Annotated in this window: 211 protein-coding genes, 1 tRNA gene, 6 pseudogenes and 3 riboswitches (2 of these 221 only partly in view); of the genes and pseudogenes, 92 read left to right on the forward strand and 126 right to left on the reverse strand. The window is 45.7% G+C overall.

Features of this window, described 5'->3' with window-relative positions; translation table 11 throughout:
* The 5 genes from T3H97_RS24745 to kduI form a co-directional block, all read right to left on the reverse strand.
* Nucleotides 1-135: the 5' end (the start) of a winged helix-turn-helix domain-containing protein gene (locus T3H97_RS24745; protein WP_328801171.1), read on the reverse strand. It extends 1017 nt beyond the left edge of the window; only the first 135 of its 1152 coding nucleotides appear in the window; it begins with the start codon at nucleotides 133-135; its stop codon lies off the left edge, out of view.
* Complete coding sequence (locus T3H97_RS24750) at nucleotides 116-1354, reverse strand: CynX/NimT family MFS transporter (protein WP_250240744.1); 1239 nt, start codon at nucleotides 1352-1354, stop codon at nucleotides 116-118. Before T3H97_RS24750 ends, T3H97_RS24745 begins: the two co-directional genes overlap by 20 nt.
* A 247-nt stretch (nucleotides 1355-1601) precedes the next feature.
* Entirely contained in the window at nucleotides 1602-2378 is a 777-nt protein-coding gene (gene kduD / locus T3H97_RS24755) for a 2-dehydro-3-deoxy-D-gluconate 5-dehydrogenase KduD (RefSeq protein ID WP_250240745.1), read from the reverse strand.
* A gap of 49 nt (nucleotides 2379-2427) precedes the next feature.
* Nucleotides 2428-3072: a bifunctional 2-keto-4-hydroxyglutarate aldolase/2-keto-3-deoxy-6-phosphogluconate aldolase gene (locus T3H97_RS24760; RefSeq protein ID WP_328801172.1), complete on the reverse strand. Its 645-nt coding sequence runs from the start codon at nucleotides 3070-3072 to the stop codon at nucleotides 2428-2430.
* 79 nt (nucleotides 3073-3151) lie between these two features.
* Complete coding sequence (kduI, locus tag T3H97_RS24765) at nucleotides 3152-3982, reverse strand: 5-dehydro-4-deoxy-D-glucuronate isomerase (RefSeq protein ID WP_328801173.1); 831 nt, start codon at nucleotides 3980-3982, stop codon at nucleotides 3152-3154.
* 340 nt (nucleotides 3983-4322) lie between these two features.
* Here kduI and T3H97_RS24770 point away from each other — a divergent pair, with 340 nt between their 5' ends.
* Nucleotides 4323-5279: a sugar kinase gene (locus tag T3H97_RS24770; RefSeq protein ID WP_134904688.1), complete on the forward strand. Its 957-nt coding sequence runs from the start codon at nucleotides 4323-4325 to the stop codon at nucleotides 5277-5279.
* A gap of 179 nt (nucleotides 5280-5458) precedes the next feature.
* On the opposite strand, the gene T3H97_RS24775 is transcribed toward T3H97_RS24770, so the two are convergent.
* Both T3H97_RS24775 and T3H97_RS24780 read right to left on the reverse strand, forming a co-directional pair.
* Nucleotides 5459-6472: a LacI family DNA-binding transcriptional regulator gene (locus T3H97_RS24775; RefSeq protein ID WP_328801174.1), complete on the reverse strand. Its 1014-nt coding sequence runs from the start codon at nucleotides 6470-6472 to the stop codon at nucleotides 5459-5461.
* 224 nt (nucleotides 6473-6696) lie between these two features.
* Nucleotides 6697-8106, reverse strand: coding sequence for an MATE family efflux transporter (locus T3H97_RS24780; RefSeq protein ID WP_328801175.1), 1410 nt, complete (start codon nucleotides 8104-8106; stop codon nucleotides 6697-6699).
* A 356-nt stretch (nucleotides 8107-8462) separates the two neighbouring features.
* Here T3H97_RS24780 and T3H97_RS24785 point away from each other — a divergent pair, with 356 nt between their 5' ends.
* The 3 genes from T3H97_RS24785 (at nucleotide 8463) to T3H97_RS24795 (ending at nucleotide 11911) form a co-directional block, all read left to right on the forward strand.
* Nucleotides 8463-9470, forward strand: coding sequence for an acrylyl-CoA reductase family protein (locus tag T3H97_RS24785; RefSeq protein WP_328801176.1), 1008 nt, complete (start codon nucleotides 8463-8465; stop codon nucleotides 9468-9470).
* A gap of 235 nt (nucleotides 9471-9705) precedes the next feature.
* Nucleotides 9706-10266, forward strand: coding sequence for an RNA polymerase sigma factor (locus T3H97_RS24790; protein ID WP_328801177.1), 561 nt, complete (start codon nucleotides 9706-9708; stop codon nucleotides 10264-10266).
* Entirely contained in the window at nucleotides 10226-11911 is a 1686-nt protein-coding gene (locus tag T3H97_RS24795; protein WP_328801178.1) for a DUF4179 domain-containing protein, read from the forward strand. The genes T3H97_RS24790 and T3H97_RS24795 overlap by 41 nt, the downstream gene beginning before the upstream one ends.
* A gap of 106 nt (nucleotides 11912-12017) precedes the next feature.
* On the opposite strand, the gene T3H97_RS24800 is transcribed toward T3H97_RS24795, so the two are convergent.
* From T3H97_RS24800 to T3H97_RS24860, 13 genes are all read right to left on the reverse strand, one after another.
* Nucleotides 12018-12842 (reverse strand): carbohydrate ABC transporter permease, encoded by an 825-nt coding sequence (locus T3H97_RS24800; protein WP_023990874.1) that lies wholly within the window; start codon nucleotides 12840-12842, stop codon nucleotides 12018-12020.
* Entirely contained in the window at nucleotides 12842-13708 is an 867-nt protein-coding gene (locus tag T3H97_RS24805; protein ID WP_053326352.1) for a carbohydrate ABC transporter permease, read from the reverse strand. Before T3H97_RS24805 ends, T3H97_RS24800 begins: the two co-directional genes overlap by 1 nt.
* A gap of 16 nt (nucleotides 13709-13724) precedes the next feature.
* Nucleotides 13725-14957, reverse strand: a complete 1233-nt coding sequence (locus tag T3H97_RS24810; protein ID WP_328801179.1) for an ABC transporter substrate-binding protein — start codon at nucleotides 14955-14957, stop codon at nucleotides 13725-13727.
* Nucleotides 14958-15217: 260 nt separating this feature from the next.
* Complete coding sequence (locus T3H97_RS24815) at nucleotides 15218-16018, reverse strand: ABC transporter permease (RefSeq protein ID WP_328801180.1); 801 nt, start codon at nucleotides 16016-16018, stop codon at nucleotides 15218-15220.
* Nucleotides 16015-16743, reverse strand: a complete 729-nt coding sequence (locus T3H97_RS24820; RefSeq protein WP_254328145.1) for an ABC transporter ATP-binding protein — start codon at nucleotides 16741-16743, stop codon at nucleotides 16015-16017. Before T3H97_RS24820 ends, T3H97_RS24815 begins: the two co-directional genes overlap by 4 nt.
* A gap of 343 nt (nucleotides 16744-17086) precedes the next feature.
* Nucleotides 17087-19111 (reverse strand): ribosomal protection-like ABC-F family protein, encoded by a 2025-nt coding sequence (gene abc-f / locus T3H97_RS24825; RefSeq protein WP_328801181.1) that lies wholly within the window; start codon nucleotides 19109-19111, stop codon nucleotides 17087-17089.
* A gap of 103 nt (nucleotides 19112-19214) precedes the next feature.
* On the reverse strand, nucleotides 19215-19358 hold the full coding sequence (locus T3H97_RS24830) for an RAxF-45 family protein (protein WP_016822706.1): 144 nt from the start codon (nucleotides 19356-19358) through the stop codon (nucleotides 19215-19217).
* Nucleotides 19359-19438: 80 nt separating this feature from the next.
* Nucleotides 19439-20617 (reverse strand): MFS transporter, encoded by a 1179-nt coding sequence (locus tag T3H97_RS24835; RefSeq protein ID WP_328801182.1) that lies wholly within the window; start codon nucleotides 20615-20617, stop codon nucleotides 19439-19441.
* 68 nt (nucleotides 20618-20685) lie between these two features.
* Nucleotides 20686-20785: riboswitch (purine riboswitch) on the reverse strand.
* 57 nt (nucleotides 20786-20842) lie between these two features.
* The gene (locus tag T3H97_RS24840) at nucleotides 20843-21802 is read right to left on the reverse strand and encodes an acetylxylan esterase (RefSeq protein WP_328801183.1); all 960 of its coding nucleotides are present in this window, start codon (nucleotides 21800-21802) and stop codon (nucleotides 20843-20845) included.
* A gap of 12 nt (nucleotides 21803-21814) precedes the next feature.
* Entirely contained in the window at nucleotides 21815-22864 is a 1050-nt protein-coding gene (locus tag T3H97_RS24845; RefSeq protein ID WP_328801184.1) for a glycoside hydrolase family 130 protein, read from the reverse strand.
* Between the two features lie 62 nt (nucleotides 22865-22926).
* Nucleotides 22927-23760: a carbohydrate ABC transporter permease gene (locus tag T3H97_RS24850; protein WP_025721962.1), complete on the reverse strand. Its 834-nt coding sequence runs from the start codon at nucleotides 23758-23760 to the stop codon at nucleotides 22927-22929.
* Nucleotides 23761-23762: 2 nt separating this feature from the next.
* Nucleotides 23763-24647: a carbohydrate ABC transporter permease gene (locus tag T3H97_RS24855; RefSeq protein ID WP_103047257.1), complete on the reverse strand. Its 885-nt coding sequence runs from the start codon at nucleotides 24645-24647 to the stop codon at nucleotides 23763-23765.
* 67 nt (nucleotides 24648-24714) lie between these two features.
* The gene (locus tag T3H97_RS24860; RefSeq protein ID WP_328801185.1) at nucleotides 24715-26037 is read right to left on the reverse strand and encodes an ABC transporter substrate-binding protein; all 1323 of its coding nucleotides are present in this window, start codon (nucleotides 26035-26037) and stop codon (nucleotides 24715-24717) included.
* Nucleotides 26038-26271: 234 nt separating this feature from the next.
* Between T3H97_RS24860 and T3H97_RS24865 the strand changes: the two genes are divergently transcribed.
* From T3H97_RS24865 to T3H97_RS24875, 3 genes are all read left to right on the forward strand, one after another.
* Nucleotides 26272-27447, forward strand: a complete 1176-nt coding sequence (locus T3H97_RS24865) for an AGE family epimerase/isomerase (protein ID WP_328801186.1) — start codon at nucleotides 26272-26274, stop codon at nucleotides 27445-27447.
* Nucleotides 27444-28643 (forward strand): glycoside hydrolase family 130 protein, encoded by a 1200-nt coding sequence (locus T3H97_RS24870; protein WP_134903305.1) that lies wholly within the window; start codon nucleotides 27444-27446, stop codon nucleotides 28641-28643. Before T3H97_RS24865 ends, T3H97_RS24870 begins: the two co-directional genes overlap by 4 nt.
* A 248-nt stretch (nucleotides 28644-28891) precedes the next feature.
* Complete coding sequence (locus T3H97_RS24875) at nucleotides 28892-29905, forward strand: substrate-binding domain-containing protein (RefSeq protein ID WP_167686432.1); 1014 nt, start codon at nucleotides 28892-28894, stop codon at nucleotides 29903-29905.
* A gap of 158 nt (nucleotides 29906-30063) precedes the next feature.
* Here T3H97_RS24875 and T3H97_RS24880 read toward each other — a convergent pair whose 3' ends face one another.
* Together T3H97_RS24880 and T3H97_RS24885 are read right to left on the reverse strand one after the other, a co-directional pair.
* Nucleotides 30064-30276: a cold-shock protein gene (locus T3H97_RS24880; RefSeq protein ID WP_025721956.1), complete on the reverse strand. Its 213-nt coding sequence runs from the start codon at nucleotides 30274-30276 to the stop codon at nucleotides 30064-30066.
* 119 nt (nucleotides 30277-30395) lie between these two features.
* Nucleotides 30396-30911, reverse strand: a complete 516-nt coding sequence (locus tag T3H97_RS24885; protein WP_023990890.1) for a DUF2179 domain-containing protein — start codon at nucleotides 30909-30911, stop codon at nucleotides 30396-30398.
* A gap of 156 nt (nucleotides 30912-31067) precedes the next feature.
* On the opposite strand from T3H97_RS24885, the gene T3H97_RS24890 reads away from it, so the two are divergent.
* Together T3H97_RS24890 and T3H97_RS24895 are read left to right on the forward strand one after the other, a co-directional pair.
* Nucleotides 31068-31244: a CsbD family protein gene (locus tag T3H97_RS24890; protein ID WP_013312524.1), complete on the forward strand. Its 177-nt coding sequence runs from the start codon at nucleotides 31068-31070 to the stop codon at nucleotides 31242-31244.
* A 256-nt stretch (nucleotides 31245-31500) separates the two neighbouring features.
* On the forward strand, nucleotides 31501-32544 hold the full coding sequence (locus T3H97_RS24895) for a stalk domain-containing protein (protein ID WP_328801187.1): 1044 nt from the start codon (nucleotides 31501-31503) through the stop codon (nucleotides 32542-32544).
* Nucleotides 32545-32618: 74 nt separating this feature from the next.
* On the opposite strand, the gene T3H97_RS24900 is transcribed toward T3H97_RS24895, so the two are convergent.
* Nucleotides 32619-33416 (reverse strand): copper amine oxidase N-terminal domain-containing protein, encoded by a 798-nt coding sequence (locus tag T3H97_RS24900; protein ID WP_328801188.1) that lies wholly within the window; start codon nucleotides 33414-33416, stop codon nucleotides 32619-32621.
* Between the two features lie 330 nt (nucleotides 33417-33746).
* Between T3H97_RS24900 and T3H97_RS24905 the strand changes: the two genes are divergently transcribed.
* Nucleotides 33747-36296: a LamG-like jellyroll fold domain-containing protein gene (locus T3H97_RS24905; protein ID WP_328801189.1), complete on the forward strand. Its 2550-nt coding sequence runs from the start codon at nucleotides 33747-33749 to the stop codon at nucleotides 36294-36296.
* 110 nt (nucleotides 36297-36406) lie between these two features.
* On the opposite strand, the gene T3H97_RS24910 is transcribed toward T3H97_RS24905, so the two are convergent.
* Together T3H97_RS24910 and T3H97_RS24915 are read right to left on the reverse strand one after the other, a co-directional pair.
* A complete protein-coding gene (locus tag T3H97_RS24910; protein ID WP_328801190.1) occupies nucleotides 36407-37588 on the reverse strand; it encodes an NAD(P)/FAD-dependent oxidoreductase in 1182 nt (393 codons plus the stop codon).
* Between the two features lie 27 nt (nucleotides 37589-37615).
* The gene (locus T3H97_RS24915) at nucleotides 37616-38047 is read right to left on the reverse strand and encodes a DUF1641 domain-containing protein (RefSeq protein ID WP_250240769.1); all 432 of its coding nucleotides are present in this window, start codon (nucleotides 38045-38047) and stop codon (nucleotides 37616-37618) included.
* Nucleotides 38048-38540: 493 nt separating this feature from the next.
* Here T3H97_RS24915 and T3H97_RS24920 point away from each other — a divergent pair.
* Nucleotides 38541-38651: pseudogene (locus T3H97_RS24920) on the forward strand (rhodanese-like domain-containing protein); the annotation flags it as partial.
* Nucleotides 38652-38707: 56 nt separating this feature from the next.
* Here T3H97_RS24920 and T3H97_RS24925 read toward each other — a convergent pair.
* Complete coding sequence (locus T3H97_RS24925; RefSeq protein ID WP_328801192.1) at nucleotides 38708-39535, reverse strand: HNH endonuclease; 828 nt, start codon at nucleotides 39533-39535, stop codon at nucleotides 38708-38710.
* A gap of 262 nt (nucleotides 39536-39797) precedes the next feature.
* Here T3H97_RS24925 and T3H97_RS24930 point away from each other — a divergent pair, with 262 nt between their 5' ends.
* Entirely contained in the window at nucleotides 39798-41291 is a 1494-nt protein-coding gene (locus tag T3H97_RS24930) for an alpha-amylase (RefSeq protein WP_328801193.1), read from the forward strand.
* Between the two features lie 63 nt (nucleotides 41292-41354).
* Here T3H97_RS24930 and gpmA read toward each other — a convergent pair whose 3' ends face one another.
* The 5 genes from gpmA to T3H97_RS24955 all read right to left on the reverse strand — a co-directional run bounded on the left by gpmA (nucleotide 41355) and on the right by T3H97_RS24955 (nucleotide 47230).
* A complete protein-coding gene (gpmA, locus tag T3H97_RS24935) occupies nucleotides 41355-42104 on the reverse strand; it encodes a 2,3-diphosphoglycerate-dependent phosphoglycerate mutase (protein ID WP_328801194.1) in 750 nt (249 codons plus the stop codon).
* Between the two features lie 134 nt (nucleotides 42105-42238).
* Nucleotides 42239-42979, reverse strand: coding sequence for a Bax inhibitor-1/YccA family protein (locus T3H97_RS24940; RefSeq protein WP_272639434.1), 741 nt, complete (start codon nucleotides 42977-42979; stop codon nucleotides 42239-42241).
* 148 nt (nucleotides 42980-43127) lie between these two features.
* Nucleotides 43128-43415, reverse strand: a complete 288-nt coding sequence (locus T3H97_RS24945) for a hypothetical protein (protein ID WP_013312533.1) — start codon at nucleotides 43413-43415, stop codon at nucleotides 43128-43130.
* Nucleotides 43416-43657: 242 nt separating this feature from the next.
* Nucleotides 43658-45952: a glycoside hydrolase family 2 protein gene (locus T3H97_RS24950; RefSeq protein ID WP_328801195.1), complete on the reverse strand. Its 2295-nt coding sequence runs from the start codon at nucleotides 45950-45952 to the stop codon at nucleotides 43658-43660.
* A gap of 213 nt (nucleotides 45953-46165) precedes the next feature.
* Complete coding sequence (locus tag T3H97_RS24955) at nucleotides 46166-47230, reverse strand: LacI family DNA-binding transcriptional regulator (RefSeq protein WP_328801196.1); 1065 nt, start codon at nucleotides 47228-47230, stop codon at nucleotides 46166-46168.
* Nucleotides 47231-47374: 144 nt separating this feature from the next.
* On the opposite strand from T3H97_RS24955, the gene pepT reads away from it, so the two are divergent.
* Nucleotides 47375-48610, forward strand: a complete 1236-nt coding sequence (gene pepT, locus T3H97_RS24960; RefSeq protein WP_328801197.1) for a peptidase T — start codon at nucleotides 47375-47377, stop codon at nucleotides 48608-48610.
* A 251-nt stretch (nucleotides 48611-48861) separates the two neighbouring features.
* Nucleotides 48862-49647, forward strand: a complete 786-nt coding sequence (locus T3H97_RS24965; protein WP_328801198.1) for a methyl-accepting chemotaxis protein — start codon at nucleotides 48862-48864, stop codon at nucleotides 49645-49647.
* 187 nt (nucleotides 49648-49834) lie between these two features.
* Here T3H97_RS24965 and T3H97_RS24970 read toward each other — a convergent pair whose 3' ends face one another.
* The gene (locus T3H97_RS24970) at nucleotides 49835-50710 is read right to left on the reverse strand and encodes a DNA-binding protein (RefSeq protein WP_328801199.1); all 876 of its coding nucleotides are present in this window, start codon (nucleotides 50708-50710) and stop codon (nucleotides 49835-49837) included.
* Nucleotides 50711-51270: 560 nt separating this feature from the next.
* Between T3H97_RS24970 and hxlA the strand changes: the two genes are divergently transcribed.
* Complete coding sequence (gene hxlA / locus T3H97_RS24975) at nucleotides 51271-51906, forward strand: 3-hexulose-6-phosphate synthase (protein ID WP_013312540.1); 636 nt, start codon at nucleotides 51271-51273, stop codon at nucleotides 51904-51906.
* 5 nt (nucleotides 51907-51911) lie between these two features.
* Nucleotides 51912-52469 carry a 6-phospho-3-hexuloisomerase gene (gene hxlB, locus T3H97_RS24980; RefSeq protein ID WP_328801200.1) on the forward strand — a complete coding sequence of 186 codons (558 nt, stop codon included), beginning with the start codon at nucleotides 51912-51914 and terminating at the stop codon, nucleotides 52467-52469.
* Nucleotides 52470-52611: 142 nt separating this feature from the next.
* On the opposite strand, the gene T3H97_RS24985 is transcribed toward hxlB, so the two are convergent.
* The 8 genes from T3H97_RS24985 to T3H97_RS25020 all read right to left on the reverse strand — a co-directional run bounded on the left by T3H97_RS24985 (nucleotide 52612) and on the right by T3H97_RS25020 (nucleotide 63955).
* Nucleotides 52612-54744 carry an endo-1,4-beta-xylanase gene (locus T3H97_RS24985; RefSeq protein ID WP_328801201.1) on the reverse strand — a complete coding sequence of 711 codons (2133 nt, stop codon included), beginning with the start codon at nucleotides 54742-54744 and terminating at the stop codon, nucleotides 52612-52614.
* Nucleotides 54745-54805: 61 nt separating this feature from the next.
* Nucleotides 54806-55729, reverse strand: a complete 924-nt coding sequence (locus T3H97_RS24990; RefSeq protein ID WP_328801202.1) for a carbohydrate ABC transporter permease — start codon at nucleotides 55727-55729, stop codon at nucleotides 54806-54808.
* A 387-nt stretch (nucleotides 55730-56116) separates the two neighbouring features.
* Nucleotides 56117-57097 carry an ABC transporter permease gene (locus T3H97_RS24995; RefSeq protein WP_103047236.1) on the reverse strand — a complete coding sequence of 327 codons (981 nt, stop codon included), beginning with the start codon at nucleotides 57095-57097 and terminating at the stop codon, nucleotides 56117-56119.
* Nucleotides 57098-57111: 14 nt separating this feature from the next.
* Complete coding sequence (locus T3H97_RS25000) at nucleotides 57112-58779, reverse strand: ABC transporter substrate-binding protein (protein ID WP_190298230.1); 1668 nt, start codon at nucleotides 58777-58779, stop codon at nucleotides 57112-57114.
* A 209-nt stretch (nucleotides 58780-58988) separates the two neighbouring features.
* Entirely contained in the window at nucleotides 58989-60752 is a 1764-nt protein-coding gene (locus T3H97_RS25005; RefSeq protein ID WP_328801203.1) for a cache domain-containing sensor histidine kinase, read from the reverse strand.
* Nucleotides 60749-62380, reverse strand: a complete 1632-nt coding sequence (locus T3H97_RS25010; protein WP_190298232.1) for a response regulator — start codon at nucleotides 62378-62380, stop codon at nucleotides 60749-60751. Before T3H97_RS25010 ends, T3H97_RS25005 begins: the two co-directional genes overlap by 4 nt.
* A 268-nt stretch (nucleotides 62381-62648) precedes the next feature.
* Nucleotides 62649-63422, reverse strand: a complete 774-nt coding sequence (locus T3H97_RS25015) for a class I SAM-dependent methyltransferase (RefSeq protein ID WP_272639440.1) — start codon at nucleotides 63420-63422, stop codon at nucleotides 62649-62651.
* A 191-nt stretch (nucleotides 63423-63613) separates the two neighbouring features.
* A complete protein-coding gene (locus tag T3H97_RS25020) occupies nucleotides 63614-63955 on the reverse strand; it encodes a cupin domain-containing protein (protein WP_272639441.1) in 342 nt (113 codons plus the stop codon).
* Nucleotides 63956-64183: 228 nt separating this feature from the next.
* Between T3H97_RS25020 and T3H97_RS25025 the strand changes: the two genes are divergently transcribed.
* The 4 genes from T3H97_RS25025 (at nucleotide 64184) to T3H97_RS25040 (ending at nucleotide 67588) form a co-directional block, all read left to right on the forward strand.
* On the forward strand, nucleotides 64184-65419 hold the full coding sequence (locus T3H97_RS25025) for an FprA family A-type flavoprotein (protein ID WP_328801204.1): 1236 nt from the start codon (nucleotides 64184-64186) through the stop codon (nucleotides 65417-65419).
* Between the two features lie 36 nt (nucleotides 65420-65455).
* Nucleotides 65456-66649 (forward strand): NAD(P)/FAD-dependent oxidoreductase, encoded by a 1194-nt coding sequence (locus T3H97_RS25030; protein WP_328801205.1) that lies wholly within the window; start codon nucleotides 65456-65458, stop codon nucleotides 66647-66649.
* A 2-nt stretch (nucleotides 66650-66651) separates the two neighbouring features.
* Nucleotides 66652-66822 (forward strand): rubredoxin, encoded by a 171-nt coding sequence (gene rd, locus T3H97_RS25035; protein ID WP_007432984.1) that lies wholly within the window; start codon nucleotides 66652-66654, stop codon nucleotides 66820-66822.
* 61 nt (nucleotides 66823-66883) lie between these two features.
* Nucleotides 66884-67588: a Crp/Fnr family transcriptional regulator gene (locus T3H97_RS25040; RefSeq protein ID WP_069292037.1), complete on the forward strand. Its 705-nt coding sequence runs from the start codon at nucleotides 66884-66886 to the stop codon at nucleotides 67586-67588.
* 131 nt (nucleotides 67589-67719) lie between these two features.
* Here T3H97_RS25040 and T3H97_RS25045 read toward each other — a convergent pair whose 3' ends face one another.
* The 4 genes from T3H97_RS25045 to T3H97_RS25060 form a co-directional block, all read right to left on the reverse strand.
* A complete protein-coding gene (locus T3H97_RS25045; protein ID WP_328801206.1) occupies nucleotides 67720-69480 on the reverse strand; it encodes a glycosyltransferase 87 family protein in 1761 nt (586 codons plus the stop codon).
* Between the two features lie 99 nt (nucleotides 69481-69579).
* Nucleotides 69580-70290, reverse strand: coding sequence for an MBL fold metallo-hydrolase (locus tag T3H97_RS25050; RefSeq protein WP_328801207.1), 711 nt, complete (start codon nucleotides 70288-70290; stop codon nucleotides 69580-69582).
* 400 nt (nucleotides 70291-70690) lie between these two features.
* On the reverse strand, nucleotides 70691-71332 hold the full coding sequence (locus T3H97_RS25055) for an SDR family oxidoreductase (protein ID WP_328801208.1): 642 nt from the start codon (nucleotides 71330-71332) through the stop codon (nucleotides 70691-70693).
* A gap of 100 nt (nucleotides 71333-71432) precedes the next feature.
* Nucleotides 71433-72032, reverse strand: a complete 600-nt coding sequence (locus tag T3H97_RS25060; RefSeq protein ID WP_328802875.1) for a TetR/AcrR family transcriptional regulator — start codon at nucleotides 72030-72032, stop codon at nucleotides 71433-71435.
* A gap of 244 nt (nucleotides 72033-72276) precedes the next feature.
* Between T3H97_RS25060 and T3H97_RS25065 the strand changes: the two genes are divergently transcribed.
* The 5 genes from T3H97_RS25065 (at nucleotide 72277) to T3H97_RS25085 (ending at nucleotide 75780) form a co-directional block, all read left to right on the forward strand.
* Nucleotides 72277-73017 (forward strand): ABC transporter ATP-binding protein, encoded by a 741-nt coding sequence (locus tag T3H97_RS25065; protein WP_328801209.1) that lies wholly within the window; start codon nucleotides 72277-72279, stop codon nucleotides 73015-73017.
* Nucleotides 73014-73775: an ABC transporter permease gene (locus tag T3H97_RS25070; protein ID WP_190298239.1), complete on the forward strand. Its 762-nt coding sequence runs from the start codon at nucleotides 73014-73016 to the stop codon at nucleotides 73773-73775. Before T3H97_RS25065 ends, T3H97_RS25070 begins: the two co-directional genes overlap by 4 nt.
* Nucleotides 73776-73897: 122 nt before the next feature.
* A complete protein-coding gene (locus tag T3H97_RS25075) occupies nucleotides 73898-74245 on the forward strand; it encodes a general stress protein (RefSeq protein ID WP_328801210.1) in 348 nt (115 codons plus the stop codon).
* 246 nt (nucleotides 74246-74491) lie between these two features.
* A complete protein-coding gene (locus T3H97_RS25080) occupies nucleotides 74492-74788 on the forward strand; it encodes a hypothetical protein (protein ID WP_250240794.1) in 297 nt (98 codons plus the stop codon).
* 89 nt (nucleotides 74789-74877) lie between these two features.
* Nucleotides 74878-75780, forward strand: a complete 903-nt coding sequence (locus T3H97_RS25085; RefSeq protein WP_328801211.1) for an AraC family transcriptional regulator — start codon at nucleotides 74878-74880, stop codon at nucleotides 75778-75780.
* 189 nt (nucleotides 75781-75969) lie between these two features.
* Here the strand turns inward: T3H97_RS25085 and T3H97_RS25090 are convergent, their stop codons facing one another.
* The 3 genes from T3H97_RS25090 to T3H97_RS25100 all read right to left on the reverse strand — a co-directional run bounded on the left by T3H97_RS25090 (nucleotide 75970) and on the right by T3H97_RS25100 (nucleotide 77734).
* Nucleotides 75970-76575 (reverse strand): ATPase, encoded by a 606-nt coding sequence (locus T3H97_RS25090; protein WP_328801212.1) that lies wholly within the window; start codon nucleotides 76573-76575, stop codon nucleotides 75970-75972.
* The gene (locus tag T3H97_RS25095; RefSeq protein ID WP_023990932.1) at nucleotides 76572-76745 is read right to left on the reverse strand and encodes a hypothetical protein; all 174 of its coding nucleotides are present in this window, start codon (nucleotides 76743-76745) and stop codon (nucleotides 76572-76574) included. The genes T3H97_RS25090 and T3H97_RS25095 overlap by 4 nt, the downstream gene beginning before the upstream one ends.
* Before the next feature lie 485 nt (nucleotides 76746-77230).
* Nucleotides 77231-77734 (reverse strand): hypothetical protein, encoded by a 504-nt coding sequence (locus tag T3H97_RS25100; RefSeq protein WP_328801213.1) that lies wholly within the window; start codon nucleotides 77732-77734, stop codon nucleotides 77231-77233.
* A 253-nt stretch (nucleotides 77735-77987) separates the two neighbouring features.
* Between T3H97_RS25100 and T3H97_RS25105 the strand changes: the two genes are divergently transcribed.
* Nucleotides 77988-79169, forward strand: a complete 1182-nt coding sequence (locus tag T3H97_RS25105) for a serine hydrolase domain-containing protein (RefSeq protein ID WP_328801214.1) — start codon at nucleotides 77988-77990, stop codon at nucleotides 79167-79169.
* Here the strand turns inward: T3H97_RS25105 and T3H97_RS25110 are convergent.
* A complete protein-coding gene (locus tag T3H97_RS25110; protein ID WP_328801215.1) occupies nucleotides 79155-79598 on the reverse strand; it encodes an Lrp/AsnC family transcriptional regulator in 444 nt (147 codons plus the stop codon). The genes T3H97_RS25105 and T3H97_RS25110 overlap by 15 nt on opposite strands.
* A gap of 156 nt (nucleotides 79599-79754) precedes the next feature.
* Between T3H97_RS25110 and T3H97_RS25115 the strand changes: the two genes are divergently transcribed.
* Nucleotides 79755-80933: an MFS transporter gene (locus T3H97_RS25115; protein ID WP_442955654.1), complete on the forward strand. Its 1179-nt coding sequence runs from the start codon at nucleotides 79755-79757 to the stop codon at nucleotides 80931-80933.
* 141 nt (nucleotides 80934-81074) lie between these two features.
* On the opposite strand, the pseudogene T3H97_RS26500 reads toward T3H97_RS25115, so the two are convergent.
* The 3 genes and pseudogenes from T3H97_RS26500 to T3H97_RS25125 form a co-directional block, all read right to left on the reverse strand.
* Nucleotides 81075-81222: pseudogene (locus T3H97_RS26500) on the reverse strand (SDR family oxidoreductase); the annotation flags it as partial.
* Nucleotides 81206-81340, reverse strand: coding sequence for an SDR family NAD(P)-dependent oxidoreductase (locus T3H97_RS26505; protein ID WP_442955626.1), 135 nt, complete (start codon nucleotides 81338-81340; stop codon nucleotides 81206-81208). The pseudogene T3H97_RS26500 and the gene T3H97_RS26505, both read right to left, overlap by 17 nt.
* A 24-nt stretch (nucleotides 81341-81364) precedes the next feature.
* Nucleotides 81365-82309 (reverse strand): helix-turn-helix domain-containing protein, encoded by a 945-nt coding sequence (locus T3H97_RS25125; RefSeq protein ID WP_103047216.1) that lies wholly within the window; start codon nucleotides 82307-82309, stop codon nucleotides 81365-81367.
* 166 nt (nucleotides 82310-82475) lie between these two features.
* On the opposite strand from T3H97_RS25125, the gene T3H97_RS25130 reads away from it, so the two are divergent.
* From T3H97_RS25130 to T3H97_RS25140, 3 genes are all read left to right on the forward strand, one after another.
* Nucleotides 82476-84674 carry a glycoside hydrolase family 52 protein gene (locus tag T3H97_RS25130; protein ID WP_328801217.1) on the forward strand — a complete coding sequence of 733 codons (2199 nt, stop codon included), beginning with the start codon at nucleotides 82476-82478 and terminating at the stop codon, nucleotides 84672-84674.
* 35 nt (nucleotides 84675-84709) lie between these two features.
* A complete protein-coding gene (locus T3H97_RS25135) occupies nucleotides 84710-86881 on the forward strand; it encodes an alpha-glucuronidase family glycosyl hydrolase (protein ID WP_328801218.1) in 2172 nt (723 codons plus the stop codon).
* A gap of 487 nt (nucleotides 86882-87368) precedes the next feature.
* Nucleotides 87369-88292, forward strand: coding sequence for a S8 family peptidase (locus T3H97_RS25140; protein ID WP_328801219.1), 924 nt, complete (start codon nucleotides 87369-87371; stop codon nucleotides 88290-88292).
* Nucleotides 88293-88601: 309 nt separating this feature from the next.
* Here the strand turns inward: T3H97_RS25140 and T3H97_RS25145 are convergent, their stop codons facing one another.
* On the reverse strand, nucleotides 88602-89153 hold the full coding sequence (locus T3H97_RS25145; protein WP_328801220.1) for an IS3 family transposase: 552 nt from the start codon (nucleotides 89151-89153) through the stop codon (nucleotides 88602-88604).
* A 504-nt stretch (nucleotides 89154-89657) separates the two neighbouring features.
* On the opposite strand from T3H97_RS25145, the gene T3H97_RS25150 reads away from it, so the two are divergent.
* From T3H97_RS25150 to T3H97_RS25170, 5 genes are all read left to right on the forward strand, one after another.
* Nucleotides 89658-89828 (forward strand): hypothetical protein, encoded by a 171-nt coding sequence (locus T3H97_RS25150; protein WP_155252347.1) that lies wholly within the window; start codon nucleotides 89658-89660, stop codon nucleotides 89826-89828.
* A gap of 70 nt (nucleotides 89829-89898) precedes the next feature.
* On the forward strand, nucleotides 89899-90621 hold the full coding sequence (locus tag T3H97_RS25155) for a phospholipase A2 family protein (RefSeq protein WP_328801221.1): 723 nt from the start codon (nucleotides 89899-89901) through the stop codon (nucleotides 90619-90621).
* 1616 nt (nucleotides 90622-92237) lie between these two features.
* Complete coding sequence (locus T3H97_RS25160) at nucleotides 92238-92744, forward strand: sigma-70 family RNA polymerase sigma factor (protein WP_328801222.1); 507 nt, start codon at nucleotides 92238-92240, stop codon at nucleotides 92742-92744.
* Nucleotides 92731-93807, forward strand: coding sequence for an anti-sigma factor (locus tag T3H97_RS25165; protein ID WP_328801223.1), 1077 nt, complete (start codon nucleotides 92731-92733; stop codon nucleotides 93805-93807). Before T3H97_RS25160 ends, T3H97_RS25165 begins: the two co-directional genes overlap by 14 nt.
* On the forward strand, nucleotides 93789-94094 hold the full coding sequence (locus T3H97_RS25170; protein ID WP_025719399.1) for a hypothetical protein: 306 nt from the start codon (nucleotides 93789-93791) through the stop codon (nucleotides 94092-94094). The genes T3H97_RS25165 and T3H97_RS25170 overlap by 19 nt, the downstream gene beginning before the upstream one ends.
* Nucleotides 94095-94405: 311 nt before the next feature.
* Here T3H97_RS25170 and T3H97_RS25175 read toward each other — a convergent pair whose 3' ends face one another.
* The 3 genes from T3H97_RS25175 to T3H97_RS25185 form a co-directional block, all read right to left on the reverse strand.
* Complete coding sequence (locus T3H97_RS25175; RefSeq protein ID WP_328801224.1) at nucleotides 94406-94651, reverse strand: helix-turn-helix domain-containing protein; 246 nt, start codon at nucleotides 94649-94651, stop codon at nucleotides 94406-94408.
* 196 nt (nucleotides 94652-94847) lie between these two features.
* The gene (locus tag T3H97_RS25180) at nucleotides 94848-95396 is read right to left on the reverse strand and encodes a sigma-70 family RNA polymerase sigma factor (protein WP_328801225.1); all 549 of its coding nucleotides are present in this window, start codon (nucleotides 95394-95396) and stop codon (nucleotides 94848-94850) included.
* A 668-nt stretch (nucleotides 95397-96064) separates the two neighbouring features.
* Entirely contained in the window at nucleotides 96065-96292 is a 228-nt protein-coding gene (locus T3H97_RS25185; RefSeq protein WP_025683859.1) for a hypothetical protein, read from the reverse strand.
* A 137-nt stretch (nucleotides 96293-96429) separates the two neighbouring features.
* On the opposite strand from T3H97_RS25185, the gene T3H97_RS25190 reads away from it, so the two are divergent.
* The 5 genes and pseudogenes from T3H97_RS25190 (at nucleotide 96430) to T3H97_RS25205 (ending at nucleotide 101261) form a co-directional block, all read left to right on the forward strand.
* Nucleotides 96430-96501: transfer RNA gene (locus T3H97_RS25190), tRNA-Cys, on the forward strand.
* Nucleotides 96502-96533: 32 nt separating this feature from the next.
* Entirely contained in the window at nucleotides 96534-96767 is a 234-nt protein-coding gene (locus T3H97_RS26510; protein WP_442955627.1) for a glutaredoxin family protein, read from the forward strand.
* A 31-nt stretch (nucleotides 96768-96798) separates the two neighbouring features.
* Nucleotides 96799-97011 carry a hypothetical protein gene (locus T3H97_RS25195; protein ID WP_328801226.1) on the forward strand — a complete coding sequence of 71 codons (213 nt, stop codon included), beginning with the start codon at nucleotides 96799-96801 and terminating at the stop codon, nucleotides 97009-97011.
* A gap of 172 nt (nucleotides 97012-97183) precedes the next feature.
* Nucleotides 97184-97347 (forward strand): annotated as a pseudogene (locus tag T3H97_RS26515) (hypothetical protein); the annotation flags it as partial.
* 320 nt (nucleotides 97348-97667) lie between these two features.
* Complete coding sequence (locus T3H97_RS25205; protein WP_328801228.1) at nucleotides 97668-101261, forward strand: family 14 glycosylhydrolase; 3594 nt, start codon at nucleotides 97668-97670, stop codon at nucleotides 101259-101261.
* 214 nt (nucleotides 101262-101475) lie between these two features.
* On the opposite strand, the gene T3H97_RS25210 is transcribed toward T3H97_RS25205, so the two are convergent.
* The 7 genes from T3H97_RS25210 to T3H97_RS25240 all read right to left on the reverse strand — a co-directional run bounded on the left by T3H97_RS25210 (nucleotide 101476) and on the right by T3H97_RS25240 (nucleotide 110299).
* Nucleotides 101476-102210, reverse strand: coding sequence for an ABC transporter permease (locus T3H97_RS25210; RefSeq protein ID WP_328801229.1), 735 nt, complete (start codon nucleotides 102208-102210; stop codon nucleotides 101476-101478).
* Between the two features lie 28 nt (nucleotides 102211-102238).
* Nucleotides 102239-102949, reverse strand: coding sequence for an ABC transporter permease (locus T3H97_RS25215; protein WP_328801230.1), 711 nt, complete (start codon nucleotides 102947-102949; stop codon nucleotides 102239-102241).
* Nucleotides 102942-103868 (reverse strand): ABC transporter ATP-binding protein, encoded by a 927-nt coding sequence (locus T3H97_RS25220; protein ID WP_328801231.1) that lies wholly within the window; start codon nucleotides 103866-103868, stop codon nucleotides 102942-102944. The genes T3H97_RS25215 and T3H97_RS25220 overlap by 8 nt, the downstream gene beginning before the upstream one ends.
* Before the next feature lie 173 nt (nucleotides 103869-104041).
* Nucleotides 104042-105070, reverse strand: a complete 1029-nt coding sequence (locus T3H97_RS25225; RefSeq protein WP_328801232.1) for an NADH:flavin oxidoreductase/NADH oxidase — start codon at nucleotides 105068-105070, stop codon at nucleotides 104042-104044.
* A 319-nt stretch (nucleotides 105071-105389) separates the two neighbouring features.
* On the reverse strand, nucleotides 105390-106694 hold the full coding sequence (locus T3H97_RS25230) for an ABC transporter substrate-binding protein (protein ID WP_328801233.1): 1305 nt from the start codon (nucleotides 106692-106694) through the stop codon (nucleotides 105390-105392).
* Nucleotides 106695-106800: 106 nt separating this feature from the next.
* Nucleotides 106801-108447: a response regulator transcription factor gene (locus T3H97_RS25235; protein WP_328801234.1), complete on the reverse strand. Its 1647-nt coding sequence runs from the start codon at nucleotides 108445-108447 to the stop codon at nucleotides 106801-106803.
* Nucleotides 108440-110299 (reverse strand): cache domain-containing sensor histidine kinase, encoded by a 1860-nt coding sequence (locus tag T3H97_RS25240; protein WP_328802876.1) that lies wholly within the window; start codon nucleotides 110297-110299, stop codon nucleotides 108440-108442. Before T3H97_RS25240 ends, T3H97_RS25235 begins: the two co-directional genes overlap by 8 nt.
* 122 nt (nucleotides 110300-110421) lie before the next feature.
* On the opposite strand from T3H97_RS25240, the gene T3H97_RS25245 reads away from it, so the two are divergent.
* Nucleotides 110422-111318: a carbohydrate ABC transporter permease gene (locus tag T3H97_RS25245; protein ID WP_103047205.1), complete on the forward strand. Its 897-nt coding sequence runs from the start codon at nucleotides 110422-110424 to the stop codon at nucleotides 111316-111318.
* Entirely contained in the window at nucleotides 111318-112148 is an 831-nt protein-coding gene (locus tag T3H97_RS25250) for a carbohydrate ABC transporter permease (RefSeq protein ID WP_013312583.1), read from the forward strand. The genes T3H97_RS25245 and T3H97_RS25250 overlap by 1 nt, the downstream gene beginning before the upstream one ends.
* 73 nt (nucleotides 112149-112221) lie before the next feature.
* Here T3H97_RS25250 and lepB read toward each other — a convergent pair whose 3' ends face one another.
* A complete protein-coding gene (gene lepB / locus T3H97_RS25255; RefSeq protein ID WP_250240810.1) occupies nucleotides 112222-112842 on the reverse strand; it encodes a signal peptidase I in 621 nt (206 codons plus the stop codon).
* A gap of 331 nt (nucleotides 112843-113173) precedes the next feature.
* Here lepB and T3H97_RS25260 point away from each other — a divergent pair, with 331 nt between their 5' ends.
* From T3H97_RS25260 to T3H97_RS25270, 3 genes are all read left to right on the forward strand, one after another.
* Entirely contained in the window at nucleotides 113174-114526 is a 1353-nt protein-coding gene (locus T3H97_RS25260) for a right-handed parallel beta-helix repeat-containing protein (RefSeq protein WP_103047203.1), read from the forward strand.
* A gap of 112 nt (nucleotides 114527-114638) precedes the next feature.
* Nucleotides 114639-116171 carry an MFS transporter gene (locus T3H97_RS25265; RefSeq protein ID WP_328801235.1) on the forward strand — a complete coding sequence of 511 codons (1533 nt, stop codon included), beginning with the start codon at nucleotides 114639-114641 and terminating at the stop codon, nucleotides 116169-116171.
* Nucleotides 116172-116219: 48 nt separating this feature from the next.
* Complete coding sequence (locus T3H97_RS25270; protein WP_250240813.1) at nucleotides 116220-117347, forward strand: glycoside hydrolase family 88/105 protein; 1128 nt, start codon at nucleotides 116220-116222, stop codon at nucleotides 117345-117347.
* A gap of 78 nt (nucleotides 117348-117425) precedes the next feature.
* Here T3H97_RS25270 and T3H97_RS25275 read toward each other — a convergent pair whose 3' ends face one another.
* The 4 genes from T3H97_RS25275 to T3H97_RS25290 form a co-directional block, all read right to left on the reverse strand.
* On the reverse strand, nucleotides 117426-118358 hold the full coding sequence (locus T3H97_RS25275; protein ID WP_328801236.1) for a polysaccharide deacetylase family protein: 933 nt from the start codon (nucleotides 118356-118358) through the stop codon (nucleotides 117426-117428).
* A gap of 195 nt (nucleotides 118359-118553) precedes the next feature.
* The gene (locus T3H97_RS25280) at nucleotides 118554-120512 is read right to left on the reverse strand and encodes an acyltransferase family protein (protein ID WP_328801237.1); all 1959 of its coding nucleotides are present in this window, start codon (nucleotides 120510-120512) and stop codon (nucleotides 118554-118556) included.
* 274 nt (nucleotides 120513-120786) lie between these two features.
* Nucleotides 120787-122136 (reverse strand): sodium-dependent transporter, encoded by a 1350-nt coding sequence (locus T3H97_RS25285; RefSeq protein WP_013312591.1) that lies wholly within the window; start codon nucleotides 122134-122136, stop codon nucleotides 120787-120789.
* A 162-nt stretch (nucleotides 122137-122298) separates the two neighbouring features.
* Nucleotides 122299-124851 (reverse strand): DUF2339 domain-containing protein, encoded by a 2553-nt coding sequence (locus T3H97_RS25290; protein WP_328801238.1) that lies wholly within the window; start codon nucleotides 124849-124851, stop codon nucleotides 122299-122301.
* Nucleotides 124852-125374: 523 nt separating this feature from the next.
* On the opposite strand from T3H97_RS25290, the gene serS reads away from it, so the two are divergent.
* Nucleotides 125375-126664: a serine--tRNA ligase gene (gene serS, locus T3H97_RS25295; RefSeq protein WP_328801239.1), complete on the forward strand. Its 1290-nt coding sequence runs from the start codon at nucleotides 125375-125377 to the stop codon at nucleotides 126662-126664.
* A 112-nt stretch (nucleotides 126665-126776) separates the two neighbouring features.
* Here the strand turns inward: serS and hmpA are convergent, their stop codons facing one another.
* Nucleotides 126777-128006: an NO-inducible flavohemoprotein gene (hmpA, locus tag T3H97_RS25300; protein WP_328801240.1), complete on the reverse strand. Its 1230-nt coding sequence runs from the start codon at nucleotides 128004-128006 to the stop codon at nucleotides 126777-126779.
* Nucleotides 128007-128409: 403 nt separating this feature from the next.
* On the opposite strand from hmpA, the gene T3H97_RS25305 reads away from it, so the two are divergent.
* Nucleotides 128410-129951, forward strand: coding sequence for a family 43 glycosylhydrolase (locus T3H97_RS25305; RefSeq protein ID WP_328801241.1), 1542 nt, complete (start codon nucleotides 128410-128412; stop codon nucleotides 129949-129951).
* Nucleotides 129952-130123: 172 nt separating this feature from the next.
* On the opposite strand, the gene T3H97_RS25310 is transcribed toward T3H97_RS25305, so the two are convergent.
* A complete protein-coding gene (locus T3H97_RS25310; protein ID WP_328801242.1) occupies nucleotides 130124-132073 on the reverse strand; it encodes an oxidoreductase in 1950 nt (649 codons plus the stop codon).
* 36 nt (nucleotides 132074-132109) lie between these two features.
* On the reverse strand, nucleotides 132110-133381 hold the full coding sequence (locus tag T3H97_RS25315; RefSeq protein ID WP_328801243.1) for an L-lactate MFS transporter: 1272 nt from the start codon (nucleotides 133379-133381) through the stop codon (nucleotides 132110-132112).
* A 212-nt stretch (nucleotides 133382-133593) separates the two neighbouring features.
* Between T3H97_RS25315 and T3H97_RS25320 the strand changes: the two genes are divergently transcribed.
* Nucleotides 133594-134130, forward strand: coding sequence for a PadR family transcriptional regulator (locus T3H97_RS25320; RefSeq protein ID WP_328801244.1), 537 nt, complete (start codon nucleotides 133594-133596; stop codon nucleotides 134128-134130).
* Between the two features lie 98 nt (nucleotides 134131-134228).
* Here the strand turns inward: T3H97_RS25320 and T3H97_RS25325 are convergent, their stop codons facing one another.
* The 5 genes from T3H97_RS25325 to T3H97_RS25345 all read right to left on the reverse strand — a co-directional run bounded on the left by T3H97_RS25325 (nucleotide 134229) and on the right by T3H97_RS25345 (nucleotide 138680).
* A complete protein-coding gene (locus tag T3H97_RS25325; RefSeq protein WP_023990962.1) occupies nucleotides 134229-134939 on the reverse strand; it encodes a GntR family transcriptional regulator in 711 nt (236 codons plus the stop codon).
* A 202-nt stretch (nucleotides 134940-135141) separates the two neighbouring features.
* On the reverse strand, nucleotides 135142-136551 hold the full coding sequence (locus T3H97_RS25330; protein ID WP_328802878.1) for a glycoside hydrolase family 1 protein: 1410 nt from the start codon (nucleotides 136549-136551) through the stop codon (nucleotides 135142-135144).
* A 73-nt stretch (nucleotides 136552-136624) separates the two neighbouring features.
* A complete protein-coding gene (gene celB, locus T3H97_RS25335) occupies nucleotides 136625-137953 on the reverse strand; it encodes a PTS cellobiose transporter subunit IIC (RefSeq protein ID WP_328801245.1) in 1329 nt (442 codons plus the stop codon).
* 84 nt (nucleotides 137954-138037) lie between these two features.
* Nucleotides 138038-138370 carry a PTS sugar transporter subunit IIA gene (locus tag T3H97_RS25340; protein ID WP_013312602.1) on the reverse strand — a complete coding sequence of 111 codons (333 nt, stop codon included), beginning with the start codon at nucleotides 138368-138370 and terminating at the stop codon, nucleotides 138038-138040.
* A complete protein-coding gene (locus T3H97_RS25345; RefSeq protein ID WP_013312603.1) occupies nucleotides 138363-138680 on the reverse strand; it encodes a PTS sugar transporter subunit IIB in 318 nt (105 codons plus the stop codon). Before T3H97_RS25345 ends, T3H97_RS25340 begins: the two co-directional genes overlap by 8 nt.
* A gap of 330 nt (nucleotides 138681-139010) precedes the next feature.
* Between T3H97_RS25345 and T3H97_RS25350 the strand changes: the two genes are divergently transcribed.
* The gene (locus T3H97_RS25350; protein WP_328801246.1) at nucleotides 139011-140126 is read left to right on the forward strand and encodes a WG repeat-containing protein; all 1116 of its coding nucleotides are present in this window, start codon (nucleotides 139011-139013) and stop codon (nucleotides 140124-140126) included.
* A 73-nt stretch (nucleotides 140127-140199) separates the two neighbouring features.
* On the opposite strand, the gene T3H97_RS25355 is transcribed toward T3H97_RS25350, so the two are convergent.
* The 4 genes from T3H97_RS25355 to T3H97_RS25370 all read right to left on the reverse strand — a co-directional run bounded on the left by T3H97_RS25355 (nucleotide 140200) and on the right by T3H97_RS25370 (nucleotide 143125).
* A complete protein-coding gene (locus T3H97_RS25355; protein ID WP_328801247.1) occupies nucleotides 140200-140637 on the reverse strand; it encodes a hypothetical protein in 438 nt (145 codons plus the stop codon).
* 162 nt (nucleotides 140638-140799) lie between these two features.
* On the reverse strand, nucleotides 140800-140949 hold the full coding sequence (locus tag T3H97_RS25360; protein WP_180984554.1) for a hypothetical protein: 150 nt from the start codon (nucleotides 140947-140949) through the stop codon (nucleotides 140800-140802).
* A gap of 9 nt (nucleotides 140950-140958) precedes the next feature.
* Nucleotides 140959-141525, reverse strand: coding sequence for a hypothetical protein (locus T3H97_RS25365; protein ID WP_061829536.1), 567 nt, complete (start codon nucleotides 141523-141525; stop codon nucleotides 140959-140961).
* Between the two features lie 13 nt (nucleotides 141526-141538).
* A complete protein-coding gene (locus T3H97_RS25370; RefSeq protein WP_328801248.1) occupies nucleotides 141539-143125 on the reverse strand; it encodes a DUF4153 domain-containing protein in 1587 nt (528 codons plus the stop codon).
* 147 nt (nucleotides 143126-143272) lie between these two features.
* On the opposite strand from T3H97_RS25370, the gene T3H97_RS25375 reads away from it, so the two are divergent.
* Nucleotides 143273-145009: an ABC transporter substrate-binding protein gene (locus T3H97_RS25375; protein WP_328801249.1), complete on the forward strand. Its 1737-nt coding sequence runs from the start codon at nucleotides 143273-143275 to the stop codon at nucleotides 145007-145009.
* Nucleotides 145010-145218: 209 nt separating this feature from the next.
* Here T3H97_RS25375 and T3H97_RS25380 read toward each other — a convergent pair whose 3' ends face one another.
* On the reverse strand, nucleotides 145219-146619 hold the full coding sequence (locus tag T3H97_RS25380; RefSeq protein ID WP_328801250.1) for a transcriptional regulator: 1401 nt from the start codon (nucleotides 146617-146619) through the stop codon (nucleotides 145219-145221).
* A 213-nt stretch (nucleotides 146620-146832) separates the two neighbouring features.
* Here T3H97_RS25380 and T3H97_RS25385 point away from each other — a divergent pair, with 213 nt between their 5' ends.
* Nucleotides 146833-147078 (forward strand): DUF6953 family protein, encoded by a 246-nt coding sequence (locus tag T3H97_RS25385; RefSeq protein WP_013312611.1) that lies wholly within the window; start codon nucleotides 146833-146835, stop codon nucleotides 147076-147078.
* Nucleotides 147079-147119: 41 nt separating this feature from the next.
* Here the strand turns inward: T3H97_RS25385 and T3H97_RS25390 are convergent.
* Nucleotides 147120-147940: pseudogene (locus T3H97_RS25390) on the reverse strand (helix-turn-helix transcriptional regulator).
* A gap of 162 nt (nucleotides 147941-148102) precedes the next feature.
* Here T3H97_RS25390 and T3H97_RS25395 point away from each other — a divergent pair.
* Nucleotides 148103-149053, forward strand: a complete 951-nt coding sequence (locus T3H97_RS25395; protein ID WP_328802879.1) for a Gfo/Idh/MocA family protein — start codon at nucleotides 148103-148105, stop codon at nucleotides 149051-149053.
* Nucleotides 149054-149100: 47 nt separating this feature from the next.
* Here the strand turns inward: T3H97_RS25395 and T3H97_RS25400 are convergent, their stop codons facing one another.
* The 14 genes from T3H97_RS25400 to T3H97_RS25465 form a co-directional block, all read right to left on the reverse strand.
* Complete coding sequence (locus T3H97_RS25400) at nucleotides 149101-150117, reverse strand: asparaginase (protein ID WP_328801251.1); 1017 nt, start codon at nucleotides 150115-150117, stop codon at nucleotides 149101-149103.
* A 232-nt stretch (nucleotides 150118-150349) separates the two neighbouring features.
* Entirely contained in the window at nucleotides 150350-151117 is a 768-nt protein-coding gene (locus T3H97_RS25405; RefSeq protein WP_328801252.1) for an amino acid ABC transporter ATP-binding protein, read from the reverse strand.
* Nucleotides 151118-151121: 4 nt separating this feature from the next.
* Complete coding sequence (locus T3H97_RS25410; protein ID WP_023990975.1) at nucleotides 151122-151838, reverse strand: amino acid ABC transporter permease; 717 nt, start codon at nucleotides 151836-151838, stop codon at nucleotides 151122-151124.
* Between the two features lie 30 nt (nucleotides 151839-151868).
* Nucleotides 151869-152678: a transporter substrate-binding domain-containing protein gene (locus T3H97_RS25415; protein WP_023990976.1), complete on the reverse strand. Its 810-nt coding sequence runs from the start codon at nucleotides 152676-152678 to the stop codon at nucleotides 151869-151871.
* Between the two features lie 142 nt (nucleotides 152679-152820).
* Entirely contained in the window at nucleotides 152821-153630 is an 810-nt protein-coding gene (gene nikE / locus T3H97_RS25420) for a nickel import ATP-binding protein NikE (RefSeq protein WP_328801253.1), read from the reverse strand.
* A gap of 38 nt (nucleotides 153631-153668) precedes the next feature.
* Entirely contained in the window at nucleotides 153669-154493 is an 825-nt protein-coding gene (locus tag T3H97_RS25425; RefSeq protein ID WP_328801254.1) for an ABC transporter ATP-binding protein, read from the reverse strand.
* Between the two features lie 20 nt (nucleotides 154494-154513).
* On the reverse strand, nucleotides 154514-155344 hold the full coding sequence (nikC, locus tag T3H97_RS25430) for a nickel ABC transporter permease subunit NikC (RefSeq protein WP_328802880.1): 831 nt from the start codon (nucleotides 155342-155344) through the stop codon (nucleotides 154514-154516).
* Entirely contained in the window at nucleotides 155344-156288 is a 945-nt protein-coding gene (nikB, locus tag T3H97_RS25435; protein ID WP_328801255.1) for a nickel ABC transporter permease subunit NikB, read from the reverse strand. Before nikB (T3H97_RS25435) ends, nikC begins: the two co-directional genes overlap by 1 nt.
* Before the next feature lie 46 nt (nucleotides 156289-156334).
* A complete protein-coding gene (gene nikA, locus T3H97_RS25440; RefSeq protein WP_328801256.1) occupies nucleotides 156335-157960 on the reverse strand; it encodes a nickel ABC transporter substrate-binding protein in 1626 nt (541 codons plus the stop codon).
* Between the two features lie 143 nt (nucleotides 157961-158103).
* The gene (locus T3H97_RS25445; RefSeq protein WP_328801257.1) at nucleotides 158104-158880 is read right to left on the reverse strand and encodes an ABC transporter ATP-binding protein; all 777 of its coding nucleotides are present in this window, start codon (nucleotides 158878-158880) and stop codon (nucleotides 158104-158106) included.
* Nucleotides 158877-159794, reverse strand: coding sequence for an ABC transporter ATP-binding protein (locus T3H97_RS25450; RefSeq protein ID WP_328801258.1), 918 nt, complete (start codon nucleotides 159792-159794; stop codon nucleotides 158877-158879). The genes T3H97_RS25445 and T3H97_RS25450 overlap by 4 nt, the downstream gene beginning before the upstream one ends.
* Nucleotides 159794-160609 (reverse strand): ABC transporter permease, encoded by an 816-nt coding sequence (locus T3H97_RS25455; RefSeq protein ID WP_328801259.1) that lies wholly within the window; start codon nucleotides 160607-160609, stop codon nucleotides 159794-159796. Before T3H97_RS25455 ends, T3H97_RS25450 begins: the two co-directional genes overlap by 1 nt.
* Before the next feature lie 14 nt (nucleotides 160610-160623).
* The gene (nikB, locus tag T3H97_RS25460; protein ID WP_328801260.1) at nucleotides 160624-161553 is read right to left on the reverse strand and encodes a nickel ABC transporter permease; all 930 of its coding nucleotides are present in this window, start codon (nucleotides 161551-161553) and stop codon (nucleotides 160624-160626) included.
* A 15-nt stretch (nucleotides 161554-161568) separates the two neighbouring features.
* Nucleotides 161569-163149: an ABC transporter substrate-binding protein gene (locus T3H97_RS25465; protein WP_328801261.1), complete on the reverse strand. Its 1581-nt coding sequence runs from the start codon at nucleotides 163147-163149 to the stop codon at nucleotides 161569-161571.
* A 217-nt stretch (nucleotides 163150-163366) separates the two neighbouring features.
* A riboswitch (cobalamin riboswitch) is annotated at nucleotides 163367-163570 on the reverse strand.
* Between the two features lie 363 nt (nucleotides 163571-163933).
* On the opposite strand from T3H97_RS25465, the gene T3H97_RS25470 reads away from it, so the two are divergent.
* Nucleotides 163934-164248, forward strand: a complete 315-nt coding sequence (locus tag T3H97_RS25470) for a hypothetical protein (RefSeq protein ID WP_328801262.1) — start codon at nucleotides 163934-163936, stop codon at nucleotides 164246-164248.
* Between the two features lie 545 nt (nucleotides 164249-164793).
* Nucleotides 164794-165477, forward strand: coding sequence for a hypothetical protein (locus tag T3H97_RS25475; RefSeq protein WP_328801263.1), 684 nt, complete (start codon nucleotides 164794-164796; stop codon nucleotides 165475-165477).
* A gap of 509 nt (nucleotides 165478-165986) precedes the next feature.
* On the opposite strand, the gene T3H97_RS25480 is transcribed toward T3H97_RS25475, so the two are convergent.
* The 3 genes from T3H97_RS25480 to T3H97_RS25490 all read right to left on the reverse strand — a co-directional run bounded on the left by T3H97_RS25480 (nucleotide 165987) and on the right by T3H97_RS25490 (nucleotide 168257).
* The gene (locus T3H97_RS25480; protein WP_328801264.1) at nucleotides 165987-166157 is read right to left on the reverse strand and encodes a hypothetical protein; all 171 of its coding nucleotides are present in this window, start codon (nucleotides 166155-166157) and stop codon (nucleotides 165987-165989) included.
* Nucleotides 166158-166338: 181 nt separating this feature from the next.
* Nucleotides 166339-167646, reverse strand: a complete 1308-nt coding sequence (locus T3H97_RS25485; RefSeq protein ID WP_328801265.1) for a nucleobase:cation symporter-2 family protein — start codon at nucleotides 167644-167646, stop codon at nucleotides 166339-166341.
* On the reverse strand, nucleotides 167640-168257 hold the full coding sequence (locus tag T3H97_RS25490) for a xanthine phosphoribosyltransferase (RefSeq protein ID WP_254326285.1): 618 nt from the start codon (nucleotides 168255-168257) through the stop codon (nucleotides 167640-167642). The genes T3H97_RS25485 and T3H97_RS25490 overlap by 7 nt, the downstream gene beginning before the upstream one ends.
* A 181-nt stretch (nucleotides 168258-168438) precedes the next feature.
* Nucleotides 168439-168542, reverse strand: a riboswitch (purine riboswitch).
* A gap of 330 nt (nucleotides 168543-168872) precedes the next feature.
* Here T3H97_RS25490 and rhaB point away from each other — a divergent pair.
* From rhaB to T3H97_RS25515, 5 genes are all read left to right on the forward strand, one after another.
* Complete coding sequence (gene rhaB / locus T3H97_RS25495) at nucleotides 168873-170354, forward strand: rhamnulokinase (RefSeq protein WP_328801266.1); 1482 nt, start codon at nucleotides 168873-168875, stop codon at nucleotides 170352-170354.
* 12 nt (nucleotides 170355-170366) lie between these two features.
* Nucleotides 170367-171623, forward strand: a complete 1257-nt coding sequence (rhaA, locus tag T3H97_RS25500; RefSeq protein WP_134903619.1) for an L-rhamnose isomerase — start codon at nucleotides 170367-170369, stop codon at nucleotides 171621-171623.
* A gap of 52 nt (nucleotides 171624-171675) precedes the next feature.
* Nucleotides 171676-172521 (forward strand): rhamnulose-1-phosphate aldolase, encoded by an 846-nt coding sequence (gene rhaD, locus T3H97_RS25505; RefSeq protein ID WP_328801267.1) that lies wholly within the window; start codon nucleotides 171676-171678, stop codon nucleotides 172519-172521.
* Nucleotides 172522-172717: 196 nt separating this feature from the next.
* Nucleotides 172718-173608: an AraC family transcriptional regulator gene (locus T3H97_RS25510; RefSeq protein ID WP_272639487.1), complete on the forward strand. Its 891-nt coding sequence runs from the start codon at nucleotides 172718-172720 to the stop codon at nucleotides 173606-173608.
* A 138-nt stretch (nucleotides 173609-173746) separates the two neighbouring features.
* Nucleotides 173747-176065 (forward strand): GDYXXLXY domain-containing protein, encoded by a 2319-nt coding sequence (locus T3H97_RS25515; protein ID WP_328802881.1) that lies wholly within the window; start codon nucleotides 173747-173749, stop codon nucleotides 176063-176065.
* A 147-nt stretch (nucleotides 176066-176212) separates the two neighbouring features.
* Here the strand turns inward: T3H97_RS25515 and mmuM are convergent, their stop codons facing one another.
* The gene (gene mmuM, locus T3H97_RS25520; RefSeq protein ID WP_328801268.1) at nucleotides 176213-177160 is read right to left on the reverse strand and encodes a homocysteine S-methyltransferase; all 948 of its coding nucleotides are present in this window, start codon (nucleotides 177158-177160) and stop codon (nucleotides 176213-176215) included.
* 337 nt (nucleotides 177161-177497) lie between these two features.
* On the opposite strand from mmuM, the gene T3H97_RS25525 reads away from it, so the two are divergent.
* Both T3H97_RS25525 and T3H97_RS25530 read left to right on the forward strand, forming a co-directional pair.
* On the forward strand, nucleotides 177498-178553 hold the full coding sequence (locus tag T3H97_RS25525) for an AEC family transporter (RefSeq protein WP_328801269.1): 1056 nt from the start codon (nucleotides 177498-177500) through the stop codon (nucleotides 178551-178553).
* Nucleotides 178554-178570: 17 nt separating this feature from the next.
* A complete protein-coding gene (locus T3H97_RS25530; RefSeq protein ID WP_328801270.1) occupies nucleotides 178571-179590 on the forward strand; it encodes a 2-hydroxyacid dehydrogenase in 1020 nt (339 codons plus the stop codon).
* 55 nt (nucleotides 179591-179645) lie between these two features.
* Here T3H97_RS25530 and T3H97_RS25535 read toward each other — a convergent pair whose 3' ends face one another.
* Both T3H97_RS25535 and T3H97_RS25540 read right to left on the reverse strand, forming a co-directional pair.
* On the reverse strand, nucleotides 179646-180383 hold the full coding sequence (locus T3H97_RS25535; RefSeq protein ID WP_328801271.1) for a response regulator: 738 nt from the start codon (nucleotides 180381-180383) through the stop codon (nucleotides 179646-179648).
* Nucleotides 180380-182029: an ATP-binding protein gene (locus T3H97_RS25540; protein WP_328801272.1), complete on the reverse strand. Its 1650-nt coding sequence runs from the start codon at nucleotides 182027-182029 to the stop codon at nucleotides 180380-180382. The genes T3H97_RS25535 and T3H97_RS25540 overlap by 4 nt, the downstream gene beginning before the upstream one ends.
* Before the next feature lie 229 nt (nucleotides 182030-182258).
* Here T3H97_RS25540 and T3H97_RS25545 point away from each other — a divergent pair, with 229 nt between their 5' ends.
* Complete coding sequence (locus tag T3H97_RS25545) at nucleotides 182259-182441, forward strand: hypothetical protein (protein WP_013312637.1); 183 nt, start codon at nucleotides 182259-182261, stop codon at nucleotides 182439-182441.
* Nucleotides 182442-182539: 98 nt separating this feature from the next.
* On the opposite strand, the gene T3H97_RS25550 is transcribed toward T3H97_RS25545, so the two are convergent.
* The 3 genes from T3H97_RS25550 to rlmN all read right to left on the reverse strand — a co-directional run bounded on the left by T3H97_RS25550 (nucleotide 182540) and on the right by rlmN (nucleotide 185391).
* Nucleotides 182540-183472, reverse strand: coding sequence for a dihydroorotate dehydrogenase (locus T3H97_RS25550; RefSeq protein ID WP_328801273.1), 933 nt, complete (start codon nucleotides 183470-183472; stop codon nucleotides 182540-182542).
* Nucleotides 183453-184154 carry a dihydroorotate dehydrogenase electron transfer subunit gene (locus tag T3H97_RS25555; RefSeq protein ID WP_328801275.1) on the reverse strand — a complete coding sequence of 234 codons (702 nt, stop codon included), beginning with the start codon at nucleotides 184152-184154 and terminating at the stop codon, nucleotides 183453-183455. Before T3H97_RS25555 ends, T3H97_RS25550 begins: the two co-directional genes overlap by 20 nt.
* A 139-nt stretch (nucleotides 184155-184293) precedes the next feature.
* Nucleotides 184294-185391, reverse strand: coding sequence for a dual-specificity RNA methyltransferase RlmN (gene rlmN, locus T3H97_RS25560; protein WP_328801276.1), 1098 nt, complete (start codon nucleotides 185389-185391; stop codon nucleotides 184294-184296).
* 250 nt (nucleotides 185392-185641) lie between these two features.
* Here rlmN and T3H97_RS25565 point away from each other — a divergent pair, with 250 nt between their 5' ends.
* Nucleotides 185642-186511, forward strand: a complete 870-nt coding sequence (locus tag T3H97_RS25565) for an AraC family transcriptional regulator (RefSeq protein ID WP_328801277.1) — start codon at nucleotides 185642-185644, stop codon at nucleotides 186509-186511.
* 90 nt (nucleotides 186512-186601) lie between these two features.
* On the opposite strand, the gene T3H97_RS25570 is transcribed toward T3H97_RS25565, so the two are convergent.
* Nucleotides 186602-187507 (reverse strand): LysR family transcriptional regulator, encoded by a 906-nt coding sequence (locus T3H97_RS25570; protein WP_328801278.1) that lies wholly within the window; start codon nucleotides 187505-187507, stop codon nucleotides 186602-186604.
* A 157-nt stretch (nucleotides 187508-187664) separates the two neighbouring features.
* On the opposite strand from T3H97_RS25570, the gene T3H97_RS25575 reads away from it, so the two are divergent.
* Nucleotides 187665-188405: an SDR family NAD(P)-dependent oxidoreductase gene (locus T3H97_RS25575; protein ID WP_328801279.1), complete on the forward strand. Its 741-nt coding sequence runs from the start codon at nucleotides 187665-187667 to the stop codon at nucleotides 188403-188405.
* Between the two features lie 554 nt (nucleotides 188406-188959).
* On the opposite strand, the gene T3H97_RS25585 is transcribed toward T3H97_RS25575, so the two are convergent.
* A complete protein-coding gene (locus T3H97_RS25585) occupies nucleotides 188960-189310 on the reverse strand; it encodes a winged helix-turn-helix transcriptional regulator (protein ID WP_250240928.1) in 351 nt (116 codons plus the stop codon).
* 162 nt (nucleotides 189311-189472) lie between these two features.
* On the opposite strand from T3H97_RS25585, the gene T3H97_RS25590 reads away from it, so the two are divergent.
* Nucleotides 189473-190183, forward strand: coding sequence for an SDR family oxidoreductase (locus tag T3H97_RS25590; protein ID WP_328801280.1), 711 nt, complete (start codon nucleotides 189473-189475; stop codon nucleotides 190181-190183).
* 115 nt (nucleotides 190184-190298) lie between these two features.
* Here the strand turns inward: T3H97_RS25590 and T3H97_RS25595 are convergent, their stop codons facing one another.
* On the reverse strand, nucleotides 190299-191027 hold the full coding sequence (locus tag T3H97_RS25595) for a YheC/YheD family protein (RefSeq protein WP_328801281.1): 729 nt from the start codon (nucleotides 191025-191027) through the stop codon (nucleotides 190299-190301).
* Nucleotides 191028-191304: 277 nt separating this feature from the next.
* On the opposite strand from T3H97_RS25595, the gene T3H97_RS25600 reads away from it, so the two are divergent.
* From T3H97_RS25600 to T3H97_RS25615, 4 genes are all read left to right on the forward strand, one after another.
* Nucleotides 191305-191850: a glutathione peroxidase gene (locus T3H97_RS25600; protein WP_328801282.1), complete on the forward strand. Its 546-nt coding sequence runs from the start codon at nucleotides 191305-191307 to the stop codon at nucleotides 191848-191850.
* Nucleotides 191851-191981: 131 nt separating this feature from the next.
* Nucleotides 191982-192560, forward strand: coding sequence for a TetR/AcrR family transcriptional regulator (locus T3H97_RS25605; protein ID WP_328801283.1), 579 nt, complete (start codon nucleotides 191982-191984; stop codon nucleotides 192558-192560).
* Nucleotides 192561-192590: 30 nt separating this feature from the next.
* Nucleotides 192591-193331, forward strand: coding sequence for an SDR family oxidoreductase (locus tag T3H97_RS25610; protein WP_328801284.1), 741 nt, complete (start codon nucleotides 192591-192593; stop codon nucleotides 193329-193331).
* Between the two features lie 36 nt (nucleotides 193332-193367).
* On the forward strand, nucleotides 193368-193904 hold the full coding sequence (locus tag T3H97_RS25615; RefSeq protein ID WP_103047147.1) for a Crp/Fnr family transcriptional regulator: 537 nt from the start codon (nucleotides 193368-193370) through the stop codon (nucleotides 193902-193904).
* On the opposite strand, the gene T3H97_RS25620 is transcribed toward T3H97_RS25615, so the two are convergent.
* From T3H97_RS25620 to T3H97_RS25660, 9 genes are all read right to left on the reverse strand, one after another.
* Nucleotides 193837-194358, reverse strand: coding sequence for a DinB family protein (locus tag T3H97_RS25620; RefSeq protein ID WP_081330704.1), 522 nt, complete (start codon nucleotides 194356-194358; stop codon nucleotides 193837-193839). The two genes, T3H97_RS25615 and T3H97_RS25620, sit on opposite strands and share 68 nt — an antisense overlap.
* A gap of 67 nt (nucleotides 194359-194425) precedes the next feature.
* A complete protein-coding gene (locus T3H97_RS25625) occupies nucleotides 194426-195370 on the reverse strand; it encodes a helix-turn-helix transcriptional regulator (protein ID WP_328801285.1) in 945 nt (314 codons plus the stop codon).
* Between the two features lie 109 nt (nucleotides 195371-195479).
* Nucleotides 195480-195836: a nucleotide excision repair endonuclease gene (locus tag T3H97_RS25630; protein ID WP_328801286.1), complete on the reverse strand. Its 357-nt coding sequence runs from the start codon at nucleotides 195834-195836 to the stop codon at nucleotides 195480-195482.
* A gap of 220 nt (nucleotides 195837-196056) precedes the next feature.
* On the reverse strand, nucleotides 196057-196797 hold the full coding sequence (locus T3H97_RS25635; RefSeq protein ID WP_328801287.1) for a YheC/YheD family protein: 741 nt from the start codon (nucleotides 196795-196797) through the stop codon (nucleotides 196057-196059).
* Between the two features lie 15 nt (nucleotides 196798-196812).
* The gene (locus T3H97_RS25640; RefSeq protein WP_328801288.1) at nucleotides 196813-197925 is read right to left on the reverse strand and encodes a 2-aminoethylphosphonate aminotransferase; all 1113 of its coding nucleotides are present in this window, start codon (nucleotides 197923-197925) and stop codon (nucleotides 196813-196815) included.
* Complete coding sequence (gene aepY / locus T3H97_RS25645) at nucleotides 197922-199082, reverse strand: phosphonopyruvate decarboxylase (protein ID WP_328801289.1); 1161 nt, start codon at nucleotides 199080-199082, stop codon at nucleotides 197922-197924. The genes T3H97_RS25640 and aepY overlap by 4 nt, the downstream gene beginning before the upstream one ends.
* A complete protein-coding gene (aepX, locus tag T3H97_RS25650; RefSeq protein WP_328801290.1) occupies nucleotides 199082-199981 on the reverse strand; it encodes a phosphoenolpyruvate mutase in 900 nt (299 codons plus the stop codon). The genes aepY and aepX overlap by 1 nt, the downstream gene beginning before the upstream one ends.
* Nucleotides 199982-200023: 42 nt before the next feature.
* Nucleotides 200024-200752, reverse strand: a complete 729-nt coding sequence (locus T3H97_RS25655; RefSeq protein WP_328801291.1) for a YheC/YheD family protein — start codon at nucleotides 200750-200752, stop codon at nucleotides 200024-200026.
* A 316-nt stretch (nucleotides 200753-201068) separates the two neighbouring features.
* A complete protein-coding gene (locus T3H97_RS25660; protein WP_328801292.1) occupies nucleotides 201069-201737 on the reverse strand; it encodes a hypothetical protein in 669 nt (222 codons plus the stop codon).
* Nucleotides 201738-202003: 266 nt separating this feature from the next.
* Between T3H97_RS25660 and T3H97_RS25665 the strand changes: the two genes are divergently transcribed.
* The 6 genes and pseudogenes from T3H97_RS25665 (at nucleotide 202004) to T3H97_RS25690 (ending at nucleotide 205291) form a co-directional block, all read left to right on the forward strand.
* Nucleotides 202004-202627 (forward strand): acetate uptake transporter, encoded by a 624-nt coding sequence (locus T3H97_RS25665; RefSeq protein ID WP_069290703.1) that lies wholly within the window; start codon nucleotides 202004-202006, stop codon nucleotides 202625-202627.
* Between the two features lie 178 nt (nucleotides 202628-202805).
* Nucleotides 202806-204356: an FAD-dependent oxidoreductase gene (locus tag T3H97_RS25670; RefSeq protein ID WP_328801293.1), complete on the forward strand. Its 1551-nt coding sequence runs from the start codon at nucleotides 202806-202808 to the stop codon at nucleotides 204354-204356.
* A gap of 98 nt (nucleotides 204357-204454) precedes the next feature.
* Nucleotides 204455-204613 (forward strand): annotated as a pseudogene (locus T3H97_RS25675) (spore gernimation protein GerQ); the annotation flags it as partial.
* A 1-nt stretch (nucleotide 204614) separates the two neighbouring features.
* Nucleotides 204615-204755 (forward strand): annotated as a pseudogene (locus tag T3H97_RS25680) (glutathione-dependent formaldehyde dehydrogenase); the annotation flags it as partial.
* A 30-nt stretch (nucleotides 204756-204785) separates the two neighbouring features.
* The gene (locus T3H97_RS25685; protein ID WP_061829795.1) at nucleotides 204786-204995 is read left to right on the forward strand and encodes a hypothetical protein; all 210 of its coding nucleotides are present in this window, start codon (nucleotides 204786-204788) and stop codon (nucleotides 204993-204995) included.
* A complete protein-coding gene (locus T3H97_RS25690; RefSeq protein ID WP_025719163.1) occupies nucleotides 204992-205291 on the forward strand; it encodes a spore coat protein in 300 nt (99 codons plus the stop codon). Before T3H97_RS25685 ends, T3H97_RS25690 begins: the two co-directional genes overlap by 4 nt.
* A gap of 140 nt (nucleotides 205292-205431) precedes the next feature.
* Here the strand turns inward: T3H97_RS25690 and T3H97_RS25695 are convergent, their stop codons facing one another.
* Nucleotides 205432-206418 carry an aldo/keto reductase gene (locus T3H97_RS25695; protein ID WP_328801294.1) on the reverse strand — a complete coding sequence of 329 codons (987 nt, stop codon included), beginning with the start codon at nucleotides 206416-206418 and terminating at the stop codon, nucleotides 205432-205434.
* A 240-nt stretch (nucleotides 206419-206658) separates the two neighbouring features.
* Between T3H97_RS25695 and T3H97_RS25700 the strand changes: the two genes are divergently transcribed.
* Nucleotides 206659-207366, forward strand: coding sequence for a phosphodiester glycosidase family protein (locus T3H97_RS25700; protein WP_328801295.1), 708 nt, complete (start codon nucleotides 206659-206661; stop codon nucleotides 207364-207366).
* A gap of 53 nt (nucleotides 207367-207419) precedes the next feature.
* Here T3H97_RS25700 and T3H97_RS25705 read toward each other — a convergent pair whose 3' ends face one another.
* Nucleotides 207420-207911, reverse strand: coding sequence for a hypothetical protein (locus tag T3H97_RS25705; RefSeq protein ID WP_328801296.1), 492 nt, complete (start codon nucleotides 207909-207911; stop codon nucleotides 207420-207422).
* A 115-nt stretch (nucleotides 207912-208026) separates the two neighbouring features.
* Between T3H97_RS25705 and T3H97_RS25710 the strand changes: the two genes are divergently transcribed.
* A complete protein-coding gene (locus T3H97_RS25710; protein ID WP_328801297.1) occupies nucleotides 208027-209211 on the forward strand; it encodes an RCC1 domain-containing protein in 1185 nt (394 codons plus the stop codon).
* A gap of 159 nt (nucleotides 209212-209370) precedes the next feature.
* Here the strand turns inward: T3H97_RS25710 and T3H97_RS25715 are convergent, their stop codons facing one another.
* Entirely contained in the window at nucleotides 209371-210000 is a 630-nt protein-coding gene (locus T3H97_RS25715; RefSeq protein ID WP_025719170.1) for a YfbR-like 5'-deoxynucleotidase, read from the reverse strand.
* Nucleotides 210001-210220: 220 nt separating this feature from the next.
* On the opposite strand from T3H97_RS25715, the gene T3H97_RS25720 reads away from it, so the two are divergent.
* From T3H97_RS25720 to T3H97_RS25740, 5 genes are all read left to right on the forward strand, one after another.
* A complete protein-coding gene (locus T3H97_RS25720; protein ID WP_250245323.1) occupies nucleotides 210221-210916 on the forward strand; it encodes a response regulator transcription factor in 696 nt (231 codons plus the stop codon).
* Nucleotides 210909-211913, forward strand: a complete 1005-nt coding sequence (locus T3H97_RS25725; RefSeq protein ID WP_328801298.1) for a sensor histidine kinase — start codon at nucleotides 210909-210911, stop codon at nucleotides 211911-211913. The genes T3H97_RS25720 and T3H97_RS25725 overlap by 8 nt, the downstream gene beginning before the upstream one ends.
* 102 nt (nucleotides 211914-212015) lie before the next feature.
* The gene (locus T3H97_RS25730; RefSeq protein ID WP_328801299.1) at nucleotides 212016-212777 is read left to right on the forward strand and encodes an ABC transporter ATP-binding protein; all 762 of its coding nucleotides are present in this window, start codon (nucleotides 212016-212018) and stop codon (nucleotides 212775-212777) included.
* Nucleotides 212767-214707 (forward strand): ABC transporter permease, encoded by a 1941-nt coding sequence (locus T3H97_RS25735; protein ID WP_328801300.1) that lies wholly within the window; start codon nucleotides 212767-212769, stop codon nucleotides 214705-214707. The genes T3H97_RS25730 and T3H97_RS25735 overlap by 11 nt, the downstream gene beginning before the upstream one ends.
* Nucleotides 214708-214906: 199 nt before the next feature.
* Entirely contained in the window at nucleotides 214907-215290 is a 384-nt protein-coding gene (locus T3H97_RS25740) for a hypothetical protein (RefSeq protein WP_328801301.1), read from the forward strand.
* Between the two features lie 6 nt (nucleotides 215291-215296).
* Here T3H97_RS25740 and T3H97_RS25745 read toward each other — a convergent pair whose 3' ends face one another.
* Nucleotides 215297-216271 carry an aldo/keto reductase family protein gene (locus T3H97_RS25745; protein WP_328801302.1) on the reverse strand — a complete coding sequence of 325 codons (975 nt, stop codon included), beginning with the start codon at nucleotides 216269-216271 and terminating at the stop codon, nucleotides 215297-215299.
* A 186-nt stretch (nucleotides 216272-216457) separates the two neighbouring features.
* Entirely contained in the window at nucleotides 216458-217420 is a 963-nt protein-coding gene (locus T3H97_RS25750) for a radical SAM protein (protein ID WP_328801303.1), read from the reverse strand.
* A 169-nt stretch (nucleotides 217421-217589) separates the two neighbouring features.
* Between T3H97_RS25750 and T3H97_RS25755 the strand changes: the two genes are divergently transcribed.
* The 5 genes from T3H97_RS25755 (at nucleotide 217590) to T3H97_RS25775 (ending at nucleotide 221757) form a co-directional block, all read left to right on the forward strand.
* Complete coding sequence (locus T3H97_RS25755) at nucleotides 217590-218036, forward strand: MarR family winged helix-turn-helix transcriptional regulator (RefSeq protein ID WP_328801304.1); 447 nt, start codon at nucleotides 217590-217592, stop codon at nucleotides 218034-218036.
* Between the two features lie 70 nt (nucleotides 218037-218106).
* Entirely contained in the window at nucleotides 218107-218922 is an 816-nt protein-coding gene (locus tag T3H97_RS25760; protein WP_328801306.1) for an NAD(P)H-binding protein, read from the forward strand.
* A 125-nt stretch (nucleotides 218923-219047) separates the two neighbouring features.
* Nucleotides 219048-219524 (forward strand): DsrE/DsrF/DrsH-like family protein, encoded by a 477-nt coding sequence (locus tag T3H97_RS25765; RefSeq protein WP_103047132.1) that lies wholly within the window; start codon nucleotides 219048-219050, stop codon nucleotides 219522-219524.
* A gap of 134 nt (nucleotides 219525-219658) precedes the next feature.
* A complete protein-coding gene (locus T3H97_RS25770; protein ID WP_328801307.1) occupies nucleotides 219659-221167 on the forward strand; it encodes an aminotransferase class V-fold PLP-dependent enzyme in 1509 nt (502 codons plus the stop codon).
* An 80-nt stretch (nucleotides 221168-221247) separates the two neighbouring features.
* Nucleotides 221248-221757 carry a DUF1036 domain-containing protein gene (locus T3H97_RS25775; RefSeq protein ID WP_025719194.1) on the forward strand — a complete coding sequence of 170 codons (510 nt, stop codon included), beginning with the start codon at nucleotides 221248-221250 and terminating at the stop codon, nucleotides 221755-221757.
* 103 nt (nucleotides 221758-221860) lie between these two features.
* Here T3H97_RS25775 and T3H97_RS25780 read toward each other — a convergent pair whose 3' ends face one another.
* Nucleotides 221861-222913, reverse strand: coding sequence for an LLM class flavin-dependent oxidoreductase (locus T3H97_RS25780; RefSeq protein WP_328801308.1), 1053 nt, complete (start codon nucleotides 222911-222913; stop codon nucleotides 221861-221863).
* Between the two features lie 250 nt (nucleotides 222914-223163).
* On the opposite strand from T3H97_RS25780, the gene T3H97_RS25785 reads away from it, so the two are divergent.
* Complete coding sequence (locus tag T3H97_RS25785; protein WP_029518860.1) at nucleotides 223164-223919, forward strand: AIM24 family protein; 756 nt, start codon at nucleotides 223164-223166, stop codon at nucleotides 223917-223919.
* Between the two features lie 41 nt (nucleotides 223920-223960).
* Here the strand turns inward: T3H97_RS25785 and T3H97_RS25790 are convergent, their stop codons facing one another.
* Complete coding sequence (locus T3H97_RS25790; RefSeq protein WP_328801309.1) at nucleotides 223961-224302, reverse strand: zinc ribbon domain-containing protein YjdM; 342 nt, start codon at nucleotides 224300-224302, stop codon at nucleotides 223961-223963.
* A gap of 292 nt (nucleotides 224303-224594) precedes the next feature.
* The gene (locus T3H97_RS25795) at nucleotides 224595-225461 is read right to left on the reverse strand and encodes an SDR family oxidoreductase (RefSeq protein WP_328801310.1); all 867 of its coding nucleotides are present in this window, start codon (nucleotides 225459-225461) and stop codon (nucleotides 224595-224597) included.
* Between the two features lie 138 nt (nucleotides 225462-225599).
* On the opposite strand from T3H97_RS25795, the gene T3H97_RS25800 reads away from it, so the two are divergent.
* The gene (locus tag T3H97_RS25800) at nucleotides 225600-226490 is read left to right on the forward strand and encodes a diacylglycerol/lipid kinase family protein (protein ID WP_328801311.1); all 891 of its coding nucleotides are present in this window, start codon (nucleotides 225600-225602) and stop codon (nucleotides 226488-226490) included.
* Between the two features lie 18 nt (nucleotides 226491-226508).
* On the opposite strand, the gene T3H97_RS25805 is transcribed toward T3H97_RS25800, so the two are convergent.
* The gene (locus T3H97_RS25805) at nucleotides 226509-227051 is read right to left on the reverse strand and encodes a hypothetical protein (RefSeq protein ID WP_023991046.1); all 543 of its coding nucleotides are present in this window, start codon (nucleotides 227049-227051) and stop codon (nucleotides 226509-226511) included.
* Nucleotides 227052-227146: 95 nt separating this feature from the next.
* On the opposite strand from T3H97_RS25805, the gene T3H97_RS25810 reads away from it, so the two are divergent.
* Both T3H97_RS25810 and T3H97_RS25815 read left to right on the forward strand, forming a co-directional pair.
* Nucleotides 227147-228061 carry a phosphatidate cytidylyltransferase gene (locus tag T3H97_RS25810; RefSeq protein WP_029518863.1) on the forward strand — a complete coding sequence of 305 codons (915 nt, stop codon included), beginning with the start codon at nucleotides 227147-227149 and terminating at the stop codon, nucleotides 228059-228061.
* Between the two features lie 116 nt (nucleotides 228062-228177).
* Complete coding sequence (locus T3H97_RS25815; protein WP_250241021.1) at nucleotides 228178-228525, forward strand: DUF3243 domain-containing protein; 348 nt, start codon at nucleotides 228178-228180, stop codon at nucleotides 228523-228525.
* A 75-nt stretch (nucleotides 228526-228600) separates the two neighbouring features.
* Here the strand turns inward: T3H97_RS25815 and pdxR are convergent, their stop codons facing one another.
* Entirely contained in the window at nucleotides 228601-229974 is a 1374-nt protein-coding gene (pdxR, locus tag T3H97_RS25820; protein ID WP_328801312.1) for a MocR-like pyridoxine biosynthesis transcription factor PdxR, read from the reverse strand.
* A 107-nt stretch (nucleotides 229975-230081) separates the two neighbouring features.
* Here pdxR and T3H97_RS25825 point away from each other — a divergent pair, with 107 nt between their 5' ends.
* On the forward strand, nucleotides 230082-230686 hold the 5' portion of the coding sequence (locus tag T3H97_RS25825; RefSeq protein ID WP_328801313.1) for a DMT family transporter. Its footprint extends 295 nt past the window's final position; 605 of the gene's 900 nt are visible here — the first part of the coding sequence; its start codon is at nucleotides 230082-230084; the stop codon falls past the right edge of the window.

Consider the following 230686-nt stretch of genomic DNA (forward strand, 5'->3'; position numbering starts at 1 on the left):
TTGTTCCCGGGTGAACACCTGATTCCGGTTATCGTATAGAAAACGCAACAGCGCAAACTCTTTAGCCAACAACATAACACGATCTGCATTACAGACCACACTGTAGCCATCTGCATCAAATTGCAGCCTGATCATCCACCTCGCCTCCGACATATCGTTTCTTGGCTGCACCCAGTCCTATAAACATAAGCAACACACTCAGACACAAGAGCAGCAGCAGCGGGATTGTCCAGCCTTGCGTCGCATCATGCAAATAACCGAACAGCGTCGGTCCTGTCGCTGCCAACAAATACCCAAAGGATTGCGCCATACCCGACAGCTCTGCTGCCTGCTGCGGTGTCCGCGTCCGCAAATTAAAGAACATCATCACTAGCGGGAAAGCAAAACCACCCGCTATACCGATACAAATGACCCAAATCACACTCCACTGTGTAGCCCCAATCAGAAATCCACCCAAACCGATGAAATACAGCACAGCCATAATCAGAACCAATATCCGCTGATCCTTCACCCGCGCCGCCCAAATAGGCACAATAAAAGTAAATGGCATTTGCGAAAACTGCAGCACGGACAGCATCCAGCCCGCAGTTTCTGAATCCATTCCCTGCCCTCTCATCATTTCAGGAAACCAGGCGGCAGGAACATAGAACAAAGCAGATTGCAGCCCCATAAACAGCGTCACCTTCCAAGCCAAAGACGATTTATACACATTCACGGTTTGGGCAGATACTGCTGCTTTATTGGCTGTTTTGCGAGCCTTAAGAAGTTGGGGCACCCAGAGTAAAATACCTATGACACCCACAATCCCCCATATTCCCAAAGCACCACGCCAACCCATACCTCCGTTCAAAGCCAGCGGTATACTCAGACCAGATGCTGTTGCAGCGACTACATTCATGGATACGGAATATACGCCGGTCATCAGCCCGCTGTTACGGGGAAACTCCTCTTTGATCAGACTGGGCAGCAACACATTACACACGGCAATAGCCAGTCCCAGCATGGCGGTCCCGACAAATAATGCAGTCACCCCCAGCGTTGAGCGCACCACAATACCTGCGGTCAACAGCAGCAAGGCCGCAAAAATAATAAGAGATGACCCGAAGCGGCGCGACAGTTTGGCTACAAAAGGCGACAACAGGGCAAAAGCCAGCAGCGGCAATGTCGTTAATAGGCCACTCAGTGTATTCGAAATATGCAAAGAATCCTTAATCAAACCGATAAGAGGTCCTACCGAGGTAATCGAGGCGCGCAGATTGGCACCTACCAAAATGATCCCTATGGCAAGTACCCAAGGACCGGCATGCCACAAAGATTTGTATACCAAAGCTCGTTGGTGTTGCTGTGAACTCATCTCTCCATTCTCCAATCCATCTGTGTTATGCTCAAAGGCTCCAACCAAGTGTACGGCTGGAGCCTAGCAATTTTTATCTCATTAAATTATAAAGGCATTCGTGCCATATGCATAGGACGGATCGATACAGCGCTCCAAGTCTTCAAGTTCAGCATATAGCCTCATTGAAAAAATAAAAGCTGCCTGAAAGGATAGTTTCCTTTTGAGGCAGCTTTCAGTTCATAAACTTCGATGCGACCAGCGCTGCTTAACGTACCAGCCAGCCGCCGTCCACCGCCAAGATATGACCGTTCATGTAGTCGGAACCCTGACTGGCGAGGAAAACCACAACTCCCATCAAATCAGACGGATCGCCCCAACGACCCGCAGGAATACGCGACAGGATTTCTTGATTGCGACTTTCATCCGCACGGATTGGAGCCGTGTTTGCCGTAGCAATATAACCCGGCGCAATCGCATTAATCTGAACGTTATGAACTGCCAGCTCGTTCGCAAATGCCTTGGTCAAACCAGCTACCGCATGCTTGCTCGCTGTATACGGCGGAACGAATTTCCCACCCTGAAAAGCAAGCATAGAAGCGACATTGATAATCTTCCCGCTTTTTTGCTCTACCATCACCTTTGCCACTTCCTGGCTCAGATGATATACGGCATTCAGGTTAATCTCCATGACAGCGTCCCAATCCTCATCTTTGTACTCCAGCAGGGGGGCGCGACGAATCGTACCCGCATTGTTTACAAGGATATCAATATTACCGAATTCATTGACGCATTCTTCCACAATTTTTTTAATGGATTCTTTCTCTGTCAGATCAGCCTGATAAAAGGCAACCTTCACACCCGTTGGCTCCAGCAAACGTCTTGTTTCTTCATATTCATCATTGTTAGCTACAATAAACAGGTTTGCACCTGCTTTGGCCAAAGCTACGGAATATCCTTGACCCAAACCAGTGTTGCCTCCTGTTACAATCGCCGTTTTACCTTTTAGACTGAAAAAATCCAATGAAAAATTGTCCAGACCCATGCCTACGCCTCCATCACAAATTAGTATAAAAACCTATATTTCCTGAAGCCTACAGCGCTGCGCGTACTTCCTTATATTTAGCTACATAACGTGCTGCATTTTCTGTGATCAAGTCGTAGCGGCCTTCCTTGGCTGGAGCCGTCAAATTGCCCCCAATTCCCACGGCCACACATCCGTTACGCAGCCAAGTTTCCATGTTGTCCAGATCAACGCCACCAGTTGGCATAATCTGTACATGAGGCATTGGACCTCTGACGGCCTTAACAAAGTCTGCCCCCATCGCACTTCCTGGGAACAACTTCACGACATCACTACCCAATTTCATGGCTTCTTTGATCTCATTCAGCGTCATACAGCCGGGCATATAAGGGATGGCGTACAAATTACATAGCTTCGCTGTTTCTTCTTCAAAAGAAGGACTCACGACAAACTCTGCTCCGGCCAGAATGGCAATTCTTGCCGTCAGTGACTCTAGTACCGTTCCTGCACCAATCACTGCCCGATCCTTAAATTCGTCTCTCAATCTTCGAATGACCTGATCCGCATCCGGCGTCGTAAATGTAAGCTCAATATTATCCAAGCCGCCTTCAATACAGGCTTTGGACATTTGATATGCTTCCTCCGCCGTGTTTCCTCGAATGACTGCGACGACACCTACTGAAGTGATATGTTCCAAAACTTTCTTTTTCGTCATGTTCCTGATCCTTTCCACGAATGGGATGACCATGTACCCTCAGCCGCTTGCAGGTATACGCTCCAACACACTGATCGGATTAACGCAACTCGCTCATGGCAACCTGATCCATGTCTTTGTATGTTTTATTTTCACCGGCCATGCCCCAAATGAAGGTATAGCTGCCCGTAGCCGCACCGCAGTGGATAGACCAAGGTGGAGAAATAACGGCTTCATCATTCTTCATCACCAGATGGCGCGTTTCGTTCGGTTCACCCATCAGGTGGAACATTCTCGCATTCTCATCCAGTTCAAAGTAGAAATACACTTCCATACGACGGTCATGAACATGTGTCGGCATGGAGTTCCACACACTGCCGTTCTCCAACGTCGTCATCCCCATAACCAATTGGCAACTTTGAATGCCTTCATCATGGATAAAGCGACGCAACGTACGGTTGTTGGCTGTTTCCTGCGAACCCAGACTTTCAGACGGTACATCGGCAAAAGACTGCTTCGTCGTCGGATACGTGGTATGAGCCAAAGCTGAAACGATATAAAATTTCGCAGGCTTTTCACTGGAATCGCTTTCAAAGATCAGCTCCTTGCCCCCTCTGCCTACATAGAGACAGTCTTTTGTGGCCAGCTCGTAAGTATCACCGTCCACCTTGACCGTACCGCTGCCGCCGACATTAAAAATGCCCAGTTCGCGGCGCTCCAGGAAAGTTTCCGCTTTGATTTGATCGTTACCTTCCAGTGCAACAGATTTATTCACGGGATAAATGCCCCCGATAATGACACGATCTTCATGCGTATAGATCAGCTTTACCTCCTCAGGTACAAACAGTTCCTGGATCAAATAGTGCTGACGCAACTCTTCAGTCGTAAAATGCTTGGCATGTTCGGGATGAGTTGAATAACGCATTTCCATAAAAACATTCCTCCTGTTTAGATAAACTTTTTTATCAACGGAATTGTTATAAAAGCGGTTTCTAACTCTACTTCTTAGCTAGAATTGTAATAATTATCTAAGAGGGTGTCAACCCAAAACTTCACTATTCCTAGAAAAACCCTTAATACGTACGAAGTTTTACACGCTTTTTACCTTTTGATAAACAAAATCACATTTTTTTATCTGTATTACCCAAAAAGTTTTTAGCCAATATATCAACTTCATCATTGTGAAAAACCGATTTATGTGATAATTTCAATTTATTCAGTTGGTGCATACGCTTACAGATTAAGTTTACTAAACATAAGGAGGAATACAAATGACCGCAACATTGGATGCTGTTACCTTCGGAGAACCGATGGCCATGTTTTATGCCAATGAAGCAGGCTCTCTGGATGAGGTGCGTTCATTCACCAAAGCGTTAGCCGGGGCGGAGACGAATGTTTCAGCTGGTTTGGCGCGTTTGGGGCTACGGGCGGGACTCGTGACCAAACTCGGCGAGGATACGTTCGGCAAGTTCATTGCCAGTGCGCTACGTGAGGAAGGGATCGACACACAGAACGTCATGTTTACCAAAGACCACTCTACCGGAATGCTGATTAAATCCAAAGTTACAAGTGGGGACCCCGAGGTGGAATATTTCCGCAAACATTCCGCCGCTTCTACATTAAGCATCGCTGATTTTAACGAGGCTTACTTTTCCGGAGCTCGCCATCTGCATTTTACAGGTATTTCTGTCGCCCTCTCCCCTGAGTGCCGTGATTTTGCACGTCATGCGCGGCAATTTATGAAAAAGGCTGGCAAAACCGTATCCTTTGATCCGAACCTCAGACCGAAATTATGGCCTGACACGCAAACGATGGTGGAGGCGATTAACGAGGCATCTGAGGGGTGCGACTGGCTTCTACCGGGCATTCATGAAGGTAAAATATTGACAGGCTACACCTCACCAGAGGATATCGCTTCCTTCTATCTTGACCGAGGTACCTCGCTGGTCATCATCAAGCTGGGAACCGAAGGCGCATATTACAAATCCGCAGATGCTGAGGGATACGTCAAACGCTTCCGCGTAGAGCATGTCGTTGATACCGTCGGCGCGGGTGACGGATTTGCCGCAGGCGTTATCAGCGCGCTACTGGAGGGCTTGCCCCTGGCAGAAGCAGTCAAACGCGGTAATGCCCTCGGCGCACTGGCTGTCATGTCAGCTGGAGATATGGACGGCTATCCGACACGAGCCGAGCTGGAATCCTTTTTGCTTAGTGCTAGCACGAATTAATCCGGTTCCATTCCCCGCATAGCCTTCATCGCTTATTAGCGCAAGCTCAACAAGGCCGAAAGAAGTCGGCCTTAACTTTCAATAGCCCGTATTCGCATTTGTGTGACCTGAGTAGCATACTCAAGCTCAGGTCGTACAAAGGAATACGGGCTATTTAAAATATATGACATGATGCTCGTCTACAACGTTTTAACTGATTCTCCCCGATTGATATCCGGCAAAAATCGGTAAATAATCGGAACCGATTCGCCGCCTTCCTCAATGCTGGACAGCAGTGTTTTTGCCGCCTGCTTCCCCATATCCGCAATCGGTTGTGTAATGGTCGTAATCGGCGGATTGTAAATATGGGCAAACTCCGCATCGTCAATCCCGATAATAGACAATTCCACCGGAATGCGTATACGGCGGGCATTCACATATTTCAGCGCCTCTGCTAGCACAATATCATTCCCGGCCAACAGCGCAGTCGGCGGCTTTGGCATTTGGAACAATTCCTTCAGCGTCTGCTGGATTTCTTCTCTCGGCACACTGCGCATATACTCTTCTCGAAATGGCAAGCCATGCTCCTCCAGCGCCTTCTTGTATCCGCTGAGCCGCTCCACTCGTGGAGTAATCCGATTCAAGCCAAGGGGCAAAGTAATCAGCGCAATTCGTTCATGTTTGTGAGCCACAAGTTCCTGAATCGCCAGCTTAATCGCCATTTCGTTATCCAGTAGCAGGCTGCGCGTATTCACCCCGTCTACCAAACGGTCCAAAAACACTAACGGATACTTTTCACGAATGAGCTGGTTGTAAATATCTGCATGCTTGCCTGTCGGGAAGATGATCAGGCCGTCCACCTGCCGAGCCTTGAGCATCTCAATATACTGGCCCTCCTTGTCCGGGTTTTCATCGGCGTTGCAAATGATCACCTGAATGCCAAAACGCTGCAATTCCTCCTCAATCGCACGGATAGACTGGATCGAAAGGGTATAGTCAATGTTGGCTACAATGACCCCCACCATAAACGTCCGGTTTTGCTTCAAGCTGCGGGCCAGCCCGTTAGGCTGATAGTTCAGCTCTTGAATAACCTCGGCAATCCGGTCTCTGGTCTGGTCGCTCATATATTTATATCGTTTGTTCAGAAATTGCGAGACAGTGCTTTTAGACACTCCTGCCTTCTGGGCAACATCTTCGATCGTCGGCTTCTTCATCGGTACACTCCTTGTCTTTCATGTACTGCGTTAGTGCAACAAAAGTATATCTTTTTTTTAGTAAATTTACCATACTTCTATTTATGAATGCCATTATGATATAAGTCGAACTTCAAAGTTGCCTATCGTGCCACCGTGTAGAAGTATGGTTCTCCAGCAGCAAAAAGAGGCAGCTCAAGATGTTCTCTTGAACTGCCTCCACGTAACCATAAATACTACTCGGATCAGTGTGCCAGAACGGGCGTTGCAGACTGATCTGGTGTATCGTGCTCGACCAGCGCATGCTTTTCCCATAACCGGCTTTTCCAGCGGGCATACATGATGACAGCACGAGTCCATTCATCAGCAGCAATCGCCAGCCACACGCCGGCGAGCCCCATGTCCAGCTTGAACACAAGCAGATAACCAAGCGGCAAGCTCATGCAAACCATGGAGATCAGACCCATAAAGACCGGGAACTTGGCATCTCCAGCAGCACGCAACGAGTTAATAATGACGATATTCGTGGTCCGACCAGTTTCTAGCAGAATGCTAAGTAAAATGACCTGTGCTCCCAAACGAATAATTTCAGGGTTTTCCGTGAACAAACCAAGCAAGGGAACACGGAAAAAGATGACCACCGCATCAATAATCACGGTCACGAGTAGCGCCCATTTCACACTGGTCAGTACACGTTTATAGGCAGTATCCTTCTGTCTGGCTCCCACGAGCCTTCCTACCACAATAGCCGTACCCATACCGACTGCCATACTGAACAAGTAAATATAGCTCGAAATATTATTTGCATATTGACGTGTCGCCATTGCTTCTGCGCCCAGATAAGTCACGTACAGTGTGAAGATGAGCTGACACGACTGATACATAATGGACTCCAGCGCGGATGGTACACCAATGCGCAATATTTTAGAGATGAACTTTTTGGACAATTGGACGTAATATTTCCACTCGACACGAACCTCAGTGACCCGGTACATCAGCCAGAAGAAGATCAAGAGACAAATAAAGCGGCTACCTACTGTAGAAATAGCAGCACCCTCTACTCCAAGTGCAGGCATTCCCCAATGCCCAAAAATCAAAACATAGTTGCCGACCACGTGGATCACGTTCATAAAAACCGATACATACATCGTTTCTTTGGTAAAACCATGTGTACGAATGGTCGCCGCCAGCGCATTAATCAATGCCTGAAGAAAAATGGCACCCCCGACGATACTCATATAGGATTCCGCGTACGTCAGAATATCTCCCTGGACATTCAGCCATTGCAACATATGAGTACCAAACACAAGAAAAATTACGCTAAGCAAAAGACCTACCATCAAATTCAACGTAATGGCCGTACCTGTAACCTGGGCCGCTTCGACTAGTTTCTTAGAACCGATATATTGAGCTACGACGATAGCAGCGCCGTTGCCGATAACCTCCAGTACAAGGATAGCAATTGAAATAATTTGATTGGACGCGCCCACACCCGACACCGCATTATCAGATACAGAACTGATCATGAACGTGTCGACGCTCCCCATTAGCATAAACAGAAACAATTCAAGGAAAATAGGCCATGTTAAACGGAACAAATTCAATTCCTTAGCTTCGGACAATACCGAACCTTTTTTTAGTGCTCTGGTTGTCATTCATTCACCTTTCTTCATAGATTTATTTAACGATCAAAAGGTATGTTAGCACAGTAATTCTGAAAATACATCCCGTTTACGTAAAATGATTTGCAAAATACGTAAGAATTCATTTATCACTCTCTTTATAATTGATTATCGAACTTTATTGAAACAGGATATTGCAAGAATATACCAGTAGTCTGGTCTTTTCGACGCAATTATGAGCTAAAGAGTATAATAGAATACGAGCCTGTGAGCATTGCCGCTGACAGGTTGTGCAGATTGTTGTATGCTTCTAAGCATAATTTGTGAATTAAAGATGGAATATATAGGACATTCACAGGGTTAAAAGGTAATAAAGGAGGCTTTTACAGATGACTCAATCATTTCAGGCTCTTGTCGTCGATCAGACGCAGGACGGTGAAGTTCAAGCAGAGGTACGTTCTCTGGAAGCTAGCAGTTTACCTGCTGGAGAAGTATTGATTCGTGTCGCTTATTCCAGTATCAATTATAAAGATGGGCTTGCTGCCCGCAAGGATGGCAATATTGTCAAATCCTATCCGTTCATACCAGGCATAGATTGCTCGGGAACCGTCGTCTCTTCGGAGGATAGCCGCTTTAGCGAAGGGCAAGCGGTGCTCGTTACCGGATACGGGCTGGGTGTGTCTCAATTCGGGGGATTCAGCCAATATGCACGTGTGCCTGCGGACTGGGTGGTTCCACTTCCAGACGGACTCACGCCGAGAGAGTCGATGATTTTCGGAACAGCCGGATTCACCGCAGCCCTGTCGTTATATCGGCTGGAACAAAACGGCGTTACTCCGAAGCAGGGCAAGGTACTCGTCACCGGAGCGACGGGCGGCGTAGGCGGGGCAGCTATTGCCCTGTTGAACAAGAGAGGCTACCATGTCGTAGCCAGCAGTGGCAAGGCTGATGCTCACGATTACCTCAAGGCGCTCGGAGCAGCCGAGGTCATCTCCCGCGAGGAGGTCTACGACGGTGCGGAGAGCATCCGCCCGCTGGGCAAGCAGCTTTGGCAAGCGGCTGTTGATCCTGTAGGCGGAAAGCCGCTCGCTTCGCTGCTCAGCCAGATCGCCTACAACGGCTCCGTGGCAGTGAGCGGCCTGACGGCAGGGACCAAGCTGCCTACGACGGTGCTGCCGTTTATTTTGCGCGGTGTAAGTCTGCTGGGCATTGACTCTGTCTTCTGCCCATACGACACCCGCGTAGCAATCTGGGAGCGGCTCGGCAATGAATGGAAGCCGGAACAGCTGGAGCAGCTTGTTGAGCGCGAAGTCGGATTGGCTGACCTGCCAAGCGCGCTCGAAGACATCCTTGCAGCCCGCTCGCAAGGAAGAACGCTAGTACAGCTGGTTGACTAAGCGGAGTAGGTCGCAAGCTATCCATTGACGTATTTTCACGTGAAGAAGTGTCATCCTATAGGGTCTAGCTTAGGAACATGTAAGAAGCCTGTAAATCTGCAGTTTTGAGATTTACAGGCTTCTTTTTTTCGTGTGGTACATTTGAAGCAGACGGTTTACTTTTCGCAACCAAATGAACCTTTTGAGGAACTCAGTTGTTATATAGATAAACTGCACGAGAAAGGAGAGCACATCATTGGAGAGCAATCGAGAGTTGTTTGATTTGTATCAACGAGATGTATACCGAACCTGCTACTACATGGTACATAATGCATCGGATGCAGAGGATTTAACGCAGGAAGTGTTTATCATCCTGTTTCGCAGCAATCGTGAACAAATCGAACAACTAAAAGCCTGGATTATGAAAATTACGGTCAATCATTGTCTGAATTACCTTAAACGCCAGAAAAGCCTGCATTTGAAGGTATCGGCTAATCCCTATCTATTTAGCGGGGCGGAAGGTAAGCCTGTAGACAGGCTGGTGGAAGAACGCGAATCGGCAGAGGAATGGGCCGTTTATATGAATCGCCTTCCAGCCAAAATCCGCGCTGTACTGGCACTCCGCTATATGCATGATTTCACGCTGGCGGAAATATCAAAACTGCTGGAAATTCCGCTGGGAACCGTCAAATCGAGGACTCACAAAGGACTAAAGTTATTGGAGCAAATACTGCGGGATGCAGGGGTACAAATTCCCGAGATGGAAGGAGAGAACTATGAACAACGTAGAAAAGGCATTGAAGCGCAAGTTAAATGATGATTCGGAAATGGCCTATCCTGACTTCGATGAGATGTGGAACCGAATGGAACAGACAGGGCATACTGCCCCTACGCTAACCGACACTTTCGATTCATTCACTCCGCACCGACATAGAAATTGGCGCAAAATAGCTATCGCCGCCTCTCTGAGTGCACTTCTCGTTGCCGTTCCCGTCTATGCCGCCATCCATTATAATTGGGACAATCTGCTGCACGGAAGAAGCGGCATTCAGACGGCACTAAATCAAGACCTTGGACAGCCCTTGGAGCAATCCGTAACCAGAGACGGAGTGAAGCTGACGCTGCATACCGCTATTGTCGATGAGAACCGGACCGTGATTCTGTACAGCTTGGAGGTCGGAAAACGAGCAGAGAACGAGTTTTGGAATGTCAAAGGCGTATCGCTAAAAAGTGCTGCGGGGGAAAGCAGTGCAGGGGAATATAACTTCCAGCAATGGGACCCGACAAATCAGCGGTACAACGGGTACTTTGAAAGTGATTGGACACCGCAGCAAGAAACAGAGAACGTGCAGCTGACCATAGACCATATAGAGCTCACCAGCGTTCAGGAACTGGATTTGCCGCTCGATATTCGGTCGCCTCAAATACAGACGTTCAAGCTGGATCGTAGCGGCTTACAAGATATGAAGGTACAGGTATTCGAACAAGGTAAGGACAAACTGATGCTGTCCTCAGCGATTACCTTCGATTCGTCGATACCAAAGAGATGGGACAATCCACAAATTATTGCCTACAAAGGCGACGAGCCTGTGATGTCGCAGCCTGGAGGGGCTTTTGGCAAGCCCGGTGATAACGGGGAGTATACAGCACAGCAATATTTTTCCAAAGTGGATATGCCGGAAGGACAGACTACCTTCAAACTTCAATATGCGCAAACCGAGAAAAGTATAAATGAACCTATAAAATTTGACCTGCAGCTAAGCAAGAAGAAGATGGAAAGCGGGACGATTAAAAGTGTGCTGAATATCCCACTGGAAAAAGGCAATCGGAATGTTTTGCTAGAACAAATGATTGTCACACCTACACAAATCCGCGTCACGCTCAGAAGCAAGGAGAAATTCGCCATGATCCCTTATCAAAAGTACTTTCTTTCTGTGAACAGCACAACGTTAGAGGGTAACCGTTGGTCTTCACCTAATCAGGAACGCGATCTGTACACAATCCGTTTTGAAAGGCCGTCCAATCTTGTGATTACCAAGGACACTCCCATTACTTTTACAGGCAAATACAAGGTTACGACCCATTCGGACGACAAAACGCCACAGCGTTTAACTGATATTTCTGAGCAAAAGCAGACGCTAACGACGCAAATCGGTGGCTATCCTGTGAAGTGGACCTACTACAAACAGGGATCAGACTTATTCGTAGAAACCGAAAGCGAGGACGCTCACTTTGGAGGGATTAACCAGACGCATATTGGCCTGGGTAAAGAACGGATTATTGGCAAGCCGATCACAGCCAATTTCACCGGAGATGGCAATAACAAGGCAGTGGATGTCTATAAGAACTTCAAAGGGAAGGGAGCTTCCATTTATATGTTCTACTATACAACGGACGACCCGGAAGCAGAGACAACCGTACCCTTACAGCCTATGACAAGCAACAGCGAAGCATCCAAATAGCAATGCTATAAAAAGAGGGTCCTCTATACCTGTGAACCGTGGTATAGGGAACCCCTTTTTATTTTCCTAGGAAGGCACAGTCTGCCTGAAACGATTGACTCTCTCCCTATTTCACAGAACCTTGCGTAACGCCATTGATAATCCATTTTTGTGCAATCAAATAGACAATAATCATCGGCAGCAAGGCCATTAGATACGAGGCAAAGGCCAAATTAAAGTCGGTATTGAACTGCCCCTGGAACACATACTGAACGAGCGGCAGTGTATACTGCTCCGCATCGCTAATAATAATGAGCGGCAGCAGGAAATCGTTATATGTGGACAGACAAGTGAGAATTCCCACCGTAGCACTAATCGGCGCCATCAGCGGGAATATAATGCGCCAAAAAGTCCCCCATGTCGTCGCACCATCTACCGTGGCTGCCTCTTCCAATGCCACCGGAATGGAGCGAATATAACCGACATACACGAAGACATTAAACGCCAAACCATACACCGTATGCAGCATAATGAGACCCAACAGATTAGTCATATGAAGGCCCGAGGCCAGTTTTACAATCGGCAGCATGATGATCGGGAACGGTATAAACATGGCGCTCACAAAATAAAAATATAATCCCTTAAAAAATCGTCGCTGCATATTACGGGCAATCGCATAAGCGACCATCGAATTGGTTAGCAAAGTCAGTATGACCGTCGATGTCGTGACCATCACACTGTTCTGAAAAGCGCTGAAGAAGTTGGTCATTTCTACTGCACGACTAAAATTCTCCCAATGCAGCTCGGTCGGAAAGGCAAAGGCGGAATGCGCCATCTGCTCGGGATTTTTAAGTGCGATCGTCACCGTCATATAGAGGGGAAACAGGATAAATATTGTCCCCAACGCTACCAGAAGCAGCACAGGCCAGTTGGTACGTCTGCTTGTTTTCATCAGTTATCCATCTCCCTTCTCTGGAGGAATCGCAGCTGTAAGATGGAAATGATCGCGATCACAATAAAGTAAATAACAGAGTTAGCCGACTGATAAGCAAATTCTCCGCCTCTAAATCCCCCGGTGTATATCAGGTGGGAAATCGACTGGGTGGCTCGTCCCGGCCCGCCATTCGTCAAAGCCACGATCTGATCGAACACCATCAGGGAATTTTTCATCGCCAATACCATATTGATCGTAAAAAACGGTGCAATTAATGGAAAGGTAATGCTCCAGAATTCGCGCCATTTACCCGCACCGTCCAGGTTGGACGCCTCATACAGACTTGTCGGAATGGTTTGCAGCCCGGCCAGATAGAGAATCGTATTAAAGGCAATCCCCTGCCATACAGCTACGATGACAACTCCTACCCAAGCCAGTTGTTCACTGCCCAAAATGTTCGTCGACAATGAGGTAATACCTAAATTTTGCCCCCAAATCGTAAACACGTTCGAGAACAAGTAATTGAATATGTAACCCACGATCAACACGCTCAAAATATTAGGCAGAAAATAAATACCCCGGAAAAAGTTACGAAACCGTATTTTAGCATTCAGCCCTAGCGCAATCAGCAAACTAAGGATATTAGTCGCAATGGTAACCACAATCGCAAATTTGAAAGTAAACCAGTATGCGTTCCCCACATTATCGTCCTGAAACAAATTAATATAGTTCTTAAACCCGACAAAGTGATACTGATGACCAAAGCCGTTCCAGTTCGTAAGCGAATAATAAAAGCCCTGCAAGGCAGGCAAGGTCAAAAATACAAAAAACAATAGCACCGCCGGCACCGTCATCCAGTAAAAAGTCGTTAGTCGCTTATTCATGTCTCCTCCTCCTCTCCTATCGGCGGTTAGCTACCTTATCCCATTCACGGTCCAGCTTGGCCAGATAAGCGTCGATGTCTCTGTTTTGCAGGAAGGCCTGCACAATAGAATTCAATTGGACCGCTTTGGGAATATAGTGATCGGCAAAATCAATGACTCGGCCCGATTTAAAATACGGCAACAGCTCCGCCACACTCGGATCATCCTGCGTAACTCCCTTCACCGCCGAAAACAGCGTTTGCTCTGTAATGTATTGCTTGCTGTTCTCCGGCTTCAACAAGAAGGAAATGAACTCCTCGGCTTCCTTTTTATGCGGAGTGCTCTCCGATACGGCTAATAGCGTATCTATACCGGACACCAGTTTGACCGCCTTTTCGTCATTCCCTGTCGGTAATGGAAAAAACCCAAGCTCCACTTTCGGGTTGGCTTTGCGAATTTCAGATATGGCCCACGAGCCCTGAATGTACATCAATCCCTGCCCGTTAGCGAAGGCACGATTACCGTCAGCATAGTTTTTGCCAAAATTATCACCATGTCCGTATTTCAGTAGCTCCAGCTGCTTTTCCGCAACCTCGCGGTACTTATCCTGAAAGGTGACCTGATTTTCACGCCGTTGCAGGAAAAAATCAATGCCCACCAGATTCGGGCCCAGCGCATTAAAGGGGAGGTTCGTTTGCCAATCATCTTTATATGTAAAATAGAACGGGATTTTTCCAGCAGCCTTGATCTTTTGCGCCGTTGCAATCAGCTCATCCCACGTTTTGGGCACCTGTAATCCCATTTCCTTAAAAAGCGTTTTGTTATACATCACACCATTCGCATTCGCAGCATAAGGAATTCCATACACGGGATCGACCCCGGTTACATCCTTAAGCATTTTAAGGTAAATCGGGTCAATCGTACGTGGCAATTCTGTATTCGTCAGGTCCGTAAAAATACCGCTTTGTGCCAAAATGGAGTAGGTATCGGTGGCCCCAAGTCCTACAATGTCAGGTACATCGTTTTTGACAACCCGGGTCAATAACACGGTCTCTGCCTCTGGCGGGTTGACCTGTGTCACTTCAATACCGGGATGTTCTTGATTGAATTGAGAGATTAGCTTATCGAATGAACCCTTGGCCTCCGGCTTGTTTTGAAAAAATTCAATTTTTACCTTACCCGAAGCATCGCCCTTGTTGCATGCGCTTACAAAAATAGCCAATAAAAGGATCGCCGCCAGTGTAGACAGCTTTTTGACCCAACACCACATGCTCATACCTCCTTTTCCCCTATGTCAATCTATGCGGGACTAGACAATTAATACCCGTCCCTTATGGAAAAGAAACGATACTGCTACAGCATGAACCATAATCTTTTATTTTCCGTCCATATGTACGTCAACTTACAACTATAACAATGGCTACAACAATCTGATATCAGGAGGAACCCATGCTAAAAAAGATCCAACTGACCCTCAAACGGTCGGTTGGATCTTTCTTTTACTTTTATGATGTTCAGGTTACGGATGCCCTAATACAGATAATCATCAGTCACAAAACGGCGGTATGCGCCCCAAGTAAACAAGATAAGATATAGACTAACAACGGTGATAATCGCCCCATTCACAGACGAATTCCCCATTAAGGACCTATCTAATCCTGTATGCTGCATATATGGAATAATCATAAATGCAATCACATTGTATAGGTATGGGATATGAGAAACAAAAGAAGCCACTTTTAAATACAATGAATCAAACAACAGAGAGCCCAGATTGTATACTATACAAACACCGATGGCATACGTTACACTTTTGCTGTACATCGCGATAAAACAATAGAAGGAGCTTATTGCTAATAATGAGCCAAGCGCCCAACCATAGTATTTAAGCATCTGCAGTCCTTGAGATCCGGACAACCCCACATCACTTACACCATATGAAAGAGTCCATACTTCAACGATCACCTGCGATGATACTGCAAATACAATGAGAAGAAACAATATAGTAGCATTTAAAACCAGCAGCTTACTCCAGAAAATCTCCCCGCGGGTAAATCGGCGCGTAAATAACAACCGCAGTTGCCCGCTTCGAAATTCCTCCGTGTATACAGCAGCAGCTAAAGCAGCTACAGCTATGTTGCATACTAAAAACAAATTCTCACGCAGGCCAGTAACGACAAAGTTTAAAGATAATACCTCAACAGGAACTTTCATCGTGCGCAAAAAATATACTCCTGTCGAACAAGCGAGCAGCGGCGTACATAACACCATGAGCCAGAACCACTTTCGTCTCCATAATCGCTCGAACTCACTGTATATTAATGACTTCATAGTCCCATCAATCCCATAAAAGCATCCTCTAGCCGTTGACCGTCCTCTACTAGTTGATCAGCAGGTCCCTGCCAAACTAGCCTGCCCTCTTTGATAACAATGAGTTCGTCACACATCTGTTGCAGTTCATCCAACAGATGACTGGAGATAAAAAAGGCATAATTCGCTGAATCACGTAGCTGAAGCACAATATCTCTCAACTCCCGCATTCCCATAGGATCAAGCCCATTGGACGGTTCATCCAGCAATAAAAGCTCAGGAGCACCCAGCATGGACTGCGCAATACCTAGCCTTTGCTTCATTCCCAGCGAATAGGTTTTCACCTTGTCATCTCCCCGCGTTTCCAGCCTCACCTTTGTAAGCAACTCTTCAATATGCATCTCCCGATCTGAGGGCACAATCTCAGAGTGTAACCGTGATAAATTGCGCAAAACCTGTCTGCCTGTCATATAATCAAAAAAGACCGGAGATTCAATAATAGCCCCCACCTTGGAAAGCGCCTTTTCCCGATCCGTCTGTACATCATATGAAGCTATCTTTACAGAGCCGCTGGTTGGCTGCATTAATCCGGTCATGATTCGCATCATTGTAGTTTTACCAGCTCCATTAGGTCCGATGAATCCATATATTTTCCCTTTCTGAAGCTTAAAGGAAACACGGTCTAACAAATGCCTTTTCCCCATTCTTTTCGTTACCTGACTGACCTCCAGTAAGGAGTCCGACATACGATTCCCTCCATCCATAACAAATCACAACATAGTTCCAACGCGTGCATTTGATATGTAAGATCTTGATGGACAACATAAACTTCATTTAACAGTGAATGATATTATCTACTCCATTTAAAAAATATCACATGTTGCGAAATGCAAACAACTTTCTTTATATGTAAAATATAATAATAATGATACATCAATACCATTTATCTTAATTAATGGTCATTAATTTTCGTGATGATATCTTTGTCTTTACACTGCAAAAAAGGTAGCCCTTCAGTAAACGTTCTACCTCAGGGCTACCCTCTATATAGAATAAGCTGTTTTCTATCCAGTAACTACTAGCCTGTACCTACTCCAGCTCAACCCACTCGCCGAGCAACGTGTCCAGCTCGGCTTGCAGCCGCTCACGCGCATCCCACAGCTCCGCCATGTGGATCGTGTCGCTGCTTGTGCCGAGCAGCTCCAGCTCGGCATCCGCCGCCGCCAATTCTGCTTCTTTGGCGGCGATGGCCCGCTCCAACCGCTCGCTGGATGCAACGGGCGCCCCCAAGCGACCTGCCGACTCGGTGCGAGCACGACCCTTATCGGCTCCCGAGGTCGCTCCCGTACGCGCAGCCGTCTCTGGGCCCCTGCTCGCTGCACTGGAATGCGCAGCCGTGCCCGAGCCGCCACCAGATGCGGCTCTGCTTGCAGATGCCAAGCGTACCCCGGCATCCTCCTCACTTAGCAAGCGGGCGTTTTCCAGCTCCCGCTTCTTCGCTCGGTACTCATCAAAGCTACCCAGATAAAAGGTCAGCTTTCCAGCCTCCAGCTCCCACACGCGCCCTGCCAGCTTGTTCACAAAGTAGCGGTCATGTGAAATCGCCAGCACCGTTCCCGTGTAGGTGTCCAGCGCTTCCTCCAGCGCCTCGCGTGAGTCAATGTCCAGGTGGTTCGTCGGCTCATCCAGCACCAACAAATTTGGCTTTTTTATGACCAGCAACGCCAGCCGCAAGCGGGACCATTCGCCACCGGACAGCATGCTCACGGGTTTAAACACATCGGCACCGTAAAATAAATACTTCGCTAGCAATCCGCGTGCCTCGCCTTCTTCCACCCCTGCTTCTTCCTTGAAGTAAGCAAGCACAGTCGCCCGGCTATTCCGTTCTCTCTCTTGCTGCGCCAAATATCCGTACTCTACGCGCGTGCCCCACTGGACCGTGCCTGCATCTACGCTTTCCTGACCAAGCAACAGCTTGAGCAGCGTCGTTTTACCCGCGCCGTTATCGCCCAACAAGGCTACCTTTTCACCGAATTCCAGGCTGCCCGTTGCCCCGCTTAATATCTGACGCTCTCCATAAGCTTTAACAATATCTTCAAACTGTAGCACTCGGCGGCCGGAACGATCCTCCAGCTTTAAGTGAAATTCTGCCCCCTGCGGGTCCAGTACAGGCCGCTTCACCAACTCCATACGCTCCAGTGCTTTACGAATGGATGCTGCTTTTTTGAAAAACTTTTCGTTATCGCCGTTGCGACCCCACTCTTCAAAACGCCGAATGGCCTCTTTCATCTTTTTGATTCGCTTTTGCTGTTCCTTATAATCTTCGAATTGCAGTAGCAATCGTTCTTCCTTTTCCTTAACGTAGCCGCTGTAGTTCGTATAATACGTAAACGCCTCGCCATCCTCAAGCTCAATCATTTTAACGGCGACCCGATCCAGAAAATAACGATCATGGGACACAACCACACACGCGCCTGTGTAGCCCTGCAAAAAATGCTCCAGCCATTCCAGCCCTTTCAAATCCAGATGGTTGGTCGGCTCATCCAGCAGCAGCAAATCCGGTCGTCCGATGAGCTGTGATGCCAGCGCGATTTTTGTTTTCTCTCCACCAGACAGCGAGCCGAAGCTGCGCGTATACATTCCTTTGGGAATACGCAGACCATCCGCTACCTGATCAATATTTGCATCCATTTCATAGCCGCCGTTGCGCTCAAACCGTTCCTGTAGGGAAGCATACGATTGCAGCAGCTTCTCCAGAAGACCCGTATCCGCTACCACAATCGGATCTGACATTTCCCGTTCCAGTGTGTTCATCTGATTGCGGCAATCCTTCAGCTCACGATAGGCGTAAGCCAGCGTTTCGTACACGGTGAAGCTCTCAAACTCCGCCGGAATTTGCGGTAAATAGCCGATCTTCGTATCCTTGGCGATGACGAGCTGCCCTTCATCCGGGCGGGACAAGCGTGCGATTAGGCGTAATAGGGTGGTTTTACCGCTTCCGTTGCGGCCAATAAGTCCCACCTTTTCTCCCGTATGGATATCAAACGATGCACCATCCAAAATTAGATTGGCAGCGTGGTATTTTTTCAATTGTTGACCGTTAACTATATACATGTTCAGGCTCTCCTTTTTTTAGGAAGACCCTTACCCGGGTAACACAAAAAGAGCCGCAGGAGCAACCCCGCGACTCTTCGGAAGATACAGCAATCCGTTCGAGTTAAGGTAGGCGTCTTCTCGCGATGTTTACAACCGTATGATTAAAATTGGACAGACTTCTCCCGTTGTATGGAAAAGCATGAACAATGCCAGCCATAGCAATCGGCAGCTGGCTAATACGGTTGTTCAGCATCTCGTGATTCACCTACCTCACCTCCTTCTTCATAATTGTGTGTAGTATAACATGTTTGCTCGTATTATAAAAGAGGGTGATGGTCCAGCAAACTATGAAACAGAATGGTGCCCTCCGACAGCCTGGGATGTCCCGGCTCTGGTAATCGAAAATACGCCGCAGACAAAAGCAACAATCACAAATGCGCCACCCACCCAAGCGTTCGTTGCAACAGATTCACTATTCTCAATCACTACCCCTCCCAAGGCAGAACCCAGAGCGATTCCGACCTGGAGTGCGGAGAAATTAAAGCTTTGCTGAATACTACCCGATTCGGGTGCATTTTCAATAAGATAACTTTGCATCGGGGGCGACAAGGCCCAACTCAGTATGCCCCAGATGATCAGCAGTGGCGCAAATACATAAAGCGAGTGAATTGAGAATGGCAGCAAGAACATCACGGCGATAAACACGCCTACGACGACTAGAATACTTTTCGCTGTGCCGAACCGATCTGCCAAAGAGCCGCCAATAAATCCGCCGCTCACTGCCGCCAGCCCAAAGACAAAATAGGCCACACTAATCCACGAAGCGTTTAAGCCCATCATATTTTCTAAAAATGGAGTGAAATACGCATATAACGTGTAATGGCCCGCCAGTGTCAGCGTGGTCACCAGATGAGCACTGATGACTTTAACATTTTTTAAGGATTTCAACTGATCGCGCATAGGCACAACATGTTCGGTCGGAATCCGCTCCATAAACAAGTTGATAACGATCATAGCAACGACCGTTAACAAGGCAATGATCAGGAAAAGCACCCGCCAGCCAAACGCATTTCCAATCAGCACCCCGGCTGGAATACCTAGGACGATGGAGGAGCTAACCCCCATGGAGATGACACCAAGGACACGGGCCTGATAAGCCTTGGACACCACTTTGACTGCAATGGTCAGTGACAATGTCACGATCAGCGACCCGCTTGCAGCGGTAATGATACGGGATACAAACAAGACAGCATAATTCGGACTCCAGAAGGCCAGCAGACTTCCCAGAATAAAGATAAACATCGACCACAGGTACAGTCGTTTTCGTTCAATTTTGGCTGTCAACGCCAACAAAGTTGGCCCAGCAATAGCATACACGAGCGCATAGATCATGATAAGCTGTCCTGCCGTGCTTACGGAGACATTCAAATCCTGTGCAATTTGGGGTAGCACGCCACCGATAATCAGTTCCACCAGCCCCACCGTAAAGGTCGCAATCGTTAAAATAACTACTTTGAAGTTCATTACATTAGCTCCTTTGCTGTCATGTAAATCCCTCGTATTACGCAAAAAAATCCTGACCACAAGAAATGTACAAGACGTACACTTTTTGTAATCAGGATTTATCGGTTCCTGGTAGAGACCCTCAAACCATATTATTGAGGTTATACAAATGGGGCATTCATTTATTACGCATTCACGAAGGTTATAGCTATTACTATAAAGGAGCCTGTGGCTAAGTTCAACCCCCTAAAGCCGCAAAAATTCGCTCATAGCACGATCCGACAGATAGGGTAGATACTCATGGCCGTATTCGTGATACAGGAGTATTTCCTTGTCTGATACAATTTTATTGTACACCGCAAACTGCGTGGAGGGTGGACAGATGATGTCCGACAGCCCTGTCACAAACAACACACGACCACGAATACGATCTGCCAAATGTTGAATATCGATGTAGCCTAGTCGGTGAAAGAGCTCCTCCTCGCGCAGATGGTTCGGATCAAACCAACGAAAATAATAAACCAGTTCTTCATATGCAGATGTAGTGGCATCCAGCATCCAGGCTCTTTTATAGTCCGACAGAAACGGATATACCGGAACTGCCATACGGACACGCGGCTCCAATGCAGCGCAGGCAACCGTCAAGGCCCCTCCCTGGGAGCAGCCAAATGCGCCGATCCGTTCAGGATCGACCTGCTCCATAGACATCAAAATGCGCACCGTCTGCACGGTATCCAAAAATACATTGCGGTAATACAACCGATCCGGGTCCGGGTCGTCAATCCCCCGGATGATATGGCCGCGAACCGTCGTTCCTTGAACCTGCAAATTGTCCTCGGACAGGCCTCCTTGCCCCCGGCAATCCATGGCCAGCACGGTGAATCCGTGTGCCGCATAGCTTACCTTGTCGAACCAGTCGCCACTGTCGCAGGAATATCCATGAAACATGGCCAAAGCTGGCCCTTGTTCCGTAAGGTGCTTGGGACGAGCCAGCTTCCCATGAACCTTTGCTCCGCCCACTCCAGTAAAATATAGATGGTAACACTCCACCAGCGGAGAGACAAAATCAGCAGGCTCCAGTGTATAATCAAGCGGCTGTTGCTCCAGCTCCTGTAATGCCCGTTCCCAGTATACGTCAAAATCCGGCGGCTTCGGGTTACTCCCCATATACGACTGCAATTGCTGTAAAGTCACATCCTCAGGCATTCAAGTTCCCTCCTACATCCGACCCGACTCACGGTCGTCTGCGACCACTTCATCCGTTGCGATGACATACTTCATAATGTCGGACACTGTCGTGTAGGCAATACCTACATACGTATCAGCGGCTCCATAATAAATCGCAATCCGGCCCGTGTCCGCATCATGCAGCGTAGCACACGGGAACACCACATTTGGCACAAAGCCCCGTTCTTCGTACCATTCCTCCGGGGTCAGCACGAAATTAGAGGAACGATATTTAACTTTAGACGGATCATCCAGGTCAAGAACGGCTACGCCCATACTGTATACCAGCCCATTGCACGTACCTGTCACCCCGTGGTAGAACATCAGCCAGCCCTCTGTCGTCTCAATCGGAGCCGGTCCGCCGCCAATCTTTACCGATTGCCACCAGCCCTGTCCGCCCTTGCTCATCACATGACGATGCTTGCCCCAATACACCAGATCCGGGCTCTCACTCAGAAAAATATCTCCAAACGGCGTATGGCCACTGTCGCTCGGACGGGATAGCAACATAAAGTTTCCGTTCAGCTTGCGGGGTAACAGCACTCCGTTGCGATTAAACGGCAGGAACGGATTTTCCAATCGTACAAAGCTTTTAAAATCCTTCGTTTGTGCTATCCCCAATGCTGCACCGTAAAAATCTGTACACCAGATGATATAATACGTGTCCTCCACGCGAACCAGACGCGGATCGTAAGCATAATTTGGCTGATAATCTTTCCCTTCCTCATCAACCAAATGCAAACGTTCTGTCTCAATGTCCCAAGCCAACCCGTCGTCACTCCAGCCTAGATGCAAATGCGGACGTCCATTAATCGTTTCAGCCCGGAATATCCCTACAAACCGTCCCTCATACGGAGCTACTGCACTATTGAAAATACGGGCAATGCCCGGCACCGGATTCCGCCCAATGACCGGATTCTCACTATGTCTCCATACCGGAGCCTCACTGCCTTCAGGCTTATCCTGCCACGGCATTTCCGGCAGACTTTCTCCCACAATTCGTACGCTGTTTACTCCCAAATCCACATTCAATTTATTCATACGTATATTCCCCTCTCACCGAGATACTTGATTTCATCGTTTTTTTTGATTTCGCCATTGTTCTATTTCACTGAGCCCTGCGCGAATCCGTTATAGATATATTTTTGTAATGATAAAAACGCAATCAGCGTCGGAATAATGGCAATGATAATGCCCGCGCTAATGACTTCCCATTGTGATCCATATGGTCCTTTAAACTTGAACAGCGCCGTCGATATGACCTGAAGGCTTGTTTTGGGCATATACAGGAACGGGGTGTAAAAGTCGTTGTAAATATTAACGCCCTTGATAATGATCACCGTCACAATGGCAGGCTTCAGCAGGGGCAAGATAATGCGCCAGTAGATCGTCAGATAGGAGGCCCCATCCAGCATGGCCGATTCATCCAGCGCCACCGCGATGGAATCCAGAAATTGCAGAAAAATATACACCGCAATAATATCTGTTCCCAAATACAGCAAGATCGCCGCCCAAGGCGTGTTAAACAGCTCCAGCTTATTGATTATTTGGAATGTCGACACCTGTGTCGTCACCCCCGGAATGAGCGTGGCGAGCAAGAACGCACCCAGCATGAGACTTTTGCCCTTAAATTTAAAACGGTTCAAAATATACGCGATCATGGAACCGGTCAACGTAGCTCCGATGATCGAAATCAACAGGATAAAAGCTGTGTTCACAAATCCGGTCAGCATATTTCCGTTGATAAAGGCTTTGGTATAGTTAGCCCAATTCAGCCAGTTTACGGGGGGAGTCAGAGGACTGGTTGCCGCATATTCAGCCTTCGTCTTCAAAGATGCAAACAAAATGACGACAATCGGCAGCAGTGCAATGAACGCACCTAGTAGTAGCGCGGCATACTTGATGCTGCTACCCAGTATTCTTTTCAGCTTATACATGATTAGTCCTCCTCTCCCCGAATTAGCAACCGTTGAAGCAGCGTAACAGCAATCACGATCAGCAGCAGAACAACCGCCATCGCTGAGGCCAAACCGACCTTGCTGTATTTGAATGCCACATCAAGCGTCTGAATGACGAATGTTTCACTGCCGTTGGAGCCACCGGTCATAATATACGGGATGTCGAACGCACTGATCGCCCCACTAATCGCCAAGATGAGATTCAACTGCAAAATCCGCTTGATACTCGGCAAAATAATAGAGCGGAACTGATGCCAGCGGTTAGCCCCGTCCATATCAGACGCTTCATACAGATCACTGGATATGGAGGAAATCGCACCGAGAAACACGATAAAGTTAAAGCCCATATATCTCCAGATCGACGTGCCAGCCAGCGAAATATTGATAATCTCCGGGTTACCCAGCCACAGCTTGATATACGAACCCAAACCCACTGCCTGAAGCAGTGTATCAAGGGTACCGTCTGGCTTAAAAAAGAATAGAAAAATAAAACCAATAGCTACACCGTTCATCAGGGAAGGAAAAAACAAAACGCCTTTAAAGAAATTTTTAAACCAGGTTTGAAAGCTGAGAATGGTTGCAAAATAAAGGGCCAGCCCCATCTGTACAAACGTGGCGACAAAGTAATACAGACTGACCTTAAACACCGAGAAATACTCGGGGTCGGTAAAGATTTTGATATAGTTTTCAAAGCCCACATATTCCAGACGCTTACTATAGCCGTTCCAGTCCGAAAAGCTGTACTTAAACATATTGATCACAGGCAAGTACGCAAAAGTGATCAGCAGCGCTAGCGGAATAATAGAAAAGGCTACAATAATCGCCAATCTTTGTTTGGAGTAGCTGAGATTCGAAAATTTTAACATGCTGCACCTCCTGGCTATCCGTCCATCGACTGCTACGTCGATCCTCTCTTTTCGTCAGTTCAGATGGCTATTTTGCTTCCTTTGCAGCCACTTCAGCACGCGCCTTCACCCATGCGTCGTTCAGATCCTTCATAATGGTGTCATACGATTCCGGGCGGTTACCGACCGCTGCCTCAATAATGCGTTTTTTGAAGTCAGGCTGCCACAAGCCGATTTCTCCCTTTTTGTCGATTTTATCGACAATCCCTTCCTGTCCTTTTGGAGATGGAGTAAGCGTTTCAAAAACGACTCCCTGATCTTCGTATTGCTTCAAAATGCTAGGCATTGGGGCACCCTTCAGCGGACTAATACTACCTGCCTGCTCTACGGCATAGTTGGACTTTTCGGTAAACCAATCCACCCAGGCCCGGGCCGCCGGTTTATTTTCACTGTTTACATTAATACCGAGGTTAAAATCACCTGCCAGCGGCACAAGTACCTTGGAGGCATTCGTCGGGAAAGGCATAAAACCGATATCATCCTTGTTAGGAGCTGTGCTTTTGATCTGGTCAATTGCCCAAGAACCAAGCACCATCGTACCGATTTTGCCTTGAGCGAGATCCGCCTTGGAGGTCTCCCAATCCGTAGTCGTTGGATCTTTTTCAATCAGGCCTTTTTTAGCCGCATCGTACAGGACCTTATACAGTTCATAGTGGGGCTGTCCCTTCGTGAAATTGTCATCTGTATTCGGTTGTGTGACATTCACATATTCCTTCGTACCCGCCAATGTTGCCAGACTAGACTCCCACTGGGTCAGTGCCCAACCAGAGGCATAATTCGTAAACAGCGGCACTGCCTTGGTTTTGTCCTTAATGTGCTGTAACGCTGTCAGGAATTGGTCCGGTGTTTTGGGAAGCTGCGTGATTCCTGCGTCCTTGAACACCTTTTTGTTATAAATCACACCAGAGTAAACCATCGCAATCGGAATACCGTAGCTGTTATGATCCACCGTACGCTCTTCAAGGCCGGTATACTTGTTTTTCATCTCCTCATAAGTACCCAGCGGCTCGAAAAAATTGGGCAGCTCTTCAACTGGAATACTGCCAGGAATCAGCAAAACATCTCCGTAATCCCTGGTCCCCATCCGGATTTTAATTTGGCCCTCATAATCGGCCAATGCCTGAAAATTGACCTTCACGTTCGGATAAAGCTTGTTAAATTCCTTGGCGTAGTCCTGAAACACCGTATCCACAATATCTGTCCGCTGTGTGATAACCGTAATTTCACCTTCCACATCCTTTGGATCAGAGCTGGCTGCTGGTGTATCCGATGCTTTTGGAGCACAGCCTGCAAACAAATCCGCTACTAGTAGCACAGACAACAATGGCATCAAAACTTTAGACAACTTCATGAAACGACCCCTCCCATTTTTTAAATAAGGTTATCGTTAAGCTAACAAAAGTTATTTTATTATGATAACGCTTACTATGTCAATTACATTATTTTTTTGTACAGTACACTAGGTTATTATCTTGTAAATAAACACAAGACGAGAATAGTTGACAGTTTACAAACACCTAGATATGATACTTCTGTAAAGTTAACGATAACCTAATAACTTATTTTCCGAAGGAGGCTTTGTCTCTTGGAAACACTACTGGACGAAATTAGACAGGAATGGAAGGAACACATACTCCCGTTCTGGCTTGGACTGAAGGATGAGACACACGGTGGGTTTTACGGCGAGGTGGATGTGGATCTGCACACTCATAACCAAGCCGACAAAGGCGGGATTGCCACTGCACGGCTACTCTGGTCATTCTCGGCGGCTACCCGTGTAACAGGGGAAGATACCTATGCAGAAGCCGCACGACATGCATTCACATTCCTGCGAGATCACCTGCTTGATCCATTACATGGAGGAATGTACTGGATGGTGGACTACACCGGGCAACCCGTGGACACGTGCAAGCATGTATACGCGCAGGCATTCGCGATTTATGCGCTGGCAGAGTATGCACGAGCCACGGACGACCCGAATGCATTACCACTAGCTATGGAGCTGTTCCACCTGCTGGAGCAAAAAGGATACGATCCCGCCCGGCAGGCATACGGCGAACAATATGACCGCTTGTGGAACACGCAGCCTAATGAGCTGCTCAGCGAAAATGGAGTTACCGCGCATATCACCATGAATACGCATATTCATGTTTTGGAAGCGTATACCCAATTGCTGCGCGTCTGGCCAAATGAAGAGGTTCGAGATGCACTGACGAACGTACTGGATATTTTATATCGTCGTGTTTACGATGCTTCTGCCCGACGATTGGGGGTATTCTTCGATCGTGAATGGCGCTCTCTGCTTGATCTGACCTCATACGGTCACGACATCGAAGCCAGCTGGTTGATTGAGGACGCTATGAATGTACTGGGTTATTACCCGTCAGAATACGTGGATATGGTGATGGATATTGCCAATGCGGTAGCAGAGCGCGCTGTTCAGCCAGACGGATCGCTCATCAACGAGCGGGAAGGAGAGCGGGTAGACACCTCACGTATTTGGTGGGTGCAGGCCGAGGGGATGGTTGGTTTTTACAATGCGTTTCAAGGTACAAATGACGAACGATTTTTGCAAATTGTGCGTAATCTGTGGGCCTATACTCGGCAATATATCATAGATCCGCGCCCCGGAGGCGAATGGTTCTGGTCAGTTCAAGCGGATGGTAAGCCTGATGCGAGAGAGATTGCAGGACCCTGGAAGTGCCCTTATCACAACAGCCGATTTTGCATAGAAATGCTAGAAAGGATGGAAGACCAATGATCCATAGCAAATACAATGAGCTGCGGTTGCAGCAAGAGGAACTGATTACACGCCCCAATGGGGTTAAAACTACCTTTTATAATGGTATCTACGAACGCTACATCTACCCAGTGCTCACACGCCATCATGTTCCACTTCACTGGCGGTTTGATCTGGATGCGCAAACCAACCCCTTTTTCATGGAGCGGCTGGGTGTAAATGCGGCATTGAATCCAGGGGCTATCTATCATGATGGAAAATACATTCTTGTTTCGCGCACCGAGGGACTGGATCGAAAGTCATTTTTTGCTTTGGCAGAGAGCGATAACGGCATTGATCAATTTCGATTCATTGACGCTCCCCTAGTATGGGAGGATATCGACCCGGAAGAAACAAATATGTACGATATGCGGCTGGTGAAGCATGAGGACGGCTGGATTTACGGTATTTATTGCTCAGAGAAAAAAGACCCTGACGCGCCACCTCACGATACCTCCAGTGCTGTCGCTCAGGCTGGACTGGTCCGCACTCGTGATCTTCGTACATGGACCCGGCTTCCCAACATCACTACCCAGTCCCCACAGCAGCGCAACGTTGTTCTGCACCCTGAATTTGTGGACGGTCAATACGCCTTCTATACTCGTCCTCAGGACGGGTTTATTTCCACCGGCTCGGGCGGTGGCATCGCCTTCGGCCTGTGCAAAGATATTACACAGCCCGTAATTGAACACGAAACCGTCATTGATGAGCGCTGCTATCATACGGTGTACGAAGCCAAGAACGGGCAGGGTCCCGCCCCGATTAAGACGAAGCTCGGCTGGATTCATATCGCTCACGGGGTACGCAATACAGCCGCCGGGCTGCGGTATGTGCTGTATACCTTTGCCACCAGTCTGGAAGACCCTACGCGCGTCATTGCCAAGCCTGGCGGGCACTTCCTGGCTCCTTATGATGAGGAACGCGTGGGCGACGTTTCGAATGTTATTTTTTGCAACGGGGCTGTTGTTAACGAGCAAGATGAAGTCTTTATCTACTACGCATCTAGTGATACCCGTATCCACGTGGCGACGACCACCATCGCTCGACTGGAGGACTACACCTTCAATACACCATCCGACCCGCTGCGCTCTCTCAGCAGCGCCGCTGTTCGCCGTGATCTGATTCATCACAATGAAGCGCTATTGCAAGCACACTCCCGTCCTTCCCAGCGGACATAAGCCGCAGGCTTTATCCGGCTTGCGGAACCATGTATACTATCCATAGAACAACTGTTACCCGCAGGCTAACAGTTGTTCTATGGGCAGCCATGCTGCCAGTCTTTGTATCTTTACAGGACCGCTTTGCTGCTATGTCTTTGTATCTTTACAGGCAGCTAAGCTACTAGTATATTCCCCCAGCATTTTGCATCCATTATTTGGATTTAGGCAAGATGCTTATCTTTTTAAAATTGGAAGGCGGAACAGGAATGAAGAGCAACGTAACGATGCGGGATATTGCAGATAAGCTGGGAGTAAGCAGCGTGACCGTGTCGAAGGCGCTCAATGACAAGGATGGGGTTAGCGAGGAGCTAAAAGAGCGTATTAAGACGCTCGCGGGCGAAATGGGTTATCGTTTCAATACCGTTGCCAAGTCCATGAAGGAGGGCCTCACCTATAACATTGGTGTTGTCATTCCCGAACGTTTTACCGGCCCTGGCCAATCGTTTTATCTGCACATCTACCAGCAAATTTCACGGGCACTGGAGCCATACGGCTACTACGGCATCCTTCACATCCTCCATCGCGAAGACGAAGAACAGCTTAATCTGCCACGTATCTATTACGACCGTAAGGTGGACGGCTTCATTCTCCTGGGCCAAGTGAGCAAGCCATATATTGAGCTTGTACAAACCATGGAACTGCCCAAAATGTTTCTCGATTTTTATGATGAGCATGCCGATATCGACTCCGTGGTGACGGATAATTTTTACGGAGCCTACGAGCTGACCAACTATTTGATCGCCCAGGGACATCGGGATATTGCATATGTGGGTAATATCTATTCCACCAGTAGTATTCAGGATCGTTTCCTCGGCTACTATAAATCCTTGCTGGAGCACAGGTTGCCTCTCCGTAACGAGTGGGTGCTCAGTGACCGGGACGATGAAGGTACTTATGTTGAAATGGAGCTTCCTCAGCCGCTACCAACTGCCTTTGTATGTAACTGCGATCAGGTCGCTCACAATCTGGTGCATAAGCTCATTGGCCTGGGATACCGCGTACCTGAAGACTGCTCTGTCGTCGGCTTTGACAACGATGTATACGCCACTCTTATTGTTCCGCAACTGACCACGGTCGGAGTAGACATCGAGCAGATGGCACGTACCGCGATTGATTCGATGATGAAAAAAATAAGCCATCCCGGCAGCCGCTTTGGTCGAGTCCTGGTGCAGGGACATATTGTATATCGTGATTCCGTGCAGCCCATCCAGAGACCATGATCAATGCATATCTTACTTTGGGGAGAGGCCATCGCTATTCTCAATTTTCCACAACCAAAAGCCGCTCAGCATGTCGCTGGAGCGGCTTTTGACGTTCATAAATTCTGCAGTGTGATCATCGTACTCACATTCAATTGTAGATTTTGCAAAATCCTGGATTAGGAGCGCTGGGCGACAAAGGAATTGCCCGCCCGATTGAGAATCGGCAGCATCCGCATTTCTTGCCCCATCGAGGCTTGGCAAAATGGACAAGCTGGCTCGTTCAAAAAGGTGAAATCCGTTCGCATCCAACCGTTGCAACCCTCGTTTGTACACGACCAAATAGCCGTATTTTCCTCTGGAATGATTTCCGGGGCCTGGCGTCTGTACATCTATATCCCCCCTCGGTTTTTATAGGGTAATATCCCCTGTCGGCTTACTGTTAATTCCCACCTGTCCGGGTATTAATATGCTCCAACCTCCAAAAAATATGCGCAATTTACCAAAATGTTTATTTACGGATAGCCTTGGTCCAGAAGCCGCCATGAAACTGCTTCGGCTCTACCGTAATGACAAAAGCCTTAGGATCCAGCTCCAGAATGGACTGATACAGCTTATTCTGGTTTTTCCGTTTAGCCAAAATTTCCATCACCAGGCGCTCTCCATCACGCCCACTGCCCAGCCAGGCTGTAACACCGTATCCTTTGTCCCGCAGCGCATTGGCAATTCCTCCATTGATCTCATTACTGATCACCTTAACGGTGACATAACCAAGCGCTATTTTTTCCTCAATCCATGCTCCAATAAGAATGCCCAATGCATAGCCAATGGCGTATACTGCAAGACTTGCCACTTGATCCAGGTACTTAAGCACAACATTCAAGCCCAACACATAGACCGTAACTTCCACGGTGCTAATGAGCGCAGCAATGTACTTCTGTCCTTTCAACGTCAGAATCATGCGTAGTGTATACGCCGATACGTAAATAATTTGAATAACAAGAATAAACAATAAAATTTTGAGCATGCGCTCACTCCCCACTTCACGTTCTGATTTAACCCGTATCCCACATTATACCCCCGTCTGTGATATACAGCCTCTGGTTTCGTATTACCCTCACTCGGGTAATGACTAACTACAGCATGCTGAATGAAAGTTCGATCACATAAGGAGGGCTACAACATGAAGGATAACGGAACTAGCGATAAAATTAAAGGTAATGTGAACAAAGCCAAAGGTGAAATCAAGGACCAAATCGGGAACGCTACCGATAATAAGTCCCTTCAAGCCGAAGGTAAACTGGATAAGGCCAAAGGCCATCTTCAGGAAACAGCAGGCAAACTGAAGGACGGCAAATAATCCTGAATGGATAACCTCGACGCACTGTTTCACCAACAAGTCTCGCTGTCTTGTGCAGCGGGCTTGTTTTGTGTTGTTCGGATACTTTTGGAAAAACTTTTGCGCAAATAGGGCAACTTTTACGGTTGCTGTTGCGTCTAACCAATATAAGCACAACCCATAATGACTCTTCCAACCTGTTGGATTTTGTAGGCATTAATGTTACTCTAGTCTATGAACCAGGCTATAATTCTTAAATAAAGGGGTAGACCAACGAATGAAATCACTGAAATCTATCAAAAAACCTGTCATCATCACTGCCGTATCCGCCTTGGCCATATCCGGGGCTCTTTTCAGCCAATCCACATATGCCGCACAAGTGACTAAGCCGATCCAAGCAGTATATAACAATATTAAAATTATCTACAACGGAACCGAGGTTCCTGCTGATGCCAAAACAGAACCGTTCCTGCTGGATGGCGTAACGTATATCCCACTGAAGCTGGCAGGTACAGCTTTGGATAAAAAGGTAACATGGGATGGTACAAACAAACGCGTAGTCATTGCCGACAACGGCGTTCCGATTGATCAGTCTACAGTTACGGCGTTGAACAACCAGATTACGACGCTGACTCAAGAGCTCAACACAGCGAAAGCAGCGAACACGACGAAGGACGCTACCATTGCTCAATTGCAAAAAGACAATCAGACGCTAAAAGATGAAGCGAGCAAAAATAGTTCTAGCACCTTGAAGGATCTTCAAAAGGAGCTGAACGATGATCACAGCGATGACTACGATACTAATTCGGATATTGAGCTCAGTGGCAACAAAAACGATATTACAGTGACCATCGAAATGACGAAATCCAGATGGGAAGGTTTATCCAGCAGCAAACAAAGAACCTATCTGGAAGATATCGTTGAAGATATTTTGAAAGAGTACAAAGATGCCGAGGTAGAGGGTACGGTTAAGAACTCTAGTAATAGAGATAAATTAGCAACCTTTACAACCAATAGCAGAGGCGATGTTACGATTAAAAAAGTAGGTACATCTTTCGACGCAAGCAGTATCCAACGTGATTTATTCAACAGATACAGCAGCTACGCCGGATACGGCTTTGATTTCAGCGTAAGAGGCGACAGCAGTAAAGCTGACGTGGATGTGTATGTAAATCTAGATGATTGGAACAAAATGTCAAGTTTACAAAGAAGCAACCTGACAGATGGCATTATTGATTTTCTTAAAGACGAAGAGTCCATTGATAGAGTCAATGGAACTATACGCAACAAGGACAACCGCAACCTAATTACTAACTTCTAAATATAAATAAAAAAGCGACAAAGGCCATGAAGCCTTTGTCGCTTTTTTATGATGTACAATCAATATGCATTCCACTACTTAATCAATCTACCTACGGAAGTAATATATTTTATATAGTCTTTATCCGCATCGATTGTATCAATATTTCTCGTATAAACCAGATTACCGGGACTGGTTATTTTAACTTTGTAAAACATACTGGGTTTAGAATATGGATTTACACTATAGGTTCCTTTGCTATAAATAATCAGAGGATTAAAGTCGATTTGCCTGGAAGCAGGTGATAAGCTACTCTCGTACATAGCATAAATATTTAATAACTCTTCTTTTTGATCCCAGTCAAAGGAAATAAGATCAAACGCATTCGCGTCAATGACTTGGGCCAAGTCTTGTCCCTTAAATTTCATAAGAACTGGACTTTCCGTAAAGCTATCATGTCTTAGTTTCAATAAGCCACGTTTGGGATCCCATTCCATCTTCGCATCTGTATCCTTCAACAAAATGGATACCGGCAAAAACATCGCGTTGCTTTTCATGATGGGGACGGTGTCCATGGTCATTGGCTCACCGTTAACTGATATTTCGGGTGATCCAATCGTTGCCGTTACATTACGGTCCAACAGATCAACAGAAGCGGTTTTGTTCGCTGCATTATAAGTTACTTTACCGCCCAGCATATCCTCAGCCACTTGGAGCGGTATAAGCAGTCTTCCCTTCTTATCCACAAAGGGGGATGCAGGGTAGGTGTATAAAACGTAATGATCATTGACCTTCAGGTGTATGGGGGTATGATCTTGAGCCGATGCCAAATTCGAGTTTGTAGTAGCAAAACTTAGTACAATCATAAGGCAGACCAACAGTCTGATTTTCATAATGCTCTCCTTTGTTAGCGTTTAGGTTAAAACAACAATTTGTTCAAGTAACAGTTCTTACGACTTATTTTTCATAACTAGCTTATCCTCACAAAAACATAACGTCAACCATAATTTATAATTTTTACCTAAATAAAGATCATCTCCCGAAAGACTCAATCTAAAATAATGGGGATTCATCTTACAGGTATACCTCTGTGTTAGATGCTAAAACCTTCCTTATAGCCATATAATTCATAAATACATTAATAATATTTATAAATAGAAAGGTATTTAGCAATGAAAGCAGAATATATCTCTGTATTCCAATTTAGAAAGGGACAAATGTGTATGATGAGAAGTTTTGTTAAGCGTAAGGTCAGGAAAAGTATTGCAATAACACTAACATTATTATTAGCAATCGCAAGCGCACCATTAGGTGCAATAGACGCGGCGGCAACGGTGCCAGACCAGAACAATAAGCAGGATGCGCCAACCTTCTCTAATGTATCGGTTCATGACCCTTCCATTGTCAAAGATGGTGACACTTATTATGTATTTGGATCACATATCTCTGCGGCGAAGTCAAAAGATCTTACAAACTGGACTTCTTTTGCAAACGGTTACACTACGCCTGGGAACACACTTTACGGGGATTTATCGAAGAATCTGGCCGGATCTTTCGCTTGGGCGGGTGAGAATGATGCGGACAGTAAGGGAGGATTCTCGGTATGGGCGCCCGATGTATTTTGGAATGAGCATTATGTCAATGAGGATGGGACAAAAGGGGCATATATGATTTATTATAGTGCATCTTCCACCTACATTCGTTCCGCGATCGGCATTGCAGTTGCACCCAAAATCGAGGGTCCATATCAATATGTGGATACCATTATCCACACTGGTTTTACGAAGGAGACTGCATTCGATAAAGATAGCAAAGTGGATAAAAAGTGGACAAATACGCCGATTCAACAACTCATTAAGGAAGGCAAGCTTAAGGGTCCCAGACCGGGATGGTTTAATACCGATGGTTCTTATGCGAATCGGATGTTCCCAAATGCAATCGATGCAAGCGTTTTTTACGATGCAAACGGGCGCTTGTGGATGACGTATGGTTCATGGTCCGGGGGAATATTTTTACTCGAGCTAGATAAGGCAACTGGCAAACCCATGTACCCAGGTCAAGATGGAACTACGGAGGACGGCCGTCTGATTGATCGTTATTTTGGCACCAAGATCGCAGGTGGATACGGTGAGTCAGGGGAAGGTCCATATATTGAATACAACCAGGAGACGGGGTACTACTATTTGTATGTAACCTACGGCGGTCTTGCAGCGGACGGAGGGTATAACATGAGGTTATTCCGTTCCAAGAGTCCGACAGGACCTTATAAGGATGCCAAAGGGCAAAATGCTGTTCTGCCAGCAAACACCAAAAATACAACTTATGGCAACAAGTTGATAGGTAATTTCTTGTTCGATAGTAAAATAGGAGACCCCGGTACAGGCACTGGCTACGGCTATGTTTCCCCTGGACACAATTCTGTATACACCGATCCTGCTACTGGACAAATGTTTGTCGTCTTTCATACCCGATTCCCTCAGCAGGGGGAGACACATGAGCTGCGTGTACACCAAATGTTCATGAATCAGGAGGACTGGCCTGTCGTAGCTCCTTACCGTTACGGTGGCGAGACGCTTACAAAGCTGGATGAGAAACAATTCATTGGCGATTATCAATATATTAATCATGGCAGTGATTCTTCGGCCACGATCAAGAATACACAATTTATTCAGCTTAGAGCAGATCATACCATCGAAGGCGATGTGCAAGGAACATGGCGCAATTCAGGGGATGCGAATATCCAATTAACACTGGATGGTGCTGTATTTGATGGGGTGTTCTTAAGACAATGGGATCAGGTTTCGAATCAATACATCCTGGCGTTTACAGTTTTATCAAATAAAGGTGATATGGCTTGGGGCAGTAAGCTCCCTGATATGACCGATACGACAGTAGTGGACAGTGTGTATCGTGAATTAGATCTTGGCGATACAAGTCGGGTGACGACTAGCCTGAATCTTCCGAAGGAAGGCAGTCGGCAATCCCGGATTACCTGGAAACCTTCAGACCAAAGCGTCATTACGGATACAGGTGAAATCAAACGTCCAGGAATCGGAGAAAAGGCTGCATCTGCCACTTTAACAGCTACCATTACCAAAGGAGAACGTAGTCGGGACAAAGTTTTTAACATCACGGTATCCCCTTATGAGAAGGCAACATTGACTGCGTCATACACATTTGAAAATAATCTGGAGGATCAGCAAGATGCTTTTGCTAATGGCGAAGTTATCGGTGACCAAATCGATCGCCAGGGAGGAAGTGTATCCTACGCTGAAGGCGTAAAGGGCCAAGCTATAGTCCTTGATGGAAAATCAGGCATTGCTCTGCCCGAAGGACTCATATCCAGCTCAGCATATTCCGTGTCACTGTGGGTAAAACCAAGCGAATTGACTGTTCATACACCAACTTTCTTTGGAGCTATGGATAGTAATCACTGGATTAGCCTTTTGCCCAGAGGACCTGAGAAGGATAACACAATGGTCTGGTCCGGCAGCTCATCTTGGTATACCGGCAGTACTGGCCTAAAGATCAAAACAAATGAATGGACCCATCTCGCCTTCACTGTAGATCGTGGGGTGTTAGCTGTGTATGTGAATGGCAAGCTTCAATTTACCGGCTCAGGATTCCCAGATGTCTTTACCTCCAAATCTGGAACATTCAGCTTAGGTGTCAACTGGTGGGACCCTGCGTTCAAAGGATCTATTGATGAGCTGAGTATATTTGAAGGTGCGCTCCCCCCTGTACAGGTGGCAGAGTTAGCAAAGATGAAGTGAATTAAGACTAATGAATCGTAAGCAACTCTAGTGTCGAAAAGAAAAGCTACAAAAAAAGAGAGCGCTGAATAGCGCTCTCTTCCAATGAAACGTATAAAATATAAGGAATATTAATAGGCCAATGCAAAAAGTCCTTTGATATGGGACAAGTAACGGATGTTACTGCCTTCTTTCATCAAAGTAGCTACAGCGCCTTTCAGTTGGGTGCCATTCGCGCCTACAGTACCGATCGCGTCTGTTCTGCCCAAGCTGCCCAGTGTACCGGAGAATACTGGTGTAAAGCTTTCCATTTTCGCTCCGTTGAAATAAGCGAAGATGTTGTAACCAACTAATTCGCCCATTTGCCAAGCCAACTGTGCAGTTGGAGGGTATGGACGCTCGCCTTCAGCCGGGAACACCACTGCGCTGTCGCCAGCGAGGAAGATGTCTTCGTGAGAAGTCGATTGCAGTGCACTATTCACAGTTGCGCGACCACGGTTTACTTCGATACCAGATGCGCCAACCAGTGCATTACCTTGTACGCCGCCTGTCCAGATCAGTGTGTTCGTTTTAATCGAACGTCCGTCTTTCAAGAGAACTTCGTCAGCTTTCATTTCTGTAATCGGAACACCCGCTACGATTTGAACGCCACGTTTTTCAAGGCTTGTTACTGCACGATCAACCAGTGGTTGAGGGAAGCCTGCCAAAATAGATGGTCCAGCTTCTACGCAATACAAGTTGATATCTTCGTAGTTAATACCTTTTTCGCGACAAATTACAGGCAATTTGTCAGCATATTCGCCCACCAGCTCAACACCTGTCAGACCGCCACCACCGATAACGATTGTAGCGTCTGCTTGGTTACCGGATTGCTTGTAAGCATCCAGACGAGCTTCCACATGTGCACGAATACGATTGGCTTCTGCCACTGATTTCAGCGTGAAGCTATGCTCTTGCAGTCCTGGAATACCGAAGTAAGCCGTTTCGCTGCCCAGGGAAATAACGAGAGCGTCATAGCTCAACGTAGCGCCACTGGCCAAGGTTACTTTTTTATCGTCAGGCTTGATTTCGGAAACAGTATCCACTTTCAGGATAATTTCTTTGTTACGCAGCAGTTTTTCCAAAGGAAGCGCAACAGCTTTTTCGGCAATTGTACCTGCCGCCAAACGGTGCAGTTCCGTAATAATTTGGTGCGACGCAAAGCGGTTAACCACTGTAATGGTTGCTTGGCTAGCGTCCATATGCTGGCGTGCTGTAAGAGCGGCCAGCAATCCGCCGTATCCGCCGCCCAAGATCAAAATTTGCTTCGACATGTCCATCCTCCGTTCTTGATCAGGTAATTATTTGCTTTCGCGTTGGCGCTCATTCAGAATATCCAGGAAAGCCTGGCTGAAACGCAGCGTTTTTTGTACATTCGGATCTTTAAGCATTTTGAGCAGGCCAAACAGACCTACACTGCCGTCCGTAGTTTGTACGCGGTCATTTGCTTCAATCGCAGCAGATGCCAATCCTTTAGCCGATTCTGTTACAGGCTTCACAAACTCTCCCATGGAGCTTTTCATATCTCCGATAAAGACAGGGTCAGTTGCCAGACTGCGAGCTACATCATAAGCATCGGTCATCAAAGTAACCATCTCAGTCAACTTTGGCAGATTCTCTACCAGTACGGTCAGCGATTGCTGAACCTCCGGTTTCATCAATTGGTCCAGTACATCCCGAGACTCTTTGGTAGCTTCTTGTGTTACTGCCACCTCTTGTTGGTTTTCAGACATGCGTGAACGTCCTCCTTTACTGTGAAAATAGAAGTCCATTCCTTTCTCGTAACCTGTATCCATAAACTCTAGCAATAAAACGTTCATCGAATTCACGCCCTTAAACATGCAAGAAGCACAGCTAAAACCGGCCTATACCCTAAAGGGCAAGACTGATTTATCGCAGATGCCAATTGTATATTGCTCAGACGGTATTCTGTTGTTACTGCTGCGGAATATTCCACGAAGCGCTCCTTCGTGACTACAACAGGCCGAAACGGAACCCTATACCTCTATATTACACCTTTCACGACACAATCGTCGAAGAAATTTTAAATTTGCACAAATTTCCGCAAAATTTTTATTGTTATTTTAGATAAAAATTAGAATAAGCTCGATTTTTGTCCAAGTTTCCCTTAAAAGAAGGGTCATTTTATGCTAGAGGAGGGTAATAGAGAGCGTGCGTTTCAGTTCGATAATATGAAAATAACACAAAATATATTCATACGGAGGCCCAATTATCACCACTTGTGGGGCAGGCGGACAAGCTGCATTAGCAGCTTATACACTCCAGCAGATGGGCTTTACCAATGTAGCTTTTATCGAAGGTGGAACAACAGCCTAGAAAGAATCCGGCTTTGAAGTAGAACGGTACTAGGGACCTAAGCTCCAAGGATCGCTCTATGTTCGTAGGTTGTCTTCAGAAGCATCAGGATTATCAGGTGCCTTGAAATCATCAGGAGACGGCTGCGGCACACCAGACTCAATGAACTCATCTACATCGCGGGCAGCCTTAACTTGATTGCATTCATTGCAAGCACATACACAATTGACAGGCGTCGTGTGACCCCCTTTTGCTCGAGGCAGTAAATGATCAATCGTGTCACCGTAGCCTCCGCAAAAGAAACAAGTATAGCGGTCACGCTTAAGCACATATTGGCGAAATTCCTTGTTGCTATACAGTCTGCGCACGGTGTATGGATTAACAATCACCGCCATACGCTCTCTGACCAGGGTCATGGCCAGATCAAGCTCAATCTCTTGATGCCAGCGTCTCCCCTGGTCGGTTTTGCCTCTTAGCCGAATCATGCCATTGCGATTGAGCCGCAACGCCCGGGTATCCGCAGGCTTCAGCCTGCTAAGCAGATGCCGAACCCGTTGCCGGTGGCGCTCACGCGCTTTATCCGTGACCGGCTTCCTGCGGGGGCGTTGTGCCTCCATAGGTAGCGACGCCTGCAGGCTGTGCGCAGCCGTATTTGCTTCAAGGCTATGCTGCGTCACGGGAGCAGCCGAGGGATTTGTTTCCTCGCCGGAGGGAGCGGACGTAGCCGCACGTTCTTGCGGAGCCAACCCCCGGCAGGAACGGCAAGGACCACGCCGGGAATAAGGACCAGCCCGGCGACCCGTTCTGCGCTGAAAGTCCGTTAAAGGTTTCATCTCCTGACAATACGTACATTTTTTAATCAGCGGTTTGCTCGCTTCATCCTTGTTCTGCTGCGGTTCTGTCACGTCCACCCCTCCTTTCCTCTGTTGCTCGTGCTTCACGGTTTGCCCAAAACCCGAACTATTGTTAAGTTAGATTCATTTTACCGTTTTCACGTTCCCTTTTCTAGCTATGGAGTCGTTATGAACACTCAGGTATAACAAATTTTAATGATTTAGCATACGTTATACAGCGATCCTTGTTCTTCATTCAGCATCATATTGACCGTCTGACGTTTAGCCCCCCTCACTTGGTGGGTAACTTGTTATATATGAAGGAGGGACGCACATGAAAAGGAACCATACGATGATGCAATTTTTCGAGTGGAATGTCGAAGCTGACGGTTCTCACTGGAAAAAGCTTGCCCGCCTGGCACCGGAACTGAAGGCCAAAGGAATTGACGCGATATGGATTCCACCTGTCACCAAAGGCCAATCGCCCGAGGATACGGGATACGGCGTCTATGACCTTTACGATCTGGGCGAATTTGACCAAAAAGGTGCGGTGCGCACCAAATACGGAACCAGGGAAGACTTACTGGAGGCTGTTGCCGCCTGTGTTCGCCACGGCGTGGCCGTCTATGTCGATCTGGTCATGAACCATAAGGCTGGCGCCGATGAAACCGAAGTATTCAAGGTCGTCGAGGTCAACCCGGATAACCGCAATGAGGTCATTTCCGAGCCCTTTGATATCGAAGGTTGGACTAAATTTACGTTCCCCGGCCGTCAAGGTCAGTATTCCACATTTCAATGGAACTTCGAACATTTTAACGGGACCGATTATGATGCAAGCCAGGACCGGACAGGAATCTACCGTATTTTAGGTAAAAATAAAAGCTGGAGCGAAAATGTAGATGATGAATTCGGCAATTATGATTATTTAATGTTCGCCAATATTGACTATAATCATCAGGATGTGCGCAAGGAAATGATTCGCTGGGGCAAATGGCTGGTGGATACTCTGCAATGCAACGGATTTCGACTGGATGCGATCAAGCATATTAATCATGAATTTGTACGTGAGTTCGCGACAGAAATGATCAAAAAGCGTGGGCAGGATTTTTATATGGTAGGCGAGTTTTGGAAACCGGATCTGGAATCGTGTCAAAAGTTCCTGGATACCATTGATTATAAAATCGACCTGTTTGACGTATCCCTCCACTACAAACTACATAGCGCTTCCTTGGGTGGCAAGGATTTCGATTTAAGCACCATTTTCGAGGATACGCTTGTTCAAACCCATCCCCTGAACTCGGTTACTTTTGTCGATAATCATGATTCCCAACCACATGAAGCGCTCGAATCCTGGGTGGAGGACTGGTTTAAGCCCAGCGCCTATGCACTCATCTTGCTGCGCAAAGACGGTTATCCCTGCGTATTCTATGGCGATTACTACGGTATCCAGGGACAAACGCCCGTCAAAGGCAAGCAGGCTGAGCTAGACCCGCTTCTTTATGCCCGGTACCATAAAGCTTATGGTGAGCAAAAAGATTATTTCGATGATCCCCATACGATTGGATGGGTTCGTCAAGGCGTGCCTGAGCTGGAAGGCTCCGGATGTGCTGTGGTGATCACCAACGCAAATGACGGAGAAAAGCGCATGTTCGTAGGCAAACAACGTGTAGGGGAAGAATGGATGGATTTGACCGGACATCACGATCATACCGTAAAGATTGAGCAGGATGGCTACGGCATATTTCCCGTTCGTGCCGGCAGTGTATCGGTGTGGGCACTTCCCGCAGAGGAAGACAGCCAGGAAACAGAAGAAGAAGCGAACGCTTAATCTATACCAACACAAAGAGGACAGGATGCGAGGAAGCGCCCTGTCCTCTTTGTGTATGAAAAGTCACTCCGTTACCTTGCTTTGATTGGCCACAGCCTGTTTCTTTGCCTCTACATGACTCGGATCACCGAGATAAAAGCGCCGGATGGGATCTATATGCTCATCCAGCTCGTACACCAGTGGAATGCCTGTCGGAATATTCAAATCCAGTAATGCGGTTTCGTCCAGATTCTCCATGTACTTGATTAAGGCCCGTAAAGTATTACCATGTGCAGAAATAATAACTCGATCCTTTTTAAGAATCAAAGGCACAATCCGCTGCTTCCAAAACTCGCCGACCCGATGCACTGTGTCCTCCAGACTTTCCCCAAGCGGCAGCTCTTCTGGCTTAATATTGCGATAACGCTCTTCCCGATGCGGACTCCGCTCGTCCTGCTCATCCAGCATGGGGGGCCGCACCGTCAGACTACGCCGCCAGATATGAACCTGCTCCTCGCCGTATTGCACGGCGGAATCCAGCTTGCTAAGCCCTTGAAGAGCACCGTAATGGCGTTCATTCAGCTTCCATGACTTCTGCACAGGTATCCACAGATGATCCAGCTCATCCAAGATGTGATACAGCGTACGGATAGATCGTTTTAGCACAGAGGCAAATGCCAAATCAAACGTATAACCAGCCTCCTTGAGAATACGTCCCGCCTCAATGGCCTCATGAGTCCCTTGTTCAGTCAGGTCCACGTCCGTCCAGCCCGTAAACAGGTTTTGTCGGTTATACACGCTCTGTCCATGCCTAACCAGCACCACTTGATACATGCACTCACTCCTCTCCTGTCTGTCTTTATGTTTTACCCAACTTCTATGTATTTAACGTAAAATGCAATTTTTAAACCGTCTATTTAATACAAAAAAGGACGGCATTCAGCCATCCTTTTCTTCTCACTCTGCACTTAGTCCCTCTTACTGAACTTGGCCAACAGATCCAAAATCCGTACATACAGCCATACTAGAGTCACCAGCAATGCAAAAGCACCATACCATTCCATATATTTGGGTGCACCTTGATCTGCTTGCTCTTCAATAAAATTGAAATCAACCAGCAGATTCAAAGCCGCAATGATCACGATAAATAAACTAATACCAATACCCAGCCAACCCGTTTCATGGATATACGGAACATTCATACCGAAAAAGTTCAACATAAAATCAACCAGCGTCACCAGAAAAATTGCCATCGTACACAGGACAACGAATGAGATAAAGCCGCGTGTTACCTTGATGATTCGCTGTGTGTACATAAAGAGCATCAAGAACAAGATACCCACGGTCAGCAAAATGGCATTGGCCACAATCCCAGGATACTCATACTCCATAAAAGCTGAAATGCCACCCAAAGCAAAACCACTCAGAATCGCATATACAGGGGAGAGTATCGGAGCCGATTTGGGAAAAAAGGATATCGCAAGTGCTACGCCTGCCATACCAATAAATCCTGCCGTCAGCAAGGATAGTACCTCTACGGTTCCTTCGTAGGTCATGTACCAGGTAATACTGCCAGAGACGATGAGCAGAACCAGCAGAAGCAACGTTTTGTTCACCGTTCCTCCGATGGTCATGCGTTGTTCGCTAGCTTCTCTTTCATCTTCGCGCAAAAAGATGTCATCACGTAAAACCGGATTGCTAAAGCTCATACAGGGTACTCCTTTTCAATGTTGTTGTTTGCTATGCTATATGTATATATCGGCACAATATGAAAAAAGTTTCAGAAAATTTCAAACAAAAAAAACTCTAACCTTGCCTTTCGGCAAAGCTAGAGTTAGAGGGTCAAGTCGTTACAAGTTAAAAATCAGCGGTAGCAATTTGGATTGTACCTGTTACTGCTCCAACTGGAGTCGCCTGAAGAGCAGCTACCAGCAACAAAGCAACTTCTAACGTAAGGCTGTTGCCCGCCGGGATAACATAAGTGATCACAGGAGCATTGACACGGGTAACTACAAGATCGACCGGATTGGCACCCGTATTATTCACGGTAATTGTAGCATTATTACCGCCTCTCAGGTTTTCAAAAAAGGACTTACCCACACCAGCAGCAAGATTGTAGAATTGCGAAGGTAAAAGAATCGCCATAATTTTCACCTCCCTTGCGTTTGATAGTGTATTCTATGCTTCCAATCTATGAACGTAACGTTAAGTGACTCAGTAATAAGACACAATTTAAAAGACTCATAGATTAACGTACCCTATATATGTAAAAAGGAGTCGCCCTCTCAGATCCTTTACAGAATCTGCGGACAACTCCCTTTTTTAAATAATGGAAGTCTCCAACGGTATAAAAGCGGCTAGTAGGATTGCGTGATGCCGTTGAAGTCCTATTGTACAATGATGTTTAATTCCTGCGGACTGAAACGGAAAGGGGCGGAAACCTTCACGCGGATATTGCCAGCCTCCCCCTTCGTACGAATCCAGAATGCAATACGTCCTCCAATCAGAGATAAGCTCGAAGGACCGATCAATTCACCCATTCCCTTGATCTCCACCGAAACTGGATCTGCATAGAACGGCAAGACATTACCATATTCGTCCAAAGCGTCTACTACTACTCGGGTTACGTCCCAATCGCCAGCTTCCAGCACCATATCATCTGCAGCTACGCGTAGCTCTGTCGGCACCGGATTACGTGAATAGTTTCTGCGTATCACTTCTTGCCCATCTACGTACCCAATGAATACAGCGTCTTCCCACTTCATGCCCCAGTGGCCTGTCAGCTCGTCGATCACGACAGGGGGGTGAGGAAGCGCCGGGTACTTCTCTCGGTTCGGACGATAAACACCTTTGCGCTCATGACCGTAGATAAACTCCACCTCATCGCAATTGGTGAACACGACCAGCGGCACGATGCCTCCGATATTCCGCTCGCCACGCGACCAGTAAGTAACCGGCTCCATAACGATTTCCTGTTCGACGTTCTTCTGGCTCCGGTACACGCTCGCTGCAAATTTAGGCAGGCGGAACATATCCATGACACCGTGGTAGCAGATTTTATCACCGGAACCAAAATCAGCATGTGTGTTATAGTCAAAAGCACACCAGCCAATCGCTCCGGCAATGCCCTCATCGGCATAGGAAGCATTTTGGACCCGCGTATGGCGCAGTGCATGCTCCATTACCCGTTCCTCCTGGTCAAAACGCTTGGTCGGGTACATATGCCCGTTATATTCCGTTACCAGATAAGGGACCGGATGATCCAGCTTTGTAACGAGAGACGGCTGGCGCAAGCCTGTCGTTTCGCCATCTACGCCTTCTGTATCGTCATACGTATCAAAATTGCGGATTTCCTTCGCCAAATATTTTTTGTGCCCACCATCATGAACAAAATCATTTATCGTATATACATCTTCCAGCAGCTCACTGCCTACAATATAACGTACGCCACCCGTAGCACGGGTCGGATCTAGCTTTCGTGCTAGCTCATTGGTACGCGTGTACAGATCATGGTCATCCTGCGACTCATTAATTCGTACCCCCCAGATTACAATGGAGGGATGATTACGATCACGGATAATCATGTCCTCTACGTCCCTCACTGCCTGCTCCTTCCACGCTTCACCGCCAATATGCTGCCAACCCGGAATCTCTTCGAAAACGAGCAATCCGATCTCATCACAGCGGTCTAGAAAATGACGGGACTGAGGGTAGTGGGATGTCCGTACCATATTCAGCCCCAGCTCCTCCTTGAGCACATCTGCATCACGACGCTGCGCTCTTTTGGGCATAGCATAACCAACGTACGGATAGGACTGGTGACGGTTCAGGCCAAGCAGCTTGATCTTCCGCCCGTTCAAGTAAAAACCGTCCGGCTGAAATTCGGCCTCGCGGAAGCCAAAGCGCACGGTCACCTGATCCAACTCTTCTCCGCCTCGTAGCAGCGTCAGCTTCGCTTCATACAGCTTGGGATCATCTATATCCCAAAGCCGCAGGCCGCCCAGCTCTTTCAGCTCCAACGTTACTTCCGCCGCCGTCACCGCTGCCAGCTCGGTCTCCGCCTTCACGCTCGCTCCGTCCAGCAATTGCAGTGCGACCGTCAAGTCGTCCTGCTGATCGCCGATGCCCTCCAGCTCCACGACCACGCGCACCGCCTTATTTGCCGCAAGCGGCTCCGGTGTCTGAATGAATATCGTTCCAAGGTGTACAGGCTCCACTATTCGCAGCTGTACTTCGCGGTAAATACCGCCGTAGGTCAGATAGTCAATGACTGCCCCAAAGGGAGGGATGTCGTCCCGCTCCGTGGAATCGACAATGACTGTGAGCACATTGGAGCCGCCATACCCGGCAAGTTCGGTCAATTCAACACTGAACGGTGTATATCCACCTTTATGCTCCCCCGCTTTTACCCCGTTTAGATATACCTGGGCATAGGTCATGACTCCTTCAAAATCAACATACACTCGCTTACCTTTGGCATCTGCCGGAATGTCCAGCTCTCTTTTATACGTAGAAATAAACTGAAATGCCTTGTCGTCAAAATAATTGTACGGAAGCTCTACATTCGTGTGCGGCAGCTGAACCGGCTCATACCGACTCGCATCAATGCCTGCGCTTACTTCGCTCTCGACATATTCAGGAAGGTAAAACCATTGGTCATTCAACGGCAAAATGGTACGCATGGGCAGTCACCTCAACCTTTTATTTTCCACTCTTATACCATAGTAAAATATTTGAGTAAAAAATATGAGTAAAACTTATGAGTAAAACTTAGTAAAATAAATATATGTTCAATGTAAGCATTTACAAGACAATTGTCAATCCAATTTTGTATCTTTTTATAATCAAAAAAACAGCCCCGGAAGGCAGGGCTGTCCAAATCCATAACGTTGATTTTATTTGGCATCGGTATGTAGCGGCGCACTGCTGTTGCGAATCATTAGCTCGGTCGGAATGATGACCTTGCGCCCTACCTCGTTGGGACCGTTGCGTACCGTATGCAGCAAGAGCTGAACGCCCGTTTCTCCCATCAGTTCGGTATGCGTTTTGACCGTTGACAGAGATGGGGTCAAATATTCCGCTGTCGGAATATCATTGAAGCCAACAATTGAGATCCGTTCCGGCACCGCAAGGTGATGCTGCTCCAGCGCCTTCAACACGCCAATAGCCACCGAATCGCTCGCGACAAAGAAAGCTGTAGGCAGGTTTTCGGGTCCTGCCAGAATAGCCGCTTCCATCGCACGGAAGCCGTCTGCCGCCGTTCCACCGCACACATGAATATCATTCGACGTGCACAGCCTGTGCTGTTCCTGATACCGCAAAAACGTCTCATAGCGGGCATCTAGCTCGACTCGTTCGGAATCATGGGACTGCTCATCTTTGCCCATACCTACATATCCGATGTGACGATGGCCTGCGCCCATCAAATAATCTAGTGCATCAGCCGCAGCGTGGGCAAGGTCAATAACCACATAGTCTGCCCCTGTACGCTCTACCGGATGATCCAGAAAGACGCAAGGAATGGGCAGCTCCAGCATACGTTCTACCTCTTCGCTGCTAAAATGCCCCAGCACGATCAGTCCATGTAGCCCTTCGGATGATGCCTTCAGCGCAGTCAGGTCCTCTCTTCTGAAAATACGCTCCAGCTGCGCCCCGCTTTGGCGGCACTCTTTTTCCACGCCAAACCGGATAGACAGATAATAAGGGTCTTCCAGTTCCTCGTACGCGCTAAACCAGTGCACCATACCCAACCGGATGGGTCCCTCTGCCTTCTTGCGGGGCTGACGACCAATACCGCCATTTTTACGTTTAACCGTCGTATATTTCATACGCTCGGCAACCTCAAAAATTTTACGCCGCGTTTCCTCTGATACAGACAGTGTTTCATCATAATTCAGCACTCGGGAGACCGTGGATATCGAAACCTCTGCCTCCTGGGCGATATCTTTTAACGTAGGCATTGCAGACTCCTTTAATCATTTTACTCTATTTTTACTTTTATTTTACTATTATCCCCAAAAGGTTCAACCATTTTTTTCATATTATAAGCCTAATCATGATAAAATACGTACCATAATAGAAATGACACCAAGGAGGATACAAACATGAAACAGGAACTGATTGACCGCCTGACTACATATGTTCAGGTAGATACCCAATCTGATGAAAGCAGTCACACTTGCCCCACTACACCCGGACAGCTCACATTGGGCAACCTCTTGGTGGGCGAATTGAAAGCCATTGGTATGACAGACGTAACTATTGATGATCATGGTTATGTGATGGCGACCCTTCCTTCCAATACGGATAAAGAGGTTCCCGTCATCGGTTTTCTCGCTCACCTCGATACGGCTACCGAGCTGACTGGCGCAGGGGTAAAGCCGCAATTGACGGAAAACTATGATGGGGGCGATATCACGCTGAATGCTTCGCTTGATGTGGTTCTTTCTCCACGTGAGTTTCCCGAACTGACTCAATATAAAGGCCACACCCTGATCACAACAGATGGTACCACCCTGCTCGGTGCAGACAACAAAGCCGGGATCGCAGAAATCATGACAGCTATCCACTACCTGATTGACCATCCAGAAATTCAACATGGCAAAATTCGCGTTGCTTTTACACCGGACGAAGAGATTGGAAGAGGACCGGAACGCTTTGATGTAGCCGCTTTTGGCGCTGAATATGCCTATACGGTAGACGGCGGACCGCTCGGAGAACTGGAGTATGAGAGCTTTAACGCTGCAGCCGCCCATATTACCATTCACGGTGTGAACGTGCATCCCGGTACTGCTAAAAACAAAATGATCCACGCTGCCAAAATCGCTATGGAGCTGCACAGTCGGTTACCTGCAAACGAAGCCCCAGAATATACAGACGGATATGATGGCTTCTATCATCTCTTGGAGTCTACAGGCACGGCAGAACAAGCTAAGCTATACTATATTATCCGTGATTTTGACCGCGAGAGCTTTGAAAACCGGAAAGCTTATTTAACAAATGTAGTTAAAGAGCTGCAGGCCGCATATGGAGAAAACCGTATTGCGCTGGAATTGAGAGATCAGTATTACAACATGAAAGAGAAAATAGAGCCAGTCAAGCATATCGTCGATGTCGCTTATGAAGCAATGACAAAGCTGAATATCGAACCGATTATCAAGCCGATTCGTGGCGGTACAGACGGTTCACAGCTATCCTACATGGGACTGCCTACACCGAATATTTTTACAGGTGGGGAGAACTACCACGGTAAGTTTGAATATGTGTCGGTGGACAACATGGTACTTGCTACTAAGGTTATTGTGGAAATCGCACAACTGTTCGAGCAACGCGGCAAGTGAACTACCTATACACAGCACTGACACGTTAAGATTAAATAGAAGGCATATCGTTCCGTAATGGAAACGGTATGCCTTTTTTCTGAAGCTTTCATTTCCCTTTAAATTTTCAATATCTTTTATAACTTTTATCTTTCTTTAGACCGACAACTATATACGAGACTATAAAAAATATATCTAGTAAAGAAAGGTAGGTTGTCTATTGGAATACAATAGATGCATTAATTGCAGCCATTCCCTACATACAACAGATTATGCGTGAGAAAGTGACCCTTGCTCTCTTCGATCGCACTCATGTCCTTATGTATACCCAATCGGAGGGTATGAACCTCGGCTTTGAAACGGGCTCGGAACTGCTCGAGGACTATAAAGATTTTGCCATGCTTAAAAATGGACGTGAGCCCAGCCTGACTCACATTCCTGCTGAAATTCTAGGGTTTCCCCTTGATATGATCAGTATTCCTGTATTTGACGAGAAAGGTGAAGTCATCGCAGCATTTGCAGCCTCTTATAATTTGACTAACAAAAATCAACTGGATCAAATCGTATCCGAGAACCGCTCCATCACCGAACAGCTCATTGATATGGTACAGCATGTGGCGGCTCATTCCGAGGAGCTTCAGGCAACCAGTGAACAGATTTTGAAAAACACCCAAATCGCCGTACAAAACTCGGGTAAAATCAATCAGGTAGCTGTGTTCATCAAGGAAATTTCCGATCAGACCAACCTGCTTGGATTGAATGCAGCGATCGAAGCCGCACGTGTCGGAGAAGCAGGAGCAGGCTTTGGTATCGTCGCTCAAGAGGTGCGCAAGCTATCCGTAGAATCCAAAAAGGCGACGGTCGATATTGAAGGAGCCCTTAAGGATGTACAGAACTCCATTCGTCAAATGGAGCAGGAAATTGAGCAAATTGTTTCTTCTTCTCAGGAGCAGGCGACTCTGGTAGGCTCTTTCACTGAAGTGATGGAGCGTATGCAAAAGGCGAGTGAAACGATGCAACATCTAGCCAATGACCTGACTTCGTATGTCGTAAAATAAATCTTGGCATAAAAAGGGGAGCACACTTATCGCAAAATGCGTAAAAGTGTGCTCCCTTTATTTACAATAGCCCTATCGGGCTTAAGGGTCTAAATCTGAAACTCAAGCAGTATAAGAAAAAACACCATGATTTGAAGGAATCACAGGGTCTAATCCTCCCCAATTATTTCCTACCGGAAGAGCAATACTAAGAAACGCCAAGGCCATAGTTACCGAGATTAATGCCTTTTTCATTATGAAGCCCCCTTAATAAAATGGTTTGGTATTGCTCTTGCTGTGATGGTGTTGCCAAATCTCGATAAGTCTCAAACAGAGCGACCAATGTCCTGAAATCGGCATCCGCTTCTACATTGGCAGAGAATTGCAGAGAATCAAGGACATAATTTAAGGCAACGGAGTACTGCTTCTTCTTGAAATGGTAAATGGCCAATTGATTGACCAGTTTTAAATAATATACGCGGTTTGCTCTATCTTCATAACCTTCAAATATCTTAATATCATCAGCAAAATCGTTCAGCAGGTCGTCTATATTCCAATTATTCAAGTTAGCCGCTTCGGCAATACCAACCAATCCTGGAAGTAGCTCCTCGTCATTGTCGTGAAGAAATTGAACGTACTCAGGCAAAAGTTCCCTTCTCCCCGAAAGTAATTCAATCGTAAATAAATTGGCCTTGGCGAGGAAACGGAATCTCTCTACTTCTTCGTGACCGCTCTGATCCAGCCCCATAAACCAACCCATTTCGCTATACTTCATAATATAGTTTCTGGCTTCCTCATACTTGCCCATATTCTGATAGTAAATAGATTTCGCCAAATAACTGTAAGCATAATAAAACACTAGCGGGTGTTTGGTGTCCAATGTCTCATACTTACCGTCTGCAGCATTTCTCAGTTGGGTGTGATACAGGTTTTCAGCCAACGTATGCAGATAGTCTGCTACTTTGTTCGCTTCATCCCAATCATTATGTGTGTAGCTGATTCTAAACAACTCACAAGCTTTATCGAGTTCGTGGCTGTCCGACAACAAATAAATGGCTTCCCTTTGGTTCAGGACCTCTTCCACTAAAACCCGCCTCCCTATCCTGAAAATTGCGATTACCCCTTAGCACAACGGCTACTCTTCAGGGTAGTTATGCTCTTAGCCTCCATTTTCACATACCAGTATATTACAAATATAGTCAAAACCTAACTTGAAGTCAATTCAATCCTCGCTACCTTCTTTTTTTTGCAACCTTACATTGCTGTGTACGGTTATGGATTTTGCAAAATTCGATTCCAGTCGCTCCGAAGCGCAAGATATAGACGAACTAAACCATTTCGATCTATATCTTGTTCATTGGAAGTCGCTTATGGGATTTTTGCAAAATACTCGGTTACGAATAGTTGACTCCCCTTATAGAAATAATGCTAAAGAAGACAAAATGTAGGCTCTCTCATGGATGGTTTTTATGATGCTATAGTATCGTTGGGGTAACTACGTTACGAATTAGTGCGTACTTTTCAACCGGATAGCTGGGCCTTACAATCAAACCTGTGCATGAAATTAAAGTATAGAGTAATACTCAACAGAGCATGTACCTGTTCATCAAAATACAAATTCACTTAAGGAGTGAAGTTAATACCATGGAACTTCAATTGGCTTTAGACTTAGTAGATATCCCGCAAGGGATTGCATTGGTAAAAGAAGTAGAGTCGTATATTGATATCGTAGAAATCGGTACGCCGATTGTCATCAATGAAGGACTTCATGCAGTAAAAGCAATGAAAGAAGCATTCCCGAATCTGAAAGTGCTGGCTGACCTGAAGGTTATGGATGCAGGGGGCTATGAAGTGCTAAAAGCTTCTGAGGCTGGTGCAGATATCGTTACGATTTTGGCTGTAGCTGAAGATGCAACAATCAAAGGCGCAGTAGAAGAAGCGAAAAAACAAGGCGGCAAAAAAATCCTGGTGGATATGATCGGTGTTAAAAACCTGGAGCAACGTGCGAAAGAAATCGACGCTCTGGGCGTTGACTACATCTGTGTGCATACAGGCTACGATCTGCAAGCTGAAGGACAAAGCCCGTTCGAAGCACTGCAAACCGTCAAAAAAGTCGTTAAAAACTCCAAAACTGCTGTGGCTGGCGGTATTAAGCTGAGCACATTGGCTGAAGTCGTGAAGGCTCAACCGGATCTGGTTATCGTCGGCGGTGGTATCACTGGCGAGGACGACAAAAAGGCTGTGGCTTCCCAAATGCAACAGCTCATCAAACAAGGTTAACCCCAATGGAAACCTCTCAATATTTATCTGAGGTACTCAAGGAGCTACAACTGGTTCCACAATTGATCAGTGATACGGAATCGGAACAGCTGATCCACTCCATCGCCGCTGCGAATAAGGTATTCGTGGCAGGTGCGGGCCGCTCAGGGTTCATGATTCGCTCGCTGGCAATGCGGCTGATGCATATGGGGATTCAAGCCTACGTGGTCGGGGAAACCGTAACTCCCGGTTTGGGCGAGGGCGATCTGCTCATTATCGGTTCAGGCTCTGGTGAAACCAAAAGCCTGATCTCCATGGCAGAAAAAGCAAAGAAACTCGGGGCCTCTCTGGCGCTTCTAACCACTTCTCCCGGTTCCACCATTGGCAAACTGGCCGATATCATCGTCAAGCTGCCTGGTGCGGCCAAGGACCCGTCCAACAAGGACTACCAGACGATTCAGCCCATGGGCTCATTGTTTGAGCAAACCCTGCTGTTGTACGGTGACGCATTGGTACTCAGAACGATGGAGCTGCGCAAGCTGACCTCCGAATCTATGTTTGGCCAACACGCCAATTTGGAATAAAACTGCAATTCCTTTACGATAACAAAGCAGGCTGTCCTTTACATGTCACATGTAAAGGACAGCCTGCTTTTATGCTTGTATAAGGCGACGTTCGATACAGCATAGAATAAGGCAAAACAAGCCCGGCATCTATTCAAACCATTTATTCGTTATTCCCTGCTGGCAACGGCGGGACTTTGGACGGATCAGCAAGCGCCCAATAGGCATATTTGGCCTTTAACCGTTCGTCGAATAGTAGCGGCTTATCCAGCCGTGCTATTGGAAACGTGCTGAGCCACGTATTTCCATCATCCGTACCCCAAATCGTCACATTGCTGATATGATCCTGCTGCCTTGAAAACATATCGAACAGCGCCCGATAGCGGTGAGCCTGCCGGATCAGCATAGATTCTGGAATCGTTTCATAGCGATCTGTGTCATTGGAATAAAGCCCCATATCCAGCTCGGTAATCTGATTATCCAGACCAAGTGAAGCAAACTTTTCTATGGACTGCTCAATCTCGCTAATAGCGGGAAACTCCAGGCGGATATGCGATTGGTGGCCTACCCCGTCAATCGGTACACCTTTAGCGAGCAGATCACGTACCAAATTGTACAGAAAATCCCGTTTCTTCGGCTCATGTGTGTTGTAATCGTTAATGAATAGTCGTGCGTTCGGGCCCGCCGCTTCCCTCGTGACACGGAATGATTTTTCAATATAATCAGTACCAGTAATCTGATACCATTTGCTGCGGCGCATGCCATCCGGCTGATCAGGATCAATGACCTCATTCACCACATCCCAATCGGTGATGACATTTTTATACCGGGCTGCAACAGCGCGAATATGCGTCTCCAGCCGATCCAGCAAAAGCTTTTTATTCTCAGCAGTCGGCGTCATCGGCTGTCCATTCTTATCCTTGAACATCCAATCCCCTGTTTGGTTATGCCACACCAAGGTATGGAAGCGAATTTCCAGTCCATGCTGTCTAGCAAACTGCACAATTTGGTCTGCTTCCTCCCAATGGAACTGTCCCTCGGACGGTTGTAAGGAGATTGGCTTCATCGCATTCCCTGCAACGACGCTGTTAAAATGCTTCTGTACCAACTCTCCGTAAGCCCCTTCGGTCTGGAAAGCTTCAATCGCCGTGCCAATGCTAAACTGTCCCCCATATAATCCATGCAAAGAAGGAATGTCCTTTTCAATAGCCAGCGGAGGCACAAGTGACAGTTCGAAATCATCCATATAAAAGGAAGACGTTCCTTCTGCCGTTTCCAAATACATAGAAACACTGTCTGCATCATGCGCGAGCGTATACGTACCAGACAAATGCATCCATCCCCCTGTCGTAGTAGCCGTGTCGCCTACAACAGTTTCATACGCACTATCCCCTTGGTGATCACGCTGTACACTGAGCCTCACCTTGGCAGGCTGCTCACCCGGCGCCAGCTTCACCCAGGCACTGACCGTATACCGGCTGCCCTTTTGCATCGTAGCAGTCACATCCAGCTTGGGTCCGGCATATGTCTTTTGTCTGCCTGTTGTCAGCAGACTGTATGAGCCGCTTCGTGCATCGGCATCCGAAACCTGCACGGTCTCGGCTCCCATACGGGACACCCATCCTTGAGCCGTACCATCTTCAAACCCGGATACGATACCATGGGTCGGCTCCGTTGGCGTCTTCGATACCTGTGTTATTTCTACCTCATCCACATAGTAGGCCTGCGCGGGATTCGAGCTTTCCACATACAGCTTCAATGCATCCATCCCCCCGGTAAAAGTATATTTCCCCTGAAGTTTGATCCACGATGTATCCGCCGTCTCTGTCTGCGCTACCGTCTTCCATGTCGTAGTCCCGCCTGTCGGCTGCTGCTCCACTGTAAGTTTAACCATGCTCGGAACCGCAGAATGACCATCCAGCTTCACATAGCCACTAATTTCATACTCCACATCCGGCTGCAACAGCGACTTCACATCCAGCTCTGCCCCGTTCCAAGCCGCTGTACGAGCGGTCGCCTTCAGACTGTGCGTGCCGCCATATGCTGCTTCCGTGACAGATGCAATTTGGGTATAATTTCCCCGGGGCTTCCAGCCATCGCTGTTTCCTTGCTCAAATCCATACGTTCCAATGGTCTTATGGATACTACCCGCCGATAGCACCATATCCGAAACGGGCGGGGAATGTTCTATAGACGCAGCTGCCTTCGCCACAGACGCTCCCCACCAACCAACAGGCGATAACAACAGCGCTCCCGCCAGTACCAGACAAAAAGGCTTAACCCAACATGACCGCAAAGCAATCCCTCCCGTACTCCAATTTTTTGAATTCGTATTGGGCACTATTGGATTTCAGTTACTATCCTTTGACACCGCCCAAGGTCATACCCTTCACAAAGTATTTTTGCAAAAAAGGATAAACTAAAATAATAGGCACTGAAGCGACAATCGTCATCGTGGCCCGAATTGAGGTAGGCGTGACCGACTTCGCCAGATTTTCCGAACCAGCAAATTGGCTCGCATAGTCCTGAGCGTTAACAGACGTGTTAGAATTTTGCAGTATTTTCATCAGCTCATATTGAAGAGTGCTCCATTGCTCATATGACGAATTGTACAAAAACACATCGAACCAGGAATTCCATTGTGCGACCGCTGTAAACAGCGACACCGTCGCCAGTACGGGAACACACAGCGGCAAAACGATGCGCATAAAAGTGGCAAACTCCCCAGCCCCGTCAATACGCGCCGACTCCAAAATCCCTTCCGGCAATCCCTCAATAAAGGAGCGAATGACAATCACATTAAACACTCCAATCAATCCCGGCACGACATACACCCAGAAAGTCCCCAGCATCCCAAGCTCACGAATCAGGAGAAAGTTTGGAATCAATCCACCGCTAAAATACATTGTTAAAATAAAAGCAATTGAAACAAATTTGCGCAGTACATATTCCGGCCGGCTGATCGTATACGCCACCATCGCGCAGCAAAACACAGAGGTCACCGTACCCGCAACCGTACGTAATACAGAAATCAGCGTAGCATGGAAAATCGTCGCTTCCTTGAACACAAATTCATAATTACTCCACGTAAATTCACGCGGCCACAAATAGATCCCGCCCCGAATCGAATCATTCGCTTCATTTAACGAAACCGCCAGCGTATTTAAAAACGGATACAGCGTGAACACCATCAGGCAGAGCATAAACACGATATTGCACGCATCAAAAATTCGATCCGAGGGGGCCCGAAATCGCCCGTGTACGGCCTTTCCTTTGCCCATGACTTCCGCTCCTTTCTAAAAATAGTTTAGGCATTTGGATCGCGCACCCTCTGCTATCTCCTTCGAATAGCACAGTCCTAAAAAACAGCCTCTAATGGCCGATAGCGAAGCTGAGCCAGCCATCATGACGCACTTACCCAAGGAAGCGCGAGTCACGCGTCTTCCTTAAGCTCTCCCCTTGCCACTACCCTCAGTTCTCAAAAAAAGTGATTTTATGGCGGGCAGCAGCGGAGCGGGCGGAATTGTTCTGAAGAAGCGGAGCGTTCGCCTTTATCCCCGGATTTTAACCTATGATCTTTATTCCAATAAGAAAATACGGGGATAACAGCGATCGGAAGAACAATCCGCACGCGAAGCGGCCGTCCCCCACCATAACTCACTCCTTTTTCAGAATAATCTCTCCTCCCCTAACCGCTTCGCAATATGATTGGCGCTAAACAGTAAGATGAAGCTGACCACCGTTTTGAACATCCCAGCAGCAATGGAAAGCGAGAAATTACCCATCTGAATACCATATTTCAGCACGAAAATATCCAGATTCTCCGAGTAATCCACGTTCATACCGTTGCCCAGTAAGTATTGCGGCTCAAAGCCGGATTCCAGCAGATTGCCGATGTTCATAATGAGCAGGATGATAAATACAGGCTTCAATCCGGGTAATGTCACATGCCAAATCCGCTGAAAACGCCCTGCTCCATCCATCTCGGCCGCTTCATACTGCGAGGGATCAATCATCGTCATCGCGGCCAAATAAATGATGGTGTTCCAGCCGACATTTTTCCATACCTCCGATGCACCGAGAATGCCCCAAAAATAGCTTCCCTCGCCCAGCCACAGAATAGGCTCCTTAATCAACCCCAGCCACATCAGCACCTCATTGATGATGCCGCCATCTGCAGACAGCGCCGTACTAATGATGCTGGCCGCGACCACCCACGAAATAAAATGCGGTAGATAGCTGATCGTCTGTACCACCCGCTTAAATACGAGCTGGCGAAGCTCATTCAGCAAAATCGCTAATGTTATAGCGGTGACAAAACCCAGCACCAGATTAATAAAGCTCATCGCCAGCGTATTGCGCATGACCCGCAGAAAGTGTTCATCCTGAAATAGAAAATGGAAATGTTTTAATCCGACCCATTGCTGATCGAGCAACTTGCGGGCAGGCTTAAAATCCTGAAAGGCAATCGTCCAGCCCCAGATGGGCAAATACTTGAAGATGAACAGCCAGATTAAAAAAGGGACGGACATCCATACCAGTGCCCGTTGCTGATTCAGCTTGTGCATAAATCCCCTAAAGCCGGTTCGCCGCGAGGACGGCAAATGATCCGGGGAGATCGTGACAGGTGGTGGTGACGAGTGGCCCATAGCTGCTTCCTCCTTTATTTTTTACCGGGATTTTCGATTTTTTTGGCAACCTCCTTCGTGATCAGCTCCTCATACGCCTTTACATCCAGCTTGTTGAATTCAGTAGTGTATTCATTCCAAATCGCATCAAACTGCTCCGGTGCAGACAACACCAAACGCGGGAAATATTTGCGCTGCAGGTCCCCCTTCTTTTGCTGGAAGAGCTGCGCAGTTGAGCCTTGAGCAATCGGGATACTCCAGGCCGGATACCATGGGCGCTCGTCAGGTGCGGAAAACATTTGCGAGAAGGACTCTACACCATAGACTTTTAGTAGCTTTTTATCTCCCTCGGTGTAGGACATACGCGCAACCTCAGGCTGCCGTCCGGGGCCAACCGAGTTGCCGTCAGGCAGGGTAGAACCGCTACCGTATCGCGGCCAACTGTATTCAAAATATTTGAACCCGAATGATTCGCGGAACGCGTCCTGACCGGTCTGCTTAATTTGCTCCTCGGTCCGGTAAAAGCGTCCTTTTTTATCTACATCATAGGTTTCTCCCTTGATTCCCCAGTTGGATAACACCTGGTTTTCATCGGTCAGCAGGTTGTCAAAAAATTTGATGATACGTACCGGGTCCTTGGCACTGACCGTAATTCCTATGCCCCGGTTATTAACGAATGACGACGGATCAATGTACTGATCCTTTATATTCTGGTCGTATACAACAGGCAGCCCTATATACTCCATATCATCATTGCCCGATTGCTTGGAAGCCTCCTGCAGATTATTCAGGGCCTGCCCCGCCTGCCAGCGGTAGTCAAAAAAGCCCAGCACCTTACCCGAGGTCAGCTTCGCCAAATATTGATCGTAATTGTCCACAAAGGACGATTTATCAAATAGGCCCTCTACATTGAGCTGATTTAGCTCTTTCAGATACCGCTTTGTGATTTCCATATCTCCATAATCCGTGGCCCGGTGTGTTTTCATATCAATAATCGTGCCGCCATCATTCGGATAGCCTGCCAGATGCATCGGCGCGTTCGTAAGAGCATAAAACCTATCCTGCGTGGTTAACGCCAGGTACCCAGTCAAGCCCTCATCTGCATGCTTTTTCGCATAGTTACGAATCAGGGCTAAATACTCGTCAAGTGTTTTGATTTTTGGATATCCCGCTTCTTTTAATACCCTGCGTTGCACCCAAAAGGCTCCTTGCTCTAAGTTAGGCGCAGGTAAATAATCGCCTACCACCGCACTGAGCGGCAGAAAGTAAATGTTCCCATCCTCCGCCTTCATCAAGTTGTAGTACGGTCCATATACACGCTTAATATTTGGTCCATATTTGTCGATCAAATCATTCAGGGGAATAAAAGCCCCGGCATCTAGCAGCTTATCGATCGTGCCATCCGGTACTATCACATCCGGGTAATCGTTACTGGCAATAAATGTACCGATCTTTGTATTGGAATCACCCACCAAATGCTCCAGCTTCCAGTTTACCCCCGTCTGATCTTCCAGGATTTTGCCGATCCGCGTTTCATTGGTATTAATGTCCCTGCCCGCAGTGGCATTAAAATACGTGAATGTGACCTTCTCCTTGCTATCTCCTGACGCTGGCTCCTTCCCCGAGCTCCCTGAGCAAGCAGTGATCATAGATGCCATCATAACCATTACCAGACCGATGATTCCGAACCTTTTGCTTGTCATGCCAGACCTTCCCCTTTCGCCCTCTTTTGTCGATTGTGTGTGAATATCGTGCGGACGTACCGCAAGCACTGGGAATACCGCACACCTAAATTGTAAGCACTTTCATTTTATAAAATGCCGTCCATTTCGTTCACCTGTCAATCTAAAGGTGTTACTTAGAAAACTATAGGTAAAGGTCCTTCAAAGCAAAATAGGTACCGCTCTCCACCTCACTCCCGATCCGCAGGAATCCTAATTCGAATCTCCGTACCCTCGCCGGGTGCACTGCGAATGGCAAGCTCAAAGCGGCTCCCGTAGTAAAGTTTAAGACGATATATGACATTTTGTAGACCTATACGCTCACCCATTTCTTCCTGCCTTTGCATGTAACCATATAAGCGTTGTACCTGTTCCTCAGACATGCCCACCCCATCATCCCGAACCGTTAGAATCAGTTGTTCTTCCTCATGCTCAAAATGAATCTCAATGCGTCCCCCATGCTTTAGCGGCTCAATGCCGTGGATGCTTGCATTTTCAACCAAAGTCAGCGCGATCATTTTGGGAAGCAGATTGTCCAAGTCTTCAGAGCGCGCCTGCACTTCGTACTGTATTCGCTCACCAAAGCGATATTGCTGGATTTCCAGAAAACAACGGATCAGCTCCAGCTCCTCCCGCAAAGTAACCCGATCCTTATTCCACACCAGCGAATTGCGGAAAATCCGTGCCATGTTATGAATAATGCGCGCTGTCTCATCCTCATGCTTCATCAAGCTCCGCATGCGAATCGTCTCCAGTGCATTGAACAGAAAATGTGGGTTGATCTGGCTGTGAAGTGCATTCAACTGGGCATGTCTGCGCTGAATTTCCAGATTTTTTCGCTGTATATCAGCCATATAGACATCGTTAATCAGTCGCTTTATTTTCAGCGTCATCCGATTAAACTCACCTGTTAATTGCCCGATTTCATCTCGCGACTCTATACCGCGAATCAGCTCAAAATGCTGGTTTTTCACCTTCTTCATGTGCTTTAAAATACGATGAATCCTCACGTTCAACGAACGTGTAATCCAAATAATGATTAATGTTGGCAGCAGCATATTTACACAGGTTAACAAGAGCACAAAATTGCGGGATTTCTGCATTTCATACAGCACTGCATCTCTCGATACCGCAGCCACAATGCTCCAGCCATTCAGATTGCTCGTAAGCACATAATTCGTCTTGAACTCCATGGTGTCCTCGGACAGCTTGAGAGTGTTATAGGCCACTTTTTTGTGGTTTATATCCACTTTGGAATCAGTTGTATATTGGATTTCCCCTCGTTCGTTCAGCAGAAAGAGACTTCCCTGCAAATTCAGGTTATTGAAAATCTCCCGAATGGACGACATTCGCAGTTCTATTTTCAGAATTTTTTCACGACCATTTTGGGAATAAAAGTAGTTCATCCGCCGAATCAGGCTAAAAGGGTACAGCTGTTCTCCTGTACTGTCATCGGTACGTACAAATATAGGCTTGGACTGGCGTCCAGGCGGGATTTTGGTATACCAGGGCAAGCTTCTGACTCTCTCATCTATAAAGCTGATTCCCCCGGAATTCAGCAGCGTTGAATTATTGGTGTAGATCGTAATTCCACCTACGGAATGGTATGCAGGACTGTACGTGTTGTTCAAGATATGACGTAAATAAGAGTCATAAGCGGCGATATAGTCAGCAGGGTGGGGATATGTTTCTTCCAATACCTCATTGAGCTGATGATCAGTATAAAAGATAGACGAGATTTCCATCGCATCTTCAAATTCACGGTAAAATTCAATTTTAATCTGTTCCAGTGCGCGCGAAATATCCTGCATACGCTGTTCTTTCACATTTTGCGAGGTGACATGGTAAAAAATCAGATTGGTCAGCACTACAGGCGTAAAAACACAGAGAAAATAAAGCAGCAGCATTTTATCTCGCAGTCGCACATGATCAAGAGTCATTCTCAGCATCTTCATTCGCCGGCCCTCTCTGACTCGTTGCCAACAATCAGGCTGTTGCGGTATTCGCTTGGTGTGGCGTGCGCCATCTTTTCAAACTGGGTAACAAAATAGTCTGAACTACCGAAGCCCACACGCTCAGCAATTTCATAAATCCGCAGATCCGTCTGCCGCAACAAGCGTTTCGCCTGCTGAACGCGCAATTTCAGCAGAAACTCGTTAAAGTACACACCGTATGTTTTTCTGAACAATTGACCGAGGTATACCGGGTTCATGTAAAAGCGAGCCGCAATGCTTTTTAGGCTTATATTCTCGGCGGCATGCTGCTCAATGTAAGCACGGATGTGCTGGATGCCTCCCTGCTGACAATCCTTGCGCAGAACCCCAATATACCTTCCACTTTCCTCGGCAAAAGCTGTAAACAATCGCTGTAGTTCACCTAGGGACAGGTTCATGTCCTGCCAGTTCATCATCGGTTCTAGTGACTGAAGTGAGCGCTCATCTCCCTGCATGTTTTGAATGACCCGAACGATACTAAGTACGCACTGATGCAGACTCATTTTCATAGCCTCAGGAGCATAACACTCCTCCCGAAAGCTGCTAAATAAATAATCCACGGCCACACGCAGCTCATCCAACCGCAGTTCCTCAACTTGTTCCGTCAAGCGATCCAGTACGTCCTGAGGGATGGTCTTATAGTGAAGTGGTGGCATTTCCTCCTGTAGATAAACAACAATACCGCCATGGTCATAAATGTATTTATGGAGCACTGCTTCCTTCGCACAGGCGTAGGACTGCTGGATATCCTGCAACCGATTCACAGGCTTTCCTGCATAAACAAAAACTCGACTTCCCAGCTGATCTTTTAGTGTCTTCATCCCCTCTATCTCTCGTTGTAGCGCTTTCATAAAAACCTCAACCTTGCCTTCAAAACACTCCAAAAAGAAGTCCGGTACGATAAGACCAATCCGGTTACGATGCTCATGAACATAGAGAGGGTACTTGCCATCCATTAAACGATGAAGCGCTTGCTCTATAAGCTCCCTGAATTGGAAAAGCGATAGCATGATATTATTGTCACCGGAGCGCCAGGGATGTTGGTCATTCAGCTCCACGAGTACATAGTACATATAAGTGGCTTCCCCAAGCCGTAGCTGCTGCTCCCACTGTGTCACCACTACATCATCCACTGGGTTCATCATCACAGTCTCTAACAGCCCACCTGCATGGTGATTCTGATATCGTTGTGCATTCTGTTGTTCACGATGCAGTCTTTCACTCAGCTTGCGCAATGTAGCCGAAAAGTCACCCTCATCAATCGGCTTAAGCATAAAATCATGAACCCCATAGCGGATTGCCTGCTGTGCATAAGCAAAATCACTATAGCCACTTAAGATAATAAACGCGGGATGTTCTGTACTCTGTTCGAGCACAGACCGAATCAGCTCTAATCCGTCCAGCACAGGCATACGAATATCGGTAATGACCAGGTCCGGGTGAATACGGCTGATTAGCTCCAGCGCATCCTCACCGTTATCAGCTTCTCCTACGATTTCAAAACCACAGGCTTGCCAATCCATGAGTTGAAGCAGCCCTTTACGAGTAAAGGTTTCATCATCCACCACAATGGCTCGATGCAGCTTCATAACACGCTTCCTCCTTTTGAAGTATACCTATTTTATTATTTTGGTTAACTATTCCAATGATCTCAGTCACTATGGTAATGTAAAACATCAGGAATTGGAAATTTTCGTTACGCCTATTATATGACGAACAGAGGGGTGCAAAGCATGCGCACGCCAGCGGCCAAGCCAAAGCAGCAAATATACAAAAAGGAGACGAATCCCTGAATAGGGGTTCGTCTCCTTTTTTGCTATTGCGTAAAAAGCTTTATTCTCTTATTCGTGAATTCAGCTATCGCTCAGCGATGATACTGACCGCTTGCAGATGGTCGGCGTACTTTACAAACTGCTTGCGCATACCCATAACCCTTGTCCGGGCAGCATGGTTACGCATAAGGTTAAAGGCAATTTTTCCAAATCTCAACCAGCCCTCGTCCTGAATGATACGTGGCAGATGCAATAAGTGCATGGGAACCGTATAGATTTTAACGACCTTAAAGCCTTCCTCTTTCAGCAGCTGTTCCCACTCTGACACCGTCAACGGTGTCGCATTAACTCTCATGGCTACAGCCAAATCCTTGTAAATTTGTTTTCTGAGCGCAGGCTCAATATCATCTGGAGCTAAGCACATCTCATGAATAGCATACTTCCCGCCCGTTTTCAAAAGCCTCCTGGCTTCCGAAATAATCTGCGCTTTCTTGGCCCTTGTGTGCATCGTCAGCATGGCTTCCCCATATACCACCGTCGCAGAGGCATCCGGCAACGGAACCTGTTCAGCATCGGCAATAATGACTTCCCGGTTTGCTCCGCTTGCATACGTTTTTACAATAGAAGCCGCCTTCTCATTCTGTTCAATCGCAATATAACGACGGGGATTAAGCCGCAGTGTGATTTGGGCAGTTATACCCAATCCGGGGGCAAACTCAATAACCTCATCCTGCCCGGTTACGTCAAGTCCCTCTATCATCCAACGTGTTGTTTTTAACCCTCCGGGCCTAAGCACGCGCTTACCGAGACTCGCTAATATCCAGTGCCCTGGCACCTGCTTGTAATCTACTGTCTGCATTGGCTATTAACACCTCTTCTTAAAATTTGATAATGATATTCATTATCAATACTAGTGAAAAAAAATAACCATTTTCTTTTTTTGATATGAGCATTTTGCATCATTCAATATCTATATATTGCCGATTGGAGACCCGCTCTTACGATTTATGCCAATGCTCCATTTATACAATGATGGTGCTGTGCCCTCTTTTATATGTTCTGCGCATAGCTTTCACTTGGCGTCTGGGTCAACACTACATGCAGACTGGAATTCGTCTCTGAACCGCCACGATAGGAAAAGTGCTCATCGCCCGTAACATGAATGATATCCCCTTGGACAACTTCCGTTGCTTCGCCGTTCACAGTTACAGTACCGCTGCCTTCAAGAACCAGCAAATATACATTCGCTCCTGGGTGATTATGTGTTGGCAACTCGGCATTAGGAGTAAAGTTGAGAATAAAAATTACATTGGAGGCTTCCTTATGCACAATTCGTTTTGTAAACGCAGCTTCCTTATATTCCTGAAATTGAATTAGATTTGACTTTTTCATATTGGTTCACGCTCCTGTTTGAAATTAGATTTGCTTAAGATGAATTAATACCTTTATTGTATTGAATTATTTTGCTCGCCTTGTGATTGCAATCACAAAACTAAATTTAAGTAAGAAACACTTTGAAATATTTAAAAATTTGATTTCAATCATCTTTTTCATCGACACGTCCAACTAGAATCGGATTATGCAAGATGCTAAAACAATAACAAGCAGGAGGTTATTCCTATGAAGCCCGGATTCAAGCTGGCAAAGGATATTTATTGGGTAGGCAAAATTGATAATCGTGAGGTTCCCTTTCATCGTCTTCTACTATCTAAGGGCACAACCTATAATGCATATCTATTGAAAACCGGAAAACCGACCATTGTAGATACCGTGGATATGGCGTTCGGTAGAGAATTTGCCGAAGTTGTAGCCGAATTGATCGATCCATTGGACATTCAATATATCATCGTCAATCACACGGAACCAGATCACTCGGGCGGATTGGCGGCACTTGCTTCCAAGGCAACGAACGCTACGATTGTCTGCACTGAGATTGCCGTTCCGGAAATTCAACAAATGTACAAGCTTCAGCATCGCAACTTCCTCGTCATCAAGGATGGGGATCAACTGGACATTGGAGGCAAAACACTGCTGTTCAAAGAAACTCCTTATCTGCATACAGAAGAAACCATGATTACGTATTGTATAGAAGATAAAATCTTGTTCCCTTGCGATATTTTCAGTACACACGTGGCTGTAGAGCATCTATTTGCCGATGAGGCTGGTTTTGATATCACCGAGGACTTTATCGGATACTACCAGGCTATTATTCATCCACACCGCAGATATGTGCGCACATTAATCGAAGCTGTTGCCGATCTGGATATTGAGATGATTGCACCTTCCCACGGCTTCGCGATCCGGCATGATATTGCCAAGTTTATTGATTTGTACGCCTCTATGAGTACCGAAACCAAGGAGGATAAAAAAGTAGCGATTGTCTATGCCACCCTGAAAAATAATACTAAAAAAATGGCAACCATCCTGAAGGACTGCTTTTTGGAGAACCAAATCAAGGTGGAGCTATGGGACGTGGATAAAGCCGATGAAACGGAAATATTGAATAGTATCGCCTCAGCAAATGCTGTTTTCGTCGGTAGCTCTACCAAATATGCCGACATGACGGGCAAATTGGAAGACCTATTGCAACAAATGCAAAAGATGAATCTGGAAGGCAAGCTGGCTGCTGCCTTTGGTTCCTACGGCTGGAGCGGGGAAGCCATTGAAGTTGTACAGGATTACTTGAACGGTACTAATATGAAGGTCCAAAGCACTTCAGATGTAATCAAATCAACGGGTATGACCCATGTGGAATTTCCGGTACGTATTCGTTTCTCTCCTACAGAAGTTGAAAAAGTGAAAAAAATTAAAAATGCCGCTGAATTTGTCTCAGATCTACTGCTTAGTGTTATTTAAAACACAGTAGCGTATAGCGAATAGGAGAGATACTGAATGGGTAACCAACATTACGTTATTATCGGAGGCAGTGTCGCCGCCGTCAACGCGGCAAAAGCGATTAGAGATCATGATGAGCTGGCCGAAATTTCGATTTACGGGGAGGAAGCATCCTTTCCGTATAACAGAGTCAAACTTTCCAAGGGACTATTCACTGATTTGCACAGTGACAAAATCCTGATCAAGAAGGAAAAATGGTTTGCCAATCAACGAATTCATGTGTATTCCGGCATCAAGGTAACCGAGATACATCCTGAGGAACGTACTATCAAAACAATAGATGGACAAACCGTTGCTTATGACAAGCTGCTGCTGTGTACAGGAGCTCACAACCGTAAGCTTGTGCTAGATGGAGCTTCTCTAAGGAACGTTCACAATATCCGTTTTCGACAAGATGCAGATAGCCTTAAAGCGGAATTGCGACAGGAAGACCGGATATGTATCATCGGCGGCGGTATTCAAGGCGTGGAAACCGCCTGGTCCTTCCAGCAAGCAGGGTATGCTGTAACCATACTGGAAGCTTCGCATCAGCTTATGCCCCGTCAGCTAGATGAAAAGGCCTCCGCTATTTTGACCGATCAAATGACCGAACGGGGTACTCAGGTACACCTTGGGCAAGGCGTACAACGTATTAAAGGCACAGATCACGTAGAAGGTGTGGAACTACAGGACGGCTCTGTTATCCCCTGCGAGCATGTCGTATACTCTATCGGAATTGTGCCGAATACGGAGCTTGCTCGCCAAATCGGCCTTGATATTGGACAAGGTATTCTGGTGAATGCTCAGATGGAGACCAGCTCCGCCAATATCTATGCAGCAGGTGATGCAGCCGAATTTCAGAGTAGAGTAGATGGGTTATGGGAAAGCGCAATGGAGCAGGGAAAAATAGCAGGCGCTAATATGGCGGGCGCATCCGTCAGCTATCAGCGTCCCCTCCCTGTAACCCTTTCGAACTGCTATGAATCTCCTCTCTTTTCCATCGGTCTGGTAGATGAACAAGTCTGCGACACCAGCCTGATTATTAAAAATCGAGCTTCTTATACACGTATGTTCATACAAAACGGCTCTATCTGCGGCGTGATTGGCTTTGGGGATGCCCTTGCTTCACTACCATACAAAACAGCCATCATGCAGGGACTCAAACCGGACGCACCAGAGCTTACAAAAATTTTGAATGACAAGGAGAATTAGAGATGAAAAAATATGTATGTCAGCCCTGTGGATACATTTATGATCCTGCTATCGGCGACCCCGATGAAGATGTTATGCCCGGTACAGCGTTTGAGGATCTTCCAGAAGACTGGGTTTGTCCAGTCTGCGGTGAGGATCAAAGTCATTTTGCCCCAATAGATGATACAGAATAATAACCATGCGCTATAACCTGTAGTTTCCGGTTTATGAATGGAGTGAATGAATGTGAATGAGATGTCCTGTCCCTGCCAGTGCGAAAAGGAGCCCTGTGCCCGCAAAGTGCCTATCTTTTCCTCTTTGTCCTGCGAAGATTTGTGTAAGGTCAGCTCCATGATCCGACACCGAAAATATCAGAAGGGTGAAGCCCTGATTATCGAGGAACAAGCATCTGATACGCTGTACATTATTAAAAGCGGGCATGTCAAGCTGCTGAAGATGACGCCTCAGGGCAAGGAGCAAATTCTGCACATTCTGACAACTGGCGATTTTTTTGGCGAGTTGAACATATTTAACAGCGATGAGCTGAGTAACTTTAGTGCGTATGCCTTAAAAGATACTGATATTTGTATGCTCACCAAGGATGATATGGAGCAGTTGATCCGCAACAATCCCGATATCTCTTTGAAGCTGCTCAAAACCATTACTAAACGCTTGGCACATACCGAAAACCTGGCTCAAAGCCTAGCTACCAAAGACCCGGAAATCCGCATCGCCTATATGATTCTTGAGCTTGGACATAAATATGGCAAGCCGGATGGTTCCTACATTAAAATAAACCTCCCCCTTTCACGCGAGGAAATGGCTAATTATGTGGGTGTCACCCGCGAAACCATCAGTCGCAAATTCGGAAAATTTGAACAGCTGGGGATTATTCATAGCAAGGGTACACGAGAGATTACCATCTGCGATGTACAGAAACTGAACGAATATATGGATTGAGACACATAGATACAATGTTGCTCTAACATGAGGACAACAAAAAACCGCTTCTTTAACTTATGGATTGCAGTTGATCTATCAACCACTTCCATTTCGTTAAAAGGCGGTTTTTTAGCATATTTTATACTCCACTAACTATCAATTGTCGTGTTTACACCTTGGGAAGACGCTCCCCATGCAGGCCGCGCTGAAGGAAGTTCTGGCGAAACTCTGTCTGTGGAAGGAGCAACCTCAATCGTGGTCGATTTGGAGCAATCCCACACTACTTTGACCAAATACCCAAACAACAACACATTCAACAATGATGTCACACACAAAATAATACCGTATTGATCCCGAGAGTTGGAGCTATAGAAAATATCAAAGGTGTTCAGGAAAATCGTAAGACTGAATCCACCCGCAAGCCACAAAAATCTGCGGTCTCGTAAATACAGATACGCCAGTACAGCTAACGCGGCCGCAGGGAACAAGTACCGTTCATGCATGCTGGAAGCGAAGGTAAATACACCTGCAATGAGCACCAGCGCAGCTGCTGCTGCAAATTGTGGTTTGCGACTGCGGATATACATCCACCATGTAAATAGAGTCACCAACACAATGCAGATCATACCCCACGTATGGTAACTGAACAGGAACAGCGTTGTAGTGTCCTGCGTATAATTGCCACCAATCAGTGCAAAAAAGTTATACGCGTTCACCGAAGCATACGGATATTCGCCAACCGTTCCCTTGTATAGATCTAGCAGCCATAACGGCTCCTGCCCCCACGAAAATGGTAATATGACCAGAATGGTCGTCACAACGGCACCGCCAATGGACAACAGCCAAGGCTGTATTTTACGTTGTCTCAGCAGCTCAAAGAACAAAACAGGTCCATAAATAATCCCTTGCGGCTTCATCAATACGGCTACCGTAAACAATACGGCTGACCAGCCGACCCGGTTTTCCACAAGCAGCACAATCATGCCCACAATCAGCATAGTAAAGAAAGAATCCACCTGCCCCCAGAAGGTCGAATTGATAAATACAGCTGGGTTAAACACGTAGAATATAGCCAATCCAAGGCTTACTCCAAAGCCGACCCGTTTGCTCGCCAACCGGTACAGCATGTACGCTGTCACGATATCGGCTAATATATTGGGAAGCCGCAGCAGCACGGACATATAGGGACTGAAAGCATCCGTAGAGCCGATTTGACCGATCACATATAAAATATAAATATAGAACGGCGGATAATCACTTGATCCGTTCGTGTAAAAGCCCGATAAGCTATCCGCTGCTGTCGTAGCCCAGTTCCGGAATAGCATTAAATCCATGTGACCCGAGATCCACGGGGCGATCGCCATTCTTAAAAAGAAACCCACACCCAGCACAGTCCACAGCATCAGTCCCCGATTACGTTCTCCGAGCTTCCATTCACGAGCCCGAAAACGGTACGCAATAAACACGAATGCACCGAAGAACAAAGCGGTGAAAATCGCCAGCGGAGTAGCATAAGCAGATGAGGAGTTGCCACTTCTTCCACCACCCATACCACCGCCAGGACTGCCCATGCCAGATCCGTTACCAGACATGCCACCGGGGCCTCTGTGCTGTCCGTCTCCGGCAACACCACTGCTGCCCGAAGAAGTATCATTCCCGGCCGTTGTACCTTTGTCACCCGATGTCGCTGTCCCCTCAGTGGAGGAGTTGGTAGGTTGCCCCGGTCCCCTCATACCTCCACCAGGTCCGCTTCCTCCTCCGAACCCACCGGATGGGCCCTGCCTAACAGCCGCAGACTGGGACGCAGAACTACCTGAATAACTCCATAACGAAACGACACTAGCGACAGCACACAATATGAGACTACATAGAAGTATATATTTCAGACCGTTCGCTTTCCAAACGTTCAAATCCGATGCACCTCTCTCTGTTTCTATTTTCCCATATTGTATCTGCCTTAGCTTAGGACTTTGTGAGTTCTGGCTGAATGTTGGCTGAATACCGAATCATCACACTGAAGTTTGTCGTTCCAGCTCCATAATCGCCCTTTCCAGCTGAGATTGTGGATGCTTCAGCATGTTACCGTGACCGACAGCTAATAAAGATGGATTGAAACTCGCCAGCTTTTTGGCGCTTTTCAGCGAAATTTCCTTGTTCCAGGTAGCCAGTGCCGGAAAAGGAAACAGCGGCTTAAGCCTTCCCGATACCGCTATACCACCTCGGGTCTGGAAGGCGTCGCCTGCAATCAACGCACGGGTACGAGTATCCAAAAATGCCATCGAGCCCGGCGTATGTCCTGGTGCGCTGATCGCCAACAGCGAACCTACATGATCCCCGTCCTCCAGTAAAACGTCAGGCTGGGTAAGGATATGCTTCGGTACATCGCCTCGAATAGGAGTATCCGGTTCTCCTGCCTCCAACGATACATCGCCCTGTAGCAGCGGTGCGTCCCGCCTTGAAATGAATACTTGCGCGTCAGGATACCTTGCCTTGAGCTTATCCAACGCACCCACATGATCCCCATGGGCATGGGTAAGTACAATTCGAATAATCGGCTGCCCGATCCGCGCCGCAGCCTGCGCTATACCACGGGTACTGTATGGCAATCCGGCATCTACCAAGATGAGCCCCTCTTTCTCCTCCACCAAATAACAGTTCACCGGGAACAGCCGGGGCATAAACGTCAATTGATACACATGCTGCACCTGAACAATACGCATTTATCTCATCTCCTTGTCTTAATTATAAACTAATTATATTAGTATTATAAATAACATAATTAGTTTTAAGCAAATATTTTTGCTGCTATTCAGCTGGAGTTGGAGCTTGGAACTGCTACGGGGACGATCATACTGAGAAAATAGCAAAAAGCATCCCCGGGACTCTGCCCCCGGGGATGCCTCTCAAAACAAGAATTAATCTTAGATACGCATATCGGTTAAAGATATCTTAGAAGGAGCATTTCCTCCTGTTATTAATAACGAAGCCTTCTTGGCTATTCCCTCTTTATCAAACGGAGTAATTCCAGATGCCCATAAAGCGAGAAGATGACCATGGATGGCCGTCTTCTCGCTTTTTTGTCATTTATAAGCGTCCTCTGTGCAACAACTTCATCCGTAATTACAGCCGGATTGCCTCAGCAATAGGCGTACTGCCAGACACCAGATTAATTGCACGATGATACGTCTGCTGTTCCTCCAGCGCTGCTACCACCGCTGCCGCCACATCTTCACGAGAAATGGTGTGGCTGGTGAGCTCCTCACCGGTAGCAACTTTTCCGGTGCCCACATCATCCGTCAGGCCACCCGGACGAAGAATCGTGTAGTCCAGGTTGCTCGCTTCCAACAGGCGGTCAGCGTAATGCTTCGCCACATAATATGGTTTAATGGATTCAGGCCACTGCTCCCGATTCTCCGCATGAAGGGCGCTGACCATAACGAAGCGCTGGATACCCGCTTGTTCGGCGGCTTCCATCGCCTTGACCGCTCCATCCAGGTCGATAAGCAGCGTTTTATCCGCTCCTGTTTTTCCACCGGAACCTGCTGTGAATACGACAGCATCGCTGCCTTTTATAGCTGCGGCAATATCACCAACCGTCCCTTCGAGGTCAGCTACCACCGTTTCTGCTCCCAAACGTTCAAGCGCTTCGGCCTGATCCGAATGGCGGATCAACGCCTTTACGCGATGCGATTTATTCTGCCCCAGTAGACGGATAAGATGTCTGCCTACTTTTCCATTTGCACCAATCACCAGTACGTTCACTCATACCCCTCCTGTATTCGCAGTCTCTCATCTACATTATACAGATGTATTTTACCCTTCGGGTCTGCGACGCAATCATGTTAGCTGCATCAGGTTGAAATCAGACTTCTTTGGTAAGCTCGGCATCTCGCTTTTGCCGCACACGCAGACCTGCCAAAAAGGTAGCCATCATCACCTCAATACTCCGATCCACTTCCACAGGTAAACCAAAGCCGCCCTTTTGTTCAAGCGAGGCAAATCCATGAAGCAGACTACGGAATCCCCTCGCTGCATGAATGCAATCTTCTTTCTTAAAGCCATAACCACTGGACAGGACGGTAATGACCAGCTTGGCCACGCGATCCGCAGCCTGCCTCATTTCGGTATTATTTCGATCAGTTGCATACAGCATTGCTTCATACAAACCGGGTCGCTCGCGAGCATACTGCATATACGCTTTCCCCATAGCGGTCAGTGCATCTTCGCCCGCTCTACCAATCGCTGCGCTCATCAAAGTTTCCTCCAACTGTTCGAGACTGTGCAATGCCAGTACTTGGCGCAGTCCGTTCAATCCGTCCACGTGGTTATACAAGGACGGAGGACGAATGTGCAGCTTTTGCGCCAGCGTGGTGAGCGTGACATCCCCCATCCCTTGTTCATTGGCAATGTCCTCGGCAGCCCGCAGGATATCTTGCAGTTTTACTCCGTTTCTAGGCGACATCATCCTGCCTCCTTCCATCGAATTTCTATGTAATCCGGTTCCTTATACATATACTGAGTCGATCCAGATTCTATTTTAACTAATCCTGTTAGTTTATACAAAGAAGACGCCGTTTACAACAGCCAACCTGCATCGAACCTTTATAGAAGAGCATAGCAGTCATTACTGATATAATAAAAAAATAAGATCATAGAACGGATCTAATCCCTTTTATCGATCCCCTACAAAGGAGCTAGCTATATTTATGGAACCCAAGCCACTTCCAGCTATTGAATTCAATCACATTATCAAATATTTCACCGGGTCTGGACAGCAACGTGCGGTTCTGAACGGGATTACAGCAAAAGTTTCCCCCGGCAAAATCACCACGTTGGTCGGTCCATCGGGGTCTGGTAAAAGCACATTGCTTTCACTGTGCAATCTCCTAATGACACCGGATGAAGGGGACATCCGTGTCCTCGGCAAACCGATATCGGAGTGGGAGATCCCTGAACTGAGACGGAGAGTAGCATTGGTTTTTCAGGATGCCCCCATGCTTCAGGGAACTGTCCTGTACAATCTCCAAACCGTAGAACGGCTGCACGGTACAGTGCTGGATGATCCTGCCGGCCTGTTGGAACGCGTAGGACTCACCCGCGACCTGTTGGAACAAAAGGCACAGGAACTGTCCGGTGGACAAAGACAGCGCTTGGCCTTGGCGCGGACGCTCGCGAACCGCCCGGATATTTTACTGCTGGATGAGATTACTTCTGCACTGGACCCCGCCTCGGTCAAAGAGGTTGAGGAACTGCTGCTGCAAATGAACAAAGAAGAGGGAACAACGATGATCTGGATTACGCATCATATGGAACAAGCCCGCAGGATAGGCCACGAGACATGGCTAATGATCGACGGAAGACTGGTAGAACAAGCGAATACGGAGACGTTTTTTAATGCTCCGCAGCATAGTGAGACCCGCAGGTTCGTAGCAGGAGAATGGGTATGACGATTGTTGCCTTGATTCTCTCTCTCGGTTTTGTATTTATCGCCATCGTCATGTCCAAATCCTTCAAACTCGGTCTGGACCGAGACATGATCATCGCCACGATCAGAGCGTCGGTTCAACTGCTGGCGATTGGATATGTATTGCATTTGATTTTTGGGATGCAAAGCTACGGATTTATCGTATTATTCATTCTGCTCATGATTACCGTAGCCTCACAAAATGTTGCGCGCAAAGGGCGATTTATCCCCGGTCTCATGTGGAAATCGTTCCTGACGCTGCTGTGTGTGGAAATCGTTACGCAGGCGTTCCTGATTGGCTTGCATATCATTCCGGCGACAGCACGGTATATGATTCCGATTAGCGGCATGATCATTGGCAGCTCCATGATTTTATCCAGCCTGCTGGTGTCCCGTCTCAAGTCGGAAGTCCTGCTGCGCAAGCCTGAAATCATGCTCATTCTGGCGCTAGGCGGCACGCCTAGACAAGCCATCTTCCCTATACTCAAGGATTGCATACGTTCCAGTATGATTCCAACCATTGAAGGGCAAAAAACGTTAGGGTTGGTCCAGCTTCCCGGCATGATGACCGGACAAATCATCGCAGGTGCCAATCCGATTGCCGCCGTGCGTTTGCAATTGCTAATTGTATTCACTACCATGACCTCTGCTATTTTGACCAGCGTGCTGCTCAGCCTGTTCATTTATCCGGCATTATTTAACCGCCAGCAACAACTGCACACAGAAGCATGGGAACGCTAATCAGGTGAATATCCCCGGTTATCTGCTATTTCGCAAAATAAAAGGACATGTTTAATTCCTGACACAAAGGTTAATAGATACACGTACCCGCTTTACTAAAATTCGATGAGGAGTGATTGAACATGGCTAACAACAACCAAAATGGCAAAATGAGTCGCGAAGAAGCAGGACGTCTAGGTGGAGAAGCTACTGCTAAAAATCACGACAAAGAATTTTACCAAGAGATTGGCGAAAAAGGTGGCGAAGCCACTTCCAAAAGTCATGGCAAGGACTTCTACCAAGAAATTGGTGAAAAAGGCGGCGAAGCTACTGCCAAAAACCATGACAAGGAATTCTATCAGGAAATCGGACGCAAGGGCGGCGAAGCCCGTGGCAACTCAGACCAAAGTGATAGCGACGGGAAAATGAGTAGGGAAGAAGCTGGCCGTAAAGGCGGCGAGGCTCGCGCACGTCAGCGTAAAAATAACTAACGATAGATCAGGATACGTTGTCGGTGCAGTTGCAATGTAAAGACACAGACTGTATATGGTTACGAAGTATAGTGGACGTTTATGTTATAAAAGCCAATCTGCCGGAACAACGGCAGATTGGCTTTTAGTGTGAAAGTTACTTTCGTCAACCGATCATGCACCTTACAATATACATAAACAGGGTAATTAACCAATCATACATACTTTATTACAACTGAAAGAATGGATTATGGGAGGTTTGCGCGGATGTTGATTACAAAGAATAAAACGGCTGTAACTATCTTAAGAATTATATTTTTTTCACTGATTTTCAGCTGGATTTATTATTATTCAGGTCATCACTCGGCAGAAACCGCTAAGCTAGTTAAAACTACAGATGATTACTTGGTCATACAGAGAGGTGCTTCTAGCGGAGGTGAATATAAAGAATTATATTTTTCCTCAAAGTCTGTGATCCCTCCTCTGGTTATAGGCAAACAATATTATTTCGTGTCTGATCAAAGGTACTTTCAACACCCATATATCCGTTATGTAGAGGAGTAAATTAGAATAAGAGAAAAGAATACATGCAACTCAAGTCAAATACTCCTGTATTCCGGCTGTTAAGATGGAGTCGAAAGGAGGGAACCCTCGTGTACGAATGGAACGAAATGGTCCAGCTCATGATCGATTGGATTGATAATAATCTTACCTCAGCACCTTCGTTGTTGAGAATGTCCAATCAGTTAGGCTACTCCCCTTACTACTGTACAAAACAGTTTCATTCTCTTACAGGAATGACGTTAAGGGATTATGTGTGGATGCGCCGGATTAGCCGTGCCGCACTAGAACTTCGGGATAGCCATGTCCGCATCCTCGATGTTGCAATAAAGTATGGGTTTTCTTCACAGGAGGCTTTTACACGGGCATTTGTAAAAGCGTTTGAGGTAACTCCGGCTGTATACCAGAAGGAGCCCCGACCTATTCCGTTAGCCATTCGCGTTGAGGTGTTCTCTCCTTATCATTACCATTTGAAGGAGCGGGATAAGATGGTTAAGGATCATTTGCAAGAAGCTGAAGTCAAAATCGAGCATATACCAGCACACAAATTTATTGGAATCTGGGATACTTCTTCTCGAAACTACGGTGATTTCTGGAGAAACGGTCACAATTGTGATGAAATTTGCGGAACATTGGAAAGCATGTCTCATCTCAAGCTTCCCGAACAATTGGGCCAAACTGCGGGCTGGTTCTATCAGGATGGTCAGAAGGGCTATCTCTATGGAATACCGGTTGCCGCTGACTACAATGGAGAGATTCCCGCAGGAATGAAGTGTCGGGACATCCCTGAATCAGATTATCTGGTGTTTTTCCACTCACCCTTCAATTATTTAAAAAACAACGGAGACGTTATGAGAATGGTGGAGGAGAAAGCTTGGAACTTTGACCCTAGCAGCCTGGGGTATGAATGGGATGAGGAAACGAAGCAAGATTATCAGCGACATTTCCCAGAAGGATACGGCTACGCAGTGTTACGTCCAGTGAAAGAAGTGTAGGGAAAAAATCCCAAGAAACCTCTACGATCAGGATGCCGTTCATCGCCTTGCTAAATTTTGTTAAAAAATAGTAACAGTATGTTACTAACGGGTTCCGTTTTGAGGTGCAATACACATTGAATTGGCATTGTGGACACAATACGATGTAAATACAGAATAAACCGATCACTGAATTATACAGTTGTCGGTTTATTCTTGACCAGTATTTTTATTTTGCAAGTAACTATCAATGATTTTAACCCAATCCGGTAACAAAGCCACATGATGTTTTATCGTTTCACTATCTGATTCCAATACAATCACGCCATCTGAGCTGCTGTTGTCAATGACAATTAAATGATCGATAAGTTTAAGATGTAAGAGCAAATTGTCCAGTGAGGTCTGATGCCGTCTTATAATATCTGCGGTATCAATATGATGACCCCCATTTCGAACTTGTGCAGCAACTCGCTCGATATTAAGACGATAATCACCAAGGCCCACATAAAACATGATAACTTCAAAGCCATTTTCTTTTGCCACTCGCATTTGTCGAATCACATTGCCACCAGCAAGTGTCGTCTCTACGGTAAAATCTCGTTTATTTCTTATACAATCCCGCGCTAGCTTAATCGCTTCCTTTCCTGCCGATACTTTGTGTCGATCAGGGCTTTCACGATAAATCCCTTGCGCTAACGCATCTGGATCGATATTAACACTTACACCCAGTCTATCAACGATTAGATTGCGAATTGTACTCTTACCACTTCCGTTGTTTCCTGCGAATACAAACATAGTAGCAAACGGCTCATTCATGATAAAATATCCTGTTCTTTAATTCGTTCGACTTGACCATTACTGTACTCTTTAACAAATTGACCATCCGGTGTTTTGTAGACGATATATGTGCCATTTGCTTTAGCGTCCAGTTTTGCTCTATCTCCAGTTAGTTTGATTAACTTGCCTAGGTCGTGTGTACGATTCATTCAGCCATCACCATCCCATCTAAATCATATATCGAGAGTATATCATAAATCGAAAAGTCTGAAAGAATCCAGCGTCACTCAAATCCATACGAATACCGCACGGCTAAAAATCGTGACAAGTAAATAGGATCGAAATATCGTTCTTTTTAATACATTTTAATAAATAAATTTGGAATAAATGCTACCTTCAGCTTTTTTTATTCGTCTATAACAACAAATACAATTGCGGAGGTATAGGCAATGAAATCTTTTCGTTTTTGGCTAGTCCTAATCTCATGTCTAGTTATTACTGTAAATATTACGGGGTACGACGACTACAATATGCTATTGGCTATCATTAGCCCATTGGTCTGGATGTATGAATTATTTCGATTTGTGCGACAAGCACATATCCCCATAGCCCTTGTTTATTTCACTACACTAGTTTTCTGGTATCTCATTGGATACGCTTTGGACCGTTTGATTAGAAAATTGAAAAATTAAAATCACTTGAAGTTATCTTCCAAAATATCATTTACCTTCTCTGGCTCATACTCGACCGTTCTGTAGTCAGGTGATGAAGGAATCATATTGATCACAACATTTCTCATTTGTAGCTTGTACTTCCCTTCCTCAAAAGCAAGAATATGCTTAATGGAAGGTAACTCCATATCCTCATACTTCGTTATCGAAGAAACGACAATCTTGGAAGGATTAGAATCATCCACAGACACAATACGATAATCAATCGGTGTTCCCTGAGCTTTTAGAAAGTTAAGCCGTGCCCGTTCTGTTTTAAAGCGATAATCATCAGACAGTGAAAGCATCTTATCGTAATCGCGACTCATTGAAGCGTTCATATATTCTGAAAATGTCGAGACAGCAGTCTCTTTGGGCTTATCAGGAAGTTTATAAGGTTCCTTATCCCCTCCAAAACCTGTAGCAATTACGATCAAAGTCCCGCCTAGGACAACCAAGCAAGCCAACTTATTACGCGATACAAGCCTCAATAACCCCCCCTTTGTTGTAAATTTTACCACCTGTTTTCAACGGATCTCAACTTAAAAAGCCACTGTAAAACGCAGCATAACTTCTTGTAAAATCCCATTCATTTAAATCCAAGGCCATCTTTTCAATATAATTTTATTTTAACGTAAATACTCACTGAATACCTTTGTTACCTTATGTAATGTCGTCTTCCCATCCTGTAAACTAAGTTCCATCCAGCGGTAACCGCTGGATCATAGAGAGGATGAGATATTTATGAGTTTGGATAATAGAGTTTTTGCGATACAAGCTGGTCTGGACGGACGTGTAAATGCAGTTATAGATCAAACCCTTGCCGAAAAGCGTCTGATCGGCACAGTCGTCATGATATATATGGATGGTTCACCCGTGTACGTCCGAGCGGCGGGGCTGGCTGATCGAGAAGAACAACGTCCTATGCATGAGGATGCTTTATTTCGGCTTTCTTCTGTATCCAAACCGATTGTATCTACTGCGGCTTTGGTTTTGGCAGCCCAAGGATTGATTAAGCTCGATGAATCTATTGAACGCTGGTTGCCCGACTTTCGCCCCCGATTAATCAGCGGTGAGCAACCCTCCATTACAGTACGCCAATTGCTGACACATACTGCCGGGTTGACCTATGGCTTTTTAGAGGAAGAAGGCGGCGGTCCCTATCATCGTGCAGGCGTATCAGATGGCATGGATTTTTCAAATCTTACGCTGGAAGAGAACTTGCAACGTTTGGCTTCTGTGCCTCTGTTATATACACCGGGTAAAGCATGGGGATATTCGATTGCCACTGATGTGCTCGGCGCTATCATTAGCCGTGTATGTGGCACAACCCTTGATGCAGCTGTTAAAAAACTCGTTACAGAACCTCTCGGTATGCACGACACCAGTTTCGCGGTCGCGGATGCTAGACGGCTTGCGGCTCCTTATGTCAACGATATATCAGAACCCCGGCGGATGCGTAAGCTTGAGGTTGCGCAGGTTTTTGAAGGCACTGCAGGACTTCGTTTTCAGCCTGCACGAGCCTTTGATCCCACGGCTTTCCACTCTGGTGGTTCTGGTATGATTGGCAGCGCCAAAGATTTCATGCGGCTGCTGGAAACACTGCGAAACGGCGGCAATCCCTTACTTTCAGAGGAATGGGTCCGCGAAATGGGCACCATCCAGACCGGGAATCTTCCCTTGGCAGGATGGCCGGGGCGGGGCTTTGGACTAGGATTCACCGTACTCCAAAATCCCGACGAAAGCGGAACAGCAGAATCACCCGGAACGTGGCGTCTCGGAGGAGCTTACGGTCATTCGTGGTTTGTTGATCCCGCACTAAGACTCAGTGTGGTCGCCTTTACCAATACAGCATTTGAAGGGATGTCAGGTCCGTTTACAACCGAGCTTTGCCAAGCCATTTACGGTAGCTCAAACAGGGTCTAATAAAGTGGGGGTTACATGTTTATGGTCTACAGGCGAGGACAGGACAATTAACGTGGTAGAGTGCCCGTGCTTTCCACACTCATCCCCGAACTGTTCCAGCTTGAGCATAGACTCAACCATGACTTTCAGTAAGTAATTTTGCTCGCCGCTGATTCTATGACATTCAATGATTTCAGGTGCAGATTGGCAAAACTCAACAAATGAATTGCATTGATTCGTATGCACGAGCACGTGAGCCATGATCGGTTTTCCAACTTTCTCATGTGAAACTATGGCACGGTACCCGGTGATAATACCTTTATCCTCCATGCGCCGCACTCTTTCCGTTACGGCAGGCTGGGAAAGCCCAACCTCCTTTCCCAGCTCGGTCATGGAGATACGCGCCTGGTTTTGTAGACACAACAAAATTTTATGATCCACTTGATCCATCAAATCTACCTCCTTATGTCCAAGGTAATATTGCATAAATACAATTATTATTATGTATTATTTCGAATATTGCCTTATTATTTTATGATTTAATGAAATATTAGCATGCAAAATCAAGGACGTAAAGCAGGAAGAAGTGGAGAGGGAATGAAACTAATGAAATATAGTAAGCCCCTGCTTTTTATTGCGCTTGGCCTATTCGGTGTATACACGATTGAGTTCGGTGTGGTTGGTATTTTGCCGGTCATCATTGAACGTTTTCATATTACGGCAGCTCAGGCTGGGTCTCTTGTCAGTTCATTTGCATTGATCATAGCGCTGTTCGGTCCCTTCATGGTGCTATTGATGTCCAAGTTTAACCGCAAGCGAATCATGACAATGTCGTTGTTTGTTTTTGCCGTAACAAGCTTGCTGTCAGCCTATACATCCAACTTTTACCTACTATTGATTTTACGTATCATTCCGGCTCTGTTTCACCCAGTGTATTTCTCGCTTGCCTTTGTCGCCGCCACTGCGTTGTATCCCCCGGAAAAAGCAACGCAAGCTTCCGCCAAAGCCTTTCTCGGCACGAGCATGGGAATGGTACTCGGTATTCCAATTACGGCCTATATCGCCAATCAATTTTCATACGAGGCCTCCTTCTGGTTTACTGCGGTAGCGAATGGGATTGCAGGGATCGGTATTTTATTTATGCTGCCGGATACACCACAAGCAGAAAAGTTCTCCTATCGGAAGCAGCTTGGCATTTTGCGTAAAGTATCGCTGTGGCTCAATATCGGGGCGGCTACTTTTATTTTTGCAGCCATGTTCTCGGTGTATAGCTATTCTGCCGAATATTTGGGGCAAAATACAGGGATGAGCAGCAAGGTTATCAGTTTTCTGCTTATTATTTTCGGCATCGGCGGAATGCTCGGCAATCTATTGGCTGGCAAGCTCATGGGCTTGCATAAGGTACGCACCGCTCTTTTTCATCCCGTAGTCTTGGGGAGCACCTATTTGCTGTTGTACGGGATCAGCTCTTCATTTATCCCTACGCTCTTCATCATTATTGTGTGGGGGGCCGTTCATACCAGCGGACTGATTGTCGCCCAGATTTGGGTGATTGATGAGGCCAGAGAAGCTCCCGCGTTTGCCAACAGTCTTTATATCTCGTTTATTAACCTAGGGGTTTCACTGGGCTCGCTGGCAGGGGGGTGGTTTATTGCCAGAGCGGGGATACATGGGACGTTGTGGAGCGGTTTGCTGTTCGCCATGCTGGCGATGGTATGCATCGGGTCTAAGTTGATTTATCCACATATTTTGCGAAAACATAAAGGATTAGATGTGCAAAGCTAAAAAGTTGCAAGAGGGCCAAACCTGTTATCATAAAAAATCGGTTCAACACTTTGTATGGTGTTGAACCGGTTTTTGTTTAAAGATTGATTCCTGCCTGTTGGATTGGATCAGAATGAAACATGCACACTTCGTTGCGAATTGGATCAACGTATAACCACCATCCGGGAACAGCACGCTTCCGGTGGTAAACTTGTTCGTCATCAGATACAACATTAACCCGTACTGGGGCCAATTCTACTGCCAACGCCTTGCCCAAACTTTCAATCGCGCCGTTAGCCGCTCCATAGGATGACCTTCTTCGCCTGCTCCAGTTTTTCTACGGAACGCCCAGCGATCACGATGCTTGCCCCTTGCTTTGCTGCTTCTATGGCTGTTGTCAGCCCTATACCTGCACTGCCGCCAATCACTATTTTTAAGTCATACTTACTTTTTTATTCAGACGGGTTGTCCTGCACCGTGCTTTTGCGATAGGATGTCGGCGACTGGCCCGACCAGCGCTTGAACTGTCTGCTAAAATGCGCAATATCCCCATAGCCGAGCATATCGGCAATTTGTTGTACCGACCATTGCGGATCAGCCAACAGCAACTTGGCCTCATGCAGCACAAGCCCGGATAGATACACACGAGGAGATACGCCGAAAACGCTACGGAATACACGATTACAATGGGACACGCTAATACCTAGCTCGGATGAAATCCCCTCGATCCCATCCTGTTTTTCCACCGATCCGGCCTGCCCATAGGGCTGATTCACTCTGCCCTGAAGACGACTGGCAATCTGATGGGCAAGCTCTGCCTGCACATATCCACGCCCCGGCAGATGGGCCGCTTCACTGGATACAGCCTCCCACAACGTTGCGAACAGTTCAAACACAGCAGATTGAATCCGCATACGCTTTGCCACCGAATCACTACCTACTCCTATGTCTTCTGGCGTTGAAAGATCGAGCAGCTTGCTCAACGCTGGTCCCATTTGACCTGCCACGGTGCCTTCAGCTGGAAACATAACCTGCTCCAGACGACTCAGGAGCGAGAGAAACAGCTTATCATCAATGTCGAAATGCATACAAAAATACGTAAATCCTTCTCCGTTACTATGGCTCGAATGGACAATACCCGGGCGCAGCAGCACCAGATCACCCTGTCGCTGGGTATAGCTGCGACCATCCACAACCATGATCTGTTCTCCCACAAGCACGATGTTAATTTCATATTGAGGATGCTCGTGTGGCGGATAGCTCCACTCTCTTCCGACACTTCGTGTATGAATGGCAAACAAATTGACCGTGGTCCGTACATCGGGAAAAAAGAATTCCTCTCTGGCAGCTGTAAGGTCTGGATGATGGGGACGATTCGGTAACCGTGATGACGACATGTTTTCCCTCCTGGCTTACTTACATGGATATACTCCAGTATATCGCTTTCAGCGCGATTTGGATAAATAGTTGCGCGATTTGACAATGGTTCCCCGCCACATGACATGCTAGGCTCTAAGTGAAGTTAGTCAAAGTTAAACTTTATTCTGAAAGGGGTTTCATTATATGTCGAAAAATATATTTTATAACACGCAGCACGCACCTATCGGTTCCTTTTCCAGCTTTACGCTTGGGTTTAAGGGCAATCGCGGCGGACTTGGTTTGGAGCTGGGCAAGCCTGCCGATGAAAATGTATATATCGGGCTGCAATCCAGAGATGGCGGAGCATACGAGGCGCTTCCCTTTTTTGCATCCACACAGGATGAAAGTGCCCGCTATGATGTGGAGAAAAAGGGTAAACGAACGGAACCGCAGCTTATGGCCTTTGCCGATTCCGACATTACTCGTGAACTAAAAGCAGGAACGGATACATGGCAGGCTGGAGATTTGACGTTCCGGCTGTACTCTCCTGTTCGCCCGGTGCCCGAGCCGGGAAATGCGGGTATGGATGAGTTGCGGGCAGCGTTGGTCCCGGCGGTATTCGCCGAGCTAACAGTCGATAACACGCAGGGGACTGCAGCACGAAAGGCTTTTTTCGGCTATCAGGGCAGTGATCCGTATAGCGGCATACGCATTATAGGAGAAGATCCGCGCAGGGACGCTACGGATTCTACCCCATTGGAGGGAAGACTCACAGGCATCGGCCAAGGGCGCAGCACAGCCATTGTGACCAACAGCAGTGAAGCGGTACCTGCCAGCGGATTTGCAATAGAGAAGCTGCTTGGGGAGACCATGGCCGAGAATTTATCCTTTGGCCTGGGCACGACGGGTGCGCTCCTGATGGACGTTCCCGCAGGTGAGAAGCGCACATATACCTTCGCCATATGCTTCTATCGCGGCGGCATCGTAACCACAGGCATCGAAGCATCGTATTACTATACCCGGCTGTTCAAGGATATTGAAGACGCGGGGAGCTATGCATTGAAGCATTTTACAGACCTCACCGCAGCCTGTGTTCAGGCTAATCGCTGGATGGAGTCGGCCAACCTGAGCCCCGATCAGGAATTCATGCTCGCTCAGGCGATCCACAGCTACTACGGCAGCACCCAACTGCTTAGTCACCAAGCGGATGGAGAACCGATCTGGGTTGTGAACGAAGGCGAGTATCGGATGATGAATACACTCGATTTGACGGCTGATCAGCTCTACTATGAATTGATTTTAAATCCATGGACGGTACGCAACGAGCTGGAGTGGTTTGTCCAAAGGTACAGCTATCGGGATGAGGTACGCTTTCCAGGAGAGGAACAGACCTATCCGGGTGGTATCACGTTTACGCATGATATGGGGGTGGCCAACGTGTTCTCCCGGCAGGGGTACTCCTGTTATGAGCTGGCTGGGATTGACGACTGCTTCTCTTACATGAGCCACGAGGAACTGGTGAACTGGCTTTGCTGCGCCACAGTATATATCGAGCAGACACAGGACCAGTCATTTACAACACGTATGCTGCCTGTCTTGTGTGACTGCTTTGAAAGCATGCTACGGCGGGATCACCCCGACCCGGCACAACGAAACGGCTTGATGGGCTTGGACAGCTCTAGAACCCGGGGCGGCGCGGAAATTACGACCTACGACAGTCTGGACGTATCTCTGGGTCAGTCCCGCAACAACATTTATCTAGGCAGCAAATGCTGGGCGGTATATGTTGCACTGGAAAAGATATTTGCCTCAAAAGGGCTTAACTCCCTCTCACAGGAGGCTGGCTTACAGGCGGACAAATGCGCAGCAGCAATCACAGCACACATGACAGACAAGGGCTATATTCCTGCAGTTATTAAAGAAGGCAATGACTCGCAGATTATTCCTGCCATTGAGGGGCTGATCTTCCCTTACTTTACAGGATGTGAGGGTGCGCTTAAGCCTGATGGACGGTTCGGTGGATATATCCAAGCATTGCGGCGTCATTTGGAAACTGTACTGGTACCGGGAGTTTGTCTGTTTGAAGACGGAGGCTGGAAGCTGTCCTCAACCAGTAACAACTCCTGGCTGAGCAAAATCTATCTGTCGCAGTTTATTACCCGCGAGCTGCTGGAGCTGCCTTGGGAAGAAGCTGGGCAGGCCGCAGACGCTGCCCACGTCTCATGGCTCCTTCACTCTGAAGAATCCTATTGGTGCTGGAGCGATCAGATACTCTCCGGCATTGCCCACGGCAGTAAATATTATCCGCGCGGAGTTACCGCTATTTTGTGGCTGTATGAAGGCAACGGCAACCGTCTGACTCTCCCTGAGCATATGAGTCAGGATCAGGAACAACATGTCTGAGGTCAATCTTCACCTGCCCAAAAGGAGGCTCCAATATGAGCAAGCTTATGGATATGCCAAAAGAGAGCGGCTATGCGGCTTGGCTGCATTACAGCCGTAATAGTAAGGTAGAAAAGCTGCCCGCTTGGTGCAGGGTCATCGTGGTCCATGAGACAGATGAAGTGCTTCAATCGGCTGCGAGTGAGCTTCAGCACGGATTGACCTCCATGTTTGGACAACAGCCGAAGATCAGCGCCGTTCCTGTGAATGCGCCATTCATTGCGCTGGGTACGTTCCCAGCGCATCCTTTGGTCGCAGAACGATTCAGCGCAGAGGAACAGGCAGAAGTGGGCGCAGAAGGCTACCGAATTCGCGGGATAGAGATGCCAGATCCGGCATATTCAGCTTTACACGGTAACGATGAGTTCAAAGGACAGTACGTTACAGTCGCAGGACAGACCTCCAAAGGCGTATTGTACGGAGTCTTTCATCTGCTGCGCTACCTGCAAGGAGGATTAGACGGAAAACTGAAACCCGCCGCCGAGGAATCATTGCACGCTCCCCTTCTAGACCTATTGTCTAATCCAGCTAATCCCATCCGCATGATCAACCACTGGGATAACATGGATGGTAGTATTGAACGCGGGTATGCGGGTGGGTCCATTTTCTACGACAATAATGCCTTTACTGCAAATATGGAGCGCCTGCGAGACTATGCCCGTCTACTCGCTTCTGTAGGCATTCAAGCTTTATCCATTAACAATGTGAATGTCCATCAGGGAGAAACCGAGCTGATTACAGATAAATTCCTACCGGATGTGGCCAAAGTAGCTGCGGTGTTTCGCGCCTATGGCATACAGATCTACTTGAGCATTAACTATGCCAGTCCTATTCAGCTCAGCGGGTTAACCACAGCCGATCCCTTGGAATCAGCAGTAGCTGAATGGTGGCAGGCCAAAGCCCAGGAAGTTTACGCCGCCGTTCCCGATCTGGGTGGCTTTGTGGTTAAAGCCGATTCCGAAAATCGGCCTGGACCGTTCAGCTACGGGCGCCATCACGCCGATGGAGCCAATATGCTGGCAGATGCGCTACAGCCCTATGGCGGACGTGTGATTTGGCGCTGCTTTGTCTACAACTGTAAGCAGGACTGGCGCGATCGCAAGACGGATCGGGCTCGCGCAGCCTTTGACCATTTTAAACCGCTGGATGGGCTGTTCCGGGAAAATGTCATTTTACAGATCAAAAATGGTCCCATGGATTTTCAGGTGCGGGAGCCTGTCTCCCCCCTATTCGGTGCGCTGGAATCCACTCAGGTACTGCTGGAATTTCAAATTGCGCAAGAGTACACCGGCCAACAGAAGCATCTATGTTACCTTGTTCCCCAATGGAAGGAAGTATTGGATTTTGACACCTACGCCCAAGGAAAAGGCTCCACCATCAAGCGTATCGTGAGTGGCGCTCTGCATTCTCCCAAGCATACCAACTATGGAATAGCCGCTGTATCCAATATTGGCGCAGACACCAATTGGACCGGACATTTGCTCGCCCAGTCCAATCTTTATGGCTATGGTCGGTTGGCTTGGGACCCGGAGCTGTCCGCAGACGAAATCGCTGATGAGTGGGTTCGGCTGACGTTTGGCAGACAAGGGAATACCGACGGCGGCACAGATTTAATTTCTACCATTAAACAGATGCTGCTCGATTCATGGAATATCTACGAATCCTACACCGCCCCTCTCGGAGTCGGCTGGATGGTCAGTCCCGATCACCACTATGGGCCGGATGTAGACGGGTACGAATATTCTATGTGGGGCACCTACCATTTTGCTGATTGCCGGGGGATCGGGGTAGATCGCACGTCCGCAACCGGAACGGGCTATGCAGGACAATATTTTTCTCCCAATACTAATATCTACGAATCTACGGACACCTGCCCGGATGAGCTGCTTTTATTCTTTCACCATGTTCCTTATACACACTTGCTCCACTCCGGCCAAACTGTCATACAGCACATTTATGATACCCATTTTGAAGGTGCAGAACGTGCGGCCCATCTCCGAGACACATGGGTTAGTCTACGAGGGCAACTGAATGCTGCCATGTATGAACAGGTGCTGGAGCGGCTGGAGCATCAGGCTGAGCATGCCAAAGAATGGCGGGATCGGATCAATACGTATTTCTACCGTAAAAGTGGCATTCCGGACCAGAAGAATCGCCCTATTTATTAGTAAGCAACTATTAAGCAAGCTGCCTCGGCTTCCATGGAAATTAAAATTTTATAGAACAATGATAACTTAAAGATACTGATAACATCCCCACTCTTGGCAGCATCCGATTTAAAAGTATCAGATAAAAAGTGATTAGCTGTTGGAAATAGACCGTGTTTTACCTGAACTGAATCTCATATAGGGGCGACTGGTTTTGACCAAGACTCTTCAGGTTTCAAAAAGATGACTTCTGAATTCATCAGGAGTCATCTTTTTTAGTATCCATTGAGCATTATCCTAGCAGTTGCCCTTACGGGACATCGACTATTTGACTTTGAGTTTTATCAATGAGCACGTGTGCTCTGGGGGTGAGTGTAATGCATGCCTCAATGTCAGAGCTTCTGTTACACGTTCTTTGAATGACCGACTTTTAATTTTAAAACTTTAGTTGTATTTTTTAATATCACTGACACTTTCTTAATTAACAAAAGAGAATGGATGTGAGATAGTGAAAATACAATCGATAGGATTACCAAACTATAACATTAAAACTGCTACAAACAAAGAAAACAAGGGTTTAGAAATAATTCATGCTGAACAGTTCTGGAAGCGGAATATTTTTGGATCTAATGTTGTCATTGCTGTGTTGGATACCGGAATAGATATGAAGCATGAAGATCTACAAAACAACATCATTGGTGGAAGAAATTTCACTTCAGACTATGACAATGATCCGCATAACTATCAGGATGGCAATGGACATGGGACTCATGTTGCAGGAATTATTGCAGCTAACAATAAAAAATTTAACATTGGAGTTGCCCCACGAGCCAGCATTCTCATTTTAAAAACGTTAACCAATGACGGAGATGGAGATATTAATAATTTAATTGAGGCTATTTACTACTCAATATTATGGAGAGGGACCAACGGAGAAAGAGTTAACATTATGACAATGTCTTTGGGTACCAAAAAAGACAATCCTCTTCTGCATGACGCTATCCGCTATGCAGTGGGACACGGCTTGTCTATAGTCGCTGCTTCCGGAAATGATGGAAATGGGGAGAGTGATCGGGAATATAGATATCCCGGTGCTTACAATGAAGTGATAGAAGTTGGGTCTATCGGAGCAACAAAACTAATTTCAAAATTTTCCAACAAAAACGAACAACTGGACATTGTCGCTCCGGGTGAAGACATATATTCCACATTCCTTAATAATAAATATGCTTCTTTTAGTGGTACTTCTATGGCAGTCCCTTTCGTTGCTGGTGCATTAGCATTGATCATCGAAGAAGGCAGAATCCTATTCAAAAGGGATCTTACTGAACCAGAAATTTATGCTCAATTAATTAAAAGCAGTTCGCTGCTCTTTGGAAATCCAGTTATAGAAGGAAACGGAATGCTGAATTTGTTAAAGAGCTTTGGATAAGTTGATCTAAAATTAAAAACTTATCGCCTGCTAAGAAAAAACGACTCATGACCTGATTAGTGTGAAATATAGCTATAATTACAATCATACAAGAGAATCAGTTCATGAGTTGCTCTCATCACCGCAAAACTTCTGTAAAATAGTCTTATAAAAGTATGTTTCTTACAACTACTCTAAGTCTGTAATTACAAGATTCTTTAAAAGTATCTAGGCATGTTTTAAGTTCAAGTTATACACTCCGAACGTAAGACGTTAGAACACTAGTGGCTTCCAAAAAAAAGCGTCATTACTTGTTAGGAACTCCCTCCCTCAAGCAGTAGAACTCCAAGTAAAACTTATATATTCCTCTCTCGTTTTGAAATGCTCCAAATACACGAGTTCCTTTTTTAAAATGCTGTGAAACGATTCAATGCAGACATTGTCATAACAATTCCTTTTTCGGCTCATGCTGCCTTTCATGCCGTATTCCACAAGCTTTTTCTGGTGTTCCTGAGCTGCATACTGACTGCCGCGATCCGAATGGTGCAGAACTTCACTGGCAGGACGGTGAGCCTGGTAAGCACGCTCCAATGCTGAAAGGACCGGTTCCTTTGTCATTCTGGATCCCATTTGGAAGCCACAATCTGTCGGGTATACATGATCCATGACGCTAGGCAGGTAACGCCATCCTTCATCGGTGGAACTATAGGGGATATCCATCATCCATACTTCCCCCGACGTTTGAGCAGAAAACTGCTGGTTCAGGTATTTTTCATGGACGGGCATCTGATGTTTGGAATTCGTTGTCGCTTTGTATTTCTTCACGATCCTGGATTTCATACCCAGCTGCTTCAGGATCCTGGCTACAGTCTTTTCAGACACGTCAATCCCAGTTTAATGAGATAATGGTAGATTTGCTACTACCATAAAGTCGTCTGGATTGAAGAAACAACTGCCTGATTTTCTGCTCCACCTGACTTCTTCGTTTCTTTCGCCCACTTTGAGAGGATCAGTTCTGCAGCTAGGTATAGTAACCACTTCGGGAGACATCGAACCATGCGCACATCTTTGCAACTGGGCACTGGAAGCGGTATTGATGCATGCAAAGATTAGTTCCAGTATTCGGCAACCCAACAATACAACGTGTTCGCGGAAATCCCAGTTCACGTGCCACTTAGGCAACAGCTTTCCCTTCTTCTTGAATCATTGGGACGGTTTGAGCTTTGAATACTCTATCAACTTCCCATCACTAAAGTGATTGGGAATTATCCATTTCAAAAAAACGAACTCCATTCGTCTTAAATTAATAAATATTGGGTTGTTATATCTAGTACATAACTCACTTTTATAGTTGTAACAAATTAAATAGAAAGGAGAAATTAAATTATGAATGAAAAGCAAACTACTCAGACAAATGCTTCCAAGCAAGTGCAGATTCAAGCAGAAATCGGCTGTTACCAACTGCCTAAATGCTGTGGTTCCGGGCCTGACTGCCCAGCAACATTTCGCGTGTTTAACAACAAGCAGGTCTTTTATTCATGTGGCTGTTCACCTTAATGATTAGCTTTTGATAAGATTTGTGCGTTATCCGCTTTTATATTTCAAATTTAGAGGAGTGTATACAGTTATGATGAATATAATTAATGGTCGACCTATGACAATAATCGAAACAACCGATTTTTTATCAGAGCTTACAAAAAGCCCTGATTATAAGAAAATTTCAAAATTAATTGATACAGAGTATTCGAAATTTTCTCTTGAAAACCTAAAAATCAAAGCTACTTTTGTGAGTGACTTATATACAACAAACAAAAAATTAAATGTAGGGAAAATGATTTATTTCATTAGTGAAGATAAGAAATTAGTATTTCATGCTTTTGGTTATAATGAAGTTGACAGTACAGAAGTTACTTACTCCCTTGGTGTAGATATTTTAGAGGGAAACGAATTGAAACAGTTAGATGTGAAAAAAGGGAGAACTCACGTCACTAATTCACCTTATGATGGAGTTGATCTAGACGTAGATGTGGAAACTCCACCTTTTCATGACGAGGCATACACCCCCGGAGAAACTAACAGTAAAATTACTACTGCTTGGGATCCTACGGAGTTTTGTGCTCCCGGTGGTTATCAGCATTGTGGTAAAAACTGTGGATACAATATGGCTAGAGGTGGGGGCGCCCCCATTAACGAATTAGATGAATGTTGCGTAGCACATGATCGTTGCTGGGCAAATTTCGGTGAAGGTAACTGCGAATGCGATGGGATTCTCGAGAACTGCGCTCGCAGATATAGAACTCAATATTATATTATAGCTAATGCCATTATCATTTATTTCGAAGGATGCTAATAGATAATACTTAAAAATGTATAAATATATTCACTTCTTAAAATAGTACTATCCCCTTCAAGTAGACACTCAAAAAAACCTTATGTCACATGAGGAAAGAGTAAACTTGAAGGGGATATTTCCATATAGAAAGGGTAATTTCTTTTTCATAAGGAGCAGAACAAGAAACCGTTCTATAGGCTTATAAACTACTATTTGAAAACGATAATATTAAGACGACTTACGATAAATATGTTTGTACTGACTAGGAACATGAAGCCTTAAGCAGAATGAATTCTTTCAGCGGAATAAAAGCAGGTACCTTTCCCTACTATTTATTTTGAGCCTCACGCTGATCTTTATATTTTTTTTAAAAGATTCCCTTACAGCTTGGCTCACGTACCCCTTTACAAAGACCCTAGATTCAATACGCTCGCTCTAGCTCCTGTGTTTAATTTCCATACTGCTAGCACTCGTCTACTCACAGATACAGCTTGTCGCGAGACTCCCATTCCCCGTGTCTAAATTCTAGTCAAATTCCGCTACTTCGCGTTTTTCATTGCTTATGATAAATGGACAGCAGGGCATTTGGCGACAGTGGAAATTAGCCTCTAATAAAAATCACCTTCATCACCGAATACTCCAAATTACAAATTAATATATGACGGATTGTAATTATGAAGTGCGACACCTACTGGAATAAATGGCCCATGGCCTGACGCTCTAGCGCAAGCTGTATGACTGGTGTGTTGACGAGTGTCTCCTTAGATGCTAGGGCACAGAGGCAAACGGAAACAACCGACAGAGAAACGTGGGAAGTTTGGGATAGGAAGTCAATTCAGGAGCGCGTCAAAGAAGTATGCTCTTGGGAACCTTTCGTACTGGGAACTGGATACGGTAATACCCAGTCGTGGGAAAAGTAAAAACTACTTAGCTACCTTCATCAAACTGAAGATGCGTCTGTAAACCGCGATAAAAGTGCCGGATCTCATAGGCCTTGTCCATGGAGATTACCTTTGGCGTAGTCGCTTTCTAGTACTCTTCCGGAACGTTTCAAAGCGTTACGGCTACTTCCCCCCCTCGGGGAAAAGGGTTTTGCTTGTTACGCGAGCCTCGAAGCGATCCACCACCTCAGATCTATTTCAGACCCTTACACTTCATGGCAACAAGTATCTACCGAGAACGCAAACGGTTTGTTTCAAGAGGTTTTCCCTAAAGGCGGCGACTTTACTCAAATCACGGATGAAGTACTGGCGCATGTTCTTCCTCATCAACCACCTCCCCGACAATGTCTGGACTGGAAAATCACTCACGAACGATTTACAGAGGATCTGTTGCACTTGGCTTGACAATCCGTCATTTAATCATTGTTATCTTTCTTCACTCTTACCGTTTAAGGAATTCAAATTGAGCTATTTCGATTGTGCTATGATGAAGGAGTTAATAAATCGAGATTCATCTGCACAAATGTATTTTGGTAACTATATTACACATGATCAGACCATAAGCTGAATATTTATTTCTTTGGGACCGTCACAATAATCGGTATGTAAATAAATTTAAAATCCATCAGTAAATTATTATTTACTGCAACTTTTCCCTGTCTTCATTCGTGGTTGTAGTGAAAGGAGGAAAGAATGAACCTAGAAACTCTTTACTCCAGCTACTTTAACGACTTGTATAGATACCTGCTTTCCCTCTCCTGTAATCATTTCATTGCAGAGGAACTAGTCCAAGAAACTTTCTTTAGAGCCTTTTTACATCTTGAGGATAATGAAATTGGAAATATTAAGGCTTGGTTATTTAAAGTTGGATACCATGCATTTATTGATTTCACACGACGAAAAAACAAAAAAAATGCGCTTATTGAAGAAATCCAGGGACTAGAATTATTGGATAACAATACTCCGGAAAATCAGTTCATAGAGCGTGATCAATTAAGGCAGTTAATACAATCAATTCATACTCTACCCGAAAAAGAATCCCAAGCCATCCTTTTATGTGATTTACATCAACTCAAAATGCACGAAGCAGCTGAGGTGTTGGGGTTAAATCTTAATACTTTAAAAAGTCATATTTATCGTGGGAGGAAAAAGTTAAAAACCATTCTTGAAAAGAGGGGCATACTACATGAAGAAGGATAACGATAACGAACAATTTCTCGATAAAAAAAGTATTAATAGTAATTTAACACCTAAAGAAGATCAAGAGGGGACTAATGATGAATACAATAAGTTGTTTAAAAAAGCTAATTTAGATCTAGGGACCACTTTACACTTTGAAGAAAAAGGTTCAAAGGGCATTATAAAATTAGCAAAATACCAAGCAAAGATAAGTACAATCCTCATTGTTCTAACCATTTTACTTTTAATTGTACCTGTTCTAACACTTTGTTCCTATTTATATTACGGAACAGGGAACCGAGCTAACGACTTACTAGACACCACTAAGAATTTAATCTACGTAACTGAACCTAACACAATGCTAGAAGAAGGGTTTGATACTAGAATTGGTTTTTTTTCTATGGATGCGAATTTTAACACTTTAAAACGTGTTGGGAAGCAAAGTCTTAATTCTGAGGCAATCAAAGTGCATTACACAATGAAACAATTTTCTGCTGTGGAACGGCAATCTAAAACAAGTATACCTGTATCTGAGTCAAATAAGAATCATTTCATTTTCCCGAGTAACAACCTGAATTTTGATAAAAATAAGGAGTGGGAGGTTTTAAACGGTTTGCCTTCTGGGTCTGTCGCCGAATTGTACATTTCTTTCGATGATTTGTACTCTCCCCAAGAAGTGGAACACAAGCTCCCCAAAAGTATTGATACTCTGTGGCTTGCAGTAAACTCAGGAGTGGAAAACTCACAAAATAGTGAACAAATAATTCCTTTGGGGTACCCTACGCATTCTGATACCAATTTATTTTCTCCATTTTTCGGAGCTAAGGTTGCTGAACAAGGAATCCAACCTATATTTCTTAAAATTGTCGAACAGTTGGCTCAGCGACAAAAGCTAATATCAACTTTTCCAAACTACCAGAATACATCTTTCTCTAAACGTTTGGATTATATAAAGAAAAATGGAATACTCACTTATGGAGTCGTCGTTACAGGGCCATCTGAAGAACTAAAAAAACTTAAAAGTAATAAAATGGTGCGCACAATAAAAGTTGGGGAGGTAGAGTTATGGAATTGGCATTCATAAAAAATAAAAAGGGAACCCTTTTACACCCTATAACAGGAATGATATCTTTCTTGTGCGGTATTTTCTCATTAGTTGAATTGAATATTAACTATTTATTTCTCTCTTCTTTTTTTCTTCCTCAAGCACTATATAGCATACCAGTACTAGGAATTTTTTCGGGAATTGTAGCACTATTTACAAGGCGATCTAAAATGTATGCATGGTGGGGGATTGGACTGAATATTTTTGTGCTCCTCTTCTCTTTCGTGATAATAATACTCGCTTGGTCAATTAATCCCAAACCATGATAAAACGGCGGTAAATGATTCACATTTTATAGATGGTTTTAAGTCGCCTCTTTCCAGAATAATTATGTTATATTTAACATGAATTAAAAAATAATTTTGGTTTTATATACCAGTTATTCAACAGATTTGGTTTATTATTAAACCATAATGCGAATGAATTGATATATACATCACGCTATTTACTAACTTAACTCGCATTCAAACAAAACTAAATAACCAGTCGCCGATAGATTTCAGGCGACTGGTCGCTTAATTGCAATATGTTTTGATATCCCACTCTCACAAGACAGTCCCGGCTTACAGCACCAGACTTAATTTTCTGTCTCTTCATTTTTTTTGTTTACAAATTCCCAAAAACCAGGCACTGATTTCAAATCATATCTATAGATTGCCTCGATTAATTTTAAGCTTACTTCTTGTCTTAAGTCATTACGATCTTGAGGTTTTGTCTGTGTAAGAGATTTTTGAATTTTGGGATTGAATTTATCAATAATAGTTGCTATTGCTCGTGCGTCTCTTTGTTGTGCTTTCTTAATTAGATCGATAAAAGAGTTCACTGCTTCTCTCCCCTTTATATAACGAATTGCTCGCTCTATTTTTCCCGAGAGTATTGAGGATTGATGCCTTGATCATATAGATTGGACTGATACTGTTCTTTTATAAGATTGCAGTGTTCTACTTTGAGCAATCTCCCCCTATTTCGCGAATATATTTAGGGAACTTTTTGATTGCAGCACTATATATTAATCCATTTTACGCCAAAAAATCTCTGAGTTTTTTTAATGCTCTAGTTCTTGTTTTTGAAACGGCCTGCTGTGATACGTTATTATTTTTAGCAATTTCAGTGTCCGAACAATTCATAACATATGAAGCGCTCAAAATACTTTTTTCTTTTTCCGTTAATAAACTTATCGCTTTATGTAGCTTTGAACTCGTTACCACATCTTCTATCTTAGCTGTTCGCTTATCCTTCAAGAATTCATATTGTGTACATATATCCTTAAAAAGATTGTGTGAATCCTCTTCCGGTATTAACACGTTTCTTTTTCGGATTCTTCTTTGTTTCTTGTCAAAATCTATCGAAGCATAATGTATCAAGGATGATATATAGGTTGTAAAACGAAGTTCTAAAAAGAATTGTTTGAATTTTTCATCTAGTTCCTTATTATTAGCATCAGATGGAAACATAATACTTTCCTTGAATAAAGCATAGTGCTCTGGATCATTCAAAAACTCATTTATAATTTTTTTTCTTGAAAGAATGCTAACAATTTCAGTAAAATTTAGTATATAAGAGTTCATAATTTCCCTCCTAAATAAACAGTATGTTTAATCAAAGTGATACAACTTGGCGAAACCACAACCATAAATGTCTAAAAGGATGTTTTTTTAAAAAAATTGTTAAAAAACCTTGTGAAAGGCTTTAGTATTGAGATATTTGAGAGAGTCAAGAAGACAGACTGAAAGTGGTCTGAAAAAAACTTTTCGCACACCCCCAATCAATAAAATGACGTAAAAAGGTTTAGTTATTCTACACGGCTGCTAATATTACAATTTAGTATTTAATTGGTATATATAAAAATACATAATAAGAATACATAAAAAATAGAAATTTAAAATCTTTGAATATTTATCACTTGTGATTAACAGGTTTTGAATAAAATGTTTATGAGCGTTAGCTCTTTGAGAAATGAAAAAAGCCGCTTCCAAAGAGGAAGCGGAGTTTTGCTATATGATTTAAGCTTAACTTACAAGTACTACTACTCAGTTAGATCATGTCCCTTTTTCCCTTCCTAATACCGCTTAATTAAATCCTATAATCAGGGCAGCAGGCTCGGTGGTAATGCTTTAAAAGTTGCCGTCTCGCTTCTCTAACACTATTGTGTCCCATCCGTTTAATTTATACTTTAAAAGTTTAACTCATATAATTTTAATTCACATGTTTGTTTACTTGACAAAGGAAAGGAGCACTAATCCGTACAATGTTCAGGATTAAAGTTACAACCACAAATTGTGACACCTACTTTATCGTAGCAAGCGGATTCAATTTTTTTAAGATGATAAGCATATTTCTCACATATCTCCTGGTAAAATAAAATATCACTAGGATTTTCAGTTTCTTCTATTTTCTTACTTAGTTTCAATAGTTCAATTTTAAAATTATGATGTCTTGATCTCCAAGCATGCAATTCTTCCAACAGGATCGCCTCCAAATTTTTTATATTTAATAAAGTGAGGCTGTGGACTGATAGAACAACCCAAAAAATAGAATTTATTTTTGGGTTGTTCTTTTTAAAACTACTATCACTTTACTTTTCAAACACCAATTAAGTTTGGGGGTATAGCCAAGAGGCTAAGGCAAAGGTCTGCAAAACCTTCATCCCCGGTTCAAGTCCGGGTACCCCCTTGCTAATTTAATTTGATGGGAGAGAAAGGTAAATGTTAAAAGAGGTACTTATCTACACAAAGCCAAATTGTATATTTTGCCAAAAAATTAAGGAGTGGATGGAGGAAAACAAGATCAATTTTACTGACATTGATATTACCAATATAAATGATCTCAAGTTACTTCGTGAAATTAAAGGCGTACCCTACACAATCATAAAGAGATCTGGCAAAGAAACAGTTATCTGCGGATTCAATCCAAACAAGCTTAGGGAGACGCTTCTATAATTTCAAAATCTCTTCTGAAGGGAAGATATCTATGAGTGTAGAGGCAATGATTTCATTAATTACAAATGTTGGATTTCCCGTTTCGCTATGTTTTATTCTTCTTTGGTACATTTTGAAGACTCTAGGAGAAAAATTAGATAAGTTAGACAACTCAATGAATCAGCTTAATGCTACAATTAAAAGGATTAGCCTATTAAGAAACTCTAAAAATGAATCTGATTCAAAAAAAAATTCACTTGTGTGATAACAGCATCCTAATGGAAGATCATATAGACACGTTCCAAGTAAGCTATTTCTGTTAGAATGGGTGTAAATTATATTCAATTTCACATAAATATACTCCACGTTAGTGAACACACCTCTTTGGACAGATTCGTGGAAAATGTGGAAAATTCACTTGTCTCAAAGACATCTAAATCAGTCTGCGAGATCAACTGAATGGTGCCCATGTATGAACAGGTGCTGGAGCGGCTGGAGCATCAGGCAGAGCATGCCAAAGAATGGCGGGATCGGATCAATACGTATTTATTTCTACCGTAAAATCGGCATTGCCGACCAGAAGGATCGTCCTATTTATTAGTAAGCAACTATTAAGCAAGCTGTCTCGGCAATACTTTCATATAGAATGGAACAAAGCTTCTCTACGCTTAGTTCACTTTCTCCTATACTGGCATTGGCTATCCGCACATCACTAAAAGGCATGCGTCTTACTCAGACCTATGCCTTATTTTTTTGCCTGGAAACTTTTAAACACACGGTTGCTTACGTAAAATGTCATATTTGTCCACTCTGAGTGTGCAATAAATTCTTCTTTTTATGCAACCGCTTGCTTTATACTGTTTTTGTAGACGTTTACAAAAGTTTGTCGAATTAGACTATGCTTTGGGGAGGATGATCGGTTTGACCTTGTATCGAAGTCTATGGAACAAAGGGTGCCTGATTCTGCTAAGCCTTGTACTATCTCTGACCGCCTTCATTGGCTCACCCTCCAATACGGCGAGCGCCGCGGTTGCTGATGATTTTCAAGCTTCTGTCATGGGACCGTTGGCGAAAATTAATGACTGGGGTGCCTTCAAAAAGCAACTGCAAACACTGAAAAGTAACGGTGTTTATGCTATTACCACCGACGTCTGGTGGGGCCATGTGGAGAGCGCAGGAGATAACCAGTTCGATTGGAGCTACTACAAGACCTATGCAGATGCCGTGAAAGAAGTGGGATTGAAGTGGGTTCCTATTATCTCTACGCATAAGTGTGGGGGAAATGTGGGGGATGATTGCAACATCCCGCTGCCAAGCTGGCTGTCGAGCAAGGGCAGTGCAGATGAAATGCAGTTCAAGGACGAAAGCGGTTTTGCCAATAACGAAGCCCTCTCTCCATTATGGAGCGGGACTGGTAAACAATATGACGAGCTGTATGCCTCATTTGCTCAAACCTTTGCTAGCTACAAAAGCATCATTCCCAAAATTTATTTAAGCGGTGGGCCCTCTGGAGAATTGCGATATCCTTCATACTATCCGTCAGCGGGATGGAGTTATCCTGCACGGGGCAAATTCCAAGCCTACACTGAAACAGCTAAAAGTGCGTTCCGCACGGCCATGAATGAAAAGTATGGATCAATGGACAAGATTAATGCAGCATGGGGCACCAAGCTGAGCAGCCTTAGCCAAATCAATCCGCCGACCGATGGGGACGGATTTTACACGAATGGCGGGTATAATTCCACGTATGGGAAGGATTTTTTGTCGTGGTACCAAAGCGTGCTTGAGAAGCATCTGGGCGTCATCGGAGCTGCTGCACACAAAAACTTCGATTCTGTGTTCGGTGTCCGTATCGGAGCCAAGATTTCCGGTCTGCACTGGCAGATGAACAATCCTGCCATGCCTCACAGCACAGAGCAAGCAGGTGGATATTATGATTACAACCGTCTCATTCAGAAATTCAAGGATGCCGATCTAGACTTGACATTTACTTGCCTGGAGATGAGTGACAGTGGCACAGCACCGAATTATTCGTTGCCGTCCACCCTGGTTGATACCGTCTCCTCCATCGCGAATGCCAAGGGTGTTCGCCTGAATGGTGAAAATGCACTCCCGACAGGCGGCAGCGGCTTCCAAAAAATCGAGGAGAAAATCACGAAGTTCGGTTATCACGGGTTTACGTTATTGCGCATCAACAATCTCGTCAACAATGATGGCTCACCAACCGGTGAGTTGAGTGGATTCAAACAGTATATCGTAAACAAGGCCAAGCCCGGCGATAACGGTGGCGGTACAGGCAACAAAGTAACGATATACTACAAAAAAGGCTTCAACTCACCTTACATTCACTACCGTCCGGATGGCGGAAGCTGGACTGCTGCGCCTGGTGTGAAAATGCAGGATGCCGAAATTAGCGGCTATGCCAAAATTACCGTCGATATCGGGTCTGCCTCCCAATTGGAAGCCGCTTTTAACGACGGTAATAACAGCTGGGACAGCAACAACACCAAAAACTACTCCTTCAGCACGGGCACTTCTACTTACACGCCCGGTAACAGCGGCAATGCGGGAACGATCACATCAGGCGCTCCAGCGGGCACGATTCCCGGGGATGGCGGCGGTACAACTAACAAGGTAACGGTATACTACAAAAAAGGCTTTAACTCGCCTTACATTCACTACCGCCCGGCTGGTGGAAACTGGACTGCCGTACCCGGTGTGAAAATGCAGGATGCCGAGATTAGCGGCTATGCTAAAATTACCGTCGATATCGCTTCTGCCTCCCAATTGGAAGCCGCTTTTAACGACGGCAATAACAGCTGGGACAGCAACAACACAAAAAACTACCTTTTCAGCACGGGAATTTCTACCTACACACCCGGCTCTAACGGAGCCGCAGGAACTATTCGAACGGGGGCACCTTCGGGGAGCATCCTCAGCGTAGGGACTTCCACCTACACAACCAACCTCAACGAAGTTGCAGGACCTATCCAAACAGTGGAACTTTCGGGTGCATCCTTAAATGTAGGCACTTCTACGTACGTACCCAACTCTAACGGGGTTGAAGTAACTATTCAAACGGAGGCGCCTTCGGGCGCCTTCACTCCTATAGATCTGAATACCCTCTCCAAGCCCACTCCCCTCAACACAGACTGGAGCAAACAGAGCATTTATTTTATCATGACAGACCGATTTAGCAACGGAGATCCATCCAACGATAATTACGGTGGTTTCAATTCCAACAACAGCGATCAGCGCAAGTGGCATGGTGGCGATTTTCAAGGTATTATTAACCAACTCGACTACATTAAAAATATGGGGTTTACCGCCATCTGGATTACTCCGGTAACGATGCAAAAGAGCGAATACGCTTACCACGGCTATCATACGTATGATTTTTATGCGGTAGACGGACATCTTGGTACCATGGACAAGTTCAAAGAGCTGGTTGGTAAAGCACACGACAAAAATATCGCTGTTATGCTGGACGTAGTTCCCAATCACACTGGCGATTTTCAACCTGGGAACGGCATCGCCAAGGCTCCTTTTGACAAAGCGGACTGGTATCATCACAATGGCGACATCACAGGAGCAGACTACAGCTCCAACAACCAATCGAAAATCGAAAACGGTGATGTGGCTGGATTAGATGACCTGAATCAGGACAACCCCGCAACAGCAAATGAGCTCAAAAACTGGATCAAATGGCTGTTGAACGAGTCGGGGGTCGACGGACTACGGGTGGACACTGTGAAGCATGTACCCAAAGGGTTCCTGAAGGATTTTGACCAAGCGGCCAATACCTTTACCATCGGTGAGATTTTTAGTGGCGACCCCGCTTATGTGGGCGATTATACCCGATATCTCGATGCCGCGCTGGATTTTCCGATGTATTATACAATCAAGGATGTGTTCGGACACGATCAATCTATGAAGAAAATCAAGGAGCGCTACTCAGATGATCGTCACTATCGCGATGCCCAGACCAACGGGGTATTTATCGACAATCATGATGTAAAACGTTTCCTGAATGACGCCTCTGGCAAGCCGGGTGCTAACTATGACAAATGGCCTCAGCTCAAAGCTGCCTTAGGCTTTACTTTGACCTCACGCGGGATTCCTATCATCTATCAAGGCACCGAGCAAGGCTTTAGTGGCGGAGATGATCCTGCTAACCGGGAAAACGTTGTGTTTAACGCCAATCATGATCTGTATCAGTACATCGCTAAGCTGAACCGTGTGCGCAACAGCCACCCTGCCCTGCAAAACGGGAGCCAAAAGGAAAAATGGGTAGACGACTCCTTTTACAGCTTCCAGCGCTCTAAAAACGGCGACGAGGCCATCGTACTTATCAACAACTCATGGAGCAGTCAAACTCGCACGATTGGCAACTTCGACAATCTGTCCAACGGTACCCGTCTGACCAACCAACTGAGCAACGACTCCATTCAGATCAACAACGGTTCGATCACCGTGACTCTTGCTCCAAAGGAAGTTAAAATTTTCACTAAGTAACAGTCACATTCAGTCATATTCAGTTACATTGATTATTCAGATGCGCTAAAATAAGTTATAGAAGGATATGCTAAAAAAGAGCAAGGATGCTGGTAACATCCCTACTCTTGGCAACAGCCGCTTTGAAGAGCGGTCGGCTGTTCAAAGGCGATCTAAAGAGATAGACCGTTTTCCCCTTGAGCAGGGCGGTCTATTTCTTTTTGTTATACTCTACTTATTTTTCTATACGAACATAACTTCGCAACGCTAAAAAAAGTCCCAGCACAAAAATAAAGAAAATACTGATGACCCCTCCAGGAACATACGTGAATGTTCTGCCCATTTGTCCATGGGGAGAAAACAATAACGGCACTGTCCATGGATAAAAGGTATTCCCCGGTGTATTAACCAAAACAAAATTTAAGCACATAACCGTACACATCCCAATAATGGCGGGTACAAATTTTTTCCAACGAATGGCGAAGAACGTGATGATCGGGATAAGCATTGCATGCAGGACAATCATTTTAGCGAAGATCCCAAGCTGATACATAACGACTTCAAAGGTTAGCGGTCTGGCCGTAATAAACATACCCAATATCGCAGATAGCACAAATGCTAACAGCAGGCTAACAGCGATGTACATATAGATAACGAGCAGCTTGCTGAAGTAAATCCGAGTTCGGCGAACTGGGTTTGTAAACAGTGCAATATGAGTGTTCTCCTGGTATTCTCTCGCATAGATATAGCAGGTCAAAATGTAGTAGCTCATATATCCAGTTATTAAATTAATCGAGGATACCAAATCCATAAAGTATTCATTCCATCCATCACGATCCAAGGAAAGTTTAGGATTTATGGCGTAAGTACTAAAAGTCAAAAATACGGTTGCTATTAAAATAAACACACTTAGAAAAAGAATTTTAGTTCCTTTCAGCTTCAAGCACTCTGCTCTAAACAGGTCAAACATAGTAGCCCTCCTTTCAAAAAATCTTCATTTAGGCTCTTCTCTGATATGTCCATATGGATAAAAACAATCCAAGAAGAAAGATCACGGATAAGCTGAGCCATGCTATTGAAACATTGGTAGGTATAGTCGCATTTCTTTCATTAGGAGATAAGAGATAGGGCACAATCCAAGGGTACCATTCACTTTTGTATATAAAATTCAAAAATATTGCAGTACAAACTAGGAGTACAACCACCATGATGCTCTTCCAGCGTATAGCAAAAAAAGAGGCGATTGGGATTAACATCGCATGCATCACACACATTTTAGCAAACACTTGGATTTGGTATACCCAGATAGCCATCGTTAAAGGTCGATCTGTAATGGACATGCCTAATAATGCAGACAAAAACAGAACGAGAAATAAGGACACAATAATAAATCCATAAATAATGATCAATTTACTAAAATAAAATTTAATCCTGTTGACAGGCGTGGTAAACATAAACAGATGCGTGTTTTCCTGGTACTCTCTTGCAAAAATATGACCGGTTAATATGTAGTAGCTGATAAATCCGGCTGCAATATTGACCAAGGAAACAATATTTGTAAAATAGTAATTCCAACCGGAATTATCAATTGAATATCTGTAAAAAATAGCGCTCGTCGCGAATTCCAACAGCACAACAGCCAGCAATATAATATAGCTCAACAAGAAGGCTCTAGAACCTTTAAGCTTAATGAGCTCTGCTCTAATCATGTCGCCCACCCTCTCCTGAAATGAGAGACAAAAAGTACTCCTCTAGCGTCTGCTTGGAGGTGTGTATCTCATAGACTGGAAAATGATGTTCTATTAACTGTTTATTTAACGTGGCTGTATTTTCGATCGGACTATGAATTCTTAGATGTTGTGGGGATATCACATTAGATTGTAGCTGCTTCATATGTTCTTGCAGAAACGTTTGTACTGCTTCTGCATCGTCAACCTTTACATCGGTGTATTGCTCAAAACCTTCCTCCAACCGACTCAAACGATCTTCCGCTAATAGTTTTCCATTATGTATAATCCCGATGTGTGTAGCTAACTGCTGAATTTCGCTCAAGATATGACTGGAAATAAGAATCGTTTTTCCTTCTTCCTCGCACAACCGCTTCAATAGCTGACGAATTTCCTTAATTCCAGATGGGTCCAGTCCGTTCGTCGGCTCATCTAATATGAGCAACTCAGGGTCATGAACAAGCGCCCTCGCAATCCCTAATCTTTGCTTCATTCCTAGGGAAAAATCCTTAAACTTCTTCTTGCCGGTATGCTCTAATCCCACAGTAGTTAATGTTCGTTCAATTCTCCCATCATCCTGTACCCCCATGTACATACAGCAGATTCTAAGATTATCTCGCGCACTCAGATTTTCGTATAAACCTGGTATTTCAATAATCGTACCTATTTTCGAGAAAATAGAAGGGTAGTTTTTCTCCAAACGCTCACCAAACAAAAAAACCTCCCCACTTGTAGGCTCAATCAGCCTCATCAGCATGCGGATGGTAGTAGTCTTGCCAGCTCCATTTTCACCGAGGAAACCATAGATACTGCCACGCTCCACGTGTAAGGATATGTCGTCTACGGCTACAGACCCCCCAAACTGTTTGCGGAGCTTTTTCGTTTCGATAATATAATCCACTTTCAAACCTCCTAATCACTAAATAATACAAGTATACAAAATATAACCACTACTACGTGTAAGATTGCTTACACTGTACCATCTGTCCATAAAACAAAACAGGCACCTGACGAAGCGTACACTTCGTTGCAGGTGCCTTGTTTATATATAAACAACGTGGGATTACTTAGGCCTCAGTAGCCACGTTGATATTGTTCAGGTATGGAAGGCTCTTCGCCGCGCAGCGTCACTGCTGCATGAATCGCCCAATATGGATCGCGAAGCAATCCGCGTCCCACAGCGACCAGATCGGCATCCTCGTTGCCGATAACGGACTGCGCCAAGGCTGGGTCATCCAGTGCGCCTACAGCGATCACCGGGATGTTCAGTGCCTCGCGAATTTGGCGTGCGAACGGCACTTGATAGCCCGGATAGTTGCCCGGCTTTCTGGCGCCAGCAGGGCCTTCCCCGCCCGAGCTAACATGGATCACATCTACGCCTGCAGCCTGATATGCACGGCTCAGCTCAATGGCATGATCCACATCGTACCCACCATCTACGTATTCCACCGCGCTGATGCGTAAGATTAACGGCATACCCGCAGGCATTTGATTGCGTACAGCCTGAATAACTTCAACACCGAAACGGGATAAATCCTTACCGTACTCGTCGTCCCGCTTGTTCGTAACTGGCGAATGGAATTGGTGAATCAAGTAACCATGTGCCCCGTGCAGTTCAATCGTATCCACGCCTGCTTGAACTGCACGCCGGGTAGCGTCTGCGAATTTTTGCACCATGCTACGGACTTCCTCCGTCGTAAGCGCGCGTGGCTGTTTATAATTCGCATCCGGGTATGCAATGGCCGAAGGAGCCACTGGCTCAGCTGCATCCTCAGCTTTACGGCCCGCGTGAGCAATCTGGATGCCTACCTTGGACCCGTGCGCATGAATGCCGTCAACCAGTTTCTTATAAGCTGGGACATGCTCGTCTGACCAAAGACCCAGATCATAATCTGTAATCCGTCCATCCGGTTCCACGTCCGTCATTTCTATAATAATCAGGCCCGTACCTCCAATAGCCCGACTCAGGTAATGAACATGATGCCAATCATTCGGAATCCCGTCCTTGGCTGTCACCGAGTATTGGCACATCGGCGGCATCACCACACGATTCTTTAATTCCAAATCTTTCAGTGTATACGGTGTAAACAACGAATTCGTCAAAACGTTCATCTCCTTTTTATCTTCGTCACATAAACGAAAATACGCTCCAAATTAACACGGTCTATTATAGACATAATCGGCATAGTCCAAACGGAATAAAGAGATTCCCTCCAACGGGGGATCTCTCACATTTGCAACTTGCAGTCATTATGTATGTCGTATGTTGTAGATATATTGCACACAATCTATTATCCACAACTTAATAACTTTTTGCAAGTAAATATTTAAATATTATTAAATATTTTTTTGTCTACATCTTCTTTACCTCCTGGCTATAACACAAAAAGACGCCCTTACGGACGCCTCTGCAGAACTAATCTTATTGTGCTGAGCCTAATTGCACCCATGCCTTCTCAATCTCTGCAACCGCCTGATCCTTATTCATGTTACCGCTGATATATGCCTGCATCAGCTCGCCAAATTTTTGGTGGAATGTATCCAGCGAGTAGTTCACAGACAGATCACCGGACTTCGACGTTTTCAAAATGCTTTCCATTTCCTTAGGCATTTCCAGATCAGGAAGCGGTGCATCCTTAATTGGAGGAATCACCTTCGCTACCTGGGAGAACCAGTTCTTACCGTATTCCGAAGTGTACAGCCAGTTGAAAAATTCAATCGTTTCCTTCGATACTTCGGAATCCTTGTTGATACGCAGCGCCTGATCCGCACCGGTAATGATGACCGATTGATCAGCTTTGTCACTCACCGGATATCCCATGATGCCAATCTTGAGATCAGGGTTAATTTTCTTGATTGCTTCCTCATCCCACGCACCTTTACCCGTCATAAATGCAGCTTTTCCGGATGCAAAATCACTTACTTCCGCATTGCTGTCCCTTTCCAGCGGCTTATCTGTGCCATGTTTCACCGTCAAATCAATGAAGTTAAAGAAGTTGTTGTACAGCACGGGGTAGTCCTTGATTTTTGCTTTGCCTGCGATAAAATCACTAACGAGCTGCTTCGGTTCCACGCCTGCATCCTGCGCGGCAGCATCTACATAGTGTTGGAAGATATGCTTCCACACCCACCACTCTTTATATGCATTGGCAAATGGAGTAATGCCCTTCGCCTCTAGCTTGTTGACTGCGTCCTGCATTTCTGCAATCGTCTTCGGCGGGGAGGTTACCCCAGCCTTGGTAAGCAAATCCTTATTGTAAATCAGCGTAAACAGGTTCCCCTTTACCGGGAGTCCCAGCACTTTGCCGTCACTGGAGCTCATATTCGCTCGAACAGCATCCGTCATGGCTGATGCCAGCGGCTCATTGGTCAGATCGGCGCTATAATCCGCATACGTGTCGATGTCGCCTCCTGCCGTCGTTTGGAATACATCCGGTGTACTACCTGAGGCTATTTTCGACTTCAGAATCGTGTTGTAGTCTGCCTGCATGATCTCCAGATTAATCTTCACATTAGGTTTGACCTTCTTATACTCCTCGATGTACGCGTTAAAAGCATCAGTATACTCCGGTGAGGCTGTGAACATGTTTATTGTAACCGTTTTCAAATCTTCTTTGCCGCCAGCATTTTCTTTCGACCCATCCGTGCCGCCGCTGCTTCCACATCCGCTCAACAAACCGACCGTCAAAAGCAAACTGCCGGATAACGCCATCATCTTCTTTAACATGGATACTCCCCCATTTGTTTGTGATCAACGTCCATGCGCTCATTCTAAAAAATATACTCCCATTTAAAAAGGCAGATTAGTGAAGCGTTAAGGGTAAAAAAGTGGTTTATTGCAGGCTCACGCGATACTCAGACGGTGACACCTGATAATAATTACGAAAAGCCTTACTGAAATAATTTTTATCTTTGTAGCCGAGCATATCCGAGATTTCCTGTATTTTCAGGCTAGAATCACCCAGCAACTCCTTCGCCTTGTCCATTCTAACCTTCTGTACATATTCGTGAATACCGTAACCAAACTGCTGCTTAAACAGCTTCATCAGGTATTCCCGACTCAAAAAATAGGTTTCGGCAAAAAACGAAATTTTGATATCCTCAAAATAATAACGGTCGATGTGCCTTTTGATATCCGTTATGTCAAAGGGCTGGTTCCCCGCTTGAGCATGTTGGACCCCAGCAATGTAAAGCTCCAGCATTCGATTCAATCTCTGACCGTAGTGGACAAAGCTCGTAAAATCAGCAGACAAATCGCTTTCCCCCGCGTACTCCAGTTCTTCCAAAGCTCCATCTTGATTCAACGCTGACGTAGACGCACCCAACTCAATCGCAGCTTCTCTCAGTAAAAAATGGAACTCCTTCATCATTCGATCCGCATCCTGTAAACGGAAAACAGGGCCTGATGCCAATTGTTTCAGCAGATCACCCAGCAGTACCTTTGCCCGGTTCGCCTGACCTGTCTGAGCATCCTTTTGGATCGACAACAGTCGCTCCGTCCATGACATTTCCTCTAACGTACCCATTTGCCGTGGCACTGTATGGAGAATGGATTCCCCTTCCAGCTTCAACACATCTGTACTGTGAATGAGCGTCTTGGCATCCACATAAGCAGACGCTAGCTCCAATACATCTGTGCAGAGCTTACCCAATCCAGCAGCTACCACCATGCTGAACAGCCCATGCAGGTTCGCCACCGCCTTCTGTGTCACTTGTGCCAATAGTAAGGCCATATGTTCTTCTTGTCCTGGGGCCAGGGTACAGATCGAAACGACCTCACGCTCCCGTCGCGGATGGGAGAAGCTAAAACAACTCAACCGTTCATCTGACGTCTGAGCTAACACATTGGTCACGGCAAAATCCATCAGATCGGCATCGCCATGAAAACGTGTCCTGCGAATCTCATCTCTGTTCAGCAGCCGTAGCACGATTACCCCAAAGCGATTCCCCTGCTGATCCGCTCCGATCAATGGGAGCAACGCCGTATTGGCCTGCCTTTTAAAGCTACCGTCCAAAATGGACAAATATAGCTTCTCTTTCAGCTTCGGCAGTGACATATTCAGCGTAATGTTCTGGCTAATGAACTTGTTTTTGCTTTGCTCTCGGCTTTCCAGAATGTCCACTGCTTTGCGCAGTGCCTGATTCAGATCCTGACGATTGATAGGTTTGAGCAGATAGTCTACCACCCGGGATTGAATCGCCTGCCGTGTAAATTCAAAGTCATTGTAGCCACTAATGACAATTGTCAGCAGGTGGGGATATGCCTTTTCGATGGCACGAAGAAATTCGATACCGTTTAGCTCAGGCATTTTCATATCGACCATCACCACATCTATGTGGTGCTGACCCAACAGCTCCAATCCCAACCTTCCATTCGTCGCCTCATAAATATGTTCGATGCCCAGACGGTCCCAGTCCCCGATAATACGAATGGCTTCGCGCAACGGCTCTTCATCGTCAATAATCAATACGTTATACATGACTACTTCCTCCCCGGGGAATTTGCATTCTCATTTCCGTTCCCGTTTCATCCGTAAGTATGAATAATCCTGCCTGATCCCCATACAAAAGCTTCAACCGTGTGTTCAGATTTTTCAAACCAATATGCTCGCTCTCCCGTTCTTCCCATTTTTCATGGAATGAATCCAGCACCATTTTCAGCTTGTCCTCTGAAATTCCAGGTCCGTTGTCCCTGACTGCAATTGTGGCATTGGTAGAACTCGATTCGGCTGAAATGACGATCAGAATATCGCTTGATACTTTTTCCAACGCATGCTTGATAGCGTTTTCCACCAACGTCTGCACAGATAATCTCGGAATCGGCAGCTCCATCAACGTTTCTTCCCATACCACTTCGACCCGCAGTCTCGCTCCGAACCTTGCTTTTTGCAGACCTATATACCGTTCAATGTGCTTGAGCTCTTCGCGGGCAACTACGATATCCTTGCCGTTGATGGAATACCGCAACGTTTGGGCCAATGCATCCACCATATCTGCCATGTCGAACATCTCCCGCTTTAATGCTTGTGTGGATATGGCTTGCAGGGCATTGTACAGAAAATGAGGATTAATTTCAGCCTCCAACGCCTTGAGTATGGCGTTCTTTTCGACCAGCTTCATGCGATAGCGCTCATTAATAAGTTCTTCGGTTCTTTGGACCATTTCGTTAAAATGCAGCGACAAATATGCAATCTCGTCATGACCCTTCACAGGAGCTGTTGCACCAAAATCCCCGGTGCTAAACCGCTTCATCTGGGTGGACAGCTTATGTAAAGGTCGGGTAATGGCGTTCGAGGTCAGTGTCACTAATATAATAGACACACCTAAAAATAAAGCCCCGATGGCATAGCTCCAATTCCGTGTTGTCGTAGCTGCTTCATAAATTTGGCGGTATGGGATGGGCTTGATGAGCTGCCACCCGTCCTTTTCGCCAGCATCATACACGACCAAATACTCCTGGTTGCCACTGCTATCTGACCACGTTACTCGCCAGCTTCCTCCCTTGCCGATCTGTGTCAACACTCCAGAATCACGCATCCGCTCATATAGCGGAAAGCTGTTCACATAAAAGGGAACCCCTTTAGGGCTCATGAGCATCAATTGGTCCCCTTTGCCCAGTGGAATGTTCTGCATGATTTCGTCCACGGCGCTCGTATTGTAATAAAAGGACAGCACCGCCTGCGGATGGCGGGATGCAATCGACCTCAGCACTCGATGGTATGCCATAAAGCTTGCTTGAGGCGCCACATAACCCATATCAGAGCGGGACCCTACAAAGGATTGAAATGATTCGTTCGTGGTACTAGCCATCGCCTCTTTATACCAAGGGAGCTTGGGAATATCCGTGTTTATTCCTTTGCGCACCGTAATGTTGTACGTCTCCCTGGTAACCACATAGTATTGATGTCGGTCCGCCACGTACAGATAGATCGCTTCCAGATCATTACGTGAATAAAACATACTGCGCAAGTAATTTTCAATGACCATTCTCGAAGCATAGTCCCGGTTCTCATTGGCAATGGCGTTCATGATATCGTTATAACGAAGCTGCGGAAGGGCCAACTGCTGCATTCCCTCTAAGTAATCCTCCAAATTCTGATTGACCAGCAGCAGATTATTCGTCGTGCTGGCGATGCTATGGTTAACCGACTCCTTTTCAATCATCTGATAGGAAATAATCGTGAGTGAGCCCACCACCAGAATAATCACCGAGGTAAAAAGAAGAATGAGCTTGTTCACTAATTTTTGCGTGATCCTCCTCCACATGGAGCGAAGAATCGTTCCTACACGCTCTGACATCATGATAACCGCCCCTTTTGAAAGCGTACACATTTTTACCCTCAACTGTTTTCTTAAATCCATTGGTCCGGCCCTAGGGGCTATCCTATACTTTCATTATATCTTAAACAGCTTGGAGCGAAAGATCGGAAAATGTTGAGAAAAAGAGGTGCGTTATGCTGAAAAAAAGGGGAACTCGGGGCGACAAGGGCAGTAAACTGGAATTCGGTTTATTCACACTGCCCGTAATCCTGTGCATTACGATTGCATTTTATATTCCGTTTTTGATGACGATACGCTATTCCCTGACCAAGTGGAACGGCATATCCAAACATCCGAAATTTGTAGGTCTGGATAACTTCAAGCAAATCCTGCTTGGGGACGCCAATTTTGCACATGCAGCCTGGTTTACCGTCAAGTATGCCATTCTGTACATTGTATTGGTGAATGTGCTGGCCATTTTGCTGGCACTCGTTCTCGACATGAAGCTGAAAAGCTCGGCTTGGCTGCGAGCGGCTTTCTTTATCCCTTATATCCTCAGTCTCGTGATTGTCGGCTTTATATGGAAATTCATCTTCATGCAAGGCTTTGAGTCACTGGGACAGAGTACAGGCTGGGGCATCTTCCAGCTAAGCTGGCTGGGTGAGGAAGGGCTCGCGTTTATTTCCATTTTGGCGGTATCGATCTGGCAATCCATTGGCTTTTACATGGTCATTTATATTGCAGGTTTGCAATCTGTGCCAGAGGATCTAAAAGAAGCTGCCATTGTTGATGGCGCGGGGCCAATTCGGAGATTTTTCAGTATTATTCTACCGATGCTCGCACCTTCCATTACGATCTCGGTCTTCATGGCACTGACCAACTCGATCAAAGTGTTTGATGTCATTTTATCTCTGACCGGCGGTGGGCCGGGAGGTACGACATACAGCATTGCGTATGATATTTACCGGGACACGTTCCAGAACAATCTGTATGGCTACGGAACAGCCAAAGCATTGATTTTATTCGTTGCAGTCCTGATCATTACGATTATTCAATTGTCTATTTTCAAACGCAGGGAGGTTGAAGCCTGATGCAACGCAGCCGTACGGGACGTATTTTGCTAGAAGCGGGCATGATTGTATTATCACTGTTATTTTTGTACCCGCTGTTTCTCGCCATTAACAATTCGTTCAAAAGCTTCGCTGAGGTCATGACCGACGTCATTGCACTACCCAAGCAGCTTTCGCTGGATAACTACGTATATGTATGGAAATTCATTGACTATCCACGCCTATTTCTGAATAACACCATTATCACCGTCGTCGGACTGGCAGGTATCGTACTGATATCTTCCATCGCGGCCTACAAGCTGGCAAGAACCAAAAGCAAATGGAGCTCCGTGATTTACATGCTGTGCATTATGCCGATGCTGATCCCGTTTCAGTCCATCATGCTCACTGTCTTGCGACTGGCAAAAGACTTAAATCTGGCAGACAGCACTTGGGGACTTGGCTTGCTGTATTGGGGCTTCGGTGCACCGCTGGCCGTGTTTATCTATCACGGCTTCGTGAAAGGTATTCCGGCTGAGATTGACGAAAGCGCCAAAATCGATGGGGCCTCAGGCTTCCGGCTTTTCTTTTCCGTGATTTTTCCCTTGCTGAAATCAGTCACCGCCACCATTGTTATTATCGATGTGATGTGGATTTGGAACGATTTTCTGCTTCCGCTTCTCATGGTTAACGGCTCACCTAGCACCAAGACGCTGACGCTGGCCGCCTACACCTTCGTCGGGCAGTATACGTCCGACTGGCAATATGCCATGACCGCGATGGTAATGGCTGTACTGCCTTCGATTATCGTATTTATTTTTCTGCAAAAATACATTGTCAAAGGCGTCGTCGCTGGAGCCGTCAAAGGCTGAGTCAAGTATTCGGAGTTTATAAAATAAAAAGCGCCTTAAGTGAGGAATCCCTCCTCTCTTAGGCGCTCTTATATTATTTATGCTTAACCCATTGCGCGCTATCCACCGGCCAAAAAATCACATCCGCACGGCCAACAATATCTTTAATAGAAACAAAGCCAATAGCACGACTATCCCTACTATTATTGCGGTGGTCACCCATCACAAATATATACCCCTCAGGTACCTTGGAATCGGTTATGGTTCCATTTGGAAAGTCCACATTGTTATATAGTTCTCCCTTGGCGTGCGCATCCTGAATAGCTCCCTGAATGTATGACTCCTCTACTTTCTTACCGTTCACATAAAGATTGTCGCCTTGATACCGAATCGTATCGCCAGCCACCCCAATAACACGCTTTATAAAGTCTCTTTGTTCCTTTCTCACATGGAATACAACAACCTCACTCGGCTTGGGATCACGAAAATCGTAAATCACCTTGTTCACGACTACTCGTTCATCTGTCTTGAAATTCGGTTCCATGGACGCTCCCTCAACAATAAATGGCGCAAATAATAGCCAACGTATAATGAACACGAGCACAATGGCTACAATAATGGCCTTAAGCCAATCGATCATCTCATTTTTCACTCGTGGCTGCTTTTCCTGCAATTGTTCGACAGTTGAATCCGTCAAATGATTTCCACTCTCCATGCGCTAAACCCACCCTTTCTCACAGTTTTCATTCCTATTATATGTATAATGTTTAAGTATAATCAAATTTTCCCAGTCTGGCAAAACTGCATTTTTAGTTGAAACAAAAGTGTGAACTTTTTTTCACAATATCAAAAAAACAGTAAAAAACTGTTGATGCAAACGTTAACATATATTACACTGTGCATATACTTCTTAGAGCGTTTTGGACTAATGGTAGATCAATCTGTCCCCCTGGGAGGTGTCCTGTTTTTAGTGGAAAGACAGCATGAACCACTTTTATAGATGCTATCTTCTTTTAAAATATGAGCTCAAATAAGGAGGAAATTACATGTTTAAACGAAATGATCGTCCAAAAACCGGCTTTAACGCTCTAAGACTCGGTGTTTCTTTTGTTTTTGCTTCTTCTTGCCTTATTGGAACCGCTTACGCAGATACGTTGTCCAACGACATCCCTTCTTCCGCACTCACAGAAGAGGCAGTCAGTACAACCGACTCAACCACTGTCTCCACAACGTTAGCGGCAGGAGATTTGTATGTGGCGCCAAATGGTAACGTGTCCAATCCGGGTACAATATCCAGTCCTACCACGCTCGAAGCAGCACTTACACAAATTGCTCCTGGTAAAACCATTTACCTGCGCGGTGGTAACTACACCTACTCCTCAACGATTACAATTCAGCGTGAAAATAGCGGCAATAACGGCTCACTCAAAGGGTTGGTCGCTTACGGTAGTGAAAAGCCGGTACTTGATTTCTCTGCTCAAGCCTTTGGTTCAGCCAATCGTGGACTTCAGCTTAACGGAGACTTTTGGCTGGTAAAAGGCCTTGAAGTAAAGGGTGCCGGAGATAATGGTATCTATATCGGCGGCAGCAATAACCGAATCGAAAACGTGGAAACCCACCACAACCGGGATACTGGACTTCAGCTTGGACGTTACTCCCCTAACGCTTCCACTAGTGAGTGGCCTTCGAACAATTTGATTTTGAATTCTTACTCTCACGATAACGCTGACCCCGATAATGGTGAGGATGCCGATGGCTTCGCTGCCAAATTGACTGTGGGATCAGGCAATGTGTTTGATAACTGCTTGGCTGCGTACAACGTAGACGATGGCTGGGATTTGTATAGCAAAACCGAAACGGGTCCCATCGGTGAAGTAACCATTTTGAACAGTGTGGCCCACCACAACGGGCAGACCGCAGATGGAACGTCTACCGCGAACAGCGACGGCAATGGCTTTAAGCTGGGTGGAGACAAAATCAAAGTCAACCATATTGTGAAAAACAGTATTGCTTTCCAGAACAAAAAACACGGCTTCACCTACAATAGCAACCCCGGCAGCATTACGTTGACCAATAATACCTCGTGGGACAATGGACAAAGTAATTTTGCTTTTGACAAGGGTGATCACGTGTTCATTAACAATCTTTCTTTTGAAGGAACAGCAAGTGATAAAACAAGCGGTACAGATCAGGACGACTCTAGCGTTTGGTGGAAAAACAAGAAATCGACGAATGCCAAAGGTCTGGTAGTCAGTGCAGACGACTTTGTTAGCCTCACGCCTTCTATCACTCGAAGTGCAGACGGTTCCATCCAGCTCGGTGATTTCCTTAAGCTGGCCAAAGGAAGCGATCTGATCGGCTCGGGTACTCCGAGCGGAAAAAATATAGGGGCACGTTAAAAGCCCCGCCTAATCAGGACGCCCTGGCCCATCTACCAACTTAGACAATTCTGCATAATATAGCGACCGGTGATTGTCCTCATAACCAGACAAAATATGAGGTGAACAGATCATGGAACGAAGAATCACACTGAAACATACACTCGCCTATGGAAGCGGTAACATGCTGGGAAGTGGCGCACTTGCGATTAGCGGTGCATGGTTAATGTACTTTTATACAACCTTTTGCGGACTGTCTCCCGTTCAGGCCGCGGCCATTTTCTCTGTTGCTAGCATCATAGATGCAGTCAGCAATCCGGTCATGGGCTTTATCAGCGATAACTTTCACCGGACCCGCTTGGGCCGTAAATTCGGCAGACGACGCTTTTTCATCATGATGGGTATCCCGCTGATGCTCGTGTATCCGATGCTTTGGGTAGATGGGTTGGGCTTCTGGTATTACCTGAGTACGTACGTGCTGTTTGAACTGGTATATACCTCTGTCATGGTGCCGTATGAAGCACTAGCGTCAGAGATGACCCGCGACTTCGGCGCACGCTCCAGATTAACCGGATGGAAGGCCATGTTTGGCAAAATTGCCAATTTTGCCGCTGCTTTTATCCCTGGTCGCTTTATTGCCGAGTATGGCAAAGACTCTCCATTGCCTTTCTTTTATACCGGTCTCGTTTTTGCAGCTATTCTGCTGATTGCGATGGCATTCTTGTACAAAAACTCCTGGGAACGTCCAAGTGAGGAACTGCAAAAGGAACTGGAAGGTGAAGCTCCGCTTTCCTTTATCGATTCGATGAAAAAGTTGTTTGTCGACATTTCCTCTACCTTCCGGGTCAAGACGTTCCGTCATCATCTCGGGATGTACCTGGGCGGCTTTTCAGCTGAGTGGCTATTTACTTCTGCTTTTACGTACTTTATTGTCTTCTCCTTGTTCCAAAGCTCGGAGATGGTATCCAATTTGAACAGCTTTAACTCTGTCATTCAATTGATTTCTACCTATTTCTTCATCCAATTCTGCGTGCGTAAAGGGTTCCGTATGCCTTTTATCGCCGCACTCGTTGTCGTTTGCTTTAGCGTAGCAGGTTATGGCCTGCTCTATATAACGGGAGCCTCTAATACGATGGTATGGCTATATGTCATCACCCTGTTCATGGGGCTTGGTACTGGGGGCGTCTACTACATCCCTTGGAATCAATACACGTTCCTTGCCGATGTGGATGAAGCGTTGACCGGCCGTCGCCGGGAAGGTATTTATGCAGGTATGATGACTTTTGCCGGGAAAATGGTGCGGGCCGTTGTCGTCTTCATTCTCGGCTGGGTGTTACAGCATTTTGGCTTTGTATCCGGGGCTGATAGTCAGCCAGTCGCTGCTCAGCACGCCATCTTTTATGTGCTCGTGGTCGGTACCATCGTTCTCGCGATCATCGGTATGATTGCTTCTGTCGTGATGAAGCTGGATATTGACAGCCACAAGAAGCTAATCGCCGAAATTGACCGCCTCAAAAACGGTGGCTCCATGAAATCAGCCAAACCGGAAGCTCGCAAAGTGTTCGAGCAGCTGACAGGCTTCAGTTATGATCGATGCTGGGGTAACAATAATGTGGGCTTCAAGAACAAACCTGTTGACCCTAAGACACACACTCCATCTATGTAACAACAATAACAATACACATTAAACATTTACTAAAGAGGTGACTGTATCATGGCAAATCCAACATCACAACCAACCACCAGTCCTACAAAAACAGATTCTTGGGCTGTACGTATGAGCGATTCCGTTCTGCAACGGAGCCCGGAATTTTACGAAAAATGGGAATATGACCACGGCGTCATTTACAGAGGCCTGGAATGGGTTGGCGAACTGACAGGCGATCCCAAGTATATGGAATATATAAAAAAACATATGGACCATTTTGTTGACGAGAATGGCGTCATTCAGCGCTATAAAGTAGATGAGTACAACATTGACCACGTGAACAACGGCAAGCTGCTCTTCTCTCTGTATCGTGCCACAGGAGATGAACGATACAAAAAGGCAGCCTACCAATTACGCAGTCAGCTGGAAAAACACCCACGCACAAGCGAGGGTGCATTCTGGCATAAGCAAATTTATCCGTATCAAATTTGGCTCGACGGCTTGTACATGGGTGCCCCGTTCTACGCTGAATTTATCCGTGAATTCGGAGATCCGTCAGAGTTTGACGATGTGACCCTGCAATTCAAGCTCTGCTACGAACATACCCGTGATCCTGAAACAGGCTTGCTCTACCATGCTTGGGATGAGAAGGGTGAGCAGCATTGGTGCAACCCGGAAACAGGCTGCTCTAAGAACTTTTGGGGACGCTCGATGGGTTGGTTCGTTATGGCACTCGTTGACGTGCTGGACTATATTCCAGAGGATCATGCAGACCGTCCCGTCCTGATTGATATGCTGACGGAAACACTGGAAGCCCTGCTGAAAGTGCGTGATAAAGAAAGTGGAGTCTTTTATCAAGTACTCAACCTGGGCCATGTGAAAGGCAACTATCTGGAAGCCTCTGCTTCCTGCATGATTCTTTATGCTATTGCCAAGGGCGTTCGTAAAGGCTATCTGCCAGAGCAATATCGTCAAGAGGCAGAAATCATCCGTAAGGGAATTATCGATGAATTTATCACGATCACTGAAGAAGGACTCGTGAATCTGAACAAAACGGTGCAAGTAAGCGGTTTGGGTGGTAAAGATCGTCGGGATGGTACCTTCGCTTACTATATCAGCGAGCCGATTATAACCAACGATCCCAAAGGTATCGGAGCTTTCATTCAGGCGATGGGTGAAGCAGAACGCATCTAAAACACGCGAACGATATACCTTAATAGCAAAAAGGACGGTGGCCATCAGCCCCGTCCTTTTCTTATATATAAACATATCTTACTTCATAACCTTAAACTCATATCCCTGCTTCTTTAAATACTCTATGATTTGCGGCAAGGCTTTTGCAGTTTCTTCTTTACCATAGGTGTCATGCATGAGTATGATGGCTTTTTCTCGACCTTTCACTGATCTCATAAATTGGTTGATTAGTGCGGGTGCTTTCTTGGATTTTCCCTCTGCATCCTTCGTTAATACATTCCAATCTACCTGATGGTAATCCTTTTGAAGTAAAACTTTATCCAAAGCAGCCATCCCCTGTGGATCTCTTCTATTCCATGTCATGTGGCCCCCCGGAAACCGGATCATTCTTGTGGTGAATTCTGGCCCCAGAATACTTTTTAACACCTTATTGTTCCTCTCAATATCCTGCATAACATGGTCCGTGCTTACCCGCCTGTTAGGATATAAATACTTATAATTATGAGAGTACGTGTGGTTTCCTATCGCATGACCTTCTTTAACAATTCTTTTAATAATGTTCCTGGTATGTTCATTTTCATCGGCTTCTTTTCCTACGATAAAAAAGGTTGCCTTGACCTTCTGTTTTTTCAGAATGTCCAATATTTTAGGTGTTACCGTCACGGATGGACCATCATCAAAGGATAAGTAGGCCACTTTTTTACCATCGGCTCCATCGGGCATCTGCCCTAGCATTTGCTGCTTTAAATATTTTTCGACAAAGGCACCATCTTCTACTTCGGGGTCGCTTTTTGGAGAGACCGCTTTACCTTTTGATGAGTCCTTGGATACGGAATCTGTCTTTTTAGCAAGCTCCTGTGTTGGCGCATGTGTTTTGTTATCTGAGACCTTTATTGCAATGAAAGTAATACAACCTGCCACAAATAATAAAATAGCAATCCAAATGAGTCTTTTTCTGTTCCTCTTCAAGCGGTGCTCCATTGTCCTACTATGTGAATAGCCCTTTTCCATTAGCTTATGTACCTCCATACTAAAATAAGAAAAACCACCGGATCAGGGTTGATGTACACACCTTAGAATAGACATTGGAAAACCCTTAGGTTTAGCCGATGAAAATTTAGGGATGTGCTTCAACCAGAGGACAACCTACTCCCGGTGGCTTTCTTGTCTTGCATTTACATAATTTATGAGTATCATTGCAGTTTATTACGATTGCTTCGTTAAGGCCTGAGCCAACAAGGACGCATAAGCTTTAGCACCTTTAGGTTTTAAATGTACTCCGTCATGCTCGAAATATGAATTTTTACCAGAACTGGCTGCATACCAGTCAATCATTGTAATTCGCGGGTCCTGGGACGCTGCTTCGGCAAGATGCTTGTTCACAATGCTCTCCCATGGCCGAGGTACACGGGTATTCACAAGTATAATACGCTTCGCATCCTTCAGGCTAGCCAACAGATCGGATAACTGTTCCTTGGTGAAAGCGCCGTTCGTGCCCAGCTCAATAATAACCGTCTTACCCAACTGTCCGTTCTGTCTTAGCTGCTCCAGTACGGCAGGCGCCTCCGCCATCTGACGGCCGATCCGCCCATCTACAACAGCTCCCGGGAAGGATTCCTGAATGTACGACTGTACATCCAACATGACAGAGTCTCCAATGGCGGTAACACTCGAGCCATCACCTGTCATAGGCGTAGCTTCTTTGGGTTTGTCCGAAGGTTCCGACGGTTTCGTAACATCGTCCGTAGTACCAGCCTGGACCGCCGTATTCTTAGGCGTCTGGGTTTGAGACGGGACTGGGGTCTGCGCCTTGCTGCCCTCGGACCCTTGCAGCTTGATGGCTTGGGGCTCCTTGGAAGCCACGGATACCGTTCCGTGAAGCGGTGGCATCGCCTTTGCCTTTGCGACTGGATTCTCATCGCTTGATGCCGCCTGAATAGTTGCATCAGGAGAAGCCACGTACAGGTGGACGGTACCCACGAGAATACCTACAAACAGCACAGCCGCTGTAGTTGTAGGCATCCATCTCAACCGCGCCTGTCTACGAACCGCAGAACGGATTCCTGTGGTCCAGTGGCGGAATCCTCCATGACGGATCGGCTCCTCAATATATTTAAACGAGAGAGACGCCAGCAATACGGTAGCTAGCAATTGTAAAATGATACGCAGCACATGCACGCCATCGGTATCTACCTGAGGCGTCGTTAGCGTGATAACCGGAACATGCCACAGATACAGTCCGTAGGAACGGGCTCCAATCCAACGTAGCGGCTTGATTCCAAGCAGACGACCAAGGTGGCTTACCGGATGTGCCAACGCTGCGACCACAATAGCAGTGATTAAAGCTATGCCCAGCAGGCCGCCCCGGTACAGAGATGGGTCATATTCATTCGAGGCCCACGCCCAGTGACAAAGCAACAGCAAGCTTATTGCACCGATGCTGTCCAGAAGCATACGCGCCTTAGCAGAAGCTTGCTCTTTCAGCTTGCCGCTTGGCCACACCAAGGCCAGCGCCGCACCAATTAGTAAAGCAAATCCACGCGTATCCGTGCCGTAATACACCCGGCTCGGGTCGCTTCCCGGTACGTAAATCACGGCCATCAGGAGCGCAGATATTAATGCCAGACAAGTTACCCAGCCTGCGAGCACAATACGCTTGGGCATGAATTTTAGCCCGAGCGCCAGCAGTAAGGGCCACAGGATATAAAACTGCTCCTCCACCGCCAGCGACCACAGATGCCCAAGCGGAGAAGGTGGGCCGAAACTTTCAAAATACGAAACCTGATGGAAAATAAACCACCAATTGCTCATATACACCAATGCGGCAGGTACATCTCCGCGCAAGGCCGTGAGCCGTGACGGATCGAAAAGCAACGAGCACAGGACAATGACAGCCACAACCGTCAACATGGCAGGCAGCAACCTTCTGGCACGACGCAACCAGAAATCTTTCATTTTAAAACTATGATATGTATCCCACTGACTCACCAAAATATCTGTAATCAGATACCCCGACAAAGTAAAAAACACGCCTACACCCAACAAACCACCTGGCAACCAATCCGAATTCAGATGATACACAATGACTGCGATGACCGCCAGCGCTCTTAAACCATCCAAACCTGGCATATAACGACGTTGTGACGACAACCGATTAGACTTCATTTCAGCCGCCGTCCTTCTTGCAAATTCAAGCTCCCTGTCTGTTTCAATGCTCTTCTGCCCTTTCCCTCTCCTGCACATCGTCTGCGATGCCCTGTAGCCTTTTCATTCATTATATAAAACTTCATAATCGTAATGATTTCAATGAAGTTAAAATTAATGACAATGTTTTTATTATATCATTCCTTTCCACAGTTAGGTAACCACTGATAGATATACAAAAAAAGGCATCTCTTCCCTTAGGAAGAAAATGCCTTTTTATTAGTATTCTATTCTCTTAAAATTTGATGATACCTGAGGTATGAAGGAAGACCAACAACATCAGGATCGGTGCAACATACCGAAGACCGAATAACCATACGTTGAACCAGAAGGGTTTGATGTTCGCATGCTCAGCCGCAGTCTTCCAGTAATAACCTGTGAATATAACAATCAACAAACCGCCTAACGGTAAGAAGATGTTGGATGCGGTAAAGTCTACGAAATCAAAGAATGATTTATCCCCTACTTTTAGTTCCGGCACCAGCCCCATGGACAATGCAGAAGGGACGCCCAGCATCAAGCACAGGACCGATACGACGATAACCGAGCGAACCCGGCTCCAACGCATACGCTCCATGACATAGGCTACTGGAACTTCCAGTAAGGATACCATAGAACCTAATGCAGCAACCGCCAGCAGTACGAAGAACAAACCGCCGAAGAAGGCACCAAAAGGCATTGCCGAGAAAGCAGCCGGCAAAGCAATGAAAACCAGCGATGGTCCTTGAGCCGGATTAATTCCGAAGGAGAAGGTTGTAGGGAAAATAATCATACCTGCGATAAACGCATAGATTAAATCTCCGCCACCAACTGCCAGCATGGCTCCACCCAGCGATTGACGGCGATCCACGTACGCACCGTACGTGATCATAATTCCCATCCCCAGTGAGAGTGAGAAGAAGGCATGTCCCAAAGCAACCAATGCAGACTCTATACTTAGCTTAGAGAAGTCGGGATTCAGAAAGAAGGATACGCCCGCACCAGAGCCTGGCAGCATAAGAGCGTTAATCATCAACACGAGCAACAGGATGACCTTGGCAGGAATCAAAATTTTATTGAACTTTTCAATCCCGTTCGATACCCCAAGAGTAACCACGACTGCTGTAAATGCAAAAACAACTAACAGCCAAACCAACGGCGCATAGCCGGAGGAAAAAGAAGCGAACTGTCCAGCAAAATCATTATTTGAAAACAGATTTCCGCTAAATGCCTCTACGGCATAATGCAGTGTCCAGCCTCCTACAATGGCATAGAACGACAAGATAACAAACGGCACGATAACAAACATGATGCTCATCTTGCCCCAAATCGGATGACCGCCTACTTTTACCATTGCAGAAGCAGCACTTCCTCGACCTGCACGACCAAGCGCAAGCTCTGCTAAAAGTACAGGCAAACCAACAAGCAACAGGCAGACAATAAACAATAAGAAAAATGCAGCTCCGCCATATTGTCCTGTAATATACGGAAATTTCCAAATATTACCTAGTCCTGCCGCACTTCCGATCGCCGCCAATATAAATCCAGCAGACGAGAAGCGTTCATTTTTATCAGACAGGCTGTTCTGCCCCTTGCTCAAATTCATTATATCCCCCTCATTCTCTCTACTTACGCATAAACATGAGCATGCGTACATAAATAATTTTTACTCATTATAGCGTAAGTAGGATGTAAGGTCATGCATAATTTTTCACTATTACCGGATTTATTTTCATAATGTTCGGTATCTACAAAATACAACAGAAAACTACATATTTTCTTCAACATCCTTCTTTATTATGGTCTCTCCCATGCGATTAGATACTTTTTGATAAATATACGAAATCGTCAACAGTACAACACCAAAAGAGAAGTAGGCTACAATCGTGCTTCCTGTCGTTAACAGACGTAGATCATACAACAGCAGCTTACCTGTCGACAGCAAGGTCAAGCCCAATCCAAATCTGCGAATGTAGATCACTCGCTTGAGGAAGCCGTATACAATATACAAAATGGCCAGCAGCAAATACACCAGACTGAACACAAGACCTGCATCCCCCAGGCGGAACTGAACTCCGAGAAAGGCGGTTATGATGCCCAGCAAATATACACCCATAATGACCGGATACAACTCGTTACTTCTATAATGTCGGGTCATCAGTGCGTTCAGGAAATCCCTGCTGCTGAAGAATACCAGCACATTAAAGGCTCCGAGTACCACCAATGCCACATAATCAGCAGCCGTATTTTGCGCATAATTTTCATGCAAGGTTGGAACCGTTACGGTGATCACCAGTGCCAGCGCATAGCCTATGACGTACAACGCCAAGCTGTAGTATTTAATCACCCGATCATACAGCAACCTCACCTTAGGCAGGAAATAAGCCAACACCAGCGATACGCAGGTATACAACAATACTTTGTATAAGGTGTAATGAGCAAACTCGTCGGATAAGATGATGTTATACCAATGCCCGGCTTCATACAAAAGGTAGAAATACACGTTCACCAAAGCTACATATTTAAACCCTTGCATGATATGCATTTCGTACAACCGATTGTTTTTGAAAGCATTCGGACGGCTAAATTCAATCGCATAGAAGACAGTAACGATCAACATTCCCAGTGTAATGAGCGTATATTTGAGTCCAAAATAATCCGTCTCAAATCCTGACAACAGATATATAGGGAAATCGACGAAAAAGAATGCACCCAGGCATAGTAATAAAATGCCCCAGCCAGCTCGTTCCAATTCCTTCAACCGGTAACGGTGCCCATATAATGTAAGAAGAACCGCTTCGATCAACCAGCCCATGGATAACCATCTCACTCCAAACTGGAACGGCACCATAAGGATCGCAAAGGTCAACGAAGTCGCATAAAATAATATTTTGGTTTGTTTCTCCTCTGGAATATATCGACGGACCCATTGTCCCAAGCCCCCGTACACCAAGCAAAAGACGAGGGCCAGCAAGCCTTTGTAATCATCCAGGCCTGCATCGTCGAACAGAGAATACAGAACGCAACAGCTCACGACTGTATTCAGAGCCAATAGGGAGAAATCCAGCCATGACAGTTTTGTTTTTAAACGGAACGGCACCCACAGCGTCATCCCGAGGTACATCGCAAATGTAATGACTGCATACAGCATGCTCGCTACGGCGCTTTCCGATAACCACGCCAGCACAATCATCAAGGGCGTATTAAGCAGAAAGCTAATATATTGCACGACGACCCACCGTTTGCGGAAGGATACAAGTAGAATCAGCAGGTTTAACAGGAACAAATAGCCCATGGCGATATACACGGCGTTCCCTTCCAGCCCGTTCGCTGCCATATAGGAAAACAGCGGAAGATAACCCCCTACTAAACCGAAAGAGCATATCGTTCGAGATTCATACCTTAATGACAGTAGCACAGCGGTCACCGTAACGAGTACGGATAAGCCTATACCTGTATACATTCCTATGATTTCTAACAAAAAGTAACTGTAAAAAATCGATCCGTACAGTACAGAAATACCGCCGCCCAAAATACCGAGCGCAAAGGTCTGCTTCTGCTTGCGGTACAACCATTCGCCGCCTCCTAGCATCAGCGCTCCTAGCAGAAAGAAGGCCACACCCTTCATATTTCCTGTAAACCAGTTCGAGTATGAGTATTTAAAAGCGGCTCCCACACCCAATATAATGAGCAAAATCCCCAGCTTGTTGATCCAGTTCAAGCCTAGCTTCATTTCAAACTGATTTTGCTTCATGCGCTTTTGCAGCGTTTCTTCGCTGATCTCTTCTTCTCCGAGCTGCTGGAACTCGCTTGCCGTCTGATGAAGCAATTTGCGCTCGGCCTCCTGAAACCGCTCGCGCTGTTCCATGATTCGGTCTCGAATCTCCTCTGAGAACAGTCGCAGTCTGGCGACGATCTCGTCCTGATCTTCTTTAAGCTCATGCGTAGTTTGCTGAATAAGCTGGTCCACCCGGTTTTTAGCCCCGTATTCAAAGGATGTCAGCCGATTTTCCCCTTCTGCGGTTCTGGAAGCAAAATAGGTCTCCAGCTTTTCACGTGAAATGCGAATCATATTCGCCTTTTCACTCAGCATTTGCTCTGTCAGCGCAGTGCGCAGCTTTCCATTTTCCTGCTCAATATGTCGTACTCGCTCTTCCAAGTGAATGCAGCGAGCCTGATAATCCTCGAACTTTTTTCGCAGAACCTCATTCTCCAAAATGATATCTGAGGCTTCATAGTCCGCGATTAATGTTTGATACTCCTTGAGCAGCTTGTTCTGTTCTTGGCGGATCGTATGTAAACGATCTTTAAAATCCTCCATGTTCTCCTCCATCGCTGTCCATTTTGGTAATCATTACATTTTACATGAAATTAAAAAGTCATTATAGAGACTATAGCCCATTTTGGGCGTTAAATTGGGGCTTTTACTTAAATATTCTTCCAGTTTTATGATCGCAGATAAAGTAGGATGGATATACATATGAAATAAAGCCTACCTTTCCCCTTCGCAAACATGAAACCCGCATGGATGTGTTGCAGACTCACGCCCTTGATTAACCTGCCAAAAATCCGTATACTAACAAAAAAGCAAACGATATTATGCCTGTGAAGAGCATCCAACTCGGAGGCGTTTACGCCAAGGACCATACGTTAGCGTAGGATATGGCGATATGTACCTAAGTAAACCGGACCCGCCCGTTACAGCGGAGCAAAGTGGATTGGAGAGTCATGACATCTGTCATGCTGTCCGGTCAATTTGGGTGGCACCGCGAGATCAAAGCGCTCCTCGTCCCATGTGGATGAGGGCGCTTTTTGTATTTTTATCCGAAAAGGAGTGCGGTGTCATGTTGGATATCAAATGGATCAGAGAGCATCAAGAGCAAGTTCAGACGGCAGCAGACGGCAAAGGAATACAGGTATCGGTTGCGAAGCTGTTGACCCTAGATGATCGCAGAAAGCAGCTACTTCAGGAAGTGGAACAGCTTCGGCAGAAGCGTAATCAGTGCAGTCAGGATATTGGCGCGCTAATCCATGCTGGCCAGAGTGAACAGGCAGAAGGGGCGAAGCGGCAGGTCAAAGAAATCAACGGACGGTTAGATCTTCTGGAAGCCCCACAACAGGAAGTAGAGGAACAGTTTCAACAGCTTTTGCTTCTGATGCCTAATATCGTATCGCCAGATACGCCACGGGGAAGATCGGATGAAGATAATGTAGAATTGGAGCGGGTCGGGTCGGTTCCAAACTTCGGATTTGAACCAAAGGATCATATGGCGCTTGGTGAGCTTCACAAGCTTATCGACGTCCCTCGCGGTGTCAAAACAGCCGGTACCCGTAACTACTATCTGACGGGAGCAGGGGTTGCATTGCATCGGGCTGTGCAGCAGCTTGCAGTGGATCTGCTGACTGCACGCGGATACCAGTTGCTGGATGTTCCGCTGATGGTACGTGCAGAGGCGATGCGCAGTACTGGCTTTTTTCCGCTTGGACTGGATCAGACGTACCGCATCACAGGAGAGGATCAGTGGCTTGTAGGCACTTCGGAAGTGCCACTGGTCTCGTATTACAGCGGTGAGATCGTGGATGTTACGGACCCGATACGGCTGGCAGCCGTGTCCGTATGTTTCCGCAATGAGGTCGGCTCGGCCGGAAGGGATGTGCACGGACTGTATCGTGTGCACCAGTTTGCCAAGGTTGAGCAGGTCGTCATCTGCGAAGCTAGCCTGGACGCTTCGGAACAGATGTTTCAGGAAATTACGCGAAATGCGGAAGACTTGCTTCAACAGCTGGAGCTGCCTTATCGCAAGATGGCTGTCTGTACAGGCGACATGGCGCAAAAAACCTACAAGCAGGTGGACATCGAGACATGGATGCCCAGCCGCCAGGCTTACGGCGAGACACATTCGTCGTCCCAACTGCTTGATTTCCAGGCGCGCCGTTCCAACATCCGGTACCGCAATGCGGACGGCAAGCTGAAATATTGTTACACGCTCAACAACACAGCGGTCGCTTCACCCCGGATTCTGATTCCGTTACTGGAGCATCACCAGCAAGAGGACGGTTCGATCCGTATTCCGGAGGCTTTACGCCCATATATGCCGCGAGGTATGGAATTTTTGCGTACTCCCTTGTTATGAAAACAGGAGCGCACTTTGAAAAGTAGTACACCATTAGCAGGATTTCCGATTGTAATCTTCACAAAAAAGACGAAGGATAAATATCCTTCGTCTTTTTTGATGTCTCATTGTCTCATTGTGCTTCTGCTTCCCATGCGCTGGCAGGGCCAAAGAATTCATAGTGGATATCCGAAGTAGGGATATTCCACTCCTTCAACAGGCCGTATACCGATTGCATGAACCCCTCAGGGCCGCAAAAGTAATATTGTGCGTTACGTTCCGGTATCACGGATTGTAACCAGGCCAGATCCAAACGGCCTTCCTTGTGAAAAGCCTGTGCCAGCCGATCCTGCTCCGTTGGTCTGCTGTAACACCAACGAACTGTAGCCTCTGCATGTGCGGCGACCAGCTTTTCCACCTCATTGCGCAGAGCATGGTTATCCCCGTTGACTGCTGCGTGGACAAAGGTAATAGGCCGATGCGGAGCAGATTTCACCAAGGAAGACAGCATACTCACCATCGGGGTTAGCCCGACCCCGCCGCTGATCAGCACGACAGGTCTGTGATCTGCCCGATCCAGTGTAAAATCACCCGCTGGTGCAGATACTTGAAGTACATCGCCCTCTTGCACCTGCTCATGCAGATACACGGATACTTTACCTGCCGGACGGGACTCTACAGCATCCTCACGCTTTACAGATATCCGGTAGTGGGATTGGCCCGGTGCATCGGAAAGACTGTATTGACGAATGTGAGTATTGTGTTCGCCCGGAATTTCCATCTTTAAGCTGATATATTGCCCAGGCTCGAATTCAGGCAGCACTTGTCCATCCTGTGGCACCAAATAGAAGGACGTAATTTGGTCGCTTTCCTTAACCTTTTTCTGCACAACAAAACTCTTAAAGTCTGACCAGCCTCCCTGCTGCTGTCCAGCCTCCTTGTACATTTCAGCTTCCATGTCTATAAATACGTTAGCGATCACACCGTAGGCCTCGGCCCATGCGGCAATGATCTCGTCTGTAGCTGCATCCCCCAATACGTCCTTGATCGCAGCGAGCAGATATTTTCCGACGATAGGGTAATGTTCTGGCTTAATTCCCAAACTGCGGTGCTTATGTGCAATCTGGCGTACCACCGGAAGAATTTCCTCCAGGCGGTCAATATGCTGTGCAGCCGCATATACAGCATTGGCCAGCGCTCCCTGTTGACGTCCTTGCTTCTGATTCGCGTGATTGAATATATTGAGAAGCTCGGGATGGGCCTCAAACATCATCTGGTAAAAACGCTTGGTGATTGTAGTTCCGTGTACCTCCAAAACAGGTACAGTCGATTTGATCGTTGCAATGGTTTGCTCACTTAGCATCTTTGTATCCCTCTTCTCTCCAAAATAAGATAACAAAGGGTATTTCAACATATGTCCCATTTGTTAATCCTCAATTTAAAACCAAGTATACCCACATAAAGTAACTGTTTATGTGATTCCAGTCACTTTAAATTTGAAATAATGTGAACGTGTCAATGACAAAACGCACAATTACAAACACTTCCTACAAACTGACGAGCTTTCCCCAAAGTTTCAAATATCTATATACCCATTTTGTATGTAGTGATCAGACTCCTCCTTTCTCCTAACAACATTTTCACCATGCTAAAGACTTCAATTTATTCCACTTGTAAACGCTTCCAATTAGGATAAAATCGAAAATGAGGTGCCGGACAAGCTATTCCGACCCATCCTATCCGTGTTAAAGGAGGCAGACGATATCGTGAAGTGGATCAACAGCAGCAAATGGTTAGCCGTATGGATTTGTATCCTATTCGCAGTGGCCAGTGCGGGTCTTCAACCCGATACAGCCCATGCCAATACAACAGGCGTTACGCAAGCAACCTACGGGACCGAGGCAAACCAAGCGCTGAATGGTTTGGACGTCGCCGATGATGAACTATCCCTGAGCGCAACAGCAAGCACAGCCATTACGAACGGAACGGATTGGAAAGACACCGCAGGTAACCCAATTCAGGCGAACAGCGGTAATATTCTAAAAGTAGGTTCTACTTATTATTGGTACGGCGAGCACGCCGAAAACTGGAAATTTGAAAAAGTGAACGTATATACCTCAACCGATTTGAAAAATTGGTCCTTCCGCAGCAGTATTCTCACCAAAGATTCCGCCCCTGAGCTGAATTCCAGCAAAATCGAGCGTCCCAAAGTCATCTACAACAAAACCACCGGAAAATATGTACTATGGGCGCACTATGAAAATGGCACGGACTACTCACTCGGTCGTGTAGCCGTCGCTACCAGCGATACACCCGACGGAAATTTTGCCTACCAAGGCAGCTTCCGCCCGCTGAATTACGAGTCTCGGGATATGACGGTGTTCACGGATACTGACGGTAGCGGCTACCTTATTACAGCTTCTCGTAAAAATGGCGGCGCCAACGATACGATGGCGATCTTCAAGCTGACAGCCGATTATACAAGCGTGCAGTCGTTCGTTGGCTGGATTTTTGAAAATGGCTATCGCGAAGCTCCTGCTGTTGTGAAAAAGAACAATACCTACTACCTGTTCACCTCGCAGGCATCCGGCTGGTATCCGAATCAGGGCGCTTACGCAACCGCCAGTTCCATGACTGGAAGCTGGTCTGCTCTGTCGCCCTTCGGTGATCCGGCGGCTTACGGCTCGCAAATCCATTCCATCGCCACGATTACAGGTAGCGCAGGAACCAGCTACATCTATATGGGCGATCGCTGGAATCCGCTCAATCTGAGCGACCACAAATTCATCTGGTTGCCACTAACTCTGAATGACTCCAACAAGACAGCAACCTTGAACTGGTACAGTAGCTGGGATCTGGATGCTGCGACAGGCACAGTAATTCTACCGTCCCTTGTGAATCATGCACAGGGCAAAACAGCGACTGCTAGCTCAGCAGCATCCGGTTCTCCAGCTTCACTGGCGAACGATGGCAACCCCCAAACCTCGTGGAAGGCTACTTCCGCATCCTGGCCCGCATGGTGGCAGGTCGATTTGGGCAGTACCAAGACCATCAGCGAAGTGGATATTTCATGGTTTATGTACAAAGGATCTGAAGCATATTACAAATATAAAATTGAATACAGCACGGATGGAGTTAACTACTCCACGATAGATCGTACAGGTAATACCACGTATGGTTTTACCAGTGACAAAGTCAATATCCAAGCTCGCTATGTGCGAATTAATCTTGTAAATGCAGTGCTATTTAATAATCCGAACAACTGGTATACCCCGACGGTGCATGAAGTAAGATTATTTGGCAATTAACCTTCACACTTGGAATATTGCCTTAATCCTTAAAAAAATATCGCACAGCTCTTGCGCAATGTTGTACCCATTTGCAGGAGCTGTGCGATTTGTGTTGAACCGCTATGTTCGAGTGCCTCTCTTAGACTCCTGAAGTATCACATGCCGGGCAGTGATAGTGAGTCGCAGATAATCAGATATCAAGCGCTGCATGATATCCTTGATATATTGCAGTCGTGATGGTAGATGCCTTAACGCAATCTCCGATTTGTGCGACATAAGGTGCACAATCAATTAACTCATCTACTACGTTTCTTCTTGGCCGTTGTCCAAGCGCACAAATGACTGAAGTACCTGGAACAAGATGTTCTTCACCATTTTGATCAGCGCAAGCAACACCTTCTTGTGTAACACATAGCCCTTTAAATCCTAAATGGACCTGAATGTTATTTTTTTCGATTTCTTTTAACATAATTGGTCGATGTCTAATATTAGCATCTGGAGCCAGCTCCGTTCTCATCTCTACCAGATGAACAGTCTTACCTTCCTGGGCAAGGTGAATTGCTGCTTCACAGCCTGCCAGACCGCCCCCCAATACGACTACGCTATCGCTAATTTTATCCTTCTCCAAATAGTAGTTATTAACAATAACTACATTATCGCCATTCAATCCAGGGATTGGAGGAACAATTGCTGCCGAGCCAGCTGCGATAATCAATGCATCAGCACTTTCTTTCTCTGCATACTCTTTAGTAACAGGTGTATTCAAACGAATCTCGACGCCAGCGTCCTTGGCCAGCTTACCGAGAGTAACACCTAACTCATACATCTCATATTTAAAAGGAATCGCCTGTTCTCCCCTTAGAATGCCGCCTACCTCGTCAGACTTCTCACATAGAATAACTTCATGTCCGCGTTTAGCCGCAGTAAGAGCTGCATAAAGTCCGCCTGGTCCTCCACCGGCTACTAGAACCTTGCGTGGATTAGGCGAAGGGTATATTTCTGTTCCGTCCATCTCACGACCAATTAACGGGTTAACCGTACAGCGTCTCGTGGATGTTTCTGCACGTTCTGCCATGCAGGTGAAGCATCTCAGACATTTAATAATGTCCTCGTCGCGGTTACTCATCACCTTTTTTGGAAGCTCTGGATCAGCCAGCAGTGCGCGAGCCATTTCAACAACATCCGCCTGACCGCTGGCAATGATTTCTTCCATTTGAGCCGGGTCATTTAATCCGCCAACCGTTGCAACTGGAATACTTACATGCTTCTTAATCTCTGCTGCAAGATAAACGTTACTTCCATGAGGTAAGAACATCGAAGGATGTGTGATACCAAAGCCTGTCTGATAAGTTCCAGCAGATACATGGAGCAAATCGACTCTTGATTCGATTAATTTAGCAATTTCTATACCTTCTGTCAGGTCATAGCCGCCTTCAAATAACTCCGAACCACTCATTCTAAACTCGATTGGGAAGCTAGCACCCACCGCTTTACGAACACTGTCAAGAACCTCCTGTGCGAAACGCACCCTGTTTTCCAAAGTTCCGCCATACTTGTCTGTTCTGCGGTTGAAATAAGGAGAAAAAAACTGATTAATCAACCATCCATGTCCGCCATGAACCATAATCATTTCATAACCTGCTCTTTTAGCCAGTCCAGCACATCTACCATAAGCTGCTACGATATCATCAATTAATTCTTGCGTAAGTTCCTTTACTTCTCTGCCGTCTGGACGTACTCCGGGGCTGGGGCCCCACTGAGCAAGTCCTTGTTTCTTATTTTTGTCAGTCAGATAAGTTCCTGCATACTGTCCAGAATGAGACAATTCCACACTGGCAATTGCCCCGTGACGGCGAATAGCGTCTGCAGTATAGGTAAAACTAGCAAGAGAATCTACTGTCCCCAGATCCAGATGGTACATATGGGAAGCTTCTGTCTCGGGATGAACCACGACTTCACTGACTGTAACTGACGCAGCACCGCCTTTTGCTCTTAATTCATAAAAAGCTGTAGATTTGGGTCCAATAGTGCAGTCTGCTGTAATATCCGTACCTCCCATAGGAGAGCCAAACATTCTATTTCTGAAAGTCACATTTCCAATTGTGATTGGTTTACATAGATTGGGATATTTTCTTTGCATGATCTCATGCTCCTTATCTGTATTTATTGCTATGGGTTAATTGATAGCTTTCTGATTCATATCCACAGCCATCTTCTGATTTTTTCGGGTAGTGAACTTATATACAAACGTCAGAATAAGTCCGGCTATGCCAAGAACGGCCGCAATGACAAAAGCTCTCTGATAGCTACTGTCTGTGCTGTAAACATGACTCATAATAGATGGGCCAAAGTATCCTGCTGTTGCAAATCCAATAAACATAATTCCATAATTCACACTATTATTTCTCACACCAAACTGATCGGCAGTAAATCCAGGAAATACCCCCATCAGTGCACCAAAGCATAAACCAATAACTGAAATACCAATATAGAATGTCAACACACTACCTTCGCCTGAAAAATAAAGCAATGTGAGTCCTATGACCGAAAAGACAGAAGAAAATGCCAGGGTATTGATTCGACCGATTTTGTCCGAAATATAGCCTGCAACGATTCGTCCGCCTGTATTAAACAATGCCAATACGGAAACAACTGTCGTAGCGGCTGCCGCAGACATCCCAATCATTTTCTGAGCTATAGGAGAAGCTTGTGATGTACACATGAGTCCGGCAAAAGCACCACACATTAATAACAAGATCATGATATAAAACAGAGGGCTTGAGAGCATGCCTTTCCAGTCTTTGTCGTTCTGAATAGAACGGCCAACATTTACAGTCTTGGGTGTCCATCCTGCAGGGACAAAATCAGAGGGACATTTCTCAATGAAGAAAGAAGCAGCACATACAATAATAAGAAATGCTATACCGATGATAATGAATGCTGATGTCACACCAGACCTACTGATTAAACTATTGGCAATAGGAGGTATAATAACTGAGCTTATTCCATAAGCAGCCGTTGTTATACCGCCAACTAATCCTCTTTTGTCAGGGAAAAACTTAATAGAGTTGCTAATTGTGCATCCGTAAACCATTCCCGTTCCTAGGCCGAGTACGATACCGTAAGCCAATACCAGGTAACCTACAGATGTTGCAAATCCTGATAAAATCATACCGCCTCCAAACAGCAAGCCCCCTACAAAGATCACTTTCTTGGGCCCGAACCGATCATTAATCCAGCCACCTGAAATCATCGTGATAGGACCTACCGAATTTGTAATCGTAAATGCTATAGCCAAATTCCCCGGTGTTAAACTAAGTCCTGTTACGCTACTCAAATATTCTGCCATTGGGGCAGAAAATACACTCCACGCGTAAATTGATCCAATACACAGATTAATAAAGCAGCTTGCAATCAGAATAATCCATCTCTTTTTTGTAAGTTCCACTAAGATCTTCTTCTCCCTCGTCGTTGTATTGTGAAATCATTCACATATTTCGAACTAATATTAACACGCACTTTCCAATATATCAATAGGAACATGTATGTAGTTATATGTTTCATTAAATATGTTTTCAATAATATATCAATCTTATTGTGGACTCGCTAAATATGTTATACTTAACCAATAAACGACGAAAATGTTAGGAAGAATGCCTTATGAGAACTTTAAAATATGCCATTCTGGGCTTGTTAAATAAAGAACCTATGACTGGTTATGATATCGGTAAAGAATTCAGTAAAGATTTAGGCGAATTTTGGACTGCAAAGCACAGTCAGATCTATCCAGAATTAAAAAAACTGCTTAATGAGGGACTTATCGTCTACGAGATCCAGATTAGCGGAGAAGTTTTAGAAAAAAAATTGTATTCGATTACGGAGAAAGGCAAAGAAGATTTTTTACAATGGTTAAAAAAGGCAGAGCCTATTGAACCTACTCCCAAAGATGTGTTTAGGCTGAGAATGTATTTTTCTAATCATATGGATATAACAACCCGATTATATTTGTTGGAACATCAGCTGCTTCAACATCAAGATAGGCTGGAACATTTACGCAAAAATAAAGAACGCTATGAAACTATTCCTCCTCTTGATAGTGATAATTTTGGCGATTATCTTGTATTAGATGGTGCTATTTTACGCGAAACTATAACCATACAATGGATAGAAAGTTTTATTGCTTATTGTAAAAAATAAAGCCTCTCCTTTTCCCCTTAATGGTTAACCAAAAGAAAGCATAAGGATCCGAGATCTGTAGCTCGAATCCTTATGCTTATTCTTTTATTCTTTACTTATCAACGCATCCGGTTCACTGTGGTAAACACAAATTTATCGTACCGATGCCGTGAGAACGAGTATTCAAATGGTATACCCGTATCCAGATAACCCACCTGCTCAATTTCCAAGATTGGATCATCCGCTGCGCAGTCCAAATGCTCCCGATCCAGTTCCGTCGACTTGGATGCCCGGATGGTACGGTGTGAACCGACAATATTAAGTCCCAGCTCCTCCTTAATATGTTTGTACACCGAGCCGTACAGCACCTCCTCTGTAATACCGCTGATCAGCTTCGTAGGCATGTATGTGCGCTCGATAACATAGGGCTCACCCTCCACGACACGCAGACGGATCACATGGTATACAGGAGAATTGGCATCAATGAATAGATGGGTCGCTACCTCTTCGGATGGAAATTGAACGTCAAAGGCGACGATTTTATTTTTAATTTCTTTCCCGCGCAGTACGTTGGTTAACCCCAGCATTTCATTTACGACAACGTTAACAGGGCCATTGTGAACCGATTTGACGATAAAGGTTCCATGTCCTCTTTTACGATTCAACAACCCGTCCATCACCAATGTGTCCAATGCCCGCTTAATCGTCATCCGACTTACACGAAACTCTTTTGCCAGTGAGATCTCATCGGGAATCGGATCATCACTGCTATAGGTCTTATTCATAATCCGCTCTTTGACCTCTTGTGCAATCCGCTCGTATTTGTTCATCTGTCTACCACCTGTACTAAAAATTATTTTATGTCAGCATTTTACCAAAACATCGGTAGCGCTGGTTCTTTTTATTCTGCAGGCGGGACGTTAAGGTATTACGGTATAAGTAAGTATACCGAACATTATACTTTCTCACCAGCGGCGTACAGCACAGTTCTTTGACGATGATGAAGAAAAAAAGGCGGTCCGGAGGACCACCTTAGAATCCGTTATTCTCGATCACCTGTTTGAACCAGTGCCCACTCTGTTTAACGGATCTCTTGCCACCGTTCTGAAGATCGACAGACACAAAACCATAGCGATTCTTATAAGCATTCGTCCAGGACCAGTTGTCCATAAACGTCCATAAGTGATAGCCCTTCACATTGGAGCCTTCTGAGATCGCTCTTTGGACCCATTTGAGATGCTCACGGATAAAATCAATGCGATAGTCATCGCGGATCATGCCCTGTTCATCTCTGAACTTTTCTTCACCTTGAACGCCCATTCCGTTTTCTGAAATGAAGCATTCAATGTTACCATAATTTTCTCTGACATTGGTCAGAATGTCGTAAATGCCTTTCTCATAAATCTCCCAGCCCCGCATCTCATTCATCTTGCGACCAGGCATGACGTAATAATCGAAGAAACGTTCCGGCACAAAAGGCGCATCCGGGTTCGGCAGACTTTCGCGAGCCTTGACTCTGCGCGGCTGATAATAGTTAATCCCCAGCAGGTCCACAGTGCCCTGGCGTATAATCTCCCGATCTCCGTCTTCCATGCTTGGTACATATCCCTCTTGGCGTAACAGCTCCACGAGCAAAGGATTGAATTCTCCCGTCACAGATGGGTCTAAAAAGGAACGGTTAAAGAACGCGTCGCATATTTCAGCAGCCTGCACGTCTGCCGGATGCTGACTACGCGGATAAGTCGGCGTCAGGTTCAAAATAATTCCGATTTTGCCCTTATAACCGCCCTCTCTGTAAGCCTTAATGACACTCGCGCTCGATAACAGAGTATTATATCCCACCTGTACAGCTTTACCGAAATCCACTTCATTCGGATAGTGGAAATCGTATAGATAGCCGCCTTCCACCGGGACAATCGGCTCGTTATGCGTAAACCATTTGGCTACACGATCCCCGAATAGCTCAAAGCAAGTGTTAGCGTAATCCACGTAAGCTTCGACCGTCTCCCGGTTCACCCAGCCTCCATTTTCCTGTAAAGCCATCGGCAAATCAAAATGATACAGATTCACAAACGGCTCAATACCCGCCTGATGCAACTCCTCAATGACGGAAGTATAGAATTGAACCGCCTGCTGGTTTATTGCACCTTTCCCTGCCGGAAACAGGCGTGACCAGGAAATAGAGAACCGGAAAGAGTTGTGGCCAAGTTCTTTCATGAGTGCAATATCCTCTTTGTAACGAGTATAGAAACGGGACGTATCGGCAGGGCCAACCCCATCATAGAAACGGTTCGGCTCCTGCTCAAACCAATAATCCCAAATGTTCGGTCCTTTGCCGTCTCCCTCCACGGTTCCTTCTGTTTGGGTAGCCGAAGCTGAGGAACCCCACCAGAAGTCGGATGGAAAACGGTATTGAATGGTTTGCTGCTCTATATCTTTCATTTCGGTATGATTCACAGCTCTACTCCTCTCTCTTTTGCAGTGAATAAACTGCTAATCTAGCAGCTTATTCACATTACATTCCAACAGTTTGATCCTTACCTGCAAGGGCTGCTTGGCTAAGCTCCTCTTCCTGCTCTTTACGAACGTTCATCCGATCAATAATTTTCAGGAACGGGAACCAGATGACAAAGACGACAGCCATATTAAACAACTGCAGCACGCCACCCATCAGGGAGCCCGTAGCCATCATTCCACTAAAGAACAACGGCATCGTCCAAGGAACCTGTATTCCGTTTGGCGGCGGCACAATCCCGGTGGTCATGGCAAAGTAAGTAATCAGCGTAACGATCATTGGAGAAATAACCCATGGAACAAAAATAAGCGGATTCATCACAATCGGCAGACCGAATATGACGGGTTCGTTGACATTAAACAGACCCGGTCCAAGGGCCAGCTTACTGACCTGCTTCAATTGCTTACTCTTCAGGAAGATCAGAATCGAAAGCACGACAGCCAGTGTCATACCTGTACCACCGATACCTACGGTGTAAATATCCACAAACTGCTTGGTGATGATATGCGGCAGTTCTGCTCCTTTGGAGTACGCTTCATAGTTTTCAAGTGCCAGCGTATTCCAGATGGGGTCCATAACCGAGTTAATAATAATTTGACCATGAAGCCCAAAGAACCATAATAGCTGAACAAAGAAAATAGCAATCAATGTAGGTATAATGCCACTGCCCAAATGCACCAGAGGTGCCTGTACAGCATGATAAATCAGATCATGCAGGTTATTATGAAGGGTCAGTGTAACTACAACATTAATGATCAAAAATATGCCCAATGTAATACATGCCGGAAGCAAAGCGGCAAATGATTTGGCAACTGCCGGCGGAACGCCTGGAGGCATTTTAATGACAAAATTCCGCTGCGTCACCTTTCGGTATATCTCAGCCGCGATAAAAGCGACGATCATACCAAGGAACATGCCTTTGGCACCGATCCGATCAACCGGAATGACACCAGCAATCGTGGCACCGCTTTCTTGTGTCAGCACAAACGGGGTGAGCATCAAGAAACTGGCCAACGCAATCATCCCGCCGAATATGGGCTCGACCTTATAACTTCGAGATAAATAATACCCAATCCCGACGATTACAAATAAGGTCATGATATTCAGTGTGGCATTAGGCGCAATGTTCAGCAGACTGCTAAAAGTCGCATAATTGCCGTCGCCCATCCACCCTTTTAGAAACGGCAGATTGATAATAACGACGATAATGGAGCCAAAAACAGTTAATGGAAATGACAGCATAAATGCATCACGCAGTACAGTAAGATAGCGGTTGTTGTTCAGTTTACCGGCAATAGGTATCAGTATCCGGCTTAATTTTTCAAACAAAGCCTATTCCTCCCCGCGAAGTGACTTGCATCAATAGGGTTGCAAGCTTTTCATGTCCCAAATTTCACAAACTTACATGTTCCGTTATAAATTTCTGGATTTGAACAGCTCCAGCAATTCTAGAACCAGATCCTTCATGGTAACCGTGGACATCAGATGATCCTCGGCATGCATTAGAAGGAGCGAGAAAGGAGTTTGGGTACCTCCCGCTTCCTTCTTAACCATTTGAAAATGGATATCATGCGCAGCACGTAAATCCTGCTTGGCTTGTTTGAGCAGTTCGTCCGCACCTTCTACATTCTCATTTCGGTATTCGGTCAGCGCCTGAATTACTTTACTGCGAGCGCTTCCACTATGAAGAATAAGTTGGAAACTAATTTGCTCTTCCGTCAGTTCAGCTATATTGACTTTATCCATTTTTGCGTTCCACCAGCTTCACGGCCTGTTCGTAGGCTTTCTTACCGTCAACCATCCCGTATGCCATCATGTCAATCACTTCTACATGAATACCATATTGGGCTGCTTCCTTTTCCAGCTGTCCTTTAAGAAAACTCATTTGCGGGCCAATCAATACTGCGTCAGCCTTAGCCATGTCTTCTGCCGCCTGATCTTGACCTACTGCCCAAATTTCAGCCTCGTCTCCAATGGACTTAGCATAATCCTGCATCTTAGTAACCAGCAAACTTGTAGACATACCTGAGCTGCACGCCAGCAAAATTTTCTTCATGATTGTTCCTTCCCTTCAAGGTCTGATTGGATGTTAACTACTAGAAAACGTTTACAGCGTAATTATAAATCCAGTTTTTTGATTTGTCTATACATTTAATATATATGTATAGACTTTTTTTAAAATGACACTGTTTCTTCACTTTTTTTCTTGAAAATGAACGTGATCTCTTATCTTTAATCTCTCAATAATAGCTGAAAATTAGAAAAATTTAGAATATCATGAAACATTCCTACATTTTTATCGTCTATATTATGGAATACCTTACGTATGAAGGTAAGATTTTTTGAAGCCCGAAGTTAAAAAATCAACTCACAAAGGAGCTTATGCATGTTAAAAAAGTTAGGATTAGCTGCATTGATTCTGGTTACTAGCCTCTCCGTTATTGGAACAGGCTGGGCCGCATCCAGCACAACAACCATTGAAGTTTCTAAAACTGCTCTGGATTACAACGTTGCTCGCCCGCTGAGCGATGGTGCTTTTCATGATGGCTTATTGGCTGCTGAAACATCTGCTGGAAACCTCGTGTATTACAATACCAAAGGAGCAAAAGCTTTCTCACTTCCCGCCGAGCTTAAGCCCATTGGTGATTTTCATGAGCAGCGAGCCGTCGTCAAAAATGCAAAAACCAATCTTTATGGATACATTAACACCAAAGGGACACTGGTCATCCCTTGCCAATATACCGAAGCCAATTTCTTTTCCGAAGGAAAAGCCAAGGTTACCATAGCAGACACCAAAGAAAATGCAATTATAGATCGAACGGGAAAAATTCTTTCTCATTTTAAAGAAAATGGGGATTCAGAATATATATTTACGGACGGTCTGGCTCTTGCCTACGCCCCCAACACTGGCAAGATCGGTTTTTTGAATGCCTCTGGTCAACTAGCAATTCCTTATAAATATAAATATAGTCGTGGTTTCTCGGATGGCTTAGCTATTGTTCAAAATAGCAAAGGGCTATACGGGTATATCAATACAGCAGGGAAAGAAGTCATTCCACTTCAATATAAATCTGGCGGAGACTTTTCGGAAGGATTAGCCCCGGTGCAAAATACCAAGGGGAAATGGGGATTCATCAATAAACAGGGAAAAGTCGTGATTCCCTTTAAATTTACAGATGCCCAGGATTTTAGTGAAGGCCTGGCGAGTGTGAAAAATGCAAAAAACGAAGTCGGATTTATTGATAAAAACGGAACGCTGGTCATTAAATATCAACAAAAATATGATGTTACCTCTCCGTTCAAAGAAGGCTTTGCTTTAGTCGGTAAACAAACACAATCATCCGTCTCAGACGGCAAATTCGGTTACATCAATCGTCAAGGACAACTGCTGACTAAACTTGAGTACAGAGCCGAATCCTCCTCCTTCTCTAATGGCTATGCTGTTGCTTTTATCAAGCCAGGCAAAGCTTTCATTGTATCTAAACATTCCGTTTCAAAATAAAAAAGACGACCCCGGAAACAGATCGAGTGGATCTGCTTCCGGGGTCATTAAATTTCCAATATATCGAATATAATTAGTCGTGTGTGTAGAATTTCACTCCAGGTAGATCTGCTGCCACCCACGAGTAGTTGATGGTATTACTGTTATAATTTTTGGTCCCCGCCTGAGCAACCTGTACCTCTTTCAAAATCGTAATCGATGAACCCTTCGGTCTGACAACGACTACATGACCATGACCATCTTCTTTCTTGATCCCGATCGTAGGATACCCGAGATTGGCTCTTTTTTGTGCATCCTGAAAGGTTACAGAGTACCAGCCCGGCGCCCTTTTATTCAGTAAGGCATCAGCCATTTGATTGGCTAAGCCACTTGGTAAGTCAGCCGACATCGCGGACATCACATCTTGAGCAAAAATATTACACTTCGTTCCACCTACTGGCGAATACTTTTTGTTCGTTTCTACCTTAAAACTGTCAATTACAGATGCATAAGTACTTGCACTTCTAGCCATTGAAAATTCCCCCTGAGTATAAGTTGTAGAGGAATTGACGGAGTCGCTTGAACATCTGAATGGCTCCACATTCATTGATGTTGGCCTCCATTCCCTCTCAACTATTAGGGTGATTTCCAGCTTACTTTAACAACGTAATACCACAAAAAATTAACTTCATTCTCATAACTGAAGGCTTTCTTCACTGATTACGGTTGGAACGATAAGCTCAGGAGTAGTCGTAGGCTTCGTTTGTGTTAAATAGTCTGCTGCCCCCACCATCAGAGCGATGCCTATAAATAGCACGATCCAATTACGATTCTTTTTCATCATCTGTACCTCTCATTCTTCACTCCGCCCATTCAGCCACTTGAACCAATGGAGCAGATGACTGAATCGGTATTCATGCTGCGAAGCGTACGTCCATACTTCCGGCTCTTCACCGGGCTCCTTCCAGACTAGCATGGAAAAGTGACCTTCTTCCTCGCTCGCAACCGACAGCAGCGAAAGACGATCATCTCCGAATCGGTATGGAGCCGATTCCACCCAGTAATTCCGCATATCGCTGATCCAGCTGCGGAACTGCTCTGTACCTGCGATCCGCAGGACTTCATCAGGTAGGAGCAGATGCTCGTCGATATCCTTCCAATCCCCCGCATATCGGTACCGCGCTGCCAGCATTGGACTGAGTGGTCGGATTTTACCGGGAGCCAACGTAGGCATATAGGCGACGGGAACGACCGGACCGATACTCTGGATAGCATAAGAGCGAGCTTCCTCCTCACTCATTCCGTAAGACATAGCCTCCACGAGAAAATCGTTCCGTCTTACACCAAACTGATGCTGATACTGTGACATTTCATCCTGTAACTCCAGTACCATACCCTGTGCCGTTTCTGTTCCGATCATTCCCAAACACCTCTCATTCCAAAATATAGTCGTGCAATTCCCGTTGCGCTCGATACTTTGCCCAATTGAATTCAGGCCAAGCCGATTCTTCTCTCGTCATGCTCGTCAAACGGGCTTGTAAAAACTCATCTAGTGATCCATGTTCCTTACGGCTAAAGTCAATCAGCAGCGGAATCGCGTCCGCCGATAGCTCACTCAAATATTCCTTATCTATCACCGATGTCGTGCGATACCGTTCGAGATTATTTTCAGCTATCCGTATATCAATGCCCACATAGTTCACGACGACATAGGCGACCAGAGCGAGTACAATATAATATTTCGCCAACGGCAGTTGACGGAAATGAATGCGCATTGCTGCAATAAGCAGTAGCAAGCCCAGAAAAATCATAAACGCGTGTACCAAATAGCGGGTGTACGTATATCCGTATGCTTCTTCGTACATAACCAGCCGGGTATATCCCGAATACAGCATCACACCCGAACAACCCACGAGTATGTACAGCAGGCCACTGTTCATTTTTTGCACTATACCTGATCCAAATTCAGTCCACTTCAATACACTGATCATCAGCACAAAGTTGATACCTGTTACCATAACCAGCTCCCCGAATCCTCTTCTAGCATATTCGGCATACGAGGTTCCTTCGGGCAGAGCACCTTCCCATGCACCAAACAAATATCCGAACTGCAACACGACGAACACAACATACACCAGATTCATGACAATCAGCACCGTAGCGGTAATTACAGGATCAAATTTGATCGCGACCGGCTCGTGGTAAGGCACCGTTGGTCGGTCAATCATCACTGAAGATTGACCATCATACTCGGTGGTTTGGCCATTCGTGCGCTCATCTAACCCGTGCCATGATTGGGCCTCTCTCTGCGTATTACGCGGAGCAGGCTGTACAAATCCCCACAAGTAACAGAAGAAACAGAAGGTGAAAAAGCAGGTCCAGATCAGCCGCAGCATGCCACTCCCAAAGGACAGTGTGCCGATCCAATCGGGTATGCCAGATAACAACTTTTCGAACATCCCATCCGCCGAAGCCAGCAAAGATATGATAATGAACAGTAGCGGCAAGGCAATAAGTAAACCAATCATCACTTTGCCCAATACACGCTTACGCTCATCCTTTACATTCCGAAGGGCTACTGTCTTGACCATCCGAAAGGGGGTCACGATATGACGAAAGTTTTGATAAAACCAATGGCTTAACGCCTGACCAATAATACCGGGTTCTGACCAGCCATGCCTTTTCTCCCCAAACAGCAGCACCATATGTACGCTAATCAGAGCAGGTATCGCCAACGCATTTAACACATACAGGACCGGATTATTGAACAGCGCATATGTCAATGCCAGCATGAAAATGATCACAAACAGCAAACGCCCTATCCATGATCTGGACTGGAAACGATCTCGGTTAAAGGCATACATATAGGCGTAAAACCCAATAACAAAAATTGGCATGGACACGCCCAGCCCATGTCCGTAAAACAGATATTGATGAACCAGCGCCAACACAATTGCGCCAGCAAATGCGGACAGAAACGACGTTTTCGGCAAAGACGTTCCATTCATCTTGTCATGCATGGTAAATACCTCCACAAATATGCTTTATAACCCTTATTGTAGATGATAAAATAAGAAGATAAAGAGAAATTAATTCAAACAAAATTTCCTATTTTATAAAAGTGGCTACGCTTTTAATCAAATATAGGGGAAACGGAGCAACCTTGAATGAAACTCCATGCCCAATTTTTAAGGCTTCACTCACACGCAGCTGACGACAAGGACGAAAACCATACCATAGAGACGACGCTGGATGAGCTGGCGGCTATTTTTGACTGTACTCACCGCAACGCCTTGATGATCATTCAGAAAATGGAGCAGCACGACTGGATACAATGGACTCCTCGCCGAGGCAGAGGTCGCCGCTCCAGTCTGCGCTTCCTCATTCAGCCGGAAGACATTGCCGTGCAATCCATGATGCAAGCCATAGACCGCCATGATATCAAACGCGCGCTGGATGAAATTCGAGTTCATTCACGCTCCTCCACTATGCAGGAGCATTTGCAAGGCTGGCTGCTGAATTATTTTGGGCATCACGCGGAGGTGCGCAGTGATCAGCAGCAGATCGACACGCTGCGTCTGCCTATTCGCCAGCAGCTCTATACGCTGGACCCGTTGTATTTGAACTGGCTCGCCGAGTCCTTCGTATCCAGCCACGTCTTTGATGGTCTGGCCCGCCGGGCGAACGAAAGCGGCGAGATTTTGCCGGGATTGGCGCACGCTTGGGAGGTGGACACCACTCGTACACAGTGGACCTTTTTCCTGCGTAAAGAAGTGTTGTTTCATAACGGAAAAATACTGACCGCTGAAGACGTCGTCTATACCTTTGAGCGACTGAGTCGGGCGCCGGGAAGGAGACTTTATCATTTTATCGTCAGGCAAATTCAGCACGTCCAGGCGCTAAGTCCAACGATAGTACGCTTCGTACTAAAGGAGCCGAACGAGCTATTTCTATCCTTCCTGTGTACCAGCCGGGCTGCGATTGTGCCGCGTGAGCTTAATCAGGTGGGTGAAGCCGCCTTTGGCATCCGCCCTGTCGGTACAGGGGCATTCAAAGTCACGGAAATGAACGAAAGCCTGTGTACACTGGAGGCTTTCGCACCTTATTTTCAAGGCCGAGCTCATCTGGACCGAGTGGAAATTGTCCAACTCCCATGGGCGACTAAGCTGGAATCGTCGGATACGGAAGACACCGCTTCTTCTTTTCACATTATCCATAATCCCGTATCGGCGGGAGATACGGATACCGCATGGAGCCAGATTCACTCGGCGGCTTCGGTACGCAAATTTATCACATGTAATACACACAAGGATGGACCACTACGCAATCCAGAAATACGTGCCCGCATTGTAGCATGTCTGGATCATCGCTCCCTTCCTCCAGCAGTGGATTCATCTAACGATTCTTATGAACCACTGGCGGCGCTGCAAATTGCTACCATTCCCGAGTATAAAGCAGACGCAGACCGGGTTGCGGCTCAGCTCGAATCCTGTGGGTATACCTGTAACATCGTGGCCGCATCTATGAACGAATTCAAAAGCTCATCTATCCGTATGGAGTCAGACTTAATCATCTTTTCTCTCTTTCGTGACCGTGATGAGCAATTACGCCTGTTTGACTTGTATCTCAATGTATCTGGGCATGTGGAGCCTCATAGCCGTGTGGATATCGAAAGACTGCTGCGTGAAATTGCACGGGAGGCCGATCATACTGTTAGGGCGCAGCAATTCGAACATATCGAAACTCGGCTCATGGATGAGCACCAGCTGCATATTTTATATGAAAAGCCCGTTCAGACGGCCTATCTCCCTTCTGTGCGTGGCGTATCTTTTAACAGTCAGGGCTGGGTGGATCTGCGTCATGTCTGGTTTCCGCCTGCTGTACCTCCATCATCCAAGCCTTGAGCCAAGCGGTCCATTCAAGCGCATCGCATGATCAAAAAAAGGCATCCTCTTTTCACAAGAGGATACCTTTTGGGTTACGACAATCCAGATCTTTTCAAGTAGATGTATCAAGGGATGAAAATGCCCATCCCCCCAACCCATGACTGTGGACATCGCTAGGATCTTCCATAGGAGGGGTAACGGGTGAAAAATTCAATAGGATAAAAACATTAAATGCGAGCAGAGAAAAAACGATCTTTTTTATCATGGATGTACTCTACCTCTCCAAGTAAGTTTTTATATTCCTCTTTGTCCTGAGAAGTGGCAGTATGTCGATACTTTTCAAATAATCCTACACATTTGATTGTGACAGGATTACCATTCAGCACGACGGAATAAGAAAGGCTCTCAAGCAAGAATTTCATACCTTTGGTATAACGATGTTTGTTGAGATCATAACAAGCCATCTCTGCCAAAAATCGTGCATAGAGATCTGCTGACATTTGCTCCGTATAAGTGCCAACCTTGACATGCTGATCTGCAAATGCCTCAATTTGTTTTTCAAAACGTTGCAGTACATGGTCTACATTAAAATCATAACGGTTGGCCGCTACCATAATTTTATGTAACCCCACGAGAATTTCGCCTTCGTTTTTTTCCAAATAATCTACATACTGTGGAATCACATCCAGACTGCCGGACATCAACTGATATAAATACCCGTTGGCCTCAGCCCAGTTGCTACAAAGGGCCTTTAAACGCCGAGCTTCTTCCGTATCCTCTTGCACCCAGCTCAAATCAGAGTATAGGGATACAAATTCCAGTGCCTTCTGATAATCCCCGCGCTCATCCCACACCCCGGCACGCAGCACGTAAGAATATACAATATACATAAACAAAGGACCCTTAGGTTCCTTGCCACGCTCCGGTCTTCTGGTATTTCCGTATTTTTGCTCGTATTGTACCTTGGCTTTTTGAGCCATTTTTTCAGCAAACCACTCTACTTTATCCCAACGCCGCAAGGAGGCATAGGTATTAGCCAAGTCTCTTAAGGCATCCAGTTGGTCTGCTTCACCCAATCGCTCCACAAAGCTTTCAAAGTGTGTGGCTGCCCATAAGTTTTCGTCCTGGTCATCGCCAACGGCAATCGTAAATAAACGGTATTGGCAGAGCGCCAGACGCTCTGAATGTTGGTACTTCTCACTTTCCGAAACATTTTTATAAATAATTGCCGCAGCCTCGAACTTACCTTCACTGAATAATTCTTCTGCTGTCTCAAACAAAGCTGGGGCGTATATGAGATAGTCCATCATAAACTCCACGACTTGCTTAATACAATCCAGTTTGTTCAGCTCTGCACAGCGATGCAAAAAGGGACGAACCCGTCGCCAATTCGGTGCCGTATTCCGTATAAATTCATCAATGTATAACTCATAGAGGCTCCCTTCTTCAAGCCCCATGCCTGCACCAATTCGATCCAACAGCAGCATTGCAATCGGACGATTACCGTTAATAATGGCACTGATCGTTCCTGCATTAATACCTGTGTTCTCCCCAAACTTACTAATCGTAATTCCTTCTCGTCTGATGTACTGCTCCAGCTCTGCGCGAATTGTGGTTGTTTCCTTCAAATCAGGCACCCCCAGGGATTACTTGCATGATTACAATACAAAAAAAGAAAATTCCCGTGAATATTCCCTTAATTATACAAAAGAAAGCCCACTTAGCCAACCGCTCAAGTAAATTTATATCAAAAAATTCAATAATTCTCCGAATTGCCGTATACTACGGGGAGGTGAGCCGAACAGCTACACCCAATCGGTACGCAGGAAAGGATGCGACAAATGGACAACACCCCTACAACAGAACAAGAGATTGCACAATGGATGGTCGCGCAGATCCGTGAAGTGGGCACCCTGAAACAAGAAGATGCAATTGCATATGTACGCTCTGAGTATGGAGAGCAGTATGTGTTTATAAGCGAGCATGGTCATGTATCTCTGGAAAAAGAAATCAAAAAAGCATTCCGCAAGCTTCATGGTGGCAGAATTGCATGGGATCGTGACGGATTTCTCTGGGCCTGGACTTAACAAGCAAAGCATCTGCCCTAGGCAGGTGTTTTTTTAATCATTTATCCATATATCCTCTGGAGTCGGTTAATTTCTTCCTTCACAAACTGTCGGAGTGTTACAGGCTCCACAACTTCAACCCTACCGATCCAATCCATAGCATCGCGACAAGCCGCTTCATAACTATACATGTTGACCGTTAGAATGAAATGATTGCCTTCCTGTACAGACTGGATGATTTCCATCTTTTCGCTATAATTTCCGCTTGCTTCTTATTCGTTCGGATCAAAACGGGATAGTATTCTTTCTCTGTACAAAGCTGCTTAAACGCGGTTTCTTGCCTCATCCAATGATGTTCCAGCGAAAAATCCACCGGAACCTCAAAGACTTCCGCAGACGGCAGAACCTCCTTGATTCGCTCACATTTAAAGGTCCGAATCTCCTGCCCAACTTCACAGAAGGCAATGAGATACCAATCTCCTTTTTTCACCACAAGTCCATAGGGATGCACATGACGGGAAGAACAGATTCCGTCAGCTTTCTCATATTGAATGGTTATTTTATGTGATCCCCACACTGCAGTTCTCACGGCCTCAAGACAAGGAATTGCTATACGTTCCGTCCACCACGGCGTATCATCAAAATAAAACCGCGCTTTGGCTTTCTTAATATCGGACTGATACGGGTCTGGCATCGTCTGTTCCAGTTTGAGCAGAGCATTCTTTAACTTCAAACCCGATTCCGTGGGCCCGCCTGTATAAATGCCCATCCCTGTTAAATACAACTGAATGACATCCCCGCCGGCTTCAGCCAGGAGGTCGATATCCCTGTAAATGGAGCGTACAGAGGTTTCCAGTGCCAACGCCAATTCCTTGGCCTTCATTCTCCCTCTAGATTCGATACATAATAAAATCGCGATTAAACGATGCAGTCTCACAATCATACCTCCACAATAGATGGTTAACCCGAATTGAAAAGATGATGCAAAGATTGTTGACACCCTGTTGGCAGTAATAGGTGTGTATCATAGAAGTAAAGGGGTGTGATGGATGATGAATATTGGATATTGGGGACGGGATTCGGCGCGTATCATGCCTCACTGTTAAACAACCATCCCAAGGTAAACAAAGTCATAATATTTGGAAGGAACGAAACCAAGCTGCAAAAGCTGAAAGAGGAGCTAAACGTAGAAGTCACACAAAATATAGAGGATATTCTGCTGGACCCAGACGTGGATATCGTCAATCTATGCCTGCCCTCCCAGCTGCATAGGTCATATGCCGTGGATGCGCTGAAGCACGGTAAGCATGTATTTTGTGAAACACCGGTTTGCTTTGATCTCGAAGACGCTCTTCTTATGCAACAAGCTGAGAAGCAATATGGCAAAAAGATTCTGGTCAACCAGTTCATTAAGTTTGATCCCGCCTATACCTATCTGTATGAGGCATACCGCCAACAGAAATACGGGAAGCTCATCTCCTTATCTTTGAAAAGAGAAACGCCTCCTCTGTGGGGGGATCTTGGACTGAGCTCCATCCCTACTCAGTTCATGATTCATGAACTGGATTTATTGACCTGGCTATTAGGCCCCTGTGATCCATGTACAGTCTGGGGTACAGAAGTTACCCATCCTGAACAAGCACAGGTTCGAGCTTACTTTCAGCATCGGGATACATTCACAGAAGTCATCGCCTCATCCCACATGCCGGGAAGCTACCCCTTCACAGTGGCTTATGAGGCTTATTTTGAAAAGGCCAAGCTGGTATTTCATGAAAGCGACGAAAACGATCTTATACCTACCGCATTATATGAGTATACCGCATCAGGACAGCAAAAAATCAACCTCGAATCGGCCAATCCATATGAAAAAAGTTGGGATCATGCACTTGAATGCTTTGGCGGACATTCGGAAAGCCTGATTCCACTGGAATCAGCTGTACAAGCGCTGAAAGTGGCTGTTGAGATTAAAAGCAGACTGGGGCAAGCCCAACGTTAACCCCGTATTTTTTCTTATGCCTGTTCTTATCTACGGAAGTCAGCTTCCTATAAGGAAGCTGTATCCGCAGGCAAAGAAACTTCGTCCGCGTAGTTCGTTGCCATAATCTTGGCTACACGGGCCGGGTCGGTCGTCTGCCCCAACGCCCACATCATTTTCGTCACCAGCGCTTCCGTTGTCATGTCATACCCCGGAATAACGCCCTTCTCCAGTACCTTTTGCCCCACTTCGTAAATCGTCAAATCCCCGCCCTCATAAGGACATTGAGTAGTCACGACAATACTCATACCGCCCTTCATCAGTTCCTCGATTTTGCTGATCAAGCTTCTTTCTTTAAAAGGGACGCCGCCCATACCAAAGCCCTCAATGACGATACCTTTATAGCCCAAGCCCTGAATGGCATCGAAAATCGCCGGATTCGTACCCGGAATCAGCCTGAGTAGAAATACCTCCGAAGCATACCCGTCGTTGTATGGGTGACGAACGGTGCCGCGATTTGCAAATACGCCCTCCGTATAGACCACCTTACCGTTCTCCACGAGGCCAATGTACGGATAGTTAATACTCTCAAAGGCGTTATAGCTGCGTGTTCTGATTTTCGAGCTGCGGCTACCATTGATAATTTTGCCGTTAAACACGACAAAAACCCCGGCCACCTCGCCACAAGCGGTCAGGAATGAGTCGATTACATTTTTTTTGGAATCGCTGTGCTCCGCCAAAATAGAAACCTGCGAACCTGTCAAGACGACGGGTTTGTCTACAGTTCCCAACATGAAGCTCAAGGCTGAAGCTGTATAAGCCATCGTATCCGTGCCGTGTGCAATGACAATACCATCGTATTGATCGAGCGAACGATGTACCATACGGGCGATGGAAGCCCAATCCTCTGGTTGTGTATTGGTGCTATCAATGCTCATCAGATTATGGGCATCAATCTCGCAAATCTCCTTCAGCTCCGGGATTTCCGCCAAAATATTTTCAGCCGATTGGGTCGGTGTCAGGCCGTTTTCTTGATAGGAGGAAGAAATGGTCCCTCCAGTATTAATGAACAAAACCTTTTTCATATGCCAATGTTCCTTCCCGATTACATCTTCACTGTATTGTTCTTAGAATTTATCATGAATAAGTGTGATAAGCTACTTTGCAATGGAAAAGAATTTGGGATATGAGGGGCCAAAAAAAGCACGACAAACAAGCGCGGGCTTTCCTTCCTCCTGCGACTTGTCTAACGTGCTTTTTACTATAGGTGCAATACTCTACAGCGCTGCACATACCTATAAGCCATCCACGTACTTCTTACGGGGATACAGGCTGATCCTGTGGCGCTCTTTGTCCCAACGCTTTGCCCAGAAACTGCCGTGTCCGTTCTTCCTTCGGATTGGTGAAAAACTGCTCCACGGGTCCCTGCTCTACAATCACGCCATGCTCCATCAGCACAACCCGATCCGCTACATCTCTCGCAAAACCAAGCTCATGCGTGACAATAATCATCGTATTTCCTTCACTCGCCACCTTTTGGATCACGGACAGCACTTCATCCACCAGTTCAGGATCAAGTGAGGAAGTCGGTTCATCGAATAACAACACCTGCGGATTTAGTGCCAAAGCACGGGCAATCGCAACTCGCTGCTGCTGTCCACCCGAAAGCTGGGCAGGATAATAGGTCATACGATCCTTTAACCCGACCTTTTCCAAAATGCCTTCACTGATCTCCCTCGCCTGCTTACGATCCAGCTTTTTCACACTGGTCAGACCAATCATCACATTATGGAGTGCATTCAAATTTTTAAACAACTGATATTGCTGAAATACCATTGCCGTTGCCATCCTTAGTCCGAGAATGTCCTTTTTTCCCGCCTTGGCGGCATCGACCTTTACACCGTTAATTTCAATGACTCCGCTGTTTGGCTGTTCCAAAAAATTAATGCTGCGCAGCAGCGTGGACTTCCCCGATCCGCTTGGGCCCAGGATGACTACAACTTCTCCCTTGCCTACCGTCAGGTCTATGCCCTTCAACACATGATGCTGCCCAAAATGCTTATGAATTTGATGAAGTTGAATCATACCCTTACTCACTTCTTTCGTAAATTCGAATACGCTTCTCCAGCACGACAAGCCCGCGCTCAATAATAATGCACACCAACCAGTAAATCAGAGACACCGCAACATATACCTCAAAAAAAGCCAACGCCCGCGCGCCCATAATTTTAGCCTGTCCCATCATATCGACGACACCGATCATAAAAATAAAAGACGTATCCTTCACCGTACTGATCAGCGTGTTTCCCAAATTGGGCAAAGCCACCGTCAACGCCTGTGGTAGCACAATTTTGAGCATAATCTGTGTTTGACTCATCCCGATGGAATTGGCAGCCTCAAATTGTCCCCGGTCGACTGAATGAATCGCCGCCCGGAACGTCTCCGACAGATAACCCCCGAGATTTAGTGAAAATGACAACAATGCGAAAACCTCGGGTGGAATCACGTAGATATTTAATTGCTGTAAGAAACCGTATTCGCTCTGAAAATAATATAAAAACTTGGGTATTCCATAATATACGAGAAACAGCTGCACAATAAGCGGTGTTCCCCGAATGTAGGAGACATACAGCGTAGACAGTTGCGCCAAGACAGGCACCTTGTATATCCGAATTAACGCCGTTGCCAACCCGATAATCGTACCCAGCAGCATGGACAAAAATGCAATCCATAGCGTAACGGGTAGATACTCAACGATCCGGGGAAGGCTTTTCAGCATATAATCAAGGTCAAACAGCTTTTCCATAGGAACCTCACTTTACCCTTTACATTGTTGTTACTGCGGAATATATTCCCCACCTGTCCATTGTTCAGACAATTTTTTCAGTGTTCCGTCCGTTTTCAACTCTTTAATAATCGGGTCGATTTTAGCTTTCAGTTCTTCGCCCTGCTTATCCTTTTTGAACACCAGATTGATATCATCCGTTTGCACAGGATCACCTATCGCTTCGACCTGCAAACCTTCCTTCTTGATCGTAGCAGCCGTCATGACTGGATCATTCACATAAGCGTCCACCCGGCCATTTTGCACGTCTTGAAGGTTATCGGACGAAGTGCCTGTATCATTGTATTTCAAAATAATTTTATTCCCATTCTTTGCATTATATTGTTCCAGCAATTGTGTGTAGGAATCGCCTACTGATGCGGCTACCTTCTTGCCTTCCAAATCCTTGAGAGAGTGTATATCCGTTCTGCCTTTTTTCACAACAATGACGGATTGTGCCTGAAAGTAGGATTCATCCGAGAACAAATATTTTTGCTCGCGCTCAGGATTTTTGGCGATTTCATCTGCTACGACCTGAATCTTGTTCGATTCCAGCGCCATGAAAATTCCGTCCCAGCCAGAAGGTACAAACTCAAACTTGTAGCCGTCCAGCTTCTTGTCGATCTCTTTGACTACTTCTACATCGTATCCAGTCAGCTCGTTTTTTTCATTCGTAAAAGCAAACGGCGGGTAGTCATTTTGTGTGCCGACATAGATTACCTTATCCCCCGATGCCGCATCCTTCGAGGAACATCCACTCAAGGCACCCGTTAATAACACAAGAGACAGGCCAATCGCTGCTACCAAAGCAGATTTCTTCATATATGACATCCCCTTTTTAATATCCAAGTAATTTACTATGATTTTATATTATAACGGGTTATTCAAATAATACAACAAGTAAATTTCATTTCGATTATTTATCCATATGTTGCACAAAAAAAGGACCCTTGCGGGCCCACTCTTATCCATGAAGCGGAAAACGCTCTGCTGGATGTTCCGGCAAAATGGACGAGATCAACCGTCGTACAGCCGGATGAGCAGATTCAAAAATCTGATCCTTCTCATCACAGCGCTCAATCAATCTCCCCTGCTCCATCACAGCAATGCCATCACAGACGGCATATGCCGCCCGAATATCATGCGTGATGAACAGATATGACAATCCAAACGAAGATTTCAGTTCTCCCAGCAGGGATAAAATGTGCATCTGGTGAACCATATCGAGGCTACTGACGGACTCGTCCAGCACGATCAGCTTTGGTTTGAGCGCAATCGCTCGTGCAATATTGATCCGCTGCAATTGTCCGCCACTGAACTGATGCGGATATTTAATCCGGTCCTCTGGCTTGAGGCCGACCCGTTCCAGCAGGCTTTCGACCGTTCTTTTTAGTTCCTGCGCCGATAACCGTTCGTAATTGTCCAATGGCTCCCCAATAATCTGCCCGGCGGTCATTCGGGGATTTACAGCAGAGTAGCAGTCCTGAAATACGACCTGCATATCCCGTCGCAGTCCCCTGCGGACTTGGGGGCTCGCATTATAAATGTCCTGTCCCTGGAACAGCACCTGACCCTCCTGCGGCTTCTCCAGCCCCAGAATAACCTTGCCCAGCGTGCTTTTACCGGCTCCGCTGGTACCAAGTAAGCCTAGGCAAAACCCACTTTCTATAGTAAGCGAAACGTTAGCCAACACAGGGGTACGTGGTTCAGAGCGGCCCAGCCATTTGCGCCTTCCATAGCTATGAGTTACTTTCTTCACTTGTAGCATGCGCATTCGCTCCCCTTTTGAAAGTGTAACCGTCGAACAGGTGACTAACCACCTACCTGATTCATGCCCCGAATGGACAACTTGGGTCTGACATGCAGCAGCATTTTCGTATATTCATCCTGCGGGTGATCGAATAACTGATGGACCTCAGCCTGCTCAACAATACGACCCTGCTGCATGACAGCCACTTCATCCGCCAATTGGGAAATGACGCCCAGATCATGCGAGATCAGCAAAATGGACGTATTGTATTCCGTACGCAAGCGATCCAGCTCTCTTAGCACCTGTAGCTGATTGACCACATCAAGCGCCGTCGTTGGTTCATCCGCAATAACCACTGCTGGCCGCAGGCACATGGAAATGGCTATCATGACCCGTTGCAGCATCCCGCCGCTCAACTGAAACGAGTAATGCTTCATCAGCTTGGCTGGATCGGGCAAATTCATATTTTCCAGAGCCGTTATGGCAAGATCACGGGCCTGTCGTTTGGTTAATCCAGTGTGCGTGCGGATCGTTTCCATAAACTGAGCTCCGATCGTATACACTGGCGTAAAGGCGCTCATCGGATTTTGCATAATAAACGCGATTTCCTTGCCCCGAATACGGCGCATCTCCTCGGCCGCCATTCCGTTCAGTTCACGCCCGTTCAGACGGACACTACCTTCCACGTCCATCGTCTGGCGATCCAGCAATTGGAGCAACGCTTTACAAGTCACCGTTTTGCCGCTTCCACTCTCGCCGACAAGACCCAGTACCTGTCCCTTTTTCAGTTCAAAATGAGTTGGCTCCAGCAGAGATACCGCCCCAGCATCGGTTTTGAGCTTCACCTGTAAGCCGCTGACCTCCAGCACCTTCGCCCTGTCGTCCATCGTTGTAACTCACTCCTGTTTTACTGACGTTTGGTAATTCCGTATCGGTCGGACAGCGCCTCCCCCAATATATTGAAGGCCATCACCACCACCAGAATCATAACTCCCGGATAGATCATTAATTCCGGATGACTGCGAATGTATCCCGTTCCCTCATGAATCATCGCTCCCCATTCGGGAGTCGGCGGCTGAATGCCTAGACCAAGGAACGACAACGCGGAAATATCCATGATCGCCCAGCCCATTTCCAGCGTACCAATGACCACAATCGGCCGTAGCACATTCGGAATAATATGCCGCCGGATAATGGCCCCTGAGGAGGAGCCGCTAATCCTTGCAGCAGCTATAAAATTCCGTTCTTTCAGACTGACGACCATATTACGGCACATTCTGGCATAGTACACCCACTGCACCATCATCAAGGCAAGCAGCACCTGCATGAGGCCCGGCCCAAAAATACCGACAATGCCCAGCACAAGCACCAAATTCGGAAACGCCATAATACCTTCGCAAAACCGCATCAACACACTATCGACCCAGCCACCTACATAACCTGCAAGCGACCCGATCACAATGCCGATGCTAAGCGAGGACAGGAAAATTAATGTCGCAAAACCTAATGAAATCCGCGCTCCATACAGCAACCGGGATAAATTGCACCGACCCAAATGATCGGTTCCCAGCCAGTATTCTTTCGAAGGTCCCTCCAGCTTGTGCAGTAAATTGACTTTAACCGGATCATGGGGAGCCAGCCAAGGAGCTAGCGCCATAATGATAAAAAGAGCAGCCAGTACGACAGAGCAGACCACGATTACCTTTTGACCTTTGAACATTGTACGCAACCTTATCATCACTGCTCTGCTCGTCCCTTCGATGAAATTCGGGGGTCCATATACAAATGCACCAGATCAACGAGCAAATTGCATACGATGAACAGGCATGCCGCCAAAAACACATAGCATTGTATGACGGGAATATCCCGGTTAAAAATCGCTTCCACAAAATAACGGCCAAACCCGGGCCATGAAAACACCTGCTCCACAATAATTGTTCCAGTCAGAAGCTTGCCCAGATTCATACCCATACTTGTAATCAGTGGAGCGATGGCAATTTTCAGTACATGCTTGAGCATGATCACCCGCTCACGAATTCCTCTAGTTCTGGCATACTGCACATACGTTTCCTGAAGCTGCTCTAACACACTGGAACGCAGCAGGCGCGTATATAAAGCAATCAGAACCAGCGACAGGGTCAACGTGGGCAACACCAGATGTTGCCACGTTCCTCGCCCCTCTACAGGGAGCCAATCCAATCGGACAGAGAAAAAGAAGATTAACAAATATCCCAGCCAGAACTGGGGTATCGACGCGCCAAAATATGAAATTCCTCGACTAAGCATGTCGATCCAGCCATTTTTACGCATCGCCGCCAGCACGCCCAGCGGAATACTCACCACAATAGATAGCACCATACTGCTCACAGCCAATTCAAAAGTGGCGGGCAGCCGAACCTTGACCTCATCCCACACTGGCTTGTTCGTCAAATACGAAGTACCAAAGTCCAATTGACTGATTCTTTGAAGTGTATGCACATACTGCGTCAGCAAAGGCTGATCCAGCCCGAACTCATGTCTTTTCTGCTCCAGAATCTCTGGAGTAGGATAAATATGAGCAGCCGTCAAATAGGCCTCGGCCGGATCAACTGGTGAAATATGAATCAGTGCAAAGGTAACGAGGGTGGCAAAGAGAACAATAGGAATGACCGCTACCATTCGCTTCCCGATATAGCTGATCATGAGTTGTCCTCCTATCCTGTAAGCTAACGTTACCTATCGGCTTCAACTACTTTCCGATTTCAATTCCCTCAAACGGATTTTCATCCCGATTAGCCGGGAATACAAAGTTTGTAATCTTTTTCTGGTACACTGCCGTTTTCTTAATATACGAAATAGGCACAATGGCAGATTGCTCCTGAAGCGTCTTCAGAATCGAAGCATACAGCTCTTGACGCTTGGTTTCATCTGTCGATGAAAGTGCTTCGTGTACCTGCTGATCTAGTTCCTTCTTCATTGGGATAGCGCTCAGCACCTCTGAAACCCCGAAGGTCTTCTTGGCAATGACATTAATAAAGGAATGCGGATCATAAGGCGCACCATAGTTGTACCAGAAGTACAGATCAAACTGGTTGGATCTAAGGCGCTTAATTTGAACTGTCAGCTCCAGTCCGGTCAGGTTCACTTTGACACCCAGTTCTCCCCATTCGGCCTGAATGGTTTCAGCCATCGCCTTTTGGATCGGATCGGTTTTATCAAAAATCAGCTCAAAATCCAGCTGTTGTCCGTCTTTTTCCCGTACTGTACCGCCTGCGGGCAGCTTCCAGCCAGCCTCATCCAGCAACGCTTTGGATTTTTCCACATCATAGCCAACAGGCTGTAAGTTTACATTCGTATACGGATAGTTTTTAGATAAAACCGTATCCGCTTTTTCCTCCAGCCCCGAGGTCACACCTTCCACCATTGCCTGCTTGTTAAAGCCATGCTGGAGTGCCAGACGTACCCGAAGGTCTGCCAGCTTGGGATTGGATGAGTTGAGTAACAGGCTTCTTGTACCGACAGGCTCGGACAGCGTGGTAACATACTGATTCGTGTCGCGAAGCTGTTTGAAAGCATCCAGACTAATGACACCCTCTCCATAAATCAGATCCAAGTCGCCTTTTTCAAAGGCCATTACACGGGTTTCGCCATCGGGAATGATTTTTACCGTAATTTTATCCACCTTCGGTGCAGTACCCCAATAGTTCGGATTACGCTTAAAGGTTGCATATTCATCTTGCTTGTATTCATCCAGCATCCAAGGTCCTGTACCTACAGGTTTCTTGATTCCTTTAGACGTATCTCCATCATCCGGGAACCCAGCTTCACCCAGAAAACGGAACGGGCGAACGACAGACAAATCCTGAAGCACTGGGTAGTATGGCTCTTTGAGCGTCATTCGGAAGGTGCTGTCATCTACAGCTTCAGTTTTGTCGAGAACGCCTACTATACCAAGCCAGCTGTGCGTTTTCTCATTTTTCATAATAGCGTCAAAGTTCTTTTTGACAATGGCCGCATTAAATAGCGTTCCATCCGAAAATTTCACACCTTTGCGCAGCTTAAACGTATATATTTTGCCGTCCTTGGAAATAGTCCAGGATTCAGCCAAAGCAGGCTCCAGCTTACCTCCTTGCTTGTAGCTGACTAACGGCTCATAAATCATGGATTGTGCAAAAAGTTGGGAAGGATTGTATACGTGAGGATTCATCGTACCAATGTCACGCGGCCACGATAGTGTGATCGACTTTTCATTGGCAGCTCCGTCAGTTGAGGTGGATGCAGGCGTGTTCTCCTGCTTCGCGCAACCCAAAACAACGGATAATAAGAGGAGCGCCACCAACATAAGGGTGGCAGTCTTGCGGTGTCGAACGGACATCAATGTATTTCCCCTTTTCTATATATGTGATAATGATTATCATAATCATATTTAGAATAGGTACCACGTTCTATTTTGTCAACAACATTCGACAAGCAATCCTCTTATTTATTTTAAATTTTGCAAAATCCCAAATTTATGGCTTAATTCTCCAACGTTTGAAACAGAGTACGCGTGTACTCATGCTGTAACAAATCTTCATCCCATTCCTTAAATATTTCCACGATCTCCCCCTGAACCATGACGGCAACCCGATCACAAAATGAACGAGTAGATTGGAGATCATGAGTGATAAATAGGTAGGACAACTGATGTTTCGGCTGCATTCTCTTAAGCATGCCCAGCACGGAAAACTGCGTTGTCGTATCCAGATTGGCGATCGATTCATCGAACAAGATAATATCCGGCTCCACCGCCAACGCTCGGGCAATACATACCCGCTGTTTTTGCCCGCCACTCAGCTGTGCTGGGTATTTTTCCAGACTGTCAGCCTCCAATCCTACTGATTCCAATAGGGACAGACAAATATCCAGCGCCTGCGCTTTTTGCTCAGGAAAATAGTTGTGGATCGGCTCCATTAAAATATCTCGAATGGTCATACGAGGATGCAATGAAGAGGACGAATCCTGTGCAACCAACTGGATTCGCTTGTACAGCTGAACGTCCTTCATCTTTTCGAAATGTATAGGCTGATGATCCAGCCAAATCTCCCCTGAGGTCAACGACTCCAGCCCTAGAATACATTGTGCCAGCGTGCTTTTGCCACTTCCACTTTCTCCAACCAGTCCAAGACATTCGCCCTGTCGTAGCTCCAGATTCACCTTCTTCACGGCCTGCTCGCTATCTTGCGTGCTGAACCAGCCTTTTCTCCGTTTGCGGACAGGGTATGCTTTAGTCACATTCTTCAATTCCAGCATCACTGGTACATCCTTCCTTCCGGGTTCATCTCCAATACTCGATCTGCTATGCGACTCATACCCTGGCGATCATGTGAAATCAACAATATAGTGAGATCAAAGTCTTCTCTCAGCTGTTGCAGCAATGCCAAGACCTTGTCGCGGTTGATAACATCCAACGCCGTAGTTGGCTCGTCGGCAATAAAGAGGCTCGGACCGGAGCTTAACATTGCAGCCAGCAGCACCCTTTGACACATGCCTCCGCTTAGTTCAAAAGGATATGACGACAAAATATGCTCAGGATCTGCAAATCCAACCTTGCGGAGCAGAGAACGCAAATAGGCCTCCCGCACTGGAGTAGCGCCTCCTCTGGCTATCTCCGTGGCACGGCTCAGCATCTGCCGCATCCGTGGCAGCACGCCCAGCGGGTGGACTTGCTGCGGTGCAGTGTGGGATGGGACAGCATCAGCGTGCTCCGGTTCCATTTGGTCATGCGGCATCCGACGCCGCCCGTGCAGTCTAAGCGTATCCATCAGCTGGGCGCGGACAGTCCGGATCGGGTTCAACCCGCTCAGCGATTGTTGAATGAGCAGCGCAATATCCTCTCGGCGCAGTCTTTGCCAGCGCCGTTCCTGGAACGGGAGAATGTCTTCCCCGTTATAGTAGATACGTCCTTGCGTAACATCGATACCTGGCTCCAGCATGCCTGCGATTGCGTGTGCGGTCAGGCTCTTGCCGCATCCGCTCGGTCCGGTCAGGGCCACAATCTCCCCTGAATATATGGAAAAGCTCACATCACGCAGCAGTGGTTTGCTCCCACTTTCGCTTGCTCCTACGCCTGTGCGGCAGATTTCCAAATGTTCCACGTGTAACAACGGTTTTCGCCCTACCACTTGTTCTATCGTATCCTTGCCCCCAAGGGCTGTTTGATCCTCCACTATTTGGCCGCCCCCTTTTCCGAAAAGCGGTCGCCCAAAAGCTGGCAGGCAAGTACAAACAGCATAATCGCCAAGCCCGGAAAAATCATGACATGCGGAGCCACCTGAAAATATGAGGTTGCATCATGCAGCATCACGCCCCACTCTGGCTTGGGCGGCTGTACACCCAGTCCAAGAAAGGACAGCCCAGCGATCATCAGCACCACGCGTCCGATATCCCATACCGCATAAACCAACAACTGCGGCAACGCTTGTGGCAATACATAACGGCTCAGTATACGTACGTGTGAATTGCCGGATAAACGGGCATACCGAACGTAGTCCTCCTGACAGGCTTTTTGAACCAGACTACGGATATACCGGACATAGCCCGCCCACCGTACCGCAACAATCGCAAGGGTCATGTTAACAAAACCTGGGCCCAAAATGCCCACAATCGCCACCGTTAAAATAATATCAGGAAAAGCCAGTACGCCGTCGATTCCCCGCATGACCAGCTGGTCTACGCGTCCGCGCACATAACCAATGAACAAGCCTATAGGCAGACTGAAGCACAGCGTAGCTACAGTAATTGCACATGCGATTAGCACGCTCGTCCGAATCCCGTAAATGAGCCGTGACAGCACATCCCGACCCAGATGATCCGTACCGAAAGGGTATTTCCGACTAGGTGGTGCCAGGCGGTTCAAAAGATCCACTTGAAGAGGATCATGAGGAGCGACCCATGGAGCTAATAACCCAAGCAGCACGATCAGGCCAAACAGTAAGCCTCCTGCCAGCAAGCTTCCTTTAAAGGGAAGCCGTATCTTTTTCATTTTCAGCTTCCTCCTTAACGCAAACGTAGCCTCGGATCTATCGCCGTCTGGACCACATCCACCAAACACTGAACTCCTACAATTAAAAATACGGCGAAAATAACATACCCCTGAATCACCGGATAATCTCGCTGTGTAATCGCATCTATAAAATACTTGCCCAACCCCGGCCATGAAAAAATGGTCTCTACAATGACATTACCTGCCAGCATAAATGATAGATTGGTACCTAGCAGTGTAATTATAGGCAGAACCGCATGCCTAAATATCTCAAAAAACAGGATATGCATACGTGAAAAGCCTCGAGCCTTCGCTGCTTTCACAAAATTCCGGTCACCCAGCTCCAGCATTTGAGCGCGCAGTACGCGTGCTTGCACAGCTCCCAAACCTGCGCCAAGAGTCAGCGCTGGGAGCACTAGATGTGTCCAGTCCTCCCTTCCCATGGATGGGAGCCAGCCCAAGCAAACGGAGAATAGATAGATCAACAGAAAACCAAGCCAAAAAGAGGGGATCGACGATCCCAGCAGAGCGAACAGCCTGCCCAGACGATCCAGTGGACCGCTGATTTTTAGCGAGGCAGCCAGCCCCAGCCCCAGCGTAAGCACCGTCATGACGGCAAAGCCCGCAGCAGCTAGCTCCACAGTAGCAGGCAGTCTGTTCCACAGTTCGGCTAGCACGGATTCCTTGGATACATACGAGGTGCCCCAATGCCCTGTGAACACATCCCGCAGCCAGTTCACATATTGAATATGAAGCGGCTCGTTCAAGCCCAGTTCCTGTCGTAGCGTCGTTAACGCTTCCTTAGAGGCAGGAACATTATGCGCGGTGAGCAAAATGGTAGCAGGGTCACCAGGAGCCAGCCGCATCAGTACAAAAGTCAGCGTGGATACAACGAATACAATGATGAGCAGCTGCGCCACACGTTCCAGTATAAAACGAATCATAGGATACGCAGCTCGTTATTCCGCAATATCGGATTGCGCTGTAATGTAGTAATACTCGATCGGATGGGGTGTAAAACCCTCCACCCCTTTTTTCACGCCAAACACATTATCAGGATGCACAATGAACGACTGTGGCAAATCCGTATTGATGATATCCAGCGCTTGTAGTGTCACAGCATTACGCTGCGCTGTATCCTTCGCCAGCTTCAAGCTGTTAAGAATACTCTCCAACGGTTTGGAACTATAACGGCTTACATTGGCTTCGCTTTTCGAAGAATAAAACATGTCCATAAAATATTGTGGCTCTCCTGTATGAGCAGTAAGCATACTGTACATAGCAAAATCCCAATCGTTTTTGGTCAACACCTCGTCGATATTTTCCACCTTGCGAATCTTGACCTGGATTCCCTCTTTCAGCAATTGGCTTTGGATGACCTCAGCCATAACAGAGAGCTCCGGACGCTGAGGAAAAGTCAGCAGCGTAACCTCGAACGGCTTGCCTTGCTTAGTCCATGTCCCTTGGGAGTCCTTCTGCCAGCCATCCTTCGTTAACAGCTGATCCGCCGTTCCGTCCAGCGCTTTACGCTCAACTTTACCGAAGGGAAGAATGCTCGGGAACGGACTGCTTGCTTCCGTACCGAAGCCCCTCATGACGGCACTCACAATCGATGTGCGTGGAATCAGGCTGTCCACCACCTTACGGTTCGCCGCATCCTTGAATACTGGCGATTCCATATTGTACACGATCATATGGGTGCGCAAGGAGGGAGCCGACAGCACTTGTAGCTTGTCGTTCTTTTTTAGTACCTCTGCGTTATCAACCGGAATATCCGTCGCTACGTCCACCTCGCCGGATTGCAGCGCCATCAGGCGCGAATTCCCGTCCGTAATGAACTTCATCGTCGCTTCAGCCAATCGTGCCTTCTCGCCCCAATATCCGTCATAACGCTCTACGACCAACGATTGGTCTTTGTTGAATGCTTTGATTTTAAAGGCGCCTGTCATCGCTGGGTAACTGTGCTCATCTTTCATCGATGCCACATCCAGTACAATCGTCGATGGATCAGCTAGATTGGACACCAACGCTGCATTCGGCTGGTTTGTCGTGATTTTCAAGGCCAGCGGGCCGCTTACATCAATGGACTTCACATTCAGTAAATCCTTCGCCAGATGGCTTTTCTCGATAGAACGTAGCAAAGACGCTTTTACACTTGCTGCATCCATACTTTTTCCATTATGAAAAGTGACTTTATCCTGCAAGCTAAACGTCCAAACTGTAGGACTGTCCTGCTTCCACTCCTTTGCCAGCCAAGCCACAGGCTCCAGCTTTTCATTCAAACGTATCAGTGTCTCACCTGCACCAGATCGCATCACATCCCAGCTATTATCTCCGTGCGGGTCAACACCTGACGGTTTCCATGTATACGCCATTACCAGCTTTTTATCTGTCGCTGTTTGTTGTGCTGACGCGTTCTCCCCCTTGCCGGAGCTATCCGACGTCTTATTGCTGGCACATCCCGAAAGAGCCATAACTGCCAGCAGCAACATCACCCCTGTACATACGAACCATGAACGCCTACTACGATTGCTTATCATTTCATGAGCCCTCCTCTATCTTGTAAAATCATATAAACTTAACGCAAAACGCGAAAAAAGCATTCCAGACCACTTAATTAGCAGTCAGAAATGCCTTCATTATAAAATGTCAGAACTCACCTCGAAGCCAACTCTAATAATATAGAAGGGATCAGCTCGGTTTCAGACATTCCGTATGCAGCACGCCTAACCACCTCCCCAGCATCCCGTGGGTCTGACAGTGATGTCAAAACAGGCAGGTCTCCTGACTTCAGGCGTATCTTTCAGGCCTTCCCGGTTCTTCACAGTTCCAGTGGCTGTTCTGAAAGCTCCAGCAGTATCCTGCTGATGCCTGTATACAGTGGCGGGCCCGTGTCGGAATCAACCGAACTTCCCTTTTAAGTGAACACGCTCAACAACTATCCACATGGTCTCAACAAAACCCCGTACATAGAGTCGTCCGGCTCACACCTGTTTTCTTCCTTTATTTCTTTCCATTACGATCTTATTTTGTTGTGACAGGCTTGTCAATAAATGCTGCACAATAGTTTAAATTTGAACGATAAGGAAAATTAAGACTATGGCTATTCATTGCGTGCACGAAATGACGGTCATTCCGTCTCCCTCATAATGTCCCGAAAACTGTACCAGACTACTTAATGAATCTAAAAGAGAAGCATAAACGAAAATTTAGCAGCGAGATTGCAGATCAATTTGTACAAGCTATTAAAAAAGATACATTATTCCAAAGGCCTGAAAAAGCAGTTGGTTATTCCTTCTCCAAAAAATTGAGGAAGAAAAAAATTTGAAAAGCGACAAATCCAAAGAGTTGATCGGAAAATTAGTGAGCAAACCTTGTGGAATTTCTATTATAAGGATAACAGCATTGGGAGCAGCTACCAAACAAAAGAACTATATTGTTGATTCTTCTCAGACAGCCTTTGAGACAAATTTAACTATTAGAGAATTTACCCGTAAAAAATTCCTTAGTGATTTAGAGAATGAGTTTGAAAAGCCTCCGGTGATTAGCCGGGGGCTTAATTTGTTAACTGACCATTTCCTGACAAGCCATGTTAGCGTGCCGTTTAGGTGCCTAGCAGTCAAGTTATTTTTTAGCTAGTAAGTGAGCGAAGCGAGAGATCTTGCAGGTCGTTCACAGCGTCGTACTGTAAACCAGGACGAAGCGACGGCTTGCTTTAACGCTCGAAAAGTTGCGGAAGCTAAAGAGTTTTGTACGAACAACCAAACGGGGAGGCACTTGCTATTAAACCGTCAGTTAATAAAAGGACCGTTGCGATCAATACGGCTCTCTTCTATCTTATTTTAAATTTTATCCATTAAATAAAATTATTTACAAACATAAAATTTACAGGTAATATTTACTTATTCCTTCTTATGGATAAAAAAACAATTGTATACACGACTCCAGAGAGGAGACTTAGTAGAAATGAGGTTGATAATGTTCTGAAAATAAAAGTAGATGCGGACACTGTGTAAAGTTGCAATGAGCCGTTAAGCGAAGAAGTTGTCGTCGTTGGTCCTTGAATAAAGGAATAATATATTCCTACCAAAAAACCGTAAGACAAATACTTAAACAGATTTTTTTCAAATTTACTCATTTCTTAGCCCCCAATAATATTTTTCGAAGAGGAGAATTTTAATACCATGAAACCATTCAAAGTCATGACTAAAACAGCAATAATTGCAGCATTGACAGCAATATTATTACCATATGGAGCCATTGCTTCTGCAAATGATGCGCCGAATCCATTGTCTTCGACGATACAATCAGAAGCCGGAAAATGGGAACCGACAGATGAAATAAAGGCCAAGGAAGGACAAGTCTACAAATATATCGATCCTAGTAGTGTTAACGAGGATGTTTATTACTATTATGTCAATTACGACAATTTAAATCAAGAAAAAGGTAATAATGATAGAATCAGCACCCAATCCATTGGGGTGACTCCTATTGTTAAAACCCATGAAAATCTAGGTTATTGGGTTGATACAAACAATGCAATTCGTGTAAGTACATATACTGGGCCTGCTGCTGCAAAAATTGCAGTGAAAACTAATATTAAAGTGAAAGCGGAAGGAGCAATAACAGGTGGTGTTAAAGCTATAGAAGGCACATTGGGTTTTGGTATAGAAGCTGATATTGGCCTAGATGATGAATATTCAATCAATGTTCCTAAAGGAGAAAGATGGGTCATTAGTGCTTTTCCACGATATGAAAAACATAGATTAGGAATGTATTGGCCAGCTCCATTCATAGGTGATCCTTTCATAGGTTATGTGAGAGTAGACAAGCCTGTGGGAATTGCTTTCAGAGTAGAAAAGCACTAATCATATCAAATAAATTGAAATAAAAAGAGAGGCCGTTGCAACCAACACGGCTTCTTTTTTATAGCGGAAAGATAGCGGGACTCTCGCGAGTCTACTCAGTTACTTTGTACTGGAGCTGTGGCGTCCGAACGATCTATTGCGTTCAAAGGACTTTATATCATACCTAGACAGGGTTACACGAAAGAATGTCGAATAGAGCGGGCAAGTAAAAGAATGATGAAACAGGATTGTAATTTGTCGTGACGGACAATTAGATACTTGGTACTACGGGCTTTTTATTGACAAGCACGGAGGGTGATGAAATTAACAAGACAGCGAGATTTGAGGATTGGAAGACCGGACATATGCACTCACAAAACTCTGGGTTTTGGAATTTAATTTCGTATGGAATCTTACTGTATCAGCATAGGGAGGCATTCACTTTATCTATCTGCTAACGCATACGGTTCGAATAATCTTCCGTGATTTTGGCTAGGATAAAAAACCAACACGTTCCCAAAGAATATTTTCTATCGTCCACGACTTTCACGTCCAATAGTCATAATTCTGGCACCCTGCTTTAGCTTGTCCAAATCCAGGAAATAAAGCAGCCCCCTTGTTGACGATCCGCGACTGTTGCGCACCTGCTTACGCTGGCTGCGAACCAATGTAAGCAGCTTCGTCAGGCTATAGCTGTCCAACTCCAAACTCCATCAATTCGGGTGTGCTGCGTCTGGCTCCGGCCAGCCTGACGCCTGCCGTAATAGATACCAGTTTGCACAGCCTATCTTCTCTGCTCATCTTCCCCGGATAACTCCATGCCAAAAAGCCGGAAAAGAGGCATACGCCCTCTCTCCGACTATCTTTATTTATTCCTAATCATCAAACTTTCTGTGGAACCTCCTGAACCGTCACGCTTTTGACCGATTCCCCTTGTTTTCTCGTCAAAACGATGTTCAAGACAATCGCTGTAATCGAACCCGAAACGATACCATTTTGCAACAGCATTTTGGCAAAGCTCGGCAGCTGGTCGAACATTTGTGGCAGAACGGCAGAGCCTAGGCCCACAGCAATGCTGCATGCTGCGATCAGCAGATTGCTTTCCTTCCGCAGATCCACTTCTGACAAAATAGACATGCCTGATGCAGCGACCGAGCCAAACATGACGATCATCGCCCCACCCAGCACAGCGTTAGGAATCACTGTCGTTAAGGCAGCCAGCTTAGGCAGCAAACCAAGAACGACCATGATGCCGCCCGCAGCAAAAATAACGTTACGCGATTTGACGCGTGTAAGTGAGATCAGACCTACATTTTGCGAGAAAGCTGTATAAGGAAACGCATTAAAAATACCCCCAAGCATAATCGCAAGTCCTTCGGAACGCAGACCATTGACGATCTGCTTCTGCTCCACCTTCTGATCAATCGCTTTGCCTACTGCCAGATAAACGCCCGTAGACTCGACCATGCTGACAATATTGACAATAATCATCGTACATACCGCCATAATGCTAAACTCTGGCTTACCAAAATAAAACGGTTGCGCAACACTCACCCATGACGCATCTGCCACGGGAGCAAAATGCACCATTCCCATCGCATAAGCAACCACCGTGCCTGCAAACAGACCGATGAGCACGGAAATCGAGCGCAAAAAGCCTTTTGCCAACCGATTCACAAGCAGAATAACCAATAATGTAACCAGCGCCAGCAGCAAATTACGCGGCTGTCCAAAATCCGCGCTGCCCTGGCCCCCTGCTACATTGTTCATCGCCACCGGAATAAGGGATAGACCGATAATTGTAACGACCGAACCCGTAACGACCGTCGGGAAAAAGCGTAGCAGCTTACCATACAACGGTGCCGCTAACACCACGAATATACCGGACAAAATAATAGCACCATACGCTGTCGCTAAATTTGAGGTCGAAGCAATCGCGATGATAGGCCCTACTGCCGTAAACGTACAGCCTAAAATGACAGGTAGTCTACTACCGAAAAAGCGTGTGCCCATAATTTGTAATAACGTAGCAATCCCGCAAGTGAACAAATCGGCAGCCACCAAATAAGCCATCTGGGCTGGTGTCAGGTGCAATGCTCCCCCTACAATTAGAGGTACAGCAATTGCTCCAGCGTACATCGCCATGACATGCTGGAAGCCCAGCGCGAATAACTTTTGTTTACTTAACATCCCACATTCTCCTTAACGGAAGGAATTACCGCGCCAGCTTCCTCTATAAAATGAACCTCGCCCGGTGCCATGGAAGCGATACGCGCAAGAGAGCGCACAGCAATGCCTCTTTGCTCCAATAGTCCCCGGCCTTCCTGAAAGCTCTTTTCAATTACGCAACCAACCCCGGCCAGCTCCGCTCCTGCTTCCTTCACAATATCCGTAAGTCCGACCAATGCTGCACCAGTAGCCAAAAAATCATCCACGATCAGCACATGGTCGCTGGCATCGAGATATTTTTGAGAAATGCTCACCTGATAGGTTTCCTGCCGAGTGAACGAATGAACCTCTGCGAAGTATACCTGCTCATTCAGCGTGATTGCCTTCTTTTTCTTCGCATAAATGAACGGGACCCCCAAGGCAATAGCAGTAGCCATAGCAAATTGAATACCACTAGCTTCAATTGTAAGCACCTTGGTGATCGGAGCACTGCCGAAAAGGCGCGCGAACTCCTTACCAATCTCCAATGCTAATGCTGTATCTACCTGATGATTCAAAAATGAATCTACCTTTAATACGGTGTCAGATAAAATTTGTCCCTCTTGACGAATACGTTCTTCCAAAGCTTTCATTATGCGAGTATCGCTCCTTCTGTACTTTAAAATAGTGAGGATTTTGCAAAATCCTGAACAGTAAAACCTGCCAAAACCAAAAAAGGACAGGCTCCCTTGAGTTGTTTCTCAAGTGAAGCCTGTCCTTGGGGTTGTAATCCCTGACGGATTAGCGCACAAATAAATGCCCGCATTCATCCAAAGCCGATGCGCTATCACTCATAGTCGGACGATTACTGTGGTCATCCGGTAGAAACTTTTGGGCCATATCCCCAATATTATACGAGTCATATGAAATTGATATCTTGTATACTACACCCTCTGGCGGGCGGTTTCAAGACTATTTTTCATACAGACAGCGGCATTTGGAGAACCTTCCACAATTGGAATATCGTAAAATCAAATCGACCTTTGTTCAAGGTATATATATTGTAGAAAACAGATGTTAAAAAAACAAAAATACATACAAAACAACACTTAATTTTAATTATAATTTTAAAAACAAAAATAAAACCACAAATTACACTTCCGTTTCTGTTGACTACAAAGGAAAACGGAAGTAGTATGGAGTTAGTTAAGAAAACAAAAGGCAGACTTTCAGGCTGCCAGTATTTTATCCCTGCAAGGAGATTGGATATGAATAATTATCTTGCTGTTGATATTGGAGCTTCAAGCGGAAGGCTTGTAAGTGCAACTCTGCAAGGTGAACAGATTCACTTGCAAGAACTTCATCGGTTCAACAACTCCTTTACCGAAAGGGACGGACACGATTACTGGAATATCGATGAACTATTGAATGAGATTATTCAAGGCTTGCAAAAAGCTAAGCAGAAGGGGATTCATTCCTGTACGCTCGGCATTGATACATGGGCTGTAGATTACGTGCTGCTTGATCAGAAAGGTAACCGCATTCATGAGGTATACGCTTACCGAGATGCACGTACCCTCCATGTGCCCGACAGACTGCATCAGCTCATCAGTCGAGAGGCTGTGTATGAGAAAACAGGCATTCAGGAACTAAACTTTAATACCCTGTATCAACTGTTCGTCCATGATCGGGAACAGCTTGCCCAGGCGGATAAAATATTGATGGTCCCTGATTATCTGTACTATCGCCTGACAGGCATCATGATCAATGAAATGACGAATGCGTCCACGATGCAGCTTCTCAACGTGAACACCCGAGAGTTTGATGAAGACCTGTTGTCGCTGCTCCAACTGCGGCGCAATCAGTTTTCAGAGCTTGCCGAGCCTGGACGGGTTCTGGGTTCTCTTTTGCCGGAGCTGGTTCATAAATATGATCTTCCGGACTGTCAGATCATTCTTGCGCCTACTCACGATACTGCATCGGCTGTTGCAGGTGTTCCGTCCCAGCGGGAAGAATCTTGGGCTTATATTAGCAGCGGAACGTGGTCACTACTGGGAATGGAACGATCCGAAGCCTTGAATACCAAGGCAGCCATGCAGGCGAACTACACCAATGAATGGGGCGCTTACGGTACGTACCGTTTTCTGAAAAATATTATGGGATTGTGGATGATTCAGGAGGTTCGGAGAGAGGGCGGCTTCGCACATAGCTTTGCCGAATTGGCCGAACTGGCTTCAGCAGAGGCACCGTTTGTCAGTCTCGTCCTCTGTAACCAATCATCCTTCTTAAACCCGGATAGTATGACTGTTGAAATCCAGCGATTCTGTGAAGAAACAGGCCAGCCCATCCCCAGGACGCCGGGCTCACTCGCCCGCTGTATTTTTGATAGTCTGGCCTTAAGCTACCGCGATGCCTTACACGAACTGCAATGTTTAACAGACGAAACAATTACCAGATTGCACATTGTCGGCGGAGGCGCTAACAACGAATTACTATGTCAGCTAACAGCCGATCTTTTGGGAATTGAGGTTCAGGCAGGTCCTTCCGAATCTACGGCCATCGGCAATATTGTCGTGCAATTAATCAGCTCTGGTGCTCTTGAGAATCTCAAAGCTGCTGGCCGAATCATCGCCCGCTCCTTTCCGACTCGGCTATATGAGCCGCAAGCAGTGGAAGACATGCAAGAACTTCTAGATCGCTGGGAGCACCTTAAGAGACAAGCGATGTCCACTATCCACATATCTCAATAAAGGAGTAAAGCCATGAACGAAGCCATTGAAGCCAGTTATAACGAAGCGAAAAAGCTGTATGCCCGCCATGGTATTCAAGTAGACGACATCTTACGGAAGCTTTCACAAATCAAAATATCACTGCACTGCTGGCAGGGAGATGATGTTCAGGGATTTCTGTTCAAAGATAAGCAGCTTAGCGGGGGGATTGCCGTAACAGGCAGCTACCCAGGCAGAGCAGGCACGCCGCATGAGCTGCGTCAGGATTTAGAAAAGGCTCTATCGCTCATCCCCGGTAAACACAAGGTTAATCTGCATGCGATCTATGCGGATACTACAGAACAAGTAGATTTGGATCAACTGGAGCCACGCCATTTTCAGAACTGGGTAGACTGGGCTAAACAGCAAGGGCTTGGGCTTGATTTTAATCCAACCCTGTTCTCCCATCCCAAAGCGGAAGACGGCTTCACACTGAGCCATAAGGATTCGGAAATCCGTGATTTCTGGATCACCCACTGCAAAAAATCACGCAGGATTGCAGAGCATTTTGGCAAAGAACTCGGTCAGCCTTGTGTTACAAACCACTGGATGCCGGATGGCTATAAAGATACTCCGGTTGATCGGTTGGCTCCAAGAGAACGTCTGCGTGATGCTCTGGACGAGATTTTTAGCGAGAAAATCAGCGAAGAATACAACATCGATGCGGTTGAAAGCAAGCTGTTTGGCATTGGCTCGGAAAGCTATGTCGTGGGCTCCCATGAATTTTATATGGGCTACGCCCTGACACGCGGTAAATCTATCTGTCTCGACGCTGGTCACTTCCATCCAACCGAAGTCATTTCGAACAAACTGTCCTCTGTGCTGATGTTCACCGATCAATTATTGCTCCATGTCAGCAGACCAGTTCGTTGGGACAGTGATCATGTCGTGACGATGGACGACGAATTGCTGGACATTGCCCGTGAGCTGGTTCGCGGTGAATTGCTTTCTCGAACCCATATCGGTCTTGATTTCTTTGATGGAAGTATCAACCATGTGGCAGCATGGGTCATCGGAACACGCAACACGATCAAAGCGCTGCTTCGCGCTATGCTCGAACCGATTGAAGCATTAAGGCAGGCGGAAGAGGAACGGGACTTTACCACTCGTCTTGCTCTAGTCGAAGAGTTCAAATCGTATCCGTTTGGTGCCATATGGGATTACTATTGCGCTCAAAACGGCGTTCCTGTTCGTGAGGAATGGCTGGCCGAAGTAAAAGACTATGAACAACAGGTACTGCTGAAACGTTAACTACTGTACTGATAATGCTTATATTCATATCATCCAAAGGGAGAGATTATCCATGACTACTGTACTGGAGAATCAAAAAGAACGAAAATCGGGACTGGATATCCCATTTGTCCGCGAGATGGCGGAAATTACACAAAACATGTGGAAATTCGGCTGGGATGAACGCAATGGAGGTAATGTAAGCTATATTCTGGATGAAGCTGAGGTTGCAAAATATATAGATATTCATCAGGTCATTCGGACGATTAAACCTGCTTTCCCAGTGAATGAACTGGCTGGTAAATATTTTATCGTCACCGGATCAGGAAAATATTTCAAAAACGTAATTGAAGATCCAGAAGCTAACTTAGGAGTCCTTCGTGTCTCCCAGGATGGTGAGCAATTGGAAGTCTTGTGGGGCCTCAAACATGGGGCAGTGCCTACCAGTGAGTTGCCTTCCCATTTTATGGGCCACATTGAGCGCTTGAAGGTCGATCCTAACCATCGTGTTGTGATTCATAATCATGCCACCCATGTTATTGCCATGACCTTCATTCATAGTCTGGACGAAAACCAATTCACCAAAACACTGTGGGAAATGTGTACCGAATGTATTGTCGTCTTTCCAGACGGTATCGGTGTAATCCCTTGGATGGTACCGGGTTCCAGCGAAATCGGCCGCGAAACGGCTAAAAAAATGAAGGATCATCATGCTGTATTATGGCCACATCATGGCATTTTCGGAACGGGCAGCTCCATTGATGAAGCGTTTGGCCTGATTGAAACGATTGAAAAAGCGGCGCAAATTTATATGCTCATTGCTCACCATGATATTCAGCAACGGATTACAGATCAGGAATTGGCCGATCTGGCCAAAGCCTTCAACGTTACTCCAAAAGAAGGAATCTTGAACGTATAAATATAGGCTAATCCCCATCTCATAATAGAACTTAAAAGGCTCCACGGGTCATCTCAAACCGGCCATGGAGCCTTTGGCATACGTAGTTTTAATTATATAACCCTTAATTCCAATGAATTAACTTGTAATTGTGCTTTCCTTTATATACAATAAAATCAAAATTCCCTTATCTCCACCAAAGGAGAGGTGACAAGTTATGAAAAGAGCAAAAAATGAAGATCACTTCGACATCGTGGAAGACCATTATTTCACAGCTACCGAACTAGAAAAATCCAGCGCCATTTGGCCAGTCAGACTGGGTATGGATATTTCGAAAACAAGCTGCCATGTCGGTCCCAAGGCTGTTCCTTATTTTTATTTGATTTTTGTACTTGAAGGTCAGGCTGAGTTTATTTATAAGCAACAGAAGTACCGTGTCCAAAAGTCTGATTTATTCTGTTTTTTTCCGCATCTTGCCCATGAATATTACACCGATCACGAGCACCCGTTGCAAAAGGTATGGATTGCCTTTGAGGGACCCAAGTCCCTCGCATTGCTGGAGCGGATCGGAATTAATCCCTCTACGCCATTTATGGCTAACGCAGTGAGCGAGGAAATCCTCGAACTTATCTCCAACCTGTTTTCCATCGTAAACGACAACAGACAGGGTAGCGATCTGGCCCGCTTGATTACACTGCATCAGATCTTCGAGGAGTTGTCCCGCAACACATCTGACGTGCTGCGCAACTTTGTATGCTCTGATTATTGGCTCCAGCAGGGGAAAGATTACATTGAAATGCATTATTGTGACCGTGTTACGATTGAGCAAATTGCCGAGCATGTAGGTGTGGATCGTGCGCATTTTTCACGTAAGTTCCATTCCACCTTCCTCATCTCTCCCGCCAAGTATTTACAAAACCTCAAGATTAACGAAGCCAAAAGATTACTGGAGCAGACAACCTACAATTTGTCGATCATAGCCCAGTCCATCGGCTATACCGATATGTCCACCTTTTCCAAGGCATTTAAGAAAACAGCAGGGATTCCACCGCGTGAGTATCGTTTCCGACATCAGTCCCGGCAAGAGATTCGTACCGTCAACGCTTAGTCGGAATCCAGTAACGTTAAAGAGAGCCACAGTATACGGTGGCTCTCTTTTTATGACCTGATCCTAATTTCCACTTGGTTCTGAGCCCTTTCAACGCTATAATAGGCATCAAACCAACAGGAAAGGTACGTGAAATCCATGTTGCGATTCAATGCGATACGTACGGGCTATCTGCTGGGCATCTCACTGATACTGGCCGCAATTATTTATTTTTTCGCCTCCAATTGGGGCGGACTGGATCGGACATCCAAGATTGTACTTGCTGCTGCGCTTATTGTTCTGTTCTATGGCTTGTCTTTTGTATTTGCACGGATACGTGCTGTTCCCGGCCAACAAGCTTTTCTGTCTAATATGTTTTTGGTGGCTGGCTGTATAGCCTTTGGCGTTTCCGTGGCATTGCTCGGTCAAATTTACAATTCCCATGCGGACAGCTACGGATTGTTTTTCATTTGGTCGGTGCCGGCTCTACTGCTTAGCTGGATTACTCGCTACAATCCTTTTTATATGCTGTCTTATGTACTAATTCATCTTGGTTTGTGGCTTTATTTTTACCCTACGATGCAAAGCGCGCCTTATAGCGAGCTGGAATCGTTGTCCATTGCCGGAATGTTCGCAATAGTCAATCTGCTGCTATTTTTATTGACGTTCCTTCATCGTATACACTCTGCTCCACTACAATATATGAGCTTTACGGTTTTCCATATAGCCATGTTGGCGATGACCAACTCTTTTGCATTTGATGGGTATGGCCTGGTTATGAATATACCGCATATCGCTGTGATTGCTTTAGGATTTTATATATTTACCAAGGTGCAGCTGAATAAAACGCTACTGACCTTGAATGCATTGGCACTCTCGGCTTTTGCCGTCTTTAAATTTATAGAGCTGGCTGAGGCGTACTCCTCATCTCTGTTTTTTGTTTTTGGTTTGATTTTTGTGGCGCTGCTGCTGACGGGTAACGTGTGGTTTTTCCGTTATTTGAATCGTTTGGGAAAAACACCGCCGGAAGCAGGTGAGATATCCAATGAGGAAAAGGGAAGTATCGCGAAATCTGATACAGGGACAACGGACATCAGTACATCAAAGACTGAGACGACCGTTCCCGAGGAACGTGGCAGTGAATGGATCAGCAAAACCGTATCCCGTGTAATCAAAGTGGTTGGAGTGCTGATCGGTAGTATTTCTCTCATCGGATTGATTATGATTAGCACGAATGTAAACCACACCGAATATGTACTGTTGGTTGTGTCGTTGCTGCTTATGATTTCGATGATTGTCATACCGGAATCCAAGCTGGATTCGGTAATACGTTATACACTGCTGACCATCAGCTATATTACAGGCTTGGCGGCCATTCTGTGGTCAGATCAGACGTTGCTTTCGGTATTATTTCTGATCGTTTCCATCGCTGGATGGTTCCGCTCCAAAGGGAAAAGGCAGTTGTTTTTTGCCTACACCTTTGTAAACCTGAATCTGGCGACCATTTTATTTCAGCAGTATCAGGAGTGGGATGGTTGGAACTGGACCTATAAGTTCATCATCTTCTCTCTTTTCATCGTCAATGCCGTGTTATATGGGGTAAGTTACTTTATATTCAAGACGGAGTTAAAAGAACATCTGCGGAATAGCTCATTATTTTTCAGCTTGTTGTTCCTGTTTTGGGCGACGTTTTTCGAGGATGTCATTCCACACTCTTATATGTTCATTAACATTTTTTATTTTGTTATCGTTACCGGGATGGTCTTTGCCTTTGCCCGTCTGAAACAAAAATCGGAGGCCATCACGAGCGTTGTCTTCTGGTTTATTTTTATCGGTTTCAAATACTATGATTTATTGTGGACGCTACTGTATAAATCTTTTACCCTGGCGCTACTGGGGATCATTGCGCTCGGAATTACCTGGTGGGCGGATCGGCGAATGGCCCATAGCGGCAAAGCAGCATTCGATGCCGACCACCGCAGCTTTAGCTTTATGCGCTTAAGCCCGCTACTCATTGCCATTGTCATCGTGCTACAGCTGGGGATCATCGGGTATCAGACGGCGAGAAGTGAAACCCTGCTCGCCACAGGGGCTTCCATTAAGCTCAAACTGGCTCCTATAGACCCGCGCTCCCTGCTACAAGGCGATTATGTGGCACTGAATTACGACATATCTACCCCTCCTTCCAAGACCCCTCTTCAGGAGGAAGAATGGAGCCGAGGCAAGGTCAAAGTCGTTCTCACACCAGATAACCAAGGAGTATACGTCGCTGATCGCCTATATCAAGATGGCGAAAAACTTGCCAGTCATGAGGTCATTCTAAATGGACAGTGGTATGGTTCTCGTATTGTGTACGGTATTGAGAATTATTTCATCCCTGAGGGAACCGGACGTACTGTAGAACAGAACGCACATTTTGCCCATATTCGGGTGAGCCGCAATGGGGACGCGCTGCTGGAACGTTTGGCAGAAAGCTGACCAGATCGGCGCAGATAGTTAACGAAGCAGGCTGAACCAAGCTGCTCCATTGCTGGAGCACCACTTGGTTCAGCCTGCTTGTTTTTTCGGGTCATCGAGTTACCCTCTTATAGATAACCTTTATCCCTACGCTACGCTTATCCTCGTTTATACATCTCTCGTCCATGATGCTATTTCCTCAATATCCTGCGGCTGAGTCCGGCAACAACCACCAATCAGACGAGCTCCCGCTTCATACCATTGGCGGGCACTTTGTCCGAACGTCTCAGTGCAAGTGCTGCCGTGCCATGTCTTGGTGACCGGGTCATATTCCTCCCCCAAGTTGGGATATACCACCACAGGCTTATCCGTGTGGCTGCGTATTTCATGAATAAGCGATGGAACAAATTTCGGCAAAGTGCAATTGATTCCTACAGCAGCCACTTGCTCATGCCCATTCAGCCACTCAGCGCATGCAGCGGCAGACTCACCATTGCTGATATGCTGTCCATCCTTTGCGCTAAAGCTGATCCAGGCATACGTGCCAGGGAATTCCTTCAGCAATCGGGCGATGGCCTTGGCTTCAACCAGACAGGGTATCGTTTCACAAGCTAAAATATCTGCACCCGCCTCGATCAGAGCTTTCATACGTGGCCTGTGAAACTCCACTAGCTGTTCCTCGCTCAGCTTGTAATCGCCGCGATACTCTGACCCATCTGCCAAAAACGCCCCGTAAGGGCCAACAGAGGCCGCGACTAGCGGCTTGGGACGATGTCGCTGACTAGCAGTAGCCGTCACGTCAGCCCAAAACTCATCGCGTGCCTGCACAGCAATCCGCACCGATGATTGAATCAGCTCCAGCGCCTCATTTTCGCTTAGGCCTCGTTTAACATAGCCTTCAACGGTAGCCTGATAGCTCGCAGTAATCGCACAGTCTGCCCCAGCTTCAAAATAATCCCTATGTACACGCTTGATCGACTCCGGGTGCTCATGGAGGATTTTAGCTGACCATAAGCTATCGTTCAGATCATGTCCATGACGCTCCAGCTCGGTCGCCATTGCGCCGTCCAGCACGATCAGCTGAAATTCGTCCAGTATATGTTGTATCGGATTCATGTGGCCCCTCCTGCTCGTCTTTTCTATTTAACCCACTAATCAAGTGGGTTTTAATGATTTACATTATAGCACGAATGTTGATGAGCACTCACAAAGCCAAGAAATAATCATTCCGTGAAGACGTCGTCCCCTCTCGTTTCATTTGCCATCTGATGTAATGTATAAATTTTTTAAATTAGTTTCATAAGTTAAATTAATTAGATATTGTTCTTTTTTTCACAAAGTCATTTTACTATAAAAGTGCAAACCAACACTTTGGCCAAAAGATCAGGGAATTGCATCGTCACATTCTGCATCGTCATTTATGTGAAAAAAGGTACAAGAGAGGGTTTTATCTATGTCTTTACTAGAAATGATTACAGCGACCTTAACAGATAACAAAATTCTCAGTTCTATCGCTTCCACCGTTTTTATTATCCTTCTTGGTTTCTTTTGCCGTAAAAAGGGGATTTTTAACGCAGCAGTAGGAAAGATGTTATCCAAGGTTGTTCTAACCGTGGCTCTACCAGCACTAGCGTTTAATTCTTTCATGCAGGATATCAATCCTACAATGTTAAAACAAGGAATGAATGTTTTAATATGGGGAGTTCTAATTTATATTATTCTCATCTTTATATCTAAACCGTTTTTCCTGAGTTACAACAAGGATAAACAGGATGTTTTGCGGGTGTTAACCATTTTCGGTTCTACGACTTTCTTCGGGATTCCAATTGTCGGAGCCATTTACGGCCCTACCGGAGTGATGTACAGCTCCATTTTTAATATAGGGTACCGCATTTTCTTATACTCCTACGGCTATATCAAAATGAGCGGCTTAAAAATGGAGCTTAAAAATCTCAAAACCATGTTTTTAAATCCAATCGTTATCGCCACGTTTCTAGGCCTGTTTGTTTGGTTATTTCAAGGTTATTTGCCACAGATGAGTGTAGCTACAGAGGATGGGGCCATCCAGCAGTTCGCCTTTCTAAGAATTGATCAAACCGCTGTCTGGCTGTTCAAGCCCATGACCTACCTTGCTGGACTAGCTTCTCCGTTAGCCTGGTTATCGATTGGCTCGACATTAGGGGAGATCAGCTTCAAGACGGCAGCTACGGATAAGACCTCTTGGTATTACAGCATCGTTAAGGTTTGGCTTGTACCTATTGTTAACATCGTCTTGCTGGCTTTGTTGACTGTATCTCATATTCTGTCAGTCGATTCGGTCGCTTTAGCTACTATTGTCATCATGATGGCTACTCCTACAGCAACCGTAGCCGCAGCCTATGCCATCAGTTTTGATAAGGAAGCCATATTGACCTCCAATGCATCGCTTCTATCAACTATTACTTCTGTCGTCATGATTCCAGTGTGGATCGTTACGCTCAATGTCATTGATAAAATTGGAATTTTCTAAATCAGGGGGAAAACAACATGTTAAAAATCATTTGCTATGGTGTCCGTTCTTATGAGAAACCCTATTTCCAGGAGCTCAATAAATATAACTTCCAACTAACGCTGGTAGAAGAGTTGTTAACCACCAGCAATGCAGAATTGGCACAGCATCACGATGCCGTTTTGCTAAGAGGAAACTGTGCTGCCAATCGGGAAAATATCACAAAATTCAATGAATACGGCATTCGATATGTTTTCACCAGAACAGTCGGAATCAACCACATTGATTTGGATGCCTGCAGCGAATTCGGAATGAAGGTGGCACGCGTGCCATCCTACTCTCCGAATGCCATCGCCGAGCTCTCCTTGACCTTAGCGATGATGCTGTTCCGACACACCGCTTATATGACTACCAAAAGCTCGTTCAAAAATTTTATTGTGGATGAGCATACATTCAGCAAAGAGATTCACAATTGTAAAGTTGGGATTATCGGGGTCGGTCGTATTGGTCTGACGGAAGCCAAATTGTTTAAAGGATTAGGAGCTTCTGTTATCGGCTATGATGTGTACCCATCCGACGCAGCCAAGGAAGTCATTCCATTCACAACCTTGGATGAACTACTGGCAGAGAGCGATGTCGTTAGTGTGCATGTTCCTTATCTGCCGGGACAGAACGACCAAATGATTAATGCCAGCTTTTTAGCAAAAATGAAAAAGGGCTCTATCCTCATCAATACCTCACGTGGAGAATTACAAGATAATCAAGCCATTCTGGACGCTTTACTCAGTAATCATTTGGAGGGATTTGGGACAGATGTCTTCCCTAAAGAGGAAGAACTATTTTTCAAAGCGTTTGAACCATGGCAAATGCTCCCGGACCCAACGATCCAGAAGCTTGTGGAGCTGTATCCAAGAGTTTTGGTAACGCCTCATGCTGGCTCGAATACCGTTACGGCGTTATCCAACATGATTGAAACTAGCTACGACAACTTCCATGATATCGTTACAACTCATTCTTCAGATAACCTGGTCCCACTTCCTGTCCTCTCTATGAAATAAATAATTAGGAAGCTCGGCACCTTTGTTGAACAAAAAAAGAACCGCTATTTCCAGATTACAATGGAAATGGCGGTTCTTTTATATCAGGATTCAACTGATAGAGCATTAGCGGCCTGCCAACCTTGTGGTATTCTATCGATTCAACCAGAAAGCCATCGTCCACCAGGAACTGAATATATTTTTTTACCGTGATACGGGACAAGTCCACTTCTCTGGCTAACGTTTCAACCGAGAAGGGTCCGTCCAGATCTTGAATACTCTTCAGTATCGTGGTCATGGTCAGTTTGGACAAATTTTTAGACAGGTTTTTCGGTAGATTATGCGATGGATGTTCAACAGGTTTTTTCTTTTCCACACCCGCATGCTCTTCTTTATTAAAATAATGGTCAATAACAGCTTGATTAATTCCGTTCCCTTCCTCCATCACCGTGGCCAGACGCTGGATTTTCTCAACAGCCAGTCTAAAGCGTTCGAATGTAAAGGGTTTAATTAAATAGTCTGCAACACCATAAAAAACAGCTTCCTTCACCGTCTGAATATCTTTTGCAGCCGTAATTAAAATAACCGAAGCATGATACTGATGCTCCTGCATATGTGATAATAAAGTTAATCCGCTTTTTCCAGGTAAATAAACGTCCAGTAATACCAGATCCGGTGACCATTTTTGAAGGCAGTCCTGTGCTTTCTTGACGGTATCTGCCTTACATACAACGTCCAAATTGTCCATGCGCTCGATAAACTGTTGATTGAGCTCAGCAACCATCGGATCATCCTCAACAATTAGAACTTTCATTCGTTTGTCACCTCCAATGTACAGGGCAACTCTACATATATGCTTGTTCCCAGACCCGGTTGGCTATCAAGCTCAATGATTCCTTGATGATTTTCCACCATGGTTTTAACCAGATTCAAGCCGTAGCCTCTGTCTTCTCCTTTGGTTGAAAAACCATGCTCGAATATTCTCTTTTGCATCTCAAAATCAATCCCCAGCCCATTATCTTTCACTTTCAAAATGAATACATTTCCCTCACACTCATAGTTCAATTTCAGCTCAATTTTGCCGGGTTCTTTCTTTTGTAAGATGGAATCTATGGCGTTGTCAAAAAAATTACCCAGGATGTGTATGACATCATGAACGATATCCTGCATCTCCACATTAGAGACATTCGAGCTTTCTGCAAGAAGAACCGAAATATTCTGTTCGCGTGCTTCGTTGATTTTACCCATAATAAAACCTGCTAATGCCGGTACTTTAATTCTCTCCGTCAAAAAGCCTACCTCATCTTGATACCGGTGATTTAGCTGCTGAATATATTGACTGACCTCCGCATATTTCCTCATTTCAATCAGTCCGGATATTACGTGCATTTTGTTCATAAATTCATGGGTCTGTCCGCGAAGGGAGTTAATATAATATTTTGTACCACTTAACTGGTTGCTAAGATGAATCATCTCGGATTGGTCGCGCAGCGTTGCAACTGCCCCAAAAAACTCATTTTCAATATATATAGGGGTTACTGTCGCAATGACTTCTATACCATTCACATAAAATGAGCGATCCTTGATTTTCTTTTTATCATCAAACACTCTCTTGAAGAGCACGTTATAAAAGTTGGTATCTAGCTGCTCGCCAATCGGGGCTTTCATCTCTTGGTTTGCCAGTTGATACTTGGCCTGAGCTTCTTTGTTCATGAGCATAATTTTCTTGTCAGCCGAAATGGCTATAATTCCTTCAGCGACCTCATTTTCAATAATTTCTTTTTCGCGCAATCGTGTTGCTATCTCTTGCGGCTCAAGCCCAAATAAAATGGTTTTGATTTTCTGAGCCAGAATGATCGCGCCCAAAACTCCGCTAAAGAGCCCCAGCATCAGCCCCCCAAAAATGGTATACTGCGCCTGCATCAAATCATGATTTAGGGTTCTCATGGTCAGCCCTACACATACAATGCCAATGACCTCATGCTGTTGATTAAATATCGGCGTAAAATATCGGTAACCTTTGCCCAAAATACCTATATTCTCAGAAAAATGTCCCTGACCGGATAGTGCTCTTCTGGCATCATTCAAATCAGAGAACGGTTTACCAACCATCGTTGCATTCGGATGAGATAGCCGAATTAAATCGTGGTTCAGAATGACAACAAAATCCACATTAACGTTGTGCATGACTCCAAGCGAGTAGTCTTGGATCTGCTTCACAGGAACTCCCTGCTCAACATTACGAATAACATCGTTGTCACTGGCAACCATCTTGGCAATACCCGAAAGTTTTTCCTTCGTATTATCAAAATGCTTGTTAATCACGAAATTGCGAATGAGAAGCAAGGATATAATTAAAGAAATAATGATAACTAAAACAACCAAAATAATAATCATGAATTGTAGCGAAACTTTGAATTGTCGTCTCGGTTTCGACTTACCTTTTAACCGCAACCCCATCACCTAGCTTCTTTCTCAAGCTCTCCATCGGGAAGAAGAGCATGTCTTCTGCTCCTATAATCCCTTGATATTCGACACCGTTTGACAATTTCCTTCTTTAATCTACAAGCTGTATAAACCTCCACCGACAACAAACGCAGCCTCTATCTGAAATAAAACAATATGCTGAATAAGGAAGAATCAATTCTCCATAATAAGGACGTATACCTAACGAAATGGAGGATATCGGATGATTGACAATCTCGAAAGCAATTACAACTGCGCTAATGCAGGACAAGACCTTCATCAGCTCAAGCAGGAACTCGCTGCGCTTCAGGAACAAGGTGCAAACGACCAGGCGTCCGAGGAAGCCATTCATCGACTGGAAAATCAAATTTCGTTCATCTTGAACAAGTGCGATATTAACCACTAGTTAAAGCTTGGCTATTTCAGTAAAATAAATAAAACCGGCTTGTCTTTAAAAGACAAGCCGGTTTTATATGAATTAGTGTATGCAAAAAGGTTCCAAATTCACAAAATTCCCCGTATCTCATCCAATGACTGCACCTTTTCCCGCTGCATCCATTGTTCAAGGCCATGTACCAGCTCAGCCCCTGCATGTAAATGGACAAAATTGTACGTTCCCACCTGAATTGCAGCGGCCCCTGCCATGGTGAATTCAATAATATCCTCCACCGAGCTAATCCCGCCCATTCCAATCACCGGAATCGACACCGCCTGCGACACCTGGTGAACCATGCGCAAAGCAATCGGTTTAATTGCCGGGCCAGAAAGACCAGCATACGTGTTGGCGAAGACACTGCGACGCCGGCGTATATCTATTTTCATTGCAGAAAATGTATTGATCAGCGAAACTCCGTCTGCGCCTTCTTCCTCGCACATAACCGCCATCTGCGTGATGTTCTCTGCGTTTGGAGACAGCTTGACAACCAACGGAAGTGCCGTCACATTGCGCACCTGACGCACAACCTCCCGCGCTACCTCCGTCTGGATACCAAATTGCATTCCACCCTGCTTCACATTGGGACATGAAATGTTCAATTCCAGCATATCAACGCCTCTTCGATTCATCGTGCGTCGTTTTTGCGCGTTTTCCGTAATCATCGCTACGGCCTGAACATATTCCTCCAGATTGGAGCCGCCTACGTTGGCAATAATAGCCGTGTTCCAGTGAGTCATGTCATCTAGCTCATCCTTCAAAAAGGCGGCAACCCCCGGATTCTCCAGCCCCACACTATTGAGCATGCCGGATGCTGTCTCATGTATTCGTGATCCCGTATTACCAGCCTTCGGATGCAAGGTAAGTCCCTTGCCGACGATGCCGCCCAATAATTCAGGAGAATAAAATTCCGCATACTCACGTCCGAATCCAAACGTACCGGAAGCCATGATGATTGGGTTCTTGAACGGTACACCCGCAATATTACACGCCATGGAGATCATCGAACTCCACCTCCTCCACCGGGAATACAGGCCCTTCTTTACATACCCTCCGATTGCCTCCACGGGTACGCATCGTACAGCCCAAACATGCGCCAATACCACAGGCCATGTGTCTTTCAGTTGAAATATATAAACGGGACGATGTATCCACCGTTTTCATGGCGAGTGCTTTCAACATCGGAGTTGGCCCGCAAGAGAACATATTTGCATAGAGCGTCGGATCGACCTGTTCGACGATGCTTCCCCCTACCTTGACCTGTACAGATGCCGCCACAGCTTCGAACGCTTCAACCCCGAAGGCTTGCTGTGCAAACCCCAGATAAACGTGCGCATGCGGGTAATACTTTGCAGCCAACAGCAACGGAGCTGTGCCCATGCCACCGCCGATTAAAGCCAAACTACCCTCTATCTGCGGAAAACCGTTTCCGAAAGGTCCTTCTAACTGAATTTCCTGACCAGGCTGTAATTGGGAGAACAGATTTGTCCCCTCTCCAACAACCCGGTACAAAAAGGAAATACTCTCTTCCCCGATATCATAAATGCTGATGGGTCTGGGCAGCAGTGGGTAACCTGCCCCGCTGCGCAGCATGTAAAACTGCCCCATGTTCCCTTTAAACTTTCCCTCTATTTTCATCACATAGATGCCCGGAACGAGCGTCACATTCGAAATTACGTTAGCCATATAACCCCTCCACTAACCACTCACTATAACGTAAAAGCAGCAACTATTACGTGACTATTTTCACATTTGCGGGCAACGTTTCGCCCTGCTACTCGTGATATAAAAAAGCGTACTCCTGTTAGAGAGTACGCTTGTGTATTTAACTAATGGCTTCGCGCTCCGCATTGCGGCTACCCTTGGCATCCTTGCGAATTTGCTTGCTGCGTAGCTGTCCGCAGGCTGCGTCAATATCGACTCCATGCTCCAGCCGAACACTACAGCTAATGCCTTGTTTTTTCAGCACATCATAGAAGCCAGTAATCGACTCCGACTCACTCCGCTGGTATTGGCTATGCTCATCCACCGGATTGTACGGAATCAGGTTTACATTGGCCAGATTACGACGATGGCCCACCAGCTCAGCCAGTTCGAGCGCATGCTCCTTACCGTCATTAACATCCTTCAGCAAGATGTACTCCAGCGTAATCCGACGATTCGTTTTATCCAAATAATAATCAATCGCCTGCATGAGTTTCTCAATCGGAATTGCCCGGTTGATCTTCATAATGCGAGTACGAATCTCATTATTCGGAGCGTGGAGGGAGATCGCCAGATTGACATGCAGGTCGGAATCTGCAAATTCAATGATTTTATCAGCCAGTCCACTTGTGGACACGGTAATATGCCGCGGCCCAATCGCTAGCCCTTTGTGATCCTTAATGACCCGAATGAAATCGGACAGGTTCACGAAGTTATCAAACGGTTCGCCAATTCCCATCACAACAACATGACTGACTTGGTCGCCCGGACGTTCCTGATCCAGATACAGCTGGACCTTCATAATTTGCTCTACAATTTCACCGCTGGACAGGTCACGGCTCTTCTTCAACAATCCGCTCGCACAGAAGCTGCACCCAATGTTACATCCTACCTGCGTAGTCACACATACGGATAAGCCAAACTTATGCCGCATCAATACCGTCTCAATCAAATTACCATCCTGAAGCCGGAACAAGAACTTGACCGTCCCGTCTGCTGACTGTTGCTTCACGTGTTCTTCAAGTGTTTCAATGGAAAAGTGCTCTGCCAACAGGCGAGCACAATCCTCATGAACCTCTGCCATCGCTGCAAAATCAGTAACCCGCTTCCGATACAATGCGTCCCATACCTGCAATGCCCGGGATTTCTTATGTCCATGCTCGATGAGCCATGCTGTCAATTGATCTAGCGTTAATCCATAAATGGATTCTTTTTTCATGTTCGATCCTCTTTTCAAAACATTCAAATTCGTATTTCTATATATAAACCCTAGCCATCACGACTCGTCTCAACTATCATTGCATCATAGCATGTTTAAGCAATCTGCGCTATTTAGACGCCTCCTTCATTGTCCCAAATTTTAATTATGAACACAAGGGGGCAGGTACATTGTTTTTCCTGTTCAACAAGAGCACGCAAAGACAGGATTACAGATGCTCCTAATGATATGATTACAACCAAGGAAGGTGATGCGGTTGGAATGGTTGCTTCGGATCAAGAGCGCACTAGATCTGATGGAAGAGAGAATGCAGCAGCCACTCGATATTGATGAAATTGCAAAGGCAGCCTATTCGTCTCCTTTCCATTTTCAGCGTATGTTTCATATGCTAACCGGCGTCACGGTTGCAGAATATGTACGCAAACGTCGATTGACCTTGGCTGCTCAGGAATTGAGTCTTTCTTCCGCCAAGGTGCTGGATGTAGCGTTCAAATACGGATATGATTCCCCCGAATCTTTTTCTAAAGCGTTCCGAAAGGTACACGGTATTTCTCCCTCTGAGGCCAGAAGCCCTGGGGTAAACCTGAAAGCCTTTCCACGCATCACCTTCCATCTATCGTTGAAGGGAGAACAGGAAATGGATTACAAAATTGTAGAGAAAGCGGCCTTTACGGTCATTGGCAAGTCCATTCAAGTCACCACTAAGAACGGTGATAATCTTAGAGAAATCCCAAAATTCTGGAACGAACTGAATGCGGATGGTACATCGGATCGGATTCATGCCTTGGGGACAGGCGACGATATCCTCGGTATTTGTTTGGATTTCAAACATGAAGAAGAGACGTTTAGTTACTTAATCGCCGCAGAAGGCAGCGAAGACGTAGCGACCGCGAATGGGCTGGAATCCAGAACCATTCCGGCTTCAACCTGGGCAGTGTTCACATCCATCGGTCCTATGCCTCACTCGATCCAAAAGGTATGGCAAAGAATTTTTCAGGAATGGTTCCCTGCCAGTAATTATGAGCATTCAGGCGGCCCGGAACTGGAAGTGTATACTATGGGAGATTCACATGCTGAAGACTACCGAAGTGAAGTTTGGATTCCGATTAAGAAAAAGTAAAAAACGAACCGACTGCCTATTGCAGTCGGTTTTATACCGTACTGCATTTACATCATAAGGTGACAGAATACACAATTCCCTGCATACTCGCTACTCTAGCTTAATGCTCCCAGGCAATTCCCCAAGCTCCTCTTTCAACACAGAATATAGTTTTGAATCTGCCGGCTTTAGCGGATAGTCTGTTGCTTTGCAAAGAAGGCCGAAGGTCATATCGATCAGGCTGCCGCTTAATTCTCTCACCGCTGCTCCTGCCGGGATAGGACTGACCAGAATTTGTGGCACAAGGGCAATACCCAAATCGCTTTCCACATAAAATTTCAGAGCCGTCATGCTGCCAATTTCCATCGTGTCTAGCGTGGTTATTCCATATTCCTTCATGACCATTTCAAGTTTGCGACGATATGGACAGGTGGCCGATGTAATAAGCAACCGATGCCCCTGTAAATCCTCTGGCGCAATGTTTTCTTTTTCCGCAAGCGGGTGATTTTCAGGCATCAAAACTACAAATTTCTCCCTAAATAAAGGTTCAAAATATAGCTCTGTGCCCACATCCGGTGTGGAACACAGCGCTAAGTCAATATCTCCCTTGAGAATACGCTCGCTTAAGGTAGGGGTATTCCCAAACTCAACAGAAATCTGAATGTTCGGATAATGGGTTAAGAAACGTTTTAAAATTTCTGGTAATCGGTAACTGGCAGTCGGTTCGGTCACTCCTATACGAATGTTGCCTGCGGTTCCTCTTTGCAGATTGTCCATATTTTTATGCAATTGCTCCATATCCTTTACAATATGTAGACTTTGCTCGTAAAACATCCTGCCCGCTTCAGTTAACTTTATTTTCTTGCCCCGTTCGATCAGTTGAATTCCCATATCGGACTCCAGCTTCTGTATTTGCATCGTCACGGTAGATTGTGCATAATTCAACTCTTCTGCTGCACGCATAAAACTCCCGTAATTCACAATCATTTGAAATGTTTTGAGTGTTTTAATGTCCATTCTCAGTCTCCTATATGCACAATTAATTCAATTTTATTGAATTGTAAATTCAGTTAATTCAATTATACAGAACACAATACATCCTCTACAATGATACATATCAGATCATATTATTTTCAGACGCAAAATGAACTGGTTGGAGAAGGAGCGAATATATATGGATTTACATCAAAAAGTAGCACTGGTTACAGGTGGAGGTACAGGAATTGGGAGAGCCGTATGTATGGCCTTAGCAGATCGAAAAGCTACGGTAGTCGTAAACTATTCCCGCTCTAAAAACGATGCTGAGGAAACTGTACGTATGATCCTTGAAAAGGGCGGACGTGCTATCGCATTACAGGCAGATGTTTCCCGAGATCAGGAAGTTCGAATTATGGTTGACCAGATTGTCCATCAATTCGGTACGATTGATATACTTGTGAATAACGCTAGCACTACGCATCACATTCCTATGGATGATCTGGAGGCAGCCACGGAAGAGGTATGGGATGATCTATTTAATGTAAATGTAAAAGGCATGTTTTACTGTGCCAGAGCCGTAGCTCCTTTTATGAAGCGTAGTAAACAAGGGGCTATCGTCAATCTTGGAAGTATAGCAGGACAAACAGGGCTAGGTTCCTCTCTTCCCTATGCGGTATCCAAAGCGGCCGTCCACGGGCTGACCAAATCTTTAGCACGAGCACTGGCACCGGATATTCGCGTCAATTGCATCGTGCCGGGAGCCGTAGCGACAAGATGGTGGGCAGGCCGGGAAGAACAAATGAAAACATTGGCCCCTCACCTGCTGCTACAGCGGATTTCCACGCCCGAGGATATCGCCAGCATGATCTGCTCTGCTTTGGAGCAAGAAGCCATGACAGGCCAGATCATTACGGTGGACAGCGGACAAACATTGTAAGGATACTGAGACTTCTGGGTAAAAACAAGCCGCCTTCTCAGACAGAAGACGGCTTTTGAGCTATCGTATATACGTTTTAGCTTAAAGATACCGATATTCGTGTACCTTTCACGAATTTAGCAAATAAGTACCGAACAAGCGGCCCTACAATTAAGATCTGACCATTAAAAAAGTAAGCCGTCCCCAATCCATAAAGTGACATACAAAGAACCATTCCAATGACCATACAGCATGAAAGAGACAGAATCACAAATACCTTTTTAGAAATAAATTGGAAAACCATTACTTTTAGAGATATTGTGCCAATCAAGTCATTTGTATATAGATTATAAAGTGTCATGAATACGACCATCCCCAAGCACATCATTAAACCAAAATAAAAATTTTCTTTCTTCGTTGTTGGCAATTCCATTATCCCTTCTGTGTACCTTGGTAATTATATGAATAGTCGAAACCTCCACATAAGTGAACTTTATAGTAAACGCTTCCCTTTTTATATAAGAAATAGGCATCGTTTATCTCAACGATACCTTGGAATGTTGCAGTCATATCCCTCAATGATCTGCTTTTAAATCTAAGCCAAATCTCTTCAGCTCAATAAAAACACCTTCCAGTCGCTTCCCTTTTTCCGTTAACGAATATTCAACTCGCGGGGGAACCTCGGCATATACCTTTCTTTCTAACAGGCCGTTATCTTCAAGTTCCTTCAGGCGTAGGGAAAGCGTTTTGGGACTAATCCCCTTCATGGATTTCTGAAGTTGGCTGAATCTCAGTGTTCCTTCGATAAGCAGGTCACGGATGATTAAAAAAGTCCATTTCGTTCCGATCAAATCAAGTGTTTGGGCAATAGGACACGGCTTGCCTGGTATTCCTTTGGTCAATTCAATAGGTTCTTGGTCGTACATAGGAACTCCCCCAAAAATTATCTGTTAAACCCAATGGTATCACAATAGTTCCTTTTAGGAAACTATATGAATTAAATATCACTACTTCCCTAAATAAACTTGCTACATATACAATAACGTCGTAGCAAGTCATGTTTTCACTATTATGAGGAGGGAATCCATTTGCAAAACCAAAAGATTGTCATTATTGGTGGAAGCTCAGGTATTGGTTTAGAAACAGCTAAGCAAGTCATTTCGCTTGGAGCAAAAGTGGTAATCGCCAGCCGCTCGGAGGATAAATTGCACAAGGCCAAGGAAATGCTGGGCCCTCGTGCTGTAATACATGTGCTGGACACGTCAGATGAGCAGCAGGTAAAATCTTTCTTCGAAAAAGTCGGCCCCTATGATCATCTTATCGTTAGCGCGGCAGAAACATCAGGTGGCTCATTCCTTCAGTTGGAGACGGATCAAGCACGTAAGCTATTCGAAAACAAATTTTGGGGCCAGTATTATGCAGCTAAATACGGAGCCTCCCAACTCTCAACCGAGGGTTCCATCACCTTATTTTCGGGAGTCGTGGCATATAAGCCGATGATCGGCTCCTCTGCGCTCGGCGCTGTGAATGCAGCGGTTTCGAATCTTGGTCAAACCTTGGCATTAGAGCTTGCTCCCATCCGCGTGAATGTCGTCTCACCCGGCATTATTGATACACCTTCACGCAGCAAAATGCCTGATAATACGCGCAATCAATTCTATGATACAGTCGCGCATAAGCTCCCTGTGAAGCGAGTTGGACTTGCGGAGGATGTTGCACGAGGCGTACTTTATTTGATTCAAAATCAGTTTGTGACCGGAACCGTCCTTCATGTGGATGGCGGACACATTTTAACATAAAAGCTTCGTCTTAAATCTGTCAGTCATTTAACAAAAAAAATGGAGAACGCTCCCGTACCTTGGCTTGGGCGTTCTCCTCCTTTTCTTATCCATGAATGATTTCACAAACTTTATCCTAATGATGTATACGACGTTTGTTTCTCAAAATGTTGCGAATCATCTTGTGATTGGGGAGCTGCCTGAACAACATATGTCCGGGATGCGGGTTGGCCTCGATAATCCAGATTTGACCGCTCTTTTCAATAGCAAGATCGATGCCCAGCTCGCGAACCGGATGATTTTTATCTATCGTGTCGGCAATGATTCTAGAAAGCTCGATGATCTGGTCCAGAATTTCTTTCATTTTTATTCTGTCATTTTTAAAGACCCTTAAAAGCACTTTGGACAACGGCGCCGCATGTCCTCCCTTCCGATAGTTGGTAACGACTTTTCGAGGTGCAGCGACACGGCCGGTTATTCCTGAAATGACCCATTCCGATTCCGGTTTCTGCATATACACTCTGGCATCAAAAATCGAACCTTTGTACTTGGCTAACTTAAGTCCTTGCTGTACCAAATAACGACGATGAGGTCTCCGATAGGTTCTAACTGCTCTTCTTACGGCGTGAGATCTAACGATTCTGCGACTGGAACCACAACGAACCTCATATTTCCTCCCCAGCTTTTTTGCACGTATGATGCCAGTCCCTCCACTCCCATAATTAGGCTTGATGAAGACTGTGCGATAGGTATCCAGCATCCGTAAAGTCCTTGCATTACTAATCCAGCGGGTTTCGGGCAGGTGAGAACGTAAAATGGGATGTTGTTGCATTTCCTTGTATTGAATCATCTTTCCAATGGGCACGAATATCCCTCGATTCTGTTGGGTTTTTGCACACACTACATGAATATGCATCTATATTCTATCTTGGTAACGGCGAATGCCACAGTTTGCTATGAAGAGGCAAATCTCCTACTTTCTCAAGTCGAGTCTTCTTTGGTTTCAAGAGAGAGATGGACAATGTGTCTTTACATGACAAGATTATTGTAAATACCTATAAAGTTGATTCCAATAATATATTAGACCAATAACAATTCTGGATATATGATGTATTAAAAATAACGTGAGGAGGAACGTTAACATGTCTATTTATGACTTTCAAGCAACCTCAATTAATGGGGAACCGATTGAACTCTCAAACTATAGAGGTAAGATTCTCCTTATTGTAAACACTGCCAGCATGTGTAGCTTCTCCAGTCAATTCACTGATCTGCAAAAGCTCTACGAAAAACGGAGGGAACAAGGTTTTGAAATCCTTGCATTTCCTTGTAACCAATTCAATAAAAAAGAGCCGGGTAGCAATTCGGAGATTCAGGGAATTTGCCAAATTAACCATGGAGTAACCTTCCCACTATTTGAGAAGACGGATGTAAGAGGCTTATCTCCTCATCCTTTATTTCAATATCTGACCCAACAGGCACCGTTTAAAGGCTTCGATACCCAGACCAAAGACGGTCAATGGATGGAGGATTTCCTGCGGGATAGGTATCCAAAAATATACGCTGGCGACGGTATCAAGTGGAATTTTTCTAAATTCTTGGTCGATCGCGATGGCCAGGTAAAAGGAAGGTTTGAAGTAACAACGGAGCCCCACACCATTGATCCTGTCATCGAATCGCTATTGTAGTTTTTCTGTTCACTTCTTTGGATTCTTAAAAAAAGAGTATCAAATGACAAAAACGAATATTTGTCATTTGATACTCTTTATGTTATCCTGACTTCAAGGAGGTGACTCACACGGCACTTGACCGTGTCCCTATGGAAAAATCCTCAGATGTGCTAACCAAGGAACAGATTCTCATTGCTACTGAAGACACACTTAGGCGTTTTGGTGTAGCCAAAACCTCCGTAACCGATGTTGCCAAGGTATTGGGAGTAAGTCATGGTACCATTTACCGACACTTTAAAAGTAAAGCTGAGCTTCTTGAAGGCGTGACCGAAAAATGGCTGAATGAAAAGATTATCGCCCCGTTAACGGAGGTATGTCAGAATTCATCTATACTGGGAACGCCACATTTAAAACGATATATACAGACATTGGTTGAACTCAAACAGTATTATGCCCGCGACGACGAGGAAATGTTCGAGATGTATACGAGGGTCACCCAGCAAGCCGCTGATTTAATCGACCAGCATATCGCCCACATTGTGGATCAGCTCGCTGATATCATTGCACGCGGGGACATCATATCAGATCAGCCAGCCCAACTGGCGCGTACCCTTTTCTATGCCACAGCCCGTTTTCATCACCCCGCTCATGCTTACGAATGGAAGAGTCCTGTGATCAATCAGGAGTTTTCGGATGTGTGGACGCTTTTAGAAAAAGGAATCACTTAAAATAGATATAGAAAGAAGGCCCAAACACATATGAAGCATTTGGACGGAAAAACAGCAATTATCACCGGGTCCTCCAGAGGGATTGGACGTGCCATTGCTGAGCAACTGGCTGATCTGGGCGCTATTGTAGTAATCAATTATGCCAGCAGTCCGGACAAAGCCCAAGCAGTTGTGGAGAGCATTACTCAAAAAGGCGGCAAAGCCATAGCACTTCACGCTGATCTGGGCAAAATGAGTGATATTGAAGCATTATTTACAAATACGATTGCTAAATTCGGTAAAGTGGATATTCTGGTTAACAACGCTGGGATGATGATCACCCAACCTCTGGTTGAGGTAACCGAAGCTGATTTTGACCAACAATTCGCACTGAATGTAAAGGGCACTTTCTTTGCCTGTCAGCAAGCCATGAAATATATGGAGGACTACGGAAGAATTGTGAACCTGTCCACATCCGTAATCGGACAAATGTTCCCGGCATATAGCGTATACGCAGGTACCAAGGGCGCAGTGGAGCAATTTACGCGTCAGCTAGCCAAGGAGTTCGGAAGCAAGCAAATTACGATCAACGCCGTGGCTCCCGGTCCTGTGAACACCGAGCTTTTCCAAGCAGGAAAAACCGAGCAACAAATCGAAGGCATGAAAAAAATGAATGCTATGGGTCGGCTCGGCGAACCGGAAGATATCGCTGATGTGATTGAGTTCCTGGTCAGCGCCAAATCACAGTGGGTTACCGGGCAGACGATCCGCGTCAATGGCGGGTTTATCTAAAAGCTGGAATACATGGAATGGAGGCTGTTTACGTTCATGATATTACACAAAGGCGAGACCTTATTTCGACAAGGAGAATCCGGCCCTTTATATCACTTAAAGAGCGGCTTGTTAAAAATTGTCCGAGTCCATGAAGACGGCTCGCAAATTTTAGTTAATGTGATTGTGCCCGATGAAATCATCCCGCACCACTCCCTGATCAGCCCCAATCCTTATTATGGTACAGCCGTGGCGTTGGTAACCTCTGAGGTTGAGGTTTTGTCGCAAAAAGAATGGTATCAGGCGCTGGAGCAAGACCCAACTCAATGTCGGGCTATCGCTTTGCAGCTACAGGACAAGTTGCGCATGATGCAGCAACGAATTGACCAGCTCACCGAGGTGTCACCTGCCGAGAAGCTTCGGAAGCTTCAACGCTGGTTCCACTCCTACATCGCACCCGCCACGTTAACGGACGTGCTGACGCAGGAGGAAATCGGCCAGTTTATTGGACTGCGTCGGGAGACGATTAATCGGCTATTGCGTGCTTCAAGCGCTCCTTCTGCAAAAGATGATGACGATAATGCATCTCGATGAGCGAAAACCACTCTCCAGCATTCAGCGCGCCGAATCTGGGATGAGAGACGGTAGACGGCCCTGTAGATTTCCCAACGGTTGGCTCAATCTCTCTCATCTTGCGGATCACGACGTTTAATCCCTCCACAATTTCTTCTTTGCTAGTGGGTTGTTGGGGAGTGTACTGCGGGGATGGTGGAACTTGGATACGCATTGGTGGAAAGCTCCCCAGATTAAAAATGGCCGTGCCTGCCTCCGTTTTAACTCCGGTCTCCCCATTAGGCTGTAGACAAAGATCAATGTTCTTAAGATGCATATACAGTGCAGAGTTCACCAAATGAAGATACATTTGTCCAAGCGACCATTGACCCTCCTGAGGTGTGTACTGCAGTTGCTCCAAGCTAAAGCTGTCCAATTCAAGAAGATAGTGTTGTGCCGTTTCTTCGAAACGCTGTAATGTTTCAGTTGTATTCATATATTAATAATTGCCCCTCTCTATCAAAGTAGCTTTACTATACAAAAATGCTACTGACAGCATTATGTCAGTAGCATTTCAACATTTTTTCCACTTCCGTACGTATCCGCTCCCGGAGCGACTCAGGCTCCAGCACAACCATATCCGCACCCCATCCAAGTACCCATTGCAGTAATTCCTCCGGCTGTCTGACGCGGAAGAGTATATGCAGTCCATCTGCACGCTCCTCTATGGCCTCCATATAAAAGTTGTTCGCTTCCTTCACCTTATCTGCGATATCCAAACGTGCTAATATGCGAACAGTTACATGACGGTCATCGGTTTGCTTGTAATCCTGCAAATGAAAATCGACAGGCAACTGAAACCTGTCCTCCAGCACGATAAGCTCATCCATACGTGACAGACGGAAATGGCGAAGCTGCTGCCGCAATTCACATTGCCCAATTAACACCCAAGAACCACGGAGCAGTACAAGACCATAAGGAGCGACCACACGCACACTTTGACGATTCCCGTCAGCCTCTGGCATTCTTTTGGAGTAGCCAAACTGTACTTTCCGTTTTTCCAATACAGCGAGACGCAGCATTTCCAAATAGGTTTTCTCGCTATGGTTTGCCCCTCCACCCACCGCGAGCAGTCTGATGGTCGTACGCACCCGGGAGACTTCCCTGCGAACGTTCTCCGGTAATATGGCTTCAATCTTTCTGCGGGAAGCCTGCGCCTTGATACCGTAGTCTGTATCAAATTTTTGTTCGACAAAATCCGTTCCTATTAGCAACGCCACAGCCTCTTCTGCGGTAAAGCTCAGGGGGGGCAGGAAGTACCCCTCCATCAAGGAATATCCAATGCCCGGTGCTCCTACAATCGGTACGCCCGATTCACTTAGAGCCTGAATATCCCGATAGATGGTCCTCACACTCGTTTCGAATATGGCTGCCAAATCCTCAGCTCGTAAAATATCCTTACGCTGCAACTCTAGCAAGATCGCTAGCAAACGATCTGTTTTGTTCATACCACGGCCCCTCTCTAGAAGGATCTAAAATGCAGAAATACAAAAAAGCAATAAGGGCAGTACAGTCACTGCGACTTATTGCTCTTTTTTTCATACGGAAGTTACTTCATTACTTAAAAAATACTTTTTCGACGTTATATTTAGCCTTTTGTGTATTGATGATGTAGGTTTCATAGATTTCTCGCTCTACTGCATCTTCCACAATACAAACCTCAATAATCGCTACTTCATTTCGCTTGTCCTTGATCGGCGATACATTATCTTCAAAATGCTTTTTGATTCTTGGTCTTAGCTTTCTTGCTTTACCAACGAACAGCAATTCCTCCTGCGCATTGTAGAACATAAAGATACCCGCCTTATCTCTAGGGATCAGGTGAAAGTCGGTAAATCCGTAAATATTGCTGAGCTCAGGGTTAACCTGTTTGGTAATCGTGATATCCGGAGTTGGAATCGTTATATTAATCACTATGTCACTTCCTCATTCTATATAGGTGTAAATATTATCACAAATCCTGCGGTAACACCATTTAAGATCGTCAAAGGGAAGGACGAACGATGACAAATAACTCAGGCAGATACCGATGGACATTAAAAAAGATGACCCTGATGAATACACAGAGCCACCTTTTGATTGTCTATAGCTTCTTTCGTAATCTGTTCACGAGAGAAGGTACCGTCATTTTGTATCAACCGTTTTGGTAATCCGTAATGCGGTGATACATCGTTTTATCCTTCAGCTTACGGAAATGGGACCTTGCCGGAAAAAGATTAGCTTCAATAATCCCAATACGTCCTTTCCGGTCTATTCCAATGTCCAGTCCATATATACGGTGCCCCGGGAAAAAAGTGCTTAATCTCTTCGCGGAACGGATGGAAACACGATTAATATGGGACTCTAATGTACTGGCAGACAGGTGTCGAATGGAAGATTGTCGAATGCCGGATTTAAAATGGTGTAGTGTTCCCTTACTCCGTGTATTATTGGAAACAATATAGCCTTTGCCTGCAACTTTGATAACCTTGCCTGTGACTACCCATACAGATGAGTTAATTCTCCGTTGAATGATGACTCTCATATCAAAAGGGCGTTTGTTGATGGTCGGACGGGTAATTCTGCGTTGAACCATATAACTGGCGTTCCCGATTTTTCTTCTAATATAATGATACGTATTGGTTCTGCCCCGTACTAAAACTCTTTTATTCTCGTAGTGTACGATGTACTTATGGTTTCCTACCCAAGAGACCTGAAAGATCCCCCGACCACGACTCCCCCACACCGGTTTCACGATAACATGCCCATACTTGGAGAGAAGTTTCGAAAAATTATACCTGTCCAGGAGCTTCGTTTCGGGAACGTAAGACCTCAGAGACGCATGCCTTCTCAATAACAAATATTTGTACCACTTATCCTTTGCCGCTGATGCCATGGGACTCCACCTTTCTCATCCGCATTTTATGCTACTGAGATAGCGTTCAAGCAATTCCAAAAAAAACTCCATTTCCTTATACGTGATATCACCTATATTGGCAATCCGGAACGTATTTAGTTTCTCAAGTTTACCGGGATAGATCATAATGCCCTTGCTGTAAAAATAATCATGCATAGATTGAAAATCATAACCTGCACAATGAGGTTCAAGAATGGAAGTAATGATTTTGGAGTGATGCTCCTCGGGAATGATATAGGTTAGACCTAAGCGGGTTAAACCGTTAATTAAGGTTTTCCAGGATGTCGCGTACCTTTCGTACCTTTTGTCCACCCCCTCTTGCTTTAATTCCTCAATCGCTTGCCTAAGCGCATATAAGGTTTGGACTGGAGGCGTAAACCGCATCTGCCCATGTTCCACAAAATAGTTATATTGAGCATGCAAATTTAAATAATAGCTCCTTGGTTTCTGGCCTTTTAAATGCTCCAATTTGCTTTTTTCGGCTATCACAAACGAAACCCCGGGCATTCCCTGTAAGTTTTTGTTGGAGCTTGCCGCCAGGTAGGCAATGTTCATTTCCTTTAATTGAATTGGAATGGCCGCAAATGAACTCATGGCATCCACGATCATGTCGATTTGATACCTTTTGCACAATTCTCCGATATCCTTCACCTTGTTAAGCAGGCCAGTTGTCGTCTCGTGATGAACGACGGCCAGATGGGAGACGTTGCGTTCAGAAGATTGGATATACCTCTCTAATTCAGCCAAATCAATAGCATCATCGGGAGGACTTTTGAATTCAAAATAATCCACTCCATAAACCTTCGCTATCTCGCACATCCGTTTTCCATAAGCTCCATTGCTGACAATGATCACCGCATCGTGATTCGGCACCGAACTGATGATAGACTCCACCGCTGCAGTACCCGACCCGCCAAACAATACGGTCGCATAATGATCCGGGTTTGCGACCAGTCGGGTAAGCTCTGTAGAAATATACTCCATGATTTGACCAAACTCGGCTTCACGAGGACAAATATCCGGAACCACCTGTGACCATTTCACACTTTCTGTAGTCGTTGCCGGACCAGGGGTAAGCAAAATGTTTTTCTTGACGGGAGAACTCATGAACCGCCCACTCCCTTGCCCTTCAAAGGACTGTTATGAATAAATCGCTGCAGACGTTCCTTTACTTCATGAGGCTTCATATGCGGACGAGCAAGCTGATCCTTGGAATACTTGGATATTTTCAGGTACAAAAACGTAAGTCCTTTATCCACTTTCCATTCTTGTAAAAAGGCCTTCAGTTCCTCGAGACTGTGAACATAAATCGACTTCGTATACCCGCAGGAAGCGGCAATGTCTATGAAATCGACATTATGGGATACCGTACTCTGACCGCCTGTTGATTCATGAGCGTTATTATCGAGCAGAATATGAACCATATTAGCTGGATGATAATACCCATTGGTTGCCAGACTCCCCATACGCATCAACAGAGATCCGTCTCCGTCAATTACGACGATATCTTTGCTTGGTTGGCTCAAAGCCAAACCAAGTCCCAAGGAACCGATACATCCCATAGAGCCTACCATGTACAGGTTGTTAGCTGCATCTTCAATTTCATACAGCTCACGCCCGGTCTTACCAGTTGTTGCGAGCTGTATGGTATCGTCGTCTTTCATGGAGTTAATCGCAGATAATGCATCATACCGTGTAGGCATTTGATGGTCCGCATGACCATGCTGTCGGATCTGATTTAAATGAATGGAGGTTTGCAGTTTTTGCAATGGCTCTTTGTCGAACGTCCCTTTCTTCACGACAAAAAAGAACGAGCGACGCCGGGCAATTTGCTCATTAGCCTGGATCAGCTGATTTTTGGCCTCTTCTAAATCCTTGGAGAGATATTGCCATTCCACATTCATCACATCCAGCATTTGCGGTGTAATCCGGCCCATCAGTTCATGCTGGGGTTCGTCAGGTATCCCCGGTTCTCCGCGCAGGCTGACAAATCCAAGCAGCGGAATATGAAAAGGGTAATTAAGAGAGGTCAGTGGCGAAATAGCGTTGGTCAGCCCTGAATTTTGCATAAGGACTACCGACTTCTTCCCACCTATATAAGCTCCAGATGCAATGGCGACCGCATCCCCTTCGTTAGCCGCTGCAACATAATCGCATTCGTTTATCGCATAATTGATCAAGCTTTTCAAGAAAGAGCATGGCACACCGCTGAAAAAGGTAAAACCTAATTTTTTCAGCTCTTCTCCTAACAATTTCGTGTCCATTATACGTGCTCACCCGAATCCGGTTCTGACGATGGGAGGTATTTTCGTTCCGCAGCTTGCAGCTCCTCTACCCCTTGAAGCCGGAATACTTCTTCGAGGGTTGCGACGCTCTTTTCGATATGGACAAGGCTTTCATCCCGATAAATTCGGTCAGATAATTGTTTCATGGCTCGGATGGATGCTCTCAAATTATGGTTTGCCCAAATCACAAGGCTGATCCCCATCTCCTGAAACCTGACGGTTGGGGTTGTATAGTATTTGGTAGGTACGATCACTACCGGCAATCTTCCGGCCCATTCCTTCATGAACGCTTCAATCTCTGTGACATCCGATCTTTTACTGTGTATAAATACGGCATCGGCTCCTGCCTTCCGGTACGCCTCTGCCCGCTGCAGCGCCACTTTAAGCCCTTTCCCGGCAATAAATGCCTCTACTCTGGCCACCACCGTAAAATCCGCGTCCGTTTGCGTATCTTTCATTGCTTTAATTTTCCCGGAAAACTCTTCGATATCAGCCAAGGTCTGCCCTTGACCGTTAATGAAAGAATTCATTTTGGGGAACCGCTTATCTTCGATGCATACCCCAGCAATATGACGTTGTTCCAGCTTCTTTACCAGCCGCCTTGCATTATTGAAATTGCCGTACCCCGTATCTCCGTCCAGCAAAATCGGGATGGAGGTAGCGTCACTCATGAATTCCAAAACATCCAATACCTGCGTCCAGGAGGCCTCATTGTTGTCTCTGACTCCCATCGCTGCAGAGATGGATAACCCGCTGGCCCAAATTCCTTTAAACCCCGCCTCCTCCACAATTTTGGCTGACAGACCATTATGAGCTTCCATGATAAACTCCAGTTTTTGAGAATGGACCAACTCTCTTAGCTGCTTTGTTTTTTTCATTGAGACTTTCTCCTTCTCCCCTAAAAATAATGTGCAAGGAATCTACTTCCAAATAATACTCTTGTTTCTCATGATCGTGTTGATCATAGTAGGATCGGGAAGCTGAGTAAATAGCATATGTCCAGGGTGTGAATTGGCCTCTATAATCCAAATATGGCCTTTTTTATCTATGGCAATATCGACCCCCAATTCGCGAACCGGATGCCGTTTATTAATCGTTTTGGCAATGATGACGGATAGCTTAGAGATTCTATGATAATAGGCATCTGCTTTCGTACGGTTGTGCTTAAAAAGGCTGAATAGCACTCGATGCAAAGATACTGCATGCCCTCCTTTAAGATAATTGGTAACATATTTATGAGGTGCCGCAACACGGGCGGCCGCTCCGGAAATTACCCATTTTCTCCCTGGTTTCTGTAAATATATCCTGGTGTCAAAAATCGACCCGTGGTACTTAGCCAACCGAAGTCCTTTCTGTACCAAATACCGGTGTCTGGATTTCCGGTATGACTTAATTGCTTTTAAGACAGAACGAGATCCAACAAACTTTCGACTTGAACCGCTACGAACCTCATATCCTTTCTTCAATCTCTTGACCCGGATGATCCCGCTGCCACCACTCCCGTGATTGGGTTTTATGAAGACCGATGAATAGGTATTCAGCATCCGCGAGGTCCTTGAATCCGTAAACCAGTGGGTTTCAGGTAAATGCGGACGCAAAACGGGATGTTGCAACATTTCTTTATGCTTTTTCATTTTTCCAATAGGCACTTGTCATCCCTCTTATCTTTTTGGGTTTCTGCGCATACAGTATGCATATGCATCCAGATCCCCTTCTGCGTGGGCCGCTACCTCTGCTAGAAACCAAGATTTATGTTACAAAAAGGCATGTCCCAGCTGTTATAAATACCACCCCCCCTAGGAGACACCCTTTTGGACAGACTCGGGGTTCGGACCACAGAAAATAGGCTGTCACCAAATAATAAAAGCTCCGCAACCTCTTTCGGTAGCGGAGCTTTTATTATTTGGTGACACAGCCTGCTATTGTGCCAGGTGATATATGACTTTTAGCCGAATAGCTGCTTGGCTAATTATCGATCCCCCGGGACGGTTCCGCCGTTTTTCCCACCATTTTTTCCAGCACCCAGACAAGTCCCCCCACTGCAAGGCTAGCGATGACCGCCATAATCGCCGATCCGCCAGCATGCAGCAGCAGCACGGGAACCCACAGCAGCCCGAGCGAACGATGCACAGTCCGCATCCACTTGTTACGAACTTTGTTAATGAAGAAGCCATACCCGGCGATCGCCAGCAGAATGACAAATCCCGCAATCCCGGTATAGGTTTTGTTATCTTGAAGCTTGGTAATCAAAAAATAAATACCATGAACGGCAATCAGGATCAAGGTCGCCCAACCCAGCAGTTTATGCATAGAGTGTAACAATTCCCCAGTCTTTCTAACCAACATCGATGGCGATCTCAACTTCTTCTTAAACCAGAACCAAGAGAAGGTCGCAGCCCCAAGGAACACGGAGATAGTACCCGAAGTCTTGAATAATTCCCCGTTGCCTCCACCTCCTTTTTCACCGGGACGTCTGCCCATGTGCCCTGGCACATTGCTTACCTCGCCTCCCGGCGGTCGCAGGCCAGGTCCGCCCCCGGAAACCGAAGGCATGTAGTAATAGTAGATTACGAGCAGAGCTGCTACCGTAACTGCGATGATTGCCGGAATCCAAACGGTCTTTTTCGTTTTCATTAGTTATGCATCCTCTCCGGGAAAATTGCCTTGATTGTACCCGGTCAAGCTGAAAACAGGATTAAAGCTAGCTGAAAGTATTCCTTTTACCTCAGTCAGTATCGAGGGTGGTTGCAATAACGTTAATACAGGCAACCGTAACAGATAGAAAATCTATGAATTCCCTACTATGCGAGCACGCCGGTTTCCGTTACAATATGTCAGTGTGATTCTGGCATCGGCAGATTGACGCGTACTTGAATATTATTGGAGGCTTCTATTTTTTCATGCAAAATGAATCTCATTCTAATGTAAAAATCATAACGGCCGATCCGAGTGCGATTGGCCTGTTTGGCTTGGCTATTGTAACGCTTGTGGCTTCATCCCAAAAGCTTGGCCTCACCGAAGGCTTAAGCTTCATCATCCCTTGGGCTATATTTCTCGGTGCTTTTGCACAGCTATTTGCCTCCATTCAGGATGCAAAACATAACAACACCTTCGGCATGACGGCATTTGGTGCTTACGCCTTCTTCTGGTTGGCCGTAGCCAGTAGCTGGATGATTAAAATGGGCGTATTCGGCTCAGAGCTGGCATCTGCTGTAGATGGCAAACAGCTCGGCTTTGCCTTTGCGGGCTATCTCATCTTTACGCTTTTCATGACCATTGGAGCGATGGAGACGCATAAGGTTTTATTCTTTATTTTTGTGTTGATTGATTTTCTATTCCTCGGTCTTAGCTTCGATGCATTTGGCGTTGCCCCAGAGGTGTTCCATACCATCGCCGCTTATGCTGAAATGGGCATTGGTCTGCTCTCACTGTATGGTACAGGAGCTGCCGTTCTGAATGCTCATTTTGGCCGTACATTCCTGCCCGTCGGGCGTCCTTTCGGCATTTTCAAGCCACGTCCTTAGCTGTATATGTAAACCCACAAAGCCGCCTTTCGCGCCGATCCGCGTTAAGGACGGCTTTGTTTCTTTTCCATCACTCCCTCCTGTATCAAAAAAGGACTAAAGAGAGTCGTTTAGTGAATATAAAAGCCCACAATGATAACAATATACATAAATTGTAATCAAAGGGGTATTTGTAAAAATGACGCAAAGCAAATCTCATACCACATTCCCGCAATATCCAGAATCGTATTGGTTAGCTTCAACTGACGTCCCCAACTTTCCCAAGCTTAGTGAAGATATTCAAGTGGATGTTGCCATTGTAGGTGCGGGGATTACTGGCATTACCACTGCTTATTTACTTTCTAAAAAAGGACTAAACGTCGCCGTCGTCGACGCAGGGCGGATACTTCATGGGACAACCGGTCATACAACCGCCAAAATTACCGCACAGCATGATTTGATCTACAGCGAGTTTATTTCACATTTTGGCAAGGAAAAAACCCGGCTCTATTACGAAGCCAACCACAACGCTCTTCAATTTATCAAACAAACGGTAGAAGAGTTTAATATCGATTGTCAATTTACAGAAGAAGATGCCTACGTTTATACATGTGCAGATACGTATGTGGAAAAAATCTCCGCCGAATATAAAGCCTACGAGGAACTTGGCATCCCGGGAAGTTATATCGAACAAACGCCTCTGCCGTTTTCAACTAAAGCAGCTATTATGATGAATAACCAAGCTCAGTTTAATCCAGTACCTTTCTTAAGATATTTGGCAAACCAAGTCATCCGTCAGGGCGGGAAAATTTATGAGCAAACCACCGTTGTAGATGTAGAAAAAGGAACCCCTGCCATCATTACAACAAGCGACGGAAAGAAAATCACCTGCAACCATGTCGTATCCTCCACGCATTTTCCATTCAATGATCCAAACGGTCTTTATTTTGCGCGATTGCATGCCGAGCGGTCTTATGTACTAGCAGTCAAAACCGATAAAATTTATCCGGGTGGTATGTATCTAAGTGCGGAAACCCCGAAACGTTCGCTTCGCTCCGTATTGGTTAACGGAGAACCGATGGTTATTGTCGGTGGGGAAGGCCACAAAACAGGACAAGGAATCTGTACTTTCCAGTACTATGAAGCTTTACAAAAGTTCGCAGAGCAAACATTTGGATTAAAGGAGATCGTTTATCGCTGGTCGGCCCAAGACTTGTATACGCTAGACAAGCTCCCTTATATTGGGCAGGAACTATCCAACACTTCTAACATCCTCGTTGCTACGGGGTATAGAAAATGGGGGATGACCACAAGTGTAGCGGCAGCTTTATTAAATACGAATCTGATTACCAGAGAGGAAAGCCCCTACCAGGAACTTTTCTCCCCTTCAAGGTTCCATATGGACCCTGACATTAAAACATTTGTGACTCAAAATGCGAATGTGGCTAAACATTTGATTGCTGGGAAATTGGGGATCAACTACAAAAAAGCCGAAGAACTGCAGCATGACGAAGGGGCGGTCATCCGGGTAAACGGCAAAAGAGCGGGCGCATACCGAGACCCACAAGGAGCATTACACCTAGTGGACACAACATGCACCCATATGGGTTGCGAAGTCGAGTGGAATGAGGCGGAAAGAACATGGGATTGCCCTTGTCATGGCTCACGCTTTTCATATCAGGGCGAAGTCATTGAAGGACCGGCAAAAAAATCGCTTGGCAAGGTTGAAGTCAACAAGAGCCCTACATGAAGAGCTACATCCCGGTAACCCAACCTTTTCATAGCTCTGAATAAACATAGTTACGCTGGACAACATACCTTTGAGAATCATAAAAGAAAGGTGATCCTATGATAAGCCAACAGTCTGCATTAGCGGCGCATGAGTCTCTAGAAATCCACGAAGCGCTAAATTTCAAAACGTTATGCTTAGCCAAGTCCAAATTAATGCAAGGCTTAGTATTCGATCAAGAGCTAAAGGATTTAATGGAAAAAGATGTTCAGCAATCTAATGTATGAGCTGATTGATACGGGAAAGGTGGACCCAGGAGACGTTGTTACACACGTCATTCTGTTAAGCGACGCCAAACGTGGATATGAAATTTTCGATACCAGACAAGACAATTGCATCAAAGTGGTACTTAAACCTTAACTATATATTTAGAATGGAGGTAAACGTCATATAGTGTATGGCCTGCATGAAACCCTTGAAGTCCATGAACTGTCAGCGTTCAAGGCAGTATGTCTTACCAAGTCCAAAACAATGCAAGCATTAATCTCTGATCCGACTCTCAAAGCTATATTACAGCAGGATGTTGACTTATCAACCCGCCAATTACAAGAACTCGGCACCCTCTTAGATCAAGCCATTTCACAGGAGGTTAAGCCATGAATACACTGTTGGAGCATTTGACCGGACTGCATACCTTAACGGACCAAGTCATTGCAGCCGATTTTCTGAACGCGGCCAAAAGCGGTGTGAGAAATTACGCTATGGCCGTAACAGAAGCGGGAACTCCAGAAATTAAGGCAATTCTTACAAAGCAACTGGATGAAGCCATTGATACGCATGAGCAAATTTCCACGTACATGATTGAACGCGGCTGGTATCACCCTTGGAACGTAAAAGAGCAGCTTTCGATGGATCTGCAAAATATCAATACTGCATTGCAAGCTCCCGTTTTATAAAAAGATAACTTTGGCCGTTTTTTTGCTCGTTGGACGTCTCTTATAAAAAGTACGTTCTTGCTTATCTATGAAACCCGCAAAGCCGTCTTTCACGCCGATCCGCGTGAAAGACGGCTTTTGGTTTTATCTCATTATCTTCATTATTCAGCTTGCCAATTCGGCATCCGCTCTGCAGGATAACGAAGGCCTGCTGCCATTCCTTTGGGGATGATTGCGTTAATAGTCTCCATTTCTTCTGCGGACAAAACCACATCAACGGCTCCTGCATTTTCCTCTAGATACGTAATCCGCTTGGTTCCTGGAATCGGTACAATTCCCTCTTGCGCAAGCAGCCATGCCAACGCCAGTTGAGAAGGTTTGACCCCTTTTTGAGCAGCGAGATCCTTAATATGCTTCACGAGATCCAGATTTTTTTGGAAATTCTCAGGCTGAAAGCGCGGTACGGTACGACGAAAATCATCTTCTGCAAAATCATCAAACTTCTGAATTTGCCCGCTCAAAAAGCCGCGTCCCAGTGGACTGTAGGCCACAAACTCGATGCCCAGCTCCCTACACGTCGGTATAACTTCATCTTCCGCTTCCCGGCTCCATAAGGAATACTCCGTTTGCAGAGCTGTAATCGGATGTACCTTGTGAGCCCGTCGAATGAGTGCAGGAGAAGCCTCGGACAGCCCCAAATAGCGGACTTTTCCTGCCTGAACCAAGTCACTCATCGCGCCAACCGTTTCCTCGATAGGTACATTCGGATCGACACGGTGCTGGTAGTACAAATCAATCACATCTACTCCCAGTCTTTGCAGGCTGCGGTCACATGCCTCTTTTACATATTCAGGACGGCCGCTGACACCCAGGAATCCCCCATCTTCCCCACGCATAATGGAAAATTTAGTAGCCAATATGACTTCGTCACGGCGGCTCCGCAAAACTTGGCTAATCAGTTTTTCATTTTTCCCCACACCGTAGACATCGGCCGTATCCCAGAAGTTGATCCCTAGCTCCAGCGCACGATGAAGCGTTTTGATCGACTCCTGATCATTCAACTCACCGTAATATTCGGACATACCCATGCAGCCCAGACCCAGTGCAGATACTTGAAGGTCACTGTTACCCAGTTGTTTCTTTTTCAATTTCTATCACTCCTCAATTGTCAGAATAGTCATCGCATTTCCTAATCACTACGTCACATTCCGTATATTACTACTTAAAGTTAACTTGAAGTCAAGCATTGTCTTGTATACGCTATTTCAGATTTTTTTAGAAAAATTTGATTTCCGGGTTGTAAGAGGCAGCTGTAAATTGCCTATATATATGAGAAACGAATTATCGCGCGAGATTCAGTTTCAAAATCATCTAATTGGAGGTTTAACATGCCCGCAAACTACACTTACACCAAAACGTCCGATGGTTTCCATGTGATCATCACACCAGCTTCGAATATTCAAAATAAAAATATTCGAAGCCGGATTACGCAGCAAACCGATTATGGGATTAATGGGGGCTTTTTTAACCCGATCAGCACCACAAAGCCTCCGACTCAAGGTTTATCCATTGCGGTGACACCTAATAACACGCACGATATTAAGGCAAATGCCAAGGAGAATAGTCGGGGTACTGCATTTATTTTTACGGAAAGCAACAAAACAAAAATAGGGATTACCCGTACTTCAAGTGTAACGGATCTCAAAAAACAAATGGGAACAGCAATTAAGTACAAATCCATTATTAGCGGCGGTAGTCTGTCACTGAAGAATGAGGAAGAAGTATGGCTCAAGGAGCTGAAAGAGATTGAAAACTTCGATTTGAACGGAACCTTGCGGTACACGGAAGCCACGGGGCGGACAGGCCTGGGCTTCAAAGTCGTGAATAATATTTGGCAGGTCTACCTGGTTGTTCATGAAAATGCGACGCTAAAACAACTTCGCAATTATTTTATCAAACAGGATTGCTTTGAAGCCATTCTTCTTGATGGTGGGGGCTCGTCCGGTATTCAAGTCAAAAACTCTGCAGGTACAATGGTTAAGTATGAGCAAACACGTTACATCTACAACATGGTAAAACTCATTAATATCACCTAAGCCTTATAATATGACGTGCTTTTATAGGAGTAAGGGGGCCTTACCGGCCTCCTCTACAATTCATCCAGCACGACCATTTCCAATGCCAGGAAAACAGGTGTTACAGGGTACACATAAGAAACCTCAATGGGTTGCCCCACCTGTAATTCTTCTGGATTGATTAATTGCCTCCGCTGACCATCCATCTGCTTATAAATATGTGTATCTGGGATAGATATATAGACCGATTGGATAGGTTTTTCCGTTGGATCATCACTTTGGGGTAGTTCTTTAGCAAATTGAACAGGCTGTTCAAATCGGATCAAATAGTCCATGGTTGGGGCTGCTAATGGTTGTTCTACTTCTTTTTTAATCCTTTCAATCCTTTCAATTTTGGCACGCCCTGTGTATACCGTTGTGCTTTCCAGACGATCTAAGTCAAAAATAGATTGAACCACCGCTCCATTAGATTCGTTAACCGGCGTAGCCGATTTTGTTGTAGAACATGCTGGCAATAAAGCTGCCGCAAGCAAGACAAGAACAAGGGCAGAAACTCTATTTTTCATAAGTGATCCTTCCTAATCTGGTTTATAGAATATGTTCACTATTAAGACGCGGACAGGAACAATTTGGTTGCTTTAGTTTGTATTTATCATTACATTTTGAAAGGTGTGCAATTATATGTTAAAAAAACTCGGTTTGGCAGTTCTCGCTGCATCAACACTTTTAGTGGGAAGCTCCATTACAGCAAGCGCTGATTCTACTGTAAATTACGATCATTTGCTCTCGGCAGGGACCACTAACGCTTTCCTGGCCATGGAAGATGGATCTTCATTTTATGCAACTGGAAGTAACAGTAATGGCAAGCTCGGCGTAGGCGATGGCGGAGGGAATAATAAAACAAGTCCGATGCAAGCAGATGTATCTGATATCGCCATGATTGATGCTGGTGACTTGCATTCAACCTTGCTCAAAAAAGATGGAACCATCTGGTCTTGGGGCTTTGCAAGTTACGGTGAGCTAGGGACAGGGAATAAGAGGGATACGGCAAGAGTACCTGTTAAAAACAAATATATTGATAATGTTAAGGAAGTGAGAGCAGGAGGTCAATTTACGCTTGCGCTCAAAAATGACGGCACAGTGTGGGCTTATGGAGAAAACAACTTTGGACAGCTGGGGATTGGGACAAAAGGAGTTTCTGCCTTTTCCGTTAAGCCTGTCCAGGTACAAGGTTTGGAGGATATTGTAGCCATTGATGCTGGTGACAGTTTTAGCGCAGCCCTAGACAAAAATAATCAGCTATGGGTATGGGGACGCGGTTATGATGGCGCACTGGGACAGGACGACAAAGAAAACCAGCTTACCCCTGTTCAATATCGAATTGATGATATCAAAACTTTTACAGCCGGAGCAGACCGCATTTATGTTTTAACGAATAGCGGAGAAGTGTACGCTTCCGGCAGCAACACTTCTGGAAAGCTTGGGGATGGAACCTCTACTTTTAGAAGATCACCCGTATTGATTAATATTTCCGATGTAAATAGACTGAAAGCAGGTAAAACCCAAACTTTTGCACTTAAAAATGACGGAACTCTTTGGGGATGGGGAACCAATAATGATGGGCAGGTAGGTGACGGGACCGATGTATTTTCTATTAAAGTCCCTACTCAAGTTGTAGATGAAATGAATACGCCACTTACTGATGTAGTAGCATTCAGTGCAGCAGGAACCCACTCCCATGCTTTGACAGCGGATGGAACGGTCTGGTCTTGGGGATATAACAAAAACGGCGAACTAGGAATTGGGAATACCAAGCAACAAAATTCAGCCACAAAATCGAATTTCCCGAATCCATTTTCCAAATAAGCTCCGTTCTCTCCAACCCCAAAAAGGCAATAAGGGCAGTTCAATCAACTGCTCTTATTGCTCCTTATTTTCATATAGAAGCTACTTTATTACAAATAAAACTATGATTATGTATGAACAGAAGCGCTTCAGTTGCTTCTGGACGGTAGGGGAATTCATTTACAAAGCTAAGGCCTCTTCCGTAATCTTTTTGATATCAATGGATGAGGGTGTTTCTTCCTTGACCATATCCGGCAGGATATTTTCCAAAAAATAATCAACGCAGTGTAATTGAATATTTTTAATTTTCACAAGTGCATTACGATACATGACTATAAATTCCTTTTCAGTATTGCCCCGCTGAAGCTCAGCAAATGCTTCGTACACCTGATCCATTTTGTCCGCAACTTCAAGGATTAAACCTTCTACAGAATCATCTTTACCTTCCCTTAGCTGTTTGCGAAAAATGGCTTTAAAGTCTTCAGGAATATTCTCTTCAATAAAATACTCAATCATACCTTCTTCGACCTGCTGGATTAATAGCCGTAGTTCCTTAGAGGAATGCTTAACTGGCGTTTTGATGTCTCCAATAAAAATCTCCCCGTAATCGTGGCTGCTCGTAATCTCGTATAGCTTTTTCCAGTCAATACTGACACCATTTCTTTCTTCAATATCAGCTAGCGTCTTGGCATATTGCACCACTTTCCAGGAATGTGCCGATACGCTGTGTTCCTCAAATTTAAACTTACCCGGACAACGGATGATTCTTTCCAACTCATTTAGCGACCGAAAATACGTGTGAATTCCCATCATTGCATCCATCCTTTAAAATATATGAGATAGTCAATATAAACCCACTATAAACCTCAACTATTAACAGTAGATTATCGCAATATCAAGTTGAGTCCACACATGTAGCACATACACAATTTTTGCTATACACTTTATAAAAGAGGAGTTTGCAAAATCCAATAAGCGACTGGAATCGAATTTTTCAAAATCCTAAAAAAAGTAAAAAGTGGTGAAATCGTTGTTCAAAATCTTACTAATTGAAGATGATGAAACTTTGTTCCATGAAATGAAGGATCGGTTAACTCAATGGAACTATGATGTGTACGGCATCCAGGACTTTAATAAAGTCATTCAGGAATTCACAACGATAAAACCTGATCTGGTCGTGATAGATATTCAATTGCCGAAATTTGATGGGTTTCATTGGTGTCGAATGATTCGATCCCACTCTAACGTCCCCATCCTCTTCTTATCGTCACGGGATCATCCTACGGATATGGTGATGTCGATGCAGCTTGGAGCGGATGATTTTATCCAAAAACCGTTTCATTTTGATGTACTCATTGCAAAATTACAGGCGACACTCCGCCGCGTATATAATTACAATACAGAACCCGTCTCCCTGAAAACATGGCGTGGAGCGACGGTCGATTATGAAAAAAATGTAGTAGCCAATGAGGCTGGCTCCATCGAATTAACCAAGAACGAGATTTTTATTTTGAAGCTGCTGATTGAAGAAAAAAATAAAATTGTCGCACGAGAGGAATTAATTAAAAGCCTCTGGGATGATGAACGTTTTGTCAGCGACAATACCCTGACCGTCAACTTGAACCGCCTGCGTAAAAAGCTGGACGAGCTGGATTTGGGCCGTTTCATTGAAACGAAAGTCGGGCAAGGCTACATGGCTACAGAAGAGGCACCTACCTATGATTAAAAAATATCTTATAGAGAGGCGGAGCTGGATTCTACTAATTCTGTTCCAGCAATTTCTGATCCTGTTCATCGCTTATGTGGATGCAGCAATTCCATTAATGCCGATCCTTTATATCGTCTTCTTATCGATGATGATTTTCTTGGTTTTTTTAATCATTCGCTATTCCAAGGAAACCAAATTCTATACCACATTAGAAGAATGGGAGAGCCCTCTAGAACTAACGGGTATTGGCGAACCGGAGAGTCCGTTTGAGCAAATCATTGAACAAAAAATCACTGACCAGACCGAACGGTTACAACAGATCATCTCGCAAAATCAATTGACACTTGAACATGAAAAAGATGAACTATTATCCTGGATTCATGAGGTAAAAACGCCTTTGACCACCATGCATTTGATGATTGAGCGGTTGGACGATAAGCCCCTAAAAGCTCAGTTAACCTATGAATGGCTACGAATCCACTTACTGCTGGATCAGCAGCTCCATCACAAACGTATATCTTTTATTGAAAATGATCTGTATGTCGAGCAAGTGAATTTAAAATCTCTGGTTTTTAATGAAATCAAAGCACTACAGTCATGGTGCATCCAAAAAGGGATCGGTTTTGACATCCAATTGGAGCACATGGAAGTGCTGAGTGATGCCAAATGGCTGGCCTTTATCATCAGACAGCTCTTAACCAATGCCATCAAATATAGCGATGCCAGTGATATTATCATTCACAGCTATGTACAAAGGGATCGAATAAAACTTGAGGTCCAAGACTTTGGACGCGGTATTGATCCGAAAGATATACCCCGTATTTTCGAGAAAGGTTTTACCTCCACAACCCAACATTCTGATCATACTTCAACGGGCATGGGGTTATACTTAACGAAAAAGGCAGCACAGTCCTTGCTCATACATATAGATGTGCACTCCAAACCGAACGTGGGTACAACCTTCACTTTAATTTTCCCCAAACGAAATGATTTCGTGAGTATGGTAAGCATGTGACAGAGATGTCACATGCTTTTATGTATTGTTCGCCCAATCAAAGGAAAAACATCCACTCTATTTTTATAATAAGGCTACAAGAACAATAAGGAGTGCATCGAAGTGAATATTTTAGAAGCCCATAAAATCCATAAAAGCTACGGTAATAAGTTAAATATGCAGGAGGTTTTGAAGGGAATAGATATCCTTATTGAAGAAGGGGAATTTGTCAGTATTATGGGAGCCTCCGGTTCAGGTAAAACCACACTGCTGAATGTTCTTTCCTCTATTGATAAAGTGAGCCAAGGTTCCATTAAAATCAATGATATCGAAATGACGAAAATGAAAGAAAAGCAACTAGCTGAATTTCGCAAAAAGCATTTAGGCTTTATTTTTCAAGAGTATAATCTGCTGGATACGCTAACCGTAAAGGAGAACATCCTCTTACCGTTATCCATCACCAAAACGCCTAAAAAAGAAGCCAACCAAAAATTTCAGGAAGTAGCTACAGAACTGGGAATTTATGATCTCAAGGACAAATACCCCAATGAAATCTCGGGTGGACAGAAACAGCGTACATCTGCGGCCAGAGCGTTTATTCATGAGCCCAGTATTATTTTTGCCGACGAACCTACGGGTGCACTGGATTCCAAATCGGCTTCCGATTTATTAAACAAGCTGGGCCAGTTGAACCAAAGACGCAAGGCGACCATTATTATGGTCACGCATGATCCTGTCGCAGCCAGCCATTGCAGTCGGGTTATTTTTATTAAGGATGGGCAAATGTATACGCAGCTTCACAAAGGCGAGCAGGAAAGACAAAGCTTCTTCCAGGATATCATGAAAACCCAAGGGGTCTTAGGCGGGGTCCAATATGAACATTAATCTGCTCATTCTAAAAAATTTGAAAAAAAACCTGAAAAATTATTACCTTTATGTTTTTGCCCTCATTTTCAGTGTTGCGCTCTATTTCGCTTTTGTCACACTACAGTACGATCCCTCCATGGACGAAGTGAAGGGCTCTGTTAAAGGTGCAGCTTCCATACGGGCAGCTTCCATTTTACTGGTCGCTATTGTCTGCATTTTCCTTATGTATGCCAATAATATTTTTATAAAAAGACGAAGCAAAGAAATTGGCCTATTTCAATTGATCGGAATGACTAAAAGTAAAATTTTTCGCATTTTAAGTGCTGAAAACCTAATTTTATACTTTAGTTCCCTCTTCATTGGGATTGGGGTTGGATTCTCCTTTTCCAAATTAGTGATTATGATTTTATTTAAGACGACGGGCGTCGAAGCCATTGCCACTCTATATTTCTCTAACCAAGCACTGACTCAAACACTCATCGTTTTTGTTGTCATCTACCTGCTGATCATGCTCATGAATTATTCTTTTATCAAAAGACAAAGTATTTTGTCTTTGTTCAGAGTGACCTCAACCACCGAAGGGAAAATCAAGAAAATATCGATCTTTGAGATGATCATCGGGATCATTGGTATCTCTCTCATCGCTTTAGGTTACTATGTTTCCTCCAAATTATTTGGTGGCGACTTTACATCCATGAATGAATTGTTTATGGCTATGGTGTTTATTTTGGGCTCTGTGATCATCGGAACACTACTTTTTTATAAAGGATCTATCCGCTTTATTTCCAATATCATCAGAAAGAGTAAAGGCGGCTATTTGAACATTAATGAGGTGCTGTCCCTCTCATCCATTATGTTCCGCATGAAATCCAATGCTTTGTTGTTGACCATTATTACGACAGTATCGGCACTTGCTATCGGTTTACTATCCTTAAGCTATATCGCCTATTATTCTGCGGATCAAGCAGCTGAGGACAATGTACCTTCCCATTTTGCCATGACGAATGTACCGGATGCGGAGAAATTTAAAGCGTTACTTCATGAGCATGATATAAAGTATCGTGAAAAGAAAATTGAAGTGATTCAAGTCAGTGTGAAGACAGCGCAAATTATGGACACTCCTATGGAACAATTAAATGATGGTACGGATTCCATGACACTGCCTGTCGTAAGCGACCAATCTGTGGAGGGTACGGATGTAACTCCAGGCCAAACGGTTTTAACGGGCTATAATGATATGTTACAGAAATTCATGTCCTTGAAAGACTTTGGACCCTTGGATTTGAAGGGGAAAACAGAAGTCATACCTCAACAATATGTGGGTCTAAAAAAGGATTATGTCATTCCCTACTATTTTGCAGCCGGGGGAGTACCCACTGTCATTGTAGACGAAACCATCTTTGAGCGCTTAAAGAAAGATGTAAATCCAGAGATCCAAAAGAAGTCATCCTTGTATATTGGAATTGATATGCTTAATGCAGCACAGATTGAAGAAGCCGATCGCCTCTTTGCAGCTGCGAATTTTAATGATCAACAAACATCACGCCTTGAAATGAGTAGCAATCAGAAGAGAAATATGGGAGTGATCATGTTTGTAGTTGGCTTTTTAGGACTCACCTTTCTCATTACATCAGGCTGTATTCTTTATTTTAAGCAAATGGATGAGAGCGAAGATGAAAAAGCCAATTACACCGTGTTAAGAAAGTTAGGGTTCACACAGAGCGACCTGCTTAGAGGCATTAAAATAAAACAACTCTTTAACTTCGGCATTCCTTTAGTAATTGGCCTATCACATAGCTATTTCGCCGTCCAATCCGGCTGGTTCTTGTTTGGAACCGAAATTTGGAGGCCTATGATTATTGTTATGGTGCTGTACACCGCCTTATATTCCATTTTCGGGATACTATCCATCCTGTATTATAAAAAGGTCATTAAATCAGCATTGTAATCGGCAAAAAGCAAAAAAAGCCCCAGGCAAAAGCGCTGGGGCTTTTCCAAATATTTGAGCATTTTCGTTTCTACATGTACAATAAAATAACTATCATCGTAACCCCAAAGGGGGAGAGCTTATTTTATTATTAATCATCAATGGCATTAGCATCGTGGCCAATATTATACTCGGTTCCTTTATAGGCGCAGCTATTTTTATGGGAATTGTTTTTTTCCTGATTGGCTTGCCTGGGTTTAAAAAATCGCCGAAACTTACGAAAGAGGCTAAAAAGGATATCGCCTATATTATGTCCACACTGTTAACCCTTGTTGTATTCATGGTTATCGTTTTCTGGAATATCCGTGCCTCAGGTGATTTAATACTAGCAGGTCCGCTAACACCGCAAATGAAGTTTCACTGGGGACAAAAGGTGTTGATGCTAGGGTTACTGGAGGGCTTATGGGCTGTCATCACCCTAAAATGGCTGTTGCCCATCTTTTTTGATCCGCTGGATCTCAGTAAGAAACAAATCCTTGTTTTAGTGAGCGGGATTGTATTTAGTGTAGTTTCAGGTATTTATGCCATACTTGAAGCAAGTTAAAAAAACTTAACGCAAAGGTTCAAAGCCCTCTGCTTGCTTCAGAATTCGCTCAATTTCCACGCATGTCTCCGGTTGTAGCGTCACTTCGACTGCTTTCACATTTTCTTCGATTTGTGCCGGTTTAGTAGCCCCAATGAGTGCAGCGCTGATACCCGGTTTTCTCAAAATCCAGGCAAGCGCGAGCTGTGACAGGGTGATACCCAAATCCTTCGCCAGCTTATCCAGCTCCTGGACACAGTTTAGAACGGTATCGTTCATGTAACTGCTGATGACATTATTGACCGAGGTATCAGCCCCGCGGCTACCCGTCGGTAAAGGTTGTCCAGGCTTGTATTTACCCGTGAGGATCCCTTGGGCCAGAGGCGAAAATACAATTTGGCCGATGCCTACCTGCCCGGATACGGGAAGTACCTCATGTTCGATATAACGTTCGAACATATTATAGATCGGCTGATTAGCAATCAATGGCCGCAAATTCAGCCTTTTTCCAATCCCATGGGCATCCGTGAGCTGGGCAGCACTCCATTCACTGACAGCAGCGTATAGAATCTTACCCTGAGCCTGAAGGTCATCGAGCGCTCGCAGCGTCTCTTCCAAAGGAGTATCCGAATCATAACGATGACAGAAGTACATGTCGATATAATCCGTACTAAGACGCTTCAGACTCGCTTCACATTGCTCCATAATGTGTTTACGAGACAGTCCCCTGTCATTAGGACCGGAATCCATAGGGAAATAAACCTTGGTAGATAACACATAGCTCTCTCTTCGATAAGGCTTCAAGGCAGCTCCCATAGCCTTCTCGCCTTCTCCCCGGTTATACGCGTTCGCGGTATCAAAGAAATTAATTCCAAGTTCAAAGGCTTTGGCAATACAGGTATGAGCTGCTTCCTGCTCGGCGGCTGTACCGTACGTCAACCAGCTCCCTAGACCGATTTCACTAATTTTAAGACCACTGTTGCCTACATTTCTATATTTCATATCTACTCCTTCTTTCATAAGAAGATCATATTTTTATATTTTAACATGTAAACCCTTTCATTAAAACAAATGAGGATTTTGTAAAATCCAGAAATAATGAAGGATTCATGGAGTTACATGAAGGATATCCACCACCCTGACTGTTAGGGTGGTAGATGCTTATAGCCTCACAATCTCAAATCATATCTACTTGCTTCCTACAGGAAAAAGCGCATCATAGGCAGGACAAGGCAGTTTGTCAAGAAACTCCTGAAGCTGCTTCGGTTTATTTTTGTAAATATCCTTTAAGGATGTTCCATTATAAATATTGCCGATGACCACAGGATGGCATAGCTCACAGATCAGGATGTCCCCGTTCCCGTGAAGATGGAGCTGTTTTTTACCATCAACGCAGTTGGAAAAATAAACACCCGGCTGCTCCTTGAAGCCCAGTGCTTCTGCAAAACGGTCCATACAGGTGAAATACAACACAGTATCGTCCTTTTTATGCGCAATCAGGTCATGAACGGAACGAACGAGCGCTTCCTTGGTAGAAATAGCGTTCCAGTTGGTATGGTCCATTACGATGCTGTTTTGGATTTCATGGATGCGCACACCGAGTTCATATACCATTTCACTAATAGCTGGCATGTTGTTCTGCGTCTCCGCAAACAGCAACGTCTCCAGCACCGTTTCCAGCTTGGCTTCGGTACATAACCGGATATTTTGAACGATTTTCTCATACATGCGAGGATGAACATGATAATAAGCTGCATATTTATCGGCATCCGTGAAGTTGAAAGAGATATGAATGTTGGAAAGTCCTGCATCACGTAGTTTCTCAATTCGTTCCGGGCTGAGCAAGCTGGCATTGGTATTGAGCTGGGTAGCGATTCCCTTGCTTGAACAGTGAGCCACGATGTCCAGACAATCCTCATACTTCAAGGTCACTTCTCCCCCGGACAGTCGCACACGTTTTAACGTTGGAATGTCATCAATAATATCAATGACCTCTTTGCTGCTGATGCATTGCCCGTCGTTCCGCTGATACGCGCAGCAGTAATCACACTTGAAGTTGCAATTGGAGGTAACCCCGACTTCCAGTCCCTCCAGCTCGTAGATGCCCGGCTTTTCCAGTTCAAGTGCTTTATATTTATTCTCTATACTCACTTTCTTATGATCCTCCCGATCTCAGGCTTATGTCTTGAATCCCCTTGAGATTATACAGAATGGGAGGGGTCTGTAGATATGACATTGGTAACGATGGGTTGACAAGTACCGCCGAACTTAGTAAATTCATATTAGTTAAGTCCTTAACTACATTTATGGTGGTGATCGTTTGAAAGACCTACAGGATTACGTACTTGATTTGCCGCTGCATTCTCTGGTTTTCTTTTCACTGGTAGAAACGACAGCCGGATTAGTCGATGTCTCAGAGAAATACTGGCATTCGAAGGGAACCAATGGAGCCAGAATTCGAATTCTGGTTGAAATCATGAAGGAAGGAGGCACAATTCTTCCATCTGTGCTCGCCCAAAGGATCGGTGTCACCAAATCAAATATTAGCCTGCTGCTCACCCCGCTCGAAAACGAAGGGTTCATTCGCCGGGAAGGCCATCCCATGGACGGCAGAAAATCGGTAATTTCTATCACAAGCGAAGGGCAAAGCCTCCTGTTGCATAATTTACCCGAAAACCGGCAGAGGATTGAGGAAAAAATGCAGGTGTTGAATGATCAGGAATTGAAGCAGCTCATTTCCCTGCTCAACAAATTAAAGAGGACGTAATACAGCTTTTTTACTCAATTGGTTAAGCCCTTAACTAAAATCCCATTTGTATAAAAAGGAATGATGTTCCATGTCGATTGTTATTACTGGAGCCAATGGTCAATTGGGGAGCCTAATCATACAACAGCTCCTTCAAAAAGTCTCACCTCATGAAATTACCGCTTGTGTTCGCCACCTTGAAACCGGAAAACACTATGAGGCACAGGGAATTACAGTACGATTGGGTGACTACGATCAACCCGATTCACTTGAGCAAGCATTCGCGGGTGCTTCCCAACTGTTGTTGATTTCAAGTTCACATCCTGACGATACGATTCGTATTCGTCAACATACCCATATCATAGAAGCAGCTAAAAAATGTGAAGTAGAACACATTTTATACACCAGCTTTGCCTTTTCTGAAGCCAGCTCTATCCCCCTCTCCCATCTGCATTTGGCTACAGAACACGCCATTTGTACCACTGGAATTCCTTACACTTTTCTACGGAATGCATTATATACCGATTTTGTCAAAACTCTCGACCTGAACGCCGCCATAGCGAAGGGCGCAATCGATATTTACCCTGGGGAGTGGAAATTTAACACCGTGACGCGTTGGGATCTTGCCAGAGGGATCGCAGCAGTGCTATCCGGTCCAGACCGCCATATGAACAAGAAATATGAATTCGTCTCCTCCAGTCCCTGGACCTTTTCAGATTTGGCAGCAGCTTTGACCGAGCTCACAGGCAGATCCGTCTCCCTCCGTCATGACCCCCAAATCAAAAATTGGATATTTGGGTTCTTGAGCAAAATAGATACGCGCTCCACGTCAGATGATTTGGAACAGTTGATCGGTGGTCCGCTCACTTCACTGAAAGAAAGCATCCGGCCCTTTATCTCCATATGAAAAGCAACGCTAAAAATTTTCTTGCCAACACCCACTCCATAAATTGTGATCAATATGTGAACTGGGCATACTTCTCATTTCCAAATCCATACTAAATATATCTGTTGGTAATGGAGGCGGGAATTGTGGATAAAAGGATGAATCTGCTTATGTTCAGCGGCGATTATGATAAGGCAATGGCTGGGCTGATTCTGGCAAATACGGCACGGGAATTGGACGTGGACGTGACGATGTTTTTTGCGTTCTGGGGACTATTTCTGGTTCGTGACCCTGACAAGATGACGTTGGAGGACAAGACGATTTATGAAAAAATCATGGGCTGGATGACTCCAAAAGGACCCGAAGAGCTGCCATTATCCAAAATGAATTTTAGCGGTCTTGGCAAGCTGATGCTGACGGAAATGATCGAAGATAACGAAGCCCCGAAGCTTATTCATTTCTTGAAAGGAGCGCGGAAGAAAAACGTAAAATTTTATGCCTGTAAGCTATCAGTCGATATTATGGGTTTTAAACCGGAAGAATTTATACCTGAACTGGAAATTATCGAGGCCAAAACGTATCTAAAAGATGCGCTCGAATCCGATATGCAGTTGTTTATATAGGATAGACTTGCGCCTTATCCGGCTGTTGGATGAGGCTTTTATTGTGACTAAATGATGACACTCGCCTATTTTTTTTAACCCATTCGGGCCTACCTACGTACCCTAAAAAGACAGAACGACTTGGGAGGCGCCGTATGCTCATGGCTCGAATTGGAAGCAGTAATTGTAGGTATCAGCCTTCTAACGAGGCTTATTTCCAAAGGTATCGCGAAAGTACAATAGGATATCACCAGACCTTTGAATCTCCATATGGGCAAAAAAAGCTGATTTATGCGGATTGGGCAGCCAGCGGCCGTCTGTATGGACCCATCGAGTCGAAAATAGCTCATGAATTAGGCCCTTTTGTGGCGAACACGCATACGGAGTCTAATTTGACAGGAACTCTGATGACCCAAGCCTATGAAGAAGCGAAACAAATCATTAAAAACCACGTTCATGCCAATGAACATGATATCATCCTGTTCGCCGGGTCTGGTATGACAGGTGCAGTGAATAAGCTTCAGCGACTGTTAGGATTGAAAATACATGAAAAATTAAGACCCCTCTATCCCATCTCCGAAAAAGAACGCCCCCTTATTTTCGTTACACACATGGAGCATCATTCCAATCATATTTCCTGGGCAGAAACCATTGGAGACGTTGTGTGTCTTCCTCCGGGTCCCGGCGGAATTGTCGATCCAACTCATCTCGAACGACTGCTGCTTCAATTCCAGCATCGCCCTATAAAAATCGGCGCCTTTACCGCTTGCTCCAATGTTACAGGGTTCGAAGTACCGATTTACCAGCTAGCCCGCAAAATGCACGAACATGGCGGCGTTTGTTTCGTTGATTTTTCGGCAAGCGCACCTTATACCGAGATCAACATGCACCGCACAGATCCCCTTGAGAAACTGGACGGGATTGTATTTTCACCCCACAAATTTCTTGGGGGTCCCGGTACAAGCGGCGTTTTAATTATGGATTCGAGGCTGTGCCTCAATTGTGCTCCAGATCAGCCAGGAGGGGGCACAGTTAACTGGACCAATCCTTGGGGTGGATACGAGTATAAAGATAATACTGAAGCCCGTGAGGATGGAGGGACGCCTGCCTTTCTACAGGCCGTTCGAACGGCGCTCTGCATTCGGCTGAAGGAACAAATGGGACAGAAGCGCCTATTGGAGCGCAAAAAGGAACTGACATCTCTATTACTAAAGAGCTTGAGTACCATACCAGGCCTACACATTTTAGGAGGAAGTAGCCAAGAACGAATGGGAATCGTTTCTTTCGTTGTCGGCCATATTCACTATAACCTGATTGTAAAGCTATTGAATGATCGGTTTGGCATTCAGGTCCGGGGCGGTTGCTCTTGTGCAGGCCCCTACGGACATTATTTGCTGGGCATCGACCCACAAACATCTAAACAAATGACAGACCTGATCCATGTGGGAGACTTATCTCGAAAACCAGGCTGGGTGCGTCTGTCGCTCCATCCCATGATGACGAATCAGGAAGTCTCCTATATCGCCTCTTCCATACGGGCAGTCGTGGAAAACATCATGACCTGGCAAAGAGATTATACCTATCAACCAGAATCAAACGAATGGCGATCTATGCATGAACATCACAAAATAGACATCAGCAAATGGTTCAATTTTAGCGATTAAGAGACTCATGTCCGTTCCCTTCTTTCAAAACTCTCATAGGATACACTGTAAATTACTATATGAGGAAAGAAGTGACGACAATGGGTCTCAATTTTCGTAACAGTACTAATGCGGCTATCTTTGTAGTCTTCGCCTACCCGGACTTCAGCTGTAGTCCTGTTAACTACTCTAAAACAGGCTGGTACCGCGTTAACCCCGGACAGACTGTTCAGTTGTGGAGCGGCTACGCAGGAGGTAATACATTCTTTTATTACGCCGAAGATGATTTTGGACGCGAATGGAGGGGGACATACTTCACTCAAGTTCCTGAGAATGCCTTCAATTGGTGCTGGGATACAGGCTGTACCACTTGTAGAAGCGTGGGACTGCGGAGAATCGCAGTTAGTCCGTTCGTCTTGGACTACACCATCAACTTTGTAACGAGCAGCAGTCAAAGAAAACCTGCATCATCCACACTCCGCATGACATTGCCTTCCAAAGCAACCCAAGAGAAACCTATTTTGCGCAGAGTTCCTGCAACACCTAAGAGACTAAAACAAGGGAAGCCTCAATTACAGAAACGCATCACGCATAAAAAACGGACAAAATAAAAAATGATCTGATCAGCACGCATATAGTTTTTTAGAAGCAAAAAAAGGAGCGACCTCACCCCCATGGCCTGCTCCTTTCTCTTTTATCTATGAGGTAATCCGCTTATTTACTCTCGAATTCCCACTTGGATATCTCTTCACGAACCCGTGGTGCTACCTCTGTTCCCAATAGCTCAATAGCTCTCATGACATCATCATGCGGCATCGTCCCGACGGGTACGTGGAGCAGAAAACGTGTAATGCCTACCTGTTTACGCAGATGGATGATTTTTTGGGCAACCGTGTCGGAATCACCTACATACAACGCTCCTTCAAAGCTGCGTGCGGCATCGAAGCTGGAGCGAGTGTAAGGACCCCAACCCCGTTCACGCCCAAGCACATTCATGCTCTGCTGAGTAGAAGGGAAGAACTTATCCGCTGCCAGCTCAGTCGTCTCTGCAATAAAACCATGTGAGTGTGATGCAACTGGAAGCAGCGATGCATCATGACCGGCATGCCTAGCGGCTTTTTTATACAGTTCCACCAACGGGGCAAACTGTACGGGACTACCCCCAATAATCGCCAGAACCAACGGCAATCCGAGCAAGCCTGCACGAACCACAGATTCCTGATTGCCCCCACTCCCAATCCATACGGGCAAAGGGTTTTGAACTGGACGCGGATACACACCTAAATTGTTGATTGCCGGCCGATGTCCGCCTTTCCAGGTAACTTTCTCGGATTCTCGTATTTTCAATAACAGTTCCAGCTTTTCATCGAATAATTCATCGTAGTTATCCAAATCATACCCAAATAACGGGAATGATTCGATAAAAGAACCCCGGCCTGCCATAATCTCAGCTCGTCCATTCGAAATGCCGTCCAGTGTAGCAAAATCCTGAAACACACGTACAGGATCATCCGATGAAAGCACCGTAACTGCACTGGTTAACCGAATTCGTTGGGTCTGTGCCGCTGCAGCAGCGAGGATAACAGCCGGAGCAGATGCTGCATAATCTTTACGATGATGCTCCCCTACGCCGTACACATCCAGCCCTACCTGATCTGCAAGTACAATCTCCTCGACCACTTCACGTATTCGTTGTGCGTGACTAATAACCTCACCCGTTTGGGGATCCGGCGTTGTTTCTACAAACGTGCTTATACCTATCTCCACTTGCTCTACCCCCTATTTTCATGTTTCGTTCTCATACGACTGCTTTCAAAGACAATCATTTTAAAAACCGATATCTTTATATTGAACCTTTTTCGCATCTTTTTCAAGCCCCCCTTTTCTGAGTCAAAAATCAGCCAAGGGAAGTGTCAAGATTCGCCGCAGGAAAAGAAGTCTCTTTGTCGAATATTGTATGGAATAAAGAAGATTCCCATCCCCACACCATGAATACAACAAGGAGGCACTTACATTTATGGCTTTTGTTATTAATAATTTAAAGGATAACAGCAATGTTGCTATCACTGACCAATTAGGCGGATTTACGGTACTGGAATACATAACAGATTTGAGCTGCACCTCGGTTGCGGCTGCGCAAGACAATTACTATATGAGCAAAAGTAACATGCGCCGCAAACAGCTCATGATCGAAATCAATAATAGTGAGATTATGATGAAGGCGGGAGCCATGCAATATACTGTGGGTAGCATGGAAATGACTACCGGTGTAAAAGGCGTGGGAGGCTTAATGCGAAACTTGGTGTCCGGTGCTGTAACGGGGACAGGTGCCATTAAACCGCACTATAAAGGCACGGGTACCATTATGCTGGAGCCTACCTACCAATATATTTGGCTTATTGATGTCGACAATGATGATATTGCCATCGAAGACGGCTTGTTTTTGGCTTGTGACACGACGCTAGACATATCCGTCGTTGCACGTAGTAATCTTTCCTCTGCTGCACTGGGTGGAGAAGGGTTATTTAATTTAAGCGCCCGCGGAAAAGGAGTTCTGGCACTTCAAGCTCCAATCCCTTCCGAGGAAGCGGTCGTTATAGAATTGCAAAATGATGTGCTGAAGGTGGATGGTAACTTTGCCCTCATGTGGTCCAATACCTTACAGTTCACCGTCGAAAAATCCGGGAAAACAAAAATGGGCTCGGCTGCTTCCGGCGAAGGGCTGGTAAATGTGTACAGGGGAACCGGAACCGTATGGTTAGCACCATTATAAACATAAAAAAGGAGAGCCCTAGGCTTCTCCTTTCTTACATTTTAATTCTTTTTTACAAACTCCGATTTTAGCTTCATTGCTCCAAAACCATCAATTTTGCAGTCAATATCGTGATCGCCATCCACCAGACGGATGTTTTTTACTTTGGTGCCGATTTTTAAGACGGATGAGCTTCCCTTCACTTTAAGGTCTTTAATGACCGTTACAGAGTCACCATCCTGCAGAATGTTACCATTCGCATCTTTGACGACCTTTAGGTCTTCGCTACTTACAGCTTCTGAATCGGTAGACCACTCATGAGCGCATTCCGGGCAAATGAAAAGACTGCGATCCTCATAAGTGTACTCTGAATTACATTCAGGACAATTTGGTAAACTAGACATGGTATTATGTACTCCATTCATTTTCAAATTCTACTGCTATGCTAAGCTTCCTTGATACACCTAGCTTGCTCCAAGCCTTCCTTGGAGTTCCCTACAAGTATATTGGATAAACAGTCACGATTCCACTCATCGATGAAACTAATCTGAGTATTGTACCGATACGTAAGCGCCCTGCCTCTGAAAATGCCGAGAGGTGAACATGTAACTAAAACGAATGCTGATCTCTCTAGGCAGCATCCGTTTTAGTTATAAGCAGTATCATATGTTGAAATTGTACTCTACGGCACGTTTATTATGCTTGGGTTTGCTTGATCAGTTCTCTAATTCCTTGGCTAAGCGGCGTAAGGGGGCGTTTCAACAGCTTCTCGAAATCGTTGCTTACGACATCCAAGGCTCCCTCACGAATCGCTTGTTGAATACCGACCACAATAGGGATTGCACCTTCCGGGACTCCCGCACCGAGCATAACCTCGGCATACGTAGCATCATCCACCTGCTGTACAGGAACATCTTTGCCCAGAACCTCGGCAAGTACCGCTGCAAACTCTTCTTGGGTAATCGGCTTACCGGAGAGCTCGTATATTGTATTCTCGTGCCCTTCGCCAGACAAAACGGTTGCAGCTGCTTGCGCATAATCTGCGCGGGTAGCCCAACCTACTTTACCGGACCCTGCCGAGGTTAGCCAAGGAGCCCCCGCGAGTACGGATTGGATCGTGCCTGCCTCATTCTCCAGATACCAATTATTACGCAAGAAGGAGTAAGGAATACCTGACTCGCGAATGAACTCCTCCGTGATGCGATGTACGGGTGCAAGGAATAGAGTGCTGTCAGCGGCATTGGCAGCGCTAGTATAGGCGATGAAGCCTACTCCAGCACGTACAGCAGCATCAACAGCCGCTTTATGCTGACGGATTCTAGTATCATTATCTCCGTCTGCGGATATAATCAGCAGTCGATCTACTCCAGCAAACGCTTGATCCAGCGTCTCCGGTTTATCAAAATCACCATGACGAACATCAACGCCACGAGACCGTAAGTTCTCTGCTTTTTCTGGATTTCTTACACTAACAATAAGATCGTTTGTGGAGACAGATGTAAGCAACGTATCTACCACGATGGAACCCAATTGCCCCGTTGCTCCTGTTAATGCGATTTTCATATGAAATCCTCCATTCAGATTGTATTTACTTTTATATAGTAACTAAAAATATAACGCATGTCTAATCTAGAGTCTAAAGGTCTGCTTTTCGGGTAAGAGTTGGTACAACAAACTCTCCCCAGAGAAAGGAACATGTATATGAAGAAAGCTATGATCATTGTAAATCCCTCTTCCGGCAAAGAGGAATCTCTCCAACATGTCAGAAACGTAGAAGAAATTCTACATGATCAAGGATACGCTGTTACGGTTAAAGAAACGGCAAAGGAACTGGACGCCACCCGTTTTTGCGTTAATGCTTGTGAGGAATCTTGTGACCTAGTCGTTTCCATCGGCGGGGATGGCACACTTCACGAAACAATCAACGGTTTCATTGATCAAGACCATCGCCCAAGACTGGGGGTCATCCCCCTTGGGACAGTCAATGATTTTGCCCGTGCCTTGCAAATTCCGCTAAGTCCCGAGCTGGCGATCCGTACACTGACTTCTGCCCGCGTGAAAAACGTAGATATGGGCCTCTTAAACGGCCGAATGTTTGCCAATGTTGTTGCCACAGGTTCGCTTGCTGAATCGCTATCAGCTGTATCATCAGACGATAAATCCATGTTTGGCACATTTGCCTACTTCAAAGAAGGCATGAAAGAGCTTATCGGCCATCCTGCCCACTCACTTATCGTCCGCTATGATGACAAAACCTGGGAAGGTGAATCCCCACTCTTTTTGGCTGCTTTAACCAATTCAGTCGGCGGTTTCGAGAAATTGGCGCCCGATGCGGCTGTTGACGATGGTCTGCTTCACTGCTTTATTTTCAAAAACCTCAATATATTAAACACCGTGACGGCCAGCATATCCTTATTTTTAGGCAACCTGAAGGATCATAGTGATATCGTTTACTTTACCGCAGAGCATGTAAGTGTCAGCTCCGCAGAACCGGTCAGTACGAATGTAGATGGTGAGGAAGGGCCGTCTTTGCCTATCGAGCTTGGTATTTTACCGCGTCATATTGAGGTAATTGTGCCGGAAGAGGTCTAAGTCATGCGGTGCTGATCCTCAAGCTTGAGGATCATACTCGCTCAATTTCCCCTCGTAGATCAAATGGAATCGATCACTTTGCCGAAAATCGTCTGGCGTAACAAGAGCGGGTAGCTTGTTCCATATTTTTATGCCGGATCGCTGTAAAATTTCCGCGACGAATTGCGAACAAAAATAAGAATTGCTGAACTCGACTGGTTCTTTGAGTGCAATACCAATCAAACCCAGTAAGTTATACATATATTTTTGACGACTTCGGATAAATACATGTAAAACTCGCTTCATTTTTTCAACTTCACGGTCGGTTACTTGAAGCTCGTAGATAACACATGTTGTATTCGGAAATCTGCTGTATGTACCTGTCTTAATATCCTCTTTCACGAAACCACCATCCAGAGGGTTATTAGGGGTCTTTCTCCCGAAGCTGTATAACTCCGAAAGTTCCCGGTTGAAGGAAATGGAGGCGTGATTATATGGCGCTCTCGTATAGCTTTTAATGACTCTCGTAAGAAACGTTCCCGTATTCGTAAGCAAGATAAAGACGGATTGATCTGCTACCATTTACGAAATTTCCCCTTATCAAGTTTGAATTATTCCTTCATAATAACATAGGAACCCTAATGGAACCCTATTTCGCGATAAGTTGGTGAGTGGTAATGGACAGTTCGCTATTTACGTTAATCCTTATTTTTACAGCCTTATTGGTCATCCATCTGATTTACATAGTAGTAGTCAAAACACAGCCAGACAAAGACTATGCAGCTATTGGGCTTCGCATCAAGACATGGTGGGGTATGTTCTTTATCTTTTGCTTGGCAACTCTTTTCAATCCGATTGTTTCACTGCTTTCCCTGATGGCACTCACCTTTTTTGCGCTAAAAGAATACTTTTCTATGATTAGGTCCAGAAAAGCTGATCGCAGATTGTTTCTATGGGCGTACTTGGCGATTCCCGTACAATTTTACTGGATTTATATCGGGTGGTACGGAATGTTCATTGTCTTTATCCCTATCTATGTATTCTTACTGCTACCGCTCCCACGATTGATCAACAAAGGAACGGTTGGATTTCTGCGCAGTGTCAGCTCGACCCAGTGGGGACTCATGCTAATGGTTTTCGGGTTGAGTCATCTGGCCTATTTTCAGTTTGCTACGCCGCAATACGGAGCGAAACTTGTACTTTTTCTAGTGGTACTGACGCAGCTCAATGATGTCGTACACTATCTAGCATCACTCTATTTCGGTAAGCGGAAAATCGTCCCGACATCCAATCCCAATATAACTTGGGAAGGCTTTGCACTCGCTTTTCCCGTAACTATAGCGGCTTCCTATTTCATCTATCCCTATCTGACGCCGTTTGACCTGAAATTTGGAATTATTTTCGGCATGCTGATCAGTTTGAGCGGTTTCTTCGGCAGCTTAACGGTTTCCGTGCTGAAGCGGGATTTATTAATCGGCGATGATGATAAGTTCGATGCTTTGAAAAAAAGCTATTTAAGCCGGGTGGATAGCTTGACCTACACCTCGCCCGTCTTTTTTCATGTAATCCGTTATTTTTTTGACTTTATGTAGCGATTACCTCCGCAATACTCCGCTTCTCATCGGTTTCATTTTGGTTAGCCGGGGTAAGTACTACCGTACCATAAGCAGTCCTTATCCTAGAAAACGATCTTGAGGAGGCGTTAGAAATGGCAGAGCACAATCATGTTGTGAATAAGGAAGGCGAAGTGGCCTTGAACAAGGTAGATGACGTATTAAATCGGATAGACGACAGCAAAAAGGATGACATTCTGGGCAGCTTTGATTCATTCAAAAGTTATTTGAGCGACAAGATTGAAATGGCTCAAAAAATCGGTTTGAATGAAGAATTGATCGCAAAAGCAGCTGAGAAGATAGCTGGATATCTGGCAGCCAAAGAAGAACCGCGAAATCGCGAGGAGAAGCTCCTCCAGGAGCTGTGGAAAGCGGGGGACAAGGAGCAGCAGCATGCGCTTGCCCATATGCTAGTACGCGTGGCTCAAACCTCGTATGAATAGTGATGATGGAACACAATATCTTGCTATGAAAAGGGCAGCCTATCCTCACCTAAGGATAGGCTGCTTTCGCGTTTACTACCGTTGCAGTGCGTTCCTGATTCTGCGAACCCCTTCACGAATTTCATTTTCCTTTAGATGCCCATAGCCCATGAGCAGCCGGTTCCCTTCAAGCTGTGCCGCAAATACATTTTGACTATGGAGACATTTCGGCAAATCCTCTCGGAACGGGAACTGAAACTCTGCTACCAAATGTAAACCCGCCGATCGGCCACACACCCGATATTGCCCTGAAAAATGCTGCTCAAGGCTATCAAGCAGGACTTGACGACGCTTGGCATACACTTTCTTCATCTTATGTACATGTTTATGAAGGAGTCGCTTCCTGATATACCGACTCAACACAATTTGCTCCAGGCTCGCCGTCTGGTAATCCGCCAGTTGCTTTAAACGGATAAAATCAGCGACTCGTGACGAGGGAAGAACAATATAGCCGATCCGCAGCGCGGGGAATAATATTTTGCTAAACGTCCCGACATATAGCACCCGTTCTGGGTCCAGACTCTGCAAGGAGTGAACGGGCGCCCCGTCATACCGGAACTCACTGTCATAATCATCTTCGAGCAGAAGACATCCTGTCCGGGCTGCATACTGAATTAGCTCGATCCGCCTTTGGATCGGCAAGATACCCCCCAGCGGGAACTGGTGCGAGGGTGTCAGATATGCCAGTTTGGGGTGTTTCTTTTGCGGCAGATCGGCTGTTATAACTCCCGAATCATCAACAGTCATACTCCGCAGTGTGGCTCCTGTGGCCGCCAGAATGCTTTTTAAATCTTCATTTGTCGGTTCCTCTACCAGGGCTTCGTCTCCAGCTGACAGTAACAGACGGGTGACAAGCTGAATCGCTTGTACTGCTCCGCTAGTGATTACAATATGTTCCGGGCTGACTTTCACTCCTCTGGTGTGAATCAAATAGTCGGCTAGCTCCCTGCGTAACTCAGGCTCTCCAGCAGGATCGCCATAACCTAGTGCCAGATCAGGAGCCTCTTTGCATACGCTCTGAAGCAAGTCAGCCCATGATTTGCGCGGAAATAATTCCAATGCAGGAAGGCCTGTCCGGAAGGAAATTACCGACATCTCATTTGAATATGCAGATTCCACTGCAGACGCAGACGCCTCGATAGGCGGTGCGGATACATAACCTGGAAGGACGGCCCCTTCGGCTACATAGGTTCCTGAACCTGAGCGCGCAATGGCTAAGCCTTCGGCTAGCAGCATTTCATAAGCTTCGAGGATAACATTCCGGGAAACATTCAACTGTAAGGCCAGCACCCGGGTCGAAGGAAGTTTATACCCTGCATTCAGTTCTCCAGCTAAAATACGGTCCCGTATTGCTTGATATACCTGACGCAGCATCGGAACTGTCACATTCTTATCGATAGATAACCACATAGCTACCCCCCAAGCGGTACTGTCGAAAACCTCTTCAACTGGATCTACAAGTGCCCAGTTTCTATTGCTACAGTATATATCAATATCTGTACAAGAGGTGAGATAAAATGAACAAACCAACCTTTTCGACTTACATGGAATTAGTGATCGCCACTTTCATTGTCGGCAGTTCTGTGGTAGTCGGCAAACTGGTCGTGATGCAGCTGCCTGTTTTTTTATCGCAATCTGCCAGTCTGGCTGTTGCCCTTCTGTTCTTGGTACCCATTGTATTCATCAAGAAGTATTCATTAAGGATCAGCAAACGGGATGCCTTAATCCTGTTCATTCAAGCACTGGTCGGCATGTTTCTCTTCCGTGTCCTAATGCTGTACGGGCTGGCCTACGCCTCTGCTTCCGAAAGCGGAAATTTAACTAGCTTAACCCCAGCTATTGTTGCACTTCTTTCGTATGTGGTGCTGAGAGAAAAGATTACGCCCCGCCCCGGACTCGGGATTGCCTGTTCACTGCTCGGTGTTTTGGCACTACAAGTACCTCACATATCAGCGTTCTGGTTCAATGCTCCTAACGCAACCTCGTTCATTGGCCTGCTGCTTGTTCTGTCTGCTGTGTTCGGAGAAGCGGCACTGACAGTGTTACGCAAGATGCTATCCAGCCATGTCTCTTCCCTGCTTGGAACCATGTATATAACACTCTTTTCATTCCTCATGTTCCT

The sequence above is a fragment of the Paenibacillus sp. LX16 genome, from assembly GCF_036252815.1.
GTDB lineage: Bacteria > Bacillota > Bacilli > Paenibacillales > Paenibacillaceae > Paenibacillus > Paenibacillus polymyxa_B.

Excerpts from the sequence above, each read along its gene's own strand:
- T3H97_RS24750 (WP_250240744.1), bottom strand. The coding sequence starts at position 1,354 with ATGAGTTCACAGCAACACCAACGAGCTTTGGTATACAAATCTTTGTGG.
- kduD (WP_250240745.1), bottom strand. The coding sequence starts at position 2,378 with ATGGGTCTGGACAATTTTTCATTGGATTTTTTCAGTCTAAAAGGTAAA.
- T3H97_RS24760 (WP_328801172.1), bottom strand. The coding sequence starts at position 3,072 with ATGACGAAAAAGAAAGTTTTGGAACATATCACTTCAGTAGGTGTCGTC.
- kduI (WP_328801173.1), bottom strand. The coding sequence starts at position 3,982 with ATGGAAATGCGTTATTCAACTCATCCCGAACATGCCAAGCATTTTACG.
- T3H97_RS24770 (WP_134904688.1), top strand. The coding sequence starts at position 4,323 with ATGACCGCAACATTGGATGCTGTTACCTTCGGAGAACCGATGGCCATG.
- T3H97_RS24775 (WP_328801174.1), bottom strand. The coding sequence starts at position 6,472 with ATGAAGAAGCCGACGATCGAAGATGTTGCCCAGAAGGCAGGAGTGTCT.
- T3H97_RS24780 (WP_328801175.1), bottom strand. The coding sequence starts at position 8,106 with ATGACAACCAGAGCACTAAAAAAAGGTTCGGTATTGTCCGAAGCTAAG.
- T3H97_RS24785 (WP_328801176.1), top strand. The coding sequence starts at position 8,463 with ATGACTCAATCATTTCAGGCTCTTGTCGTCGATCAGACGCAGGACGGT.
- T3H97_RS24795 (WP_328801178.1), top strand. The coding sequence starts at position 10,226 with ATGAACAACGTAGAAAAGGCATTGAAGCGCAAGTTAAATGATGATTCG.
- T3H97_RS24800 (WP_023990874.1), bottom strand. The coding sequence starts at position 12,842 with ATGAAAACAAGCAGACGTACCAACTGGCCTGTGCTGCTTCTGGTAGCG.
- T3H97_RS24805 (WP_053326352.1), bottom strand. The coding sequence starts at position 13,708 with ATGAATAAGCGACTAACGACTTTTTACTGGATGACGGTGCCGGCGGTG.
- T3H97_RS24810 (WP_328801179.1), bottom strand. The coding sequence starts at position 14,957 with ATGTGGTGTTGGGTCAAAAAGCTGTCTACACTGGCGGCGATCCTTTTA.
- T3H97_RS24815 (WP_328801180.1), bottom strand. The coding sequence starts at position 16,018 with ATGAAGTCATTAATATACAGTGAGTTCGAGCGATTATGGAGACGAAAG.
- T3H97_RS24820 (WP_254328145.1), bottom strand. The coding sequence starts at position 16,743 with ATGTCGGACTCCTTACTGGAGGTCAGTCAGGTAACGAAAAGAATGGGG.
- abc-f (WP_328801181.1), bottom strand. The coding sequence starts at position 19,111 with ATGTATATAGTTAACGGTCAACAATTGAAAAAATACCACGCTGCCAAT.
- T3H97_RS24835 (WP_328801182.1), bottom strand. The coding sequence starts at position 20,617 with ATGAACTTCAAAGTAGTTATTTTAACGATTGCGACCTTTACGGTGGGG.
- T3H97_RS24840 (WP_328801183.1), bottom strand. The coding sequence starts at position 21,802 with ATGCCTGAGGATGTGACTTTACAGCAATTGCAGTCGTATATGGGGAGT.
- T3H97_RS24845 (WP_328801184.1), bottom strand. The coding sequence starts at position 22,864 with ATGAATAAATTGAATGTGGATTTGGGAGTAAACAGCGTACGAATTGTG.
- T3H97_RS24850 (WP_025721962.1), bottom strand. The coding sequence starts at position 23,760 with ATGTATAAGCTGAAAAGAATACTGGGTAGCAGCATCAAGTATGCCGCG.
- T3H97_RS24855 (WP_103047257.1), bottom strand. The coding sequence starts at position 24,647 with ATGTTAAAATTTTCGAATCTCAGCTACTCCAAACAAAGATTGGCGATT.
- T3H97_RS24860 (WP_328801185.1), bottom strand. The coding sequence starts at position 26,037 with ATGAAGTTGTCTAAAGTTTTGATGCCATTGTTGTCTGTGCTACTAGTA.
- T3H97_RS24870 (WP_134903305.1), top strand. The coding sequence starts at position 27,444 with ATGATCCATAGCAAATACAATGAGCTGCGGTTGCAGCAAGAGGAACTG.
- T3H97_RS24875 (WP_167686432.1), top strand. The coding sequence starts at position 28,892 with ATGAAGAGCAACGTAACGATGCGGGATATTGCAGATAAGCTGGGAGTA.
- T3H97_RS24880 (WP_025721956.1), bottom strand. The coding sequence starts at position 30,276 with ATGTACAGACGCCAGGCCCCGGAAATCATTCCAGAGGAAAATACGGCT.
- T3H97_RS24885 (WP_023990890.1), bottom strand. The coding sequence starts at position 30,911 with ATGCTCAAAATTTTATTGTTTATTCTTGTTATTCAAATTATTTACGTA.
- T3H97_RS24890 (WP_013312524.1), top strand. The coding sequence starts at position 31,068 with ATGAAGGATAACGGAACTAGCGATAAAATTAAAGGTAATGTGAACAAA.
- T3H97_RS24895 (WP_328801187.1), top strand. The coding sequence starts at position 31,501 with ATGAAATCACTGAAATCTATCAAAAAACCTGTCATCATCACTGCCGTA.
- T3H97_RS24900 (WP_328801188.1), bottom strand. The coding sequence starts at position 33,416 with ATGAAAATCAGACTGTTGGTCTGCCTTATGATTGTACTAAGTTTTGCT.
- T3H97_RS24905 (WP_328801189.1), top strand. The coding sequence starts at position 33,747 with ATGATGAGAAGTTTTGTTAAGCGTAAGGTCAGGAAAAGTATTGCAATA.
- T3H97_RS24910 (WP_328801190.1), bottom strand. The coding sequence starts at position 37,588 with ATGTCGAAGCAAATTTTGATCTTGGGCGGCGGATACGGCGGATTGCTG.
- T3H97_RS24915 (WP_250240769.1), bottom strand. The coding sequence starts at position 38,047 with ATGTCTGAAAACCAACAAGAGGTGGCAGTAACACAAGAAGCTACCAAA.
- T3H97_RS24930 (WP_328801193.1), top strand. The coding sequence starts at position 39,798 with ATGAAAAGGAACCATACGATGATGCAATTTTTCGAGTGGAATGTCGAA.
- gpmA (WP_328801194.1), bottom strand. The coding sequence starts at position 42,104 with ATGTATCAAGTGGTGCTGGTTAGGCATGGACAGAGCGTGTATAACCGA.
- T3H97_RS24940 (WP_272639434.1), bottom strand. The coding sequence starts at position 42,979 with ATGAGCTTTAGCAATCCGGTTTTACGTGATGACATCTTTTTGCGCGAA.
- T3H97_RS24945 (WP_013312533.1), bottom strand. The coding sequence starts at position 43,415 with ATGGCGATTCTTTTACCTTCGCAATTCTACAATCTTGCTGCTGGTGTG.
- T3H97_RS24950 (WP_328801195.1), bottom strand. The coding sequence starts at position 45,952 with ATGCGTACCATTTTGCCGTTGAATGACCAATGGTTTTACCTTCCTGAA.
- T3H97_RS24955 (WP_328801196.1), bottom strand. The coding sequence starts at position 47,230 with ATGCCTACGTTAAAAGATATCGCCCAGGAGGCAGAGGTTTCGATATCC.
- pepT (WP_328801197.1), top strand. The coding sequence starts at position 47,375 with ATGAAACAGGAACTGATTGACCGCCTGACTACATATGTTCAGGTAGAT.
- T3H97_RS24965 (WP_328801198.1), top strand. The coding sequence starts at position 48,862 with ATGCGTGAGAAAGTGACCCTTGCTCTCTTCGATCGCACTCATGTCCTT.
- hxlA (WP_013312540.1), top strand. The coding sequence starts at position 51,271 with ATGGAACTTCAATTGGCTTTAGACTTAGTAGATATCCCGCAAGGGATT.
- hxlB (WP_328801200.1), top strand. The coding sequence starts at position 51,912 with ATGGAAACCTCTCAATATTTATCTGAGGTACTCAAGGAGCTACAACTG.
- T3H97_RS24990 (WP_328801202.1), bottom strand. The coding sequence starts at position 55,729 with ATGGGCAAAGGAAAGGCCGTACACGGGCGATTTCGGGCCCCCTCGGAT.
- T3H97_RS24995 (WP_103047236.1), bottom strand. The coding sequence starts at position 57,097 with ATGGGCCACTCGTCACCACCACCTGTCACGATCTCCCCGGATCATTTG.
- T3H97_RS25000 (WP_190298230.1), bottom strand. The coding sequence starts at position 58,779 with ATGACAAGCAAAAGGTTCGGAATCATCGGTCTGGTAATGGTTATGATG.
- T3H97_RS25005 (WP_328801203.1), bottom strand. The coding sequence starts at position 60,752 with ATGAAGATGCTGAGAATGACTCTTGATCATGTGCGACTGCGAGATAAA.
- T3H97_RS25010 (WP_190298232.1), bottom strand. The coding sequence starts at position 62,380 with ATGAAGCTGCATCGAGCCATTGTGGTGGATGATGAAACCTTTACTCGT.
- T3H97_RS25015 (WP_272639440.1), bottom strand. The coding sequence starts at position 63,422 with ATGCAGACAGTAGATTACAAGCAGGTGCCAGGGCACTGGATATTAGCG.
- T3H97_RS25020 (WP_272639441.1), bottom strand. The coding sequence starts at position 63,955 with ATGAAAAAGTCAAATCTAATTCAATTTCAGGAATATAAGGAAGCTGCG.
- T3H97_RS25025 (WP_328801204.1), top strand. The coding sequence starts at position 64,184 with ATGAAGCCCGGATTCAAGCTGGCAAAGGATATTTATTGGGTAGGCAAA.
- T3H97_RS25030 (WP_328801205.1), top strand. The coding sequence starts at position 65,456 with ATGGGTAACCAACATTACGTTATTATCGGAGGCAGTGTCGCCGCCGTC.
- rd (WP_007432984.1), top strand. The coding sequence starts at position 66,652 with ATGAAAAAATATGTATGTCAGCCCTGTGGATACATTTATGATCCTGCT.
- T3H97_RS25040 (WP_069292037.1), top strand. The coding sequence starts at position 66,884 with ATGTCCTGTCCCTGCCAGTGCGAAAAGGAGCCCTGTGCCCGCAAAGTG.
- T3H97_RS25050 (WP_328801207.1), bottom strand. The coding sequence starts at position 70,290 with ATGCGTATTGTTCAGGTGCAGCATGTGTATCAATTGACGTTTATGCCC.
- T3H97_RS25060 (WP_328802875.1), bottom strand. The coding sequence starts at position 72,032 with ATGTCGCCTAGAAACGGAGTAAAACTGCAAGATATCCTGCGGGCTGCC.
- T3H97_RS25065 (WP_328801209.1), top strand. The coding sequence starts at position 72,277 with ATGGAACCCAAGCCACTTCCAGCTATTGAATTCAATCACATTATCAAA.
- T3H97_RS25070 (WP_190298239.1), top strand. The coding sequence starts at position 73,014 with ATGACGATTGTTGCCTTGATTCTCTCTCTCGGTTTTGTATTTATCGCC.
- T3H97_RS25075 (WP_328801210.1), top strand. The coding sequence starts at position 73,898 with ATGGCTAACAACAACCAAAATGGCAAAATGAGTCGCGAAGAAGCAGGA.
- T3H97_RS25080 (WP_250240794.1), top strand. The coding sequence starts at position 74,492 with ATGTTGATTACAAAGAATAAAACGGCTGTAACTATCTTAAGAATTATA.
- T3H97_RS25090 (WP_328801212.1), bottom strand. The coding sequence starts at position 76,575 with ATGAATGAGCCGTTTGCTACTATGTTTGTATTCGCAGGAAACAACGGA.
- T3H97_RS25095 (WP_023990932.1), bottom strand. The coding sequence starts at position 76,745 with ATGAATCGTACACACGACCTAGGCAAGTTAATCAAACTAACTGGAGAT.
- T3H97_RS25105 (WP_328801214.1), top strand. The coding sequence starts at position 77,988 with ATGAGTTTGGATAATAGAGTTTTTGCGATACAAGCTGGTCTGGACGGA.
- T3H97_RS25110 (WP_328801215.1), bottom strand. The coding sequence starts at position 79,598 with ATGGATCAAGTGGATCATAAAATTTTGTTGTGTCTACAAAACCAGGCG.
- T3H97_RS25115 (WP_442955654.1), top strand. The coding sequence starts at position 79,755 with ATGAAATATAGTAAGCCCCTGCTTTTTATTGCGCTTGGCCTATTCGGT.
- T3H97_RS25125 (WP_103047216.1), bottom strand. The coding sequence starts at position 82,309 with ATGTCGTCATCACGGTTACCGAATCGTCCCCATCATCCAGACCTTACA.
- T3H97_RS25130 (WP_328801217.1), top strand. The coding sequence starts at position 82,476 with ATGTCGAAAAATATATTTTATAACACGCAGCACGCACCTATCGGTTCC.
- T3H97_RS25135 (WP_328801218.1), top strand. The coding sequence starts at position 84,710 with ATGAGCAAGCTTATGGATATGCCAAAAGAGAGCGGCTATGCGGCTTGG.
- T3H97_RS25150 (WP_155252347.1), top strand. The coding sequence starts at position 89,658 with ATGAATGAAAAGCAAACTACTCAGACAAATGCTTCCAAGCAAGTGCAG.
- T3H97_RS25155 (WP_328801221.1), top strand. The coding sequence starts at position 89,899 with ATGATGAATATAATTAATGGTCGACCTATGACAATAATCGAAACAACC.
- T3H97_RS25160 (WP_328801222.1), top strand. The coding sequence starts at position 92,238 with ATGAACCTAGAAACTCTTTACTCCAGCTACTTTAACGACTTGTATAGA.
- T3H97_RS25165 (WP_328801223.1), top strand. The coding sequence starts at position 92,731 with ATGAAGAAGGATAACGATAACGAACAATTTCTCGATAAAAAAAGTATT.
- T3H97_RS25170 (WP_025719399.1), top strand. The coding sequence starts at position 93,789 with ATGGAATTGGCATTCATAAAAAATAAAAAGGGAACCCTTTTACACCCT.
- T3H97_RS25180 (WP_328801225.1), bottom strand. The coding sequence starts at position 95,396 with ATGAACTCTTATATACTAAATTTTACTGAAATTGTTAGCATTCTTTCA.
- T3H97_RS26510 (WP_442955627.1), top strand. The coding sequence starts at position 96,534 with ATGTTAAAAGAGGTACTTATCTACACAAAGCCAAATTGTATATTTTGC.
- T3H97_RS25195 (WP_328801226.1), top strand. The coding sequence starts at position 96,799 with ATGAGTGTAGAGGCAATGATTTCATTAATTACAAATGTTGGATTTCCC.
- T3H97_RS25210 (WP_328801229.1), bottom strand. The coding sequence starts at position 102,210 with ATGTTTGACCTGTTTAGAGCAGAGTGCTTGAAGCTGAAAGGAACTAAA.
- T3H97_RS25215 (WP_328801230.1), bottom strand. The coding sequence starts at position 102,949 with ATGATTAGAGCAGAGCTCATTAAGCTTAAAGGTTCTAGAGCCTTCTTG.
- T3H97_RS25230 (WP_328801233.1), bottom strand. The coding sequence starts at position 106,694 with ATGTTAAAGAAGATGATGGCGTTATCCGGCAGTTTGCTTTTGACGGTC.
- T3H97_RS25235 (WP_328801234.1), bottom strand. The coding sequence starts at position 108,447 with ATGTATAACGTATTGATTATTGACGATGAAGAGCCGTTGCGCGAAGCC.
- T3H97_RS25240 (WP_328802876.1), bottom strand. The coding sequence starts at position 110,299 with ATGTGTACGCTTTCAAAAGGGGCGGTTATCATGATGTCAGAGCGTGTA.
- T3H97_RS25245 (WP_103047205.1), top strand. The coding sequence starts at position 110,422 with ATGCTGAAAAAAAGGGGAACTCGGGGCGACAAGGGCAGTAAACTGGAA.
- T3H97_RS25250 (WP_013312583.1), top strand. The coding sequence starts at position 111,318 with ATGCAACGCAGCCGTACGGGACGTATTTTGCTAGAAGCGGGCATGATT.
- lepB (WP_250240810.1), bottom strand. The coding sequence starts at position 112,842 with ATGGAGAGTGGAAATCATTTGACGGATTCAACTGTCGAACAATTGCAG.
- T3H97_RS25260 (WP_103047203.1), top strand. The coding sequence starts at position 113,174 with ATGTTTAAACGAAATGATCGTCCAAAAACCGGCTTTAACGCTCTAAGA.
- T3H97_RS25265 (WP_328801235.1), top strand. The coding sequence starts at position 114,639 with ATGGAACGAAGAATCACACTGAAACATACACTCGCCTATGGAAGCGGT.
- T3H97_RS25270 (WP_250240813.1), top strand. The coding sequence starts at position 116,220 with ATGGCAAATCCAACATCACAACCAACCACCAGTCCTACAAAAACAGAT.
- T3H97_RS25275 (WP_328801236.1), bottom strand. The coding sequence starts at position 118,358 with ATGGAAAAGGGCTATTCACATAGTAGGACAATGGAGCACCGCTTGAAG.
- T3H97_RS25280 (WP_328801237.1), bottom strand. The coding sequence starts at position 120,512 with ATGAAGTCTAATCGGTTGTCGTCACAACGTCGTTATATGCCAGGTTTG.
- T3H97_RS25285 (WP_013312591.1), bottom strand. The coding sequence starts at position 122,136 with ATGAATTTGAGCAAGGGGCAGAACAGCCTGTCTGATAAAAATGAACGC.
- T3H97_RS25290 (WP_328801238.1), bottom strand. The coding sequence starts at position 124,851 with ATGGAGGATTTTAAAGATCGTTTACATACGATCCGCCAAGAACAGAAC.
- serS (WP_328801239.1), top strand. The coding sequence starts at position 125,375 with ATGTTGGATATCAAATGGATCAGAGAGCATCAAGAGCAAGTTCAGACG.
- hmpA (WP_328801240.1), bottom strand. The coding sequence starts at position 128,006 with ATGCTAAGTGAGCAAACCATTGCAACGATCAAATCGACTGTACCTGTT.
- T3H97_RS25310 (WP_328801242.1), bottom strand. The coding sequence starts at position 132,073 with ATGCAAAGAAAATATCCCAATCTATGTAAACCAATCACAATTGGAAAT.
- T3H97_RS25320 (WP_328801244.1), top strand. The coding sequence starts at position 133,594 with ATGAGAACTTTAAAATATGCCATTCTGGGCTTGTTAAATAAAGAACCT.
- T3H97_RS25325 (WP_023990962.1), bottom strand. The coding sequence starts at position 134,939 with ATGAACAAATACGAGCGGATTGCACAAGAGGTCAAAGAGCGGATTATG.
- T3H97_RS25330 (WP_328802878.1), bottom strand. The coding sequence starts at position 136,551 with ATGAAAGATATAGAGCAGCAAACCATTCAATACCGTTTTCCATCCGAC.
- T3H97_RS25340 (WP_013312602.1), bottom strand. The coding sequence starts at position 138,370 with ATGGATAAAGTCAATATAGCTGAACTGACGGAAGAGCAAATTAGTTTC.
- T3H97_RS25345 (WP_013312603.1), bottom strand. The coding sequence starts at position 138,680 with ATGAAGAAAATTTTGCTGGCGTGCAGCTCAGGTATGTCTACAAGTTTG.
- T3H97_RS25350 (WP_328801246.1), top strand. The coding sequence starts at position 139,011 with ATGTTAAAAAAGTTAGGATTAGCTGCATTGATTCTGGTTACTAGCCTC.
- T3H97_RS25355 (WP_328801247.1), bottom strand. The coding sequence starts at position 140,637 with ATGGCTAGAAGTGCAAGTACTTATGCATCTGTAATTGACAGTTTTAAG.
- T3H97_RS25360 (WP_180984554.1), bottom strand. The coding sequence starts at position 140,949 with ATGATGAAAAAGAATCGTAATTGGATCGTGCTATTTATAGGCATCGCT.
- T3H97_RS25365 (WP_061829536.1), bottom strand. The coding sequence starts at position 141,525 with ATGATCGGAACAGAAACGGCACAGGGTATGGTACTGGAGTTACAGGAT.
- T3H97_RS25370 (WP_328801248.1), bottom strand. The coding sequence starts at position 143,125 with ATGCATGACAAGATGAATGGAACGTCTTTGCCGAAAACGTCGTTTCTG.
- T3H97_RS25375 (WP_328801249.1), top strand. The coding sequence starts at position 143,273 with ATGAAACTCCATGCCCAATTTTTAAGGCTTCACTCACACGCAGCTGAC.
- T3H97_RS25385 (WP_013312611.1), top strand. The coding sequence starts at position 146,833 with ATGGACAACACCCCTACAACAGAACAAGAGATTGCACAATGGATGGTC.
- T3H97_RS25395 (WP_328802879.1), top strand. The coding sequence starts at position 148,103 with ATGGATGATGAATATTGGATATTGGGGACGGGATTCGGCGCGTATCAT.
- T3H97_RS25400 (WP_328801251.1), bottom strand. The coding sequence starts at position 150,117 with ATGAAAAAGGTTTTGTTCATTAATACTGGAGGGACCATTTCTTCCTCC.
- T3H97_RS25405 (WP_328801252.1), bottom strand. The coding sequence starts at position 151,117 with ATGATTCAACTTCATCAAATTCATAAGCATTTTGGGCAGCATCATGTG.
- T3H97_RS25410 (WP_023990975.1), bottom strand. The coding sequence starts at position 151,838 with ATGGAAAAGCTGTTTGACCTTGATTATATGCTGAAAAGCCTTCCCCGG.
- T3H97_RS25415 (WP_023990976.1), bottom strand. The coding sequence starts at position 152,678 with ATGAAGAAATCTGCTTTGGTAGCAGCGATTGGCCTGTCTCTTGTGTTA.
- nikE (WP_328801253.1), bottom strand. The coding sequence starts at position 153,630 with ATGCGCATGCTACAAGTGAAGAAAGTAACTCATAGCTATGGAAGGCGC.
- T3H97_RS25425 (WP_328801254.1), bottom strand. The coding sequence starts at position 154,493 with ATGGACGACAGGGCGAAGGTGCTGGAGGTCAGCGGCTTACAGGTGAAG.
- nikC (WP_328802880.1), bottom strand. The coding sequence starts at position 155,344 with ATGATAAGGTTGCGTACAATGTTCAAAGGTCAAAAGGTAATCGTGGTC.
- nikB (WP_328801255.1), bottom strand. The coding sequence starts at position 156,288 with ATGATCAGCTATATCGGGAAGCGAATGGTAGCGGTCATTCCTATTGTT.
- nikA (WP_328801256.1), bottom strand. The coding sequence starts at position 157,960 with ATGTCCGTTCGACACCGCAAGACTGCCACCCTTATGTTGGTGGCGCTC.
- T3H97_RS25455 (WP_328801259.1), bottom strand. The coding sequence starts at position 160,609 with ATGAAAAAGATACGGCTTCCCTTTAAAGGAAGCTTGCTGGCAGGAGGC.
- nikB (WP_328801260.1), bottom strand. The coding sequence starts at position 161,553 with ATGATTCGTTTTATACTGGAACGTGTGGCGCAGCTGCTCATCATTGTA.
- T3H97_RS25465 (WP_328801261.1), bottom strand. The coding sequence starts at position 163,149 with ATGATAAGCAATCGTAGTAGGCGTTCATGGTTCGTATGTACAGGGGTG.
- T3H97_RS25475 (WP_328801263.1), top strand. The coding sequence starts at position 164,794 with ATGAAACCATTCAAAGTCATGACTAAAACAGCAATAATTGCAGCATTG.
- T3H97_RS25485 (WP_328801265.1), bottom strand. The coding sequence starts at position 167,646 with ATGTTAAGTAAACAAAAGTTATTCGCGCTGGGCTTCCAGCATGTCATG.
- T3H97_RS25490 (WP_254326285.1), bottom strand. The coding sequence starts at position 168,257 with ATGAAAGCTTTGGAAGAACGTATTCGTCAAGAGGGACAAATTTTATCT.
- rhaB (WP_328801266.1), top strand. The coding sequence starts at position 168,873 with ATGAATAATTATCTTGCTGTTGATATTGGAGCTTCAAGCGGAAGGCTT.
- rhaA (WP_134903619.1), top strand. The coding sequence starts at position 170,367 with ATGAACGAAGCCATTGAAGCCAGTTATAACGAAGCGAAAAAGCTGTAT.
- rhaD (WP_328801267.1), top strand. The coding sequence starts at position 171,676 with ATGACTACTGTACTGGAGAATCAAAAAGAACGAAAATCGGGACTGGAT.
- T3H97_RS25510 (WP_272639487.1), top strand. The coding sequence starts at position 172,718 with ATGAAAAGAGCAAAAAATGAAGATCACTTCGACATCGTGGAAGACCAT.
- T3H97_RS25515 (WP_328802881.1), top strand. The coding sequence starts at position 173,747 with ATGTTGCGATTCAATGCGATACGTACGGGCTATCTGCTGGGCATCTCA.
- mmuM (WP_328801268.1), bottom strand. The coding sequence starts at position 177,160 with ATGAATCCGATACAACATATACTGGACGAATTTCAGCTGATCGTGCTG.
- T3H97_RS25525 (WP_328801269.1), top strand. The coding sequence starts at position 177,498 with ATGTCTTTACTAGAAATGATTACAGCGACCTTAACAGATAACAAAATT.
- T3H97_RS25530 (WP_328801270.1), top strand. The coding sequence starts at position 178,571 with ATGTTAAAAATCATTTGCTATGGTGTCCGTTCTTATGAGAAACCCTAT.
- T3H97_RS25535 (WP_328801271.1), bottom strand. The coding sequence starts at position 180,383 with ATGAAAGTTCTAATTGTTGAGGATGATCCGATGGTTGCTGAGCTCAAT.
- T3H97_RS25540 (WP_328801272.1), bottom strand. The coding sequence starts at position 182,029 with ATGGGGTTGCGGTTAAAAGGTAAGTCGAAACCGAGACGACAATTCAAA.
- T3H97_RS25545 (WP_013312637.1), top strand. The coding sequence starts at position 182,259 with ATGATTGACAATCTCGAAAGCAATTACAACTGCGCTAATGCAGGACAA.
- T3H97_RS25550 (WP_328801273.1), bottom strand. The coding sequence starts at position 183,472 with ATGATCTCCATGGCGTGTAATATTGCGGGTGTACCGTTCAAGAACCCA.
- T3H97_RS25555 (WP_328801275.1), bottom strand. The coding sequence starts at position 184,154 with ATGGCTAACGTAATTTCGAATGTGACGCTCGTTCCGGGCATCTATGTG.
- rlmN (WP_328801276.1), bottom strand. The coding sequence starts at position 185,391 with ATGAAAAAAGAATCCATTTATGGATTAACGCTAGATCAATTGACAGCA.
- T3H97_RS25565 (WP_328801277.1), top strand. The coding sequence starts at position 185,642 with ATGCGGTTGGAATGGTTGCTTCGGATCAAGAGCGCACTAGATCTGATG.
- T3H97_RS25570 (WP_328801278.1), bottom strand. The coding sequence starts at position 187,507 with ATGGACATTAAAACACTCAAAACATTTCAAATGATTGTGAATTACGGG.
- T3H97_RS25575 (WP_328801279.1), top strand. The coding sequence starts at position 187,665 with ATGGATTTACATCAAAAAGTAGCACTGGTTACAGGTGGAGGTACAGGA.
- T3H97_RS25585 (WP_250240928.1), bottom strand. The coding sequence starts at position 189,310 with ATGTACGACCAAGAACCTATTGAATTGACCAAAGGAATACCAGGCAAG.
- T3H97_RS25600 (WP_328801282.1), top strand. The coding sequence starts at position 191,305 with ATGTCTATTTATGACTTTCAAGCAACCTCAATTAATGGGGAACCGATT.
- T3H97_RS25605 (WP_328801283.1), top strand. The coding sequence starts at position 191,982 with ATGGAAAAATCCTCAGATGTGCTAACCAAGGAACAGATTCTCATTGCT.
- T3H97_RS25610 (WP_328801284.1), top strand. The coding sequence starts at position 192,591 with ATGAAGCATTTGGACGGAAAAACAGCAATTATCACCGGGTCCTCCAGA.
- T3H97_RS25615 (WP_103047147.1), top strand. The coding sequence starts at position 193,368 with ATGATATTACACAAAGGCGAGACCTTATTTCGACAAGGAGAATCCGGC.
- T3H97_RS25620 (WP_081330704.1), bottom strand. The coding sequence starts at position 194,358 with ATGAATACAACTGAAACATTACAGCGTTTCGAAGAAACGGCACAACAC.
- T3H97_RS25625 (WP_328801285.1), bottom strand. The coding sequence starts at position 195,370 with ATGAACAAAACAGATCGTTTGCTAGCGATCTTGCTAGAGTTGCAGCGT.
- T3H97_RS25635 (WP_328801287.1), bottom strand. The coding sequence starts at position 196,797 with ATGGCATCAGCGGCAAAGGATAAGTGGTACAAATATTTGTTATTGAGA.
- T3H97_RS25640 (WP_328801288.1), bottom strand. The coding sequence starts at position 197,925 with ATGAGTTCTCCCGTCAAGAAAAACATTTTGCTTACCCCTGGTCCGGCA.
- aepY (WP_328801289.1), bottom strand. The coding sequence starts at position 199,082 with ATGGACACGAAATTGTTAGGAGAAGAGCTGAAAAAATTAGGTTTTACC.
- aepX (WP_328801290.1), bottom strand. The coding sequence starts at position 199,981 with ATGAAAAAAACAAAGCAGCTAAGAGAGTTGGTCCATTCTCAAAAACTG.
- T3H97_RS25660 (WP_328801292.1), bottom strand. The coding sequence starts at position 201,737 with ATGAAAACGAAAAAGACCGTTTGGATTCCGGCAATCATCGCAGTTACG.
- T3H97_RS25665 (WP_069290703.1), top strand. The coding sequence starts at position 202,004 with ATGCAAAATGAATCTCATTCTAATGTAAAAATCATAACGGCCGATCCG.
- T3H97_RS25670 (WP_328801293.1), top strand. The coding sequence starts at position 202,806 with ATGACGCAAAGCAAATCTCATACCACATTCCCGCAATATCCAGAATCG.
- T3H97_RS25690 (WP_025719163.1), top strand. The coding sequence starts at position 204,992 with ATGAATACACTGTTGGAGCATTTGACCGGACTGCATACCTTAACGGAC.
- T3H97_RS25700 (WP_328801295.1), top strand. The coding sequence starts at position 206,659 with ATGCCCGCAAACTACACTTACACCAAAACGTCCGATGGTTTCCATGTG.
- T3H97_RS25705 (WP_328801296.1), bottom strand. The coding sequence starts at position 207,911 with ATGAAAAATAGAGTTTCTGCCCTTGTTCTTGTCTTGCTTGCGGCAGCT.
- T3H97_RS25710 (WP_328801297.1), top strand. The coding sequence starts at position 208,027 with ATGTTAAAAAAACTCGGTTTGGCAGTTCTCGCTGCATCAACACTTTTA.
- T3H97_RS25715 (WP_025719170.1), bottom strand. The coding sequence starts at position 210,000 with ATGGGAATTCACACGTATTTTCGGTCGCTAAATGAGTTGGAAAGAATC.
- T3H97_RS25725 (WP_328801298.1), top strand. The coding sequence starts at position 210,909 with ATGATTAAAAAATATCTTATAGAGAGGCGGAGCTGGATTCTACTAATT.
- T3H97_RS25735 (WP_328801300.1), top strand. The coding sequence starts at position 212,767 with ATGAACATTAATCTGCTCATTCTAAAAAATTTGAAAAAAAACCTGAAA.
- T3H97_RS25740 (WP_328801301.1), top strand. The coding sequence starts at position 214,907 with ATGGGAATTGTTTTTTTCCTGATTGGCTTGCCTGGGTTTAAAAAATCG.
- T3H97_RS25745 (WP_328801302.1), bottom strand. The coding sequence starts at position 216,271 with ATGAAATATAGAAATGTAGGCAACAGTGGTCTTAAAATTAGTGAAATC.
- T3H97_RS25760 (WP_328801306.1), top strand. The coding sequence starts at position 218,107 with ATGTCGATTGTTATTACTGGAGCCAATGGTCAATTGGGGAGCCTAATC.
- T3H97_RS25770 (WP_328801307.1), top strand. The coding sequence starts at position 219,659 with ATGCTCATGGCTCGAATTGGAAGCAGTAATTGTAGGTATCAGCCTTCT.
- T3H97_RS25775 (WP_025719194.1), top strand. The coding sequence starts at position 221,248 with ATGGGTCTCAATTTTCGTAACAGTACTAATGCGGCTATCTTTGTAGTC.
- T3H97_RS25785 (WP_029518860.1), top strand. The coding sequence starts at position 223,164 with ATGGCTTTTGTTATTAATAATTTAAAGGATAACAGCAATGTTGCTATC.
- T3H97_RS25790 (WP_328801309.1), bottom strand. The coding sequence starts at position 224,302 with ATGTCTAGTTTACCAAATTGTCCTGAATGTAATTCAGAGTACACTTAT.
- T3H97_RS25795 (WP_328801310.1), bottom strand. The coding sequence starts at position 225,461 with ATGAAAATCGCATTAACAGGAGCAACGGGGCAATTGGGTTCCATCGTG.
- T3H97_RS25800 (WP_328801311.1), top strand. The coding sequence starts at position 225,600 with ATGAAGAAAGCTATGATCATTGTAAATCCCTCTTCCGGCAAAGAGGAA.
- T3H97_RS25805 (WP_023991046.1), bottom strand. The coding sequence starts at position 227,051 with ATGGTAGCAGATCAATCCGTCTTTATCTTGCTTACGAATACGGGAACG.
- T3H97_RS25810 (WP_029518863.1), top strand. The coding sequence starts at position 227,147 with ATGGACAGTTCGCTATTTACGTTAATCCTTATTTTTACAGCCTTATTG.
- T3H97_RS25815 (WP_250241021.1), top strand. The coding sequence starts at position 228,178 with ATGGCAGAGCACAATCATGTTGTGAATAAGGAAGGCGAAGTGGCCTTG.
- pdxR (WP_328801312.1), bottom strand. The coding sequence starts at position 229,974 with ATGTGGTTATCTATCGATAAGAATGTGACAGTTCCGATGCTGCGTCAG.